The sequence below is a fragment of the Acidovorax sp. GW823-FHT05D11 genome (genome assembly GCF_058795695.1).
This window is the reverse complement of the sequence record NZ_CM179502.1, coordinates 3,197,268-3,421,854: the sequence shown is the minus strand read 5'-3', so window position 1 is coordinate 3,421,854 and position 224,587 is coordinate 3,197,268. Positions and strand designations below refer to the sequence as shown.

The window sequence follows — 224,587 nt, the reverse complement described above, 5'->3', positions numbered from 1 at the left end:
CACCAGGCACGCCACGGCAAAGACCAGCAGCAGCCAGCGGGCGGGCCATGGCAAGGGGCGCAGGGGCGGGGCCGTGTCGGTGGAGGCCTGGTCTGGAGGAGAGTCCATGCCGGTATTGTGAATGGGCGCGCCGCTGCGCGGCGCGCCGACACGCGCTATGCTGCCGCAGGCTGGCGCGCGCCAGCCGCTTTCGCAGAAATTTCACACCGATGATCATCCACACCATCCTGAAGATGGGCGATCCGCGCCTGCTGCGCGTTGCCCAGCCCGTGACTGCATTCGATACAGACGATCTTCATCTTCTGGTGCGGGACATGTTCGACACCATGCGCTCCGTCAATGGGGCGGGGCTTGCCGCGCCGCAGATCGGCGTGGATCTGCAGCTCGTGATCTTTGGCTCCGGCGAACGCAATCCGCGCTACCCCGAGCGTCCGGTGATTCCTCCCACCGTCCTGCTCAATCCCGTCATCACGCCGCTGGGCGATGAAGAAGAGGAGGACTGGGAAGGCTGCCTTTCCGTGCCGGGGCTGCGCGGCAAGGTCCCCCGGTGGGCGCGCATCCGCTACACGGGGTTCGATCCTTACGGCGACCGCATAGACCGCACGGTGGACGGCTTTCATGCCCGTGTGGTGCAGCACGAGTGCGACCACCTCGTTGGCAAGCTGTACCCGATGCGGGTGCGCGATTTCACGCAGTTCGGCTTCACGGAAGTGCTCTTCCCCGACATTAGCGCCGCCGAGGACGACTGACGGGCGGAACCAGCGCCCGCTTTGGGGTCAACGGTGCACGAGCACCGGGATCTTGCTGTGCGTGAGGACCTTGAGGGTCTCGCTTCCCAGCAGGATGCCCTGGAGGCCGCGGCGGCCATGCGAGGCCATCAGGATCAGGTCGCAGCCCTGCGCGTGCGCGGCGTCGATGATGGCTTCGTACGGATGGTCGCTGATGCTGGTCAGGGTGTCGCAGGGCACGCTGTACTGTGCCGCGGTCTCCCGGATGTAGTTCAGGACCTCCTCGGCCCTCGCCCGGGCCTGGTCTTCCTGGCTCTTGCGCGTGTGTTCCAGCATGGCGGTGTGGTACGCAAGTGCATGGAATTCGGGCAGGGCATAAAAGCCGGTGACCTTGGCGTGGGCTTCGCGGGCAAAGCGCATGCCGCGCAGGATGGCCGCTTCCGACAGCGCCGTACCGTCGGAGGGCATCAGGATGTGCTTGTACATGCTGGCTCCTTGGGGGCTGCGTGGGCAGTCCCGGCAGGGCGCCGGGTCGCCTGCCCGGGTGCGGTGGCGCAACGCGGCTGGCAGGCACCGTGGGCGCCATGAACGCGCCACATGCATGTGGCTGTTATAGGCTCAAGATGGGCGCAAGGCAAGCGCCAGCCCTGGCGCGCTTCAGCATTCGACAACAGGGGGAAATGAGCCCTGGCGCTTGATTGGCATGCGATGGATGCTATCAATGGAATAGCATCTTGGCGCGCAGCCTTCTCGTGAGGATCCACCGCCTGCCCGGAGGCCGGAGACGGGATGCGGTAGGCCGCTAGTCAGTCAGCCAGCTCGCGCAGCAGTTCGGTCTCGATCTCGATCTGGCGTGCATTGTTCTGCAGTTCGGGGCCCTGGACCAGGAAGGTGTCTTCGACACGTTCGCCCAGGGTGCTGACCTTGGCCAACTGCACGCTCAGATGGTGCTGCGCCAGGATGCGCGCCACCAGGTACAGCAGGCCCGCACGGTCGCTGGCGGAGATGGCCAGCAGCCAGCGCTGCGCCTTTTCGTCGGGGCGCAGCGTGACGCGCGGGGCCACCGGAAAGCTCTTCACGCGGCGCGACACCCGCCGGCGCGCGGGTTCGGGCAGCGGCCCGCCCGCCTCGATCACGCGCACCAGGTCGCTTTCGACCATATGGGTCAGTTCGCGGTAGTGCCCCGCCTGCGACGAGGCCACCACCTGGAAGGTGTCGAGCGCATAGCCATTGTTCGCGGTGTGCACGCGCGCATCCAGGATGCTGAAGCCCGCGCGGTCGAAATAGCCGCAGATGCGCGCGAACAGGTCCGCCTGGTCGGCGGCATACACCATCACCTGCAGGCCATCGCCCGCCAGCGACTGGCGCGCGCGCACCACGGGCCTGGCCGTGCCCACATGGCGCGACAGGTGGCGCGTGTGCCAGGCGATGTCCGCCGCTTCGTGGCGCATGAAGTAGCTCACATCCAGCGTGGCCCACAGGGCCTTGTGGGCCTCGAAGGGCAGGGCGCTCAGGGCCAGCAGCACCAGCGCCTCGCGCTTGCGCGCCTCGATCTCGGCGGCGGCATCCGGCGCCCGGCCACCCAGGGTGCGCAGCGTGGCGCGGTACAGGTCTTCGAGGAGCTTGCCTTTCCAGGCGTTCCAGACCTTGGGGCTGGTGCCACGGATATCGGCCACCGTGAGCAGGTACAGCGCGGTCAGGTAGCGTTCGTTGCCCACGCGCTGGGCGAATGCCGCGATCACGTCCGGGTCGGAGAGGTCTTCCTTCTGGGCGATCCGGCTCATCGACAGGTGTTCGCTGACCAGGAACTCGATGAGCCTGGCGTCTTCGCGGTCCACGCCATGCTGGCGGCAGAAGCGCCGCACCTCGACGGCGCCGATCTGCGAATGGTCGCCGCCGCGGCCCTTGCCGATGTCGTGGAACAGCGCCGCGACGTACAGGATCCACGGCTTGTCCCACCCGCCCGCGAGCTGCGAGCAGAACGGGTATTCGTGCGCGTGCTCGGCCATGAAGAAACGGCGCACGTTGCGCAGCACCATGAGGATGTGCTGGTCGACCGTGTACACATGGAACAGGTCGTGCTGCATCTGCCCCACGATGCCCCGGAAGACCCACAGGTAGCGCCCGAGCACCGAGGTTTGGTTCATGAGGCGCATGGCATGCGTGATGCCCGAGGGCTGCTGCAGGATGCGCATGAAGTTGGCGCGATTGACCGGGTCGCGGCGGAACGCGCCGTCCATCACCCCGCGTGCGTTGTACAGCGCGCGCAGGGTGCGCGCCGACAGGTCCTTGAGCCCCACGGTGGTCTGGTAGAGCAGGAAGGTTTCCAGGATGGCGTGCGGGTCGCGCTCGTACAGGTCGTCTCTGGCCACCTCGATCAGGCCGGCCTTCTCGAAGAAGCGCTCGTTGATGGGGCGCGGCTCGTGGGTCGAGGGGTTCAGGCGTTCCTCGATGTTCAGCAGCAGGATCTGGCTGAGCTGCGACACGGCCTTGGCCGCCCAGTAGTAGCGCCGCATCAGGCTTTCGCTGGCGCGCATGGGCAGGCGCGAGCCGTCGGGCGCCTGCGAGCGGTAGCCGAAGGACTCGGCCACGGCGGTCTGCAGGTCGAACACCAGGCGGTCCTCATGCCGCCCGGCGGCTGCATGCAGGCGCGCGCGGATGAGGCAGAGCACGGCCTCGTTGCGCTCGATCTGGCGCACCTCGAAGGCGGTGGCCATGCCGCTGGCGGCCAGTTCCTTCCAGTTGCGGCCCAGGCCCGCGGCCTGCGCCACCCACAGGATCATCTGCAGGTCGCGCAGCCCGCCGGGCGACTCCTTGCAGTTGGGCTCCAGCGAGTAGGGCGTGTTCTCGTACTTGTTGTGGCGCTGGCGCATCTCCAGCGTCTTGGCCACCAGGAAGGCCTGCGGGTTCATCTGCAGGCGGTACTGGCGCTGGAATTCGGCGAACAGCGCCGTGTTGCCGCACACCAGGCGCGATTCGAGCAACGAGGTCTGCACGGTGACATCGCCCGCGCTTTCGGCCAGGCATTCGGCCACGGTGCGTACGCTGGAGCCGATCTCCAGGCCCGCATCCCAGCAGCTGCCGATGAAGCCCTCCAGCCGCGTGCGCAGCTCGCTGCCGGCCTCGGGGGCGCTTCCATCGGGCATCAGCAGCAGGACGTCGACATCCGAATAGGGGAAAAGCTGGTCGCGCCCGAAGCCGCCCACGGCCACCAGCGCCATGTCCGCTGGGAGCTGCGCCCGCTGCCACAGCGTGTGCAGCAGGGCGCCGGCCAGCGTGGAGAGCTTGCGCAGCAGCACGCGGATGCCACGCGTGGAGGCGCCCGTGGCCTGCAGGGCGGCGAGCAGGGCGGCTTTGTCGCTGCGGTAGGCGTCCCGCAGGGCATGGAGTTCGGTCATGGTCGTGGTGCGCGCAGATAAGGTGCCATGAAAAAAGCCATGCAAGAGTTGTGCGAGCCAGTGTGAATGCCGGTCGCGCAGGCGTTGCCGGTGCGGCCGTCAGGTGGCCGTGGCCGTCACGAAGGCGGGCAGCGCGGGCGAGCCGGCCGACAGGGTCATCACCTCATAGCCCGTCTCGGTCACCAGCACGGTGTGTTCCCACTGCGCCGACAGGCTGTGGTCCTTGGTCACGATGGTCCAGCCGTCGTTGCCGAACTCCTTCACCTCGCGGCGGCCGGCGTTGATCATGGGCTCGATCGTGAAGACCATGCCGGGCACCAGTTCTTCCAGCGTGCCGGGGCGGCCGTAGTGCAGCACCTGGGGTTCTTCGTGGAACTTCTGGCCGATGCCGTGGCCGCAGAACTCGCGCACGATGGAGAAACCCTGGCCTTCGGCGAATTTCTGGATGGCGTGGCCCACGTCGCCCAGGTGGGCGCCAGGCTTCACCTGCAGGATGCCGTGCCACATGGCGTCGAAGGTGATCGCACACAGGCGCTTGGCGGCAATGGAGCACTCGCCGATCTGGTACATGCGGCTGTTGTCGCCGTACCAGCCGTCCTTGGTGATCACGGTCACGTCCACGTTGACGATGTCGCCCTTCTTGAGCGGCTTGTCGTTGGGGATGCCGTGGCACACCACATGGTTGACCGAGGTGCACAGCGAGGCGGGGTAGGGCGGGTAGCCGGGCGGCTGGTAGCCCACGGTGGCCGAGATGGTGCCCTGCTGGGCCATGCATTCGGCACCCAGGCGGTCGATTTCCTTGGTGGTGATGCCGGGCTTGATGTGGGGGGCGATGTAGTCCAGCACTTCGGAGGCCAGGCGGCACGCGAGGCGCATGCCGGCAATGTCTTCTGCGCTTTTGATGGTGATGCTCATGGCGTAATTATCCCATCGCCCCCCGCCGGCTGCTTGGAGGCGGGCGGCGGCCCTGGTCCGCCCGGTAAAATGCCGGGCTGTCCACCCACATGCCCAGGCCAGAGCCCGGGCCCGGGTCGGCGCCTCGACCGTACCCCTCACACCCAACAGGCCGCTACCGTGACCTTGCACATGACCACGCTGGCGGGCGGCAACGCCCTCAGCACCTTCCGCGCCCAGCAACTCCAACCCGCCCTGGAGGCCATTCACCCCAAGATCAGCGGCATTGCAGCGCGCTTCGTGCACCTTGTCGCCACCGACGCGGCCCCCACGCCCGCCGACCATGAGCGCCTGGCCGCCCTGCTGACCTATGGCGACCCCTATGCGGGCCCCGCCGAGGGCACCGCCATCATCGTCACGCCCCGCCTGGGCACGCTGTCGCCCTGGGCGTCCAAGGCGACCGACATCGCCCGCAACTGCGGCATCGCCATCCGCCGCGTGGAGCGCATCACCGAATACCGCATCAGCCTCAAGGCCGGCCTGCTGGGCAAGGCGCCCGAGCTGACGGCCGAGCAACTGGCCCAGGTGGCCGCCCTGCTGCATGACCGCATGACCGAGTCCGTGGTGGCCGACCGCGCCGCAGCAGCAGCGCTGTTCACCGAGCTGCAGCCTGCGCCCATGGAGCACGTCAACGTGCTCGGCGGCGGCCGCGCCGCGCTGGAGGCCGCCAACACCCGTTTCGGCCTGGCCCTGGCCGACGACGAGATCGACTACCTGGTCAACGCCTTCACGGGCCTGGCGCGCAACCCCACCGACGTGGAGCTGATGATGTTCGCGCAGGCCAACAGCGAGCACTGCCGCCACAAGATCTTCAACGCCCAGTTCACCATCGACGGCGTGGCGCAGGACAAATCGCTGTTCGGCATGATCCGCAACACCCACCAGCTGGCGCCCCAGCACACGGTGATCGCGTATTCGGACAACGCCTCGGTCATGGAAGGCGGCGAGGTCGAGCGGTTTGTGGCCAAAATGGCCTCTACCGCTGATTCAGCGGGCGCTACCAGCTATCAAAAAAGTAGCGCCACCCAGCACGTGCTGATGAAGGTGGAAACGCACAACCACCCCACCGCCATCTCTCCCTTCCCGGGCGCATCCACCGGCGCGGGCGGCGAGATCCGCGACGAAGGCGCCACCGGGCGGGGCTCCAAGCCCAAGGCCGGCCTCACGGGGTTCACCGTGTCCAAGCTCTGGGGCAGCACGGTCGGCAAGCCCGAGCACATCGCCAGCCCGCTGCAGATCATGGTGGAAGGGCCCCTGGGTGGCGCGGCGTTCAACAACGAATTCGGCCGTCCCAACCTGGCGGGCTACTTCCGCGAGTACGAGCAGGAAGTCGCTGGCGTGCAGCGCGGCTACCACAAGCCCATCATGATCGCCGGCGGCGTGGGCGTGATCGACGCGGGCCTGACGACAAAGATCGAGTTCCCCGCTGGCTCGCTGCTCATCCAGCTGGGCGGCCCCGGCATGCGCATCGGCATGGGCGGCAGTGCCGCCAGCTCCATGGCCAGTGGCACCAACGCCGCCGAACTGGACTTCGACTCCGTGCAGCGCGGCAACCCCGAGATCGAGCGCCGCGCCCAGGAGGTCATCAACCACTGCTGGGCGCAGGGCGCCGCCAACCCCATCCTCGCCATCCACGACGTGGGTGCGGGCGGCCTCTCGAACGCCTTCCCCGAGCTCACGAACGACGCCGGCCGTGGCGCTCGCTTCGACCTGCGCGCCGTGCCGCTCGAAGAATCGGGCATGGCGCCCAAGGAAATCTGGAGCAACGAAAGCCAGGAGCGCTACGTGCTGGCCATCGCGCCCGAGTCGCTGCCGCTGTTCAAGGCGTTCTGCGAGCGCGAGCGCTGCCCCTTCGCCGTGATCGGCACGGCCACCGAGGAACGCCAGCTGGTGCTGCAGGACACCGCCGTGGAGGCGGGCGACCAGAAGCTGCCGGTGGACATGCCCATGAACGTGCTGCTGGGCAAGCCGCCCAAGATGCACCGCGACGTGGCCACGGTGCAGCGCCAGTTCGCGCCCATCGACCTGACCGGCGTCCCGCTGCAAAAGGCCGTGATCGACGTGCTGGCCCATCCCACGGTGGCGTCCAAGCGTTTTCTCATCACCATCGGCGACCGCACCGTGGGCGGCCTGTCGCACCGCGACCAGATGGTCGGCCCCTGGCAGGTGCCGGTGGCGGACTGCGCGGTGACGCTGGCCGACTACAAGGGCTTTGCGGGCGAGGCGATGAGCATGGGCGAGCGCACGCCGCTGGCCGCGATCAACGCACCCGCATCGGGCCGCATGGCCGTGGCCGAGGCCATCACCAACCTGCTGGCTGCGCCCATCGAGCTGCCGCGTGTGAAGCTGTCCGCCAACTGGATGGCCGCGTGTGGCGAGCCCGGCGAAGACGCTGCCTTGTACGAGACCGTGAAGGCCGTGGGCATGGAGCTGTGCCCGGCGCTGGGCGTCTCCATCCCCGTGGGCAAGGACAGCCTGTCGATGCGCACGCAGTGGAACGACGGCAGCGACAAGAAAAAGGTCACGTCCCCCGTGAGCCTGATCGTGAGCGCGTTCGCGTCGCTCTCCGACGTGCGCGGCACGCTCACACCCCAGCTCGATGCCACCGAGGATGACACCACCCTGGTGCTGATCGATCTGGGCAAGGGCCAGAACCGCATGGGCGGCAGCATCCTGGGCCAGACGCTGGAACAAAGCGGCGACGTGGTGCCCGACGTGGACGATCCGCAGGACCTGGTGAACCTGGTCAACGCCGTGAACGCGCTGCGCGCCAAGGGCCATGTCCTGGCCTACCACGACCGCAGCGACGGCGGCCTGCTGGCGGCGGCGGCCGAGATGGCCTTTGCGGGCCATGTGGGCGTGGCGCTCAATGTGGACATGCTCGTGACTGAAGGCGACGGCATCAGCGACAGCCGCATGGAGACCGGGGATGCCAAGAACTGGGCGCAGCAGGTCAGCGCGCGCCGCGAGGAGCTCACGCTCAAGGCCCTGTTCAACGAAGAACTGGGCGTGCTGCTGCAGGTGCGCACCGCAGAGCGCAACGATGTGATGCAGGTGCTGCGCGAGCACGGCCTGTCCAGATTCAGCCACTTTGTCGGCAAGACGCGTCCGCAATCGTCGGGCATCGACGCCGGCAAGGGCGAGCTGCAGGTCTGGCGCGATGCCAAGGCCGTGTTCAGCGCCAAGCTCACCGACCTGCACCAGGTGTGGGATGCCGTGAGCTGGAAAATCTGCCAGCAGCGCGACAACCCCGCGACCGCGGACTCCGAGCACGCCACCGCGGGCGCGGCCGCCGACCCCGGGATGCACGTGCACCTCACGTTCGACGCGGCCGACAACGTGGCGGCGCCGTTCCTGAACCTGGCCAAACCCCGGGTCGCGATCCTGCGCGAGCAAGGCGTCAATTCGCACATCGAGATGGCCTACACCTTCACCGAGGCCGGCTTCGAGGCCTACGACGTGCACATGACCGACCTGCAGACCGGCCGCGTCAAGCTCGAAGACTTCAAGGGCGTGGTCGCCTGCGGCGGCTTCAGCTACGGCGACACGCTGGGGGCCGGCATCGGCTGGGCGCGCAGCATCACCTTCAACCCCGTGCTGGCCGAGCAGTTCCAGGGCTTCTTCGGCCGCACCGACACCTTTGGCCTCGGGGTGTGCAACGGATGCCAGATGTTTGCCGAGCTGGCGGACATCATCCCGGGCGCGCAGGACTGGCCACGCTTCACCACCAACCAGAGCGAGCGCTTCGAGGCCCGCCTGTCGATGGTGGAGGTGCTGGAGTCTCCCAGCCTGTTCTTCGCGGGCATGGCGGGCAGCCGCCTGCCGATCGCCGTGGCGCACGGCGAGGGCTATGCCAACTTCAAGTACCGCGGCAACGCCGGCGCGGCCATCGCCGCGATGCGTTTCGTGGACAACCACGGCGCGCCCACCGAGCAATACCCGTTCAACCCGAACGGCAGCACGGGTGGCATGACCGGCGTGACCACGGCGGACGGCCGTTTCACGGCCATCATGCCGCACCCCGAGCGCGTGTTCCGCAACGTGCAGATGAGCTGGACCTCGGGCGACTGCAGCGAACTCAGTCCCTGGATGCGCATCTGGCGCAATGCCCGCAAGTGGGTGGGGTGACGTAGCACATCCTGCGGAGTCGCTTCGCGCCTTCCCCCTTCTCTCAATGGCTTGCCCTGCGGGAAGGGGCGCAGCCGGTGCACGCCCGCAAAGCGCCGCATACGCAGCTTGGCGGCCCTTGCACGGCTGCACGGGCGTTTGGGCTGCGCGGGCCCGGCGGGCTGCTGGCGGCGCTGTCGCGCCGGGCTGCCCGGCAAGTCCTGCTCAGGCCACTGCAGGGGCGCGCTGATACACCAGCAGCCGCCCTTTGTACGCCGGAACATCGGCCAGCGCGGGGTGGCCCAGGCGCTCTTCCACCACGTCAAAACGCAGCGCGGCCATCTGCTTGCTGAAGGCGGAGCGGTTGCCGCGGTTGGGGTCCACGATCCAGATCTGCGCGCTTTCGGCCGCATGGCGGTCGAGGAAGTTGGCCAGGCTGCCTCGTGCGTCGCGCTCGTACAGGACGTCGCTGCCCATGATGAGGTCGAACCGGCCTTGCACATCGGCGCAGGTGTCGGTCAAGTCGGCTCCCCATTGCCCGGTGCGGTACTTGAGCGGCGACATGCCGTTGAGCCGCACGTTCTCCAGCAGGAAGGCCGATGCCAGGGGGTGGCAGTCGCTGGCGGTCACGTCCACGCCGCGCCGGTGGCACACCAGGCTGGCCAGGGCCAGGCCGCAGCCGATCTCCAGCACGCGCTCGCCGCTTCGCAGGGGGCGGCTGGCCATGCGGTGCGCCAGCTGGGCCCCCGATGGCCACAGCAGGCCGAACAGCGGCCAGGCGGCGGAAGAGATGCCCAGCGCTTCGGCGGCACCCTCCGGGTCGGAAAACTGCTGCTTGTCCAGGAGCGAGCGGATGATCAGGTCTGCCGCGCCGGTGATGGCGATGTCTTCTTGCTTGGTCAGGTAGCCGGGCATGGCATGGGCGTGAAGCCCGTGCAGGGGGACAAGCCCCGGGGACCCCAAAGTGGTGGGTGAGGGCGCGAGTATGCGCCTTGCGCGCCGCAGCCCCCATGGCGGGCCGCGAGGAGGGCCACGGCGACGGCCTGCGCAAAAGGCTCCCGGGGCCGGGGGGCGGGCGCAAACGAAGACCGTGCGTTGCTATAGTCCAGCCCACGCGCGGCGGCACGCATGCCGCCTTTTCCATTGCTATCTCAAGGACTTCCCATGGCCTCTGGCAGCCTGCTTGCCCTGTTGGACGACATCGCCACCATCCTCGACGACGTGGCCCTGATGACCAAGGTGGCCGCCAAGAAGAGCGCGGCCATGGCGGACGACGTCTCGGTCATGACGAAGGTGGCCGCGCAGAAGACGGCCGGCGTGCTGGGCGACGACCTGGCCCTCAATGCCCAGCAGGTCACGGGGGTGCGCGCCGAGCGCGAGATTCCGGTGGTGTGGGCCGTGGCCAAGGGGTCGTTCATCAACAAGGTGATCCTGGTGCCCGCGGCCTTGCTGATCAGCGCGTTCGCGCCCTGGGCCGTGACGCCGCTGCTCATGATTGGCGGTGCCTTCCTGTGCTTTGAAGGCTTTGAAAAAGTCGCCCACAAGCTGCTGCACGCCCCCCACGAAGACGCCGCCGAGCATGAAAGCCATGTGCTGGCCAATGCCAACCCCGCGGTGGACCTGGTGGCGTTCGAGAAGGACAAGATCAAGGGCGCGGTGCGCACCGACTTCATCCTGTCGGCAGAGATCATCGCCATCACGCTGGGGACCGTGGCGTCGGCGCCGTTTGTGCAGCAGGTCACCGTGCTGTCGGGCATCGCGGTCATCATGACCATCGGCGTATATGGCCTGGTGGCCGGCATCGTCAAGCTCGACGACCTGGGCCTGTGGCTGAACGGCAAGGCCAGCGCCGTGGCCAGGGCGGTGGGCTCGGGCATCCTGCGGGCCGCGCCGTGGCTCATGAAGGGCCTGTCCGTGGCGGGCACCGCCGCCATGTTCCTCGTGGGCGGCGGCATCCTGGTGCATGGCGTGCCCGCGCTGCACCATGCGGTGGATGCCGCTGGCGAGGCCGCCGCGCAATGGCCCGTGGGCGCCCTCTGGCATGTGCTGGTGCCCAACCTGCTCAACGCGGTGGTCGGCATCGTGGCGGGAGGTCTGGTGCTGGCGGCCGTCACGCTGGGGCAGCGCCTGCGCGGGAAATCCACCGCGCATTGACAAGGGCAGGCCGTTTTTCTTGATGTATGTCTAAGGGTTAATACGAGGGGCTTGAGATAGGGCAAGGCCGGTGGAGGGGCATGGCGGTTCAATGGATGCACGGGGGTCGTCCCCGTCCAACCGATGTGAAATCACTATGAAAAAGAACCTGCTGGCAGTAGCCGCCCTCTGCGCCCTGGCTTCCGGCGCCGCCCTGGCGCAACAGGCTGAAGGACCCTGGATGGTCCGCGCGCGCGCCGTGCACCTGGGCAGTGCCAACAAGGACAGCACGCCCCTGGGCCTGACCATCAACGACAAGACCATCCCCGAAGTCGATGTCACGTACTTCTTCAACAAGAACATCGCGGCCGAACTGATCCTGACCGTGCCGCAAAAGCACACGCTGAGCGCCTCCGGCACGGCCATCGGCTCGCTCAAGCACCTGCCGCCCACGCTGCTGCTGCAATACCACTTCGATGCACCCGGCTTCAAGCCCTATGTGGGCGCGGGCCTGAACTACACGCGCTTTTCCGGCGTGAAGCTGCCCGCCGGCGTGGACATTGACCGCAACAGCTTCGGCCCCGCGCTGCAGGTGGGCGTGGACATTCCGCTGCAGAAGAATCTGTACCTCAACTTCGACCTGAAGAAGGTCTTCATCAAGACCGACGTGACGGCAGGCGGCGCCAAGCTGGGCACCTTCAAGGCAGACCCCGTGCTGGTGGGCGTGGGCCTGGGCTGGAGGTTCTAGCCAGGCTCCCCCTGAGGCGCTTCGCGCCTTCCCCCTGCGGGGGACGCCTGCGGTGGACCGGCAAAGCCGGATCCACGGTGGCGCTTGCGTTGACGGTGCGCCAGTTTTCATCGGCTATGACGGATCTACGTCCGTCGGTAGAAGGCCAGCGATCCGGCCAGGGCCAGCAGCGCGCCGCCGCAGCAGCGGTCCAGCCATAGCACCGCGCGGCGGTGCAGCAGCTTGACGGCGCGCGCCCCGATGGCGGCGTAGGCCAGCATCACGGCGAAGTCCAGGCCCGCGAACACGGCTGCAATGGCGGCGTACTGCGGCCATTGTGGTGCGCTGGCATCGATGAATTGCGGCATCAGCGCCGAGCAGAACAGGTATCCCTTGGGGTTGGTCGCCGCGACCAGGAATGAGCGCGTGAAGATGCCGCGCGGCGTGGCCGCAGGCCCGGCGGCCGCGCCGTCCGCTGCGGCCAGGTCCAGCGCCCCCTGCGAGCGCAGCAGCCGCAAACCCAGCCAGGCCAGGTAGGCCGCGCCCAGCCACTTCACCACCGAAAACCAGAACTCGGACGCCGCCAGCAGCGTGCCCAGGCCCAGCGCCACGGCACCGACCAGCACAAGATCCGACGCCACGGCGCCCAGCATGCCGGGCAGCGACCGGCGCACGCCATAGCGCGATCCGTTGGCCAGCGCCAGCAGCACCGTGGGGCCGGGCGTGGCGATGGCCACCAGGGCCACCAGCGAGAAGACCAGCAGGGTCGCGAGCGTCATGCCATCACCCCGCAGCCCTGGGGCTTGAGCACCCGCTCGGTGGATGCGGGGTATTTCGCCAGCCTGGAGGCGGGCCGGCGCGGGCGCTGCACGAGGTCGCCCCCGCAGTTGGGGCACACGTGGCCCAGCCGGGCGCCGGCGCAGTCGCTGCAGAACGTGCACTCGAAAGTGCAGATGCGCGCGTTGGTGGCATCGGGCGGCAGGTCCTTGTCGCAGCATTCGCAGTTGGGGCGCATCTGAAGCATGGCAGGGTCCTTGTGAGAAGTCCGTGGGAAGGGCGAGCGTATGCCGGGCGCGCGCCGTTCACAAGGTACAGATGGACCCGTGCCGGGCAGTACACCCCGTCCGCGGCGGCCCCTGGCGGCTGCGCCGCCGGCTTCCGCACCCGAAGGCCCGCGCGCGCCATGGGGATTTGGCCTACACACGGCGCCATCGGCTCGGCTCACAATGGCGGATGCGGTGGGGCTTCGCGCCCTTGCCTGGGTACGTGGCAGCCTGGCGGGCATTGGGCTCCCGGGACGGCCCCGTCGGACAGAACCAGCGGCATTGCCGCGCAAGACGTTTCAAGACCCATGCCTTTGCCCAGCCCCAACGACGACATCACGCGTGGCCTGAACCAGCGGCCCGCGAGCATTTCCCCCAAGTATTTCTACGACCAGCACGGCTCGCAGCTGTTCGAGGAAATCACCCGCCTGCCCGAGTACTACCCCACGCGCACCGAAACCGCCCTCATGCAGCAGCATGCGGCCGACATCGCGCAGGCCGTGGGCACGGGGCGCACGCTGGTGGAGCTGGGGGCTGGCAACTGCCAGAAGGCGCGCACGCTGTGCCGGCTGGTGCAGCCCGCGTGCTTCGTCGGCGTGGATATCTCGGCGGAATTCCTGCAGGCGGCGGTGCGGGGCCTGCGCGACGATTTTCCGGGGCTGGACGCGCGGGCCGTGGGCGGCGACATGACCCAGGGCGTGGCCCTGCCCGAGGACATTCCGCGCACGGGACGGCTGGTGTTCTACCCGGGCTCGTCCATCGGCAACTTCGACCCGCCGCACGCGCTGGATTTGCTGGCCCACATGCGCGAGCTGATCGACGATGACGGCGGCCTGCTCATCGGCATCGACCTGCCCAAGGACGTGGAGGTGCTGGAGGCGGCCTACGACGACGCCGCCGGCGTGACCGCCGCCTTCAACCGCAATGTGCTGCGGCATGTGAATCGATTGATCGGCAGCGATTTCGATGTGGACCAGTGGCGGCACCGGGCGTTCTTCAACCCGGGCGAGTCGCGCATCGAGATGCACCTGGAAGCGATGGCTGACTCCGAGGTGCGCTGGCCCGGTGGCGGGCGCAGGTTCGACCAGGGCGAACGCATCCACACCGAAAACAGCTACAAGTACCCGCTGCACGTGTTCACCGACATGCTGGCGCGCGCAGGCTTCTCGCAGGCCCAGGCGTGGACGGACGACCGTGGCTGGTTTGCCGTGGTGCACGCCAGACCCTGAGGGCCCGTATGACCAATATGGATTTTTGCTCCCCGCTCGCCGTGCTGCTGTCGCGCTACGGCGCTGTGCGGGATCACACCGTGGCCTTGGTGGCACCGCTGTCGGCCGAGGACTGCGGCGCGCAGTCCATGCCCGATGCCAGCCCGGCCAAATGGCACCTGGCGCACACCACCTGGTTCTTCGAGACCTTTGTGCTCGAGCCGAACGAGCCGGGCTTCGCGCCCTTCGAGCCCGCGTTCCGCGTGCTGTTCAATTCCTACTACAACGGCGTGGGCGCCAAGCACCCGCGCCCGCAGCGGGGGCTGCTGACGCGCCCGCCGCTGGACGAGGTGCTGGCCTACCGCGCCGATGTGGACCGGCGGATGGCGCGCCTGGTGCCCGCCGTGCTGCAGAACGCCACGCTGTGTGCGCTGATCGAGCTGGGCCTGCAGCACGAGCAGCAGCACCAGGAACTGCTGGTGACGGACATCAAGCACCTGCTGTCGTGCAACCCTGTGCATCCCGCCTATGGCGCCGCCGTGGTGCCCGTCGGCGACCAGGCGCTCGTACCGGCGGCCAGGCCCCTGGGCTGGCGGCATCTGGAAGGCGGGCTGGTGGAGGTGGGCCATGGCGGAGACGGCTTCGCCTTCGACAACGAAAGCCCTCGCCACCGCGCCTACCTGGCGCCGTACGCACTGGCCTCGCGGCTGGTGACCAACGCGGAATGGATGGCCTTCGTGGAAGGTGGGGGCTACGACAACCCCGCCCACTGGCTGGCCGAAGGCTGGGACTGGCGCGTGGCCCAGGGGCTTCGGCACCCCTTGTACTGGCACCGGCGGGACGACGGCGCCTGGCACGAGTTCACCCTGGCGGGCCTGCGGCCCGTGCAGAGCGCGATGCCGGTTGTGCACCTGTCGTACTACGAAGTGGACGCCTATGCGCGCTGGGTGGGCGCACGCCTGCCCACGGAAGCCGAATGGGAGCATGCCGCGCAGACCGCAGGGACAACTGGCGCGCATGGCCTGGAGCAGCTGTTCGGCGCGGCCTGGCAATGGACGCAGTCGAGCTACGCCGCCTACCCAGGCTTTCGCACGGCCGACGGCGCCGTGGGCGAGTACAACGGCAAGTTCATGGTCAACCAGTACGTGCTGCGCGGCAGCTCCTGCGCCACGCCGCCCGGGCATGCGCGCAGCACCTACCGCAACTTCTTCCCGGCCACGGCCCGCTGGCAGTACACGGGTGTGCGGCTGGCTCGTGACGCATGAGCGGCTTTGCGGCGGTATCTGGCGCGCTCAGGGTTCCATGCGGAAGGTGTGCTGCAGCACCAGGCGGGCGGGCTCCCCATTGCGCAGCAGCGGCGCAAATTTCCAGCGGCGCACCGCATCGATCGCCGGCTTGTGCAGCGCATCCTCCCCCGTTCCTGACAGCACGCGCGCGGTGCCGACCAGCCCGCTGGGCATGATCTCGAACGACACCGTCACATCGCCGCGCGCTTTGAGCGAGGTGTCATTCAGGAGGAAGGACGGGTAGCGCGGCAGCGGTGCCTCCAGCAGCGTCAAAGGCGCATCCAGCGGAGGCGAAACCTGCTTTTGCAGCAGTTGCTCGTCCTCCTTCTGGCGGAAGCTGGTGACGTGGGATTCGGTCACATCCACTCCGCGCGGCGGGATGGATGATGTGGAGCTGCAGCCGGCCAGAATCAGCAGGCCGAGAGTGACCGGGGCAAGAGGGGATAGGCGGGACATGGCGATCTTGAATCAGGGAGCGCCCCGCGATTCGCGGGGCAGGTCCTCCAGTATCCCGCAACTGGCGCCGGCTGTTGCCGTACGCTCAGACAGCCTCGAGTGCCTGCACCAGGTCGGCCTGCAGATCATCGACGTGCTCGATGCCCACCGACAGCCGCACCATGCTCTCGCTCACCCCCGCCTTGGCCAGCTCTTCGGGGTTGAGCTGGCGGTGCGTGGTCGATGCGGGGTGCGTGGCCAGCGATTTCGCGTCGCCGATGTTCACCAGGCGGGTGAAGAGCTGCAGCGCGTCGAGGAAGCGTGCACCCGCAGCGCGCGGGTCGGCGTCGGTGCTCTTGAGGCCAAAGCTCAGGATGCCGGATGCCTTGCCGCCCGACTGCCGCTGCACCAGCGCGTGGTCCGGGTGGTCGGGCAGGCCGGCGTAGCGCACCCATTCCACCTTGGGGTGGCCCTGCAGGTACTTCGCCAGCGCCAGCGTGTTGTCGCAGATGCGGTCCATGCGCAGGGCCAGGGTCTCGATGCCCTGCAGGATCAGGAAGGCGCTTTGCGGCGACAGGGCCGCGCCGGTGTTGCGCAGCGGCACCACGCGCGCGCGGCCGATGAAGGCGGCGGGGCCCAGGGCTTCGGTGTAGACCACGCCGTGGTAGCTCACATCGGGCTCGTTCAGGCGTGGGAAGCGGGCCTTGTGCTCGGCCCACGGGAACTTGCCGCTGTCCACGATGGCGCCGCCCACGCTGTTGCCGTGGCCGCCCAGGTACTTGGTGAGCGAATGCACCACGATGTCGGCGCCATGCTCGATGGGGCGCAGCAGGTAGGGGCTGGGCACGGTGTTGTCCACGATCAGCGGAATGCCGTGCGCATGGGCCACATCGGCCAGCGCGCGGATGTCGGTCACGTTGCCCAGCGGGTTGCCGATGGATTCGATGAAGATCGCCTTGGTGCGCGCGTCGATGTGCTGCGCGAAGCTGGCCGGGTCGCGCGGGTCGGCAAAGCGGGTGGTGATGCCCTGCTGCGGCAGGGTGTGGGCAAACAGGTTGTAGGTGCCGCCATACAGCGTGCTGGCCGACACGATGTTGTCGCCTGCCTCGGCAATGGTCTGGATGGCATAGGTGATGGCCGCCATGCCCGAGGCCACGGCCAGCGCGGCGATGCCGCCTTCGAGCGCCGCGACGCGCTTTTCGAGCACGTCGGTGGTGGGGTTCATGATGCGGGTGTAGATGTTGCCCGGCACCTTCAAATCGAACAGGTCGGCGCCATGCTGGGCGCTGTCAAACGCGTAGGCCACCGTCTGGTAGATGGGCACGGCCACGGCCTTGGTGGTGGGGTCGGGGCTGTAGCCAGCGTGTACGGCCAGGGTCTCGATTCTCATGAAGGCTGTCTCTTTCGTTGAAGGGAAGGGAGTGGCACCACCGGGCTCCACGCATGGCTGGGCGTTGCCGATGTGCCGATGGCGCGGGCCATTCTGGCACTGCTGGCCCGTGGCGTCATCGAATCGTTGGCTATGTGCTTATGACGTTCTTGTGCGCCGTGGGCTCTTTCAGTCAGAAGGCTCGTCCATGGCGCTGTCCATGGGCTCTGGGGTGGTGCGCCGCGCCTGCTGGCTGCGGCGCCAGGCCTTCTCGATTTCCACCACTACCAGCACCACCAGCGCGGCGCCAATGCACAGCGCCAGCTCGCCCAGGCTCAGCGGCTCGGTGCGGAAGATGGGGTTGAGCCAGGGCACGTAGATGGTGGCCATCTGCAGCGCAAAGGTGAGCAGCACGGCGTAGAGCAGCGGGCGGTTGCTCAGCAGGCCCAGGCGCCAGATGGGTTCGGATTCGGAGCGGATGGCGATGACATGCGCCATCTGCGCGAGCGTGAGCACCGTGAACACCATGGTCTGCCAGTGCGCGTGGCCGGTGTGCAGGGCCCAGGCCTGCACCGCCAGGCACAGCCCGCCGATGAGCAGGCCCACGCCCAATATGTGCTGCCACATGCCATGCGCAAACAGGCTCTCGCGCGGCGCACGGGGCGGGCGCTGCATGATGCCGCGCTCGGCCGGTTCGGCCGCCAGCGCCAGGCCGGGCAGGCCGTCTGTGACCAGGTTGACCCACAGGATGTGGATGGGCAGCAACGGAATGGGCAGCAGCAACAGCGGCGCGAGGAAGATGGTCCAGATCTCGCCCGAGTTGCCCGTCATCGCGTAGCGCACGAACTTGCGGATGTTGTCGTAGATGCGGCGGCCTTCGCGCACGGCCGCGACGATGGTGGCGAAGTTGTCGTCCAGCAGCACCAGGCTCGATGCCTCGCGCGCCACGTCGGTGCCGCCCTGGCCCATGGCCACGCCGATGTCGGCGCGCTTGAGCGCCGGGGCATCGTTCACGCCATCGCCCGTCATGGCGACGAAGTGGCCCTGGGCCTGCAGCGCCTCGACGATGCGGATCTTCTGCGCCGGGTCCACGCGGGCGTACACCTGCACCTGCTCCACCTTCGCCCGCAGCGCGGCGTCGTCGAGTGTTGCAAGGTCGGCGCCGGTGAGCACCGGGGCATCGGCACTGCGCACGATACCCAGCCGGTGCGCAATGGCGCGCGCGGTGGCGGGGTGGTCGCCCGTGATCATCACCGGCGTGATGCCCGCGCTGACGCAGTCGCGCACGGCGGCCTGCGCCTCCGCGCGGGGCGGGTCGATGAGGGCGATCAGGCCCAGCAGCTCCAGTTGGTTTTCCACGGCGTCGATGTCATTGGTGTCGGGCAGGCGCGCGTGGCCGCGCCGGGCCAGCGCCAGCACGCGCAGGCCCTGGCCAGCGAGTTGCTGCGCGGCGGCCAGCATGGCGGCGGCATCCAGGGCGGCAGTGCCTTCGAGCACCCAGTGGGCGGTGCAGCGGGGCAGCACCGATTCGGGCGCGCCCTTGGTATAGGCCACGTAGCCGTCCGCCACGCGGTGGAAGGTGGTCATGCGCTTGCGGTCGGAGTCGAACGGCTGCTCCTGCACGCGAGGGAACTCGATGTCGAGCAGGGCCTTGTCCATCCCGCCGGAGCGGGCTGCCAGCACCAGTGCGGTTTCGGTGGGGTCCCCCAGCCACTGCGTGCCTGGGGCGTCGCCATCGCTTCGCGCCTGTAGCGTGGCGTCGTTGCACAGCGCGGCGGCGCGCAAGGCCTCGGCATGGGCGGGGCCGGGCAGGGGGTCGCCGGGCACCCAGCGCACACCGTGGGCCAGCAGCAGCTCGGCATGCATGCGGTTTTGCGTCAGGGTGCCGGTCTTGTCCGAGCAGATGGTGGTGACCGAGCCGAGCGTCTCCACCGAGGGCAATCGCCGCACCAGCGCATGCACGGCCACCATGCGGCGCGCGCCCAGTGCCAGCAGCACGGTGACCACCGCAGGCAGGGCCTCGGGGATGGCGGCCACGGCTAGGCTGATGGCAGTGAGGGCCATCAGCAACGGTGCCTCACCGCGCAAAACACCCACCACAAAGATCACCGCGCAGATGCCCAGCACCGCAATCGCCAGGCGCTTGCCAAAGGCCGCCAGGCGCAACTGCAGCGGGGTGCTGCGGTCGCCCGCGTCGAGCAGCGTGGCCACCTTGCCCAGCTCGGTGTGCATGCCGGTAGCCACCACCAGGCCGCGTGCCCGGCCATGCGTGGCGGTGGTGCCCTTGAAGGCCATGTTGGTGCGGTCGCCCAAGGCGCCCACGTCCTCGGCCGCCAGGGCTTCGGTCTGCTTGGCCACGGTGACGGACTCGCCCGTGAGGGCGGATTCATCCACCTGCAGCTGCGCGATCTCGATCAGCCGCAGATCGGCCGGGATCTGGTTGCCCGCCTCCAGCAGCACGATGTCACCCGGCACCAGCGCCCTGGCGGGCACCACCTGCACGGCTCCGCTGCGCAGCACCGTGGCGTGCGCCGCCGCCAGCTGGCGCAGCGCGGCCATGGCCTGGTCGGCGCGCCAGGCCTGCACAAAGCCGATGACGGCGTTGAGCACCACGATGACGAGGATGACCAGCGTGTCGGTGACCTCGCCCACCAGGCCCGAGATGATGGCCGCACCCAGCAGCACCAGCACCATGAAGTCCTTGAACTGGTCGGCCAGCAGGCGCCACCAGGGGCGGTCTTGCCCTGCCGCCAGTTCGTTGGCTCCGTGGATGGCGCTGCGGCGCAGGGCTTCGTCGGCGTGCAGGCCTGCGTCAGGGTTGACGCCATGGGCCTGGGCCACGGCCTCGGTGGGGTGCAGGTGCGGGGCGGTGGATGGGGACATGCGGCGATCGGTGAGACGGGCCGCACGCCCGCGCAAGGACTTCTTCGGCCTTGCCTTAGTGCGCGACTTGCGGCCGGGCTTTGTAGAACTGGAGCGGGGCTTCCGGCACCTGGTTCAGCACCTGGCGCTTGATCTTGCCCACCACGTGCATTTCACAGGGCTTGCAGTCAAAGCGCAAGGTCAGCTTTTCCTTGCCGTTGATCAACATCAAGGGTTCGGCCTTGATGGTGCCCTGCACACCCGTCACGCCCTTGGCCTGCTTGGGGCAGAGGCTCATGCTGAAGCGCACGCAGTGCTTGGTGATCATGAGGCTGACTTCGCCTTCTTCCTCGTGCGCCTCGTAGGCCGCATCGATCACCTTGACGCCGTGGCGCACGTAAAAATCGTGCGCCTTGTGGTTGAACACGTTGCCCAGAAAGCTCAGCGTGTCCTCGGGGTAGGGCGCTGGCGGCTCGATGGGCGTGGCGCGCTGCAGGCGCTCGAAGTTGCGCGCGCGGTTTGCTTCCAGGTCGGCCAGCGCATCGCGGCGCAGCGCGTTGAGCACCGAGGCGGGCACGAACCAGGGCTGTGACAGTTGCAGCGCAATGTCGTGAACCGCGAAGATGGTGGCGCCGAAGCGGCCCAGTTGCTCGCGCAGGCTGGCTTCGGCCTTGGCGGCATCGGTGGCAGGCTGGTGCGGCTGCTGCACATCAGTACAGCCCACGTTGCCATCCTCGTCGGTCAGCATCAGGCTGAAGCCGCAAGGCGTTTCGCTCAGGTGCGCCCACAGGCCGATGCGGCGGTCGCTGGACTTTTTCTCCAGCGTGCGCACCCAGTCCATGTCGCGGTTTCGGTTGACCTCGGTGCCCTTGCGCAGGTCCTTGAAGCCTTCCATCGGGTCCTTGGGGTACACGCGCCACTGGCCCACGCTGCGCGCTGACACGGGCTCGGCCACGTTGATGGCCATGCCCACCAGCTCCTTGTGCAGGTCGTAGTAGCACAGGCCGTCGCCGTTGTGCAGCACGGTGGCGGGGTCGCTCACCTCCAGTTCCACGAAGTCGGGCCCTACCTTGGTCACCCAGCCGATGGGCTGGCCCGGGTTCTTGGGGGTGTCGAACGCGCCGATGTCTTCCTTGCGGCCGGTCACGAAGTAGTCGGTGAACTCGCGGTTGAAGTTCTGCAGCGGGTCGGGCGTGAAGGTGAAGGTGGTACGCCCGCTCGAGGACCGGCCCAGCGGCCGACCTTGCGCCTCGCGCTCTTCCAGGATCTCGTCGATCAGCGTGCGGTAGTGGGCGGTGATGTTCTTCACATAGCCCATGTCCTTGTAGCGCCCTTCGATCTTGAAGCTGCGCACGCCGGCGTCGATGAGCGCGCGCAGGTTGTCGCTCTGGTTGTTGTCCTTCATGGAGAGCACGTGCTTGTCGTGCGCGATGAAGCGGCCCTGCGCGTCGGTCACCTGGTAGGGCAGGCGGCAGGCCTGGCTGCAGTCGCCCCGGTTGGCGCTGCGGCCGGTCTGCGCATGGCTGATGTTGCACTGGCCGCTGTAGGCCACGCACAGCGCGCCGTGGATGAAGAACTCGATGTTGGCGCGGCCTGGGGCATCCACCGGCCCCAGCGCCTTGTGCACGGCGGCGATCTGCTGCACCGTGAGCTCGCGCGCCAGCACGATCTGCGAGAGGCCCGCGTCCTGCAGAAAGCGCGCCTTTTCGGGCGTGCGGATGTCGGTCTGGGTGCTGGCGTGCAGCTGGATGGGCGGCAGGTCGATTTCGAGCAGGCCCATGTCCTGGATGATGAGTGCATCGGCCCCGGCCTCGTACACCTGCCAGGCCATTTTGCGCGCGGCCTCCAGTTCGTCGTCGCGCAGGATGGTGTTGAGCGTGATGAAGATGCGGCTGTTGAAGCGGTGCGCGTGCTTCACCAGGCGCTCGATGTCGCGGATGTCGTTGCCCGCGCTGGCGCGTGCGCCAAAGGCCGGGCCGCCGATGTAGACGGCGTCGGCGCCGTGGTTGATGGCTTCGATGCCGATGTCGGCGTCGCGCGCGGGCGAGAGCAGTTCGAGCTGGTGGGGCAGGAGGGACATGGGGCGTGATTATTTCAGTTTCGCCATGCCGTGGAGCATCCCTCGGGTATCGAGCACGGGGGCACGGACCTGCGTGACCGGGCGTTGTAGCGCTTCGGTCTGGTACAAAGGGCGCGGCGGGCTGCACTTGCGCCGCGCCTGTGTCCGCTGACCCACTTCCCTCCAATCCCGCCGGCGCAGCCGGTCAACGAGTGAAAAGGACTGTGATGAGTACCTCCCGCAAGAAGAAGCCCACCCAGCTGAAACTGTCTATCAACGACCTCGACTTCTACTACCTGCCAACGCGGATCAGCCTGCCTGGCGTGCGACACAGCGACCTGCACTGCACCATCGATTGCTCGTGGTTCTTCTCGAATGGCGGCGCCCACATGGGATTTGTACTGGACTGCGAAGGCGGGCAGGGCAGCTACAACCCCCATTGCGGCCCGATTTACCGCCATGGCGAGAACCTTTGGTCGGAAGGCAGAGGATTCATCTTTTTCTCGGACGGCACCATCATGGCCGAGCGATGGAATGGCACAGCCATGCCGGGACTGGTGACGGTGGCGAACACATCGGGCGCTACGTACAACCCGGTCACGCATCCAGTGATCACGGTCCACATTCAGGCGGGATACAGGGTCGGTGCATTTGCAGACAGGATGCGCATGGTGATCCACCAGGGCATCACGGTCGACGGCCCAGTCCTTTTTGAGGGAGAAGTGTCAGGAGCCGGATGGGGCTGGGACTGGACGGGGACACACAAGGCAGCCATCGCTGGCATCGGCCCCCACTTCGTTACCCCCAACGACACGGGCTGCGTGGAGGAGCGTGTCCCGCGCGATGCGCCCAATGCCGCTCTTCCATTCACGAACTTCAAGTTGCGACTGGCGCCCGGCTGAGCGCCCGCCCCTGGCTGGAGGCGGAGCGGGTCCAGTCTGCCAGGAGGTGGCGCTGGTCGCGGCATTAGCCGATTTAATGCCCCACCAAATTGCTATGTCTGCATAGCAATTGCCTGAAAAAGGGAGTGAGGGTGGCTAGGATGCGGTCCAGGCCGCCCCAAAATGGTGCGTCCGATCTCGCCCCTGCCACTCCTGGAGACTTTTACCGTGCTTCGTGCTTCCCGTCTGCGTCGTCCCCTCTCTTTCCCCCTGTCCCTGGTGCAGTTTGCCGCTGTGTCCGCGTGTGTCGCCGCTGCTGGCGCCGCCGCAGCGCAGGAGGTGCAAACCGTCAAGATCGCCCACGCGGGTCCGGTGTCGGGCGGCATCGCCCACATCGGCAAGGACACCGAGAACGGCGTGCGCCTGGCGGTGGACGACCTGAACGCCCAGAACCTGGTCATCGGCGGCAAGAAGATCAAGTTCGAGCTGGCGGCCGAAGACGATGCCGGCGACCCGCGCCAGGCCACGGCCGTGGCGCAAAAGCTGTGCGACCAGAAGGTGGCGGGCGTGGTCGGCCACCTGCAGTCGGGCACGTCCATTCCTGCGGCGGCCGTCTATGACAAGTGCGGCGTGCCCCACATCACCGCCGCCGCCACCAACCCGGACCTGACCAAGCCCGGCTACAAGACCACCTACCGCCTGATCGCCAACGACAACGCGTTGGGCGCGGCGCTGGCACTGTTCTCGGCCGACCACTTGAAGCTCAAGAGCGTGGCCATCATCGACGACCGCACCGCGTATGGCCAGGGCGTGGCCTCGGTGTTCAAGGCCACCGCCCTGCAAAAGGGCCTGAAGGTGGTGGGCGAGGAATTCACCAACGACAAGGCCACCGACTTCATGGCCATCCTCACGGCCATCAAGAACAAGAAGCCCGACGCGATCTTCTACGGCGGCCTGGACGCGCAGGCCGGCCCCATGCTGCGCCAGATGGAGCAGCTGGGCCTGGGCAACGTGAAGTTCTTCGGCGGCGATGCGCTGTGCACCGAGAAGCTGCCCGAGCTGTCGGGCAAGAGCCCTGCGCTCAAGAACGTGACCTGCGCCACGGGCGGCGCCTCGGTCGACAAGATGCAGGGCGGGGCGGACTGGAAGAAGCGCTACGACGCCAAGTTCCCCGGCCAGTTCCAGATCTACAGCCCGTACGCCTACGACGCGGCCATGGTGCTGGCCGATGCGATGAAGCGCGCCAACTCGGTGGACCCCAAGGTGTACATCCCCTTCATCGGCAAGACCGAGTACAAGGGCGTGACCGCCAACATCGCCTTCACGGCCAAGGGCGAGCTGACCACGCCCGCCGTGACGCTGTACACCTACAAGGACGGCAACCGCGTGGCGCTCAACTGAGCACCGCGGGCACGGCCCGCCACCGCTACGGCCGCCCCGCGCGGCCGTTTTTCATGGGGGTGCCCACGGCGGTTTGCCATTACAGTCGGGCCGGTAGCAAGCCGGGCAGGGCGGTCCCGCCGGCTGTGGTCCGGGCACCCCGCCCGCCAAGGAGTCTTTTCATGCGTGCTGTAGTGGGTCTGGCCGGGCTGGTTGTGGCGCTGGCCGTGGTGGGTGTCCTTGCCAGAAAGCAGCTGTCCGCCGTCCGCACGCCCGTGCCGTCGCTGCAGACAGCAGCGCCGGCCGGCGGTGCCCCGGCTTCGGCGGCGCAGCCGGCCACGGTGCGCGACCAGAGCCAGCAGATCCAGCAGCAGGTCAAGCAGCAGAGGGAAGGCCTGATGCAGCAGGCGCGGCCCATCCCGGACGATGAAAAATAGGATGAAATGGGCTGCTGGCGCTTATCCTTCAAGCGCTGGTAGCTATTGTTTGTATAGCAATGACTCCTGACCAAGACGCGCACTGGATGCGCCTGGCCCTGGCCGAGGCGCAAGTCGCCGTGCGCGCCGGCGAGGTGCCCGTGGGGGCCATCGTGGTCAAGGATGGCCAGGTGATCGCCACCGGCCGCAACGCGCCGGTCGAGGGGCACGACCCCACGGCCCACGCCGAGATCGTGGCCCTGCGCGCGGCGGCGCGGCGGCTGGGCAACTACCGGTTGGACGGCTGCAGCCTGTATGTCACGCTGGAGCCGTGTGCCATGTGCAGTGGGGCCATGCTGCATGCGCGCCTGGCGCGCGTGGTGTACGGCGCCGCAGATCCCAAGACGGGTGCGGCGGGCTCGGTGCTGAACCTGTTTGGCCATGCCGAGCTGAACCACCAGACCCAGGTGCGGGGCGGGGTGCTGGCCGACGAGTGCGGCGGCCTGCTCAGCGGCTTCTTCCGGCAGCGCCGCCATCAACAACGCACCGAGGCACTGGCCCGCCATCCGCTGCGCGACGACGCCCTGCGCACGCCCGATGCCGTCTTCGCGGATCTGCCCGGCTACCCCTGGGCACCGCGCTACCTGAGCGACCTGCCCAGCCTGGCCGGCCTGCGTTTGCACTACCTGGACGAAGGCCCGCAGGACGCGCCGCGCACCTGGCTGTGCCTGCACGGCAACCCGGCCTGGAGCTACCTGTACCGGCGCATGCTGCCCGTGTTCCTCTCGGCCGGGGACCGCGTGGTCGCGCCCGACCTGATTGGCTTTGGCAAGAGCGACAAGCCCAAGAAAGAGTCGGCGCACCAGTTCGAATGGCACCGCCAGGTGCTGCTGGAACTCATCGGGCGGCTGGACCTGCGCAACGTGGTGCTGGTGGTGCAGGACTGGGGCGGCATCCTGGGCCTGACGCTGCCCATGGCCTGCCCCGAGCGGTTTGTGGGCCTGCTGGTGATGAACACGGTGCTGGCCACGGGTGATGCGCCGCTGCCCGCCGGATTCCTCGATTGGCGTGCGATGTGCCGCGACAAGCCGCTGTATGGCGTGGGGCGCCTGCTGGCGCGCGGCAACCCGCACTTGGCCGGGGCGGAGTGTGCCGCCTACGACGCGCCGTTCCCCGACAAGGGCTACCGCGCCGCGCTGCGCGCCTTTCCTGAACGCGTGCCGGCATCGGAGGAGGCGCCGGGGGCCGCGCTGTCGCGCCAGGCGCGTGATTTCTGGCAGCAGCGGTGGCAGGGCCGGAGCCTGATGTTCATTGGCGACAAGGACCCGGTGCTCGGGCCCGCCACCATGCACGATCTGCACCGCCACATTCGCGGTTGCCCCGCGCCCACCGTGCTGGCCGACGCCGGGCACTTCGTGCAGGAGCATGGCGAGCCGATCGCGCGGCAGGCTGTGGAATACTTCTCGTTTCCCGGCGCCGGCCGTGCCACCGGCTGACATGGCGCCAGACGGACTCTCTTTTTGACGGAGCAGGCCCCTTCACGGCCTGAGCGCTTTGCAAGACCATTCACACGATCATCCCGATCACGACCATTCCCAGTGCAGCCACGACCACGGCCCCAAGCACATCTACATCTATTCGCCGTCGAGCGCCGTGCAGGACAAGGCCGCCTTCAAGCGCGGCCTCGCCCGGCTGAAGGCCCTGGGCCATGAGGTCGAGGTGGATGCGGACGCCCTGGCCGTGCACACCCGCTTCGCGGGCGACGACGCCACCCGCCTGGCCGCCATCCACCGTGCCGCGGCCAGCGGCGCCGATGTGGCGCTGATCTCGCGCGGCGGCTACGGGCTGTCGCGCATCCTGCCGGGCATCCGCTACAAGGCGGTGGCCAAGGCGATCGCGGGCGGCACGCGCTTCGTGGGCGTGAGCGACTTCACCGCCTTCCAGACCGCGCTGCTGGCCAAGACGGGCGCCACGTCATGGGCCGGCCCTTCGCTGGGCGCCGACTTTGGCGTGGCCGGCGAGCCCGACGACATCATGGAGGCCTGCTTCGACGATTTGCTGACCGGCCATGGCGAAGGCACGGGCTGGCGCATGAACAATGAAAAGCCCGACGCCGCCACGGGCAAGCCGGCCGTCCCCAATGTCTACGTGAAAAGCGCCACGCTGTGGGGCGGCAACCTGGCGGTGCTGGCTTCGCTGGTGGGCACGCCGTACCTGCCGGCCATCAAGGGTGGCGTGCTGTTCCTGGAAGACGTGCACGAGCACCCCTACCGCATCGAGCGCATGCTCACCCAGCTGCTGCACGCCGGCGTGCTGGCCCAGCAGAAGGCCGTGGTGCTGGGGCAGTTCACCAACTTCAAGCTCGCGCCGCACGACAAGGGCTACAAGCTGCAGTCGGTGGTGGACTGGCTGCGCACGCAGATCAAGGCGCCCGTGCTCACGAACCTGCCCTTCGGCCATGTGGCGACCAAGGTGCTGCTGCCCGTGGGGAGCACGGTATCGCTGTCGGTGGAAGGGCGGGATGCGCTGATCTACTGGGGACACCAGCACTGATTCGGTGCTGCCTTCAATCGCCTGCCTCTGGATTCCTGCCCGCTGGGCCCAGGGGATGCCGGGCGGTATGGCACCTGCCAGCGGCGGGTGACCGCCTGGGCTGGGGCTCGGGTCAGGCGTTGCCGGGAGGGGGCTGGGCCGGGCGCAGTGCACGTGGCAACTGGCCCTGGAACAGGGGGGTGACCTGGTCGATCACGCCCCGCGCTCCGGTTTCGCCGCGCAAGGGCACAAGCGTGCTGAAGAGATCGGTGCGCAGGTACCACAACGCTTCGATGTCGCCGGCGTAGCGCAGGCGCATGTTCATGCGCGCCACCTCGCAACCGCTCATGCCCGCCAGGCTTTGCAGCATGGCCCGGCGTACCTCCTCCAGCCCGTGGTCGCGCACCCAGGCCGTCGATGACGGCTTATCACGGCCCAGAAGGTCGTGAAGATTGTTGCGGAGATTGGGCTTGTTCCAGCGCATGGAGGGAAGCGGACGCATTTTTTGTAACAGGGTCGGCCAAATTAAGCGGGAGCGAGGCGCCACGCAAGGGGCGCGCTACTGTTTTTGCGTAAAGACAACAGACGCACCTTGTTTGTTGCGAACTTTTACGTGTTTGTTGATTTTTTTGGGATGGGCGGCAAATCGCGGGTGGCAACCGCCGCCATGTACCGCCGGGCCCACGAAATTCACTTTGCCTGGGGCACCCCCGCGGCGCCGTCAGGTCCCGGGTGGCACCATCGGACGCCTGGCGGCGCCGGGCAACGATTCTTGACGCTTTCATGGGTGCGCCGCCAGGGCGCTTGCACTAAACTGATTCACATGATGTTACCAATAGGCCGGTGTCCATGAGCGTGCTGTCGACGATGGTCTTTGCGGACATCTCGGGCAGCACCGCCTTGTATGAAGCGCTGGGTAATGAGCGCGCCACCGAGGCGGTGACCCAGGTGACGCAATGGATCAGCGACACCATCCAGACGCACGGGGGGCGGGTGGTCAAGAAGCTGGGCGACGGGGTGCTGGGCGTTTTTGGCGATGCCGCCAGCGCCGTATCCGCCATGGCGGCCATGCTGCGCGAGCACAAGGCCCGCCAGGAGCGCTGGCCCCAGCCCTTGCGCATGGAAGTGCGCGTTGGCGTGGCCAGCGGCGAAGTGGTGGATGTGGATGGCGACTGCTATGGCGATGCCGTCAACGTCGCCTCCCGGCTGTGCGAGCGGGCCGGCCCGGCCGAGATCTGGGCCACCGAGACCACCGTGCTGCTGGCGGGGGCCGCGCCGGATGTCTGGTACCGCAAGCTGGGCATGATGGACATTCGCGGCAAGGCCGAGCTGCTGATGCTCTACCACGTGGAGTGGCGCGAGGACGAGGCGCCCGACTCCCTCACCATGCAGGCTTCCCTTGTCAGCAACTTTGCGCCGGCAGACTCGATCCTGGGGCACATCCAGTTCTCGTGGCATGGCGTGGACCGCACCTTCACCTCGTCCGACGCCCCCGTCCTGGTGGGGCGGGCGCTGCACGCCCAGCTGTGCGTCGACGATCCGCGCGTCTCGCGCCTGCATGCGCGCATCGACTGGCGCAACAGCGGCTTCGTCCTGACGGACATGAGCAGCTTTGGAACCTGGGTGCGGTTCGAGGGCAGCGATTCGCCCGTGCGGCTGCGGCGCGATGCCTGCATCCTGCATGGCACCGGGCACATCGCGCTGGGCGTTTCCTTCACGGAGCCCAGTGCGCCGACCATGAGCTTCCACGTCGCCGGAGGCAGCGTGCGCCTGCGCTGACGGGCTGCGCGAGGGACTTCCGCCATGGGGCTGCCCGGGCGCCGGGCACCTCCTTCGGGCCGGTCGCGGCCCGGGCGATACGGACACACGACACACCCAACAACAGGAGACAACAAAGATGGCATGGATGAAGCGGACGGCCCTGGGGCTGGTGGCGGCGGCGCTGCTGGCAGGCGCGGGCGCGGCGGTGTATGTGCAGCGGAGCTTTGCGAAACTCGACGGCGAACTGGGCGTGGCGGGGCTGGGCAGCGCGGTGCAGGTGCGGCGCGATGGGGCCGACGTGGCCCACATCCAGGCGCGCACGCCGCAGGACGCCTGGTTCGCGATGGGGTATGTGCACGCGCAGGAGCGCACCTGGCAGCTGGAGTTCAACCGCCGGGTCATGCATGGCCAGCTGTCGGAGGTCTTCGGCCCCGCGACGCTCGAAACCGACAAGCTGATGCGCGCTCTGGACATCATGGGCGCGGCCCGGCGCCAGTACGCAGGCCTGCCGCCCTATGCCAAGGAGGCCTTGCAGGCCTACAGCAAGGGCATCCACGCGTTCCACCTGAAACGGCCCCAGGCCCTGCCCCCCGAATTCCATGTGCTCGGCGTCCAGCCCGGCGGCGCGGCGGGCGCGGTGTGGGAGCCCGAGGACAGCGTGGGCTGGGCGCTGATGATGGCGCTGGACCTGGGCGGCAACTGGGGAACGGAATTCGCGCGCCTGTCGGTCGCGCGGACGCTGGACACCGACCGCCTGTGGCAATTGATGCCACCCTATCCGGGCGAGAAGCCGGCCGCATCGGCCGACCTCGCCGCGCTGTACCGGCAGCTTGGGGTGTACCGCGCGGCTGGCGCGGGCTCCACGGCGGCCGGGCCGGGCGGTGCCGACGGGCTGGCGGCGGCCAGCGGGGCAGCCAGCCGCAAGGACGAAGGCCTGCTGTCGCGGCAGATCAGCGCCGGCATGCTGGCCTGGGCCGATGAGTTGACGCGCAACGCGGGCACCAATGAAGGCAAGGGCAGCAACAACTGGGTGCTGGCGGGAACCCGCACCGTCAGCGGCAAGCCGCTGCTGGCCAACGACCCGCACCTGGGGCTGTCGGCCCCGGCCATCTGGTACTTCGCCGGCATGCAGGCGCCCGCCGGCACCGCGTCGGACGGCACGCCCATCGCCGCCATCGATGCCGTGGGGGCCACCTTGCCCGGCCTGCCATTCGTGGTGCTGGGGCGCACCGACCGCGTGGCCTGGGGCTTCACCAACACGGGGCCGGACGTGCAGGACCTGTACCTGGAGCAGATCAACCCGGCCGATGCGGCGCAGTACCGCACGCCAGAAGGCTGGGCGCCCTTCACGGTGCGCAGCGAAACCATCCGCGTCAAGGGCGGGGCCGACGTGCAGCTGGCGCTGCGCAGCACCCGCCATGGGCCGGTGCTGAGCGACGTGCAGAAGTCGCACGCCGAGGTGCTGGACCTGGGCAAGTACGTGCTCTCGCTGCGCTGGAGCGCGCTGGACGCTGACAACCAGACCGTGCTGGCGGGCTTGAAGACCAACCAGGCCAAGAGCGTGGACGAACTCTTCGAGGGGCTGGCGCACTACCACTCGCCCATGCAGAGCGTGGTGGCCGCCGACGACCAGGGCCACATCCGCTTCAAGGCGGCGGGGCGCGTGCCGCTGCGCGATGCCGCCAACGACATCCGCGGCGTGGCCCCGTCCCCCGGCTGGGATGCGCGCTACGACTGGAAGGGCTGGCTGCCCTACGAACAAACCCCGCAGGACGATGGCAAAGGCAGCGCAGATGGCGCCCAAGGCGCCAGGGGCTGGATCGCCACGGCCAACCAGCGCGTGACGGCGCCGGACTACCCGCACTTCCTCACGCAGGACTGGGCCTTGCCCTACCGCTACGAGCGCATCGCGCAGCTCATCGAGGCCACCGAAAAACACGACGCGGCCAGCATGCAGGCCATCCACCGCGATGTGACCTCGCTGGCCACGCGCCGCCTGCTGCCCCACCTGCAACAGGCGCAGTCCGCACACGCGCTGGCGGCCGCCGCCCAGAAAGAGCTGCAAGGCTTTGACGGCGTGATGGACGCGGGCAAGGCCGCGCCGCTGATCTTCGTGGCCTGGACGGACGAACTCGCGCGCGGCCTCATCATTCCGCGCATCGGTGAAGACCGCTTCACCGCAACCTATGGCAAGCGCGACTACCGCGCGGCGCTCGAAGGCATCCTGGAGCGCAACGACACTTGGTGGTGCCAGCCCGCATCGTGTGCCGGGCAATCTGCCGCTGCCCTGGGCCGCGCGCTCGACCGCCTGCAGGCAGCCTATGGGGCGGACCCGGCCCGGTGGCGCTGGGGCACGGCGCACCCCGCGCTCAGCGTGCACCGGCCCTTTGGCAACGTGCCCGCGCTGGCGCGTTTCTTCGATGTGAGCGTGCCTTCGCATGGCGATGCGTACACCGTGAACGTGGGGCAGTACAACGCGGGCGAGGCCACGGGCCCGTATGTGAACCGCCATGCGGCCTCGCTGCGCGCGGTGTATGACCTGGCCGACCTGGAGCAGTCGCGCTTCATCTACCAGACGGGCCAGAGCGGCCTCGTGTTCTCGCCGCGCTACCGCGACATGAGCACCACGTGGGCCGAGACCGGCTACCGCGCGCTGCAGCGCCAGCCCGCGCGCTGGGTGCACGCGCTGACGCTGACCCCCGCAACCCCCGCGCAGTGACGCGCGCCGCGAGGAGCCACGCCATGGGTTTTGTTCCGTTGATCGAAGTCACCCGGGGCGGCCTGCCCGAGTGCCAGCACTGGGGCGCCGTGGCCGTGGCCCACCGCGAAGGCCGGGTGCTGGCGCGGGTGGGCGACCCGTACACGGTCACCTTCACGCGCTCCACCATCAAGGCGTTCCAGGCGCTGCCCTTCATGCAGGCGGGCGGCGCACGGGCGCTTGGCTGGGGGCCGGGCGAGCTGGCGCTGCTGTGCGCCAGCCACAACGGCGAACCCATGCATGTGGAGCAGGTGGACCGCATGCTGGGCAGCGTGGACCAGGACCACCGCGCGCTGCGCTGCGGCTGCCACCGGCCTCTGTTTGCCGAGCTGGGGCTCGGCCCGTTGCCCGAAGGTTTTGTGCCCGACGAGCGCCACAACAACTGCAGCGGCAAACACGCCGGTTTTGTCGCGCACTGCGTGCGACAGGGGTTGCCGCTGGACGGCCACCTGGACCCGGCCCATCCGCTGCAGGTGGCGATCCGGGAGCATGTCGCGAAGGCAGTGGGGCTCGCACCCCATCAGCTGGCCATGGGCATCGACGGCTGCTCCGCCCCCAACTACGCCATGCCCCTGGCACACCTGGCGCGGGGCTATGCGCGGCTGGCGGGCGGCGCGCCGGATACCGACCTGCACGAGAGCCTGACCGCGCTGGCCGATGCCATGGTCGCGCGGCCCGAGCTGGGCTCGGGCACCGGACGGCACGACCTGGACTTCATGCGCGCAGGGCAGGGCGACTGGGTGTCCAAGACCGGGGCCGACGGCGTGCAGGTGGTGGGCAGCCGCAGCCGGGGCGAAGCCTTCGCGCTCAAGGTCATGGACGGCAACATGGTGGCGCAGGTGGCGGCGGCGGTGGAGGTGATGGACCAGCTCGGCTGGCTCGACACCCGCCAGCGCGAAGCGCTGGCCCCGCGCCGGTCCGCGCGCATCGCCAACGCCAAGGGGCTGCAGGTGGGCGAGCGGAAGGCGGTGTTCAGGCTGGAGCCGGCCGGCGGCTGAAGACCGGGCACGGGGCAAAGCCGGGCCTCCGCGCGGCGCCTGTTCAACGGGTTGTGATAAAAAGTGCCTCCAGCACACTACTGGTAAACGCTGGCAGCTACAAAAATAGTAGCAAATGGCTCCGTATCCGGCAGCACATAGATCACGCCGCGCGACTGGCCGAAAAGCGGCGCGATGAACTGGTTGTAGAACGCCTCGGGCGCATTCACGCAGCCGTAGCTGATGCGCTTGTCCTGCGCGCCCTGGCTGGCCAGGCGCTGGTGGCGGCGCTCGGCGGCGCTCACGCTGCGCACCCGGTGCAGCGACACGGCGGCGTCGTAGTCGATCCAGACGATGTCGTCGCCCTTGAGGTTGCGCCCGGGCTCGGTGACGAAGCGGCCCGCGGGCGTGGTGCGCTCTTCGGGGCGGATCTGCGACAGCGGCCGCTGGCCGATGTCGGGGGCGGACCGGTCGCCCAGCGCCGCACCCAGCAGCACTGGCGCGCTGCCCAGCCATTGCCCCCGGGCCGAGAACACATGGATGCGGGCGGCGGGCTTGTCGATCACGGCAAAAGGCAGGCCCTGGTGGTCGGCGGTGTCGGTGGCCCAGCGCACCAACCGGCGCGCCGTGGGCGAGGCATCCTTGGGCAATTCCGCAGCGCCGACGGGCAGGGTGGCCAGCACACAAGAAGCAGCCAGGGCGGTCAGCGCGAACCGGCGGTTCGCAGTCACAAAAAACATGTCTTCATCCAAAAAAGCGTGCTCATACGCACCGCCGCCGACACTGGCGCGCTGGAGGCCCGTGCACCCGTGGATCTGGCTTCGCCAGTCCACCGGGTGCGTCCCCGTCGGGGGAAGGCGCCATCGGGCGGCTCAGGGTGCTTCCGCCAGGGGGCTTCCTTCCCCCGCCAATGCCCTCAATAATGCCTGCACCCGCGACTCTTGCGAAGCTCCTGCTTCGTCCCTGCAATGTTCGACCGCCTCCGCAAAGCATTCAGCGCATCCGGCAGTTCCGCGTCCACCCCGGGCCGGCCGGTGACCAACCGCGACGTATCCCGCTGGGCGGCCGGCCAGCGGCTGGCGATCGTGGCGCATGCGACCGACGGGCATTTCGACCTGGGCGGCGATATCCACGGCCACCCCTGGCGGCTGGAATGCGGCGCGCCCACGCGCGAATATCTGCAGGGCCTGGAGCTGCGCGGCCGCGCCGACGTGGGCGCCGACCCGGATGCCGCGGTGATGGTGATCAACCGGCCCTTGCAGGAGGTGCTGGAGGGCACCGCCTACGACGCCATCACGGACACATTGCAGACCGCCGTGAGCAGCAGCCTGCCCGAGGAAATGCGCTGGCTTTCGATGTACGAGGAAATGTCCTGGCCCGGCCTGCCCGCGTCGTTCCGCGAGCATTTCACCGTGGTGTCCGAGCGCATCGAGCTGGCCCAGCGCTGGATCCATGCGCCCGTGGTCTCGCAGCTGCTCAACGCGGTGGAAGGCGAGGGCGGCGCCGAGCGGGCGAAATCGCCGCTGGTGCTGATGCTGGCGCGGGGCCGCGTCTATCTGCGCATGGAACACACGCAGCGCAGCCTGGCCGAGATCGCGCATGCCAAGCAGCTGCTGCTGGTGGCGGGGCAGGCCGCGCTGCAGAACCTGCCGCCCATGTCGGTGGCAGGGCCGGACGACGAGCCGGGCATTGCCGGGTAGTGTTGCAAGCGCCCGCCAAACGAAAACGGGGCCAGTGGCCCCGTTGTTCATGGTGCGGCATGCACCCCCCCCCCGCAAAACTGGCGCGCTCCAGGCGAGTGCACCGTGGAGCTGGTGTCGCCAGGCCACCGGGTGTGTCCCCCTCCCGCGTGCTACGCGAGCGAGGGGCTGAGTGCCACGGCTCCCCGCATGCCTGCGCACGCTGGGACGGCAGCAAAGAGCGGTCGCCTCTGGCGGAGCTTCATCCTCCGCGCGTGATGGGTACGCCCGCGTCGCGGCCGTAGGTGCCGTACTTGCCCAGCTCCCACTTGGCGATCGCGTTGCGGTGCACCTCGTCGGGGCCGTCGGCAAAGCGCAGCGTGCGCGCATTGGCATAGGCATAGGCCAGCGGGAAGTCATCGCACATGCCGCCACCGCCGTGCACCTGCATGGCCCAGTCGATCACCTGGCAGGCCATGCTGGGCGCCACCACCTTGATCATCGCGATCTCGGTCTTGGCGACCTTGTTGCCGGCCACGTCCATGAGCCAGGCGGCCTTGAGCGTGAGCAGGCGCGCCATGTCGATCTTGCAGCGGGCCTCGGCGATGCGCTCCTGCGTCACGGTCTGCTGGGCCACGGTCTTGCCGAAGGCCGTGCGCGACGAGGCGCGCTTGCACATCAGCTCCAGCGCGCGCTCGGCCAGCCCGATGAGGCGCATGCAGTGGTGGATGCGCCCGGGGCCCAGGCGGCCCTGGGCGATCTCGAAGCCACGGCCCTCGCCCAGCAGGATGTTGGAGACGGGCACACGCACGTTCTCGAAGGTCATCTCGACGTGGCCATGGGGCGCGTCGTCGTAGCCAAACACATTGAGCGGGCGAATGACGGTGATGCCCTTGGCGTCCGCCGGCACGAGCACCATGCTCTGCTGCGAATGGCGGGGGGCATCGGGGTCGGTCTTGCCCATGGTGACGAACACCGCGCAGCGTGGATCGGCCGCGCCGGAGATCCACCACTTGCGGCCGTTGATGACGTATTCGTCGCCCTGGCGCTCGATGCGCGTTTCGATGTTGGTGGCGTCGCTGGATGCCACGGCCGGCTCGGTCATGGCAAAGGCCGAGCGGATCTTGCCCTCGAGCAGCGGCTTGAGCCAGCGGGCCTTGTTGGCATCATCGCCGTAGCGCGCAATGGTCTCCATGTTGCCGGTGTCGGGCGCCGAGCAGTTGAACACCTCGCTGGCCCATGGCACGCGGCCCATGATCTCGGCCAGCGGGGCGTATTCCTGGTTGGTCAGGCCCGCGCCGTCGTATCCGGAGGCCGCCGCGCTGTCCACCGGCAGGAACAGGTTCCACAGGCCTGCCGCCTGGGCCTTAGGCTTGAGGTCCTCGATGGTCTTGAGCGCGCTCCAGCGCTTGCCCGCCGCCGTGTTGGCCGCCAGCTCGGCGGAGTAGGTGGCTTCGTTCGGATAGACGTGGTCATCCATGAACTGGAGCAGCCTGGCCTGCAGTTCCTTGGTTTTGGGCGAGTAGTCAAAGTCCATGGGTTTCTTCTCCGTTGGTAATCGTGGGGCGCCTCATCCCCGCTGCGCGAACGACCAGGCCAGCTCGGCCATCGGCCGTGCCGTGTCGCCCGAGGCCTTGGCCTGCGCGCTGGAGGCGGTGCCCGCCTCCACCCGCTTGGCGATGCCCTGCAGGATGGCGGCGATGCGGAACATGTTGTAGGCGAGGTAGAAGTTCCAGTCGGCGCGCAGCGCCTCGGGCGTGGCGATGCCGGTGCGCTCGCAGTAGCGGCGGATGTAGCTGTCTTCGCCGGGAATGCCCAGGGCCGCGAGGTCCTGTCCCGCGATGCCCCGGCCCATGGCGGCGGGGATGTGCCAGCTCATGCAGTGGTAGCTGAAGTCGGCCAGCGGGTGGCCCAGGGTGGACAGCTCCCAGTCGAGCACGGCGATCACGCGGGGCTCGGTGGGGTGGAACATGAGGTTGTCCAGCCGGTAGTCGCCGTGCACGATGGACACGTGGCCTTCATCGCGCGCGCTCGCCGGCATGTGGGCGGGCAGCCATTCCATGAGCCGGTCCATCTCGGGGATGGGCTGGGTGATGGAGGCCACGTACTGCTTGCTCCAGCGGCCGATCTGGCGGTCGAAATAGTTGCCCGGCTTGCCATAGCCGGCCAGTCCCCGGTCGGCGAACTTCACGGTGTGCAGCGCAGAGATCACGCGGTTCATCTCGTCGTAGATGGCGCCGCGCTCGGCGGGCGACATGCCGGGCAGCGACTGGTCCCACAGCACGCGGCCCTGCATGCACTCCATCACGTAGAAGGCGCGGCCGATGACCGACTCGTCCTCGCACAGCACGTGCATGCGGGGCACGGGCACGTCGGTGCCATCCAGGCCGCTCATCACCGCGAATTCGCGCTCGATGGCGTGGGCCGATGGCAGCAGCCTGGCCACGGGGCCGGGCTTGGAGCGCATCACGTAGTGGGCGCCGGGGGTGATGAGCTTGTAGGTGGGGTTGGACTGCCCGCCCTTGAACATCTCCACCGTCAGGGGGCCGGCAAAGCCTTCCATGTTCTGCGTGAGCCAGGCGGTCAGCGCGCCGATGTCGAACGCGTGCTGGTCGGAGACGGGACGGGTGCCAACGAAATGGTCAAAGTTGCTCATGGACGGGGCGAGGGTTCGGTCAGTCAGTTGTCGGTTTCAGCAATGCGCATGAGGGCGTCGCGATCGCGCACCACCAGGCCGCCCGGCTCGATGCGGATGGCGTCCTCGCGCTCCATGGCCTTGAGCTCCTGGTTCACCCGCTGGCGCGATGCGCCCAGCAGCTGCGCCAGTTCTTCCTGCGCCAGCTGCAGGCCGATGCGCATCTCGCTGCCGTCCGACAGGCTGGGAATGCCGTAGCTGCGCACCAGGTGCACGAGCTGCTTGGCCAGCCGCGCGCGCAGCGGCAGGGTGTTGAGGTCTTCCACCAGGCCGTAGAGCTGGCGGATGCGCCGCGCATGCAGGCGCAGCATGGCTTCGTAGAACTCGGTATGCGCCGCGAGGATCTTCCTGAAGTCGGCCTTGGCCACGCACAGGATCGTGGTGTCGCCGTGCGCATAGGCATCGTGCGTGCGCCGGTCCCCGTCGAAGATCGCCACGTCGCCGAACCAGATGCCCGGCTCCACATAGGTCAGCGTGATCTGCTTGCCCGAGATGGAGGTGGAGCTCACCCGCACCGCGCCGCGCGCGCACGCAATCCACTCCTCGGGCGGGTCGCCGCGCGCGGCGATGAGGCCGCCGTCCTTGAAGCGTTTGACGTATGCACATCGCAGGATGTCGTGGCGTAGTGAAGGTGAGAGGGAAGAAAACCAGCGACCTGAGTTGATCGCTTCACGTTCTTCGATAGTAAGAATCGGGTCGTCCATGGTCTGTCTTTTGTGTGACTGGAAACAGGCCCATTGTCGCGTCAGGGACCTTCGCGCAGCGTCAGGGTTGTCACCTGCGTGTCTGCAGCAGGCCCGCCATGCAAAAGCCCCTGGGTGCTTGGCGGCATCCCAGGGGCTTCATCGTGGATGGTGGTGGCCGTCGGCGTGCGGTCACCGCCGGCAGCTGCGGGGCTATTCGTAGCGGGGCACACGCTTTTCAAGGAACGCGGTGATGCCCACGCCGCCGTTGGCATGGTGCAGGTTGGTCACGAAATGATTGCGCTCCTGGCCCAGGTGGTGGGTGAGGCTTGCATGGGGTGCTTCATTGATCAGCTCCTTGATGCTGGCCAGCGCATTCGGCGCACGCGCATTGAGCTGCTCGGCCAGGGCGAGCGCGGCATCGAGTGCGCCCCCAGTTTCGGCAAGGCGGTTGACCACGCCCAGCGCGTGCAGGCGCTCGGCGCCAATCCGGTCGCCACACATCAGGATCTCCGTGGCCACCTGGCGGGGCAGGGCATGCACCAGGCTCCAGCTCGCGCCGCCGTCCGGAGACAGGGCCACGTTGCTGTAGGCCATCACGAACACGGCATTGCGCGCGGACACGATGAAGTCGCAGGCCAGCGCCAGCGAGAAGCCGGCACCGGCGGCGGCCCCCTCCACCGCGGCGATCACGGGCTTGGGATAGGTGCGGATGGTCTCGATCCAGTTGTGCAGCCCCTCGATGCTCTGGGCCTGCACCTCCGGGTCCTGCTGGCGGTTGGCCAGCAGGCGCTGCAGGTTGCCTCCCGAACAGAACATGCCGTCCGCGCCCGTGATGACCACGCTGCGGATGTCGGGGCTGCTTTCGGCCACGCCCAGCGCCTCCACGCCCGCCGCGTACATCGCAGGGTCGATGGCATTGCGCCGTTCGGGATTGCGAAGGGTCAGGATCAGGGTCTGGCCCTGGCTGGTGCTCTGGAGTTCTGCGGGCATGTGCGTGGGTTACCTTGTGAAGGGCTGCGGACGGTTCACGTGGGGGTGTGCAGTCGGTCTGGAAGCAGGGCCCGTGCGGTGCGCGCGGCCGGCGCCAGCGGCCGCCGCGCCCCGCAAGGAGTCTTCATTCATTCATTCCTCCACATGCGTGAGGCTCAGGCCGATCGCGCCGCGCCGGCGCAGCCAGGGGCTGGGGCGGTAGCGGGTGTCGCCATAGACGGTCTGCATGTTGAACAGCACTTCCAGGATGTTGGTGGGACCCCAGCGGTCGCCCATGGCCAAAGGCCCCAGCGGATAGCCCAGGCCCAGCGTGACGGCGGTTTCCAGGTCCTTGGGGGAGCAGATGCCTTGCTGGCAGATGTCGCTGGCGATGTTCACGATGGTGGCCACCACGCGCTGCGTGACGAAGCCGCCGCTGTCGCGGATCACGCTCACCGCCTTGCCGTCGCGGGCGAACAGCGCATGCGCCGCGTTGCGGATGTCCACGCGCGTGGCCGGGTTGGTCGCCAGCACGCGGCGTCTGGTGGCGGCATCGTCGATCAGCATGTCGATGCCGATGGTGCGGGCCGGGTCCAGGCGCTCGACCACGGCGACGGTGGTCACGTCAAAGCCCAGCGGCGCGACGAGCGTGATGGCCTGGGGCGAGGGCGATGGGCCGGTTTCGATGGTGGCGCCCAGGTCCTTCAGCAGCTGGTACAGCTCGGCGCGCCGTGCCGCGCGGGGCGACACCCATACCGGGGGAAGGTCGGTCACCACCGGGGGCGGTGCCTCTGCGGGGATTTGCGCCACGCCCTCCACGTAGCGGTAAAAACCTTCTCCCACCTTCTTGCCCACCACGCCGCCGGCCAGGCGCTGCGCGGTGATCACGCTGGGGCGAAAACGCGGCTCGTCGTAGTACTGGCGGTAGATGGATTCCATCACCGGGTGCGACACGTCCAGCGCGGTGAGGTCCATGAGCTCGAACGGGCCGAGCTTGAAACCCACCTGGTCGCGCAGGATGCGGTCGACGGTGGCGAAGTCGGCCACGCCTTCGCCCACGATGCGCAGGGCCTCCGTGCCGAAGCCGCGCCCCGCGTGGTTCACGATGAAACCCGGGGTGTCCTGCGCCTGAACGGGGGTGTGGCCCATCTCTTTGGCATAGGCCGCCAGGGCGGTGCAAATCGCGGGGTCGGTCTTGAGGCCCGCGATGACCTCGACAACCTTCATCAACGGCACCGGATTGAAGAAGTGAAAACCCGCCAGCCGCTGCGGGCGCTGGAGCGCCGCCCCAATCGCGGTCACGGACAGGGACGAGGTGTTGGTGGCCAGCACGGCATCGCTGCGCACCACGGACTCCAGTTCGGCAAACAGCTTCTGCTTCACATCCAGCCGCTCGACGATGGCTTCGATCACCAGGTCACACGCGGCCAGATCGGCCACTGCCTGCACCGGGTGCAGCCGCGCAGCGAGGGCCGTGGCTTGATCGGCATCAATGCGCCCTTTGGCGACCAGCTTGCTCCATTGGTCTTGGAGCGCAGCCTGGGCGGCCTGGGCGGCGCCTGGGGTTGCGTCGAGCAGAAAAACCTGGCTGCCGGCCTGCGCGGCGATCTGTGCAATGCCCCGACCCATGGCGCCGGTGCCCACGATTGCGATGTTGGGAAACTGAATTTTCATAGCGCCATTATGGCTGTGGCGTTGCGTGGGACTTATGTGCAAGAATGGGCTGCGCCAAAAACAGAATTTATTGTGAAAATCCGTAACACCATTTTTGGGACCGGTCTGTGGGTGGTTGCTGCGGGCGCCTCGGCACTTTCGCTGGGAGGCAGCAGAGGCACGGTGGTGTTGGGTGCACCGGTGGATCTGTCGTTCGATGTGCAGCCCGATCCAGGCACGGACGTGGCCTCTTCCTGTGTGACGGCGCAGCTGAAGGCGGGGGATACGCCGGTTGGCGATGCCAGGGTGCGTGTCGTGCCCCTGCCCGACATGCGCGGGCGTTCACCGGCCGTGCGGGTGCAGGCGGCCATCGCGGTGGATGAGCCTGTGTTGCTGGTCACCTTGTCGGCGGGATGCACGGGCAAGGTCACGCGCACCTACACTTTTCTTGCGGAACCTCCCGTCACGATGGCCCGGTCGGCGGCGCCGATCGATGTCGCGCGGCTGCCTTCTTTCCCCGAAGGTGGCACGGAGGCCCCCGGTGCGTCCCCGGGCGCGGCGGGCCAGCGAGCGGCCAGGCCGGCAGCACCCGCGGCGGCACCTTCTGCACCATTGCCTTCCGTGATCCGGTCCGCCACGGCACCGCCTCCTGCCGGCGCGGCGGAGCCCGTTTCCCGCAGTGCGCCCGCACGGCAGCCAGCGCGCGGCACGGCACGGCCCCCGGCCAGCGCCGCGTTGCCCCCGGCCAAGGGTACGGCGCAGGTGGCAAGGCCTGCGGACCAGGCCCGGCTCGTGGTCGAGCCGCTCGATATCTGGGTGGACCGGCCGGTGGCATTGCGTTCATCGCCCGGGTTGTTGGCCCTTCCTTCGGAGCAAGCCTCCGCGCAGCGCACCGAGGCCGCCGCCGTGTGGAAGGCGCTGAATGCCCAGCCGGATGATGCCCGCCAGGACAGCGGCCGGCTCAAGGCGCTGGAGAACGATGTGGCCACGCTGCGTGCGCAGGCGGCCCGCGACCGGGCCAGCGCGGCGCAGTTGCAGCAGCAACTGGAACTGGCCGAGAACGACAGATTCCCGGCCACGGTGGTGTATGTGCTGGGCGGCTTGCTGTTGCTGGCATTGCTGCTCGCGGCGTGGACATGGACGCGCTTGCGCAGCGCCTCCGACAAGGCGGTGCGCGCGTGGCGCGATTCCGTGGCGGCGCTGGGCGGGCGCGATGCAATGGCCGCGCACGAAGCCGCCCTGGGACTTGCGCCCCATCCGGGCGATGCCTGGCTGTCGTCCGGCGAGTCCCCGGCTTCCGAAGCGGCGGCAGTGGCTTCCACCGCATCCGCGGCGCCCGGGCCCGCCTTCGTGGCCACCGCCCCCGTGCCGAGTGCGCCCGCGCCGCTGCCGGCCAGCCCGCCCCCCGCTGCAGCACCGCCCCAGCCCGTACTGCACATCGTCAGCCCCGAAGAGCTCTTCGACATTCAGCAGCAGGCCGAGTTCTTCATTTCGGTGGGGGAGCACCAGCAGGCCATCGAGGTGCTCAAGAAGCACATCGCCGAGCGGGGCGATACCTCGCCCCTGGCGTATCTGGAGCTTCTGCGGCTTTATCACACGCTGAGCCGGGTGGAGGAGTTCTCGCAACTGCGCGCTCAGTTCATGCGCTCGTTCAATGCGCAGGTGCCCGAATTTACCGGCTTCCACCGCACCGGCCGCATGCTCTATCACTACACCGATGCGCTGGCGGAGATCGAGGCCGAATGGACCTCTCCGTCCGTGCTCGGGCTGCTGGAGAAATTGCTGTTCCGGCAGGACGGCGCCGTGTCGGTGGAGCCGTTTGATCTGGCGGCCTACGACGACCTGCTGCTGCTGCTGGCCATCGCGCAGACCACCCCGGCAAGCGCCCGGGGCGCGCCTGCGCCCCGCAAGCGCACCACGCCACTGGCCGAGCCGCGTGTCGACGCGCAGGTGCTGGCAGCGCCGCCCGTGGCGCCGGCAAGCACAGCGGGGGGCGGCCTGCCGCTGGATTCGCTGTCCGCGAGCCTGGAGTTCGATCTGGGCGAAATGCCTTCGGCCACAGGATGGCCGCCGCAGGAACTGGCGGCCATCGCGCCTTCCATGCCCGACGCTGACACCCGGGGTGCGCCGCTGGACCTCGATCTCTCGGAGCCGCCCCACCTGACGCTCAGCGATTTGCCGCCCGTGCCCGCGACCGCGCCACCGTCCTCGGGCCAGGCGGTGGGCTTCGGCATGGACAACGACCTGGTGGAGCTGCGGCTGGAGCTGGAGCAGAAGAAGGCCGACCGCAGCTAGGCCGCGGCGGCGCGCCCTCCGGCCCCCGCGGGCCTGGCCTTACTCCACCATCCCGCGCATGAGCTGCGCGGCCGCGGCTTCGGGGTCGGAGGCATTGACGATGGCCCGCACGACGGCGATGGACCCCACGCCCGTGGCGCGCACCTGGGCAAACTGCTCCGCCCCGATGCCGCCAATGGCCACCTGGGGGTAGTGGCGCAGCAGGCGCGCATAGGCACCCAGCCGGCCCACGCCCTGTGGCGCGGTGGCCATCTTCTTGAGGGTGGTGGGAAACACGGCACCCATGGCAATGTAGCTGGGCCCCACGGCATCTGCGCGCACCATTTCCGCGTAGCCATGGGTGCTGACCCCCAGGCGCAGGCCCGAAGCGCGCAGCGCCTGAAGCTCGTCGGGGGCCAGTGCATCCAGGTCTTCCTGGCCCAGGTGGATGCCGTAGGCGCCCGCCTGGATGGCCACGCGCCAATGGTCATTGATGAACAGCAGGGCGCCCGTGCCCTCGACCGCCTGCACGGCGGCGTGGACCTCCTGCGCAATCGCGTGCTCGTCGGCGGATTTGAAGCGCAGCTGCACCGTGGGCACGCCCGCGCGGGCCATGCGGCCCACCCAGCCGGCATCCGGCAGCACGGCGTACAGGCCCAGCCTTTCCGGGCAGGGGGCGAACGCATCGGCGCGCGGCCGGGGCACCAGGCCAAAGTCCTGTGGCTCGTCGGGCCACTGGGCTGGCTGGAAGGCGCCCGTGCGCAGGCTCTGCGCCAGCCAGGCCTGGGCCAGGCATTCCGCGTCGTGGGCAATGAAGCCCAGCGTGCTGCAGGCCTGCAGGGCTGCCAGGTAGGCGGGTTCCTGCCGCGTGGGCTCCGGGACAGGCTCGGCGCCAAAGCCCGCGAAGGTGGGGGCGTGGTGCGCAAGAAGGGCCTGCACCATGGCGCTGGTGTCGTCACGCATGTTGTTCATGGTGCCAGAAGGGGGTGCCGAGCACGGGCGTGCTGGGCTGGGCGGCCTCCTGCGCCGCCATGGCACCGGCCTTGCGCGCGGCACGCCCGGCATTCACGGCGTCGGCGAACGCGCCCGCCATGGCCACCGGGTCCTGCGCCAGGGCCACGGCGGTGTTCAGCAGCACGCCGTCATAGCCCCATTCCATCACCTGGCAGGCATGCGACGGCAGGCCCAGGCCCGCATCCACGAGCATGGGCACGTCCAGGCGCTCGCGCAGCGTCTGCAGTGCATAGGGGTTCACGGGGCCACGCCCGGTGCCGATGGGCGCTGCCCAGGGCATGACGGCCTGGCAGCCCACATCGACGAGCCGCTGGCACAGCACCAGGTCTTCCGTGCAGTACGGCAGCACCTGAAAACCTTCCTTGATGAGGTGTTCCGCCACGCCTACCAGGTTCAGCGTGTCGGGCTGCAGCGTGTAGTCGTCGCCGATCAGCTCCAGCTTGATCCACGGTGTGTTGAACACCTCGCGCGCCATCTGCGCGGTGGTGATGGCCTCTTGCGCGCTGTGGCAGCCGGCGGTGTTGGGCAGCACGGGCACGTTGAGCTTGCGCAGCAGCTCCCAGAAGCTGCTGCCGCTTTCGGCCGGGTTGCTGCCCTGGCGGCGCAACGACGCAGTGACCATGGCGGGCTGCGCGCGCAGCACGGCGGCTTCGAGCACCGCAGGGGATGGGTAGCGCGAGGTGCCCAGCAGCAGGCGGCTGGCGAACTGCTGGCCGTACAGCACCAGGGGGTCTTGGGGCGTCGAGGTGGTCATGAATTTACTATATTTTTAATAGCTGCTAGCGCTTTGTGGATAAGCGCCAAGGGCCAATTTGTCTCAAGAAAGAAGGCCGGGGGTCAGCCCCCCGTCACGGGCGAGATGATTTCCACGCGGTCGCCGGGCTGCAGGGCCTGCGCGGCGTAGCGGGTGTTGGGCACAAAGTGGGTGTTCACGGCCACCGCAAACGGAGGGCGTGCCGCGATGGCGGCCACGGCATCGGCCACGGTGGCCCCTTCGGGCAGTTCATGCGGGATCTGGTTGATGGAGATGTTCATGCGAAGGCAGCGGCCGCGCTGGACTGGGAGGCGGGTTTCAGGTCCAGCGCGAGGTCAAAACGTTGCGAAAGCTGCGATTGTCCCGCGTTCAGCACTTCCAGCGTCACATCCAGCATCGCCGGCGCGATCATGAAGCCGTGGCGGTACAGGCCATTGATCTCCAGCACGCCCCGGCGCGGCTGGCGGATGGCGGGCAGGTTGTCGGGCAGCGTGGGGCGGCACTGCGTGGCCAGCTCCAGGATGCGGCCTTCCGCGAAGCCGGGGTGCACGGCGTAGGCGGCGGAGAGCAGCTCCAGCGTCGATCGCACGCTGGCGGGCGAGAGGTCGTCCGATTCGATCTCGGTCGCGCCGATCACGAACAGATGGTCTTGTTTGGGCGCGATGTAGATCGGGTAGCGCGGGTGCACCAGCCGCGTGGGGCGCTGCAGCGTGACATCCGGTGCGTGGATGCGCACCACCTCGCCCCGCACACCCCGCAACGCGGGCCATTGGGCCCTGGCACCGAGGCCGCGGCAGTCCAGCACCCAGTCGGGCTGGCCGGGGGCGCCGGGCGCAAAGGCCTCGGGCGACCGGGGCGCGTGCCAGTGCGCGCGCACGGACAGCCGCTGCATTTCCACCACCAGGGCTGCCAGCAGCTGCCGGTTGTCGAGCTGGCCTTCACCGGGCAGGTACAGCCCCTGCGCAAAGCGCTGCGCCAGCGTGGGCTCCGCCTGGGCCAGCGCGGCGCCGTCGAGCTTTTGCAGCGCGGGCAGCTCGGGCACCGTGTGCTGGTTGGCCTCCAGCAGGCGCGTGAGCCGCTGGGCTTCGGCCGCGTCCTGCCGGTGCCACACGATGAGCGTGCCGGCCTGCTGGAAGAACACGGGCTCGGCCAGCGCCGCCAGCAGCTGCGGCCAGCGGGTGAGGGCATGGTGGCCCATGCGCACCACGCCGGGCTCGGTGATGGCCGATTCGGCCAGCGGCGCCAGCATGGCGGCGGCCACGGTCGCGGCCGAATGCTCGGCGGCCGGGCTGCCCGCGTCATAGATGTCCACACGGTGCCCCTGGCGGGCCAGCTCCACCGCCAGCAATCGGCCCATGAGGCCCGCGCCCAGAATGGCAAAAGAAGAGGGTTGAAGTGGCATAAGTCCGTCTGTCTGTCTGTGTGTTGGCTGGCAACCATGGACAAAACGGGGGCAGAGCCGCTCTTGGAAACTCCCCACGCCAGCATGACCTGGATCGGGTAGCGGGGCCAGTACGCGCCGCGCGGTGCGCAGTGTTCTGTGGTGCCCCAGGGTATTTCTCAGTCGCGCACCCAAGAACCTGTTCAGTTCTCGACCGCGGGACACCCCTGTTTCGTCCGGAAAAATCAATTACAGCACAACCCGTGGCAGCTCTTTTTGCGCTAACGCATAGGCCATAATTTTTGCCATGACTTCATTGATTCCCCCGACCTCCGCAGCACGCCGCTATGTGCGCGTGCTTTCCATCGCCGGTTCCGACAGCGGCGGCGGGGCGGGCATCCAGGCCGACCTCAAGACCTTCAGCGCCCTGGGCTGCTACGGCATGACGGCCATCACCGCCATCACGGCCCAGAACACCTGCGGCGTCACGGGCATCCACGGCATTCCGCCCGAGATGCTCAAGGCCCAGATCGATGCCGTGGTGCAGGACATCGGCGTGGACGCGGTCAAGATCGGCATGCTGCATTCGCCCGAAGTGGTGCGCGTGGTGGCCGATGCCATCCGCACCTACCAGCTGCCGCACGTGGTGCTCGACCCGGTGATGGTGGCCACCAGCGGCGACCGGCTCATCGCCGCGGAAACCGTGAACGTGCTGGTGCAGGAGCTGTTTCCGCTGGCCGAGGTGATCACCCCCAACCTGGACGAGGCCGGCTGGCTGCTGGGGCGCACGATCGAGGGCGTGGATGCGCTGGCAGCTGCGGTGGACGGGCTGCTGGCCCTGGGCGCCCCGGCGGCGCTGCTCAAGGGCGGCCACCTGCCCGGAGACTGGGTGGTGGATGTCCTGGCCACACGCGGCGGCGTGCGGCAGCGGCTGGAGTCCGCACGCATTGCCACGCACAACGGGCATGGCACGGGCTGCACCCTGTCATCGGCCATCGCGGCACACCTGGCGCGGGGCCTGCCCTTGCAGCAGGCGGTGGAGCGCGCGCGTGCCTACATTCTGGGCGCCATCGCGGCAGGGGCCGATGTGACCACCGGCCGTGGCCATGGCCCGCTCAACCACGGCCATGCGCCCGTGGCGCAGCTGGTGCTTTAAAGGTTTGATTGTTTTTGGCCTCTGGCGCTTATCCAGTAAGCGCTATATGCTCACAATTCAATAGCGATTCAACGCACCCGTGGCCGTGTGGCCCAGGCCAGCACAAAGCTGAACGCCAGCGCCGGCAGCGCCGAGCCCGCGCCCGGTACCACCTGCGGAGCCAGGTGGTAGACGGCAATCCCCACCAGCCAGATCGCCACCGGGGCCGCATTCACCCGGCGTGCCGCAGCGAGCAGCGCGGGTGCGTTGGCGCCAAAGGCCAGCCGCCCCAGGATCACGCCAAACAGCGGCACGAACACCGAGCTGAGCAGCAGCAAAAATGGCTCCAGGCTGTGCATGGGCAGCACCAGCGCGAGGCCGGTACACACCGCAGCCATGGCCAGGCCCCACTTGCGTACGCCCCAGCGCGGCAGCAGGCTGTGTGCCGACACCGCGCCCGAATACGTGTCGCCATAGGCGTTGTCCACCTCGTCGATCAGGATCAGCGACAGCGCGATCAGCCCGCCCTGGGCCAGCAACAGGGCCTGCACCAGATCCTTGCTGGGCAGCGTCAGCGCCACCAGCACACCGAGCGTGTAGCACCACATGTTGGCCAGCGCATAGCCGAGCCACGTGCCGCGCAATGCGGAGCCGCCGTTCTTGCCGTGGCGCGCATAGTCGGCCACCAGCGGCAGCCACGAGATGGGCATGGCGATCACCAGGTCCAGCGCGGGCAGCACGCCCATGCCGCCTTCGCCCTTGCGTGTCCACAGCGCTTCAAAACCCTGGGCCTGCGCCAGCGACAGGAACTGCCACGACAGCCACAGCAGCGACAGCACCACCAGCGGCAGCGCCACGCGCGCGATCACCTTGCGCACCAGCTGCACCATCGATCCGCTGATGAGCAGCATCACCACGCCGCCCCACAGCAGCGTGGCCAGCACGGGCCAATGCGCGCCGGCCATGGTGCCGGACTGCTGGCCGATGGCCACCGTGGCGTCGCGCATCACCACCAGCTCGAACGTGCCCCAGCCGACCAGCTGCACGATGTTCAAAATGATCGGCAGGCTGGCGAACGTGCGGCCATAGACGGCATGCATCAGCCCGGCGCTGGCCAGGCCGCTGTCGCAGCCCAGCTTGGCCACCCAGCCCAGCAGGCCCGCGCCCACGATGGAGCCGCAGACGATGGCGATCAGCGCCTCTTGCGTGCCCAGCGCGGGCATCAGGTAGGCGCCCACCTGCATGACCAGCAGGCCCACGCCCAGGCTGAACCAGAGCGAGGCGTGGTCGTGCCATTGGAAGACGCGGCGGTCGGGGGAGACGGGGGCCAGCGCTTCGTTGGTGGCGGGCGCGGCGGGGGATGAGGACATGGCAGGCTCCGTGGCAGTACAGAGCAGGGGCGGCCCGCCAGCGTGCCCCAAAGTCATTTCATTCTGGGCTGTGCCGAGGCGGACGTGCTTCCCTGCGCGAGGATGATCTCAATCAGGTTCAAAGGGACTCTCTCAGTCGGTTCCGGTGGCCCGGTCCCGACACCCCTAGCGTGGGCGTTCCAGAAGGAACGCGAGGCCATTGTAGTGGGGCGCTCAGGGCGCGGGGCGGGCGATGGGGATCGCGTAGTGCATCACCGAGTCGCCGGACGTCGGGTGGTACTGGGCACCGTAGATTTCCAGATCCGGCCCCAGGGTGTGCGATGGGCCCGCCGACAGCAGCCAGCTCGAGTAGATGTAGTTCACCGTCGCATCGACATTCTGCGCAGGGCCCCGGTGGGTGAAGCGCGCATAGGTCGATGCGGGGATTTCCATGGCCACCATGCCCGGTGGCAAGGCGCCGGGGCCCTTCACCTCGATGCAGGCCAGGTAGCGCAGCGCTTCCGTGTGGGGCCCCGCCGGTGCCACGACGCCATAGCAGACCCCGGGCACGGTGTTCGCAATCTCGCCCAGCCGGGGCAGGAATTTCGCCCACAGGGGCGGCAGCTTCTGGCCCAGGTTGTTCTTTTCGGAATCGATGCCGTAGTAGTCCGTGGGCAGCCCGACCAGCTGCATGGCGGGCTGCTCCTCTATGTCGGGTGCCAGGGAGATGTTGTGGTGAATGTGCGCGAGGTAGCTTTCGTCAAACCGGATCTTGCGCACGAACAGCGAGCGGTTGCCCATCTTGCGGTACTGCGACGGCGTGAGCCGAAAGCAATCCCGGAACGCGCGCGTGAAGCTTTCCTGCGTCTCGTACCCGGACGCCAGCGCAATGTCGAGCACGCTCAGCCGCGTGCTGGTCAACTGCTCCAGCGCCCGCGAGAACCGGCGCGAGCGGATGTAGGTCTTCAGGGTTTCGTTGGTCAGCGCCTTGAAGATCCGCTGGAAGTGCCACTGGCTCATCCCGGCGGCCCGCGCCACCTCGGAAAGCTGGATATCGGATTCGAGATGGGCCTCGATGAAATCGATGCCCTCCTGGATTTGCCGCAGATAAAGCACGTTGGCGTCCGTTCACGGGGTTTCAAAGAAACCGGTCATGGCCACGAGCCGGTTCTGGTCGTTGTACCGGCCGTAGCTCACGCCTTCCCCGATCACCTGTCCGCTGCCATCCACCATGTTCCATTTGGCAATGCTCTGCTGGTTGTGGCTGGCGAAATAGTGGGTCACGAAATGCCCGCCGGGGACCTGACTGTGAAAGTTGTCCATGTAGGCCGTCAATTGGTCCCAGCCCTGGGCGGTGGCCAGTGGGTCGTTGTAGGTGCAGGCGGGGTCGAGGGACTGGGCAAAAAGGGCTGTGCGGTCCGCGGCCGAGTCGGTCTTCCACGACGCGGTGTAGGTGTCCCAGATGGATTGAAGGGGTTGTTGGCTCATGGTGTGCTCCTGATGGGTGAATGGAGACGCCATCGTGCCGGGCGCTTGCGCGCCTTTTGGACATTTTGTGCTTATTTGTGGGCGCGCCGTTCGGGCACGGCATGGCGGTGCCCTGATCCGCCTGGACTACGTGCTGGCGGAAGGCGCAGAGGCCGGCGCCACACCCAGCAGCTGGTGCAGCCGTGGGCTCGTGGTGGTGTATTGCAGCGCCACCTTGTCGCCCTTGAGCGCCTCGGCGGCGCCAAAGGCCGCCAGCGTGGCCTCGTGGAAGCCGCACAGGATGAGCTTGCGTTTGCCGGGGTAGGTGTTGATGTCGCCCACGGCGTGGATGCCGGGCACACTGGTGCGGAAGGCTTCGGTGTCCACCACCAGCTGTTTGCGGTCCATGGCCAAACCCCAGTCCGCAATGGGCCCGAGGCGGGGCGAGATGCCCAGCACAGCCACCAGCAGGTCCAGCGCCAGGGCGCGGCTGCTGCCATCGGCGTCCACCACCTGCAAGGCGGTCAGCGGGTCGCCAGCGGTCTCAATGCCGGTGATCTGCGCGGCCTCGACGTGGATGCGGCCCGCATCGCGCAGTTGCTGCAGGCGCTGCAGCAGGGCATCCGGGGCCTGGAACACATCGCGGCGGTGCAGCAGGCTCACGCGGGCGGCCTGGCCTTGTTCGGCCAGTTCCACGGCGCGGGCCACGGCGGGCTCGTCGCCGCCGTGCACGACCACATGGCGCCCGGCCACGTGGGCCGTGGAGGGCAGGTTCTGGTAGTGAACCTGGGTGCCCACAAAGCGCTCGATGCCGTCCACCTTGAGCGTGCGCGGCACAAAGGCGCCCACGCCTGCGGCAATGAACACGCTGCGGGCCACCAGCTGCGCACCTTGCGAGGTTTCGACCAGCAGGCGCCCATCGGCCTGCACGGTGAGTGCGGAGACCAGCGTGCCCAGGTGCCACTGGGTCTTGAACGGCGCAATCTGCTGAAGCAGCAAACCGGCCAGCTCGCGCCCGGTGCACACCGGGATGCCCGGGATGTCGTAGATGGGTTTGTCGCCGTACAGCTCGACGCACTGGCCACCCGCATGGGGCAGGGCGTCGATCAGGTGGGCGGTGATGCCTTGCAGGCCCAGCTGGAAGACCTGGAACAGGCCCACGGGACCCGCGCCGATGACGACGGCGTCGGTTTCTTGAATCATGCTCAAGCCACGCGCGCAGCGCCCGAAACTGGCGCTGCCAAAGACCTGTGCCACCGTGGAACTGGCTTTGCCAGGCCACTGGTGGCGTCCCCCTTGGGGGATGGCGCGAAGCGACTCAGGGAGGTCACTTGACCAGTTCGTTGACCTTGCCCGGCTTGCCGTTCCACTCGTCGGCGTCGGGCAGCGCGGGCTTGCGCTTGGTGATGCTCTTCCAGCCGTCGGCGAAGGCCAGGTCGGCATTGAGCTTGATGAAGGCGATCTGGTCGGCCGGCAGGTCTTCTTCGGCAAAGATGGCGTTGGCCGGGCACTCAGGGATGCAGACGGCGCAGTCGATGCACTCGTCGGGATCGATGACGAGCATGTTCGGGCCTTCGCGGAAGCAGTCCACGGGGCACACGTCCACACAATCGGTGTACTTGCACTTGATGCAGTTTTCGGAGACGACGTGGGTCATGACAAAGGTTGTGTGGGTCGGTGAAAACCCTCAATTTTAGAAGCTTTCACCGACCTTTGGTTACAGGGCCCCTTCCCCGGATGGGGTGACTTGGGGGGGTGGCGCTGATCTGGATCAGTTGACCAGCACGGCGCCAGCGGTTTTGTGGCTCGCGGTGTCCACCAGGATCAGCGATCCGAGCACCCGGGCCTTGCCGAAGGCTGTGGCGGGGATCGGCTCCTGCAGCAGCAGGTCCACATGGCCGATGGCGTTGGGGTCGAGCTGCGTGGCGGCTTCCTCGGCCAGCGTGTGGATGTTGAGCTTGTGCACCACGGCCTTCACTTTGGCCTTGACCCAGCGGTGGCCGTGCAGCGCCCAGTACACGCGGCCGGCGACCAGGGGTTCGTCGTCCATCCAGGCCACGGTGGTGCGCAGCTCGCGGCTGGCGGGCCATGCGGGCACGCTGGCCGGCGTGTCGAAGTCGTCCTCGGCGGGGGCGGTGGTGGCCGCGGGCGCGGCCAGAATCCAGTCGCCGCGCGAGACGTCCACCTCGCGGTCGAGGATGAAACCGGCGCTGGTGCCAGCGGGCACGTCGGTGGGGCGGCGGGCATGGTCCAGCACCTGGGCCACGGTGGCCAGCTGGCCGCTGGGGAAGATCTGCACCGGCGTGCCGGGGGTGACATTGCCCGAGGCCACACGGCCCCAGAACACGCGGCGGCCTTGGGATGTGTCGGACGAGGACGAGAACTTCTCGACCCACTGCACCGGGAAGGCCAGGGGCAGCGCCGTGTCGGGGGGCGTGTTGGGCAGGGCTTCGAGCACCTGCAGCAGCGTGGGGCCCTCGTAGCCGCACCAGCCCGCGTGGGCGTCCACCACGTTCCAGCCCTTGAGCGCCGACACGGGCACCGTCGCACGCACGGCGATGCCGGCGGCCTGGGCAAACGCCGCCAGCGCGCCCTGGATGTGCTTCCAGGCGAGCGCTGGGTCTTCCACCGCGTCGAGCTTGTTCACGGCGAACACCAGCGAATGCACGCGCAGCAGGTGGGCCAGCAGGCTGTGGCGGCGGGTTTGCGGCAGCAGGGCGAGGTCGGCGTTCTTCCAGTCGAGCTTGGTGGCATCGACCAGCACCACGGCCGCGTCGGCGCTGCTGGCGGCCGTGACCATGTTGCGGGTGTACTGCTCGTGGCCGGGCGCGTCGCCGATGATGAACTTGCGCTCTTCGGTGGCGAAGTAGCGGTAGGCCACGTCGATGGTGATGCCTTGCTCGCGCTCTGCGCTGAGGCCGTCGGTGAGCAGGGCCAGGTCGGTTTCGCCCTGGCGCTGTACGCCGGCAAGGTGGTCCTGCAGCACGGCCTTGCTGTCCACCAGCAGGCGGCCGATCAATGTGCTCTTGCCATCGTCCACCGAGCCGCAGGTGATGAACTTCAGGGCGGAAATGTGGTCATTTTGGCCGCCAGCGCTTGATGCATAAGCGCTAGTAGCTATCGAATTCATAGTGGTCATCAGAAGTACCCGTCTTTCTTGCGCTTTTCCATCGAGGCATCGCTGGTCTTGTCATCCATGCGCGTCGCGCCGCGCTCGCTCACGTCGGCGGCCAGGGTCTCGATCACGATGTCGGCGGCCGTGGCCGCCGTGCTCTCCACCGGTGCGGTGCAGGTGATGTCGCCCACCGTGCGAAAACGCACGTCGCGCGTCTGCACCGTCTCGCCCTCGCGCGGCGGGGTCAGCTCGGTCACCGGCATCAAGAGGCCCTTGCGGTCCACCACCTGTCGCTTGTGCGTGTAGTAGATGCTGGGCAGCGCGATGCTCTCGCGGTCGATGTACTGCCACACGTCGAGTTCGGTCCAGTTGCTGATGGGGAACACGCGGAAGTGTTCGCCGGGCTGCAGGCGGGTGTTGAACAGGGTCCACAGCTCGGGGCGCTGGGCCTTGGGCTGCCACTGGCCGAAGCTGTCGCGGTGCGAGAAGATGCGCTCCTTGGCGCGGGCCTTTTCCTCGTCGCGGCGGGCGCCGCCGATGAGCGCGTCGAAGCGGAATTCCTCGATCGCTTCGAGCAGCGTGACCGACTGGTGCACGTTGCGCGATTCGCCGGGGTGGGCCAGGCGCACGGTGCCGCGCGCCATCGAGTCCTCGACGCTGCGCACGATGAGTTCGGCGCCCAGCTCCTTGGCGCGGAAGTCGCGGAAGTCCGTGACCTCGGGGAAGTTGTGGCCCGTGTCGATCATGAGCAGCGGGTAGGGAATGCCGCCGCCGCTGGCCTTGGTGCCAAACGCTTTTTCGGCGCACTTGAGCATGACCAGCGAATCCTTGCCGCCCGAGAACAGCAGGGTGGGGCGCTCGAAGGCGGCGGCGACCTCGCGCAGGATGAAGATGGTTTCCTCTTCCAGGGCGTCGAGGTGCGAATTGTTCAGGTGGTGGCTCATGTTGTTGGTCTTTTTCTCAAGCAGCGCTGAGTCGGTGCGTGCGTTCATGGTCGGGTGCTCTCGGTCATCAGTTCAAAGGCTGCGGCGCATGCCACTGGCGCACTCGAGACCAGTGCACCCGTGGAACCGGCTTTGCCGGGCCACCGGGCGTGTCCCCCTCCCGCGCAGCGAGAGAGGGGGAAGACGCGAAGCGGCTCAGGGGGAGTCATTTTCAAGGTCAATGCGCGATGTGCAGGCCGCACTCGCGGTTCTCTTCGCCCTTGGTCGGGTCCACATAATCGAAGTTGTTGGGCAGGCCGTGCTGGACGCAGTATTCGTGCAGATCCTTGGACGACCAGTGCAGCAGCGGCGCCACCTTGATCAGGCCGTCGGGGTTGATGCTCACCGGGTCCATCTGTGCGCGCACGGCGGTGTCGGTGGCGCGCAGCGCGGTGAACCACACCTTGGGCGCGGTCTCGCGCAAGGCGCGGGCGAAGGGCTCGAGCTTCACTTCTTCGGTGAACGCTGCGTGGCGCGGGTCGTCCAGGGCAGGCGTTGCGCCCTCCACGGCCTCGCGGTGCGCGCGCGAGCGGCGCGGCAGGTAGATCTTGAGGTTCAGGCCCAGCTGCTTGGTCACCTCGTCGGCAAAGCGGTAGGTGGCTTCGGTGTTGTAGCCGTTGTCCATCCAGACCACCGGCACATCGGGGTTCACCGCGGACACCATGTGCAGGATCACCGCCTCGAAGGGACGGAAGTTGGTGGTGACGATGGGGCTCTGGCCCAGGCCCAGGGCCCAGGCGACGAGGCCTTCGGCGTTGCGGCCCAGGTCGGCATTGACGCGTGCGAGATCGAATTGGCTCATGGTGGGGTGCTTGTGGGTGTGCGTAGCAGCGCTGCGGGCCTGGCTCAGGCGGCAGCCTTGTCGGCAAAGAGAGGCTGCGGGTGCACCGCGTCGCCCTGGTAGAAGCCGGGGAACATCTCGAACTGGCGCTGCGCGTCGGCCGGGTCCACGCCATCGCGCAGCACTGCCGACGAAAAGCCCGTGCGCTGCATCTGCACCAGCTGGTCGATCAGCACGTCGCCCGTGGCGCGGATGTCGCCCGCAAAGCCGCGGCGGCGGCGCAGCAAGAAGGCCTGGCTGAACGCGCGGCCATCGGTGAAGCTGGGGAAGTGCAGGTCCACGCGCTCGACGCCGTCGAGCGGCAGGGCCAGTGCATCGGCATCGTTGGCCAGCGCCACGGCGCGGGCATCGCCCTCTGCGGGCGGCTGGTGGTCTTGGGAGGCAAGAATTTTCATGGGTCTTATCAGGGCGTGGCGGCTGGCGATCAGGCCGTGGCCAGCTCTTCCTTGGCGGGGTGGCGGGCAGTCTTGGCGGCTTCCTTGAAGGGGTCCAGGCCGGTGCGGCGCACGGTGTTCTGAAAGCTCTCGCCGCTTTCGCGCAGGCTGCGGTAGGTGGTGAGCACGGCTTCGATCACATCGGGCACTTCGGCGGCCGAGAACGAAGGGCCGATCACCTTGCCGGCCACGGCGGCGCCCGACAGGTCGGAGCCGTCGGAGCCACCGAGCGTGACCTGGTACCACTCCTTGCCGTCCTTGTCGACGCCCAGGATGCCGATGTGGCCGCTGTGGTGGTGGCCGCAGCTGTTGATGCAGCCGCTGATGTGCAGGTCGATCTCGCCGATGTCGTCGAGCTCGTCCAGATCCTGGTAGCGCTGGGTGATGGCCTCGGCGATCGGCAGCGAGCGGGCGTTGGCCAGCGCGCAGAAGTCGCCGCCGGGGCAGGCGATCATGTCGGTGAGCAGCTGCACGTTGGCGCTGGCCAGGCCCAGGGCCTTGGCCTCTTGCCACAGCTCGAACAGGCGGCTGGCGTGCACCCAGGGCAGCACCACGTTCTGGTCGTGCGTCACGCGGGCTTCGCCGGCGGAGTATTTGTCCACCAGGTCGGCCACGGCGATCAGCTGGTCACTGGTCGCGTCGCCGGGCGACTGGCCGGGGCGCTTGAACGACAGCGTCACGGCGCGCAGCTGCGGGTTCTGGTGCGCGTGCACGTTGCGCTTGAGCCAGCGGCCAAACATCACATGCTCTGCCGCCTGTGCGTCCAGCGACGCCTGCAAGGCTGCGGGGGCCACGTCGGCAATGTCGGCCAGCTTGGGGGGCACAAAGCACGCCGCCACGCGGTCGAACTCGGCCTGCGGGATGGTGTGCGGACCGCCGTCGATCTCCATGATCTGGCGGTACTCTTCTTCCACGTCGTCGATGTACTGCTGGCCCTCGGCCTTGACCAGGATCTTGATGCGGGCCTTGTATTTGTTGTCGCGGCGGCCGTGCTCGTTGTACACGCGCACGATGGCCTCGATGTAATTCATGACCTGGTTCCAGGGCAGGAACTCGCGGATCACCGTGCCGATCACCGGCGTGCGGCCCATGCCGCCGCCCACGAAGACCTTGAAGCCGATCTCCCCCGCCTCGTTCTTGACCAGGTGCAGGCCCACGTCGTGCCAGCCGGTGGCGGCGCGGTCGTCCTTGGCGCCGCTGATGGCGATCTTGAACTTGCGCGGCAGGAACGCGAACTCCGGGTGCAGCGTGGTCCACTGGCGGATGATTTCCGCGTAGGGGCGCGGGTCCACGATCTCATCCACGGCCACGCCAGCCAGTGCGTCGGTGGTGGTGTTGCGGATGCAGTTGCCGCTGGTCTGGATGCCGTGCATGTCCACGGTGGCCAGCAGGTCCATCACGTCAGCGCTCTTGGACAGCGGAATCCAGTTGAACTGCACATTGGTGCGCGTGGTGAAGTGGGCGCAGTTCTTGGGCAGGAAGGTGGTGCCCAGCAGGCCCTGGCCTTCCATGGCGGCCTTGAACACGGCCGCTTCGGGCTCGTCGTACTCGCGGGCGATGGTGGCCAGCACGCGCAGCTGGCGGCTGGCGATCTCGCCGTAGGGCACGGCCACGCGCAGCATGGGGGCGTAGCGCTGCACGTACCAGCCGTTTTGCAGGCGCAGGGGGCGGAAGTCGTCCTCGGCCAGTTTGCCGGCCTGCCAGCGGTTGAGCTGGTCGCGGAACTGGCGGGCGCGCTGCTTGACGAACGTCTTGTCGAAGGGTGTGTATTGATACATCGTGGACCAATCAGATCATTATTAATTTGGCGCCTGCCCAGGCCAGCAGGAGGGACAGCGCGGAGCGGATCAGGCGCTCGGGGGTGCGGGTGACCAGGCGCGAGCCCAGCCAGATGCCCGGCAACGAGCCAGCCAGCAATTGTGCAAGCAAAGGCCAGTCCACCGAACCCAGCGTGGCATGGCCCAGACCCGCCACCAGGGTCAATGGCACGGCATAGGCGATGTCGGCACCGATCACGCGGGGCAGGGGTAGCAGGGGGTAGACCAGCAGCAGCACCGTGACGCCGATGGCGCCCGCGCCCACCGAGGTGAAGGTGACCAGCGTGCCGATCACGGCGCCCAGCAGCACGGGCAGGCTCCAGTGGCGGGGGCGGGTGGATTGCTCGGTGCTGGCCTGGCGCTTGGCATGGTCGGCCGCCTGGCGCTGGCGCGAGAAGGCCACCACCTTGTACAGCGTGGCCGCGGCTGTCAACAGCAGCGCGAAACCGAGCGTGGTCGTCATGATCCGCTGCGCCTGGGCACTGGCGGGGCCCAGGACCTTGAGCGCCCACAGCGCCAGCAGCGCGGCCGGAATGCTGCCCGCGCACAGCTGGGCCACCACGCGCCAGGGCACCAGGCGCTGGCGCGCCATGCTCACGGTGCCGCCCATCTTGGTGAATGCGGCAAACAGCAGGTCGGTGCCGATGGCCAGGTGGGGCTTCACGCCGAAGAAAAAGATCAGCACGGGGGTCATCAGCGAGCCGCCGCCGACCCCGGTCAGGCCCACGATGAACCCGACCGCAAAGCCTGCGAAGACAAACACCAATTCATGCATAGGGTGCGAATGTAGGATGCTCGCTTATGGATGCAAACTATTGTTTCGTCCTTCCAATATGCCTATTTGCTTATAAGCAAGGATTGGCGCGGGTTTCCACGGGGTAAGCCGCCGTGATTCCCGGTCACGAAGCTGTTACAGGCCCGCTACAACCGTTCGCTGCCCAGCGCTTTGGCGAGTTTCGTGTCGATGGGCAGGGGTTCTCCCTGCAGGCGGGCGGCCAGCAGTTCGCCGCACAGAAGCGCCAGGGTCAGCCCGCGCGCGCCCATCGCTGTGCAGGCCCAGAGCCCGTGCAGCGCCTCGGTGTCGACGGGACCCACGATCGGCAGCCGGTCGGGCGCGGTGCAGCGCACGGCGGCCCAGGCGTGCAGGGGGCCGGGCGCAGCCTCCGCCGCCTGCGGTGCGGCGGCAAAGGCCGCGCGCAGCACCGGGGCCGTTTGGGGCAGCAGCGCCTGGAGCTTGGTCCAGTTAGCCGCGTGGGCTGCCTGGACGTCGGCCCCGGACGGAGGCAGGGCATCCACATCGCGCTCGAAGGTGGAGCCCATCACCCACGCAGCCGGGCCGCACGGGCCGTCACCCAGCGGAAAGCGGGGCACCAGGTTGCCGTTGCCATTCACGGGAAAAGGCACCCCGGGCCCGGGGCCTGCCTGGTGCTCGCCCCAGGACACCTGCCCGCGCACGGGCTGCAGGGGCCATCGGTGTTCCAGCAGCATCGCACTGCCCGCGCCCGCGGCAATGACGACGGTGGGCGCCTGGGCGAGCACCTGGCCCCGGGCGTCCAGCGCCTGCCAGACGGGCGCCGCGCCGGCGGCCTCCACACGCCGCAGGCGGGCCACCTCGCAGTGGCCCTGCCAGTGGATGCCGGGTTGCGCGAGCAGGGCGGCCGCCATGCGCGCGGGGCGTATCCAGCCCCCCTGGCTGTGCCAGCACGCGGTGGCTTCGCGGCCCAGGCCCGCGGCGGCCAGCGTTGCCGGCGGGGCCGGCTCGCTCCAGTCCACGCCGGGCCCCTGGCCCCAGCTGGCGGCCAGCCCGGGGGTGCCGTCGGTGCGGTGCTCCAGCACGCCGCAGGCCAACCAGTCGGTGCCTTCGCGCAGCAGCCATCGGGCTTGCTGCAGGGTGGTGCGCACGCCGCTGCGCGACAGGCGCGACAGCACGCTGTCGTCCGGCGACACATGGGGCGCGAACACCCCCGCCGGCAAGCCCGAGGCCCCGGCGGCGGGTTCCGCGGCGCTGTCCAGCACCCGCACCTGCCAGCCCCGGCGCGCCAGGCTGGCCGCGCTGGCCGCGCCGGCGATGCCCCCGCCGATCACGATGCAATCGCCGGGCAGCGCGGGTTCGGGCTGTGCGCGGGGGGCGGTGCGCGGCTCCCAGTGGGGGGCGTACTGGGCGTGCAGGTTGTCGCGCTTGGGCGGCACGCCCGGAACACGGGCCACCGCGAAGCCGCACTGGGTGAGCGCGTCGCGCACCGCGCGCGCGATGGTCCAGGTGGACAGGCGGGTGCCGCGCCGGCAGCAGCGTGCCACGGCCTTCAGGGTGTGCAGGTCCCAGATCCCGGGGTTGCGCTGCGGGCTGAAACCGTCGAGGTAGATGGAATCCACCGTCAGCTGCTGCTGGCGCAGCACGGTCTGTGTATCGCCCACACACAGCGTGAGCAGCACCCGGCCTCCGTCGAACCGCAGCCGGTGCACCCCGGGCAGCAGGCCCCACCATTGGCGATGAAGCTCCTGCGCCAAGGGGGCCAGCTCGGGGTGGGCCGTGGTGGCGCGCAGCAGGTCGGCCGCGCTCACGGGCCAGGCCTCGGTCGACACGAAGTGCAGCAGGGTGGGGCGTGCGGGGTCAGCCCGCCAGGCGGCCCAGGTCACCAGGAAGTTCAGCCCGAAGCCGAACCCCGTTTCCAGAATGCGCCATTGCGGCTGCCCCGCCCAGGCCTCAGGCAGGCCGCAGCCCTGCAGGAAAACGCGGCGGGCCTGGTCCAGGCCGCCATTTTCACTGTGGTAGCGGTCACCAAAACGGGGGCTGTAGGGGGTGCCGTCCGGCAGCCAGTCAACAGGCTCGGAGATGACGCACCCCCTGAGTCGCTTCGCGCCGTCCTCCTCTCTCACGCTTCGCGTGGGAGGGGGCCGCAGCCAGCGGCCTGGCAAATCCAGTTCCGCGGCTACCTCGCCCGGGCAGCGCCAGTTTCATGGGCTGCGGGTGGTCGGCAATGCTACGGAAAACTGACATGGAGGCTCATGCGCTCGGTGGGACGTAGCCCGCTGCGGCATCCGCACCACCGCCGAAAAAGTGGTTTTGGCGAAACCACTTTTTGCAGCGCTGCATTTCGCTGCGCTTCATTGCGCGCTGGGCGGGACATATCCCGCCGCGGCGTCTGCGCCACCGCCAAAGAAATGGTTTTCCATCTGGCGGGCCAGGTACTGGCGGGCACGCGCGTCGGCCAGATTGAGGCGGTTTTCATTGACCAGCATGGTCTGGTGCTTGAGCCAGCCTGCCCAGGCTTCCTTGCTCACGTTTTCCCAGATGCGTTTGCCCAGCTCGCCGGGGTAGGGCGGAAAGTCGAGGCCCTCTGCTTCCTTGCCGAGCTTGATGCATTGAACGGTGCGTGCCATGGGGTTCCTTGTTGATGGGTGGAGTCTGCCGCAGCGCAAAGGGCTGCTCAGATGATTTGGATATAAAGAACTGAAATCTCAGTAGTTCCAGTTTTGAAGAGGGTCTTCCAGAATGCGTTTCATCGGTGAGTTGCACCGTTTTGCATTCGAAAAAAAGAGGCTCCCTATGAACTTTCGCCGCGACTTTATCAAGTTTCCCTTCGCCGCCGCCCTGGCGGGGAGTTTGGCCCTGACGGCATTGCCGTCGTTTGCACAGTCTGTGACGCTGCTCAATGTGTCGTACGACCCGACGCGCGAGCTGTACGTGGACTTCAACCAGGCGTTCGCCAGGCACTGGAAAGCCAAGACCGGCCAGGACGTGACCGTCAAGCAAAGCCACGGCGGCTCGGGCAAGCAGGCGCGCTCCATCATCGACGGGCTGGATGCCGACGTGGCCACCCTGGCGCTGGCCGGCGACACCGACGCGTTGCACACCAACGGCGGCTGGATCCCCAAGGACTGGCAAAAGCGCCTGCCCCACAACAGCTCGCCCTACACCTCCACCATCGTGCTGGTGGTCCGTCAGGGCAACCCCAAGGGCATCAAGGACTGGGATGACCTCGTCAAGCCCGGCATCAGCGTGATCACGCCCAACCCCAAGACCTCGGGCGGCGCCCGCTGGAACTATCTGGCCGCCTGGGAGTTCGCCAAGCGCAAGAGCGGGGGCAGCGACGCCAAGGCCAAGGACTTCGTGGCCAAGCTGTACGGCAACGTGCCCGTGCTGGACACCGGCGCACGCGGCTCCACCATCACGTTTGCCCAGCGCAATCAGGGCGACGTGCTGATCGCCTGGGAGAACGAGGCCTACCTGCTGGAGAAGGAATTCGGCACCAAGTTCGACGTGATCGCGCCCTCGATCTCCATCCTGGCCGAGCCCGCCGTGACGGTGGTGGACAAGAACGTGGACAAGAAGGGCACGCGTGCCGTGGCCGAGGCTTACCTGCAGTACCTGTACACCGAAGAAGGCCAGGACATCGCCGGCAAGCATTTCTACCGTCCGGCCGTGTCGGACAAGGCCAAGGCCAAGTACGCCAAGCAGTTTCCCAAACTGAACCTGTTCACCATCAACGACGCGTTCGGTGGCTGGGACAAGGCGGCCAAGGAGCACTTTGCCGACAACGCCAGCTTCGACCAGATCTACACCAAAAAATAGGTTCACCCCGAAGCGGCCTTTGGCCGCCTCCCCTCAAGGGGCGCCACCCGTGGCCCGGTGAAGCCGGATCCGCGGTGGCGCTGGCCAAGTCACGCCCTCTGGAAACACATTTCATGTCCGCTCTTCTCATCGCCGGCAGCCCCTCCGAGCGTTCCCGCTCCGCCGCTCTGCTGGACGCCGTGGCCCAGCGCCTGTCGGTGCGCGGCGCGCTGGTGGACCGCATTCACATCCGCGACCTGTCGCCCCAGGCGCTGCTGTTGGCCGACTTCGGCCACCCCACCGTGGTGGGCGCTGTCGACCAGGTCGCCCAGGCCAGTGTGCTGGTGGTGGCCACGCCCGTCTACAAGGCCGCCTACAGCGGCGTGCTCAAGGTCTTTCTGGACCTGCTGCCGCAGACGGCGCTCAAGGGCAAGATCGTGCTGCCGCTGGCCACGGGAGGCAGCCCGCACCACATGCTGGCGCTGGACTATGCGCTGCGCCCCGTGCTGCAGTCGCTGGGTGCCAAGAGCATCCTGCCCGGCATCTACGCCACCGACGCCCAGGTCACGCTGACGCCCGAAGGCGCCTACCACGTGAACGAAGACATCGCGTCGCGGCTGGACGACGCCGTGAATGTGCTTGTCACGGAAACCCTGCGCCCATCGCCCGCCCAGGCCACGCGGTTTGCGCCGGTGCATTTCTCGCAGGTGCGATGTAGCGTCTGACGGGCACCGCCCGCCGGTTCGCTGCGCTGCGCTGCCTGCATGGCGCGGCGACAGTGCAGGGCAGGGCGGGCCCCCTCATCCCTTTTCCTCATTTTTCTCGATGGGCCTTCCGCGCGCAGCGGCAGGCAGGGCGGAGCACTGCCCGGTTCAGACGCCACTTTTTTGATTTTCAAAGGACATTCACCATGAGCACACTGATACGCGATGGCGCACAGGAGGGCCGCACCGCCCCCACAGCGAGCTGGCTCTCCGCCCTGCGCAACATGTTCATCGGCTTCGTGGTCTTCACGGCTTTTGTGCTGATCGCAGCCTTCCTGCTGGCGCAACCGGTGCATGCCCAGAGCAAAGGCAAAGGCGAGCTGCGCATCGGCTACCAGAAGTCGGCCAGCCTCTTCGTGCTGCAGAAGGCCACCGGCTCGCTGGAGAAAACACTCGCGCCCCTGGGTTTCAGTGTGAAGTGGGTGGAGTTCCCTGCAGGTCCCCAACTGCTCGAAGGCCTGAACGTGGGCGCCGTTGACGTGGGCTATGTGGGCGAGGCGCCTCCCATCTTCGGCCAGGCGGCGGGGGCCAAGTTCGTGTACTTCGGTTATGACCCTGCGGCACCGCGCGCCGAAGCCATCCTGGTCACCAAGGACTCGCCCATCAAGTCGGTGGCCGACCTCAAGGGCAAGAAGGTCGCGCTCAACAAGGGCAGCAACGTGCACTACCTGCTGGTCAAGCAGCTTGAAAAGAACGGTCTCAAATTCACTGACATCACGCCGGTGTACCTGGCCCCCGCGGATGGCCGCGCCGCGTTCGAGAGCAAGAACGTGGACGCCTGGGTGATCTGGGACCCGTTCCAGGCCGCCGCCGAGAAGGCGACTGGGGCCCGCGTGCTCGCCGACGGTGTGGGCGGCGTGGTCAACAACTACCAGTACTACCTGGGCGCGCGCGACTTCGTCAAGAAGAACCCCAAGGTCATCGGGGCACTGTTCGAGGACTCCGTGGCGCAGGGCATCTGGCTCAAGAAGAACCTGCGCCAGGCCGCAGAGCTGATCGCGCCGCTGCAAGGCCTGCCGGTGGACGTGGTCGAGCTGGCGCTGCAGCGCTACGAATTCAACGTCAAGCCCATCACGCCCGATGTCGCGGCCGACCAGCAAAAGATCGCCGACACGTTCTTCGAACTGAAGCTGATCCCCAAGGCCATCAAGGTGAGCGACGCAGTGGTGCTCGGCGCCCAGCCCTGATGCCCCGGCCCATTGCATACGCATCCACCTTCAGAAGAACACCATGACGACTTCGATCTCCCTGTCCCGCCGCCGCCTCGTCCAGGGTGCGGCCAGCGCAGTCGCGCTGCCGGCCTTCGGTGCGTTGGCGCAAACCCCCGCCCGTGAGTTCCGCATCGGCCACCAGAAGGGCTTCCTGAGCCTGCTCAAGGGCCGCGGCACGCTGGAAAAGCGCCTGACCCCGCTGGGTGTCTCCATCAAATGGACCGAGTTCACGGCCGGCCCCGTGCAGCTGGAGGCACTGAACGTCGGCTCCATCGACTTCGGCGACGTGGGCGAAGCCCCCCCGATCTTCGCGCAGGCCGCGGGCGCCCCGCTGGCCTATGTGGCCGCCACCGTTCCCCGCCCCAAGGCCGAGAGCGTGCTGCTGCCCAAGGGCTCGCCCATCAAGACCGTGGCCGATCTCAAGGGCAAGAAAGTTGCACTCAACAAGGGCAGCAACGTGCATTACTTCCTGGTCAAGCTGCTGGAAAAGCACGGCCTGAAGTACACCGATGTGAACGTGGCCTTTCTGCCGCCCGCCGATGCGCGTGCCGCTTTTGAAAAAGGCTCTGTGGACGCCTGGGTGATCTGGGACCCGTTTGCCGCTGCCGCCGAAAAGACGCTGGACGCCCGCCTGCTGGCCGACGCCACCGGCGTGGTGGGCAACCGCGCCTACTACTTCTCGTCGCTGCAGTACGCCGACAAGAACACCGACGTGCTGCGCATCGCCATCGAAGAGATCAACAAGATCGACATCTGGGCCAAGGTCAACCGCGACCTGCTGGCGGCCGAACTGGCCCCGCTGTTCGGCATCCCCAAGCCCGTGCTCGATCTGTCCACGTCGCGTGCCGAGTACGGCACGGGCCCGGTCACGCCCGAGATCCTGGTCGAACAGCAAAGGATCGCCGACACCTTCTTCGACTTGAAGCTGATTCCCCGGCGGATCCAGGTGCGCGACGTGGCGCGCTCGCCGTGGTAGGGGCCGGGGCGCACCCCCTGAGCCGCTTCGCGTCTTCCCCCTCTCCTACGGGAGGGGGACGCACCCGGTGGCCTGGCAGAGCCAGTTCCACGGGTGCACTGGCCTGGGCCGCGCCAGTTTTGAACGCCATGCGTCACACAGTCCGCCGCAATTGAAACCAAGGAGCCCTGACATGCCCAACGCTTTCGCAAACCCTGTCCACGACGCAGCACGCCGCGTGCTGCGCACCACGGCCAACGCCTGGCGCCTGAAGGCGCCGGCGCGCAGGCCGGTCCGCACGCGCAACCGTGTGCATGCCGGTGTGCGTGCCGATGTGGCGGCGGGGGGCATGCGGGCGTGTCCATTGCGTTTCGGCTTTTCGCTGGCGGGCTACGGCCTGGCCTTCTCCTATTGATGACCCCCACACGGCAAAGCGACACCATGAAAATCTACTGGTTCATCCCCACCCACGGCGACAGCCGCTACCTTGGCACAGCCAAGGGCGCGCGCCAGCTCAGCCTCGAGTACCTGCAGCAGGTGGCAGTGGCCGCCGACAGCCTGGGCTACGAAGGCGTGCTCATTCCCACCGGCCGCTCGTGCGAAGACCCGTGGGTGATCGCATCGAGCCTGCTGGCGGTCACGAAGAAGCTCAAGTTCCTGGTCGCGGTGCGCCCCGGCCTGCACCAGCCTGCGCTGGCCGCGCGCATGGCCGCCACCTTCGACCGCCTGTCGGGCGGGCGTCTGCTCATCAACCTGGTGACGGGTGGCGACCGCGCGGAGCTGGAGGGCGATGGCGTGTTCCTGGACCACGCCACGCGCTACGAGCAGTCGGCCGAGTTCATCCGCATCTGGCGCGAGATCCTCACGCGCAGCCACCGGGGCGAGACCTTCGACTACGAGGGCAAGCACCTGTCCGTCAAGGGCGCCAAGCTGCTGTTCCCGCCGCTGCAGGAGCCGCACCCTCCGGTGTACTTCGGCGGCTCGTCCGACGCAGCGCACGACCTGGCGGCCGAGCAGGTCGAGACCTACCTCACCTGGGGCGAGCCCCCGGCCGAGGTCGCCAGGAAGGTGGCCGACGTGCGCGCCCGTGCCGCCAAACACGGCCGCACCGTGAAGTTCGGCATCCGCCTGCACGTCATCGTGCGCGAGACCGAGGCGCAGGCCTGGGCCGCGGCTGAAGAACTCATCAGCCATGTGGACGACGAAACCGTGGCGCGTGCGCAGTCGGTCTTTGCGCGCATGGACTCCGAAGGCCAGCGCCGCATGGCCGCGCTGCATGCTGGCGGTGTGAAGCGCAGCCGCGCAGACCTGGAGATCAGCCCCAACCTGTGGGCCGGCGTGGGCCTGGTGCGCGGCGGCGCGGGCACCGCCCTGGTGGGCGACCCCGAGACGGTGGCCACGCGCATCACCGAATACGCGAACCTGGGGCTCGACCACTTCGTGCTGTCGGGCTATCCGCACCTGGAAGAAGCCTACCGCTTCGCTGAACTGGTGTTCCCGCTGCTGCCGCTGGGCGTGCGCGAGAAGCTCGCTGGCGGCAACCCGCTCGGCCCCTTTGGCGAAACCGTGGCCAACGACTTCGTGCCACGCGCTTCGCAAAGCTGACCGCACCGACGAGGAGCCACGCCATGAGCATCCAGTCCATCAACCACGTGCAGCTGGCCTTTCCGGCCGGTGCCGAGGCGCCCATCCGGCGCTTCTATGCCAGCCTGCTGGGGCTGCCCGAAGTGCGCCTGCAGGCGGGCAACACGCTGCGCTTTGCCGCGGGCACGCAGCGCATCGACCTGGTGCCCACCGAGCACTGGCAGCCCGCGCCCGCGGTATCGCACCTGGCCTTCGAGGTGCAGGACCTGCCCGCATTGCGCCACCGCCTGCTGCAGGCCGAACTGGCGCTGGTGGAAAACCGCGCACTGCCCGGCTACCTGCGCTTTTACGTCAAGGACCCGGCGGGCAACCAGCTGGAGTTCTTGGAGCCTGACCACGAACCGGAAATCAACCCATGACACAGACACAGACTGTCCGAGAGCTGCAGGTATCGCCCGTGGCCGACTCCGTCGATCTGCCGATCGAGAGTCCCTTGCTGCCCGCGCCGCTGGCCCGCTTCCTTGCCAGCGTTGCGCAGCGCCTGCTGCCCTGGGCCGTGCCCGTGGGGCTCATCGTGCTGTGGCAGATCGCCTCGTCGCAGGGCTGGCTGTCCACCCGCGTGCTGCCGGCGCCGCTCGAAGTCATCAAGGCCGCGTGGACGCTCACCGTGTCGGGCGAGCTGTGGACCCACGTCAAGGTGAGCGCCGGCCGCGCGCTGGCGGGCCTGGCCATCGGCGGCGGCCTGGGGCTGCTGCTGGGCCTGCTGACCGGCTCGGTGCGCGTGTTCGAGACCTTGCTCGACTCCACCATCCAGATGGTGCGCAACATCCCCGCGCTGGCGCTGATTCCGCTGGTGATCCTGTGGTTCGGCATCGACGAATCGGCCAAGCTGTTCCTCATCAGCGTGTCGGTGTTCTTCCCGATCTACCTCAACACCTTCCACGGCATCCGCAACGTGGACCCAGGCCTGATCGAGATGGGGCGCACCTACGGCCTCGGCCGCTGGCAGCTGTACAAGCAGATCATCCTGCCCGGCGCGCTGTCCAGCATCCTGGTGGGCCTGCGTTTCTCGCTGGGCCTGATGTGGGTGATCCTGATCGTGGCCGAGACCATCTCCGCGCAGGCGGGTATCGGCTACCTCACGATGAATGCGCGGGAGTTTCTGCAGACCGACATCGTGCTGGTCGGCATCCTGCTGTACGCGCTGCTGGGCAAGCTGGCCGACCTGTTCGCCAAGGGCCTGGAGCGCTACTGGCTGCGTTGGCATCCTGGCTACCAGACGCCGTAAGGCGCACTGCAGCCCGACCCTTCATTCCAAGAATTGCGGACCACCATGACCACCTCTTTCAACCTTCACCGGCGCACCGTGCTGGGTGCCATCGCCGCGTTGTCGAGCGGTTTGGCCGCCGCGCAGGGCAAGCCTGAAACCTTGCGCATAGGCTTGCAAAAGTCATCGACGCTCACCACCATCCTGCGCACGCGCGGCACGCTGGAGCAGTTGCTCGCGCCGCTCAACGTCAAGGTGACGTGGCACGAGTTCACCAGCGGCCTGCCGCTGCTCGAAGCGCTGAACCTGGGCAACATCGATGTGAGTGCCGACGTGGCCGACACCGTGCCGGTGTTCGCCCAGGCAGCGGGCGCCAACCTGACCTTCGTGGCGCAGGAGTCTCCATCGCCGTCGGCCCAGGCCATCGTGGTGCGCGCCGACTCGCCCATCAAGACCGTGGCCGAGCTCAAGGGCAAGAAGATCGGTTTTGCCAAGGCCGCCGGCGTGCATTTCTTGCTGATTGCCGCGCTGGAAAAGTCCGGCCTGTCGTTCAAGGACATCGAGCCCGCCTACCTGACCCCCGCCGATGGCCGGGCCGCCTTCGAGCGCGGCGCCATCGACGCCTGGGTGGTGTGGGACCCGTTCCTGGCCGCCGTGCAAAAGCAGTCCGCCGTGCGCGTGCTGGCCGACGGGCGCGACCTGGCCTCCTACCAGCGCTACTACCTGGCCGGTACCCCGTTTGCCCAGGCGCGGCCCGATGTGCTGCGCGTGTTCTTCAACGAGCTGCAAAAAGCCGGCGTGTGGGTCAAGCAAAGCCCCAAGGACGCGGCCGCGCTGCTGTCGCCCGTGTGGGGGCTGGACGCGGGCGTGATCGAGCTGGCCAACAGCCGCCGCAGCTACGAGGTGCGCGCCGTGGTGCCCGCGGCGCTGACCGAACAACAACGCATCGCCGATGCCTTCTTTGCCGAAAAGCTGCTGCCCAAGCGCGTGAACGCGCTGGACGTGCCGCTGTTCAAGACCGGAGCCTGACACCATGACCCAGACGACCAACACCTCCGCCGCGCAAGGCGTGCGCCTGGAAGTGCGCGGCGTGGACAAGCGCTATGGCGCGCGCGACGTGCTCAAGAAGACCGAACTCGTGATCGAGCCTGGCCAGTTCGTGGCCATCGTGGGCCGCAGCGGCTGCGGCAAGAGCACGCTGCTGCGCCTGGTGGCAGGCCTCGAATCCGTCTCGGGCGGCGCGATCCGCCTGGATGGCAAGGACGTGGCCGGGCTGAGCGACGACACCCGCATCATGTTCCAGGACTCGCGCCTCTTGCCCTGGAAGCGCGTGGCCGACAACGTGGCCCTGGGCCTGCCGCCCACGCGGCGCGGCGCCGCCGCCGATGTGCTGGCCCGCGTGGGCCTGGGGGACCGCTTGACCGAGTGGCCCGCGCGCCTGTCCGGAGGCCAGCGCCAGCGCGTGGCCCTGGCCCGTGCGCTGGTGCACAACCCGCGCCTGCTGTTGCTCGACGAACCTTTGGGCGCGCTGGATGCGCTGACCCGCATCGAGATGCACCGCCTCATCGAAGGCCTGTGGCGCAGCAGCGGCTTCACCGCACTGCTGGTGACCCACGATGTGCAGGAGGCCGTGGCCCTGGCCGACCGCGTGATCCTGATCGAGGACGGCCAGATCGCGCTGGACCAGCGCATCGACCTGCCGCGTCCCCGGTCGCACGGTGACGCCGCCTTTGCGGCGATCGAAAAACGCATCCTGGACCGCGTGCTGCAAAAGCCCGAGGGCGAGCCCGCGCACGAAGCGCCGTGGCCCGGCGTGCCTGCGCATGGTCTGCGCTGGGCGGTGTAGCCGTTTCTGGCGCCTGCTGCCTGTCGCTCTTTCTTTTCTGTCTTCTGTCATTCCTTTCTTCGCCCTACGGTGCCATCAAGGAGAACCCCATGTCCATCCAAGCCATCAACGTCCGTAACCAGTTCAAGGGCAAAGTCCGCGAGATCGTGCGCGGCGATGTCGTCTCCGAAGTCGATGTCGAAACGCCCTGGGGCATCGTCACGTCGGTCATCACCACGCGCTCGGTGGACGAGCTGGCGTTGGTCGTGGGCTCCGACGTGGTGGCGCTGGTCAAGTCGACCGAGGTGTCCATCGCCAAGCTGTGAGTGGATGTGAGAGAAATAGGCCCCTACCGCTTGCTGGTAGGGCGCAAGGCGCTATGAAAATTGTAGTGTTTGCAGACAGGCCCTTTCGCAGGGCCTGAGTCTCTGGTGTCGAGGGCGCAGGGGGCTCGGGTGGATGGGGCCTCGCAGAAGCTGCGGCTCAGACGGCCGGGATTGCGGCACAGAGTGATATGTCGTATGATGCGCATCATGCTAAAGTCCACACCCCATTCCAGAGCCGCCGCCAAGGAGGCCACGCACGAGCGCATCGTGTCGGTGGCCTCGCGCGCGATCCGGCGCCAGGGGTACCACGGCACGGGCGTGGCGGACATCATGAAAGAGGCGGGCCTGACGCACGGCGCCTTCTACGCGCACTTCGACTCCCGCGAGGCCATGCTGGCCGAGGCCGCTGCCAAGGCATGCACCGAATCCGCAGCGCTGGCGGCCGGTGCCGCGGCCGGCGAGCCGTCGCCCCGCGCGCTGGCCGCCATGCTCTCGGCCTATCTGTCGCGCCAGCATGTCGAGAGCGTCGAGATGGGCTGCCCCCTGGTCGCCCTGGGCTCGGAGACATCGCGCCAGGCGCCCGAGGTGCGCCGCGTGGCCACCCGGCACATCAAGGAAATGGTCGATCTCATCGCGCGCCAGTCGCCGCAGTGGGGGCAGCCCGCAGCTCATGAACAGGCGCTGGTCACCATGGCCACCATGGTGGGCGCCCTGGTGCTGGCCCGCGCGGTGGACGAGCCCGCGCTGTCGGACAGCCTGCGCGAGGCCGCGCTCAAGCACCTGACGCAGCTGACGAATTCGACGCACGCTGCAGACTCTGCGCTTGCCACGCCGCCCGGCGCGCCCGGCTGACTCCCTCAGCAGCGCGCTTTTTTTTTCCTTTACATATGATGATCATCATGCGAATTTGCTTGCGAGCTGCACGGTTCTGCGCTTTGCCCCTCACCCAGGATGCCCCATGAAAGCCTTTGTCCTCGACCGCTATGCCAAAAAGGCCGCGCTGCGGCTTGCCGATATGCCCGCCCCGGATCTGCGCGACGACGAGGTGCTGGTCTCCGTGCATGCGGCGGGAATCAACCAGCTGGACTCGAAGATCCGCGACGGTGAGTTCAAGCTCATCCTGCCCTACAAGATGCCCCTCGTCCTCGGGCATGACGTGGCGGGCGTGGTGGTCAGCGTGGGGCCGCGTGTGCGGCAGTTCAAGCCCGGCGACGAGGTCTACGCCCGGGCCGACGATTTCCGCATCGGCACCTTTGCAGAACTCATCGCCGTCAAGGAGTCCTCGCTGGCGCTCAAGCCCCGGGGCCTGACGATGGAAGAGGCCGCATCGATCCCGCTGGTGGGCCTCACGGCCTGGCAGGCGCTGGTGGAAAAGGCGCAGTTGCGAAAAGGCCAGAAGGTATTCATCCAGGCGGGGTCCGGCGGAGTGGGCACCTTTGCCATCCAGCTGGCCAAGCACCTGGGCGCCACCGTCGCCACCACGGCCAGCGCGGGCAATGCGGCGCTGGTCCAAAGCCTGGGCGCCGACGTCGTCATCGACTACAAGACGCAGGACTTCGAAGAGGTGCTGCGCGACTACGACGTCGTGCTGCACAGCCAGGACGGCAAGGCGCTGGCCAAGTCGCTGCGCGTGCTCAAGCCCGGCGGCCAGGTCGTCTCGATCTCCGGCCCGTCCGACCCGGCATTCGGCCAGACCCTGCGCGCGCCCGGCTTGGTGCGGCTGGTGATGCGCCTGCTGAGCGCCGGCACCCGGCGCCGCGCCAAGGCGCTGGGCGTGGGCTACTCGTTCCTCTTCATGCGGGCTCACGGCGCGCAGCTGCGGGAGATCACGCGCCTTGTCGAATCGGGCGCCATCCGCCCGGTGGTCGACAAGGTCTTTCCGTTCAGCGCCACCAACGATGCCCTGGCCTACGTGGAAGCGGGCCGTGCCAAGGGCAAGGTCGTCATCAAGGTGGTGTAAGCCAGCAGGCCGCTGCACATCCCTTTTTCACACGTCGCCGGTCCCCACCCAACCTCCCATCCGTTCCACCTGTCCCTCTGGAGATTTTCATGAAGATCGAAAACGCTGTCGTCCTCATCACCGGTGCCAACCGCGGCATCGGCCTGGCATTTGCGCGCGAGCTGCTCGCCCGCGGCGCACGCAAGGTCTACGCCGGTGCGCGCGACCCCGCCACCATCACGCCCCAGCCCGGCGTGCAGGCCCTGCGCCTGGATGTCAACAACCCGGCCGATGTAGCGGCCGCTGTGGCAGCGGCGCCCGACGTGACACTGGTGATCAACAACGCCGGCATCGCCCAGCCCGGGGGCTTTCTGGCCGCCGACAGCGAAGAGGTCGCGCGCCGCCTCTTCGACACCAACTTCTTCTCCGTGCTGCGCGTCAGCAAGGCGTTCGCACCCATCCTCGCGGCCAACGGCGGCGGCGCGCTGCTCAACGTGCTGTCGGTGGCATCGTGGGTCAACGGCGGCGAGCTGGCGGCATATTCGGCCAGCAAGTCCGCCGCCTGGTCGCTGACCAACGCGCTGCGCCACGAACTGGCGGCGCAAAAGACGCAGGTGCTGGGGCTGCACATGGCCTATGTCGATACCGACCTGACGCGCGGCTTCGACGTTCCCAAGTCGAGCCCCGAGCAGATCGTGCAGCGCGCGCTGGACGGTCTGGCGGCGGGTGCGGACGAGGTGCTGGCCGATGAACTCACGCAGCACGTCAAGCTGTCGATGACGGCCACGCGGCCGAGCTACCTGCCGCAGCCCGCCTGAGACACCAGCGACTTCCCCGGCTGAACCGGCCGCTTGCATTCGCCCCGCCAGATCGAGAGGTCTGGCGGGGCGGCTGCGTTTTGCGGCGGCCGTCGTGTGGGGCGGCCCGAACAACGGTGCACTCCCACGGCCCACGCATATGCCGTGGCGGCAGCAACTCATGCCCCACACATCTAAGCCAAAGCTTATGACTAATGACCATTTATTCGTATAAGAGACTTGATTTACATTGCTTCTGGTTGTTTAGTTTTGTGGGTGCGTAGCGGGTGACCCCGCGCGACAGGATCGTTGTCGAAGCCCGCCACCGCCAAGTGCCTGCCCATTCTTTTTCCATCTTCCAGGAGCCTTTCCATGTCCATCCAAGCCATCAACGTCCGCAACCAGTTCAAGGGCAAAGTGCGCGAGATCATTCGCGGCGACGTCGTCTCCGAAGTCGATGTCGAAACCCCCTGGGGCATCGTCACGTCGGTCATCACCACCCGCTCGGTGGACGACCTGGCCCTGGTCGTGGGCTCCGACGTGGTGGCGCTGGTCAAGTCCACCGAAGTGTCCATCGCCAAGCTGTGATCCGGATTTGATGAAAATGGGCCGCCGGCGCTTTCTGGTAAAGCGCTGGCAGCTATTGAAAATATAGCGAACGCCTGTCTGCGCAGGGAGGCCGGCGAGGCGCGTGCACCGGTTCGGTTCAGGCCGGGCGACGAGGTCTGCGCGCGGCGGGCCGATTTCCGCGCGGGTGGCCATGCCGAGCGGGCCGCCCCGCCCATCCATCTCTACAGGGACCCATGAATTTTCAGCAACTGCGCTCCGTGCGCGAAGCCGTGCGCCGGGGCTTCAACCTCACCGAGGTGGCCAACATGCTGCATACCTCGCAACCCGGCGTGAGCCGGCAGATCCGCGAACTGGAAGAAGAACTGGGCGTGGAGATTTTCGTGCGCGCGGGCAAGCGCCTCACGGGCCTGACCCCGCCGGGCGCAGTCCTGCTGCCCACTGTGGAGCGTCTGCTGCTCGAAGCCGACAACCTCAAGCGCGCGGGGCAGGATTTCAGCGACAGCGCGCAGGGCCGCCTGTCGGTGGCGGCCACGCACTCGCAGGCGCGCTACGCGCTGCCGCAGGTGGTGCGCGACTTCCGTGCGCTGTTTCCGCAGGTGTCGCTGCACCTGCACCAGGGCTCGCCGCGCCAGGTGGCCGAGATGCTGCTCAGTGGCGAGGCCGATATCGGCGTCGCCACCGAAGCGCTCGCGGGCTATGACGCGCTGGTCACGCTGCCGTGCTACCGCTGGACGCACAGCATCGTCGTGCCGCCCGGCCACCCGCTGCTGGAGCTGCAGGCGCCGGTCACGCTGGAGCAGCTTGCGCAGCACCCCATCATCACCTACGAGCTGGGCTACACGGGCCGCGCGCACATCGACGAAGCGTTTGCCCGCGAAGGCATCGCGCCCGACATCGTGCTGACGGCCATGGACGCCGACGTGATCAAGACCTATGTGGAGCTGGGCATGGGCGTGGGCATCGTGGCATCGATCGCGGTGGACGCCGAGCGCGACCGCCACCTGCGGCTCATCGACGCGGGCCATCTGTTCGAGGTCAACCTCACGCGGCTGGGCCTGCGCAGGGGCGCCTGGCTGCGCGGCTACGCCTATCACTTCATCGAGAGCTTCGTGCCCACGCTCACGCGCGAGGCGGTGGAGAAGGCCGTGCAGCAAGGCGCGCAAGGGGCGGGCGAGCTTTCGGAGCCGGTGGACCGCTGACGCGGGGCCCGCGGCACCAGCCCACGGGGCGCGGCCGTCAGCGCGGCAGGCAGCCCGCCATGCCCTGGCCGGGCGCGGACACATCGGCCAGCGTGAGGGCCACCGTGGCGTCGTCCTGCCCCGGTGTCTTGGTCAGGCGCGAGCCATTGTTCCACCGCCACTGCCGGCCGTCGAAGCTGTAGATGAGCGTGTGCGTGCGGTTGGACACCAGGTGGGCGGGCGTGAGGGTGATGGCCTGGGCGTCGGCCTCCGACGCGGCGGCGGCCCGGGCCTCGTTGTCCTTGACCACGATCTTGCCCACATAGGGGGTGATGGCGGATTCGGTGCGTGTGAGCTCATGCTGCACCTGGGCGGGGCTGTGGCCGAGCTTGATCCATGGGCCGGCGCCCAGGCGCTGCACGGCGGGCGTGCGTCCGGCCAGGAACCCGGTGCACGATGCGACGATGGCGTCAAACCCCGCCTGGGCCGCGCTGGCCGGGGCTGCCGGGGTGGCGCCCGAGCCCGAAGGCCTGTCGCAGCCCGCCAGGGCGATGGTGAGGAGCAGAACCAGGGGGACGCGCAAGGGGAGGGACATGGGATGTGTGGCGGGCGGGATGCACTGGGGCCATTGTGAGCCGCGCGGAGGCCGCCGGGGCTTGACCGGGATCAAGTCTTTGCATTGCCCGCGTGGGCGGCGTTCAACCCGGCGGGGCGGGGCGCCCCGCACACCCACCAGCCTGGCAGCAGCGCTTGCACGGCGTCCCGGCCATAGCGGTCGTCCATCAGGTGCACCACGCCCTCGTCGGTGGGGGTGCGGATCACGCGCCCGGCCGCCTGCACCACCTTCTGCAGGCCGGGGTAAAGATAGGTGTAGTCGTAACCCGCCCCGAACAGGGTTTGCATGCGCTGGCGGATCTGCTCGTTGACGGGGTTGACCTGGGGCAGGCCCAGCGTGGCCAGGAAGGCGCCGATGAGGCGCCGGCCCGGCAGGTCGATGCCCTCGGCGAAGGCGCCGCCCAGCACCGCGAAGGCGATGCCCTGGCTGGTGTCGGTGAAGCGATCGAGGAACTGCCGCTGCTCCGCTTCCAGCATGCGGCGCGACTGGCACCAGTGGGGTACCTCGGGGTGGCATTGCGCAAACAGCGCCGTCGCCTGCTGCAGGTAGTCGTAGCTGCTGAAGAACGCGAGGTAGTTGCCCGGCCGCGCGTGGAACTGCCGCGCCATCAGCGCCACGATGGGAGGCAGCGACGCGCCCCGGTCCGCGTAGCGGGTGGAGATGTGCCGTGCCACCCGCACCTGCAGTTGCGCGGCCTGGAAAGGGGACTCGACATCGATCCAGCAATGCCCGGCGGGCAGCCCCAGCAAATCGGCGTAGTAGCGCGCGGGCTGCAGCGTGGCCGAGAAGAGCGTGCTGGTGTGTGCTGCTTCCAGCCGGGGCTGCAGGAAGGGCGCGGGCACCACGTTGCGGATGCAGACCAGCGATTCGCCCGGCGTGGGCGCCTTGCCGCCCGGGGCCGCAGCGGGCCGCGTGATGTCCACCAGCGAATGCGCATCCAGCAGCTCGGCCATGCGCACCACGTGCAGGGCATCGAAGTAGAAGGCCTGCAGCGCCGGATCGGGCTGCGCCGGCTGGTCGGCGAAGTGTTCGGTGAGCGTGCTGCCGCACTGCTGCAGCGCGGCCAGCAGCTTGTCGGGGAAAGCCTCCAGCACGGCATAGCCGCCGGTTTGCGCCTTGTCCAGCGCCACCCAGCGGCGGCGCACCTTGTCCAGTGCCTTCTTCACGGGGGCATGGCGCGCGGCGGTGGCGCTGCGGCGGGCCTCGGCCAGCGCGGCGGGGCGCAGCTCGGCGGTGTACATCTTGCGGCCTCGCTCGACGAGGTTGTGCGCCTCGTCCACCAGCAGCGCCGCGCGCCAGCCATTGGCCTGGGCCAGGCCGTGCAGCAGCCCGCCCATGTCGAAGTAGTAGTTGTAGTCGCCCACCACCACGTCGGCCCAGCGCGCCAGCTCCTGGCTCAGGTAGTAGGGGCAGACCTGGTGCTGCAGGGCGGCCTCGCGCACGCGCGCCTGGTGCAGTGCCACCCGCTGATCCGCGCCGCCGTCCGATGGCTGCAGCGCGGCGGCACGTGCGGCGGGCAGGCGGTCGTAGAAGCCCTGGGCCAGCGGGCAGGATTCGCCGTGGCAGGCCTTGTCGGGGTGCTCGCAGGCCTTGTCGCGCGCCACCAGTTCCAGCACGCGCAGCGGCAGGGCGGGGGCGCTGCCACACAGGCGCGAGAGGGTGTCCAGGGCCGTCTGCCGCCCCGAGGTCTTGGCGGCGAGGAAGAACACCTTGTCCAGCCGCTGCGCGGGCACCGCCTTGAGCAGCGGGAACAGGGTGCCCATGGTCTTGCCGATGCCCGTGGGCGCCTGGGCCAGCAGGCAGCGGCCAGCGGAGGCGGCCTTGTAGACGGCTTCCGCCAGGGGGCGCTGGCCGGTGCGAAAGCCGCCGAACGGGAAGGCCAGTGCCGTGAGCGCCGCGTCCCGCGCGGCGCGGTGCGCCACCTGCGCCTCGGCCCAGGCGATGAAGCGCTCGCACTGCGCCTCGAAATGCCGCTGCAGCTCGGAGGCGGCATGGCGTTCGGTGAACACCGTCTCCTGCTGGCTGCCGATGTCGAAGTAGACCAGCGCCAGGTCGATGTGGGCCAGCCCCTCCTGCGCGCACAGCAGCCAGCCGTAGATGCGCGCCTGGGCCCAGTGCAGCGCGCGGTGCGAGGCGGGCTGGCGGTCGAGCCGGCCCTTGAAGGTCTTGACCTCGTCGAGCCGGCCATGCTCGGGGTCGAAGCCATCGGCCCGGCCGCGCACGCGCAGGCCCTTGTAGCTGCCGGCCAGCGCCACCTCGGCGCGGTAGCCCGCGCCCCGCCGCGCGGCGGCCACCGCATGGCCGGCCATGCCTTCCAGCGCCGTGGGGGCGGGCGTGAAGCGCAGGTCCAGGTCGCCCTGCTTGGCGGTGAACTCGCACAGCTCGCGCACCGCCACGGTGTAGGTCATGGCATGTCCGCGGGAGGCAGTTCGCCAGCACCGGGCTCGCCCAGGTGGGCCTGCGCCGTCTCGTCCTCGCCGCGCAGCGGCGTGGCCTTGCACAGGGCCATCCACACCGCGAAGGGCAGGGTGCAGCTCGCATGGCGCGCGGGGCGCAACAGTTCGAAGCGGCCATCGTCCAGCCCGCCATGCAGCACCCAGATACCGAAGTGTTCGGGAATCTCGCCGGCCTCGGCGATGCCGGCCGGGAACACGTAGTAGCACTCCTCGCACAGCCACTGGTAGGCCTGGCGCTTGGCATCGTGGCGCAGGTCCGAGAGCAGGTCGGCGCGGCTGTACTTGATCTCGTGGACCATGGGCTGCAGGTACGCCGGCACGCTGGTATTGCGCACCGAGAACAGGTCCGGCCGCGCCATGCGCCAGACGTTGGCTGCGGTGCGGCTGGCGGGCGTGTCTTCGCTCCACAGCGGGCTGCTGGTGGCCGGGATGGGGGCAGGGGCTTCGGGCACAGCCCCGTCGATCACGGCGCGCAGCGACAGCTCACGCCAGACGATGCGGCCCGAGGCCAGCAGGTGCCCGGCAAACTTCTGGCCCAGGCGGTCGTGCGCGCTCAACGCCCGCGCGCCACGCTGGCGCGCCTGTGCCAGGGTGCGGATACCTTCCTCGGTCAGGCGCAGCGTCTCGCAGCCTTCGGGCGAGGTGTGCAGCACCACCAGCTGCGCGGCCAGCAGGTCGATTTCCAGCGCATCCTTGCACGGCCAGCCCGCCGAACGCCAGATCTGCATCAGGCGCGCGCGGTGAAAGCGGGTGAGGGTGAGCGGTGTCATGGCACAAGGATAAAACACTGATTGTAATTACAGTGTTCTGCCCGGACGCCACCTGCTTTCCGGACGCTCGGTACACCCCGGCCGGCATGCGGCCCGTCACCATTCGGCGAAGCTGCCGTCGCGGTGGCGCCACACGGGGTTGCGCCAGCGGTGGCCTTCGGAAGCGCGTTCGCGCACATACGCCTCGTTGACCTCGATGCCCAGGCCCGGGCCCTGGGGAATGGCCACCATGCCGTCCTCGTACGCGAACACCTCGCCGTTGGACACGTAGTCGAGCAGGTCGTTGCTGGCGTTGTAGTGGATGCCCAGGCTCTGCTCCTGGATGAAGGCGTTGTAGCAGACGCCGTCGAGCTGCAGGTTGGCCGCCAGCGCGATCGGCCCCAGGGGGCAGTGCAGGGCCAGGGCCACGTCGTAGGCCTCGGCCATGGTGGCGATCTTGCGCGTCTCGGTGATGCCACCCGAGTGCGAGGGGTCGGGCTGGATGATGTCCACATAGCCCTCGGACAGCACGCGCTTGAAGTCCCAGCGCGAGTACAGCCGCTCGCCCAGCGCGATGGGGGTGGACGAGAGGTGCGCCAGCTCCTTCAGGGCCTCGTAGTGCTCGCTGAGCACGGGCTCCTCGATGAACATCAGCCTGTAGGGTTCGAGCTCCTTGAACAGCACCTTGGCCATGGGCTTGTGCACGCGGCCATGGAAGTCCACGCCGATGCCCACGTTGGGCCCCACCGCCTCGCGCACGGCGGCCACGTTCTGCAGGCATTTCTCGACCTTGTCGAAGCTGTCCACGTATTGCATTTCCTCGGTGCCGTTCATCTTCACCGCGGTGAAGCCGCGCTCCACGGCGGCCTTGGCCGCCGCGGCGGTCTCGCTGGGCCGGTCGCCGCCGATCCAGCTGTAGACCTTGATGCGGTCGCGCACGCAGCCGCCCAGCAGCTCGGACACGGGCACGCCCAGGGCCTTGCCCTTGATGTCCCACAGCGCCTGGTCGATGCCCGCCAGCGCACTCATGTGGATGCCGCCGCCGCGGTAGAAGCCGCCGCGGTAGAGCACCGTCCAGTGGTCCTCGATGTGGCGCGGGTCCTTGCCGATCAGGTAGTCGCCCAGTTCCTCGACGGCGGCGGCCACGGTGTGGGCCCTGCCTTCGAGCACGGGCTCGCCCCAGCCGACGATGCCTTCGTCGGTCTCGATTTTCAGGAAGCACCAGCGTGGTGGCACCAGGAATGTGGTCAGTCGGGTGATCTTCATGGGGCAGGATGCAAAGCGGAAATGGAAGAGGCGGCGGAGGACGCGCCGCCGTAGGCGCCGCGCCAGGCCTGCATGAAGGCCGCGGCCTGGCGAGCCACGTCGGGCGCAGTGTCCCCCGGACGGTAGAGGGCCGAGCCCAGGCCGAAGCCGCTGGCCCCGGCGGCCGCGTAGGTGGCAATGGCCTCGGGCACGATGCCGCCCACGGGCACCAGCGCCATGGGCGGGGTGATCACGGCGCGCCAGGCCTTGAGCACATGCGGGGGCAGGGCTTCGGCCGGAAAGAGCTTGAGCATGTTGGCGCCCGCCGCCAGCGCGGCATAGGCCTCGGTCAGCGTGGCCACGCCGGGCGCGCACGCCATGCCGGCCGCGCGTGCGGTGCGGATCACTTGGGGGTCGCTGTGGGGCATGACGATGATCTGCCCGCCTGCCGCCGCCACATCGGCACAGGCCTCGGGCGTGAGCACCGTGCCTGCGCCCACCAGGCAGTCGGCGGGCAGCGCGTCGCGCAGCGCGCGGATGCTGGCCAGGGGCTCGGGGGAGTTGAGCGGCACCTCGATGATGCGAAACCCCGCGTCGTACAGCGCATGGCCAATGGCCACCACCTCCTGGGGCTGCACGCCGCGCAGGATGGCGATCAGGCCGCAGTGCTGCATGGTGTTGAAGAGGTTCTTGTCGATGGGGTTCATGCGGCTTGGCTCCTGGGGGATGGTGTTTGCTGTGCGCCAGGGGTAACCAGCCCGGCTGCCAGCGCGATCTGCCACAAGCCAGTGACCGTGGCTTGGGCGGCAATAGTGGGCGGCGCGAAGCCGCAGGCCTGCAGGGCGATGGCGTAGCGGCGGCACAGGTCGGCCTCGCCGCACAGCACCAGCGGGAGGGGGGCGGGGCCGGTGGGCGGGTGCAGGCGCGCCAGGCTGGCGATCTCGTGGCCGATGAGGATGCCCGAGAGGTAGTCCGCCTGTGCCGTGGCGGGCAGTGCGCCGGTCAGGCCCAGCGTGCGCGTGCTGAAGATGTGCGACAGCAGGCCCGGGGCGGCATCGCTGCCGCGCGCCACCTGCAGGCCTTGCGCGAATGCGGCGTCGTCGGGATCGGCCGGGGCCTGCATCGTCCGGCCCAGGATGGTGTGGCCGCGCAGTGCGGCAAACACTTCGCCCGTCATGAAGGTGTGGAACCGATCGATGCTGCGCCGGGTGCCGTCTCCTTGCGCCACCACCCACTTGCTGTGCGTGCCCGGCAGGCCCACGAGCAGCGGGCCTTGGCCCGCCAGGGCGGCATCGGCCAGCACGCCCAGCACCTGCGTCTCTTCGCCGCGCATCACATTGGGCAGGCCGGAGCGCTGCAGCAGCCCGGGCACGATGCGCAAGGGTGCGGCGTTGCCACGCTGCACCACGGCCAGCCCGCGCGCCAGGTCGTCCAGCGAGGTGGGGGTGTCGATGTAGCGGGCTTCGCGCCAGCCCTGTGCGCTGCCCACCATGCCGCAGGCCAGCACGGTTACCGACGGCAGGGCGGCCAGCCAGCCGCCGCAGGCGTCCTGCAATGCGCGCTCGAAGGCCATGCCGGGCTCCGCGTCGGCCTGCCCAGCGGGTGCCGGGGGCAGGTTCATGATGCCCCAGGGGCGGCTGCGTTGCTCCAGCACCTGCCCGTGGGCGCCCAGGCGAAAAGCGCGCAGCGAGCTGGTGCCCCAGTCCAGGGCCACCAGGCGGGTGTCCGAGAGGTTGGCGGTGTCGGCCATGGCGCGCTTACCGGTCCCAGCGCAGCACCAGCGGGTCCAGCCGGCGTGCGATGTCGATGAGGCCCCGGCGCACTTCAGGGTGCATGGCCGGGAAGGGGTGGCGGCCCGCCTCGCAGGCGATCACGCCGCCTTCCTTCATCAGCGCCTTGGCGGTCAGGATGCCGCCCTGGCGGTTTTCGTGGTTGATGAGGGGCAGCCAGCGCTGGTAGAGCGCGAAGGCCTGGTCCATGTCGCCCTGGCGGTGGGCCTCGATGATGGGGCGGATGCCGTCGGGGAAGGCGCCGCCCGTCATTGCGCCGGTGGCACCGGCATCCAGGTCGGCCAGCAGGGTGATGGCCTCTTCGCCGTCCCAGGGGCCTTCGATGGCCGCGCCGCCCAGGCGGATCAGCTCGCGCAGCTTGCTGGCGGCGCCGGGCACTTCGATCTTGAAGTAGGCCAGATGCTCGATCTCCTGCGCCATGCGCGCGAGGAACGGGGCCGACAGCACGGTGCCGCTCGCGGGCGCGTCCTGCACCATGATCGGGATGCGGATCGCATCGGACACGCGGGCATAGAACTCGTGGATCTGCGCCTCGGGCACGCGGAAGGTGGCGCCGTGGTAGGGCGGCATGATCATCACCATGGCGGCGCCCATGTCCTGCGCGGCGCGGCTGCGCTCGGCGCACACGCGGGTGCCGTAGTGGGTGGTGGTGACGATGACCGGCACGCGGCCTGCCACATGCTCCAGCGAGACGCGGGTCAGAGTCTCGCGCTCGGCGTCGGACAGCGAGAACTGCTCGGAGAAGTTGGCCAGGATGCAGACGCCGTCCACGCCGGCGTCGATCATGAAGTCGAGGCAGCGTTTTTGGCTCTCGATGTCCAGGGTGCCGTCTTCATGGAACGTGGTGGGCACCACAGGGAAGATCCCGCGGTAGCGTGGGCTCTGGAGGGAAGGCGTGGCTGGCATGGCGGAGGATAGGTGAAAATTTGAATGAAATGCGGCTCTAGCGCTTGTCTGGAAAGCGCTAAAAGCTATGAAATATGTAGCACGTCCTGTAGCGGATGGGCCACCGGTATCAGTGAGAGTGGCGAGGGACGGCGGCGCCACGGCAGCCGACGAGGAAGTCGAAGTCGCAGCCATCGTCCGCCTGCAGTACATGGTCCACATACAGGCGCTGGTAGCCACCGCGCCCGCCCATGTCGGTGCTGGCCAATGCGGCCAGGCGCGCAGCCAGTTCCTCGTCGCTGATATCGAGGTGCAGGCGGCCCTGCTCGCAGTCGAGCTCGATGTAGTCGCCGTCGCGCACGGCGGCCAGCGGGCCGCCCGCGGCGGCCTCGGGCGCCACATGCAGCACCACGGTGCCGTACGCCGTGCCGCTCATGCGCGCGTCGGAGATGCGCACCATGTCCTTCACGCCCTGGCGCAGCAGCTTGGGCGGCAGGCCCATGTTGCCCACCTCGGCCATGCCGGGGTAGCCCTTGGGGCCGCAGTTCTTCATCACCATCACGCAGCTGGCGTCGATGTCCAGGTCCTCATCGACGATGCGCTCCTTGTAATGCTCCAGGTTCTCGAACACCACGGCGCGGCCCCGGTGCTTGAGCAGCTCGGGCGATGCGGCCGAGGGCTTCAGCACTGCTCCACGCGGAGACAGGTTGCCGCGCAGGATGCAGATGCCGCCGTCGGCGATCAGCGGGTTGTCGATGGTGCGGATCACCTCGTCGTTGTACTGGGGCGCCTCGCGCACGTTGTCCCACAGCGTCTTGCCGTTGACGGTCAGTGCATCGGGGTGGGGCAGCAGGTTGTTTTCGCCCAGGCGGCGCAGCACGGCGGGCAGGCCGCCGGCGTAGTAGAACTCTTCCATCAGGAAGCGGCCCGAGGGCTGCAGGTCCACCAGCGTGGGCGTGCCGCGGCCGATGCGCGTCCAGTCCTCCAGGTCCAGCTGCACGCCGATGCGGCCCGCGATGGCCTTGAGGTGGATCACCGCGTTGGTCGAGCCGCCGATGGCGGCATTGGTGCGGATGGCGTTCTCGAAGGCCTCGCGCGTGAGGATCTTGGAGAGCGTGAGCCCTTCGTGCGCCATCTCCACGATGCGCCGGCCCGACATGTGGGCCAGCACATAGCGGCGCGAGTCCACGGCCGGGATGGCCGCGTTGTGCGGCAGCGAGGTGCCCAGCGACTCGGCCATGCAGGCCATGGTGCTGGCCGTGCCCATGGTGTTGCAGGTGCCGGCCGAGCGCGACATGCCGGCTTCGGCCGCGAAGAACTGGTGCTCGTTGATCTCGCCCGCCTTCAGCGACTCATGCAGCCGCCACACGGCCGTTCCCGAGCCGATGTCCTTGCCGTCGAGCTTGCCGTTGAGCATGGGCCCGCCCGTGACCACGATGGCCGGCACGTCGCAACTGGCCGCGCCCATCAGCAGCGCGGGCGTGGTCTTGTCGCAGCCCACCAGCAGCACCACCGCGTCGATGGGGTTGCCGCGAATGGCTTCTTCCACGTCCATGCTGGCCAGGTTGCGCGTGAGCATGGCCGTGGGGCGCAGGTTGGATTCGCCGTTGGAGAACACCGGGAACTCGACCGGAAAGCCGCCCGCCTCGTAGATGCCGCGCTTGACGTGCTCGGCGATCTTGCGAAAGTGCGCGTTGCAGGGCGTGAGCTCGGACCAGGTGTTGCAGATGCCGATGATCGGGCGGCCGTCGAACTCATGGTCCGGAATGCCCTGGTTCTTCATCCAGCTGCGGTACATGAAGCCGTTCTTGTCGGCGGTGCCGAACCATTCGGCGGAGCGAAGCTTGCGCGGGGAGGAGGTCATGCTGTTGTGGTTCTGGGAGAGGTGATTCGTGGAATTCAGGAAGGCTTGCGGCTGCGGTGCGTGAGCAGGCGCTGCAGCAGGCAGAAGACGAAGAGCAGCACGCCGACGACGATGCGCGTCCACCACGAGCTGAGCGTGCCGTCGAAGGAAATCAGTGTCTGGATGATTCCGAGCATCAGCACGCCGAACAGCGTGCCGGCCACATAGCCCACGCCGCCCGTGAGCAGGGTGCCGCCGATGACCACGGCGGCGATGGCGTCGAGTTCCATGCCCGTGGCATGCAGGCCGTAGCCCGAGAGCATGTAGAAGGTGAACACCACGCCGGCCAGTGCCGAGCAGAAGCCCGAGAGCGTGTACACGCCGATCACCGTGGCGCGCACCGGCAGGCCCATGAGCACGGCCGAATGCTCGTTGCCGCCCACGGCATACACGTTGCGGCCGAACGGCGTGCAGTGCGCGACGAAGATGGCGGCCAGCAGCACCGCCATGGCGATCAGTGCGCCCAGCGAGAGCGACGCGCCGTCCCACAGTTCCAGGCGCCACTGCGCCATCTCGGAATACGCCTCGTCGGCCATGCTGATCGAGTCGATGCTGATCAGGTAGCACAGGCCGCGCGCAAGGAACATGCCGGCCAGCGTCACGATGAAGGGCTGCAACCGAAAGCGCTCGATCAGAAAGCCCATGAAGGCCCCGAACACCGTGCCCATGAGCAGCACCAGCGGGATGGCGGTGAGCGGGCTCCAGTGGTGGTGCTCCACCAGGCTGGCCAGCACCATGGTGGTCAGCGCCACCACCGAACCCACCGACAGGTCGATGCCGCCCGAGAGGATCACGAAGGTCATGCCCACCGCGACGATGATCAGAAAGGCGTTGTCGATCAGCAGGTTGAGGAACACCTGGGCCGAGAAGAAGCCGGTGTAGAGCACCGAGCCCGCCGTGGCCATGGCCAGGAACAGCGCGATGGTGGCCGCCAGCGGCAGGTACTTGGGGTTCAGGCGCATGCGGGCAGGGATGGTTGGGCGTGCTGGCGCGGTGGCGGGCGTGGCGCTGGGTGCCACATCCAGGGCGGGGTTGTGTCCGCCGCTCATGACAACGCTCCCCCGGCCGCGGGCCGGCGCACCAGGGCGCCGACCTGGGCGCGGAAGTCGGGCGACTGCAGCAGCATCACGATGAACACCACCACGGCCTTGACCACCAGGTTGATTTCGGGCGGCACGCCCAGCGAATAGATGGCATAGGTCAGCGTCTGGATGATGAGCGCGCCGATCACGCTGCCCACCAGGCTGAAGCGCCCGCCGGTCAGTGCCGTGCCGCCCAGCGTGACGGCCAGGATGGCGTCGAGCTCCAGCATCTGGCCGGCATTGTTGGCGTCCGCGCTCTTCACGTTGGAGCTGATCAGCAGGCCTGCGATGCCCGCGCACACGCCGCAGAAGGCGTAGGCCGCGACGACCAGGCGGCGCGACTGCACGCCGGCCACGCGCGCCGCCGTCGGGTTGATGCCCACGGCCTGGATGAACAGGCCCAGCGCCGTGCGCGTGACCGCCAGGTACAGGCCGGCAAACACGGCGGCCAGCACGAACAGCGAAAACGGCAGGCCCAGCAGGTAGCCCCCGCCCAGGAAGAAGAAGGGCGCGTAGTAGATGGTGATGATCTGCCCGTCGGTGATCAGCTGGGCGATGCCCCGGCCCGCCACCATGAGGATCAGCGTGGCGATGATGGGCTGCATGCCCACCTTGGCCACCAGCAGGCCGTTCCACAGCCCGCACAGCAGTGCCGCGCCGATGGCGCCGGCCATTGCCAGCGGCAGGGGAAAGCGGCTTTCGGTGCCCGAGACCGAGCCGCCGATCATCCAGGCACCCACGGCGGCGGCAATGGCCACCACCGCACCCACCGAGATGTCGATGCCGCGCGTGGCGATCACCATGGTCATGCCCAGCGACACCAGCGCCAGCGGTGCCGCGCGGTTGAGGATGTCGACCAGGCTGCCGTAGAAGTGGCCGTCGCGCCACTCGATGTGCAGGAAGCTGGCGTTGAACGCCGTGTTCACGGCCAGCAGCAGGGCCAGCGTGACCAGCGGCCAGGTGAGCCGGTGGCGCAGCGCGGCGGCAAACAGGGAAGGGGTGGGTGCGTCAGGCATTTTCGGCGGCAATCAGTTCGTACACGGCTTCTTCGCTGCTGCCGGCAGGCAGCTCGCCGACCTTGCGGCGGTCGCGCAGCACCACGATGCGGTGCGCCACGCGCACCACCTCGCTCATTTCGGAGGAGATGAAGACCACGGCCATTCCGGCCTCGGCCAGGCGCAGGATCTGTTCCATGATTTCCTGCTTGGCGGCCACGTCGATGCCGCGCGTGGGCTCGTCCAGGATCAACAGGCGCGGCTCGATGGCCATCCAGCGCGCCAGGATCGCCTTTTGCTGGTTGCCACCCGAAAGCAGCGCGATGGGCGTGTCCACGCTGCTGGTCTTGATGCCCAGCAGCTTGACGTAACGCTCGGCGATCGCCGTCTGTTCGGCGCGCGACAGAAAGCGGCCCATGCCCATGCGCGCCTGCAGTGCCAGGGCGATGTTCTCGCGCACCGAGAGCTCGGCCACGATGCCATCGGTCTTGCGCTCCTCGGGGCACAGGGCCAGGCCCTCGCGGATCGCGTCCATGGGGTTGGCGAAGGCCACTGCCTTGCCGTCGATGCGCAGCACGCCGCGGTCGGGCACCTGCAGGCCGAACAGCAGGCGCGCCAGTTCGGTGCGGCCCGAGCCGAGCAGGCCCGCCAGTCCCACCACCTCGCCGGCCCGTACCTTGAGGTCCAGCGGCTGCAACTGGCCGCTCTGGCCCAGGCCCTCGGCCTGCAGCAGGACAGTGCTTGCGCCATCGAACTGCGGCGAAACAGGCGGTTCGGTGGACTGCGCGGCCAGCTCGCGCCCCAGCATGGCGTTGATCAGCGCCTGCGCCGGCAGGTCGGCCGCCGCCCATTCGCCCACCCAGGCGCCGTTGCGCAGCACCGTGACGCGGTCCGATACGGCGTACACCTGGTTCAGGAAGTGCGTCACGAAGACGATGGCCAGGCCCTCGCCGCGCAGGCGGCGCAGCACCTCGAAGAGCTTTTGTACCTCGTCGTCGTCCAGGCTGGAGGTGGGCTCGTCCAGGATCAGCACCTTGGCCTCGATGCTCAGTGCCCGGGCGATGGCCACCAGCTGCTGCACGGCCACCGGGTAGTCCGAGAGCAGGCGCGTGACGTCGATGGACAGGCCGATGCGCGCCACCAGTTCGCGCGCACGCTGGTGCAGCGTGGCCCAGTCGATGCGAAAGCCCTGGGCGATGCCGCAGCGCGGGTAGCGCCCGGCGAAGATGTTCTCGGCCACCGACAGGTTGGGGCAGAGGTTGACCTCCTGGTACACGGTGCTGATGCCCAGGCGTTGGGCGGCCAGCGGCGAATCGGGCCACACGGCCTGACCGGCCAGGCGCATCTGGCCGCCGCTGGCTTCGAGCACGCCGGTGAGCACCTTGATCAGCGTGGACTTGCCCGCGCCGTTCTGGCCCATGAGGGCATGAATCTCGCCCGGGTACAGGTTCAGCTGCACGTCGCGCAGCACGGGAATGCCCGCGAATTGCTTGTGGATGCCCGCGAGCTGCAGCAAGGGAGTTTGGGATGGGCTGCTCATGGTGCTCCAAACAGCCGTTGCTGTCCGCACAGTCCGCAAAGCAGGCGCGGCGCAGGCCAGAGCCCCCGCGCAAGGGCCGCACCGCCGCGCTGGGGGCGTCCCCCTCCCAGATTGCGAAGCAAACTGAGAGAGGGGCTGAGGGCCGCGGCTCCAAGCCTGCCTGCGCAGGCTTGGACGTGCCCGAAGAGCGGCCGACTCTGGCGGACGCACGGAGGCGCGAAGCGACTCAGGGGGTGCTTCATTTCAGGCCTTGTTTTTGTTGTACACGTCGACCAAAACCGCCGCCAGCAGCACCACGCCCTTGATGACCTGCTGGTAGTCGATGCCGATCCCGAGGATGGACATGCCGTTGTTCATCACACCCATCACGAAGGCGCCGATGACCGCGCCCATGACCTTGCCCACGCCGCCCGAGGCCGATGCGCCACCGATGAAACACGCCGCAATCACGTCCAGCTCAAAACCCAGGCCCGCCTTGGGCGTGGCGGTGTTGAGCCGCGCTGCAAACACCAGTCCGGCCAGGGCCGCGAGCACGCCCATGTTGATGAAGGCATACAGCGTGAGCCGCTCGGTCTTGATGCCCGAAAGCCTGGCGGCCTTTTCGTTGCCCCCCATGGCGTAGATGCGGCGGCCAATGGTGGTGCGGCTGGTGACGAAGTCGAACAGCACGATCAGCAGCGCCATCACGATGAGCACGTTGGGCAGCCCCTTGTATGACGCCATGAGGTAGCTGAAGTACACCAGCAGGGCGCCAAACACCACCGTGCGCGCGATGAACAGGCCGGCGGGTTCGGCGCGCACACCGTGCCGCAGGCGGTTGGCGCGTTCGCGCAGGCCGCCCACGGCCAGGGCGGCGGCCACGGCGGCGCCCAGCAGCAGCGAGGTCAGGCGCAGCCCCTCCACGTTGAACAGGTCGGGAATGAAGCCCGAGCTGAGCATCTGGAACGCCGAGGGGAATGGCCCCACCGACTGGCCCGCCAGCAGCGCCAGCGCCAGGCCCTTGAACACCAGCATCCCCGCCAGCGTGACGATGAAGGACGGAATGCGCGAGAAAGCCACGAACCCGCCCTGCACCGCACCGATGAGCCCGCCGCAGAGCAGGCACACCAGCGTGGCGGGTACGAAATGCCAGTTGTATTCGACCATCAGCACCGCTGCCAGCGCGCCGATGAAGCCACACACCGAGCCCACCGACAGGTCGATGTGCCCGGCCACGATGACCAGCAGCATGCCCAGCGCCATGATGACGATGTAGCTGTTCTGCAGCACCAGGTTGGTGAGGTTGAGCGGCTGCATCAGCGTGCCGTCCGTCATGTACTGGAAGAAGCCCATGATGGCCACCAGCGTGATCAGCATGCCGTACTCACGGAAGTTGTGCTTGATGTGCTCCAGCAGCGGCTTGTCGTGGTGGGCCGGTGCCTCGGCGGGTGCGCTGGCGAGCGTGGCGGTGGGGGAGGGGGTCATCTGGCTCATTTCAGTTATCCGTTGCGTTGTCCGCTGCCCTTGAGACCGGCGCTGCCCATGCCAGAGCCGCCGCGCAAGGGCCGCCCCGCCGCGCTGGCGGCGTCCCCCTTGAGGGGGAAGGCGCGAAGCGACTCAGGGGGAGCATTGACTATTGCACGCATGATCTTTTCCTGGGAGGCTTCGGCGGTGGGCATCTCGGCCACAAAGCGGCCCTCGTTCATCACGTAGATGCGGTCCGTGATGCCCAGCAGCTCGGGCATTTCGGAAGAGATCACGATCACGCACTTGCCCTCGGCCGCCAGCTGGGCGATGAGGGTGTAGATCTCGTACTTGGCGCCCACGTCGATGCCGCGCGTGGGCTCGTCCAGGATAAGCACCTCGGGGTTGGTGAAGAGCCATTTGCCCAGCACCACCTTCTGCTGGTTGCCGCCCGAAAGGTTCAGCGTCTTCTGGTCCACCCCCGAGCAGCGGATGCGCAGCTTCTCGCGGTAGTCCTGCGCCACCCGGTGCTCGCGGCCGCTGTCGATCACGGTGGCGAACGAAACACCTTCCAGATGCGCCAGGGAGGTGTTGAACTGGATGTCTTCGTTCAGCACCAGGCCATTGCCCTTGCGGTCTTCGGTCACATAGGCCAGGCCGTGGCGCACGGCCTTTTCCACGGTGCCCACGTCGATGGCCTTGCCGTGCAGCCGCACCTCGCCGCTGATGCGCTGGCCCCAGGACCGGCCAAAGATGCTCATGGCCAGCTCGGTCCGGCCCGCGCCCATCAGTCCCGCAATACCGACGATCTCACCGCGCCGCACGTTCAGGTCGATCCCCTTGAGGTGCTCGCGGTCGCCGTGCTGAGGGTGGTGGGCACGCCAGTCGCGCACTTCAAAAACGATGCCGCCGATCTGCGGCTGGCGCTGGGGGTAGCGATCGCTCATCTCGCGGCCCACCATGGCCTGGATCACGCGGTCCTCGCTCACCGGGCCTTCGCGGCAGTCCAGCATCTGCACGGTGCTGCCGTCGCGCAGCACGGTGATGGCATCGGCCACCCGCGAGATCTCGTTGAGCTTGTGCGAGATCAGGATGCAGGTGATGCCCTGGGCTTTCAGCTCCAGCAGCAGGTCCAGCAGGGCCTGGCTGTCGTTCTCGTTGAGGCTGGCAGTGGGCTCGTCCAGGATCAGCAGGCGCACCTTGCGCGACAGCGCCTTGGCAATCTCCACCAGCTGCTGCTTGCCAACGCCCAGCTGGCCCACCGGTGTGTCGGGCGACTCGCGCAGGCCAACCTTGTGCAGCAGCGCCTGGGCGCGGCTGTGCGCGGCCATCCAGTCGATGACGCCGTGGCGCGCGGTCTCGTTGCCCAGGAAGATGTTTTCGGCGATCGAGAGCAGCGGTACCAGCGCCAGCTCCTGGTGAATGATGATGATGCCCAGGTGCTCGCTGTCGCGGATGCCGGAGAACTGACGCTCCTGCCCGTCGAACAGGATCTGACCGCTGTAGCTGCCGTGTGGGTAGACACCCGACAGCACCTTCATCAGCGTGGATTTGCCCGCCCCGTTTTCGCCGACGATGGCATGGATCTCCCCGGCCTGCACCTGCAGGTTGACCTGGTTCAGCGCCACCACCCCGGGGAAGGTTTTGCGGATGTCCCGCATTTCAAGAAGCATGGTCTCTCAGTCTTTTGGCGGGCTGCGGGCCCGTCCCGGTTGCATTCCGTCCGCTAGGCACCAGAGGTGCCAGGCGGACGGCGGCTCTACGTGCCGAAGCCTGGCATGCCTACTTGATTTGTGATTCCTTGTAGTACCCGCTGCCCACCAGCACCGCGTTCCAGTTGGAGGCATCCACCGACACGGGCTTGAGCAGGTACGAGGGCACCACCTTCACGCCGTTGTTGTAGGTCTTGGTGTCGTTGATCTCCGGCTGCTTGCCCGACAGCGTGGCGTCCACCATGTTGGCGGCCACCTTGGCCAGTTCGCGCGTGTCCTTGAACACGGTGGAGGACTGCTCGCCCTTCAGGATGGATTTGACCGAGGGCACCTCGGCGTCCTGCCCGCTGACCACGGGGCAGGGCTGCTGGGCGGTGCAGTAGCCCACGCCCTTCAAGGACGACAGGATGCCGATGGACAGGCCGTCGTAGGGCGAGAGCACGGCATGCACCTTGTCCTTGCCGTAGTAGGCCGACAGCAGGTTGTCCATGCGCGCCTGGGCGACCGAGCCGTCCCAGCGCAGGGTGCCCACCTTGTTCATGCCCGTCTGCTTGCTGCGCACCACCAGCTTGCCGCTGTCGATGTACGGTTGCAGCACGCTCATCGCGCCGTCGTAGAAGAAGAAGGCGTTGTTGTCGTCGGGCGAGCCGCCGAAGAGTTCGATATTGAACGGGCCCTTGCCCTGCTTCAGGCCCAGCTTGTCGACGATGGAAGTGGCCTGCAGCACGCCGACCTGGAAGTTGTCGAAGGTGGCGTAGTAGTCCACGTTCTTCGAGCCCTTGATCAGGCGGTCGTAGGCGATGACCTTGACGCCCTTGTCGGCCGCGTTCTGCAGCACGCGCGAGAGGGTGGTGCCGTCGATGGAGGCGATCACCAGCACCTTGGCGCCCTTGGTGATCATGTTCTCGATCTGCGCGAGCTGGTTGGGGATGTCATCGTCCGCGTACTGCAGATCGGTCTTGTAGCCGCGCTCCTTGAGCACCTTGACCATGTTGTCGCCATCGGCGATCCAGCGCGACGAGGACTTGGTGGGCATGGAGATGCCGATGCTGCCCTTGTCCTGGGCCAGCGCCAGCGGCGCGGTGCCCATGGCGGCAAGTGCCACGGTGGCCAGTGCGGCCTTGAAGATGGTGCGTTTCATGGATTTGTCTCCTGGTTTTATGGTTTTGTTCCCGGCCCCAGCAAAGCCTGCGATGGCCCGGGCCGGCCTCCCGCCATGCTGCCGGCTTGGCGCCGACAGCAGCGGCATCATCAGTACTTGCGTTTCGGGAACTCGGCGGCAGCCACTTCCATCGGGAAGATGCCTTCCTCGGTCACGATGCGCTTTTGCACCGCCTTGCCGGCCTTGATGTCCTTCACGGCCGTCATCAGCTGCGGGCCCAGCAGGGGGCTGCATTCCACGCTCACGTTGAGCTTGCCGGCGATCATGGCCTCGAAGGCGCCCTTGACCGCGTCGATGGAGATGATGGTGATGTCCTTGGCGGGCTTGAGGCCGGCTTCCTCGATGGCCTGGATCGCGCCGATGGCCATGTCGTCGTTGTGCGCGTAGAGCACGTTGATCTTCTTGCCCTCGGCCTTGAGGAAGGCTTCCATCACCTCCTTGCCCTTGGCGCGCGTGAAGTCACCGGTCTGCGAGCGCAGGATCTTGAACTTGGGGTCGGCCTTGACGATTTCCTCGAAGCCCTTCTTGCGGTCGATGGCCGGGGCCGAGCCCACGGTGCCCTGCAGTTCGACGATGTTGACGTCGCCCTTGTGGTCCTTCATCTTGTCCACCAGCCAGCGGCCGGCCTTGCGGCCTTCTTCCACGAAGTCCGAGCCCATGAAGGTCACGTACAGCGACTGGTCCTTGACGTTGACCGAGCGGTCGGTCAGCACCACGGGGATCTTGGCGGCCTTGGCTTCGCGCAGCACGTTCTCCCAACCCGACTCGACCACGGGCGAGAAGGCGATCACATCCACCTTCTGCGCGATGAAGGAGCGGATGGCCTTGATCTGGTTCTCCTGCTTTTGCTGGGCGTCGGAGAACTTGAGCTCGATGCCCGCCTCCTTGGCTGCGGACTTGATCGACTCGGTGTTGGCGGTGCGCCATTCGCTCTCGGCACCCACCTGGCTGAAGCCCAGCACGATGGGTTTCTGGGCCCAGGCGGCGCCCGGGAGCAGCCCGGCCACGGGGGCGCAGGCAAGGGCGGATACGAGGGTCCGGCGGTTCAGTTTCATCATTTGTCTCCTGTCTGTCTGTTGTTGACGCTGTTGTGGAAGAAAGAAATGCACTGCGGGGAAAGGGAAGCGGGCGTTTCAGGCCAGCATGTAGCCGGTCTTGACCGTGGTGTAGAACTCGGCGGCGTAGCGGCCCTGCTCGCGCGGGCCGTGGCTCGAATCCTTGCGCCCGCCGAAGGGCACATGGAAGTCCACCCCCGCCGTGGGCAGGTTGACCATGGTCATGCCGACCACGGCATTGCGCTTGAAATGCATGGCGTGCTTGAGCGAAGTGGTGCAGATGCCTGCGCACAGGCCATAGGGCGTGTCGTTGGCCAGGGCCAGCGCATGCTCGTAGTCGTCGGCGCGCAGCACGCAGGCCACGGGGCCGAAGATCTCCTCGCGGGCAATACGGTGCTCGGGCCGGGCCAGGAACAGCGCCGGGGCCATGTAGTGGCCGGGCGTGGCGCGTTCCAGGCGCTCGCCGCCCCAGACATGCTGGGCACCCTCGCTCCGGGCGATCTCCAAATAAGACAGGTTTTGTTCCAGCTGGCCGGCATCGGCCACCGGGCCCATCTCGGTGCCGCGCTCGAGCGCATGGCCCACCTTCAGGGCCACGAGCCGCTGGCGCAGCCGGTCCACGAAAGCGTCGTGCACGCCCGATTCCAAGATCAACCGGCTCGAAGCCGTGCAGCGCTGGCCGGTGGAGAAGTACGAGCCCTGCAGCGCGCAGTCGATGGCCTGGTCCATGTCGGCGTCGGCCAGCACCACCAGCGGGTTCTTGCCGCCCATCTCCAGCTGCACCTTGGCGCGGCGCGCGGTGGCCGACTTGAGGATGCGCTCTCCGGTATCGACCGATCCCGTAAAGCTGATCGCATTCACCAGCGGGTGGTCCACCAGGGTCTGCCCGACCTCGCGGCCACTGCCCATGAGCAGGTTGAACACGCCGGCCGGCAGGCCGCAGCGGCTGATGATCTCGGCCAGGGCCCAGCCGCAGGCGGCCACCAGCTCGGCCGGCTTGAACACCACCGTGTTGCCATAGGCCAGGGCGGGGGCGATCTTCCAGGCCGGGATGGCGAACGGGAAGTTCCAGGGGGCGACGATGCCGACCACGCCCACGGGCTCGCGGGTCACGTCCACCTGCACGCCCTGGCGCACCGAGGCCATGAGCTCGCCCGGGATGCGCAGCGCCTCGCCGGCAAAGAACTTGAAGATCTGGCCGGCGCGGGCCACCTCGGCCACGGCCTCGGGCAGGGTCTTGCCTTCCTCTCGGGCCAGCAGCGTGCCCAGCGCGTCCTTGCGCGCCAGCAGTTCGCTGCCGATCAGGTCGAGCACGTCGGCGCGGCGCTGGGGGCTGCTCTGGCTCCAGTGGGGCAGGGCGTCGGCGGCGGCGCGGATGGCGCGTTCGGTCTGGTTGCGGTCGGCCCGGGCGTATTCGGCCACCACCTCACGGGTGTCCGACGGGTTGGTGCTCACCCCGGTGGTGGTGCCGATCTCCCAGCGCCCATTGATGAGGTGCCGGGGGGTGAGCTGCTGTGTGTCGCCGAGTTTCATGGGAACCTGGGAAAGAACCTTGGTGCGGATGTGCGGCAAAGTCTAAGATCGATTTAGATATCAATCTAATAGTTTTTTTGACAAAATACATATACGTCCACGCATTCTGGAAAACCCCATGAGCACCTACAACCACTGGTTCATCCGCGCACGCCTGAAGACGCGCCAGCTGCTCTTGCTGGTGGCCCTGGCCGAGGAGGGCAACATCCACCGCGCGGCCCAGGTGCTCAGCATGACCCAGCCGGCGGCCTCCAAGCTGCTCAAGGACCTGGAGGATGTGCTGGAGGTGTCGCTGTTCGAGCGCCTGCCGCGCGGCATGCGCCCCACCTGGTATGGCGAGACCATGATCCGCCACGCACGCATGGCGCTGGCCAGCCTGAACCAGGCCCATGTGGAGCTGGCGGCGCTCAAGACCGGGCACTTCGGCCAGGTGGGCATCGGGGCCATCACCTCGCCGGGCCTGAGCCTGCTGCCCGCCGCCGTGGCCCTGGTCAAGCAGGAGCACCCGAGCCTGCGCATCTCGCTCGATATCGAGACCAGCCCGGTGCTGATGGACCGGCTCGAGCAGGGCAAGCTCGACATCCTGGTGGGCCGGCTGTTCGAGGAGCACGACAAGGCCAACCTGCGCTACGAGCCGCTGAGCGAGGAACTGGTCTGCGCCATGACCCGCCCGGGCCACCCCCTGCTGGGTGTGCCGGGCCTGGCCCTGCGCGACGTGCTGGCCGCGGGCTGGATCGTGCCGCCCGCGGGCAGCGTGCTGCGGCACCGCTTCGACCTGATGTTCCAGCAGGAGGGGCTGGCGCCGCCGGTCAACGTGGTGGAGACCGCGGCCCTGCTGTTCATGACGCGCATGCTGCAGCAAAGCGACATGATCGCCGTGGTGGGGGCCGACGTGGCGCACTACTACGCATCGCACGGCATGGTGTCGATCCTGCCGCTGGCCATGCCCTGCCACATGGACGCCTTTGGCATCATCACCCGCAGCGACCGCCTGCTGTCGCCCGCCGCCAAGGTGATGATGAAGGCTCTCAAGCAGACCAGCCTGGTGCAGTACGGGCGCCGGCTGGAAGCGGGAGACTGAGCGTGCTTCCCTGTCGGAGCTTGTGCTTGTCGGTGCCGCTCGATACTGGCGCGGCATAGGCCAGGACCGCCGCGCAAGGGCCGCCCCGCCGCGCTGGCGGCGTCCCCCTTCCCGAATGGCGCAGCCATTCGAGAGAAGGGGGAAGGCGCGAAGCGACTCAGGGGGATGGTCCGAATCACACCCAGCCGGCGTCGACCTTGAATTCCTGCGCGGTGCACATCGCGGCATCGTCGGACGCCAGGAACAGCACCATGCGCGCGATGTCGTGCGGGCGCAGCTTGTCGGGCAGGCACTGGTTGCGCGCCAGTTCCTTCTCGCCCTCGGCGTCGAGCCAGAGCTTGATCTGGCGCTCGGTCATCACCCAGCCGGGCGACACGGTGTTGATGCGGATGCGGTCCTGGCCCAGCGTGCGCGCCAGGCCCCGCGTGAGCCCGTTCACCGACGACTTGGCAATGGCATAGCAGGGGTAGCCCGCGCCCTTGCCCTGCCAGCCCGTGGAGCCCAGGTTGACCACCGAGCCCGCGCCCAGGCGGCGCATGCCGGGCACCACGGCCTGGATGGCGAAGAAGGCCGGGCGCTCGTTGATGGCCATGCGCTCGTCGTAGTAGTCGGGCGTCACGGATTCCAGCGTGTGGCGGTCGTCGCTGGCCACGTTGTTGACCAGCACCGAGAAGTCGCCCTGGGCGGCGGCCTCGGCGATGGCCGCCTGCAGCGCGGCGATGTCGCGCACGTCGCACACCTGCCACCAGGGTCGGGCATGGCCCGCGTCGGCGATCTGCTGGGCCAGCGCCTCGCTGGCTTCGCGCGCCACGTCCACGAAGGCCACGCGCGCACCCTGTTCGGCGAACGCCGCGACGATGGCCGCGCCGATGCCGCTGCCCCCGCCCGTGACGAAGACCGATCGGCCTTGCAGGCTGGGAAAGTGGGCGAGCGTGGCGGGCTGGGAGGGGATATGGATAGCAGTTGTCATTGCAATTTGTATATCAAAAAATTCCAAAAATAATCATTCCATGCATCAATTGACGTTGATAAGATGCCCGGCGTCAAGAGGCAGGCAGCTAAACAACAAACAGGAGACAAGCTTTGAGCAACCAGAGTCCCATGGCAGCGGCCGTTGCGCCGTCGCGATTTCCCGTCCCCACCCTCACGGCGCCCCTGCGCTGCGTGGTCCAAGCCGATGCGCAGCTGGGCGAGGGGCTTGTATGGTCCGTGCGTGAGCAGGTGGTGTATTGGCTGGACATCCTGGGCTGCCGCCTGTACCGGCTGGACCCGGCCACGGGCGTGCAGACGCAGTGGAGCTTCGACGAAGAGATCTCGGCCCTGGCCGAGCGCCGGGACGCGCCCGGCCTGATCATCACCCTGCGGCGCGGCTTTGCGCTGTTCGACCCGGCCACCGACAGCGCCCCGCGCTACCTGCACCAGCCCGTGGCCGAGCTGCCGGGCAACCGCTTCAATGACGGCAAGTGCGACGCGCAGGGCCGCTTCTGGGGCGGCAGCATGGACTTCGACTGCCAGCTGCCCACCGGCGCGCTCTACCGCTACGACCCCGACGGCCGCTGCACGCGCCACGACGAGGGCTTCGTCGTGACCAACGGGCCCACCTGGGCCCTGGTGGAGGGCCGACAGTGCCTGTACTTCAACGATACGCTCAGCTCCATCACCTGGCGCTACGATTTTGATGCCGCCGCCGGCACCGTGTCGCACAAGCAGGTGTGGAAACGATTCAGTGCCGAGGATGGCCTGCCCGACGGCATGACCACCGACGCCCTGGGTCGCCTCTGGATCGCCCACTGGGGCGGCCACTGCGTGACCTGCCACGACCCCGAGACGGCCGAGGAACTGGGCCGCGTGGTGCTGCCCGCGGGCCAGGTCACCACCTGCGCCTTTGGCGGCGCGGACCTGCGCACGCTGTTCATCACCACCGCGCGGGTCGGCCTCACGCCCGAGCAGCTCGCTGCACAGCCGCTGGCCGGCAGCGTGTTTGCCATCGAGATCGACAGCCCCGGCGTGCCGGCCCATCTGTTCGGCGGCTGACCTCCTTCACGAAAGCATACGCATGAGCGACGCCACCACCCACCCCATCACCTGGTTGAGCCACGCGGGCCAGCACCTGGGGCTGGTCCCCTCGCTGGGCGGCAGCGTGGCCGCCTGGCAGATCGACGACCCCCGGCAGCCCGGCGGCCGGATCGACCTCTGGCGCCCCTGGGACGGGGCCACGCCCGATCTGTACAAGATGGCCTCCTTCGCCATGGTGCCCTGGTCCAACCGCATCAGCGGCGGCGGCTTCACGCACGCCGGGCAGTTCCATCCCGTGCGGCCCAACCGCGCTGGCGAGCCGTACCCCATCCACGGCGATGGCTGGCTGCAGCCCTGGGAGATGGCCCAGCCCGCGCCCGACACGCTGCAGATGACGCTGCGCTCGCAAGGCTTTGACGGCAACCCGTACGACTATGAGTGCGTGCAGACCTTTCGCCTCGTGGAGGGCGGCCTGGACCAGGGCGTGCTGGTGCAGCACCGTGGTGCCCAGCCGCTGCCCTATGGCCTGGGGCTGCATCCCTGGTTTCCGCGCACGCCGGGCACGCGCATCACGGCGCCGGTGCAGGGCGTGTGGCTGTGTGGCGACGACCCTTTGCCCACGGAGCACACGCAGCAGTTTCCGCCTGGCTGGGACTTGAACAGCGGCGCTCCCGCCAACGGCGGCCTGATCGACAACGCCTACACCGGCTGGGGTGGCACCGCGCAGATCGACTGGCCCGAGCGCGGGCTGCGCCTTACCGCCCACATGCCAGACTTTGACAAGGACGGCGGCGCGGCCCACCACTACTGCCTGGTGTACCGCCCGCCGCAGGGCCCGGCGTTCTGCTTTGAGCCCATCACCCAGCCCATCGATGCTTTCCACCAACCGGGCCAGCCCGGCCTGCGCAGCTTGGCGCAGGGCGAGGTGCTGGCGATGAACGTGTCGTGGCGGTACGGGGCGTTGTGAGCGCCCCGGGGGGCGCCCCAGAAGTGGGTTTGTAGCTAAATCAGCCGGTAGCGCTAGTGAATCATGCGCTGGCAGCTATTAAATCGATAGTGAATCAGATCACCCGGAACCCGTGGGTGCCGTCGCGCCCCAGTTGTTCCACCAGCCCGAACTCCCAGTCCAGGTAGGCCTGCATCGCCTCGCGCGGGCTGTCGGTGCCTTCGTACGGGCGGCGGTAGCGGTCGATGCGCGGCGAGGCCAGGCGCGTCTCGCCATGCTCCAGCGGCAGGCCCTGGGCGATCCAGGCCAGCGTGCCACCCTCCAGCACCACCACCTCGGCACCACCCGTCAGGCGGGCCAGGTCCTGCGCGGCATAGCGGGCCAGCAGGCTGCTGCCGCAGGTGAGCACATAGCGCTGCGCGCGCGGGATGGACTGCACGGCCTGCGCGAGCTGTGAGCGGATCACGAACCACGCGCCGGGGATGTGGCGCAGCGTGTAGTTGGCGCTGGTGGTCAGGTCCAGCACGGCTGTGTGGTCGGCGCCGCCGTCTTGCAGCCAGGCCGCCAGCTGGGCGGGGGTGGCCCAGGCGATGGGGCCTTCGGGTTCGGGCACGGTGTTGGCCACGGCGCCGGTCTCGCTGAAATCCGCCGGCTGCGCGCCGTCGAGCACCCACACTTCCCAGCCCATCTGGGCCAGCCACGATGCGCTCATGTTGGCGCGCACGCCGTCGTCGTCCACCAGCACCAGGCGCGCGCCGCGCACGGCGGCCGTGTGGTCGGTCTCCTGCACCAGCTGGCCGCCGGGGGTGTTGCGAAAGCCCGGCAGGTGGCCGGCCGCGAACTCCTCGGGCGTGCGCACGTCCAGCAGGTAGGTGGTGCGGCCGGCCTCGGCCACGAAGCGCGCCAGGTCGCCGGCCTGGGCGCGCTGCACGCGGGCCCGGTCGGCCACGTTGCGCGCCTGTTGCGGTGCCTGATTGCGGTCGATGTGCACGGCGGGGTCGAAGCGTCGGCGGGCGCCGCGTTCCAGCGTCTGCCCGGCCAGCAGCCAGCCGATGGTGCCGTTGCGCAGCGCGGCCACGGGGTTGGGGATGCCCGCGTTCACCAGCGACTGCGTGCCGATGATGCTGCGCGTGCGGCCCGCGCAGTTCACGATGATCTGCGTGGCCGGGTTGGGCGCGAGCGCCTGCGCGCGCAGCACCAGCTCGGCGCCGGGCACGCTCACGCCGGTGGGGATGTTCATGGTGTGGTACTCGTCGTAGCGGCGCGCGTCCAGTACCACCACGTCGGCCCGGGCGTCGATGAGCGCCTGCACTTCTTCAGCCGCCAGCGAGGGCGTGTGGCGCTCGGCCTCCACCAGCTCGCCGAAGGACTTGCTGGGCACGTTCACGTCGATGAACAGCTCGCCCCCGGCATCGCGCCAGCCCTGCAGGCCGCGCGCCAGCAGGGTCACACGGGTGTAGCCCAGCTGCTGGAGCGTGCGTGCCGCGGGTTCGGCCAGGCCCTCGCCATCGTCGTAGACCACGATGAGGGTGTCGCGGCGGGGAATGCGCGCGAAGGCCTCCAGCTCGATCTTGCTGGCCGGCAGGTTGGCGGCGAACAGCGGGTGGCCCTGGGCATAGGGGTCTTCCTCGCGCACGTCGAGCAGGGCGATTTCCTCGCGGGCGAGCAGGGCCTCGCGGACCTGGAGGACGGAAGTCTCTGGAATGGTGGAAGCAGTCATGGGGAAATCGTACGGGTCTTCGAAAACAGGTTCAGGCCGAGGGCGCCGGGTTGCGGGACAGGTCCCAGATGTTCGGAAGCGTCGCATTGCTGTAGCCCGAGATGAACGGCTTGGCCGTGCCGTCTTCCAGGTACACGCTGCGCTGCACGGCGCCGATGTTGGCGCCATACACGTGGATGCTGATGGAGGTCTGGCCCTCCCACGCATTGTTCACCCGGTGCACGTCGCCGATGGTGGGCGACACGGCATCGACATCGCCGGGCCGCAGCCGGTGCGGTGCGCCCTCTGGCGCCCAGCGCCCATCGGCGGTGCGGGCGAATGCCTGCGAATCTTCGGCGCCGCGCAGCATGCCGATCAGGCCCCACACCGTATGGTCGTGGATGGGCGTGGCCTGGCCCGGGCCCCACACAAAGCTCACCACCGAGAAGCGGCCCAGCGCATCGGCATGCAGCAGGTACTGCTGGTAGCGGTCGGGGTTCGGCTGCGCAAACGCGGCCGGCAGCCAGTCGTCGTGGGCCACCAGGGCGCCCAGCAGGGCGCCGCCGCGCGCCAGCAATTCTGGCTCCGGCGGCGTACTTTCCACCAGCGCGGCCAGTTGCCGCACGAAGTGGCGCAGGCGGGCGGTGTCGGGCGCTGTGGACGTTGGTGTCGCGCACGAGGCGGGCTGCGGCAGGGCCGTGGAGGCGAGGGCATTCATGCGCTGTATTGCACCAGTGTCCGGCGCGGGGGTGTGTGGAATCTTTTGCATATGCATCTCCGTTTTTCTTCGTTCTCTTTTGGTGCCCGTGCGCATGCAATGCGGTCAGCGGGCTGCGGATGCGCGGCCATTTTGTCTTTTTCACACAAAAGGTGCAGGGCATGAACAACAAGGGTCAGATTCTGGGTGGGGGAGAAGCGCGCTGGTCGCGCCGGCAGTTGCTGCGGGCCACGGGCGCGGCCACGGTGGTGGGCGCCTCGGGCGTGGTGGGCAGCCACGTGCTGGCCGCCGGCAAGCTGCGCGAGGTGAAGCTGGCGTGGAACGCCAATGCCATCTGCCTGTCGGCCGCCCCGGTGGCGATCGAGCGTGGCATCTTCGAAAAGCACGGCCTCAAGGTCGAGCTGGTCAACTTCGCCGGTTCCACCGACCAGCTGCTGGAGACCATCGCCACCTCCAAGGCCGACGCCGGCCTGGGCATGGTGCACCGCTGGATCAAGCCGCTGGAGTCGGGCTTCGACGTGAAGCTGGTGGGCAGCTCGCACGGTGGCTGCTCGCGCCTGGTGGGCTACGAAGCGGCGGGCGTGACCAGCCTGCAAAAGCTCAAGGGCAAGACCATTGCCGTGTCGGACCTCAACAGCCCGGGCAAGAACTTCTTCTCGGTGCTGCTCACCAAGGCCGGCCTGAACCCCGAAAAGGACGTGACATGGCGCCAGTTCCCCGGCGACATGCTGGGCCTGGCCGTGGAAAAGGGCGAGGCCCAGGCCATTGCCGACGGCGACCCCAACCTGCTGCTGATCCAGCGCCGCACCAAGGGCCTGGTGGACCTGGCCTCCAACCTCTCGGGCGAGTACGCGGCCAAGACCTGCTGCGTGCTCGGCGTGAGCGGCGCCATGGTGCGCAACGACAAGGGCACGGCCGCGGCCCTCACGCGCGCCATCATCGAGGCCTCGGACTTCGTGGCCGACAACCCGAACGAGACGGCGCGCATCTTCAGCCCTTACTCCAAGGTGCCGCAGGACGACCTGCGCGCCGTGCTGGGCACGCTCACGCACCGCAGCCACCCCGTGGGCACGGCGCTGCGCCAGGAGATCGAGTTCTATGCGCGCGACTTCAAGCTGGTGGGGGTGCTCAAGCCCTCCACCGATCCCGCACGTTTCGCCGCCCACGTGCATGCCGACGTGCTGGCCTGAAGTGACGCATTCCCTGAGTCGCTTCGCGCCTTCACCCCTCTCTCGCATTGCCGCGCAATGCGGGAGGAGGACGCCCCCAGCTCGGCGCGGTGCGGTGGCCCTTGCGCGGGCGCACTGGCTGTGGGCGCGCCAGTTTCACGGGTTGTGGGCGATGCGCATCGCCACACGAGCTGACATTCACCGGAGTTTGCCATGAGCACCGTTGCCGACCATATCCTGCCAGCGCCCAATTCCGTGGCCGAGGCGCCCCGGGCGCGACGCCCCGCGGCGCCTCCCGCGAAGGTGGCCGCGCCCGCCGCATTCGGCGCGGCCCGGCCCATTCCCGCCTTCTGGCGGACGGGCCTGTTGGCCGCCGCCGCCTGGGCGGCGCTGGGCCTGCTGACCTACCTGTGGCCCAACAAGCCGGCAGGCTTCAGCGAGTGGGCATTCACCGAAGAATTCGCCATCGGTGCCGGTGCCGTGGCAGTGCTTCTGGCGGTGCTGGCGTTCGTTGCGGGCGCGCTGGGGCCCGTGGGCCACAAGGTGCGGCGGACCGGCCCCTGGCTGGTGGCCATCGCCGCCGGCCTCACGGTGTGGGAGGTGTTCACCGCCAAGCTGGGCACCTTGCCGCCCCCGTTCTTCGCACCGCCGCAAAGCCTGGTGGAGGTCTACGCCACCGACTGGGCGCGCCTGCTGGAAAGCGCGGGCGCATCGGTCCGCCTGCTGGGGCTGGGCATCGCCATCGGCGCGGCGGCAGGTTTCACCACGGGCGTGCTCATCGGCTGGTCGCGCCAGGCCAGCTACTGGATCCACCCGGTGCTGCGCATCCTGGGCCCCGTGCCCACCACGGCGCTGCTGCCGGTGAGCTTCTACTTCTTTCCGTCCAGCTGGTCGACGGCGATCTTCCTGATCGCGCTGGGCACGGCCTTCCCGGTCGCCATCCTCACCTGGTCGGGCGTGGCGGGCGTGCACAAGAACTACTACGACGTGGCGCGCACCATGGGCGCGTCGCCCTGGTTCCTGGTGCTGCGCGTGGCCATCCCGGCGGCGCTGCCGCAGGTGTTCGTGGGCCTGTTCATGGGCCTGGGCGCGGCGTTCTCCACCCTGGTGGTGGCCGAGATGCTGGGCGTGAAGGCCGGCCTGGGCTGGTACCTGACCTGGGCCCAGGGCTGGGCGGCGTACCCCAACATGTACGCCGCGCTGATCGTCATGGCGCTGCTGTTCTCGGGCGTGATCACCTTGCTGTTCGTGCTGCGCGACCGGGTGCTGTCGTGGCAGAAGGGGGTGGTGAAATGGTGAGCACCGCGACCGCCCCTGAAGCGGGTGTGGGAGCCAAAGTGACGGGCGCACGCATCGACGTGCGCAATGTGAGTCACTGGTTCGACCTGCCCGCCGGCCCGCTGCACGTGATCGACGAGCTGGACCTGTCCATCGCCCCCGGCGAGTTCGTGGCCCTGCTCGGGCCCAGCGGCTGCGGCAAGAGCACGCTGTTGCGCCTGGTGGCGGGGCTGGAGCCCGCGACCACGGGCGAGCTGCTGCAGGACGGCGCGCCCATCACCGACCCCGATCCCTCGCGCATCGTGGTCTTCCAGGACCCCACGCTGTTTCCCTGGCGCACCGTGTGGGACAACGTGGCCCTGGGCCTGCAGGCGCGCGGCATCCTGCGCCAGCAGCGCCACCGGGTGGACGAAGCGCTGCGCCTGGTCGGCCTGCAGGACTTTGCCAAGGCCTTCCCGCACCAGCTGTCGGGCGGCATGGCGCAGCGCGTGGCATTGGCCCGTGCGTTGGTCAACGACCCGAGCCTCCTGGTGCTCGACGAGCCGCTGGGCAAGCTCGATTCGCTCACGCGCCTGACCATGCAGACCGAGCTCGTGGACCTGTGGCAGCGCACGGGCTTCTCGGCCCTGCTGGTCACGCACGATGTGGAAGAGGCGCTCTTCATGGCCCAGCGCGTGGTGGTGTTCTCCGACCGGCCCGCGCGCATCCAGCAGGTGCTGGTGAACGATTTGCCCTACCCGCGCCACCGCGGCGACCCGCGCCTTGCGGCCCTGCGCCACGAGGCCCTGGCGTTGCTGGGCCTGGGTGCGAGCTGGTAGGCCAGCGGGTTGTCGCCGGATCTGCTGAACGGCCTGCTCGAAGGCCTGCTCGCCGCGCAGCAGGGCCTGCGCGCGGTGCTGCATGCGCTGGGCCTGGCGCCGGAAGTCCATGGCCAGCCCGCATGGCCGTGGGGGCACCGCATCGCGGCCGAGATGCTGGCGGTGGACGCGGGCCACGCGCGGCAGGTGCTGCTGTCCCTGTTGTGCGCGGGGGCCGCGCTGCTGGCCCTGGCGGTGTCGCTGCCCTTCCAGCGCGCGCGCCCGTGGCTGATCGCCTTGGCGGCCGCATTGCTGGTGTTTGCCCCCTGGCCCCAGGCGCACCTGCTGCTCGCGCCCGCCGTGCCCACCAGCCTGCACCAGTCGCCCACCGGTTTCGCTGCCGGGGGCATCGTGCGCGGCCAGGCTGTCTACCAGCAGCACTGCGTGCGCTGCCACGGCGCCGATGGCCGGGGCGAAGGCCCCGATGCCCCGCAGCTGGCCCAGTGGCCGCCCAACCTGAACGGCGCGCTGCTGTGGAAGCGGCTCGACGGCGAGCTGTTCTGGCGTGTGCGCGAGGGCATGCACAACCGCGCTGGCGTGCAGACCATGCCGGGCGTGGGCAGCGCGCTGCGCGACGAAGAGATCTGGGACGTGCTGGACTATCTGCAGGCCCATGCCGCAGGGCAGATGCTGCGCGAGGCCGGCACCTGGGATCGGCCCGTGCGCCTGCCCGGCATGGCCGTGCAGTGCCGCCATGGCCGGGCCCGCCAGAGCCGGGACCTGGTGGGCCAGCGCGTGCGTGTGGCCGTGGCGGGCCCGGGCGTGCCGCTGGTGGCCGATGACCCGCGCCTGGTAACCCTGGTGGCGGGCGCCTTGCCGGCGGGCGCCGATGCCGAGTGCCAGCCGCAGGGCGATCCGCAGCACAAAAGCGCCGTGGAGCAGGCGCTGGCCCTGGTGTTGGGCGTGTCTGCCGCCGAACTGCCGGGCTACCAGCTGATCGTGGACCGCGCGGGCTGGCTGCGTGCGCGGGGCCAGCCCGGCAAGGCCGCGTGGTCCGAGGACGACCTGGTCTGCCGGGCCACCGCCGCGCCCGCGCCGCCGGTCGGGGCCGCCACGGCGCCGGTGGATGGCCTGCAGGCGCTCATACGCCGCATGGACGCCGAGCCGGTGCGCCTTGTGCGAGGAGGCTTTCCCCACTGAGCACCGGGCCTTGGGCCGCCGTGGGGCCAGGGCCCGGAAAATGAATGAAAACGGCTTACAGCGCCGTTGGACAAGCGCTGATAGCTATCAATGAGATAGCATTTCGCCCCAACCTCGGTGGCTCACGCTCCCGGCTGGACCAGGTTGATGAGATTGCCGCACGTGTCCTCGAACAGCACCGCCTTGATGGGCCCCATGGCCAGGGGCGTGCCACGGAACGCCACGCCCCGCTCCGAAAGCCTGCGGAACTCCGCATCGATGTCATGGGTCATGAACGCGGTGGCCGGAATGCCCGCCTCGAACAAGGCCTTCTGGTAAACCCGCGCGGGCGCGAAGGCCATGGGCTCCAGCACCAGCTCGACGCCCGTGGCGCCTTCCGGCGATGTCACGGTGAGCCAGCGGAAGGTGCCCATGGGAATGTCATGCTTCTTCTCGAAGCCAAGGACCGTGGTGTAGAAGTGCAGGGCGTGGTCCTGGTCTTCGACGAACAGGCTGGAGAGCGTGATTTGCATGGGTTCTTCCTCGCGGTTTTCGTGGGGGGAGGGGCTGCCGGGCCGGAACCTCCCTGGATTCCGGCGGCCTGTGGGCCGGATTCTCCACGGTACGGCTTGGCGCCGCCACCGCGCCACCCCGAAGCACAAAAGCCCGCGGGTGCGGGCTTTGTACACGGAATGGCGCTCCACGGGCGGCGAGAAAGCTAGGGCTTCTCTATGTATCCCGGCTCGGCGGCTTCGTCCGGGGGCTCCTTGGGCGCTTCGGGTTCGACCACCTGGCCCACGGCCGCGCCGCCGAGGGCGCCGGCAATGGCGCCTGCCGTGCCGCCCACGAACACGCCCACGGGCCCGGCCACCGCCACGCCCACGGCCGCGCCGGCGGCGGCTCCGGCCATCATGCCGCCCCCCATCAGGGCGGATTTGGACTCGCGCTCGGATTCACTCGGGCTCAGGGTATGTTGCGCGGCGGGGTCGGGGTCCTGCGAGGGGACGCCGTGGCCGGGCACGGCCTGTGCGGCCAGGTCGGGGTCGATGGGTTTTTCCTCGGCCACGGGATTCGAGAGGGTGTTCATGGGGCTCTCCTTGTCGTGTTGCGGGCAGGCGAGCAATGTCACTCGCTGCATTCATTCTTGGACGGGGCGGGCGCGCTGCCCGCCATCCAAGGAATCGGCCGCCTGTCGGACAAATGCCCGTGGCGCGGGCCTGCTTGACGGGGGTCAAGGAGCGGGCGGCCCCGGGGCCGGCCCGTGGCGCAAGGGTGCGAACGCACGGCGGCCGCGCCGCAGCCAGGGTTTGGGTATGAAAAGTGCCGCTGCCGACCATCCATCCAGCGGTAGTTGCTATAAAAGGAGAAGCGTTGGCGAGAAACGGCCGGCCGCCGCTACATCGGCTCCAGCCGCGCCCTCTTCATCATGGTTTCCGTGAATGCGATTTCCTTGCCGAAAGCGCGTGTGAAGGCCTCGCTGTCCTGCACGAAGACCTGGCCGCCCTGTTCTTCCAGCGCGCTCACGACGGCGGGCTGCCTGAGCGCGGCATCGAGGGCGGCGCGCACGCGCGCGACGATGGCGTCGGGCGTGCCGGTGGGCACCGAGACACCGCCCCACGACGTCAGCTCCACGCCGGGCACCTGCAGCTCCGCCAGCGTGGGCACGCCCGGCAGCTTGGGGTTGCGCCGGGGGCCGGTCACGGCCAGGGCCCGCAATTTTCCAGCCTGGATGTTGGCGTACGCCACCGAGGTGATGGGGGCGCCGAAAGTCACCTGCTGGCCCATCACGGCATTCACGATCTCCGAGGCGCCCTTGTAGGGCACGTGGGTGGCTTCGGCCTGGGCCACGCTCAGCAGCATCTCCACCCCCAGATGCGACGGGGTGCCGATGCCGCCCGACGCGTAGTCGATCTTGCCCGGCTGAGCGCGCATGCGGGTGAGCAGTTGCTCCAGCGTGCGGATGTCGGAGCTCGCGTGCACGATCACCGTGGTGTCGGAACTGGTGAGCCCGATCACGTGGCGGAAGTCCTTGAGCACGTCATACCCGGGCGCCTTGTACATGCGCATGCTGGCCGCCATCGGTGAGCCCGAGTAGATCCAGGTGTAGCCGTCCGGCGCGGCCTTGGCCACCTGCCGCGCGCCCAGGTTGCCGCCCACGCCGCCACGGTTCTCGATGACCACGGGCTGGCCCAGTTCCTTGGACACGGCCTCGGCCACGATGCGGGCCGTGGTGTCGGGCCCCGTGCCGGCCAGATAGGGCACCACCCACTTGATGGCGCGGCGGGGCCAGGGGTCGGAGGCCAGGGCGGGCGTGCCCGCCAGCAGCGGCAGCAGGCTGGCGGCCAGCAGGGCGCGGCGGCGCGGGGAGGATGGGGAATGGGTTGTCATGTCTTGTCTCCTTGTGATTGTCGGGTGGGTGCGCTCGCGCACTGGGGCACCGTTGTGGCGGTATGGCGGACCCGAGCAACTGGCCTGGCCCGGGCCGGGGCCTGCGCGCCGCAGCGGCGGCGCAGCCGCTCAGGGGGCTGCCAGCAATTCCTTGGCGATGGTGTTGCGCTGGATCTCGCTCGTGCCCGTGAGCACCCGGTACATGCGCAGCATGCGGAACAGGAATTCCACGCGCCGGCCCTGCACGATGCCTTCGCCGCCGTGGATCTGCACCGCGCGGTCGGCAATGCGGAACGCCGCTTCCGAGCAGAACAGCTTGGCCATCGCTGCCTGCGCGCGCGGATCGCCGCCCGCGTCGATCTGCCGGGCGGTGGCCAGCATCAGCCCGCGCGCGGCGGCCCAGTCGGTCGCCATGTCGGCCAGCATGTGCTGAATGGCCTGGAACTGCCCGATGGCGCGGCCGAACTGCTGGCGCTGCTGCGCGTAGTCGCGCGCATCGCGCAGCGCCACCTGGGCCAGGCCCAGCATGGCGGGGCAGTGCAGCAGCCGGTTCACGGTGATGCGGCCCAGCGCCAGCGCCAGGCCCCGGCCCGGCTCGCCGATGAGGTGGGTGGCCGGCACGCGCGCGCCGTCCAGGGCGATGTTGCCCGTGCTCGTCTGGCCCGCCATGGTCTTGTAGCCCGCCTGCACGCGCACGCCGGGCGCATGCAGGTCCACGAAGAACGCGGACACCTCGCGCTGCGCCGGATCGGTGGCGGTGGAGGCCATCAGCACCGCATAGTCGGCAAAGGGCGAGCCCGAGATGAAGCGCTTCTCGCCGGTGAGCACGTAGTGGTCGCCATCCTTCACGGCGCGGGTCTGCACGTTGCCCGCATCCGAGCCCGCCTCGGCCTCGGTCAGCGCAAAGCAGATCGCCATGTCGGCCTGCGCCACGGGCAGGATGAAGTTCTGCAGCTGGAACGGCGTGGCGACGCGCGCCAGCGCGCCCACGCGCGGCGGGCCGCTCAGCTCGCCGAACACATGCGGCGCGAAGGGCGAGCCGCTGGCATAGATCGCTTCCTTCACGAGCACATGGTCCAGCACCGACAGGCCCAGGCCGCCCATCTGCGGAGGCAGCGTCATGCCGTAGAAGCCCAGCGCGTGCGAACGTTTCCACACCTGGCGCAGCAGCGCCTTGCCGGGGCTGTTCTCGTGGTCGATGCCATGCTCGCGCGCCAGCGCGGCCAGCTCGCCGTGCAGGTACTCGTTGATGCGGGTGATCAGCTCGGCCGCCTGCGGCGAGCCTTCGAACGGCACGCCCGGAAACAGTGGCGCGGGGATGGGGGAGGTGATGTCGTGGTTGTTCATGTCGAGATTCCTTGTCGGTTGTGGTGCCGACTGGATGTGGAAACTGGCGCGGCCCGGTGCCGCGGACGCGGGGCGAGGGCCGCCTCTGGCGGACGCGCCAGGGCGCGCGGCGCCTCGGGGGGATGCCGCTCTCTAGTTCACCATGCGGCCCCGGCCTTCCCAGTAGGGGGCCTGCACCGCGCGGCGCATGACCTTGCCGTTGGGGTTCTTGGGCAGCGTGGGCACGAACTCGATGCGCCGGGGCCGCTTGAAGCCGCCCAGGTGCTGGGCGCAGAAGGCGTCGATGGCGGCGCTGACCTCGTCGCCCGCCGTGCGGCCGGGCTTGAGCACCACGTGCGCGGCCACGGCCTCGCCCCACTTGTCGTCGGGCACGGCGAACACGCAGGCGTCGGCGATCGCGTCATGCTGGTACAGCACCGCTTCCACCTCCGACGGGTACACGTTGAAGCCGCCGCTGATCACCATGTCCTTCTTGCGGTCCACGATGTAGACAAAGCCTTCGTCGTCCATGCGGGCCAGGTCGCCCGTGTGGTACGCACCGTCCTTGAGCACCTCGGCCGTGAGCTCGGGCGCGCGCCAGTAGCCCGCGAAGACGTCGTCGCCGCGCACCACGATCTCGCCGATCTCGCCCGTGGCCACGGGCCGGCCGTCGTCGTCCAGGATCTGCACGTCGCATTCGAGGAACGGCCGCCCGCACGATGCCAGGCGCTCGGGCCGCGCGGCGCGGGCAAACAGATGGTCTTCCACCGACAGGCCACAGACACCCGAGGTCGTCTCGCCCGCGCCATAGCCTTGCTGCAGGATGGGGCCGAACACGTCCATGGCCTTCAGGATGCGCGCGGGCGCCATGGGGGCGGCGCCATAGCCCAGGCGCAGCAGGTCCGGCAGGGGGCGGTACTGACCCTCCAGCTCGGCCAGCAGCATGTTGATCATGGTGGGCACCATGAAGGTGTGCGTCACGCGGTCGGCGCGCATGTCGGCGATGAAGCGCGCGGGCTCGAAGCCGTTGAACAGGCGGATGGTCACGCCCTGGCACAGCGCGGGCACGATCTGCATGCCCGATGCGTGCGTGATCGGCCCCACCAGCCCCAGGATGTGCCCGGGCTGCTGTCCGTCCGAGCGCGTGAGGAACTTGCGCAGCTGCGCCAGCCGGTTGCCAAAGGTCTGCATGGCCGCCTTGAGCACGCCCGACGAGCCCGAGGTGTAGTGCAGCACCGCCACCTCGTGCTCGTGCACCTGCACGGGGCTGAAGGCATCGCTGGCCTGCGCCAGTGCGGCCTCGTAGCTTGCGGCACCTGCGCCATCGAGCAGCAGCAGGCGCGGCATGCCGCCCTGCAGTGCCTGCTCCACGTGCGGGCGGATGGCCTCGGCCCGCTCGGCCGTGGTGACGATGAGGGCGGCATCGCTGTTGGCCGCCACGGCGCCCACTTCGGCGGGCGACAGACGGGCGTTGAAGGGTGCCTTGACGAGCCCGGCCTTGTAGCAGGCGATCTCGATCTCGACGATCTCCACGCAGTTGGGCAGGTAGATGCCCACGCGGTCGCCGCGCGCCAGGCCCAGGCCGAGCAGGGCGTTGGCCAGGCGGTTGGAGCGCTGCTCCAGCTCGGCATAGGTGACGCTGCGCGCGGGGCTCTTCACGGCCACGCGCCGGGCGTGCGTCCGGGCGCTCCTGGCGACAAGCGCGCCCACGTTGGCGACCGCGCGGGGAGGGAGGGGGGAGGGGGTGGTAATGGCTGTCTCCTGAAACACCGGCCCCGTCGAGCGCGGGGCATGGGGCCACTGTTCCAGAAGACGGGGGTATCAGGGAAATACCGATTGCTGATGGGGAGGTATCAGATGGATTGATGGCCTTGCTGCCAGCCACCACCCCGGGAACACTATTTCGCCTTGGCGCGGGCGGAGGGCTTTCTGCCGGCGGGCCTGGCGGCATTGAGCTCCACCGCAGCGCGGATGAGCGCCTTGAAGGCATCGGCATCCACCTCATCGCCTTCATGGATGTCGATGGCCCGCCGCGCGTTGCCGTCCAGGCTGGCGTTGAAGAGCCGGGCCGGGTCGGGCAGCGAGGCCCCCTTGAGGAAGGTGAGCTTCACCGCCGCCTTGTAGCTCTCGCCGGTGCACAGGATGCCGCCCAGCGACCACACGGGCGTGCCCATCCACTTCCATTCCTCCACCACGCCGGGCGCGGCCTCGTGGATGAGCTGGCGCATGCGGGCCAGCGCGCGGCCGCGCCAGTCGGCGAGGTCGGCGATGCGCTGGTCGATGAGGGTGGAGGCGGGCTGGTTGTTTGTGGTGCTGGTGGATGGCATGCGTGTCTCCTGCGGCTGGTTTTTCGGGAAGGCGTGCGATCAATCTGCAGCGCAGGATGTTCCTGCGGCCTGCAGCACCGCCTTGATGAACCGCGCTTTCTCGTCGCGGTATCGGTCCATCCCATCGGATGCGAACCGCTGTTTGAGCTGGTTGTACTGGGTTACCAGCGCAGGGTCGGCGCGCAAGGCATCGCGAAAATGCAGAAAGAACTCGAACTCCGAGCCACGCGCTACCACCTGCAGTGCAACGTCCATGGTGGTGTCGGCTGACAAAAGCATGCACAGCGCGGGCGTGCGCAGCGTGCCGGCCTTGGCCACGTAGCCCGCAGCTTCCAGGGCTTCGACACTGCGTGCGTGGTCCTGCGCCGGTACCAGCAAGCAGATGTCCAGGTCGCCCTTGGAGATGGCGCCTGGGATGGACGAGGCACCGATGTGTTCGATGATGGCGTGGGGCACAAGCCTGGCGACTTCAGCGGCCACCGCCGCGAAGGTGGCTGCTGCCTGGTCCTGGTACTGCGCGGATTCGAGCAATGTCACCCTGGGCATCCTCACACCACCGCCTCCCACTTCCCCGACACCACCAGTTCCAGCACCACCGCGATCAGCGCCTCCATCACCACCTGCATCACGCCGTCCACCTCGCGGTCGGCGGTGGTGGCCAGGGTATAGCTGCGCGTCAGCTCGGGGTTGACCACGCGGGCCACCATCCAGTCGGGGCCGGCGGCAGGCGCGTCGCCCAGCGCGCAGGCGGGCGTGAAGGTGAAGCCGCCCCCGCACGCGTACAGCGACCGGATCACGCGGGCGGAGTCGTGTTCGTGGGCGATGTTCAGGGCCACGCCGCGCGCGGCGGCGGCTTCTTCCACCCGCTGGCGGATGGAGTAGCGGCGCGACTGCAGCACCAGGGGCTGCGCGGCGGCGTCGGCGAAGTCGATGGTGGGGCGCGCGGTGGCGGCCGCCGCGCCCGCAACGGTGCCGGTAGTGGCGGCGATGGCGTCGGCACCCGGTGGCTTGCGCAGCAGCGCCCGCACGGCGCCGCCGGGGTCGTGCCCGCAAAAATACATGGCCTCGCGCACCAGCGGGCGGCAGTGCAGGCCCTCCACCTGCGCCGCGTCCACCAGGATGCCGATGTCCGCGCGGCGGTCGAGCATCGCCTTTTTCACCATCAGGCTCAGGTCGTCCAGGACAAAGACGCGGATGCGCGGGTGCGACTCCTTCAGGTGCGCCAGCAGCGGGCCCATGATCAGCGACGAGAGCAGGAACGGCACCGCGATCGTCGCCGAGCCCTCGGGCCCCTGCGGCAGGCGCTGGATGCGCTCGCGCATCGCGGCGGCGTCGCTCAGCAGGCGGCGGGCGTCTTCGTACAGCTGCTGCCCGGCGGGCGTGGGCGTGACGCCGGCGTGCGAGCGCTCGAACAGCCGCGCGCCCAGCTCGCCCTCGAGCTTCTTGATCTGCGCGGTGAGCGCGGGCTGGGCGATGTACAGCGTGCCCGCCGCGCGCGAGAGGCTGCCGGCTTCCAGCACGGCGATGAAGTAGCGGAGCGCGCGCAGGTCCATGGGGCAGGGCGGAATCTGGGGGAGGAAGGAGGGTGGTCGGCGGATGAATCGCACGCAACTCTAACCTGCCCGCCACCCCGGGCCGGGGGTATGCGGAGGGCGAGTTTGCAAACGCGTTTTTCTTCGTTGGGGCGCGGGCTCCGCGCGCGGATCATGCCCTTCAACCCCATCCCCCAACCGCTTATCCCGCAGGAGCCCGCTATGCCCGTCCAGTTCATCGGCATGATCCAGCCGAACGAAGTGTCAGAAACCATTCCCCGCCGTGGCCCGGCGGTGGACCCCGCCTATGTGCGCGTGTTCGCCCAGGCGCACGAGCACGCGGGATTCGACCGCATCCTGGTGCCCGCCAGCTCATCGAGCCCCGACACGCTGCTCACCGCCACCTACGCGGCCTCCGTCACGCAGAAGATCGGCCTGCTGCTGGCCCACCGCCCCGGTTTCGTGGCGCCCACGCTGGCCGCGCGCCAGCTGGCCACGCTGGACCACTACACCGGCGGCCGCCTGGCGGTGCACTACATCAGCGGCGGCTCGGACGAAGACCAGCAGCGCGACGGCGACTTCCTCGGTCACGACGAGCGCTATGCGCGCACCGACGAATACCTCACCATCCTGCGCCGCGTGTGGGCCGAGGACAAGCCCTTCGACCACGAAGGCACCTACTACCGCGCCAAGGGTGCCGTGTCCGAGGTGAAGCCGCTGCAGGGCCAGCGCGTGCCCATCTACTTTGGCGGCGCATCGGCCCCCGCCTTGCAGGTGGCCGGCAAGCATGCCGACGTGTACGCGCTGTGGGGCGAATCGCTGGCCCAGGCCGGCGACCTGGTGCGCCGCGTGCGCGCCGAGGCCACCTTGCACGGCCGCCATGTGGATTTCAGCATCTCGTTCCGTCCCATCCTGGGCAAGACCGAGGACGAGGCCTGGGCCAAGGCCGAGCGCATCCTGGACGACACCCGCCGCCTGCGCGTGCAGCAGGGCTATGCACGCGGCGTGGGGCCGCAGCAAAGCGAAGGCGCGCAGCGCCTGCTGGCCGATGCGGCCAAGGGCGACCGCGTGGACGAACGCCTGTGGACGGCCATCGCGCGCGAGATCGGCGGGCGGTCCAACTCGACCTCCCTGGTCGGCACGCCCGAGCAGGTGGCCGACGCGCTGCTCAAGTACTACGACCTGGGCATCACCACCTTCCTCATCCGGGGCTTCGACCCGCTGGTGGATGCCATCGACTACGGCCGCGAGCTGCTGCCCCTGGTGCGCGCCAAAGTGGCTGAACGCGACGGCGAGCATGCCGCGCAAACCCTGCGCAAGGCAGCCTGATGAGCGGCCGCATCGACCACGCCGAGGGCAACCGCCCCGGCATCGGCAGCGACGACAGGGGCAGCGCCGGCCACCGCAGCCGCCCCGGCGCATCGCGCCGCCAGTGGCTGCAGCAGGCGGCGGCCCTGTCGGTGGGCGCCACCGGCATCCTGGGCCCGGGCTCCTCCGCCCACGCACAGGCGCAGGCACCTGCGGCATCGCTGGTGCTGGGCGACCAGGCCGGTGGATTGCGTGCCCTGTTCGAAGCCGCCCGCACGCTGGAGGGCGCACCGTTTGCCTGGCGCTGGGCCAACTTCCAGGGCGCGGCGCCGCTGTTTGAAGCGCACCGCAGCGGCGCGGTGGACACCGCCATGGCCGGCGACCTGCCCGTGCTGGCGGCCGCGGTGGGCAAGACGCCGCTCAAGATCGTGGCCACCCGCGTCGGCCAGCCCGACTCGCTGGGCATCGTGGTGCAGGGCGACTCGCCGCTGGGCAAGGTGGCCGACCTGCGGGGCAAAACCGTCATCGTCTCGTCCGCGCGCGGCAGCATCTCGCAATACCAGCTGTACGGCGCGCTGGAAGAGGCGGGCGTCAAGCGCGAGGAGGTCACGGTCAAGTTCGTGCTGCCCACCGACGCAGCCGCCGCCTTCGCCTCCCGGCAGATCGACGCCTGGGCGATCTTCGACCCCTACTACACCATCGCCCTGCAGCAGGGCGGCCGCATCCTGCGCGACGGGCGCGGCATCAACACCGCCCTGGGCTTCATCACCGCCACCGAGGCCGCCCTGGCCGACCCGGCCAAGCGCGCCGCCATCGTGCAGTACCTGGACCGCCTGGCCCGCGCCGGCGACTGGGCCCTGGCCCACCGCGAGGCGTATGCGCAGGTCTACACCCAGCTCACGCGCCTGCCCATCGACGCCTCGCGCATCATCACCGGGCGCGCGGCCATCGCGGCCCGGCCCGTGACGCAGGCGGATGTCACGGCGCTGCAGACGGTGGCGGACCGTTCCGCGCGCGATGGGATCCTGCCGGTGCGGGTGGATGTGGCGGCGATCACGGATATGCAGGTTTGGCGAGGGGCCGTGTGAGCAGTGGATTCTCTGTTTTGAATGAAAAATGGCCCTGGCGCTTTCTGGTCAAGCGCTGGGTGCTATTGAAACGAGAGCGGACGATGTGCCGCTCTTTTTCTTTCGGCCGTGAGGAGATCCGGGCCGAACTAGCGCACGAGGCCTGACAATTCATTCCAGCCAACGCCGCTTCGTGGCGCGGCTTCACGGCCAGCCGCCAGCCGGCAGTCGGCACGGGGGGCGCCTCGCGAAGGGGCTCGTGCACGGGAGCCAGGCGGCGAGCGGCTCGTTGCGTATCTCGCACGGAGGACACCATGGGACTCTTGACCTTCAGCATCAACGTCACCCTGGACGGCTGCGTCGACCACCAGGAAGGAATCGCCGACGAGGAGACACACGCCTTCTTCACCCGCCTCATGGACGAGAACGGGGCGATGCTGTGGGGCCGCGTGACCTACGAGATGATGGAGAGCTACTGGCCAGCGGTGGCGCGTGGCGACGCGGAGGCGCCGGCGGCGGTGCGCGAGTGGGCGGTCAAGCTGGAGGCCAAGCCGAAGTACGTGGTGTCCTCGACGCGAAAGGACTTCCCGTGGACCCGCAGCCGCCACATCGCCGGCGACCTGCGCACGGGCGTGCAGCAGCTCAAGGACGCGACCCCAGACGGCGTACTTCTCGGTAGCGGCAAGCTCGCGACCGAGCTGGACCGGCTGGATCTGATCGACGAGTACCAATTGCTCGTCCATCCCAGGATCTCCGGCCACGGCCCAACCCTGTACGAGAGCGGGCTGCCCGGTACGCGGCGGCTCGCGTTGATCTCGGCGAGGCCGCTGCGCTGCGGCGCGGTCGCCATGCACTACCGGCGCGCGCGCTGAGGCCGGGAGGGGCCCTGCCGCCTCACGGCGTGCAGCCCTTGGACGGGTCCGCGCTGCGCGGCCCGCCGGTGAGGCGGGCGTTGCGGCGGCGCCGCCAAAAAAAGCCACCGGCAGCCCCTGGCCGGGACGCGTCTTGCATCTGGCGCTCAGCCCGCCACCGCCCGCATTCCCACCAGCCCGGGCATCGCGCCCCGCATCGCCTCCAGGAACAACCGCAACCGCGCCGGATAGAACCGCGCGTAGGGGTACACCAGGTACACCGGCAGCGGCGCGGCGTGCCATGTGGGCACCAGGTGCAGCAAATGCCCCTGCCGCACATCGTTGTCCACGATCCACGCCGATGAAATGCATGCCCCCAGTCCGGCCAGCGCGGCGCTGCGCAGGGCATACAGGCTGTCGGTGGCCAGGCGCGGTGTGATGCCGAAGGTGTGGGCCTCCCCGCTGGGCTCGTGCACCAACGTCACGTCGCGCCGGTAGAAGGTGCTGAGCGCCAGCCAGGGCAGCCGCTGCAGGTCCTGCGCATGCTCGGGCGTGGGGCGCCCGGCCATGAGGGCCGGGGAGGCGAGCACGATGCGGGGCACTTCGGCCAGGCGCACGGCGACCACGCTGGGGTCGTCCACCGCGCCGACCTGGATGGCGCAGTCGATGCCTTCGGCGATGAAGTTGGGGCGCCGGTCGTGCAGCATCCATTCCACGTCCACCTCGGGGTAGCGGCGCAGGTAGGCCATCAGCGGGGCGATGAACTGGTCTTGCCCGAAGGCGTGCGGCGCCAGCACGCGCAGGGTGCCGCGCGGGGTGTCGGCCGTGCCGCGCAGGTCGTCTTCCATGGCGCGCCAGTCTTCCAGCAGGGCCTTGGCGTGGGCAAAGCAGCGTTCGCCGTCTTCCGTCAGCTTCATCACATGCGTGGAGCGCTGCAGCAGCTTGATGCCCAGGCTGCGCTCCAGCGCCTGCAGGCGGCGGCTCACGGTGGGCTGGCTGGTGCCCAGCTGCTGGGCGGCGGCAGACAGGCTGCCGGTCTCCACGATGCGGATGAAGGTCTGCATCAGCTCGATGCGGTCGGCGCCGGGCGGCAGGGTGATGGTCATGCGTCAAGCGTATAACAAATCTGCAGCTTGGCCCACTACCCAAGGGGAGGATGCGCTAGAACAATCGCACCATTCCTTTTGTTGAGCGGGTTTGAGATGTCTTCCATTCAAAATTTGCATGCAACAAGCCCTGCCGCCGGCACGGCCCCGGCGCGGCCGCCTGCCGAGGGCGCGGTGAGCGCGCCGCTCTTGCTGCTGCTGGCCACCACGGCGGGGCTGAGCGTGGCGTCGCTGTACTACAGCCAGCCCATGCTGGGCGTGCTGGGGCCCGACATGCAGGCCGACAGCCGCGTGGTGGGCCTGGTGCCCACGCTCACCCAGCTGGGGTATGCGCTGGGCATTCTGCTGCTGGCCCCGCTGGGCGACCGGTATGACCGGCGCCGCATCATCGTCATCAAGTCCATCGCGCTGATGCTGGCCCTGCTGCTGAGCGGCCTGGCGCCCGGCATGGGCGCGCTGCTGGCGGCCAGCCTGGCCGTGGGCCTGGCAGCCACGGTGGCGCAGGACGTGGTGCCCGCCGCCGCCACGCTGGCCCCGGCCGCGCAGCGCGGGCGCATGGTGGGCATCGTGATGACCGGGCTGCTGCTGGGCATCTTGCTGTCGCGCGTGGTCAGCGGCTTCGTGGCGCAGCAGTGGGGCTGGCGCACGGTGTATGTGGCGGCGGCGGTGGCCATTGCGCTGCTGACGGTGGCCGTGTGGCGCGGGCTGCCGCGTTTCGCGCCCACCACGCAGCTGGGCTATGGGGCGTTGATCGGCTCGATGGTGGCACTGTGGCGTCAGCACGCGGCGCTGCGCCGCGCGGCCTGGGCGCAGGGCCTGCTGGCCGTGGGCTTCAGCGCCTTCTGGTCCACGCTGGCGGTGATGCTGCACAGCCAGTTCCACCTGGGCACGGCGGCGGCGGGTGCGTTTGGCCTGGCCGGGGCGGCGGGCGCATTGGCCGCGCCCCTGGCGGGGCGCCTGGCCGACAAGCGCGGGCCCGAGGTCGTGACCCGCTATGGCGCCGGGCTGGCGGCCGCATCGTTTGCCGTGATGGCGCTGGCGCCGCTGCTACCGGCACAGGCGCAGCTCGCGTTGATCGTGGCCAGTGCCATCGGTTTTGACTTTGGCGTGCAGGCCACGCTGGTGGCGCACCAGACCATCGTGTACGGCATCGACCCCGCCGCGCGCAGCCGGCTCAATGCGCTGCTGTTCACGGGCATGTTCATCGGCATGTCGGCCGGCGCGGCGCTGGGCAGCCTGGTGCTGGCGCAGTGGGGCTGGCTGGGGGTGGTGGCGCTGGCCACCGCGGGGTCGCTGGCGGCCCTGGGGGCTCGGATGGTGGGGAGGGCACCCTGATTGGAGTGAAAATGGCCCCTTGCGCTTGTTGGACAAGCGCTGGCAGCTATGAAAAAAAGAGCGGCCATCGGGCTGCTCTTTTTCTTTTTCTTGGGGCTGCGTCAGCCTGGCAGGCTGACTCAGGCCTTTTTCACCTCGATGTGGTAGAGCCCCCAGGGGCACAAGCCAAAGCGCTCTTTCACCGGCTTGTCCTTGAACGCGGCCAGCACATCGGCGTCGTACACGGCCCACTGGGGGCCCAGGCCGCCCAGGGCCATGGGCCGGCCGTCGATGTGGGTGGCGACGATCATGCGGTAGGCCTGCGCGTCGGCCATGCTGATGGTGACGTTGTAGCCGTCCACCGCGCGCAGCACCATCTGCACCGGGCTGCCCGCCGCCACGCCCGCTGCCGCGAGCACGGTGGTGAGCAGGGGGCCTTTGAGCGTGTGGGGCTTGGCGTCGTACTCCAGCGTGGGTTTGATGGTGACGGCCGCCATGCGCTGCAGGGCGGCGGCGTCGAACGCGTGCGCCTGGGTGAACTGGATGCCATGCTTGCCCATCATCTGGTCGATGGTGGGGTCCAGCGCGCCACGGTTGGGCTTGGTGATGGCGCCGCTGATGGTCAGCAGCGCGGGGTTGCCGGAGGCGGCGGGCGGGGCCGCGTGGCTGCTGCCGGTGGTGGTCCACAGCCCTGCCAGGCCCATGCTGGCCGCGACGAAATGGCGCTTTTGCTTGTTCATCATGCTCCTCGTTGTGGTTGAGGGGCGCATGGTAAGCGCAAGGCGGGCTGGTGCCACGCAAAAAATGGCCGGCCGGCTGGATGCCGGCCGGTGCATTGCCTCAGCCCGCCGTGGCCAACCCGGGCGGCTGCAGCACGCTCTTGAAGCTGCGGTCCCACAGCGGCGCGACCTGCGCGGGGCCGTCCAGCACGCCCAGCTGCAGGAAGGCATCGGCCACGGCCTGGTGGCCCTTGACCACGCCGTCGTCCACGGGGCGCAGGTCGTAGTCGGTGCTGCGGTTGTTCCACAGCTCGATCAGGTCGCCCACGGGCACGCGGGTTTCGGCGGACTGGGCCCGGGCGTACTCAAGGTAGTTGCCATTGGCCCACAGGTAGGCGCGGCGCAGGCGCTGCAGGTAGTCGCTGATGGCGGCGTGCCGGGCCGGGTCTTCCACCGCGCGCGGGTTGGCGTAGATGGGGAAGTTGCCAGACAGGTAGCCCTGGCCGGTCTTGAGCACGCGCGCGCCGTAGCGCAGCCGCGCCAGCTGGCCGTTGTAGCCATAGATGGCCCAGGCATCCAGGTCGCCCCGGTCAAAGGCCGAGAGCCCATCGGCCGGCGTGAGGTTGATGGCGCTGATGTCGGCGAACGACAGGCCCGCCTCGGCGAGCTGCCGGCTCAGGTAGTAGTGCGAGGTGGTGGCGCGCACGTAACCCACGCGCTTGCCCTTGAGGTCGGCGATGCGCTGGATGGGCGCGTCCTTGCGGGCCAGCGTGACCTGGTTGTGGAGGTCTTCGCGCACCACCGCGATGAAGCGCACCTGTGCCTTCTGGCGCGCGGCGAACAGGGCCGGGATCTCGCTGCCCGAGCCCAGGTCCAGCGCGTCGCCGTTCAGGGCCTCGATGTGCAGCACGCCGTTGTTCAGCTCGCGCCATTCGATGCGGTAGGGCGTGCGGCCCTGGCCGGACGCGGCGATGAGGGCGCGCCACAGGCCCTTATAGGTGCCGATGCGCAGCGTCACCTTGGAGAGGTCAGGTGCGGGTGGCGTGGGTGGCGCGGCCAGCGCGGGCACGCCCGCCGTGGCGGCCCAGGCGGCGGCGCCCAGGCCGGCCTGGATGAGTTGGCGGCGGTTCAGGGGTTGGGGTGTGTGGGGCATGGCGGGCAGGTTCGTGGAGCAATGGGACAGGCCGCGAGGTTCCGACAAGCGCTACGGCTGCGCAAAGACCATTGCGTAGCATCGATATGCGCTAAATGCGGCACCCGCAAGGGTCCCCGGCAAACAGGCTTCCGCGAAACTGCGGATGCCCCAATGAACCGGAGCCTCCGTCCCCGCAGAGGAGTGCGCACTGGGCTCCTATAACCAGAAGCATCCTGGTGCGATGTCAATGAAATTGACGGGCTGCGTCCAAGGGGGTCTGGGCGTACGATGGATGGCCGCTGGCGTTGTAGCAATATCCTGCAGCTCTCCGTCCCGGGGAGCCGGGGCTTCGTGTTTTTTCACTCCCACTTTAATGTGCGTGAGAAATACAGGGCATGAACGAAAGACGAGAATTTCTCCGATAGAGATTAATCCGATCAAGAGCGTGGCTGGCAACGGCCTCGTTGTTATTTTTCGCAGCTTCATCCTTTTGTAATGTACTTGTCCAACAGAATAAAAATAATTTGCGTAGTTGGCACCAGGCCAGAGGCCATTAAAATGGCGCCGCTGATTATCGCATTGCGTAGCACCAGCTGGGCATCAGTGCGAATTGTTTCGACAGGACAGCATCCTGTTCTGGTCGAGAAGATGCTTTCTCATTTTTCGCTGGCTCCAGATATCATTTGTGAGGTGATGGCGCCAAACCAAAGCCTGTCGAAACTGACGATTCGGTTGCTTGGTGAACTGGATCGTTGTTTTCAGGCTGAAAAACCGGATATTGTGATTGGGCAAGGGGACACAACATCCGTAATGGCTGCAGCGCTTGCTGCATTCTATCTTCGCATTCCATTTGCGCACGTGGAGGCGGGCTTGCGAACCAGGGACTATGACAATCCATTTCCAGAAGAAATGAACCGTGTTGTGGTTGGAAATATGGCTCGGTGGCATTTTGCACCAACGGATATTGCTCGAAATAATCTCATTGAGGAAGGAAAAGCCGCCAATACCATTCATGTAACTGGTAATACGGTTGTTGATGCATTGCTCTATACGGCAGATCTTTGTCCATCACCGGTATCATCGGAATTTGAAAAATACAGAATGATACTGTTTACCGCACATAGAAGGGAGAATATCGGGGAACCTTTTTTTGAAATATGCCGAGCGGCAAGACATCTGGCTGATGTGCGGAATGACATCTTTATTCTCTTTCCGGTTCACCCGAATCCTGCCATAAAAAATGCAGCATATGCATATCTTTCGGATCATCCTAGGATTCGCCTTGTCCCGCCGCTTGATTATGTGGATTTCGTTGCGGCCATGAAATCTGCATTTTTCATACTGACTGACTCTGGTGGAGTCCAGGAAGAGGCGCCATCATTGGGAAAGCCTGTGCTTGTTTTGCGCAATGAAACTGAAAGACCCGAAGGCATAGACGCTGGAGTGACGAAGCTGGTAGGGTGTGATTTTGACTCCATTGTCAACTCATCGTTGCAGCTGCTTGATGATGATGCTCTCTATCAATCATTTTCATCGCGAAACTCCCCTTACGGCGATGGCCGTGCATCCGCAAGAATTGTGGATATATTGCAAGAGGCATTGACCAAAAGTAGCTATGCGCATTCTTCTGATCGCCTATGAGTTTCCTCCCATCGTCTCAGCACAGTCACTACGATGGTTCTATCTGGCGAATGAACTGGCAAGGCTCGGCGTAGAAGTGCATGTACTTTGTCCCGATATGCCCGCATTGCCACCCTTTCACCAGGATTTTGCGCCTGGAGTGATCATCCACCGGGTTTGGCCTGGGCCGTATGTTGGCTTTTCGCAGAGTGCCTATTTATATATATCCAGGCGATCACAAGGTGCTGGTGTTGTGGGCCCCATTGGCGGTGACTCCATTTGGCTAAAAATGCATCGCTGGGGGCGTCGTGCACTCGATCAGATCATATTTCCTGATCTGCGTACCGAATGGGTACCCACCGCATCTTTGCGTTTGATTCACTTGCTCAGAACGACGAAATTCAGTGCAATCGTGGCTTCCCATGAGCCCGGGGCCGACCTTCTTCTCGGCCTCCTGGCCAAACGGATCTTTCGAATTCCACTCATCATCGATCTTGCTGACCCGGTCGTTGCTCCTTATACGCCGCGCTGGCGTCAGCGAATTGATCTGGCCTTTGAGGCAAAAATTATCACCCATGCTGATGCGATGGTGGTGACGACAACGGCTGTTGTTGATCTTTTGAGAAAGCGCCATGACCTGCATGATGTTGACGGAAAATTCACATGCATCGCGCAGGGGTTTCCAAGTAAAAATAGTGGATTTATTGAAAACCGCGATCGATCGAAGTCTCTACGCCTTGTATATACCGGGAATTTTTACGCAGATTTCCGTTCGCCCGTCGAGCTGGCAATAGCGTTGCGATCGCTTCGTGATTTGGATATCTCAGTCGACTTTTACGGAAATCACGTCGCGTATCAATCACTGTTCGACGGTATTTCAGGCATCAAATTTCATGGGGTTGCCGATCATGGGAAATGCATTTTGGCACAGCAGAATTGCAATGTGCTGCTTAGCATTGGCAATAGCCAGCCATTCCAGATTCCAGGAAAGATTTATGAATATCTTGGTGCAGGCACTCCTATATTGCATATTTCCAGTGCGGCCACGGATGAGGCCGGAGCGCTGATCATGCGAGTCTGCGCGGGATGGGTTATCCAGAACAATGCAGCTTCAATTGAGCATACTCTTCGCGAAATTCATGCGTGCTGGTTGGGCGGGGCCCTGGAATCGATGTTTTTGCGGAATGAGAGTGCCATTGCCGAGTTTGCGTGGAGCAAGAGAGCAATTCATTACAAGGAGGTGATCCATAGAATTTTAGAAACCTCAAAAAATACCGGATCGGCAGATGATTCGGAACAAAAAAAGAAAAAGGAAATGTAGCTATGCGCATAGCCGTGGACATCAGCATGCTTGAAATACCCGGTTCAGGTATTGCGAGGTACATAAAATGCCTGCTGCCGTTGATGATTGAGCAGAGTCAAGGCCGGCATCACTGGTTGCTCTATGGAAGGGTTTGTCCAGCGGCTCATTATGTCCAGCTGCCGAATGTGACTTGTCGATCCGATTACTTTCCCCGTGATGTCGGAAGGATCGCCAGTCTGTTCTTCTCGCAAGTCATCTGGGGGAGCATTGATCAGCCCGATGTCTACTGGAGTCCCGCGCATAGATTGCCGTGGTCGTTACCACGAAAAACAGCCACAACAGTGACCGTTCATGATCTTTGCTGGCTGAAGCAGCCAGAAACAATGCGCCGCGTCACATACTGCCTGGACCGCTTCTTCATGCCTCGAAGCCTTGCGGCCGCTCAACAGATCATCGCGATCTCGGAATCAACGGCGGAGGATATCAAACGGTATTTTGGGGAATCGGTCCGGAAAAAAGTGTCAGTTGCAACCGAAGGCGGGGCGCATATGCCCCCCCCATTGCCGCTCGTTCATTTAAGGAGCTTGGGTATTGAAAGGCCATATGTACTGTTTGTGGGCAGCTTCGAGCCCCGAAAGAATTTGGCAAGATTGCTGCAGGCTTTTCGACGCATGATCGACCGTACGGAGGCCAAAATTCTTTTGGTGCTGGTGGGGGCTGCGAGCTGGGGCCGAAATTCCGTGAAGAATGATATTGAAGCCCTGGGGATCAGGGACAAGGTGGTCATCCTGGAAAATGTTGATGATCAGGTTCTGTCAACACTGTATCGGCATGCGCAATGCTTGGCTGCGCCGTCTCTTCTGGAGGGCTTTTGTTTGCCGGTAGCGGAAGCAATGTCATTTGGAACCCCGGTGCTGGCTTCCGTATCGTCAGCATTTCCAGAAGTGGTTGGGCGAGGAGGTGTACTCGTAGATCCCCTCAATGTGGATTCAATTGCTGACGGACTCGCCAGACTCATCACCAACGAAGACTTGAGACAGGAACTCAGCGAGCATGCACTCAGGCACTCTTCGAGTTTTTCGTGGGAGCGAGCGGGATTGGCGACGCTGAAGATCCTAGAAAGCGCGCATGAAAACCAAGTGCAGAGAAGTATGAGTCCGGGTCGTGATGGAGTATCCTAGATCTCTGATCTATCGATGATGAATAATATTGGTCTGGTTGACCGTGATGGTTTACCTCGTCAGCAGTTTTTGCAAACGCGAGAAATGAATACAAGCGATTCCAATGCAATGAAAAATCAACGTTCCTGGCGCATTGGCATCTTTGGCACGTTTGATGTTCAAAATTATGGTGATCTGCTTTTTCCGATCATTGCTGAACTGGAGCTTTCTCAAAGGCTCGGGAACATTGAACTCGTCCCCTTCTCTTATCACGCCAAATCTTCGCAGGATTGGCCATATGGGGTGGAATCACTTGCGGACCTGCCCCGCATGGCCAGTGGTCTTGATGCGATCCTGATCGGCGGCGGTTTTATTGTACGTTTTGATAAATTCATCGCCCCTGGATATGAGCCGCCGGTAGCGTGGATTCAACATCCCACAGGATACTGGCTGACCCCGGCATTGCTTGGTGCACAACATGGTGTTCCGGTGATATGGAATGCACCGGGCATGCACTGCAACGATATACCAAGCTGGAGCCATCCGCTACTTTCTCTGGCTCTGGAGTGCAGTACTCATATTGCAGTACGAGACGAGCCCTCGAAAACCGCGCTCATGCCATTTGTTGACCCGCAGCGTGTGCATGTGATGCCTGATACAGCATTTTCAATTGGACGCTGTTTGAAATCTCATTCTGGAACCGATGAGGCAGATGCAATCCTCAAGTACTTGGGCCTCAAGACGCCCTACATAGTTATTCAAGCGACTCAAAATCTCGAGCGATTTACTGATTATGTCAAGAAATTTCGAGTTGAGCTGCCGAACCTTAGTTTCCTTCTCCTCCGCCTTGGCCCCGTGCTTTGTGACCACGAATCGTTCATCGATGCTGATCTCCCAGGTACTTTCTGTCTCGGTGAATGGCCGTCGCCAATGGCCCTGGCATCATTGATCAGCGGATCCGAGGCTGTTGTGGGGCACAGCTATCATCTTGCGATCACAGCATTGTCGTGTGGTATTCCGGTGTTCAGTTCCAGTGATCTTTCCCAAGGAAAATTCACGGCACTTTCCAAATACAGCTCCGTGCATCCGCTGCCGCCGGCAGGCTGCGATGATCCCGAATGGCTGTCCCAGCGGATTGGCCGAAAAGAACCTTCGCAGTTGGCCATGGAGGCAAATGATGTGCTGGAAAATTACTGGGATCATGTTGCCGATATGGTTCGGAGTGGCAAGACCGATTCCATGGTCGTCATGAATGCTTTTTGGATGTCACTGCCTGGCATTCTTGAACGTGAATCTCGACGGGCTGGAGCCACCAGGTCAGAATCCCCCGGGGAACTGCAAGATTTTGAGGCTCGTTTGAGCGACAGCAAAAATTTGCTTGATGCAGCAAAAACGCAGTTGGTCGACGCATCGGAGAGGTCGCTCGAGCTTGAAAAAAGGCTGCTTGAAATGCAGGAATCCATTTCCTGGAGAATGACTGCTCCCTTGCGCAGTGCGTGGCGCTGGGTGCAAGGTTTGTCTATCTGAAGCAAATTAACACTATTTTCTCATGAAGACATATTCAGAGCCGCAGGAAAATTCCTCCGCGAACTCCGTGCGCACCACCAGCAATGGGGGCTGCGAATGCTTCCCCGGTTGCGCGTGCTGTGACGAAATAGCTGCAATGCGGCAGACTATGCAGCAAATTGAACGGGAGTTGATCCTCGGCAAGGAGACAATTGCGTCTCGAGACATTGCCATTGATTGGCTAAAAAAAGAGGTTGACGCCGCGAGGATGACGTTGGAGTGGCGTCGCAAAAGCCTGAAATATCTGCTTGTCGACCTTATATATCTGCTGGCCGACCGTTCGACGCTGGCCCGTACGCTTGGCAATATGCTTTTGCCAAGGCGCATTAAAAGAAGGCTGCATGCGGAATCGATAAACAATCAGTTGCAGGGAGTTCCATCCCAGCATGTACCAGCCATGCCACTGCTCGGTAAGGTATGCAATGGGAAAATTGATATTGTTTGTTTTGCCAATATTGAGTGGTCTGCCCGGTATCAAAGACCACAGCAGATGATGTCTCAATTTGCTGGCCATGGTCACCGTGTATTTTATATTGTCCGCTCAAAAATGCCTGCGCGCGGCGCTCCCTATGAGTTGAGGCAGGTAGCCGAAAAAATATTCGAAGTGAGCCTTGCATTTAATGAATATGAGGATTTCTATTCGGAGCGAATGTCGCCTTCCAATCGAAGGGCTGGGAACGAGTCATTTTCCCGCTTGGCGCTTGATGCGGAAATAAGGGCAGCCTTGGTTGTTGTTCATCTGTCTTACTGGACGGCGTTGTCCATTGATCTGCAGAAATCACGTTCCTGGCGTGTGCAATATGATTGCATGGATGAATGGGCTGATTTTCCAGATATTGGAGTGCAACTTGTAGAGGAAGAAGAAATACTGGTTAAACATGCAGATTTGGTAACGGTCACGGCATCCATTCTAGAAAAAAAATGGATGCAAAAAAATACAAAATGCCTCCTTGTCCGAAATGCGGTGGACTATGATTTTTTTGCAGACCGATGTGTGGAAAATGGCTTGCTTGCTCACTTGGGAACACCAGTTATTGGATTCTACGGCGCCTTGGCCCCTTGGATAGATTTCTCCCTGCTGCGTTTCTTGGCAGAAAATCGCCCCAATTGGAGTTTTGTGCTAGTCGGCGATTGTTTTGTCAAAGATATGGCTGGGCTTGACAGGATGCCCAACGTGCATCTCACGGGTCGAAAGCCTTATGAAGACATGCCTCGCTATCTCCATGGCTTTGATGTATGCCTTATTCCATTCAAGTTGAACAAGGTTACGCATGCGGTCGATCCGGTGAAATTCTACGAATTCATGAGCGCGGGGAAGCCTGTTGTGAGCGTGCCACTTGAGGAAATGGCCATATATCAAGATTATGTGTACTTCGCCTCTGAGTTTGAGGATTTTCTTGAAAAAATTGAAACAGCTTTGGCCGAGAGTAACCCGGATTTAAAGAGTCGAAGAATTGGTCTGGCCAAAGAGAATGATTGGCGGCATCGCTACCTTGCGACCGATGAGGCCATCAAGGCGCTATATGGAAGGTGCTCAATTGTGATCGTGAGCTATAACAACGTCGAACTCACAAAACAATGTATCGAAAGCATATTTTCCCGGACCACTTATCCCAACTATGAGGTAATTGTTGTTGATAATGCTTCTTCTGATGGTACAGAAGACATGTTGCGACAGATGCAGATCCAGCACGCAACGGTAAAAGTGGTTATTAATAATAGCAACAGAGGTTTCGCAGCGGCGAATAATCAGGGAATTGCGTTGGCAGAGGGGGAGTATATCGTATTGCTTAATAATGATACTGTGGTCGCCAATGATTGGCTGGAAGCAATGCTTCGGCACTTGCAGAACGAGAATATAGGGATGGTCGGGCCCGTCACCAATTCAATCGGAAATGAGGCAAAGATAGATACAAACTACCTCAACCTGGAGCAGATGCATGACTTTGCTTCTCGCTATACCCTTGCGCATGCTGGACGCCATTTCGACATCTCGATGCTTGCAATGTTTTGCGTGGCAATGCGGCGCGATGTTTTCAATGAAATTGGAGCGCTGGATGAGATGTTCGGTCTTGGGATGTTTGAGGATGATGACTACAGCCGAAGAATGCACGTTGCCGGCTATCGCACAGTGTGCGCGGAAGATTCCTTTGTTCATCATTACGGGCAGGCATCGTTTGGGAAATTGATTGAAACAGGGGAGTATCAGGCCCTCTGGGATAGAAACCAGGCTTACTTTGAAGGCAAATGGGGCGCTTGGAAGCCACACACGCACAACCGCAATCGGCAGGAGACGGAATGAAATCCGATGACGAAATTACTGCCGCCCATTGGTCGAAGAATGTGGCGAGTTCAGATGCTTTTTCACCCCAAGTCTATTGGCTCGCTGTACCGGCTGTTCAGCAGCGTTTTCAGCGGCTTGCCTGTAGGGGAACAGATCATCGCTGGTGGGTGGAATACTGTCTGGGCGAATTCCTGCGCCGCTCGACATCCTCGGCCAGAATGCTGAGCATTGGCTGTGGCAGCGGTACCTTGGAGCGCGACCTTTTTCGGCTGAATGCATTTTCCGAGTGCGACGCAATTGATATCGCATCCGGTGCCATTGATATCGCCCGGAAGGAAGCGCATTTGATTGGTGCTTCCAATATCAACTATCACGTACAGAATGTTCAGGAAACCCCGCTGGGCGAGAGTATTTACGATGCGGTCTGGTTTAATGGCTCCTTGCATCATATCAAGCAACTGGAATCGGTTTGTGAGTCGGTTCGGGTCGCCCTGAAACCTGGGGGGTGGGTATTTTTTAATGAGTATGTTGGGGCGAACCACTTCGCTTTCTCAGAACGCCAGCGTGAGGTCATTGAAAATGCATTCCGATTGTTGCCTCCGGAATATCGTCGATCATTTCAGCCGGAACATTTTGGGAAAGTACAGTTGAAGGTTCAGCTTCCTGATCCAGCAGACGTGATCAGGGTGGACCCTTCCGAGGCAATTCGATCACAAGATATCCGTGCGGTTCTGTCTGATTACTTTGTTGAACATGCATTTAATTCTTGTGGGGGCAACATTTTGCAATTCGCCCTGCACGGAATCGCAGGTAATTTTGTAGAAACTGACTCACGCTCAATGGCACTGCTGCAGATGCTGTTTGATATTGAAGACACGCTATTGGAAAATCAATTTTTTGCGACTGATTTTGCGGTTGGGGTCGTGCGGGTTCCGTAGCGGAATGAGGGTGATGCAGAATTTCATTCGTCAGGGGTATTGGATATCGGGGTGCTTGCTTCGATTCCTAAATCGACGATACCAAGAAATGAATTGCTTCCGTGAGCTACTGTGTCAAAACTCAAGATACCTACTTGTTTGTCAATCAGCAGCGAGGTCTCTTCGGTGCGGCCATTCATCAGCTTGATGGTGACGTGATATCGACCGGCCGCCAGGATCGCTGGAAAGTGGAAAGTAATGGTTCCCTCTCGCCAATCGCTTTCCACATTGGAGTAAGGGAGGTCGAAGTTTTTTCCGCCAACCACGAGCAGCCGGGCTTCCTGGATGGTAATGCTGATGTTCGGCAGTAAAACAGATTTGCTGACCCTATACCCGATGGCAATATCAATCGTCTCACCGTAGGCAAATGATGAGTAGTGACTCTCGGTATTGGTGAACCTAGCTGAAATAATTTCACCTTCTTCTGTCCCAAATGCGATGCGGGCTTCGTTCAGTTCTTTTTTTCTAGCGACCGATGTCTTCCCGCCGCTGGCCCACCGGCGTTGTTCATCTCGCATATCCAGCAAATACATTTCGGATATTGTCTCCGGGGTTCCAGATGCCTTTAACATTCCTTCGGTGAGATAAATTGCGGTGTTGCAAAATCTCTTGATCATGCTCATGTCATGAGATACAAACAGCAGAGTCGTCCCTTTTTCTGCCAGCTTTTCTAGCCGTCCCAGGCATTTGAATTGAAAAGACGCGTCACCGACGGCAAGGGCTTCGTCGACGACCAGTATGTCGGGTTCTACGCAGACGGATACCGAAAATGCCAGGCGTACGAGCATTCCACTCGAATATGTCTTGGTTGGCTGATCGATGAAATCCCCGATATTGGCAAAATCGGCTATCTCATCAAAGCGAGCATCTATTTCTGCCCGCTTCAATCCAAGCAGTGCTCCATTAAGATAGACATTTTCACGGCCGGTGAATTCTGGGTTGAACCCTGAACCCAGTTCCAACAAAGCAGCGATTTTCCCGTGAGCCAGAACCTGCCCCGACGTGGCGCGAAGTGTATGGCAGATCAGTTGAAGAAGGGTGGATTTTCCACTTCCGTTTCGGCCAATGATACCGAGGGCTTCCCCTTTGCGGACGCGAAATGAGATATCTTTCAGTGCCCAAAATTCGCGAAACCGCTGCTGCCCAGCGAAAGGTAGCATTTGCAGTAGGCGGTCTTGCGGCTTGTCATAAATTTGATAGCATTTGCTGATTTTTTCGACTTCAATGGCGAATTCAGAGGACATCAGAAAATCCCTCGCGACTTTTCTGAAATAAGCAGAGGCTCGATATTGCAAAGATAGTGGAGAAAATAACCGATTCTCCCCATTCAATAAAATTTGGTATGCCTCCCCAAAAAATTACCATGCGTGCATTTTCAATCACTTGCGCCAAGGGGTTCATTCCCATCGCCTGATGCAACTCCGGAGGCAGGGCGCTTGTCGGGTAAAAGACGGGCGTCAAGAACATGAGTGGCAGCAATAGCGCTGAAATAATATGAGTAATATCCCGAAAATATACACCGAGAGCACTGAGAATCCAGGAGAGCCCGAGTATGCAGAGGAGTAGAGGAAGTAAAATGACCGGAAAAATAATGCATGACGCAGGTGGTGCTCCCATCGTCAATCCATAGAAGGCCAACCATACGGCAGAACTGACAAGCATGTGAAAAATGCCCACACCCAAGCTTATCCAGGGCAGGGCTTCAAGGGGAAATTTTATTTTCTTGACGTAGTTTGTATTGGTGACAATCAATGCTGGTGCGCGGAGCACGCACTCCGAGAATAGATTGAAAACTGTCATGCCAATAAAAATAAGCAATGCAAATTCGATGGGTGATTCCTTCCCCCCAGGCCAGCGAACTGTAAATACCTTTGTGAATACGAGCGTGTAGACGGCAAGGGTAAATGCAGGATTGATTATTGACCAAATCAATCCAATAGTAGAACCTCGATAGCGGGAATGGATTTCTCTTTGAATTAATGAGAAGATAAGTTCCCTGTGTGTCCAGGGAATAAATAGATTGACGAGATAAAAAAATGACTGCCTGGTCATGTATTGCCAATGGTTGCGAACTTGGCGTTAAAACCGCGTCCCGGTGATTGTTTTCAATGCTTCGTTGAAAACTAGCGAAACCAGAGATGACTGTGCATTGAGCGAGAAAGCAGGTCAAGCTGCGTAGTCGTGCAATTCCATCTCCACGCCTGCGGGCCACATTGAACTGACGGATCCAGGCTGATAAAACGTCACAGTCACGCTCCGCCGGGATTGGCTGGCTCGCTCTGAAACCCGTGTCACCTCATGCCAGGAATTGTCTGACCTCACAAAGGTGGCTGAATTCCCGATGACCGGATTCACCAAGGCGGCAATGTCTTTTGCATCGGAAGAATTGAGGATGGCGAGGCAACCTCCGTCCGTGGGGTGCCACTTGTGGTTGAAATAAAAGACATGGGTAACCATTTTTTCAGGAAGATCGCGATGGGGGCCGAGAAGTCCGCCACGGCCATAGTGGTACACATGCGCCTCCATCGGAAGGCTAGTCAAGTCAAGGCCGGTGATTGACGACATCGCCATCCGGTATTCAGTGGAAAGCAGGTCTTTTGCCAGTTGCTGCCATGGAAGACTCAGGAATTCGGCATGCGATATGGTTTGCTCGCCCATTGGAATCAGAGAACGGGCGTCATACCGGTAATCTTTCTCTCCTCCATAAGCCTCAATGGTCCGGAAGTGATCGTGAGGATAGGTTTCGGAAAGCGCAGCGCAATCGGCCTGTGAATAGAGATTCGATATTTCAGCCCATCTAAAAGGCTGAGTGTTCATGCGACATTCCCTAATTTTTGAAAAATCGATCATGGTCTGATAACTGATGATGAAAAGAGAAGGTTGGTGAAGCGTTGACAACGTGGAGAAGAGAGTTTTTTCGCGCGGTCGAAACAGTATGCACTTCGCTTCGCCGCCCGTCCGAGGCCGCAGATTCGCACGGCGCGACGGTTGTGTGAAGGCCTTCTCGCCGGATTTTTCAGTAGGGGGCGTTGTCCGTGCCCCGACCCTATCAAGCGTGCCGCTGTTGCCGCGCTGTGATCATTCAGGAGAGGATGAGAGGCGAACGCGGCCATGGACATGCTTGATTGACGGGCTCAGGTCGAGCCATTTTGACCCGCCAGCTGAATCGCTCCGGATTTCCACGGGTTTTCGTTCGCCGGATGGGTGGGACTGCGCTAAGCGGTTCCGTGCGCACATCCATCCCGGCGCCCTCCAGTCACAGATGTCCGAAGCACGGCCTTGGTACGCGGCGGGAGCCTGACGTCAGAGCGCCCAATCCGTGTAAGTCGGCGCTCATCGAAAGAGTTGGCGCGTGTGGGGCATAACCGCGCCGCCCATCCCCCGTGGCATCGCGCCTGGGCGCCACCATTGGCAATCGCAGTCCATTGCCCAGCAAGGCTGGTCCACCGCAGAACGAAAGGGCTCTGGCGCTACGCTGGCGATAGAGTTGGACAACGTTCCTGTGGGGCATGCAAAAACCGCATGTGGTCACGCGGATTTCTTCGTTGGCGAAGCAGGAGGGGACTTCTAAGGTGGCTGCGTTCTTCCGCCTCTTGCTTTTGCCAACCCTCTCCGCTTCCGAAAGCCATTGCCCATGTCTGCAGTCCTCACACCCACTCCTGCCATTCACACTCTTGTCCCCAACGCCCAGCCCCGGCGCAAGGACTGGTTCGACGCCCCGGCGGCCCGCCCCACGGTCGAGGCCGAGCGCCGCCACCGGCAGGAGACGCTGGCCGTGGCCTTCCGGCTGTTTGCGCAGCAGGGCTTCAACTACGGGCTGGCCGGCCACATCACCGCGCGCGACCCGGAGTGGACGGACCACTTCTGGGTGAACCCCCTGGGCCTGCATTTCTCGCAGATCAAGGTGTCCGACCTGCTGCTCGTGAACGCTGCCGGCGAGATCGTGGTGGGCCAGGGCCCACTGAACCGCGCGGCGTTCGCCATCCACGCCGCGCTGCACGAGACGCGCCCCGACATCGTGGCCGCCGCGCACACGCATTCGACCTACGGCAAGGCCTGGTCGTCGCTGGGCCGCAAGCTCGATGCGCTCACACAGGACTCGTGCATCTTCTATGAAGACCACGCGCTGTTCGACGACTTCACCGGCGTGGTGCTGGAGACCGATGAGGGTTTTCGCATCGGCGAAGCCCTGGGCGCGCAAAAGGCCGTCATTTTGCAGAACCACGGCATCCTGACGGCAGGCCCGTCGGTGGAGGCCGCCGCGTGGTGGTACATCGCGCTGGAGAACGCCTGCCAGGCCCAGCTGCTGGCCGAAGCCGCCGGCACCCCCAAGCCCATCCCGCACGAGATCGCGCAGCGCACGCATTCGCAGATCGGCGGGCCGGGTGGTGCGCAGTTCGCGTTCAAGAGCCTGTTCGACATCATCGTGCGCGACCAGCCCGAGGTGCTGCAGTGAATGCGCCACTGACCCGGGGGCAGGCCGCACGCGCGCTGGCGGTGGAGTTCGGTGCGCGCGCCGCGGTGCACGACCGCGATGCGAGCTTTCCGCACGCCAACTTCGCCGAGCTGCAGCAGGCCGGCCTGCTGGCCCTGGCCGCGCCGCGGTCGCTGGGCGGGCAGGGCGCGTCGGCCGCGCAGCTGGCCGAGGTGATCGGCGCCATCGGCCAGGGCTGCCCGGCCACGGCGCTGGTGCTGACCATGCAGTACATCCAGCAGCGCGGCATGGGCCGTCCCGGCTCGCCCTGGCCGCAGGCACTGGCGCAGCAACTGGTGAATGAATCGGTGCATGAGGTCTCACTGATCAACGCACTGCGCGTAGAGCCCGAGCTGGGCTCGCCCGCGCGCGGCGGCCTGCCGGCCACGGTGGCGCGGCACACGGCCGAGGGCTGGCGCATCAGCGGGCACAAGGTGTATTCGACCGGCGCGCCCATCCTGCGCTGGTATGTGGTGTGGGCCCGCACGGACGAGGCCGCGCCGCGCACCGGCGCCTTCCTGGTGCGAGCGGGCCTGCCCGGCATCCGCATCGAGGAAACCTGGGACCACCTGGGCCTGCGCGCCAGCGGCAGCCACGATGTGCACCTGCACGATGTGCTGATCCCCCACGCACACGCACTGGACCTGCGCCTGCCGCAGGACTGGGCCCGCGGCGAGCCCGCCATGCAGGCCGAGATGACGGTGATGCTGGCCGCGCTGTACACCGGCGTGGCACGCGCCGCGCGCGACTGGCTGGTGCAGTTTCTGCGGGAGCGCGTGCCCGCCAGCCTGGGCGCGCCGCTGGCGACCTTGCCCCGCGCGCAAGAGGCCGTGGGCCGCATCGAAGGCCTGCTGCTCACCAACGACCGCCTGATCGCCAGCCTGGCCCACGACCTGGATGCCGGCACGCTGGTGCCCACCGTGGACAGCGGCCTGGTCAAGGCCCTGGCCACGCGCAACGCCATCGAGGCCGTGCAGGCCGCGCTGGAGCTGACCAGCAACCACGGCCTGGCGCGCAAGAACCCGCTGGAGCGCCACCTGCGCGATGTGCTGTGCGGCCGTGTGCACACGCCGCAGGACGACAGCGCCTATGTTGCCGCGGGCCGCAGGGCGCTGGCCGTGGGGGCCGCATGAGCGCGGTGCTGACTGCGCATGACCCTGGCAGCGGGAACGTCGATGCACGTGACGACACGGACGCCAGGGTTGATGCGGATCGCTGGGTCGTTCTGAACCAGATAGGCCCCGAAGCCGATGCGCTGCTGGGCTCGTCAGGCTTGCCCATCGTGCTGACCGCCGACGACGCCGCAGTGCCCGCCTGGGAGCGCGCTGCCGATGTGGACATCCTTTTCACCGGCCCGCGCAACGGCTGGCGCCAGGCGCCGGCCACCGCACCCGCAGGCTGGCCCGGGCGGCTGAAATGGGTGCACGTGGCATCTGCCGGCATCGACTTCTTCCCGCCCTGGCTGCTGCAGGTGCCGCAGGTGACCTGCTCGCGCGGCGTGGCGGCCGTGCCCATTGCCGAGTACGTGCTGACCGCGCTGCTGACGCACCAGCGCGCATGGGACACGCTGCAGGTGTCGGGCGCCGGGCCGTGGCGCGAGACGTTTGCGCGGGTGGACCAGCACCTGCCCGGCACGCTGCAGGGGCGGGCGCTGGGCATCGCGGGCTACGGTGCCATCGGGCGCGAGGTGGCGCGGCTGGCGCAGGCCTTGGGCATGCAGGTCACGGTGCTGCGCCGCGGCGGAGCGAATGTGCAGGGCGATGATGGTGTGCGCACCGCCTCCTCCATCGAGCAGCTGCTCGCGGCCTCGGACCACCTGGTGCTGGCCCTGCCCATCACCGCGCAGACCTACCACCTCATCAACGCCGCCACCCTGGCGCACGCCAGGCCCGGGCTGCACCTGGTGAACATTGCGCGCGGGGCCCTGGTGGACCAGCAGGCGTTGCTGCATGCGCTGGACAGCGGCCGCCTGGCGGGCGCCACGCTGGACGTGACCGACCCCGAGCCGCTGCCCGACGGCCACCCGCTGTACACCCACCCGCGCGTGCGGCTCACGCCCCATGTGTCGTGGGCGGCGCAGGGCGCGGCGCAGCTCACGGCCCGCAAATTCGTGGCCAACCTGGCGCGCCATGTGGAGGGGGAGCCGCTGCAAGACGTGGTGGACGGGGCGCGCGGGTACTGATGCCAGGTCGCGCGGGCGGGCAGGGTCCGCACGCGGCCAGTGCCTGCATGCGAAAACCGCATATGGATGGTCGCAAGCCTTCGTTGCTGGAGCGCGGGCCCGGTGATGCAATGGCAGCCAGAGTCCCTTCAAAGTGCCAAACCCATTTCACACCCGACCACCATGCTGCGCCGCCAATTCCACCATCTGCTGACCGCCTCCGTTGCCGCCAGTTCGTTCCTCTCACCCGTGCTCACCCACGCCCAGCAGCGCGTGTTGCTGCGCGCTGGCGACCAGAAGGGCGGGTTGCAGGCCCTGCTCGACGCTGCGGGCGAACTGAAGAACCTGCCCTACGACATCAAGTGGAGCGAGTTCCCGGCCGCCGCGCCGCTGGCCGAAGCGCTCAACGCCAACGCCGTGGATTTCGGACCCATCGGCGATGCGCCGCTGCTGTTCACCCTGGCGGCGGGCAGCCGGGTCAAGGCCTTTGCGGCCAGCCGGTCGGATGCGTACGGCACCGCCGTGCTGGTGGCGCCCCACTCGCCGCTCAAGACGGCTGCCGACCTCAAGGGCAAGAGCATCGCCACCAACCGCGGCTCCATCGGCCACTTCGTCACGCTCAAGGTGCTCGAATCCGCCGGGCTCAAGGCCGACGACGTGCAACTGCGCTTCATCCCTCCACCGGACGCCAAGCTCGCGCTCACGCAGGGTTCGGTGGACGCCTGGGCCACGTGGGAGCCCTACACCGCGCTGGCCGAGACCAGCGGCCATGCGCGCGTGCTGGTCAGCGGCCGGGGGTTGTGGACGGGCCTGTCCTTCCTGGCCGCCACCGACGCGGCGCTGGCCGAAAAGCGCGCCGTGCTGCAGGACTTCAAGGAGCGCGTGGCGCGCGCCCAGGTGTGGTCCTACCAGAACGCCAAGCCGTTCGGCCAGTCGCTCGCCCGCATCATCGGCATCCCGGCCGACGCCGCGCAACTGCAGTTCGAGCGCCGCGCCACGCGCTGGCAGGACATCGACGCCCAGGTGCTGGCGGACCAGCAGAAGACGGCCGACTTCTACCTGGCGGCCGGCCTGATCAAGCAGCGGCTGGATGTGCGGGGCACCTTCGACACCAGCTTCAACCTGGCCAAGGGCTGAGGCCCGCGCAGGCGTGTCTGTCGGGCAAGTCCGGCGCCCCCTGGGCGCGGATGCCGCGCGTGCCAGTGCTGGCCGGTGAATTCGTCCGAACCACCGGGCGGCCGGCGGCTCAGGGCCGCGCGGCGGTTTGCGGGCCATTGGCGGGTGTGCCTGCACCGTGGCGCGCGCCGCCCCACAATCGGGTCATATGACCTCTTCTTCGACGATGCTGCGGCTGATCAGCCTGGCAGCTTTCTGCAGCATGGCGTCCATGCGTGTGTGCGACCCCATGCTGGTGTCCCTGTCCCATGAGTTCCATGTCACCACGGGCGATGCCTCCGCCGTGGTGGCGGCCTTCGCGGTGGCCTATGGCGTGCTGCAACTCGTCTACGGACCGCTGGGGGACCGGCTGGGCAAGCTGCAGGTGATCATTGGCGCCACGTCAGCCTGCGCGGTGTTCAGCGCGGCCACCGCGCTGGCGCCCAGCTTCACCGCGCTGGTGGTCGCGCGTGCGGCCATGGGGGCGGCGGCGGCGGGGATCATTCCGCTGTCCATGGCCTGGATCGGTGACGAGGTGGACTATGGGCAGCGGCAGGAGACGCTGGCGCGCCTCATGGTGGCCACCGTCACGGGGATGATGGCCGGCCAGTGGTTTGGCGGCTTTGCCACCGAAACCCTGGGCTGGCGTGGCGCGTTCGCCGTGCTCTCGGTGCTGTTCATGACGGCGGCGGTGCTGCTGCTGCGCCGCCTGCGGGCCGGCGGGGCCGCAGCGGCGCACCCCGCGGGCGCGCAGGAGCCTGGGGCCGGGTTTTCGCTGGCGGCCTACCTGGCCAGCACCCGGAACCTGCTGCGCATGCCGCGCGTGCGCTGGGTGCTCGCGGTGGTGTCCATCGAGGGGGCGCTGGCCTTTGGCACGCTGGCCTTCGTGCCCGCGCGCCTGGTCGACGGTTTCGGCCTGTCGGCCTCGGCGGCTGGCGGCGCGATGGTGCTCTATGGCGTGGGCGGGCTCCTCTACAGCATGTTCGCCCGCCGGTGGCTGGCCGCGCTCGGCGAACAGGGGCTGGCGCTTGCCGGGGCCTCCCTGATCGCCAGCGGCCTGTTGCTGCTGGCCTGGGCGCCGTGGGTGGCGTGGGCGGTGCTCGGGTGTTTCCTGGCGGGCATCGGTTTCTACATGCTGCACAACACGCTGCAGGTGCAGGCCACGCAGATGGCGCCGCAGGCGCGCGGCACGGCGGTCACGCTGTTTGCGTGCCTGCTGTTCCTGGGCCAGTCGCTCGGGGTGCTCGCCGTGGCGTTCAGCGTGGACCGGGGATGGCTGCCGCCCGTGTTCTCGGTGGCGGCGCTGGGGATCTTCGTGCTGGGTTTCCTGGTGTCGCGCCGGGTGCAGCGGCGCGGCGCCGTCGCGGGCGCCTGAGGGTGCCGGGGTTCGCGAAGCGGTGGCGCTTCGCCTGTAGACTGCATGCACTTTGTGCCTGGGCGCCAGCCCCTGCTGCCGCCGCGCCCCATCCACCATGAACGATTCCCCGCCCGCCACCGTGCTGCCATTTCCCCGCGCCGAGGGCGCCATGAGCGAGAAGGTGCGCCGCTACGACTGGGCGGGCAGCGCGCTGGGGCCCATGCAGGCATGGCCCGCCACGCTGCGCTACTGCGTCGAGGCCCTGCTCGCGTCGCGCTTTCCGTCATGCCTGGTCTGGGGGGCGCAGTTCACCACCATCTACAACGATGCGTTCCGCCTGATATTGGGCAACAAGCCCGAGGCGCTCGGGCGCTCGTTCAAGGATGTGTGGAGCGAGGCCTGGCCCACCATCGGTCCCATCGCCGAGCGCGCCTATGCCGGCGAAGCCACGTTCATCGAGGATTTCCCGCTGGAGGTGAACCGCTACGGCCACCCCGAGCAGGCCTATTTCACGTTCTGCTACAGCCCGGTGCGCGACGAGCACGGCGCGGTGGTGGGCATGCTGGACACCGTGATCGAGACCACCAGCAAGTTCAACGCGCTGCGCCAGTGGCGCGATGTGGCGGCGTCGCTGGAGCAGCAGGTGGCGCAGCGCACGGCCGACCGCAACCGGCTGTGGCAGCTCTCGGACGACGTGCTGCTGGTGGCCCGCCTGGACGGCACCATCACCGCCGTGAATCCCGCCTGGACCGCGACGCTGGGCTGGTCGGAGGCCGAGACCGTGGGCCATCCGCTGGCGGCCTTCGCCCATGGGCACGACATGGCGCAGGTGCAGGACGAAATGGCCCTGCTGGCCACCGAGCCCACGCGCCGCCAGATCACCGCGCGCTACCGCCATCGCGACGGCGGCGAGCGGTGGATCGCCTGGACCGCCGTGCCCAGCGAGGGCTTCATCCAGGCCGTGGGCCGCGACACCACCGAGGAGCACCTGCGCAAGGAGGCGCTCAGCAACGCCGAGGAGCTTTTGCGCCAGAGCCAGAAGATGGAGGCCGTGGGCCAGCTCACCGGCGGCATCGCCCACGACTTCAACAACATGCTGCAGGGCATCGTGCTGCCGCTGCAGCTCATCCGGCAGCGCATTGCCCAGGGGCGCCATGACGAGGTGGGGCGCTACATCGAGTCGGGCCTGGCGGCGGCCAAGCGAGCGGCGTCGCTCACGCAGCGCCTGCTGGCGTTCTCGCGCCGCCAGCCGCTGGATTCCCGGCCCGTGGACCTGGTGTCCTCGCTGGGCGGGCTGGAGTCCATGCTCAAGACGACGTGCGGCGAGAACATCGCGCTGCAGCTGCACCTGCCGCAGGACCTGTGGCCCGCGCTGACCGATGCCCACCAGTTTGAGAGCGCGGTGGTCAACCTGGCGATCAATGCGCGCGATGCCATGCCGGGCGGCGGTGCGCTGTACATCGCGGCCGACAACGTGCATGCCGACGCCGCCACCGCGCAGGCCACGCCGGGGCTGGAGCCGGGCGACTACGTGCGCGTGACGGTGCGGGACACGGGCACCGGCATGACGGGCGATGTGATCGCGCGCGCCTTCGATCCGTTCTTCACCACCAAGCCGCTGGGGCAGGGCACGGGGCTGGGGCTGTCGATGATCTACGGCTTCATGCGCCAGTCCGGCGGCCTTGCGGTGCTGGACAGCGCCGTGGGGCTGGGCACCAGCGTGGCGCTGTATTTCATGCGGTCGCAGCACGAGGCGATGGCCGAGCTGCTCGAGCCGGTGGCCAATCTCTCCAGCGCGCGCCGACCCGATTCCACCCTGGTGGTGGAAGACGACGACACGGTGCGCACGCTGGCCGTGGAACTGCTGCGCGACATGGGTTTCCATGTGATGGAGGCCGCCACCGGCAGCGCCGCCATGGCCCTGCTCTCGGGGGCGGTGCACTTTGACCTGCTGGTGTCCGACGTGGGCCTGCCCGGCCCCAACGGCCGCCAGGTGGCCGACTATGCGCGCGAGAAGTTTCCGTCCATCAAGGTCATCCTGATGACGGGCTATGCCGAGCAGGCGGCCATGACGCCGCAGTTCCTCGGCGCGCAGATGGAGCTGCTGGTCAAGCCCTTCGATGCCCAGACCCTGGTGGGCAAGGTCAACGCGGTGATGGGGCACGGCCCGCGAGACGCCTGAGGGCCATCGCCGGGACGGCCTGCCGCGCGCGGGCCGTCAGATACCGGCTTCATACCAGCCCTTGCTGCGGTTGACGGCGTGCACCACCAGCAGCATCACCGGCACTTCGACCAGGACACCCACCACGGTGGCCAGCGCCGCGCCCGAGTGCAGTCCGAACAGGCTGATGGCGGCGGCCACGGCCAGCTCGAAGAAGTTGGATGCGCCGATCAGCGCCGACGGGCAGGCGATGCTGTGTTTTTCGCCCACGGCGCGGTTCAGGCCGTAGGCCAGCGCGGAGTTGAACAGCACCTGGATCAGGATGGGCACGGCCAGCAGGGCGATCACCAGGGGCTGCCGCAGGATGGCCTCGCCCTGGAACGCGAACAGCAGCACGAGGGTGGCCAGCAGCGCGGCGATGGACCACGGGCCGGTGCGCGCCATGGCCGCCTGGAAGGCCGCTTCGCCCCGGCGCAGAAGCCGCCTGCGCAGCCACTGCGCGATCGCCACCGGGATCAGGATGTACAGCACCACCGAGGCAAGCAGCGTGTCCCACGGCACGGCGATGGCCGACAGGCCCAGCAAAAAGCCCACCAGCGGCGCGAACGCCACGACCATGATGCTGTCGTTGAGCGCCACCTGCGACAGCGTGAACAGCGGGTCTCCGCCCGTGAGCCGGCTCCACACGAACACCATGGCCGTGCAGGGCGCGGCCGCCAGCAGGATCAGCCCGGCGATGTAGCTGTCGATCTGCTCGGCGGGCAGCCAGGGGGCAAACCAGTGGCGGATGAACAGCCAGCCCAGCAGGGCCATCGAAAACGGCTTGACCAGCCAGTTGACGAACAGCGTCACGCCAATGCCCCGCAGGTGCTGGCGCACCCCGGCCAGCGCGCCGAAGTCCACCTTCAGCAGCATGGGGATGATCATGACCCAGATGAGCAGGCCCACCGGCAGGTTGACACGCGCCACCTCCAGCGCGCCCACCGCGCGGGCCGCGCCCGGCAGCCATTGGCCGAGCGCAATGCCCGCCACGATGCACAGCAGCACCCACACGGTGAGGTAGCGCTCGAACACCGCCATGCCGGCGGCCGGGGCGGACTGTGAAGGGTTTTTGGGGTGCATGGGGATGTCAGTGCGCGGGCAGTTCGCGGGCAGGGGTCGTCGGCGTGGGTCCCGTTCGGGTCAGCAGCACTTGTTGGGGTTGGTGGCCGTGGGGCCGCAGCAGGCGGCCCGGCCCGGCTCGGGGATTGAGGGCGCGCCCGTGGGGCAGCAGGCGGCCTGGGCGGGCTGGGCCGCGGCTTCGTTGAACACGGGAATGTTGCCCAGCGTGTGGAAGTGTTCCCACGCCACGCCCTGCGGGTCGGTGATCCAGTGCTTGTCGCTGCGGGCATAGCAGCAGGTGGTGGCGCCTTCGTCCAGCAGGGCCATGTCGGCGCCCTGGGCGCGCGCCTTCAGCTCGGCCAGTTCGCCGGCCTCGTCCACCTGGAAACCCAGGTGGTCCACGCCGGGCTTGTCGCCGCGGGTGGAGATGGCGAAGTTCACGCGCGGGTCTTCGAGCATCCATTTGGCGTAGTCGGCCTCCACGCGCGCGGGGCCGGCCGCGAACAGCCGGGAATAGAACGCGATGCTCTTGGCGAGGTCATCGACATGCAGGTGGACGTGGAATCGCTTCATGGTGGCTTCCTTTCGGCCGTGGGCCGTGGCGTGGGTTGTGGGTCAGCAATCGCAGGCGGCGGTGGCGGTGCCGGGCAGGCAGGCGGCGCCCTGGCAGCAGTTCTCGGTCAGGTAGGCCAGCAGCTCGTTCATCGTGGCAAACGATGCGCGGTAGATCAGGTTGCGGCCCTGGCGCTCCTGGCTCACCAGGCCCGCGTGGGTCAGCTCCTTGAGGTGGAACGACAGCGTGTTGGGCGCAATGCCCAGCTGTTCGGACAGCGCCCCGGGCGTGAGCCCGTCCTGGCCGGCCACCACCAGCGCGCGGAACACGCGCAGGCGCACTTCCTGGGCCAGGGCGGCGAGGGATCGGATGACGTCGGGTTCTTGCATGATTCGATATTACAACAAAAGTTGAAATATAGAATCGTTCTTGGGAGATCATTTTCAAGCCTTCATGAAAAAGCAGGAAAATTGGCGAATTGCGCTGAATGGTATTGCGCCAGATGCTATGCAATTAGGAGCGGTGAAGGTAGACCTATCACGGTCTTCATAACCTGTGGATCTAATCACCCGATTTTTCAATCGTTTGTGAACTTACGATTCGCCGATACAGTCCCGCATCCCATTCCTCACCGCGCGCCACGGACCATCGGCATGTCCTGTGACGCGCCACTGCTTTTTCATGATCGACTTACGGGGTATCACCCAAACCTACCAGGGCTCACAAGGCCCGGTCGAGGCTCTCAAGGGCATCGACCTTCACATCACGCCGGGCGAAGTGTTCGGCATCATCGGCAAGAGCGGTGCGGGCAAGAGCTCGCTGGTGCGCGTCATCAACCTGCTCAACCGCCCCACCACGGGCCAGGTCATCGTCAATGGCCGCGACCTGACCCAGCTGGGCGATGCCCAGCTGCGCGATGCCCGCCGCGAGATCGGCATGGTCTTCCAGCATTTCAACCTGCTGTCCTCGCGCACGGTGTTCGACAACGCGGCCCTGCCGCTGGAACTGGCGGGCATGGACAAGGCCGCCATCCGCGAACGCGTGAACCCGCTGCTGGAGCTGGTGGGCCTGTCGGCCCTGGCCCAACGCTACCCGGCGCAGATCAGTGGCGGCCAGAAGCAGCGTGTGGGCATTGCGCGCGCGCTGGCCAGCCGCCCCAAGGTGCTGCTCTCGGATGAAGCCACGTCCGCGCTCGACCCCGAGACCACGCGCTCCATCCTCGACCTGCTGCGCCAGGTGAACCGGGAGCTGGGTCTCACGGTGGTGCTCATCACGCACCAGATGCAGGTCATCAAGCAGGTGGCCGACCGCGTGGCCGTGATCGAGGCCGGCCGCATCGTGGAGCAGGGCCGCGTGCTGGATGTCTTCACGCGCCCGCAGCAGCCCATCACCAAGAGCCTGATCGACGAGATCCTGCCGCAGGAGCTGCCCGCCAGCGTGCTCGGCCACGTGCGCACGCTCGCAGTTCAGCTCGCTGCCACGGCACCGGACCGCACGGGCCAGCTGCTGCGCCTGTCGTACGCAGGTGACAGCGCGTACCAGCCCATCCTGTCGCAGCTCATCCGCCAGTTCGGCGTGGACATGAGCATCCTGCACGGCCAGGTGGACGAGATCCAGGACGAGACCTTCGGCTCGCTGGCCGTCTATGCCAGCGGCGAGGCCGACCGCCTGCGTGGCGCCGTGGCGCACCTGCGCGCCAGTGGCGTCGCCGTCGAAGAAGTGGCCGTACCGGCTTGAGGAAGGGAAAAAACATGTTCGACAACTTCACCCCGGCCATGCTGGACCTCTTCGCATCGTCGCTGTGGGAAACGCTGGTCATGGTCGGCATCTCCGGCCTGGTCGGCGGCCTGCTGGGCGTGCCGCTGGGCGTGTTCCTGCGCCTCACCGACCAGGGCGGCGTGCTCGAAAACGGGCCCGTCAACAAGCTCGTGGGCTGGCTGGTCAACGCCGTGCGCTCCACGCCCTTCATCATCCTGCTCGTGGCCATCATCCCGTTCACGCGCTTCATCACCGGCTCGTCCATCGGCACGGCCGCGGCCGTGGTGCCGCTGACCATCGCCGCCGCCCCGTTCGTGGCGCGCCTGGTGGAGGCCGCGCTGCGCGAGGTGGACCACGGCCTCGTGGAAGCCGCCCAGGCCATGGGCGCGACCACCAGCCAGATCGTGTGGAAGGTGCTGCTGCCCGAGGCGCTGCCCGGCATCGTGGCGGGCCTGACCATCACCTTCGTGAGCCTCACGGGCTACTCGGCCATGGCCGGCGCCATCGGCGGCGGCGGCCTGGGTGACCTGGGCATCCGCTACGGCTACCAGCGCTTCCTGCCCGAGATCATGCTGGCCGTGGTGCTGGTGCTGATCTTCTTTGTACAGGCCGTGCAGAGCCTGGGCGACTGGGCGGTGCGCAGGCTCAGCCACCGCTGACCCCAGGCGCCAGCCGCCTGTTGATTGCTATCTAATTGATAGCTATTGGCGCTTGATGGTAAAGCGCTTGCGGCTGCTTTTGCTGCAAGTTTGGTGCGGGGCTGTGCCCGCCACCGGATGCTTCATTCCGCAGAGATCCGGTGGTCCGCCACCAGCCTGGCAAAACGCGCCGTGTCGCTGGCGATCTGCTGGGCCATCTGCGCCGGGGTGTTGCCGACGGGCTCGGCGCCGATGTCCAGCATGCGCTTCCTGAAGTCGGCCGACTGGATCACCTTGACCATTTCGGCGTTGAGCCGTTCCACGACCTCGGGCGGCGTGCGCACGGGCGCGAGCACGCCGAACCAGGTGCCGATGTCGAAGCCCGCGAAGCCGCTCTCCTGCAGGGTGGGCACGTCGGGCAGCGCGGACGACCGCCTGGCCGTGGTCACGGCCAGCGCGCGCAGCTTGCCGGCCTTGATGTGCGGCAGCACGGGCGTCACGGTGTCGAACGACATCGATACCTGGCCGCCCAGCAGGTCGGTGGTCAATGGCCCGCTGCCCTTGTAGGGCACGTGCAGCAGCGGCTGGCCGATGGCCGTGGCGAACTGCGTGCCGATCAGGTGCTGCGCGGTGCCCGCGCCGTTGGAGCCGTACGAGAACTTGTCGGGCGCGGCCTTCACCAGGGCCACGAGTTCCTTCACGTCCCTGGCGGGCGTGGCGGCGGCCACGGCGAGCACGTTGGGCACCAGTGCGACGGTGGTGATGGGTGCGAAGCTCTTCTGGAAGTCGTAGCCGAGCTTCTTGTACACGCTGGTGGCGATGGTGTGGTGCACCGCGCCCATCAGCAGCGTGTGGCCGTCGGCAGGTGCCTTGGCCACGTAGTCGGCGCCAATGGTGGCGCCCGCGCCGCCCCGGTTTTCCACGATGACCGGCTGGCCCAGTGCCACGCCCAGCTTTTCGCCCAGTGCGCGCGCCAGCACGTCGGTGGTGCCCCCGGCCGCGAACGGCACGACGATGGTGACGGGCTTGGCGGGCCAGGCCGGGGCCTGTGCATGGGCCTTTGTGCCGGGCAGCAGGCAGGCGGCTGCGGCGACCGCCGCCAGGGCCATCAGGTAAGGGCGGCGCAGCGGCTGGGCGATGCAGGTGGGATGGGGGGTAGGGCGGCGCATGGTTTGTCTCCGAAAGGGTGGTTGTGCGGCGGGTGCATGGCCTTTGTGGCCTTGTTGTTCTGCCCGCCGGGGGCAAGTGCGGTCAGGCGGCTTTGCGCGCGGCCGGTGCGCTGCTGATGAGCGCGCACACGGCATCGGTCACCTGCGCCGTGGTGGCCGTGCCGCCCAGATCGCGGGTGTGCAGGGCGGGGTTGGCGGTGACCTGCTCGATGGCCTGCATCACGGCGCGGGCCGCCTCGGCCTCGCCCAGGTGCTCCAGCAGCATCACCACCGACCAGAAGGTGCCGATGGGGTTGGCCAGGCCCTTGCCCATGATGTCGAAGGCCGAGCCGTGGATGGGCTCGAACATGCTGGGGTAGCGGCGCTCGGGGTCGATGTTGCCGGTGGGCGCGATGCCCAGGCTGCCGGCCAGCGCCGCGGCCAGGTCCGAGAGGATGTCGGCGTGCAGGTTGGTCGCGACGATGGTGTCCAGCGTGGCGGGGCGGTTGACCATGCGGGCCGTGGCGGCGTCCACCAGTTCCTTGTCCCATTGCACATCGGGGAACTCGGTAGCCACCTGCGCGGCGATCTCGTCCCACATCACCATGGCATGGCGCTGCGCGTTGCTCTTGGTGATGACGGTGAGTTGCTTGCGGGGGCGCGATCGGGCCAGGCGGAAGGCAAAACGCAGGATGCGCTCCACGCCCACGCGGGTCATGATGGAGACATCGGTGGCGGCCTCGATGGGGTGGCCCTGGTGCACGCGGCCGCCGACGCCGGAGTATTCACCCTCGGAGTTTTCGCGCACGATGACCCAGTCCAGGTCCTGGGGTGTGCAGCGCTTGAGCGGCGCGTCGATGCCCGGCAGGATGCGCGTGGGCCGCACGTTGGCGTACTGGTCGAACCCCTGGCAGATCTTCAGGCGCAGGCCCCACAGCGTGATGTGGTCGGGGATGTCCGGGTCGCCGGCCGAACCGAACAGGATGGCGTCCTTGCCGCGCAGGGCGTCCAGGCCATCGGCCGGCATCATCGCGCCGTGGGCGCGGTACCAGTCGCCGCCCCAGCCGAAATTCTCGAACGCGAACTGCAGGCCGGGGTGCTGGGCGGACAGGGCTTCCAGCACGCGCTGGCCTGCGGGAATCACTTCCTTGCCGATGCCGTCTCCGGGAATGGTGGCGATTTGGTAGGTGGTCATGGGGTGTACAAAGAACGGTGGTGGATGGCTGGACTTTAGGCCACCATGCGCACAGGAAATGCCCTGAAAGTGAATCCATCGTTAACCCTGGGTTAACATGGATGCATGAGCTCCAGCACCATCCAGCCCGCCGAACTGGGCTTTTTCTCCACCCTGGCCGCCAGCCCCAGCCTGAGCGCGGCGGGGCGCGAAATGGGCGTGTCCACCGCCGCCGTGAGCAAGCACCTGGCGCAGATGGAGCGGCGCCTGGGCGTGGTGCTGGTGAACCGCTCCACGCGGCGCATGAGCCTCACGCCCGAGGGCGAACTGCTGCTGGAGCACGCGCGCCGCATCCTGCGCGAGATCGATGCGCTCGATGAACTCATCGTGCAGTCCCGGGCCAGCCCCAAGGGCCTGCTGCGCGTGAACGCCACGCTGGGCTTCGGGCGCATGCACATCGCGCCGGCCATCTCCGACTTCGTGCGGCTGTACCCCGAGGTGGACGTGCAGCTGCAGCTGTCGGTGCACCCGCCGCCGATCACCGACGACGCCTACGACGTGTGCGTGCGTTTTGGCGAGCCGCCCGACGGCCGCGTGATCGCGCGGCGCATCGCGCCCAACCGGCGCGTGTTGTGCGCGGCCCCGGCGTACCTGGACCGCCACGGCAGGCCGCGCGTGCCGCGCGACCTGATGGAGCACCGGTGCATCGGCATCCGCCAGGGTGACGAGGCCTACGGCTTGTGGCGCCTGACCACCGGGCGCGGGAGCAAGGCGCACACCGAGTCGATCAAGATCACGGGCAACCTGACCACCAATGACGGCGAGATCGCCGTGCTGTGGGCGCTGCAGGGCCACGGCATCGTGATGCGGGCGGAGTGGGACGTGAACCGGCACCTGGCGCAGGGCCTGCTGGAGCCCGTGCTGCCGCAGTACCAGACGCCCGCGGCCGACGTCTATGCGGTCTATCCGCAGCGCCACCAGTTTTCCACGCGGGTGCAGACCTTCGTCACCTTCCTGGCGCAGGCGCTGGCGCGGTCGGGCGCGCTGGCGGGCGTGGCACCGGATGCGGGGCCGCAGGCGGGCAGGCGCACCGCGAAGGTTTCTTGATCTGGCGCGGGGCGCGGGGCGGGCCATGCGGTTAGGCTGTGGTCCATCGCGGCCCACGCCCACCGTGGCCGCGCCGCCCCCCATCCAGCACATGACCACACCGTCCCGCCCACACCTTCATCCCGCCGCCTTGCTGGGCGGCGCACTGGCCTTCGCCACGGCCTGTGCCGCCCCCTGGCCCGCGCGGGCGGCCGAGCCCTTGGCCGCCACCGAATGGGCGCTGTCGAAGGATGGCGCGGTGGTCCTGGACCTGCGCGCCCGGCTGGCCTGGCCGCGCTGCGCCGAGGGCATGCAATGGAGCCGCCAGGCCGGTACCTGCACCGGCAAGCCACGGTTGCTGGACCGCGCCGAAGCCGCGGCGCTGGCCAGCGACCGCTGGAAGGCAGAGGGCGTGGCCTGGCGCCTGCCGCGTGCGCCGGAGCTGCAGCGGCTCATCGACCGCACGGCCAGTCCCCCGGGCCTGAACGCCGCGCTGTTTCCGGCGGCCCCCGCGCAGTGGCACTGGTCCGCCACGGCCAATGTGGCCGCGCAACGGGGCAACCCGTACAACTACAACACTGTCATGCAGGGGCGTTCCGGCGACGCGGCGGCCCAGATGGGGGCGATCAATGGCTGGGCGGTGAACCTGTCCACCGGCGAGGCGCGCGGCGATGTGGCCCGCGCCAGCAAGCTGCCGGTGCGGCTGGTGCGCCCGCTCGGCGAGGCCGAAGCGCCGCAGTAGCTGCCCTGGCCGCCCTGGCCGCTCGCACGGCCTTCAGGACGAGAGCCGCACCATCAGCAGCCCCGCGCACACCAGTGCGGCCGAAGCCATGCGCGCCGCGCCCAGGGGCTCCTTGAGCATCCAGGTGGAAATCAGCGCCACCAGCAGCACGCTGGTCTCGCGCAGGGCCGACACGGCGCCCATGGGCGCGCGCGCCAGGGCCCAGACGGCGATCCAGTAGGCGCCCATCTGCATCGTGCCGGCCGCGGCGCAGCGCCAGAGCATGGGCGGGTCGACCCGGAAGGCGCGGGGCCCTTTCCACCACAGAACGATGAGCGCCGTGGCGATGCCGTCGCCCAGCGTGAGCACCACCGCGAAGCCGATGGCCGACCCCGCCTGACGTGCCCCCAGCGCATCCACCACCGTGTAGGCGGCGATCAGCACCCCGGTCAGCAGCGCATACCCCACGGCCCGGCGCTGCGTGCCGCCACCCCGCACGAGCGCCAGCGACAGCACGCCCGCGCACAGGCAGGCAACGCCCCACAGCGCCCCGGCCCCTGGCCATTCCCCCGCGAACATGGCCGCCCCCGCCACCACCAGCAGCGGCGCCGAGCCCCGGGCGATGGGGTAGACCTGCCCCATGTCGCCGTGGTTGTAGGCAATGGGCAAGGCGAAGTGGTAGGCCGTGTGCACCGCAACGGACAGCGCGAGCAGCGGCCAGCTGGCCGCGGCCGGCAGGTTGACCCATGGCAGCGCCAGCAGGGACAGACCGCTGCCCATGAGCGTGGTGATCGCCATGGCGGTGATGCGGTTGCCGCCCAGCTTGATGGCGCTGTTCCAGCCCGCGTTGAGCGCGGCCGACAGCAGCACGATGAGGAAGACGTCGTTGGTGAGCATGGCGATGGGGTTCCGGGGGCTGAGTGAGTGCGCGCAGGGGCCAGTTTTTTGATGGGCGAATGATGTTTTTCAGCCAGACATCTGTAAAGTTGAATTCAATGACTATTGAATTCAGGATTCCTGATGCGAAACCTCAACCTGGACCAGGTCCAGACCCTTGTTGCCATCGCCGACCTGGGCACGCTGGCCGCCGCGGCCCAGGCCCTGCACCTGGCGCCACCGACGGTCAGCCTGCACATCAGTGAACTGGAGTCGCGGCTCGGCGCCGCGCTGGTGGTGCGCGGCCGGCGCCAGGCCAGCCTGACGCCGGCTGGCGAGGCGCTCGTGGCGGGGGGGCGCCGCCTGCTGGCCGGGGCCGACGAGGTGGTGGAGCAGGTGCGCCGGCGCGCGCAGGGGCTGGAAGGCCTGGTGCGCCTTGCCACCACGGCGGGCGTGAGCGCGGGCTTGCTGCCCCGCCTGCTGGAGCGGCTGGCCCGTCAAAGCCCGGGCGTGGATGTGAAGCTGGATGTGCTCAGCTCCGCCGAGGCCATGGCCCGGCTCGGCGCGGGCACGCTGGATCTGGCCATCGTCGCGATGCCGCAGGCCGCCGGCGGCGACGTGCAGGTGCGCCCCTGGCGCACGGACCCCATGGTGGCGCTGATTCCGCCCGCGTGGGATGCGCCGGCGCAGGCCACGCCACAGTGGCTGGCCGGCCAGCGCTGGATGTCCTTCGGACCGGCCACGCAGATGTACCGGCTCATCGCCGGCTGGTTCGCGCAGGCCGGCCTGAACCCCCGCCCCCGCATGGAGCTGAACCACCCGCTGGCACTGCGCAGCCTGGTGGGCGCCGGCCATAGCGTGGCGGTGCTGCCGCTGGAGCAGCCCGGGGTGGCGGGCGGCGATGTGGAGCAGGACAACGCGGGCCTGCAGGTGCGCCCGCTGAGCCCGCCGCTGTGGCGGGAGCTGGGGCTGGCGCGGCGGGCGTCGCAGGTGCACGACACGGCCATCCTGGCGGTGTGGGCGGCACTGGAGTCCCTGGCCGTGCCGTGACGGGCACTGGCTGCGCGCTACCGCGCCTTGCCGCCTCCCTCATTCCCGGCCCCTGGTCCGTCCAGGCAGGGGCCGGGTAGGGCAATGGGCCCCCGAAAGGGGCTTACAGCAGCCGGACCTCGAAGTACGCGCCGTCTCCTTCCCCCAGGTCGCGAAACCCCGCCTGCCGCGCGACGACGCTGGCTTTGCCCCATTGCTTGATCAAGGCGAGGTCACCGGCCGACACGATCTCGGGCGGCGATTCTTCCAGGCTGGACATGGTGTCCAGGGCCGCGGCGACCTGCGCGGGGCCGCCGAGCTGTTTTTCGAGCTCCCTGGCATAGCGTGCCTCGGCGGCCATGCGCTCCCGGGGCGGCAGTTCTTCAGGGTAGTCGCGCAGGGCGACCGCGTAAGTGGATTCAAGAACTTCCATGGCGCTTCTCCGTAAATGATTGACTGTATAAATATACAGTTTTATCGGGTGCGCTGCATGCGGGTTGGTCCGGGGCGGGTGCCGGGGGGCGCTGTCCCTGGAGGGACCGGGGAAAAGTCAGATCCGCTTGCAGAAGAACGTGGTGCCGCAGAACGCGCCGTCCGGCATCAGCGCATAGTCGGGCACCATGCCCACGCGCTGCCAGCCGGCGCGCTCGTACAGGCGCTCGGCGTCGCCGCCGGTCACGGTGTCGAGCACGAGCACGGTCTTGCCCTCGGCGCGCGCTGCGTCGTCCACGGCGGCCATGAGCTGCTGGGCGATGCCCCGGCGGCGGGCCTGGCGGTGCACCAGCATCTTGGCCACGTCGGCGCGGTGGGGCTGGTTGTCGGGCATGGCGGTGACGAGCTGCACGGTCCCCACGATGTGGCCTCCCGGGGCCTCGGCCACCAGCAGCACGCGTTCGTTGCGGGCCACGCCGTCGGCCACGCCGCTCCAGAACGCGAGGGCCTTGTCGCGCGGCAGCGGCCACATGAAGCTCACCGACGCCCCACCTTGCACGCAGTCGATCAGCACGTCGGCCAGCGCCGGCACGCTCGCGGCCGCCTCGCGGGCGCCCAGGCGCCGGATGGTGACGGCGGGCGAAGGGGCCCGTATGTCGGTGGTCATGGTTTTCTCCTCGGGGTGGGGGATGCGAAGCGGGCAGGCGGCAGGCCCAGCGTGGTGAGCGCCACCAGGTAGCGCGCGGGCCGCGTGCCCGGGTTGTGGAACACGATGGGCTGGTTGAGCTGCATGGCCAGGCAGTCCCCCGCGCCCAGCGCCCAGGTGGTGGTGCCCACGGTCAGGTCCATGCGGCCTTCCACCAGCCAGACCTGCTGGTGGATGTCGGCATCGTGCACGGCCGAGTCGAGGGCGACGCGCTGGCCGGGCGGAAACTCCACCTCCACCAGCTGCAGCGGCGAGGGCGCGGACGGCGACAGCCGGCGGCGCACATAGCCCGAGGCCGGGTCCTGCCAGCGGGGCTGGTCGGCGGCCCGGATCAGGGGCGAGGGCAGGGCCTCGCCCTCGCCATCGGTGCCGTCCTCGAAGAAGGAGGCGAGTGCCACGCTCAGCCCGACGGCCAGTTTGTCCAGCACGGCGGCCGTGGGGCTGCTCTGGCCGCGTTCGATCAGCGAGATGTTGGAGCGGCTCACGCCGCTGCGTTCGGCCAGCGTGTCCAGTGAGTAGCCCCGGGTGTCGCGCAGCTCGCGCAACCGGCGGGCGATGCGGTGGTTGATGTCCATGGCGGCAGTTTAATGGAAATTTATTCCATAAAACTGGAAATTGGTGGCGGCAAGCTCACGGACGGGAGCGTGTCGCAGGATGGGGATGCGGCAGATGGGAGACTTTTTGCTTCTGTTTTAATAGCTCAAAGCGTAAATCCAGAAAGCGCTGCAGCCATTTTTATCGAATTGATACACCCACGTGGCCTTGGCGGCCCGCGCCAGCCGCGCTGATACTGTGTGTACTTTGCATTTCGATCTGCCAGAACAACCGCCGGAGACATTCAGACCATGACGCTGCCTTTTCACACGCTCGACCCCGACCTGTTTGCCCGTGCCCAGCCACTGCTGGATGAAGAGTGGCTGGCGCGCGACGCCGACCTCGCGCCCGCGCTGCCCACGGTGCTCGCACGCAACGTGGGGCAGGACTGGCACAAGGCGGGCACCTTCCGCCACCATCTGGTGGGCGTGGCGCGCTCGCTCACCGTGTGGCGGCAGCCGCGCGATGTGCGCCTTCTGGGGCTGCTGCACAGCGTGTATGGCAATGCCTTCGTGGACCTGGTGAAGTTCGACCCCGCCCGGGAGCGTGCGCGCGTGCGCGAGATCGCGGGCGAATCGGCCGAGCACCTGGTCTACCTGTTCTGCACGCAGTCGCGCACGCAGTTCGTGCAGCGCGTGCTGGCCGGGCAGCTGGAGCCCGATGGCAGCCTGGCGCTGGAGAAGGACGGCGTGCGCCACGTGCTCACGCCCTACGAGGTGGCGGCGTTCATCATCGTGAGCATGGCCGACACCATCGAGCAGTGGTTCAGCTGGCAGGACGACATCTTTTCGCGCTTCCCCGCGGTGCAGCACCGTCCCCAGCCGGTGCACTGGGCCGCGTCGCTGTGGCCCGGGCCGATGCGGCCGAGCGGACGCATGGTCTCGCAGATCAACGGCCTGGGCCTGGCGCTGCAGCACCCGGGCCTCCAGGGCCTGCTGCCCACGCCGCCCGTGTTTGCCCATTGCACGCAGCCGCTGGCGGCGGCGGACGAGGCGGCGGCCGCCTCGCTGTACTGGTCGGTGATCCAGCAGGACCAGCCGCTGGTGGACCTGGATGTGGCCACCGGGGTGCTGGAAAGCGCGGTCCGTCACAACCCCTGGGTGGGCGAGCCACAGATGGTGCTGGCGCAGCTGTATCTGTCGGCGGGCCGCAGGCAGGACGCCAGGGCGGCGGCGGACAGCGCGCTGCAGCTGTTCAGCGCCTGGGGGAATTCGTGGGACAAGCGGGTGCAGTGGGACGCCTGGGTGGCCTGGACGCGCATTTTGCTTCAGGGCGCGACGGTGGAAGGCACCTGGCCCGAGCGACTGGACAAGCTCAACAACGTCGCGCTGCGAGGGTGACAAACGTTATTCATATTAATTGTAAGAACATAAAAACTTATTCGTTCCTGTTTTATCGGGGAAACCCTAGGATGCCTGCATCTCTTAACGAAAGGTGTCTTCCGTGAACAAGCGCTCGCTGCTGCAAACCACTCTCGCCCTGGCCCTCGCCGCCGGCTTTTCGACCGGCGCCCTGGCGCAGGACAAGCCCCTGAAGATCGGCGTGACGGGCGGCCCCCATGCGCAGATCTTCGAAGTGGTCAAGAAGGTCGCCGAGAAGGACGGCCTCAAGATCCAGGTCGTCGAGTTCAGCGACTACGTGCAGCCCAATGCCGCGCTGTCGGCCGGCGACCTCGATGCCAACAGCTACCAGCACAAGCCCTACCTGGATGCCCAGGTCAAGGACCGTGGCTACAAGCTGGTGCCCGTGGGCTATACCGTCAATTTCCCGATCGGCCTGTATTCCAAGAAGGTCAAGAAGCTCGAAGACCTGAAGGAAGGCGCCAAGTTCGGCATTCCCAACGACCCCACGAACGGCGGCCGCGTGCTGCTGGTGCTGCAGGACAAGGGCCTGATCAAGCTGCGTGACGGCGCCGACCTGAAGGCCACGCCGCTGGACGTGGTGAGCAATCCCAAGAAGCTCAAGTTCGTGGAACTCGATGCCGCCCAACTGCCCCGCTCGCTGGATGATCTGGACGCCTCGGCCATCAACACGAACTTCGCGCTCTCCGCCGGCCTGAACCCGGGCAAGGATGCGATTGCGCAAGAGAACGCCAAGAGCCCCTACGTCAACCTGATCGCCGTGCGCGAAGCCGACAAGGACAAGCCCTGGGTGGCCAAGCTCGTGAAGGCCTACCACTCGGAAGAAGTGCGCAAGTTCATCCAGACCGAGTTCAAGGGTTCGGTGCTGCCAGGCTTCTGATGCTTCCAGCTGCCGGTGCCTGAACGGGCCCCGGGACGGCTTGTCCGCGGGCGTGCCGCACCCTGCGCGGCGCCATGGTGCCGCCCGGCCACCTGCTGCCGGTGCTGATCATCGGATCGTTGCATGGCACATTTCGACAGTATCGTCGTCGGCCTCGGGGCCGTGGGCTCCGCCACGCTGTACCAGCTGGCGCGGCGCGGGGCCAGGGTGCTCGGGCTGGACCAGTTCCAGCCGCCGCACAGCCTGGGCTCCTCGCACGGCCAGACCCGCATCACCCGGCTGGCGGTGGGCGAGGGCGACGAATACGTGCCCCTGGTGCGCCGCTCGCACGAGATCTGGCGCGAACTGGAGGCCGCGACCGGCCAGCCCATCTACACCCGCACCCACGGCCTGGTGCTCGGGCCGCGCGATGGCGCGCCGCTGCACCAGGGACGCCGCCTGGACTTCGTGCACAACACCATCGAGATCGCGCGCCGCCATGGCATAGACCACGAGGTGCTGGACCATGCCGACCTGCGCCGGCGCTACCCGCAGTTCCAGCTCAACGACCACGAATTCGCCTACTGGGAGCGCGACGCCGGCTTCGTGCGGCCCGAGGCCGCCATCAGCGCCCAGTTGCAACAGGCCCAGGTGCATGGCGCCGCGGTGCAGACAGGGGTGCGCGTGACCGGCCTCGCGCGCGAAGGCGGGCACCTGCGGGTGGACACCACGCAGGGCCGCTACAGCGCCGGGCAGGTGGTGCTGGCCGCGGGCCCCTGGCTCCCGGGCCTGCTGGGCCAGGAGCTGCGCCATGCCTGGGCACCCCGGCTGGCGGTGTACCGCCAGGTGATGTTCTGGTTCGACGTGGGGGCCGCCAGGCCCTCGTTCGAGCCCGGGGTGTTTCCGGTCTTCATCTGGACCTTTCGCGACGGACCGGACGACTCGATCTATGGGTTCCCGATCGCGGATGAGGGCGCGCCGGCCTTCAAGGTGGCCACCGCGCAGTACCTGGAGACCACCACCCCGGACACCGTGGACCGCACCGTGGCCGATGCCGAGAAGCACAGCATGCTGCAGCGCCACGTGCTGCCGCGCTTTGATGCCCCGGCCGCCCGCTGCACTGACGCCCGCGCCTGCCTGTACACCGTGACTCCCGACCACGGCTTCGTCGTCGACCGGCTGCCCGGCTGGCCAGGCGTGCACGTGGCCTCCGCCTGCTCGGGCCATGGCTTCAAGCACTCGGCCGCCGTGGGGGAGGCCCTGGCGCAGCAGGTGCTGGACCTGCCGGAGCGCCTGGATCTGCGGCCCTTTGGCCATGCCCTGCACGGGTTGGCAGCCACAGGGTTTGCCTGAACAAACTCAAGGATGTTTTGGTTTTATAGAAACCAAATTTTATTCTTTTGGGTTTTATGAGAAGGGTTCTAGAGTGAACACATTGTTCACGGCAGCCCCGCCCATGAGGGCTGCGAAACCCTAGCCTCAAGGACCCCTGCCATGCTTTCATCCGCCATCCAGGACACCCAGGACGCTGTGCTCGCACACGAATTGGAATCTGCCCGCTCGGTCGCACTGGCGTCCGGCCTGCCCTATGCGGGCGGCGTTGCGCCCACCGTGGCGTGGAAACTCGTCCTGGCCGGCGATGCCGTGCTGGTGGACGTGCGCTCGGCCGAAGAGCTGAAGTTCGTCGGCCAGGTGCCGGACAGCCTGCACGTGCCCTGGGCCACGGGCACCGCCCTGCAGCGCAACCCGCGCTTCGTGCGCGAGCTGGAGGCCCGCCTGGCCAGCCACGGCGGCAAGGAGGCCACGGTGCTGCTGCTGTGCCGCAGCGGCAAGCGCTCGGCGCTGGCGGCCGAGGCGGCGGCCAAGGCCGGCTTCACCCGCGTCTTCAACGTGCTCGAAGGCTTCGAGGGCGAGATCGATGGCCGCAAGCAGCGCGGCGGCTCCGACGGCTGGCGCTTTCACGGCCTTCCCTGGATCCAGGACTAGCCCCGGGGCACGGCCCGCCTCCACGACTGAACCACAGCTTCCCTTTCCCCATGGCCGTCTTCAACATCGAACCCATCGTGCAGTCCCTGCACGCCGTGCGCCGCGACTGGCGCAGCCTGCAAAAGCGCTCCCAGGAGCCGGGCGGGCGCGAGTTCCCATCGCGCGACGCGCTGGCCGATATCGTCGACAAGCTCAAGGGCGTGCTGTTTCCCATGCGCCTGGGCCCACCCGACCTGCGCCAGGAGAGCGAGGACTTCTACGTCGGCCACACGCTGGACGCCGCCTTGCATGCGCTGCTGGCGCAGATCCGGCTGGAGTTGCGTTATGTGCTGCGCCACCAGCCGGTGGAAGAGCAGAACATCGAAAAGCGCGCCGTGCAGACGGCCCGCAGCTTCGCCACCTCGCTGCCCGAGATCCGCAGCCTGCTCGACAGCGACGTGCTGGCCGCCTACCACGGCGATCCGGCCGCGCGCAGCGTGGACGAGGTGCTGCTGTGCTACCCCGGCATCCTGGCCATGATCCACCACCGCCTGGCGCACACGCTGTACCAGCTGGAGCTGCCGCTGCTGGCGCGCATCGTGGCCGAGCAGGCCCATGCGCAGACCGGCATCGACATCCACCCCGGCGCGCAGATCGGCGCGGGCTTTTTCATCGACCACGGCACGGGCGTCGTGATCGGCGAGACCGCGGTGATCGGCGAGCGCGTGCGTGTCTACCAGGCCGTCACGCTGGGCGCCAAGCGCTTTCCCACGGACGAGGATGGGCATTTGCAGAAGGGACTGCCGCGCCACCCGGTGGTGGAAGACGATGTGGTCATCTACGCCGGGGCCACGGTGCTCGGCCGGGTGACGCTGGGGCGCGGCGCCACCATCGGCGGCAATGTCTGGATCACGCACGACGTGCCCGCGGGCGGCAACGTGACCCAGGCCCTGTCGCGCCACAACGGGCACCACGACGGCGACGAACCCAGGGTGGGCGTGGCATGAGTGAGGTGCTGGTACGCAGTTTCGGGACCGCCGTGCGGCGCCTGCGCGAAGCGCGCGGCTGGTCGCAGGAGCAACTGGCCGGGCATGCCGACCTGAACCGCTCCTACGTGGGCGAGATCGAGCGCGGCCGCGCCATTGCCTCGCTGGTCACCATTGACAAGCTCTCGCAGGCCCTGGGCGTGAGCAGTGCCACGCTGCTCGGACATTGCGACGAATTGAACAGCGCCCATGTGCTGAAAGGCTCGCGATTGGCGGCTATAGCATGTTGAAGCGATAGCGGGGGAATCCGACACTGGCTGGGAATCGAAACCTGTTCGTTTACCAACCTTTCTGATACGGAGCCTCACATGACGGCAACAGTGGGCGGCACGACCGCCCTGGGCGACAACGCAGCACGGCAACTTGCCAACGCGACCAAGACCACCGCACAACTCTCGACCATCTCGCCGCGCTGGCTCACGCACCTGCTGCAGTGGGTGCCGGTCGAAGCGGGCATCTACCGCCTCAATCAGGTCAAGAACCCCGAGCTGATCAAGGTCACCTGCACGGCCCGCGAGGAAGAGAACCAGTTGCCGCGCACCTTCGTGGACTACGAAGAGAACCCGCGCGAGTTCTTCCTGAATGCCGTGAGCACCGTGCTCGACGTGCACACCCGCATCTCCGACCTGTACAGCAGCCCGCACGACCAGATCAAGGAACAGCTGCGCCTGACGATCGAGACGATCAAGGAAAACCAGGAGAGCGAGCTCATCAACAACCCCGACTACGGCCTGCTGGCCCAGGTGACGGAAGAGCAGCGCGTGTTTCCGCTCACCGGCGCGCCCACGCCGGACGACCTGGACGAGCTGCTCACCAAGGTCTGGAAGGAGCCCGCCTTCTTCCTGGCCCACCCGCTGGCGATTGCAGCCTTCGGCCGCGAAGCCACGCGCCGTGGCACGCCGCCGCCCACGGTGAGCCTGTTCGGCTCGCAGTTCATCACCTGGCGCGGCATTCCGCTGATCCCTTCGGACAAGGTGCCCGTGGCCGACGGCAAAAGCAAGATCCTGCTGCTGCGCGTGGGCGACAAGCGCCAGGGCGTGGTCGGCCTGTTCCAGCCCGGCCTGCCGGGCGAGCAGAGCCCCGGCCTGTCGGTGCGCTTCATGGGCATCAACAACCATGCCATCGCGTCCTACCTGATCTCGCTGTACTGCTCGCTGGCCGTGCTCACGCCCGATGCGCTGGCCGTGCTGGACGACGTGGAGATCAACAAGTACCACGACTACCCCGACACCTACAAGTAAAGCGGCCGCGTGGTGACCACTCCATCCTCCCTTCCTGCCAGCGTGCCCGCCACGCTGCAGCCGCCGATCGACCCGGCGCTGCTGGCCGGGCTGGCGACGGCCCTGTTCGCGGCCCGGCCTGGCGAAGAGCCGCGCTTTGCCGGGCCGGCCGCAGGCCGGCCCTCCACGCCACCGGGCTCGCTGCCTGGTGCGGGGCAGGGCACGCCCTGGCCGCCTGGCGTGCAGGCGCCCGTCAACATCGCACCGGCCGGCTCGCCGCTGGTCAGCCCGGCGGGCTTTGGCCCCGGCGTGCCCGGCACCCCCATCCCGCAAGGGCTGGTGCCGGGTGCCAACCTGGTGCCGGCCTCGCCCACGCCGCTGGCCTCGCTGGCGCACCGTGCGCCGGCCCTGCTGCCGCATGCGGTGGCTGGCAACGGCGTACCCGACTCGGTGATCAGCACCTTGCCGGCCTACGAGCCGCGCTTTGGCAGCGGCGTGCTGGGGGTGCCCGAGGCGGCGCAGCCTTCCGCACCACCCGTCCCATCGACAGCATCGCCGTACTACTTTCTCGGTGAGCGCCATGGCCACCCGCTGGCGGCCGACCGCGCACCGCAGGTGGCACCGCCCGACGGGCATGGCGCCGTTCCCGGCGGGCTCGATGCCCTGGCGCGCCTGCCTTTTGCCGCACCCGAAGTGCCGCGCGTGGGCTCGCCCACGGCCGGCACCGGCGTGCCCAGCACGGTGCCATCGACCGAGCCGCGTTTCTACTTCGCCGACGCCGTGGTGCTGCCCGGCGGCTACACCACGCCCGGCCGTGCCCCGGCTGCCGGCAGCGTCCCGCAGGCCGACCGCAGCGCCCACCCCGCGTTCGACGTGCATGCGGTGCGCCGCGACTTCCCGGTGCTGCAGGAGCGCGTGAATGGCCGCCAGCTCGTCTGGTTCGACAATGCGGCCACCACGCACAAGCCGCAGTCGGTCATCGACCGCATCAGCCACTTCTACGCGCACGAGAACTCCAACATCCACCGCGCAGCACACGAGCTGGCAGCACGCGCCACGGACGCCTATGAGGGCGCACGCCAGCGCGTGCAGCGCTTCATCAACGCGCCCGATGTGAACGAGGTGATCTTCGTGCGCGGCACCACCGAGGCCATCAACCTGGTGGCCAAGAGCTGGGGCGCGCAGCATGTGGGCGAGGGCGACGAGATCATCGTCAGCAACCTCGAGCACCATGCCAACATCGTGCCCTGGCAACAACTGGCCGCCGCCAAGGGCGCGCGCCTGCGCGTGATCCCGGTGGACGACTCGGGCCAGGTGCTGCTCGATGAGTACCAGAAGCTCTTGAACGACCGCACCAAGATAGTGGCAGTCACCCAGGTCTCCAACGCCCTGGGCACCGTGGTGCCGGTCAAGGAGATCGTGGCCCTGGCCAAGCGGGCGGGTGCCACGACCCTGGTCGACGGCGCGCAGTCGGTCTCGCACATGCGGGTGGACGTGCAGGACCTCGGGGCCGACTTCTTCGTGTTCTCGGGCCACAAGGTCTTCGGGCCCACCGGCATCGGCGTGGTCTGGGGCAAGCGCGCCGTGCTCGAAGACATGCCGCCCTGGCAGGGCGGCGGCAACATGATTGCCGATGTGACCTTCGAGAAGACCGTGTTCCAGCCCATCCCGAACAAGTTCGAGGCCGGCACCGGCAACATCGCCGACGCCGTGGGCCTGGGCGCCGCCATCGACTACGTGAACCGGGTGGGCATCGAGAACATCGCGCGCTACGAGCACGAACTGCTGGTCTACGGCATGCGCCACCTGGGTGCGATCCGCGGCGTGCGGCTCATCGGCACGGCCGACGACAAGGCCAGCGTGATGTCCTTCGTGCTCGCGGGCTACACCACGGAAGAGGTGGGCAAGGCGCTCAACGAGGAGGGCATCGCCGTGCGCACAGGCCACCACTGTGCCCAGCCCATCCTGCGCCGCTTCGGCGTGGAGACCACGGTGCGGCCTTCGCTGGCGTTCTACAACACCTTCGACGAGATCGACCGCCTGGTGGCCGTGGTGCAGCGCCTGGCCGGGCAGCGGCGCGCGGGCTAGCGGCCGACCGGGCGGGCCTTCATGGCGGCGCAATACGCTATACAAAATGCAGCAATTGCGCCGGGCCCGCCGCCCTGCGTTTTCACGGGGCTGTGGCTATCATGGCAAGCGCTGTGTACAGCATGGCCCGGTACGTTCCGGTCGATGCCATGCGGTGCTTTTTTTCTCCGTTGTCGTCCATTCACAAGGAGTTTTCATGAGCAATGTCCAGATCGCCGTCATCGTCGGCAGCCTCCGCAAGGATTCCTTCAATCGCCAGCTGGCCACCGCCATCGCGCGGCTGGCACCGGCGGATTTCCAGTTCACGCAGTTGCGCATTGACGACCTGCCTTTGTACAACCAGGACGACGATGGCCAGCAGGCCGCGCCAGTGTTGCGCCTCAAGCGCGAGATCCAGGCCGCGCAGGGCGTGCTTTTCGTGACGGCGGAGTACAACCGGTCCATCCCCGGCGTGCTCAAGAACGCCATCGACCATGCGTCGCGGCCCTATGGCCAAAGTGCATGGGCGGGCAAGCCCGCGGGCGTGATCGGCGCGTCGGTGGGGGCCATCGGCACGGCCCTGTCGCAGCAGCACCTGCGCAACGTGCTGGCCTACCTTGACATGCCCACCCTGGGCCAGCCCGAAGCATTCATCCATGCCAAGGACGGTCTTTTCGATGCCGATGGCAACGTGGGCGAAGGCAGCAGGAAGTTTCTGCAAGGCTGGGTGGACAAATACGTGGCCTGGGTGAAGGCGCACGCGGCCTGAACGGCCGCGCCATCTGCACCTTTGGCGTCAGCGCGCGCAGGGGCGCAGATGCCGCTCGAAGAAGCTCAGAGGGTCTGCGATCACGGCTGCCCTGATGCGGGGGGCCGCCGGCGGCAGCAGTTGCGGTGCAGCCGGCTGGCGGCGGTCCAGCCCGGCTGCGGATGCCGCTCAGGCTGCCTGTGCCACCCGGGCCTGGTTGGCCGCGACGGTGGTGTGGGCCTGCAGGTCACGGTCGGCATTGGCCAGGGCCGCTGCCTTGGCGTCCGGGCCCATGCCCACGCCTTCGGCGCGCACGAAGCGCACGTCGGTGATGCCGAAGAAACCGAACACGACCTTCAGGTAGCTTTCCTGGTGCTCCAGGGCCTGGCCGCCTTCGCTGGTGGAATACACGCCGCCGCGGCTGGACGCCACGATCACCGTCTTGCCCCCGGCCAGGCCCACGGGGCCCTTGTCGGTGTACTTGAAGGTGCGGCCCGTCTGCGCGATGCGGTCGATCCAGGCCTTGAGCTGGCTGGGTATCGAGAAGTTGTACAGCGGAGCGCCGACCACGATCACGTCGGCGGCCAGGAACTGGCTCACCAGCGCTTCGGACACGGCGTTTTCCTGGCGCTGGAGTTCCGTCGCCGCGGCCTGGCCGGTGCGAAAGCCCAGGGAGTCGGATGACAGGTGCGAAGGCGCCTGGGCGGCGAGGTCGAGGTACTGCACGCTGGTGCCGGGGTGGCTGGCCTGCCATGCGCCCACGATGCGGGCGGTGAGTTCGCGGGAGACGGATTGTTCGCCGGTGATGGCGGAATCGATGTGAAGCAGTTGCATGAGAGAACTCCTTGGGGGTGTGTCAGCGGTGGGACCACGGCGTGTGGCCATGGGATGAATTGTGGGGACGCATTAAAATGTTGATAAGGTAGTGAACTTGCGATAGATTGTTCTATCCATAGAACGATCAGGGCGTCTGATGCGCCTTGCCTTACCGTGGGACCTCCATGCCGGTGATCGCTGGGCGCGGGCACAGGCCTTGTGGTCCCGGCTTTCGCGGGCACGTCAACGTGCACAACACGCTCTCACCATGCAAGACCTCAACGACATGCTGTATTTCGCCGAAGTGGTGGAGCGGGGCGGCTTCGCCGCCGCCGGGCGGGCGCTGGGGATCCCCAAGTCGCGCCTCTCTCGGCGCGTGTCGGATCTGGAAACGCAGCTGGGCGTGCGGCTGTTGCAGCGCACCACGCGCAAGCTCTCGCTCACCGAGGTGGGAGAGGCCTATCTGCGCCATTGCCAGGCCATGCGGGAATCCGCCCAGGCGGCTGCCGACACCGTGGCCCAGGTGCAGACGGCACCGCGGGGCACCATCCGCGTGAGCTGTCCGGTGACGCTGGCGCAGACCGTGCTGGCCGAGCTGATGCCGCAGTTTCTTTCCACCTACCCCGAGGTGCGGGTGGAGATGCTGGTGAGCAACCGCGCCGTGAACCTGGTGGAGGAAGGCATCGACGTGGCGCTGCGCGTGCGGCCCTCGGTGGAGGACAGCGGCAGCATGGTCGTCAAGCGCCTTGACCATGCAACCCAGATCCTGGTGGCCAGCCCGGACCTGCTGATCCGCCAGGGCACCCCCGAGACGCTGGAGGACCTGGGGCGGCTCGACAGCATCGCCATGTCGGCGCCCGATGGCCGGTCCACCTGGAACCTCATCGGGCCCGGCGGTGTGCACCAGGTGGTGCACCACGCCCCCCGCTACGTGGCCGATGACCTGCTGACCCTCAAGATCGCGGCGATGGCGGGCACCGGCATCTGCTGGATGCCGGACTACATGTGCTCCGAGGAAATACGGGCGCGCCGGCTGGTGCGGGTGCTGCCGGACTGGGCTCCCCTGCCCGCCATCGTGCATGCGGTGTTTCCATCGCGCCGGGGCCTGTCCCCGGCGGTGCGGCGTTTTCTGGACTACCTGGGCGAGGCCATGCCCGGACGCAGCAGCCTGAGCACCCGCCAGGCCCTGATGGGGGTGGACGGGGCGGATATCTGAGCCGTGGCTGCGGCGCGGCGCGCCCGGCGTGCGGCATCGCCGGCCGTGGAAAAGACGGTGCCCCACCCGTGCCGCGCCTGCGCCCCGCCTTTTGGCGCCACAATGCAACGAATTGCAACTGTGCGGGCAACCCCTGTGTGTACCGTACCGGGGCGGCCCGGTGATTCTTCGTGACCGCTCCACACCCCATCGATCAAGATATCCGGCAAGCCCGCGTGCACCCTGCGGTGCGGGCCATCGTGGTCCCGCCGTGCCCCGAGTCGCTGCTGCGCCTGCAGCAGATCGTGGCCGCGCCCGAGCTGGACTCTGCCGCCCTGGAGCAACTGGCCTCCTCGGACGTGGCCCTGGCCGCCGCCGTGATGCGGCTGGCCAACAGCCCGCTGTATGGCCTGGCCCAGCCGGTGCAGACCGTGGGCATGGCGCTCACGGTGCTGGGCCTGCAGCCGGCGGTGGAGTTGCTGTCGGCCTTCATCACGCGCAATGCCCTGCAGGTGCGGTCTCCGCTGCTGGAGCATTTCTGGGAAAGCTCGCAGCGCCGCGCCATCGCGTGCGAGCACATCGGCCACCAGCTCTACAGCTTTGACCCGGGCCTGGGCTACAGCTTCGGGCTGTTCTGCCATGTGGGCATGCCCGTGCTGGTGAAGGCCGTGCGGGGCTATGCCGGCACCGTGACCGAGGCCCTGGCCCGCAAGGACCGCACCTTCACCCAGACCGAAAACGCCAGCCACCGCACCGACCACGCGGTGATGGGCGCCATCGTGGCCCGCACCTGGCACCTGCCGGGGGATGTGGCGCAGGCCATCTGGCTGCACCACGACTTTGCGTGCCTGGGCGATGAGCGCTTCAACCCCACGGTTCGGCACCTCGTGGCGCTGGGCCTGCTGGCCGAGTACCTGGTGAACCACCACGACAGCCTGGCCCCCACGCGCGAATGGCTGCAGCATGGCCAGGCCTGCATGCAGCATCTGCATGTGACGCAGGATGAGCTGGACCACTGGATCGACGCGCTGCACCCGGCTTTCGAGGCCGTGCGGTTCTGAGCCTGGACACTCCCTGCGCTGGAGGTTCCGCGGCTAGCGTTGTTCAGCCTCGATGAGGTCCGCAATGCGCGCATGTCCCCGTTGCCGGGCTTGCTGCGCCGCGTTCAGGCCTTCGCGGTCCACCAGGGTTCGGTTGGCGCCCAGGGCCAGGAGTTTCTGGACGGCGGTGGCCTGGCCGTGGATGGCCGCGAGCATCAGTGCCGTCCTGCCAGCGCTGTCGCGGGCGTCGATGGGCGCGCCCTGGCGAACGAGGCTTTCCACCTGGAGGGGGTCGCCTGTACGGGAGGCTTCCCACAAGTGCCGCGACAACAAGGCGCTGGAACCCGCATCGGCGCTGGGTGCGGTGGCAGCAAGTTTGCCGTTCGCAGCATTGCCCCCTTGTAGGCTGCGGGCCGCAGCGGATGGCATGGCCTGGGGCTGTGGCACCACTTCCCTCGAAGCGGCACCATCTTGCGCAACGGAGCGCTCGCGCATCTCGGCGCGGGGGGCTGGCGCAGCGGAGGGCGCGGGGGGCGGTGCGGGACGGGGCGTGATGGCCTTCTCGGCCGTCATGGGCGGCGATGCGGGAAAGCCTGAAACGGCCCCGGCTGCGTTGTGGCCCGGTGAGGACTCGGCCTCGGGGGCCGCGATTGCGGGGGCCGGTGCCGGTACAGTCTTGGCCAGTGGCCTGGCCTGGCCTGGCGCCGCAGACGCAGGTTTTTGTGCCGTGGACCTGGCCGGTGGGATCGCCGTGTCGCGGGCACGGTCTGGCAAACCCGCAGCGGCCGATGGCGCCGTTGAGTTTGTTTCTGCCGCTGGGGCCGTGGAAGGTGCAGGTGCGGGAGCTGGCAATGCGGCGGGGGCTGGCGCTTCGGCCCGGCGCTGGCCATAGGCGACTTCTTTTTCTTCGGGCGTCCCGCGCTCGAATTGCAGCATCAGCAAGCCAGTCAGCCCCACCACGGCCACGGTGGCCAGGGCCGAGATCTTCCAGCGCGACTGGTTGGCGGCGGCACGGGTGGGTGGGGCTGCCGTGGGCGATGGGGCCGTGGCGGCTGCTGCCGCCAGCATCTGCGCATGCGCGCGCACAGCATCGCGCACCTGCGCGCCGGGGCGGGCATCTTCCTGCGCGCTGGCTTCGCGGTATCGCCGGACCAGTTCGTCGTCTGGCGCGCTCATGCTGCAAACTCCTTGAGGTGCTGGCGAAGGCTGGCCCGCGCATAACGCAGGCGGCTCTTGGCGGTTTCAAAATTCACGCCCGTGGCCTGTGCAATCTCCTGCACGCTGAGGTCACCTTCGGCCTGCAGCAGAAAGGCCTCCCGCTGTTCGAGGGGCAGTTGCTCCACGGCGGCGATCAGCGCCGCCGCCTGCTCGCGGGACTGCAACTGCCGCACCGGCCCGAAGCCGGAGTCGGCCACCAGCGTGTCCGCCAGGCTGCGCGCGTCATCGTCGTCGCTCGCGTCCAGGCTGGCGTGGTTCTTGGCGGTGCGCAGGTGGTCGACCAGCCGGTTGTGCGCCAGGGTGAACAGCCAGGTGCGGAATTTCGCCTTCACCTCGTAGCTGCCGGCATGGCGCGCCACGGCAAACCAGACATCCTGCAGCAGGTCGTCGGCCACGGCCTGGACCTTGACGCTGCGAAACACGAACCGCCACACCGCCAGTTCGTGCCGGCCATACAGCGCGTCGAATGCGCCAATGTCTCCCCCGGCATAACGCAGCATGAGCATCTCGTCGGTTTCGTCCGTGGGGGCGGGGGAGGGGGCGGTCGGCACCCGCGCATTATGCGAGGCCCTCATGCACCGGCGGGCCTGTGCGGGGCGGAAGCCCTCAAGGCCTACCTCGGGTCGGGCACATAGGACAGGTTGTCCGACTGCGGAAATGCGCGGGGCACATGCGGCCGGGCCAGTGGCTCGCGGATCACGCCGCTGGCGACCAGGTTTTCGCGGCTGTCATACCGGATGCTGATCACTTCATTGGGCTGGTCCTGCAGGCGCGTGAAGGTGGTGTGCGAGACGACCGAGGTCTCGCGCTGGCCATGCGCCGTTCCCAGCTTGGGAGACGGCATGGGCGCCGCCTTGGCCACACTGTCCGCAGCCATCGACCGTGCGGAAGACTCGGCTTCCGAGGAGGGGGCGGGTGCCGCAGCCGCGGGTGCTGCCGATGGCGAGGGCAGATGGGGGACAGGCTCCTCGCGCAGGCGTCCCAGGCTGTTGCCGTTGCCGCCGCTGTTGTCGCGGCGCTGGCTCTGGCTGTAGGGCTCGGGGGTGACGGCGGGCGAGGGCACGGGCGCCTGTTCGCGGAACAGCGCGACACCGATCACGCCCACGTGGGCCGGGCGGCCCGTGCGGCTGGCGTAGGAGTTGGCAATGCTGGAGAACTCGAAGGCCGCGACCTGGCTGTCGCTCTTGCGCCAGCCGGTGATCTGGTAGCGCTCGTAGGGCGAAAACACATAGCCGCGCTGGTCCCAGGCGGCGGTTTCACCGCTGAGCACATTGACGCCATCCACCGAGGGCACGGCCAGCACCCGTTCACCCGAGCGGTTGCGCACCGTGATGGCGTAGCGCGCGCCAGGGCGGCCAGCCACCCAGTATTCGCCCTTGGCGTAGTGCACCGGCAGCGTGGTGCCCGTGTCGCGGTCCACGATGGTGACATCGGCCAGGCGGCCAATGGCCTGGGCCGGCAGGCTGGCCACTGCCAGCAAGGCGGCCAGCGCGGTGAGTGCGGGAAGGGTGAATGAACCGGGTTTCATGGCAGCTCCATCAAAGTGTTGTTGGTGCTGGGTGAAACGAACGGGGCGGGGGAATGGGGTTAAGGCTTCCAAAAAATCGCAGCCTCGGCAGGCGCTGGAGGTGGTCCATCAGCCTTTTGTTAGACGTTTTGGCGATTAAGTAAGAGCAATATATTCGTTTGGGTTTTAAAGGACCGATCGGAGAATCCTCCCTCAGACATTGAAGGAGCGTTCCACATGGCCACCTTGCGACTCGGCGACACCGCCCCCGACTTCACCCAGGAATCCACCGCCGGCACCATCCGTTTCCACGAATGGGCCGGTGATTCGTGGGTCGTGCTGTTCTCGCACCCCGCCGATTTCACGCCCGTCTGCACCACCGAACTGGGCAAAACGGCTGCCCTGGGCGGCGAATTTGCAAAGCGCAACGTCAAGCCCATCGCCGTGAGCGTGGACCCTGTCGATTCGCACAACCGCTGGGTGGGCGACATCAACGACACGCAGAACACCACCGTCAACTTCCCCATCCTGGCCGATGCGGACAAGAAGGTGGCAGACCTCTACGACATGATCCACCCCAACGCATCCACCACGGTCACGGTGCGCAGCGTGTTCATCATCGATCCCAAGAAGGTCATCCGCACCACCTTCACCTACCCCGCCAGCACGGGGCGCAATTTCGACGAGATCCTGCGCGTGATCGACTCGCTGCAACTCACCGACAGCCACAAGGTGGCCACTCCCGCCAATTGGAGGGACGGCGACGACGTGATCATCGTGCCCAGCCTGCAGGACCCGGCCGAGATCGCGCTGCGCTTTCCCAAGGGCTTCAAGGCGGTGCGCCCCTACCTGCGCATCACGCCCCAGCCCAACAAGTAAGCAGAAGAAGCAAGACACAACAGGGCAGGGCCGCGGCGCGAGGCTGTGGCGGACCCTCTGATTTCCGTGAGCACCTCCACCTCCATCATCATCGTTCCCGGCTGGCGCGACTCCGGTCCCGGCCACTGGCAAAGCCTGTGGGCCGAGCGCATCCCGCACGCCCGCCGCGTGGTGCAGGACGACTGGATCACGCCCACGCGGTCTGCCTGGGTGGGCCAGCTTGAAAAGACCGTGCTCGCGGCGCCCGGCCCGGTGGTGATCGTGGCGCACAGCCTGGGCTGCATCGCCACGGCCCACATCGGCCCCGAAGCGGCTGCCCGTGTGTGCGGCGCGCTGCTGGTGGCCCCGGCCGACCCCGAGCGCCGGGCCGTGCTGAGCGACTTCGCGCCGGTGCCCTATGCCGCGCTGCCGTACCGCAGCATCGTGGTGGCCAGCAGCAACGATCCGTATTGCCCCATTCGCTTGGCGGGCGCCTATGCCCGTGCCTGGGGCAGCGAGTTCGTGCGCATGCAGAACGCCGGGCACATCAACATCGAGTCCGGCCATGGAGAGTGGCCCCTGGGCTGGGCGCTGCTGCAGTCGCTGGAGGGCGAACACGGCGCCCTGCAGCCATCCGCCGCCCATCCACACGCCACGTCGGCGGCATTCTGATTGCTATATTTTTAATAGCTTCCTGCGCTTGATCATCAAGCGCTGCGGGCTATTTTTTCTTGAAATCCGTCGCCAGGACGCTTGCCAGGCCCGCTGGCAATCACCAGCCGGCCCGCCATTGAAAATCTATATTCCAATAGCTGATTATTTAACAAGAATATATTCTTTTGAGTTTTAAGCACGGCTCCGCACAATGGAGCATCTCCAGTACTTTTCGGGCGAAGGCACCATGACCTCTTTGAAACTCAAGACCCTTCTGGCCACCATGGCCCTGGCTGCCAGCGGCATGGCCGCTGCACAGAATTCGCTGCTCAACGTGTCGTACGACGTGGCCCGAGAGTTCTACAAGGACTACAACGCCGCCTTCGCTGCCCACTACAAGAAGACCACCGGCCAGGACGTGAAGATCGACCAGTCGCACGCCGGCTCCAGCGCCCAGGCGCGCGCCGTGAACGACGGCCTGGCGGCCGACGTGGTGACCATGAATACGACGACCGACGTGCAGTTCCTCGCCGACAGCGGCGTGGTCGCCAAGGACTGGGCCAAGAAATTCCCGCACGACGCATCGCCCACCACCTCGACCATGCTGTTCCTGGTGCGCAACGGCAACCCCAAGGGCATCAAGGACTGGGAAGACCTGATCAAGCCCGGTGTGCAGGTGATCGTGGTGAACCCCAAGACCGGCGGCAACGGCCGCTATGCCTACCTGGCCGCCTGGGGCGCCGTGCGCGAAAAGGGTGGCACCGAGGCGCAGGCCGCCGAATTCGTGGGCAAGCTCTACAAGAACGTGCCCATCCTGGCCAAGGGCGGCCGCGATGCCACGGCCACCTTCCTGCAGCGCAATCAGGGCGATGTGCTGATCACTTTCGAATCCGAGGTGGTCTCCATCGACCGCGAGTTCGGCGCCGGCAAGGTTGATGCCATCTACCCCTCGGTGAGCGTGGTGGCCGAGAACCCCGTGGCCGTGGTGGAACGCACCGTGGCCAAGAAGGGCACCGCCCAGCTGGCCAAGGCGTACCTGGACTACCTGTACTCCGAGGAAGCCCAGGAAATCGCCGCCAAGCACGCGATCCGCCCGCGTTCTGAAACGGTGCTCAAGAAGTACGCCGATACCTTCAAGCCGCTCAAGCAGTTCACGGTGGCCAAGTACTTCGGTTCGCTGACCGAAGCGCAGAAGGTGCACTTCAACGACGGCGGCCAGTTCGACAAGCTCTACACGCCCGGCGCCAAGTAGTAGTGGACAACCCCCTGAGCCGCTGTGCGGCTTCCCCCTTCTCTGGGCTATCGCCGGGAAGGGGGACGACGCCAGCGCCGCGGGGCGGCCCTTGCGCGGCGTCTGCTGGCTTGGGTCGCGCCGGTTCCTACCGACGATGCGCAATGGATAACAACATATGAACGGTAAAAAAAGCGCACCAAGAAGCGCTAGGAGGGTATTGCCCGGCTTTGGGCTGACCCTGGGCTACACGCTTTTCTATCTGAGCATCATCGTGCTGATCCCGCTGTCGGCACTGATCTTCAAGACCTTCACGCTGACCTGGGAGCAGTTCTGGGCGGCCATCAGCGCGCCGCGCGTGATGGCCTCCTACCGGCTGACCTTCGGGGCCTCGTTCCTCGCGGCGCTGGTCAACCTGGTGTTCGGCCTGCTGATCGCCTGGGTGCTGGTGCGCTACAAGTTTCCGGGCAAGAAGATCGTCGATGCACTGGTGGACCTGCCGTTCGCGCTGCCCACGGCGGTAGCCGGCATCTCGCTGACCGCCTTGCTGGCCGGCAACGGCTGGGTCGGCAGCATCCTGGAACCCCTGGGCATCCAGCTGGCGTTCAAGCCCGCGGGCATCGTGATCGCGCTCATCTTCATCGGCCTGCCGTTCGTGGTGCGCACCGTGCAGCCCGTGCTGGAAGACGCCGAAAAAGAGCTGGAAGAGGCCGCCACCTGCCTGGGCGCCACGCGTCTGCAGACCTTCACCAAGGTCATCCTGCCCTCCATCACGCCCGCGCTGCTCACCGGCTTTGCCATGGCATTCGCGCGGGCGGTGGGGGAATACGGCTCGGTGATCTTCATCGCTGGCAACATGCCCATGGTGTCTGAAATCACGCCGCTGATCATCATCGGCAAGCTCGAGCAGTACGACTACGCCGGCGCCACCGCCGTGGCCGTGGTCATGCTGGTCATCTCGTTCATCCTGCTGCTCATCATCAACGCACTACAGGCATGGCAGCGACGCCACGCGGGGGCTCCAGCATGAGCGGCAACAACTCCCGGACTATCCGCCGCGCACAGGCGGGCACGACTGAAGCGCCCTGGGTCCGCTACACGCTGATCACCATCGCGCTGGCCTTCATGCTGCTGTTCCTGGTGCTGCCGCTGGCCGCCGTGTTCGCCGAGGCGTTGCGCAAGGGCTTCGGGGCCTACCTCGAAGGCCTGCGCGAGCCCGATGCCTGGGCGGCCATCAAGCTCACGCTGATCACCGCTGTCATTGCCGTGCCGCTGAACCTCGTGTTCGGCGTCGCGGCCGCCTGGTGCATCGCCAAGTACGAGTTCAGGGGCAAGGCGTTCCTGACCACGCTGGTGGACCTGCCGTTTTCCGTCTCTCCCGTGGTGGCGGGCCTGATCTACGTGCTGATGTTCGGCGCGCAGGGCTGGTTCGGCCCCTGGCTGCAGGCGCATGACATCAAGATCATCTTCGCCGTGCCGGGCATCGTGCTGGCCACGGTGTTCGTGACCTTCCCGTTCATCGCGCGTGAGCTGATCCCGCTGATGCAGGCGCAGGGCAACGACGAAGAGCAGGCCGCCATCGTGCTGGGCGCCACCGGCTGGCAGACCTTCTGGTACGTGACGCTGCCCAACATCAAATGGGGCCTGCTGTACGGCGTGATCCTGTGCAATGCGCGCGCCATGGGCGAGTTCGGCGCGGTGTCCGTCGTGTCCGGCCACATCCGTGGGCAGACCAACACCATTCCGCTGCACGTCGAAATTCTCTACAACGAGTACCAGTCCGTGGCCGCGTTCGCCGCTGCATCGCTGCTGGCCTTGCTGGCCCTGGTCACGCTGGTCATCAAGACCATTGCCGAACACCGCAACGAGCAGGCCTTGAAAGCCGCCGCCGAGTTGCCCCCCGAGCGGCCCGCACCCGCGCCAGCCGTCCGCTGAAGGAAGAAGACCATGAGCATTGAAATCCGTAACGTCAGCAAGCAGTTCGGCGACTTCCAGGCGCTGCGCGACGTGAGCCTGGACATCGCATCGGGCGAACTCATCGCGCTGCTCGGCCCCTCGGGCTGCGGCAAGACCACGCTCTTGCGCATCATCGCCGGCCTGGAGACGGCCGATGTGGGCACCATCCACTTCAGCGGCGAGGACACCACCGACGTGCACGTGCGCGAGCGCAACGTGGGCTTCGTGTTCCAGCACTACGCGCTGTTCCGCCACATGACCGTGTTCGAGAACGTGGCCTTCGGCCTGCGCGTGAAGCCCCGTGGCGAGCGCCCGAGCGAGGCGCAGATCAAGCAGAAGGTGACCGACCTGCTCAAGCTCGTGCAGCTCGACTGGCTGGCCGACCGCTACCCCTCGCAGCTCTCGGGCGGCCAGCGCCAGCGCATCGCGCTGGCCCGCGCCCTGGCGGTGGAGCCCAAGGTGCTGCTGCTGGACGAGCCCTTCGGCGCGCTGGACGCCAAGGTGCGCAAGGAACTGCGCCGCTGGCTGCGCCGCCTGCACGACGAGCTGCACGTGACCAGCATCTTCGTCACGCACGACCAGGAAGAGGCACTGGAGGTGGCCGACCGGGTGGTCGTGATCAACCAGGGCCGCATCGAGCAAAGCGGCTCGCCCCAGCAGGTGTGGGACCAGCCCGCGAGCCCGTTCGTCTACGGCTTCCTGGGCGACGTGAACCTGTTCCACGGCCGGGCGCACGAGGGCCTGGTGCACCTGGAGGGCATGCAGATCGACTCGCCCGAGCACCAGGGCGCGCAGAACGCCAAGGCTTTTGCCTATGTGCGCCCCCACGACCTGGATGTGGAGCGCTACTCCCCGGGCGCCGGGCTCGACGCCCAGGGCCGCCCGCGCGGCATCGTGGCGCAGCTGAGCCGTGCCATCGTGGTGGGCCCGATCGCGCGCCTGGAACTTATTCCATCCCAGGATCACAAACCAGCGGACAATGCGTCCCCGGAACACTTGATCGAAGCGCAGATACCTGCGCAGCAGTTCAAGGAGATGGGGTTCAAGGAGGGCGAAACGCTGGTGGTGACGCCGCGCCGCGCCCGTGTTTTTCTGGACCACGCCGCCGGGATCTGATTCCCCCGAGCCGCTGCGCGTCTTCCCCCTGGGCGGACGTACCCGGTGGACTGGCGGCGCCAGATCCACGGGTGCACTGGTGCGGGGCACGCCCGTTTCGCCGGCGGCACCGTTTGCAACGGCTATTGATGAGGGATAAGAAATGAACTGGTTGACTGCGGCCCCGCGCCGTGTGCTGGCGCTGATCAGCGTGGCGTGTGTGGCGATGCTCGCCTTCGGCATGTACCTGCAGCATGTGGTGGGCCTGGAGCCTTGCCCCATGTGCATCGTGCAGCGTTATGCTCTCATTGGTGTAGCAATCTTCGCAGGTCTGGCAAGCGCTAGGGACGCTAAAGGCTGGTGGATGGGCTGGGGCGTGCTGGCCCTGGTGGCCTCGGGCTTCGGCGCCTTCGTGGCGGCCCGCCAGAGCTGGCTGCAGTGGTACCCGCCCGAGGTCGCCACCTGCGGCCGCGACTTCTACGGAATGATCGAGAACTACCCCATCAGCCGCGCCATTCCCATGATCTTCCGGGGCTCGGGCGACTGCGCGGCGGTGGACTGGACCTTCCTGGGGGGCTCGATCGCCAACTGGTCGTTTGTCTGCTTCGTGGGTTTCGCGGTGGTGCTGCTGGCGCTGCTGGTGCGCGGCATGCGCGGTGGCCGCCGTGGCGGCGGGCTGTCCATGGCCTGAGTTTTCCAGGCTTCGTTTCAAGGCAAAGGCGCCCCTCGGGGCGTCTTTTTTGTGGCTAGACCGCGTGGGCCCGCCCGGGCTCAGGCGAAATCTGCTTCGGCAAACGGAAACGCCACACCCTCCGTGCCATCCATCCACGCCGGCAGTTTGGGCATCACGCTGGCCAGCAGTGGTGATGACTGCCAATCAGCCAGCCAGGCCTGTAAATGCGGCCAGGGCTGGGCCGCCCACCAGCCCACGTCGATGCCCGCGAACTGGCGCACGAACGGGGCGATCGCCATGTCGGCCAGCGCTGCATGTGCGCCGAACAGGTGGGGCTGGGCAGACAGGCGCGCATCCAGCGTGCCCAGCCAGGCGGTGGCCGCCGCGCGTTCGGCCCCGATGTCCGCACCCGGGTGGCGGCTGGGGTACTTGCAGCGGTCCAGGGCCTGCTTGAAGGGGCCGTCGCATTCGGCAATCAGCGCCAGCATCTCTGGCACCGTGCTCCCGGCGGGCGCGAGCCAGCCTTCGGGGTCGTGCTGCTGCAGCGCCCACAGCATGATGTCCAGGCTCTGCTCCAGCACGCGGCCATCGGGCCGGATGAGCACCGGCACGGTGCCCTTGGGCGAGGCCTGCAGCAGGCCCTGGGGCTTGTTCTTGAGCACCACCTCGCGCAGTTCGCAGTCCTGGCCGCTCACGGCCAGGGCCAGCCGGGCGCGCATCGCATAGGGACAGCGGCGGAACGAATACAGAACGGGCAGGGCGGTGGCGGTGCTCACTCGGTGTCGTCCTTTTGGGGGGCGCCTTCCGGGGCTCCGCCGTGCACGCGCACTGGCGTGCCGGGCTGGCGCGCGCCGATGTGTTCCTGCCCGCGCCGGGCGGCCAGCTGCATCTGCCGCTCGCGCTCGGCCAGGGCGCGTTCCTGCTCGGGCGTGCGGGTGCCGTGGCAATAGGGGCAGCTCACGCCCGCCACGTAGTGCGGCGACTGCAGCTCCGCTTCGCCCAGGGGCATGCGGCACGAGCGGCACAGCTGGTGGTGCCCGGGCACCAGGCCGTGACCCACCGACACGCGCTCGTCGAACACAAAACAGTCGCCATGCCAGCGGCTGGTTTCCTCGGGCACGGTCTCCAGGTACTTGAGGATGCCGCCTTCGAGGTGGAAGACCTCCTCGAACCCCTGCGATTTGAGGAATGCGGTGGATTTTTCGCAGCGGATGCCGCCCGTGCAGAACATGGCCACGCGGGGTTTGCCCGCCAGCACGCCGCCGGGTCCCGATTGCGCGGCCACCCAGGCCGGAAACTCCGCAAAGCTCCTGGTGTGCGGGTTGACGGCGCGCTCGAACGTGCCGATGCCCACCTCGTAGTCGTTGCGTGTGTCCACCACCACCACGCCGGGGTCGCCGATGAGCGCGTTCCAGTCCTCGGGCTTCACATAGGTGCCCGCGTTGCGGGCCGGGTTCAGGCCCGGTACGCCCAGGGTGACGATCTCGCGCTTGAGTCGCACGCGCATGCGGTAGAACGGCATGCGCTGCGCGTGCGCCTCCTTGTGCTGCAGTGCTGCAAAGCGCGGATCGCTGCGCAGCCAAGCCAGCACGGCCAGCACATCGGCTGGCTCGCCCGCGATGGTGCCGTTGATGCCCTCGGGCGCCAGCAGCAGCATGCCGCGCACGCCACGCTCGTCGCACAGGGCCTGCAGCGGCGCGCGCAGCGCGGCGCAGTCGGGCAGATCGACAAACTGGTAGAGGGCGACGGTGAGAAAGCGGGGTGTGACCGAGTGCACAAGAAATGGGAAAGCGGGAAACAGAAGGTCGATGATAGCCGTCACTTTTCGTTACGATGAGCGGTCGCCAACGCTGCACCCAAGGTGGTTTTATGGGCAAGGAATCCACAGTCAACCTGTTTCGCCGGCTGGAGCAGCTCAACGGCATCGGCGCCGCGCTCTCGCGCGAGCGGGACATCGACCGGCTGCTGGAGAACATCCTGGAGGCGGCCAAGGCCATCACCGGCGCCGATGGCGGCACGCTCTACAGCGTGACCGAGGACCAGTCGGCGCTCAAGTTCGAGATCCTGCGCACGGATTCGCTGGGCATCCGCCTGGGCGGCACCACGGGCAAGCCCATCGATTTTCCGCACCTGCCGCTGCGCAACGCCGATGGCTCGCCCAATGATTCGCTCGTGGCGGCGCACGCCGCCATCCACGACCGCACCGTGAACATCGCCGATGCCTACAGTGCCCAGGGCTTCGACTTCTCGGGCACGCGCGCCTTCGATGCGCGCACGGGCTATCACTCGCAGTCGTTCCTCACCGTGCCGATGAAGAACCACGACCATGAGCTCATCGGCGTGCTGCAGCTCATCAACCCCCGCGACCCGGAGACGGGCGCGGTCACGACCTTTTCCGAGGCCGACCAGGGCCTGGCCGAGTCGCTGGCCTCGCAGGCCGCAATCGCGCTCACGAACCGGCTGCTCATCTCGCAGCTCGAACGCCTGTTCGAGTCGTTCGTGAACCTCATCAACCTGGCCATCGACGAAAAATCGCCCTACACCGGCGGCCATTGCCAGCGCGTGCCGGCCCTCACGCTGATGCTGGCCGATGCGGTCAACGCCACACGGCAGGGGCCGCTGGCGAGCTTTCGCATGAGCGAGCGCGACCGCTACGAGCTCAAGATGGCCGGCCTGCTGCACGACTGCGGCAAGATCACCACGCCCGTGCACGTGGTGGACAAGGCCACCAAGCTGCAGACGATCTACGACCGCATCGGCCTGGTAGACACGCGCTTCGAGGTGCTCAAGCGCGATGCGGAACTGGCCGCGCTGCGCCGCCAGCTGGCGCTGCGCCCCGTGGTGGATGCGCGGGCCGAGGGCCAGGAGCTGCAGGCCCTGCAGCACGAGATCCAGGCGCTGGAAGAAGACCGCGACTTCCTGCGCCGCTGCAACACCGGCACCGAGGCCATGCGGCCCGAGGACCAGCAGCGCGTGCGCGACATCGCCGCCATGCGCCACTGGCGCAACCCGCAGGGCGTGCAGACGAGCTTCTTGACGGCCGAGGAGGTGGAGAACCTCACCATCCGCGCGGGCACGCTGACCCAGGCCGAGCGCGACACCATCAACTACCACATCGTCGCCACCATCAAGATGCTGGAGACGCTGCCCTGGCCCCGCCACCTCAAGAACGTGCCCGAGTACGCGGGCGGCCACCACGAGCGCATGGACGGCAAGGGCTACCCGCGCGGCCTCACGCGCGAGCAGATGTCGCTGCAGGCCCGCATGATGGGCATCGCCGACATCTTCGAGGCCCTGACGGCGGCGGACCGGCCGTACAAGAGCGGGATGACTTTGTCAGAGGCGCTGGCCATCATGTGCCGGATGCGGGACAACGGGCACATCGACCCGGACCTGTTCGAGGTGTTCGTGCGCGAGGGGGTGTATCTGCGGTATGGACAGGAGTTTCTGGAAGCGGGGCAGGTGGATGGGGTGGATGTGGGGGCATTGGGGTTTGTGTAGCTGGGGTTGCTAGCTGCTGTTGATAGCTTGTGCTGTTGTTGTGCTGTGCTTGTGTTGGGGGCGGGGGCCGGGCGCACACCCCGGCCTCCGCCCTTCGATCAGACGCAGTAATTACTATAAAAACAATAGCGGCTGGCGCTTTCTATATAAGCGCACACGGCCCATTTTGATCAAATCACACCCCATCCCGCACACACCCCTCCAGCCTCTCCCGATCCATCACTTCCACCACCCGGTACCCCACCCGCAGGATTCCCTCGTCCTCCCACAGCTTCAACTGCCGGTTCACGCTCTGCCGCGACACGCCCAGCATGAAGGCCAGGTCCTCCTGCGACACCGCCAGCGTGGTCGCCCCGTCCGAAGCCTCGGGCCGCGCGTCCAGCGTCAGCAGCCGGTGCGCCAGCCGCACGGGCAGCGGCTGCAGGATGGCGTCATCGATCCACGCCAACGCCTGGCGCAGCCGCATGCACACCAGCCTGGTCAACGCCATGTGCACCTGGGGCTGGGTGTTCACCAGGTGGTGGAAGTCGTCGGCATAGACCACCGCGATCTCGGTGGTATCGGCCGCGCAGGTGTCGTACACGCGCTCACGGCCCACGAATAGGGAGACCTCGCCAAACCAGTGGCCGGGCTCCAGCACGGCGATCACCGCCTCGCGCCCGCCCGGGGCCACCACGCTCACGCGCAGCGAGCCGCTGACCACGCCGAACAGCGCATCGGGCGCCGAGCCCTTGAGGAACAGCGAATCGCCGCGCTGCAGCTGCTTGTGGTGTGCCACCTGCAGAAGTTGCAGCTGCACATCGTCCGGCAGGCGCAATCTGTTGGCCGCGTCGGGTGCGGTGAGCGCGTGGGGCGCGTCGGGGGACAAGGTGGGAGAGCGGGGCGGGGGCGTGCGCAGGGGCATGGGGTGGATGGCGGGGCTTGTGCGTGTTGGCGAGCTGAGACGAGCGATCAAGGTGGGTGGCACGGTGTACCGCATGCGGGGGCGGGGCGGAAGGCCTGTGCGGGTTTGTCCGGGGCCGCAATTGCCAACAACAGACAGTCTGCGAAGGGAGGGCTGCGGATAGTCGATGGCTGTACTGCGATGCAACGCGCAGATCACCACCTAGACCAAGGAACCCACGATGACGACTGCCACCACCTCCCCAGCCCCACAGACCGCCCTGCAGGCCCTGCGCGAGAAAACCGTGCTGGACCATTTTGCCGACGAGACCCGCCAGGACTTCGACGCGGTGCTGGGTACCTTTCCGCACCCCCATTACGAGCTGATCCCCACCGGGGAGGTGCACGACGGCCATGACGCCGTGCGCGCCTATTACCTGGCCTCGCGCAAGGCCTTCCCGGACCAGCGGCACGAGATCATCCAGCTGCGCCACACCGACGACGCGGTGATCGTGGAGTTCTGGCTGCTGGGCACCCACCAGGGGCCGCTGGGCAACCTGCCGCCCACGGGCAACAGCTTCCGCTGCCGCATGATCGCGCTCTTCATCTTCGAGGGCGAGCGCCTGGTCTGCGAGCGCGTGTACTTCGACTCGATGACCATGCTGCGCCAGTTGCTGGCCGGCGTGCCGCCCGCGCAGCTGCCGGCCATTGTGGGCTCGCTCCTGGCGGCGGGGCCCACCAGCGCGCCCGCAGCTTCAGGGCGCCAGCCAGAAACCACTGCGGCTGCCGCATGAGCGCCGGGCTGGCGGGGCACCATGCCGTCATCACGGGGGGTGCCCAGGGCATCGGCCTGGCCATTGCCCGGCGCTTCCTGGCGGATGGCGCCCGTGTGTCCCTGTGGGACCGCGACGCCCGTGCGCTCCAGGCCGCCCGTGCCGCGCTGGATGCCGCCGGCCGCATCCACACGGCCCGGGTGGATGTGGCCCAGGAGGCCGATGTCGAGTCGGCCGCGCAGGCCAGCGAGGCGGCGCTCGGGCCCATCACCGTGCTGGTGAACAACGCCGGGGTGCTGGGGCCGCTGGCCCCGTTGTGGGAACACACCCCGGCGCAGTGGCGCCAGGTGATGGAGGTGAATCTCACGGGCGCCTTTCTGTGCTGCCGGGCCGTGGTGCCGCGCATGCTGCGGGGCCTGGCAGGTGAGCAGCCGCCCGGCCTGGGGCGGCGCATCGTCAACATCGCCTCGGTGGCGGGCAAGGAGGGCAACGGCCTGAACGCGGCGTACTCCGCGTCCAAGGCCGGGCTCATCGCACTCACCAAGTCGCTGGGCAAGGAGCTGGCGGGGCCGGGCATCCTGGTCAATGCCATCACGCCCTCGGCGGCCGACACGGCGGTGTTCGATGCCGTACCGGCCGAACACCAGGCCGCGCTGCGCCAGAACCTGCTCGCGCGCGTGCCCATGGGCCGCTTCGTGCTGCCCGATGAAGTGGCCGCGATGGCGGCCTGGCTGGCCTCGGCCGACTGCTCGTTCAGCACCGGCGCGGTGTTCGACATCTCGGGCGGGCGTTCGCTCTACTGACTTGCCCATTTCTCCAGGAGAACTCCATGAAAAGAGACAACGCCCCTTCCGCCCTGGCGGCGGTCACGGACTTCGACGGCGCCCGCAGCGCGCCGTCGCCGCAGGACCGCCTGCGTGCGCTGCGCCGCAGCGGCGCGCAGTTCCGCGAGTGGTTCCTCGACGAGCCGGCCGTGCGCTACGCCCGCAGCTTCGACCTGCTGCGCATTCCCTATCCGGCCTGGTATGCGTTCAGCGGCGTGTATTCGCAGCAGCTGCTCAAGCCGCACATGGTGCATCTGCTGGCGCGCACGGTGCTCATCCAGTTCGAGGACTTCGGGGGGCAGCTGCGCCACCTGCTGTTCACGCCGGCAGACCACGAGACGGGGCGCGATACGCCGTACTTCCGCCGCCTGAGCGAGCAGACGCCAGCCTTCCTGCATGGCACCATCGCGCCCATCCACGGCACCGTGCTGGATGCCCTGGCCAGCGTGGGCGTGGCGCCCGAGCGGATCGACTACATCACCTACGACCACCTGCACACGCAGAACCTGCGGCGCTGGCTGGGCACGGACGGCGGGCCTGGCCTGCTGCCCAACGCGCGCCTGCTGGTGCATCGGCAGGAGCTGGCGAGCGTGGCGGGCCTCTTGCCCACCCAGGCCGACTGGTACTGCCCCGACGGCCTGCGCGGCGTGGCCGGCGACCGCATCGTGCCATTCGACGGCAGCGTGCAGCTGGGCCGGGGCCTGGCGCTGGTGCACACGCCGGGGCACACCGAGGGCAACCATTCGCTGGTCTACCGCGTGCCGGACGGCCTGCGCGTGAGCAGTGAAAACGGCGTCTCGGCCGACAGCTGGGCGCCCGAGGTCTCGCGCCACAACGCCATCCGCCGCTTCGCCAAGGCGACCGGGGCCGAGGTGGTCCTGAACGGCAACACCCAGGAAAACAGCAACGACCAGTACCTCTCGATGGTGCTGGAGAAGACCATCGCGGGCACCTCGGCGTCGCACGGCTTCAGCAACGTGGTGCCGTCGAGCGAATGTTCGCCGCACTGGCTGTTTCCGGGCGCGCCCACGGGCCACCTCTGGGGCACCACCGAATCGGGACAGCTGCAGCGCGTGTGACGCCTGCGCACTGCAGGTGCACCACGCGACAAGAACAAACCCAGGAGACAACCCATGAACACGGCCACCTATGGCGCGGCTGCGGCGGCATCCGCTGCCACCGATGACACCAGCACCCACGCGCTCTACCGCAAGATCAGCTGGCGGCTCATACCGCTGCTGTTCGTCTGCTACATCTTCAACTACCTGGACCGCACCAACATCGGCTACGCGCAGCTGCAGATGAAGGCCGACCTGGGCTTCGGCGATGCGGTCTTCGGCCTCGGGGCCGGGGTGTTCTTCATCGGCTACGCGCTGTTCGAGATCCCCAGCAATGTGATGCTGGCGCGCGTGGGCATGCGGGCCACGCTGCTGCGCATCATGGCGCTGTGGGGTCTGGCATCGGCGGCCACCTTGTTCGTCACCACGCCCACGCAGTTCTATGTGCTGCGGTTCCTGGTGGGGGTTTTCGAGGCAGGCTTTGCGCCCGGCGTGCTGTTCTACCTCACGCTGTGGTTCCCGGCGCAGCAGCGTGCGCGGGCCACGGCGCTGTTCTTCATGGCCTACGGGGCGGCACCCATCGTGGCGGGCCCGCTGGCGGGACTGACCATGACGTACCTGGATGGCGCCCTGTCCCTGCGCGGCTGGCAGTGGCTCTTCGTGGTGGAGGGCTTGCCGTGCGTGTTGCTGGGCGTGCTGGCCTATCGCTGGCTCGACAACCGCCCCGAGGAGGCTGGCTGGCTCACATCGCAAGAAAAAGCCCAGGTGCGGCGCGATCTGGCGCAGGAGCAAGCCATCGGTGGCGGCGCGCCGCAGTCCTTTGGCAGCGCATTGCGCAACCCGCAGGTGTGGCTGCTGGGGTTCATCTCGTTCCTGGTGATCCTGGGTATCTACGCCATGTCGTTCTGGCAGCCCACCCTGCTGCAGTCCATGGGGCTGTCGGTGCTGCAGATCGGGTTCTACTCGGTGGTTCCGGCGGCGCTGGGCATCGCTGCCACGCTGGTGGTGGCGCGGCATTCGGATCGCACGCAGGAGCGGCGCTGGCACTTCGCCGTGGGCGCGGTGCTCGGGGCCGTGGGGCTGTCGCTGACGACCCTGTTCATGCACAGCCCCTGGGCGGCCGTGGCCTGCCTGTCGCTGTCGGCCATGGGGGTGTCCAGCGCCTTCGCGGTGCTGTGGGCGGTGCCCGCCAGCCTGCTGGCCAAGGACGCCGCGGCGATGGGCATTGCGCTCATCACCACGCTGGGCGGCACGGCGGGCGTGGTGGCGCCGGTGATGGTGGGTGCCATCAAGTCGGCCACGGGGAGCTTCAGCCTGAGCCTGTACATCCTGAGCGGCGCGCTGGTGCTGGCGGCGGCGCTGATGGTGGCCGTGGGGCCCCGCAGGCGTGTTGCCTGACGGGATGCATTTGCTATTGTTGTGATAGCTGCTAGCGCTTTATGAACAAGCGCTGGAAGCCAATTTCATTCATGTTTCCTCCGCCGCCATGCGGGCCTGGGCCCGGAGCCAGTCGCTGAACGCGAGCAGGGCGTCCGTGGCCGGGCGCGACTGCAGCCGCGTGAGCCAGTAGGCGCCCCGGTGCAGTTCTTGGACAAAGGGCCGCACCAGGCGGCCCTGCTGCAGTTCGCGCGTGAACATGCGCACCGGCAGCAGCGCCATGCCCGCGCCCTGTGCCGCTGCTTCCGCCAGGGTGAGGGACGAGTCGAACACCGCGCCGCGCACCACGGGGCAGGGGGTGCCCGCGGCCTCGAACCACGCCGCCCATTCATCGGTGCGGTAGCTGCGCAGCAGCGGTTGCCGTGCCAGGTCGGCCGCCGTGCGCATGCCGTGGGCCAGCGCGGGCGAACACATCACGGACATGGGCGCGTCCATGATGCGTTCGGCATGCGTGCCGTGCCAGGCGCCGTCGCCAAAGCGGATCGCGCAGTCCAGCCCTTCGCCCGCCATGTCCACCCGGTTGTTGTGCGTGAGCAGGCGCAGGTCTACAAAGGGGCAGGCCTGCTGGAAGTCGCGCAGCCGGGGCAGCAGCCAGCCCACGGCAAAGGTGCCCACGGCGCCCACGGTCAGCACCTCGCGCGGGCGGGTGTCGCCCAGCTTTTCCAGCGCACGTTCCAGGCTGGCGAACGATTCCACCACCACCGGCAGCAGCGCCTGCCCCTCGTCCGTCAACGCCAGGCCGCGCGGCAGGCGGCGGAACAGCGGTTTGCCCAGGCGGTCTTCGAGCTTGCGGATGTGCTGGCTCACGGCGGTCTGGGTGACGTGCAGTTCCCCGGCCGCCCGCGTGAGGTTCAGGTGGCGCGCCGAGACTTCGAACGCGCGCAGGGCATTGAGCGGAAGATGCATAAGTTTTTCTAGGGGCTGGCGGCAATTATTGTCGATGGTGCTGGGGGCTGTATCACCGTATCGTTCGGTCCTTGCTTCAACTCACCCCTCCATCTCTTATGCAAAGACGACAGTTTTCCTTGGGTTTGATGGCTGCCACCACCATGCCTATCTGGGGCTGCGCCGCTGCCGGCACCGCGGCGGACCGCGGCACCACGGCCCGCCAGTGGAATGACACGCTGGCCGGCATCGAACGCGCCGCCCAGGGCCGCCTGGGCGTGGCCATGCTGGACACCGGCTCGGGCCTGGCGCTGGGCTGGCGCCAGGACGAGCGTTTTGCCATGGCCAGCACCTTCAAGGCAGTGCTGGCGGGCTGGATGCTGGCGCTGGTGGACCAGGGCAAGGAGCGGCTGGACCACCGCCTGCACTACGGCCGCGAGGCCGTCATCGCCCATTCGCCCGCGAGCGGCCCGCGCGCGGGCGACGGCGGGGGCCTCACGGTGGGCGAACTCTGCGCCGCCACCGTGAGCCTGAGCGACAACACCGCCGCCAACGTGCTGCTGGCGCGCCATGGCGGGCCGGCCGGGTTCACCGCCTTCGTGCGCTCGCTGGGCGACACCACCACGCGCCTGGACCGCACCGAGCCCACGCTGAACGAAGCCAAGGTGGGCGACCCGCGCGACACCACCACGCCGCTGGCCATGCTGCAGACCCTGCAGAAACTGGTGCTGGGCGATGTGCTCACACCGGCGTCGCGCGCCTGGCTGCAGCGCTGGCTGGTGGAGACGAGCACCGGCGACCAGCGCCTGCGCGCCGGCGTGCCGGGCTGGAAGGTGGGCGACAAGACGGGCACGGCCGGCGACAGCGGCACGGCCAACGACATCGGCGTGTTGTGGCCCCCGGGCGGCGGCGCGCCGGTACTGGTGACCTGCTACCTCACGCGGTCCGCCGCCGCGCCGCAGCAGCGCGACGCGGCCATTGCGCAGGTGGCGCGCGCCGTGGCGGCGGCGCGCGAAACACTCAGAGCCTCTTGACCAGCACCTGGCTGCGGCGGTCCCAGTTGTACTTGCGCTTGCGCGCGTCGGGCAGCCAGTCAGGGTCCACGGGCTGGAAGCCGCGCTTGATGAACCAGTGCATGGTGCGGGTGGTCAGCACGAAGATGCTGTCCAGCCCCTGCAGGCGCGCGCGCTGCTCGATGCGCTTGAGCAGCTTCTCGCCGTCGCCCGTGCCCTGGCTTTGCGGGGACACGGTCACCGCGGCCATCTCGGCCGTCTTGGCCTCGGGGTAGGGGTAGAGCGCCGCGCAGCCGAAGATCACGCCGTCGTGCTCGATGATGGTGTAGCTGGCGATGTCGCGCTCGATCTCGGTGCGGTCGCGCTTGACGAGGGTACCGTCCTTCTCGAACGGCTCGATCAGCTGCAGGATGCCGCCCACGTCGTCGATGGTGGCTTCGCGCAGCTCTTCGAGCTTCTCGTCGATCACCATGGTGCCGATGCCGTCGTGCACGTACACCTCCAGCAGCAGCGAGCCATCCACCGCGAATGGCAGGATGTGGCTGCGCTCCACCCCGGCCTTGCAGGCCTTCACGCAGTGCTGCAGATAGAAGCCCGTGTCGGTGGGCGTCTGCGCGGTGGGCAGCGTGGCCAGCAGGGCCTGCGCGGCGGCCAGGGGCAGCTCGGTGTCGATGGGGTTGTCCTCGCTCTCGGGTTCGCCGGGCAGCATGCGGATGCCCGGCACCTCGGTCAGGAAGATCAGCTTGTCGGCGCGCAGCTCGATGGCCACGCTGGTGGCCACTTCTTCCATGCTCAGGTTGAAGGCCTCGCCCGTGGGCGAGAAGCCGAACGGCGAGAGCAGCACCAGCGCGCCCATGTCCAGCGTGCGCTGGATGCCGGCCACGTCCACCTTGCGCACCAGGCCCGAGTGCTGGAAGTCCACGCCGTCCACGATGCCCACGGGCCGCGCCGTGAGGAAGTTGCCCGAGATCACCCGCACCGTGGCGCCCGCCATGGGCGTGTTGGGCAGGCCCTGGCTGAACGCGGCCTCGATCTCGTAGCGCAGCTGGCCCGCGGCTTCCTGCGCGCAGTCCAGCGCCACCGAATCCGTGATGCGGATGCCGTGCGAGTATTTCGCCGCATGGCCCTTGGCCGCGAGCTGCTCGTTCACCTGCGGGCGAAACCCGTGCACCAGCACGATGCGCACGCCCATGGCCTGGATCAGCGCCAGATCCTGCGCGATGTTGTGCAGCTTGCCCGCCGCGATGCCTTCGCCCGTGAGCCCGATCACGAAGGTCTGGTTGCGGAACTTGTGGATGTAGGGCGCCACCGAGCGGAACCAGGGGACGAAGGTGAAGTTGAAAACGGCGGACATGGGCGGTGGAGGGCGGTGGGGTGGCCTTGGAGCGAGGGGAAAACCGGCAACGGCGGGCGGCCGCGTGCGGCCGCCAAGTCGCGCATCATAAGCATGCAGGGCTTTTGCTGTCCGGGGCAGGTGCGGGTTGGCTCCCGGTTTGTTGCCGAAACGCGGCCAGCCGGGCCGCGAAGGGCTCCAGGATCAGGGCTTCGTCGGGCCCCGTGTGGGCTGCCACCGCAATGGCCACGCCACTTCGGGCCATCAGCGTCTGCATCTCGGGCTGGGCGATCATGCCGTGGTCCAGCAGGGCCTCCACCAGGCGGGTGAGGGCCTCCCGGTGCTGGCGCAGCAGGGCGCTGGCGCGCTGGTACTGGGACTGCAGCAGTTGCTCGATGGCCGCATTGCTGGGTTCCACGTCGGTGTTGAGGTGGTTGTCCAGCTCCACCGTCACGTCGGTGCGGGACAGGCGCGTGCCAAAGCCGTGGTGGCGGATGAAACGCGCCGCTTCGGCCGTGACCTGCTTGTAGTCCTGCTCGGCGCCGGTCGTGCAGGCCATTTCGCCAAACACCAGCTCCTCGGCCACCCGGCCCGCCAGGCCCACGCACATCATGTCGAGCGCGTTCTGCCGCGTGGTGACCTTCAGGCCCGCGAAGCTGTTGTAGCCGCCCTCGAACGAGGCGATGTTGATCTTCACCTCCTGCGGGGCCTGGCCGAACAGCAGGCAGTACACCAGTCCGTGGCCGGCTTCGTGCACCGCCAGCAGGGCGCGGAAGTCGGCATTGGCGCGCTGCTTGAGGCGGTTGAGCTCCAGCGCCACCGCAAACTGCGCCTGCCGCGCCTCGCCCTGGCCGCCGAGGCCGCGCACCACCAGGTGGCGCTTGTCGGCCGCCAGCGTGATGGCGACGTCCTGTGCCAGGGGCAGCTGCTGCTCCAGCGCCCACAGCGCGGCGTTGACCAGGTTGGCGCTCAGGATCGCGTGCACCGACGAGAACAGCGGCCGCGTGCCCTGCGCCGGAAACACCGCGTTGGCATACAGCTCGTCCAGCACGTCCTGCCCGATGGCAAAGCGCACGCCGCACTGTGCGGCGATGTCGTCGCAGTAGCGCGCGCACAGGTTGCGGATGAGCTGCTCGTAGGTGGCCTTGTTGAACGAGGGGTAGATCACGTGCTCGTTGCCCAGCCGGGCGATCTGCTCGGGCTTGAAGCGTTCGCTCAGGGCCTTCTTCACGTCGATGAGCGAGAGCTTGCGCGTGAGGCGGTGGAAGATGTCGGCGTCGGTGTCGCAGTCTTCCACGCGCTGCGCGGTCTCGTGGTACATCTCGTCGAGGTTGCCGCAGACGAACACCAGCAGCTTGCTGTAGTCGGTCTCCCAGGACGACAGCGACTGCTGGAACCGCGTGAACAGCGCCTGCACCTGCGCGGGCGGCCACTGCATGATCTCGGCCAGGGGCTCCGAGAGCTTGAGCATGCGCTTGAGCTCCTGGGCATCCCAGGCGTCGAGCTGGAAGCGGTAGGGCTTCTTGCCGGCGCGCTCGTCCTCGTTGTCGTCGGCGCGTTCGGCTTCGTAATGCGCGTCGGCCAGCTTGCGCTCGATGTTGGTGAGGGCGCTCAGCGCGGGCGGCAGGCGCCCGTCGGACAGCAGCGTCCACACGTCCTGGTAGCGCTCCACCTTCACGTCGGCGCCTTTGGTGTCCACCGTGCGAAAGCGCTGGAACTCGTCCAGCACCAGCATGCCCGGCGCGCCCTCGTGGATGCCGGAGTCCGCGAGCATGCCCGAGATGGACGAGCTGCGGTAGCTCGCGCCGTGGCTGAAGCCGTCCATCTGCACCTCCACGAAGCGGTCGTAGAAGCCTAGCAGCTGCGCCAGGCGCCTCGTGAGCTGCGTCTTGCCCGTGCCGGTCAGGCCCCACAGGCACACGATCACGGGCCGGGTGATGAGCTGGGGCAGCACGTACCAGGCGCGGATGGCGTCGACCACGCGGTCGATCACGTCGTCGATGCCAAACAGCTCGGCCTTGAGCTGCGCTGCGGCCAGCGCCAGCGCCTGCTGGCGCTGGGCCAGCAGCTCCCGCTGCGCGATGGGCGGAGCGGGCCGCTTGTGTGGCGTGTCTTCGGAAAGGGTGGAAAGGTCCATGGTTTTCAATCGTTGTGTCGCATCAGTCGCTTTCGGTGAAGCGGGATGTCTGGATCGCCTTGCGCAGGGCGACGTTGTCCGCGCGGCGCTGGGCCCCGCGGGCTCGGATGTGCTTGCCTGCCGCGCTCGACAGGCTGCGCCGGGCCAATGCGGTGGCCACGGGATTTCGGGGCGGGCCCGAGGACTCGAGAACTACGACCAGGGGCTGCTTCATGCGGCGCAGCTTCTTGATCTCACCCTGGGCATAGGCCCGGGACAATTTTTTGGCACTCATGTGCACTCCACAAACAAAAAACCCCGGCAATGGAGCCAGGGCTTGCGGAGCGCGTGGGGGCGCCGGGGGCCAAGGCTGGACAGTGCGTGCGCACACAGTCCAGCCGGGGCGGTGGACGGTGGTCAGGCGGGAGCGGACAAGGGAACAAACATAGCGGTGACCTCCAGTGTTTTCAGGGGCTGCCGTGGCGGCGGGCACATGCCTGAAAGAAAGAAGCGCGAATTGTGGCGAGGCCCCCGGGGCTTGGCAAGCGCAAGGGGCCGCGAACGGCTGCATTTGTCGTGTGAAAGGAACAGTGCCGGGCAGCCCGTGCCCTGCGCCTGTGTGCTGCGGTGGCTGCGGGGCGGGCAGGGCCGGCGCTCAACCCCGCCGGCGGTAGGCCCAGCCGGCGGCGTGCATCCATTCCTCCTTGTCGCGGGTTTCCACGACCAGCTCCACCAGATCGCGGCCGTCGTTGAGCGGCACCTGCACCGCCATGCCGGCGCGGTCCGGCGACAGGGGCAGCAGGAACTGGCTGTCGTCCCAGAAGAGGTAGCCGGGAAGCTCGGGCAGCTCGCGCAGGGCGGCCGCCCCCACACCCAGGGCCAGCGGAATGGATTCGGACGCTTCGTTCGCGAGCAGCCAGGTGCTGTCCAGCCGCGATATCCACTGCGCAGGGAGCGCGGCGGTGGCGCGCGGCATCTGCTGGCCCACGGGCATGGTGACCCAGTAGTGTCCCGCCGTGGCGGGCTCGCGCGAAAGCAGGTAGCGGCGGCCGTCGGCCATCTCCCAGCGGTAGTGGGTGCGGGGCTGGGCATCCGACCACCACCACCCGTCGCTGCGCGGGCGAAGCCCCGTGCACAGCGGTGCCCAGTCCTTCGCCGGCGCGGACCAGATCCACAAGTCGATCTGCTGGCTGTCGGGCGAGAGGACTTTCAGGGGTTTCGAGGAACGGCCATAGATGCCGAGCACCGCATCGACCGCGCTGGACGACGAGGTGGCCAGCGCGGGGGCGGCGGTGGACACCTTGGGCGGCAGCGCAGGGAGCTGGCCGGTTTCCTGCAGCGCGCGCAGCAGAATGCCCTCGGCGATGGGCCCGGGCTTGAAGCTGGAGGCGCTGCCCGTGAGCAGCAGGGCCAGGCCCGCCTGCGGCAGCACGTGGAAGTCGCTGGCGTAGAACATCGTGCTGCCGCTCTTTTGCCATGCGAGGACGCCCGCGGCGCCCAGGCCCTGATGCCGCGTGCTGTCCCATCCCAGGCCGGTGTGCCAGTCGGGCGTGAGGTGAAGGTGCGTGCCCTGGCCCTGGTCGCGGCCCATTTCCAGCACGGCGGCTTTCGAGACGATGCGCCGGCCGTCGTATTCACCGCCCTGCAGGAGCATCGCGGCGAGCTTCATCATGTCGCCCGGCGTGGTGCACAGCCCGCCGGTGGCGTAGCCCATCACGAACTCCTGGCCCTGGCGCACCCTGTGGATGTACCCATGGGCGAAGCTGCCTTCGGGCAGGGGCAGCAGCGTGTAGCCCGAGCGGGCCATGGCCAGCGGGTTGAAGAGGACCGATTGCACGAATGCCGGGTAGCCTTGCCCGGTGACCGCGAGCACGATGCGCTCGACCAGCGTGAAGCCGTCGTTGCAGTAGGTCGCCAGCGCCCCGGGCGCATGTTTGAGGTGCACGCCGGCCAGCGCCGCCTCCAGCCCCGCCGCATAGCCTGACAGCGGCGCAAAGGAAAACATGTTGTGCGCGTGGGTGCCCGGCAGCCCGGAGGCATGGCTCAGCAGGTGGCGGACGGTGATGTCGCGGTAGTCTTCCGACAGCATCGTGAACCGGGGCAGATAGCGCACCACGGGGGCGTCGAGCTGCACGAGCTGGCGGTCCACCAGCACCATGACGGCCAGCGCCGCGAGTACCTTGCTGACGGAGCCGACATTGAAGCGCGTGTCGGGCGTTGCCGGGGTGGCGGACGTGTCGTCCAGCACCCCGAACGCCTCTTGCCAGACGAGGCGGTCGCCGTGCAGCAGCGCGACGGAGGCGGCCCGCGCATCGCTGCGCAGCATGGCCTGGCGTATTTCGTTGCGGCCCCAGGCCATGGTGGCCGACATCGCGGGGCCGGGGTTGCCGGTGCCCCCGCAGGCCGGCAGCAGGGGGGCCAGGGCTGCGGTGCCGGCCCATGCGAGCCAGTCGCGGCGCGAGGGTGGCGGTGGGGTGGCGCTGTCGCGGGCGGAAAAATTCGGGGCAGATGTCTGCGGGAGCATGCGGTCATTCCGGAGGGCACCCGCCACGCAGACATCTTCGGGGCGGAACCGGGGTATTACATACTGAAATCCCCGGCACCAAAAAGTGGCGTTTGACAAAAGACCGCGCAAGTGAGGGAGCGCGGGTGCTCCGTTTGGCCGCGCGCATGGCCTGTGTTGCACGGGGCCAACGCCCGCCTCGGATAATGCGTGGCTTCATGACCGAATCCGCGCCTCCCACTCCCCCCCGATCCGCCCCGCGAACCGCGCCGCTGCGCATCACCTTTCCCGAATCGTTGCCCGTATCTGGCAAGCGCGACGAGATCATGGAGGCCATCGAGAAGCACCAGGTCGTCATCGTCTGCGGCGAAACCGGCTCGGGCAAGACCACGCAGCTGCCCAAGATCGCGCTGGCCCTGGGCCGGGGCAAGTGCAATGCGCCCGCAGGCCAGAAGGGCCAGTTGATCGGCCATACCCAGCCGCGCCGCATCGCGGCCAGCAGCGTGGCCAAGCGCATCGCCGAAGAGCTGCAAACGCCGCTGGGCGACGTGGTGGGCTTCAAGGTGCGCTTCCAGGACCGGCTCTCGCGCGACGCCTCGGTCAAGCTCATGACGGACGGCATCCTGCTGGCCGAAACGCAGACCGATCCGCTGCTCAAGGCCTACGACACCATCATCATCGACGAGGCGCACGAGCGCAGCCTGAACATCGACTTCCTGCTGGGCTACATCCGCCAGATCCTGCCGCGCCGGCCGGACCTCAAGGTGGTGGTGACCTCGGCGACCATCGATGCCGACCGGTTTGCCAAGCACTTCGAGTCGGCAAAGGGGCCGGCGCCGATCATTTATGTCTCCGGCCGCACCTTTCCGGTGGAGCAGCGCTGGCGGCCGTTCGAGGACACGCGCGACTACGGCCTCAACGAAGCCATCGCCGATGGCGTGGACGAACTCTGGCAGGGCAATGCGGCCGGTGACATCCTGATCTTCCTGCCCGGCGAGCGCGAGATCCGCGAGGCCGCCGACCACCTGCGCAAACACCTGGCCCACCAGCCGGTGATGCGCAATGCCGAGGTGCTGCCGCTGTTCGCCCGCCTGTCGCAGGCCGAGCAGGACCGCATCTTCGACGGCCACACGGGCCGCCGCCTGGTGCTGGCGACCAACGTGGCCGAGACCTCGCTCACCGTGCCGGGCATCCGCTACGTGATCGACGCAGGCACGGCGCGCGTGAAGCGCTATTCTTTCCGTAGCAAGGTGGAGCAGCTGCTGGTCGAGCCCATCAGCCAGGCGGCCGCCAACCAGCGCGCGGGCCGCTGCGGCCGGGTGGCCAACGGCATCTGCATCCGCCTGTACGACGAGGCGGACTTCAACGCCCGCCCGCGCTTCACCGACCCCGAAATCTTGCGGTCATCGCTGGCCGGCGTCATCCTGCGCATGAAGTCGCTGCACCTGGGCGACGTGGTGCAGTTCCCGTTCATCGAAGCACCCTCGGGCCGCGCCATTGCAGACGGCTACCAGCTGCTGGGCGAACTCGGCGCGGTGGACGAGGCCAACGAACTCACGCCCATGGGCGTGGAGCTGTCACGCCTGCCGCTCGACCCGCGCGTGGGCCGCATGATCCTGGAGGCGCGCGACCGCAAGGCGCTCGATGAGGTGCTGGTGATCGCCAGCGCGCTGAGCGTGCAGGACGTGCGCGACCGGCCCATGGAAGCCCAGCAGCAGGCCGACCAGGCGCACGCCAAGTTCGACGACGAGAAAAGCGAGTTCAGCGGCTACCTCAAGCTGTGGAAGTGGATCAACGAGGCACGGGGCGGGGCGCCCACGCTGCCTTCTGCCCGCGCGCAGAAGGCCATGGCCCACCAGCGCGCACCGTCGCAGGCCCACCTGCCCGTGGCCCAGCGGCTGGTGGCCGCGGCGGCACCCGCGCCCGCGGTGGCCAGTGCCACCGCACCGGCGCCCACCCACAAGCTGAGCAACCGCCAGTACGAGCAGTTGCTGCGCCAGAACTTCATCAGCATCCGCCGCCTGCGCGAGTGGCGCGACATCCATACGCAGCTGCTCACGGTGGTCGCCGAGCACAAGTGGGCCATCAACAGCCAGCCCGCCAGCTACGAGCAGCTGCACCTGTCCATGCTCGCCGGGCTGCTGGGCAACATCGGTGCGCGCAGCGAAGAGGAAGACTGGTACCTGGGCGCGCGCGGCATCAAGTTCTACAAGCACCCCGGCGCCCACTTGAACAAGAAGCCCGGCCGCTGGATCGTGGCGGCCGAGCTGGTGGAGACCACGCGCCTGTTCGGGCGGGGCATCGCCGCCATCGAGCCGCAGTGGATCGAGCAGGTAGGTGGTCACCTGCTGCGCAAGCAGCTGCTCGACCCGCACTGGGAGAAGAAGTCGGCCGAGGTCACGGCGCTCGAACGGGCCACGCTCTACGGCCTGGTGGTCTACAACGGCCGGCGCATCAACTTCGGCAAGATCGACCCGCACGCCGCGCGCGAGATCTTCATCCGCGAGGCCCTGGTGGGGGGCAACTGGGAGAGCAAGCTGCCCTTCCTGGCCGCCAACCAGAAGCTCATCGCCAAGGTGGAGGAGCTCGAACACAAGTCGCGCCGCCAGGATGTGCTGGTGGACGACGAGCTGATCTATGCCTTCTACGACCAGCAGCTGCCACCCGACGTGTGCAGCGGCCATGGCTTCGAGGCCTGGTACCGCGAGGCCTCCCGCCAGCAGCCCGATCTGCTCAAGCTCACGCGCGAAGAGCTCATGCGCCACGAGGCGGCCGGCATCACCAGCAACGCGTTTCCCAAGACCGTGCGCCTGGGCGGCGTGGACTGCGCCGCCAGCTACCTGCACGAGCCCGGCGATGCGCGCGACGGCATCACCGTGACCATCCCGCTCTTCGTGCTCAACCAGGTGAGCGACGAGCGCTGCGAATGGCTGGTGCCCGGCATGCTCAAGGACAAGATCCAGGCGCTGCTCAAAAGCCTGCCGCAGCGCCCACGCAGCCGCTTCGTGCCACTGCCCGAGTCCGCTACCCGCCTGGCCGAGCTGCTGGGCACGCCCGAACGTTTTGGCACCGGCAGCCTGACCGATGTGCTGCTCAAGCAGGTGCGCGACGAGACCTCGCTCGATGTGAAGCGCGCCGACTTCAAGCTCGACATGCTCAGTCCGCACCTCTTCATGAACTTCCGCGTGGTGGACGAGCACGGGCGCCAGCTGGGCCACGGCCGCAACCTGGGTGCGCTGAAAGCGGAGTGGGGCGCCAAGGCGCGCGGGGCATTCCAGGCGCTGGCGGGACTCAAGCTCGGCGGCGCGGCGGCAGAGGATGCGAAATCTGATTCAAATATGCCTCCAGCGCTTGATGGTAAAGCGCAAGCAGCTATTAAATCAGGAGTAAGAGGTGTCACGCAGCCTGCCCAGCCTGCGAAACCCGCCAGCGCCACGCCGTCGGCCCCCGCAGGCCAGCGCTACGCCACCTGGACGTTCGGCGAGCTGCCCGAGCTGATGGAGATCAAGAAGGCGGGCCAGACGCTGATCGGCTTCCCAGCGCTCATCGATGGCGGTGACGCCGTGACCATCGAAGTGTTTGACGAGCCCGAGGTGGCAGCGGCCAAACACCGCGCGGGCCTGCGCCGTCTGTTCGCTCTGCAGATCAAGGACGCGCTCAAGTACCTGGAAAAGAACATTCCCGACCTGCAGAAGATGGCGGTGGCCTACATGCCGCTGGGTACGCAGGAAGAGCTGCGCACCCAGATCATCGACGTGGCGCTGGACCGGGCCTTTCTGCTCGACCCGCTACCCACCGACGAGTTCGCCTTCAAGCGCCGCGTGGAGGAGGGCCGGGGCCGCCTCACGCTGATCGCCAACGAAGTGGCGCGCCTGGCCGCCACCATCCTCACCGAATACGCGGCCGCCGCCCGCAAGATCAAGGACACCAAGAACGCCCCCGAGGCCACGCAGGACGCGCAGCAGCAGCTGCAGCGCCTGGTGCCCAAGAACTTCATTGCGGCCGCCCCGTGGACACAGCTGGCGCACTATGCCCGCTACCTCAAGGCCATCACGCTGCGCCTGGATAAATACCGCGCCGACCCCGCCCGTGACGCTGCCAAGCTGGCCGAGCTGCGCCCGCAAGAGCAGCGCTACTGGCGCCTGGTGGCCGAGCGCAAGGGGCAGGTTGATGCGCGCATGCAAGAGCTGCGCTGGCTGCTGGAGGAGCTGCGCGTGAGCTTCTTTGCGCAGGAGCTGCGCACGCCCCAGCCGGTGAGCGTGAAGCGGCTGGACAAGCTGTGGGCGCAGGTCAATAGCTGACGGCCGGGGCCGGTGGAGCCGGTTCCGGCGGGCACCTGCCGCCATTTCAGGTGCGAGAGCAGGGCCTCATGCCCTGAACCAGATCTTGAGGGCCACGTACATCGTGTAGCCCAGGGCCAGCACCATCCACACCACAAAAAACAGGTTGGCCCAGTACTGGCCGGAATGCTCTGCCAAGGTGTAGATCTGGCCTGCGCAGCCTTTCCCGACGCACGGAATCTTGCCCAGCACCAGGGCGCGCAGGGCCTCGAACAACAGATAACACGCCACACCGCCGATGAGCAAAAAACCGACGGCCCCGACAGGCGGCTTGGTGAACTCATCGTTCTCGTCGCGCAGGCCCTTGTCGAGCAGTTTCTGTCCATACCTGTACCAGGCGTATCCGACCAGGAGCATCAGGGCGTAGTAAGTGGCGGTGAGCATGCGTCAACTCGTCGTTGCTGGAAGGGAAACAATGCGGCTTCGCAAGGATGGTATCCGAGACATCCTCATTCCCCGGCGGCCCCCGCTGCGTGTCCGCTGCCCGCGCGGCGCCTCGGCGTCACATGCGCGACCCGGCATCAGTGGCATCCCCAATGCCACGCGGGTGCAGGGCCTCTAGGCTGCGGGTTCAAAGGAACCGAATCACCCATGCGCCCTCACTACAAGTTCTGGCCCCAGCGTCTGCCCCGCTCCATCACCCTGCCGTCCACCTCGCTGTGGGACAACCTGGCCATCAGTGCCCGCCGGTATCCGGACAAGACGGCCCTGGTGTTCTTTGGTGCTTCGCTGAGCTACCGCGCCCTGCTCGAAGGCGCCGAGCGCCTGGCGGCGAAACTGGTGGCCCTGGGGGTGCAGCGTGGCGACCGCGTGGTGCTGTGCATGCAGAACTGCCCGCAACTGGTGATGGCGCACTTCGCCATCCTGCGTGCCAATGCGGTGGTGGTGCCGGTCAACCCGATGAACCGGGCGGAAGAACTCAAGCACTACATCACCGATCCCGACACCCGGGTGGCCTTCACCACGGGCGACCTGGCTCCGGAGATGGCCAAGGCAAGCAACGCGCTGCCAGCGGGCGAACGCCTGGCACACCTGGTGGTGACGCAATTCACGGATGCGTTCGATGCGCAGGTGACGGGCACGGATGCGCCGCCCGAGGCCTGGCGGGAGTGGCTGGGCACGCGCCACCCGCTGCCTGCCCTGGAGGGCGGCCAGGCCCATGCCTGGACGGACGCCCTGGCCTGCGCGGAGGCCCCCCCGGAGCTGGTGGTCGGGCCAGACGACCTGGCGCTGCTGCCCTACACCAGCGGCACCACGGGCCTGCCCAAGGGCTGCATGCACCTGCACCGCAGCATCATGCACAACGCGGCGGCTGGCGCCCTGTGGGGCACGGGTTCGGTGGACAACGTGACGCTGGCCGTGGTGCCCATGTTCCACATCACCGGCATGGTGAGCGTGATGCACACCGCCATCTACTGCGCCGCCACCCTGGTCATCATGCCCCGCTGGGAGCGCGACCTGGCCGGGCGCCTCATCTCGCGCTACCAGGTCACCAACTGGACCAACATCCCCACCATGGTCATCGACCTGCTGGGCAGCCCGAACTTCGCAAGCTACGACCTCTCCAGCCTGGTCTACATTGGCGGCGGCGGCGCGGCGATGCCGCAGGCCGTGGCGCAGCGTTTGCTCGAACAGTACGGACTGCGCTACTCGGAGGGCTACGGCCTCACCGAAACGGCCGCGCCCTCGCACTCGAACCCGCCCGACCGCCCCAAGCAGCAGTGTCTGGGCATCCCGTTCATGAGCACCGATGCGCGGGTGGTCGATCCCGACACGCTGCAGGAAGTGCCCGTCGGCGAACAGGGTGAGATCATCATCCATGGCCCCGAGGTGTTCGAGGGCTACTGGAAGCGCCCGGATGCCACCGCCTCGGCCTTCATCGAGTTCGAGGGCAAGCGCTTCTTCCGCTCGGGCGACCTGGGCCGCATGGACGAGGACGGCTACTTCTTCCTGACCGACCGCTTGAAGCGCATGATCAACGCGAGCGGCTTCAAGGTCTGGCCGGCGGAGGTCGAGGCGCTGATGTTCCGCCACCCCGCCATCCAGGAGGCCTGCATCATCTCCGCGAAGGACAGCTACCGGGGCGAGACCGTGAAGGCCGTGGTGGTGCTGCGCGCATCGCACAAGGACACCACCGAACAGCAGATCATCGACTGGTGCCGCGAGAACATGGCGGTGTACAAGGTGCCGCGCATCGTGCAGTTCGTGAACGCACTGCCCAAGAGCGGCAGCGGCAAGGTGATGTGGAGGCAGCTGCAGGAGCTGGAAGCGGGCTGAAAAAAAAAGTAGCCCGCACGGGGGCGGGCTAAATCATTGCATCACTCGCACAGGGAGGGGCGAAACCGCCAGGGATTTGACGGTAGGTGCATCCTAGGTCCGATTCTGGCCGCCCGCCCGCCCGTGTGCGGCGCAACCGTGAAATAAGTCCGGTTTGGATGGGGCAGCGACCCTTGCCAGGGTCAGAGCCTCAAAAAGGCTCGGGGTCAGCGGTGCTGGAGCCGCCAGCAGGCGCGGGTGGGGCTCAGATGCCCACGATCGCGGCGGCCAGCGCCACGGCGATCAGCTGGATCCCGAAGAAAATCACGACGATTGGCATGGCCATCCCCTTTGATGAAGCCAGGATGCTAGGTGTGCGTACTCCAGGCCGGGGTGCGACAACAGCGAAGGACCGCGTAGGCGGTTTCCTACGGTAAGACCGGTATGGATGGTGCGGGATTTGTTACAAAAATCCGAATGGCAACAATATCGGCAGGGGTTTACGCGGCTGCCAGCGGGGCGCCCAGCCGCGCTGGTGCTTCATTTGGGGCCCCTGGCTGCCGGGCCCGCAAGGTTGTAGCTTCGTGTATCAATCCTTGAACCCGGGGGGCTCGCGCCGCACAATGTTCCTTCACTCACGCCGGAGGCCGCCATGCCAATGGAGTATCTAAGGGAGCTGGAGCGCGATGCGCTTCCCCTGATTGAATCGGACGTGGTCAACATCGACAAGCTGCGCGTGTTGCGTGCGGCCGGTATGGTGGAAGTGCAGCTCCCGCCCGTCGATTCGCCACAGCAGAAGGCGCAGGTGCTGTACATCACCGGCCTGGGTTGCGCGACGCTCAGAGCCTATCGATCCCGCGTGAGGGCGCCCCGCCCGGAGGCGCACACCGATCTGGAGGCTTCATACGACTGATGGGCCGTGCCACGTATCCGGCCTCATGCCCGTAAACCCCGCTCGGAGTCACTGTCCTACAAATTGATGCGCCGCACCAGAAGTGCCGCGGCCGCGCTGCGTAAATACGATGGGCCATCCGTATTTACTGGCACGGCCAGGTGAAAGGCGCATATGAGCAGTTGGTACAAATTGGCACTCGGCAATGATGATCAGGCCTTTGAGCCCACGCTGCGCATCCAGCAGATGTTCATGTCGAAGTTCCTGATGTGCCCCCCGGGGTCCGGCAGGGCGCTCTTTTCCTGCTATGACAAGGAAAAGGACAATCTCTGGCTCTATTTCTCTCCCGCCGCCCAAGACATAGCCTTGCGCGTCTATGCCGAGCCCTGCGATCCGCCGACGGCCCTGGACTGCATCGGCCTTCTGGCGGGCGAGGGCGATGCCCTGGGGATCGGGGAATCCCCGCTGCTGGCAAAGGCCGCCTGACGGCGCCCAGGGCTTTGCGATCCTGCCGGCGGGGCGGCGCCCGCATCCACGTCAGTGTTGTCCTACACCTGTCTTCACGGGGTTCCGACATGCGTGTGTTCGGGCCCATGCCTCAATCACCACGGGGCCAGTGCGGCGCCCGTGCGAGGAGTTCAGCATGTTTTCTTTCGATCCCCCATCCCATCATCTGGAAGCGTGGCCAGAAGCGCCTGCCTTGCAAATGGGGCAGCCGATGGAGCGGGTTTTCCAGCGCCAGCAAACCGACGATCTCGCGCCTTGGCGGGGAGACAGCCATGGCATGGAGCGGGAATTACAGTTTGCAGACCTGGAATACCGCGAACCCCAGGCGATGGGTTGACGACAGGCCTGAGTGCGCCCCGGGTGCGTGCAGCGAGAAACCATGCGCGTGTTGACACTGCACATTCGGCCCGAGGGCGCCGCGCAATACCTGGCCCGGGTGTTTGACGGAAAGGTCCTGGTCGGCACCCCCACCCTGCATGCCGAAATTGACGAGGCCATCGAGGCCTACGGCCACGCCGACGGGTTCCCCGGCGTGACGGCCTTCAACATCTGGTATGGCGGGGGCAGCGTGGGCACGGTTCCGCTCATCCAGATGCGCACTGACGCCGTGGAGCTGTCAAACCGGCTGGTGGTGCTGTCCGCCGTCCTGCGCTGAGATTCCGCCTGTCTCGATCTGGCTGCTGCACCCCACCTGCGGGCGCGGCTTGAAGCGCTCCAAAAGGACCTGGGCCTTTGCCAACACCTTATCCCGCGAAACAAAATGAAATAAACCGAAACTGCGTCGAGACCACTCCCGAAGCACCTGCCGGCACCATCAGGGCCATGTTCAACACCGTCCCGAAAGGACTGATCATGAAACCCTGGATCAAGAGAACGCTGGTAGGAATCTTTGGCGCATCCATCATGGTAGGTGGTCTGACGGCCTGTTCCAGTGGAGCCCACCGCCACGGGCCCATGAGCCCGGAGAAAATGGCGGAGGTGCGCGCCAAGGTGGTCGACCGGGTCAGCGGCAAGCTGGACCTGAACGATGCACAGAAGCAAAAGCTCAATGTGCTGGCGGACAGGATGGAGGCACAGCGCACGGCCTTCCTGGGCAAGACAGCCGATCCGCGCGCGGAAGTGCAGGCCATCGTCGCGGGCGACAAGTTCGACCGTGCACGCGCGCAGAGCCTGCTGGAGGAGAAGACCCGCGCGGTACAGGCGAACAGTCCTGAAGTGATCAATGCGCTGGCGGACTTCTACGACAGCCTGAATCCGGACCAGCAGCAGAAGGTGCGCGAGCTGATGCAGCGGCGCAGGGGCTGGATGGCGCGCGGCTGAGGCAGGAGCATTTTCCATGTCACCGATGCTGGATCCCATCCACCACTTGACGCAGGAAGTGCGCATGCACGGCCCTGTGCTGCTGGCAGGCATGCCCGAGCCCCATGACGAGTTGATGTCGCTGGTATGGGGGCCGCGCTTTGACAGGGAGCATGCGCTCGGGCTCGTGGCGCGCCAGCCCGCTGCCGCCGCGCCCGCCCTGCCTGCGCTGCTCGCGGCCGCGGACGCCTTCGATGCGCTGCACCTGCCTGCGCAGCACCGCCTGCGGGAGCTCATCCGGCGGCACCGCGCATTGCTTGCTCCGCCGGTGGCCGGCAGCGGCCTGCCAATGTAAGAATCGCGCATGCACCGCATCCTGCTCATTGACGACGACGCCCAGCTGGGTCCGCCGCTTGCCATCTATTTCCAGCGTTTCGAGCTGGAGCTGGTCCATGCGCTCAAGCCCAGCGAAGGCCTGGCCCGGCTCGGGGCGGGCGGCTTTGATGCCGCCATCCTTGATGTCATGCTGCCCGAGATGGACGGCTTTGAACTGTGCCGCACCATCCGCAAGCAGGGGGACCTGCCCATCGTGATGCTCACGGCCAGGGGTGAGGTGATGGACCGCGTGGTGGGCCTGGAGCTGGGTGCCGACGACTACCTGCCCAAGCCTTTCGAGCCGCGCGAGCTGGTGGCCCGGCTGCAGACCGTGCTGCGCCGCAGCCGCGCGCCGGGGCAGGGCGGCGATTCGGGGACGCTGGAGTTTGAAGGCCTCAGCATTGATGCCGCGCGCCGCAGCGTGCTGCGACAAGGGGGCATCGTCGAGCTGACCGGCACCGAATTCGACCTGCTGCATCTGCTGGCACGCGAACCGGGCAAGGTGTTCAGCCGCGATGACATCCTGAACCAGTTGCGCGGGCACGAGGCCGAGCTGTACACCCGCGCCGTCGATATCGTGGTGAGCCGCCTGCGCAAGAAGCTGGAACCGCTCGACTGCATCAAGACCTTGCGCAACGCGGGCTACTCGCTGGCCCTGCGGCGGGCGGCGCCATGAGGTTCTGGCGGCGTTCGCGCCCTGGCGAGGGGGCCGAAGACGGGCACGATTGCCCCTGGCACCGCCGCGCGCGGCGCGCGGTCGGGTATTCGCTGCGCATCCGGCTGGTGCTGGTGTTCATGGCGCTCGCGGTGACGGTGGCCGTCACCTTCATGGGCGGAGTGCAAAAGGCGGTGTCCGTGGGCTGGCGCGAGGCGGCCAGGCCCCTGCTGATGGACTACGTGGACCGCCTCGCGGACGAGATCGGCAGCCCGCCCAGCATCGAGCGGGCGAAGGCCATCGCCAGCCGGTTGCCGGTCACGCTGCGCATTGACGGGCCGGTGGTCCACTGGGAATCCCACCCCGATCAGCCGCGCAGCGACTGGATGAGCGACAAGTTCCAGCGCGAGGAGCACTGGAACGGCCATGGCAGCGACGACCAGGGCCGCCGGCTCCTGCAGCGCACCACGGCGGACGGACACAGCATCGAGTTCGGGCTCAATGCGCTGTCCTGGGAAAAGCGCCCGCGCATTGCGTGGGGCACGCTCACGGTGCTGTTGCTGCTCACCGCGCTGGCCTATGTGTACGTGCGGCATCTGCTGCGCCCGCTCGACGACATCCGCCGGGGCGCGCAGCGGTTTGGCGAAGGCAATTTCGCCCAGGCGATCCCCGTGCGGCATGCCCACCGGCCCGACGAGCTGGGGCAACTGGCGGCCACCATCAATACCATGGGGGATGACATCCACCAGATGCTGGAGGCCAAGCGGGCCCTGCTGCTGGCCATGAGCCATGAATTGCGCAGCCCCCTGACCCGCGCCCGCCTGAACACCGAGCTGCTGCCCGAGACCGCCGACGTGCAGGCCCAGCGGCAGGCCCTGATGCGCGACTTGAGTGAAATGGCCGGACTCATCACCGACCTGCTCGAAAGCGAGCGCCTGGCTGGACGCCACGCCGCCCTGCACCGCGAGCCCGTGGACCTGGCTGCGCTGGCGCGGGAGGTGGTGGCCGAACTCGGCGGCCGCCATGCCGGCGCGGCGGGGATCACCCTCCATGCACAGCAGGGCATGCCGCCGCTGTCACTTGACCGCTCCCGCATGCGCCTGCTGCTGCGCAACCTGCTGGACAACAGCCTGCGCCACAGCAGCGATCCGGCCGCGCCGCCGCCCGAGTTGCATCTGCGCCTCGCGGCGCAGACGCTCGAACTGGAGGTGCGCGACCACGGACCGGGTGTTCCCCCAGAGCACCTGCCGCACCTGGCGCAGGCGTTCTACCGACCCGACACGGCGCGGCAGCGCACCACCGGCGGCGTGGGCCTGGGCCTGTACCTGTGCCGGCTGGTGGCACAGGCGCACGGCGGCACGCTGCAGATGCGCAACGCCGGGCCCGGCCTTTCGGTCACGGTGCGCCTGCCGATCGTCGCCTGAGCTGGGTGCCCCGCGGTCCCCCGGCCTGCCGAGGGCGCCGCACTGCACCGCGATGGTGCGTTGGCGTGGCGCGGTGTTTTTCTTCGTACGATTTCGCGAAGCGCGAAATGGATGCCAGACCGGCGTTGGCATACACCTGCCATGGATGGTTTGCTATCAATTTCTGATTTTCCCCTGCGGTCGCCGGCGTGGGGTACTTACGTTGGCCTCATTCTTGCTCAGACTGGCTACCGGCCCCTTTTGGGGACTCTTTAGCGTTTACCCTGTATATACAGGTATGCTGCGGCTGTCATCATGGCGGCTGGAATGCGGGTGCGACCCGGCCGGGATGGGCTAAGGTACTTTCTTCAAACAGGAGCAGATGATGACTCGATCGGTTGTGAAATGGACGTCGCTGGCAGCGGCAACGGCATGCGTGATGGCCCTGGCCGCCCCGGCCCAGGCGCAGGAAACCAAGATTGTGCTGGGCATGTCCGGCTGGACGGGTTTCGCGCCGCTCACCCTGGCCGACAAGGCGGGCATCTTCAAGAAGAACGGCCTGGATGTGGAGATCAAGATGATCCCGCAGAAGGACCGCCACCTGGCCCTGGCCTCCAAGTCCATCCAGTGCGCTGCCACCACCGTCGAGACGCATGTGGCCTGGAACGCCAACGGCGTGCCCATCGTGCAGATCTTCCAGATGGACAAGTCCTACGGCGCCGACGGCATTGCGGTGCGGGGCGACATCAAGGGCTTTGCCGACTTGAAGGGCAAGACCATCGGCGTGGATGCTCCCGGCACCGCCCCGTACTTCGGCCTGGCCTGGATGCTCAGCAAGAACGGCATGAGCCTCAAGGACGTGAAGACCACCACGCTGTCGCCCCAGGCGGCCGCGCAGGCCTTCGTGGCCGGCCAGAACGATGCCGCCATGACGTACGAGCCCTATCTTTCCACCGTGCGCGACAACCCTGCCGCCGGCAAGATCCTGGCCACCACGCTCGACTACCCCATGGTGATGGACACCGTCGGCTGCGACCCCACCTGGCTCAAGGCCAATGGCAAGGCCGCGCAGGCCCTGGCCAATTCGTACTTCCAGGCGCTCGACATGATCAAGGCCGACCCCACCAAGTCCAACGAGATCATGGGCGCGGCCGTCAAGCAGACGGGCGAGCAGTTCGCCAAGTCGTCGTCCTTCCTGCGCTGGCAGGACAAGGCCGCCAACCAGAAGTTCTTCGCGGGCGAGCTGACCACGTTCATGAAGGATGCCACCGGCATCCTGCTGGAGGCCGGCATCATCCGCAAGGCGCCTGAAGATCTGGCCGCCACCTTCGACGCGAGCTTCATCAAGTAACAACTGAGTTTTCCCGAGCCAAAGAAGAGCGCGCCATGTCTGCAGTGCAACCCCTGTCCGTTACCGAGTCCCGCGCTCCCGTGCGCCGGCGCTCGCTGGCTCCCCTGGAGCCCGTGAGCAGCCGTGCCCGCTGGATGCTGGGGCTGGCCTTCTTCGTCGTGTTCGTGGCGGTGTGGGCGTTCTTCACGCTGGGCGGCTTCGTGTCGCCCACCTTCCTGGCCAGCCCCATCACCATGGCCAAGGAAGGCTGGCTGCTGTTCACCGAATACGGCTTCATCAAGGACATCGGCATGACCATCTGGCGCGTGGTCGGTGGCTTTGTGCTGGCCGCGGTGATCGCCGTGCCCCTGGGCATTGCCATGGGCGCCTACAAGGGCATCGAGGCGTTCTTCGAGCCCTTCGTCTCGTTCTGCCGCTACCTGCCCGCGTCGGCCTTCATTCCGCTGCTCATCCTGTGGGCCGGCATTGGCGAGACGCAGAAAATCCTGGTCATCTTCATCGGCTCGGTCTTCCAGATCACGCTGATGGTGGCCGTGACCGTGGGGGGCGCCCGGCGCGACCTCGTGGAGGCCGCCTACACGCTGGGCGCCGGCCACAAGGGCATCGTGACGCGCGTGCTCATCCCGGGCGCTGCGCCCGAGATCGCCGAGACCCTGCGCCTGGTGCTGGGCTGGGCCTGGACCTACGTGATCGTGGCCGAGCTGATCGGTTCTTCGAGCGGTATCGGCCACATGATCACCGACAGCCAGTCGCTGCTCAATACCGGCCAGATCATCTTCGGCATCATCATCATCGGCCTCATCGGGCTGGTGTCCGACTTCGCCTTCAAGGCGCTCAACCACCGTCTGTTTGCCTGGAGTTTTGTGCGATGAGCCGCGTATCCATCCAAGCCGTTTCGCGCGTCTTCGAGACCGCCAAGGGCCAGCGCACGCAGGCGCTGCAGCCGGTCGACTTCGAAGTGCGGGACAACGACTTCGTCACCATCCTGGGCCCCTCGGGTTGCGGCAAGTCCACGCTGCTGCGCATCGTCGCGGGGCTGGACCACGCCACCAGCGGCCGCGTGCTGCTCGACGGCGCGCCCGTGGAAGGCCCGGGCGCCGAGCGCGGCATGGTGTTCCAGAGCTACACGCTGTTCCCCTGGCTCACCATCGAGCAGAACATCCGCTTCGGCCTGCGCGAGCGCGGCATGCCCGAAGCCCAGCAGAAGGAACGCGCCGCGTACTTCATCGCCAAGGTGGGCCTGCGCGGCTTCGAGCAGCACTTTCCCAAGCAGCTGTCGGGCGGCATGCAGCAGCGCACCGCGATTGCGCGTGCGCTGGCCAACGACCCCAAGATCCTGCTGATGGACGAGCCCTTCGGCGCGCTCGACAACCAGACCCGCGTGCTCATGCAGGAGCTGCTGCTGAGCATCTGGGAGGCCGAGCGCAAGACCGTGCTTTTCGTCACCCACGACATCGACGAGGCCATCTTCATGGCCAACCGCGTGGCCGTGTTCAGCGCGCGGCCCGGCCGCATCAAGACCGAGTTGGCGGTGGACCTGCCGCACCCGCGCCATTACACGATCAAGACCAGCCCCGAGTTCATGGACCTCAAGGCGCGCCTGACGGAAGAGATCCGCGCCGAATCCATGGCGGCCGACCTGCACTGAACGCCTTGGTCCCATGAGCGCCCGTCCTTCCCGCCGTCCCGCAGCAGCTGCCCCGCGCAGCGCGCCGCTTGCCGCTCCAGCCAGGGCGGTGGCGGCCGTGGCGGCGCCCGCGCAGGCGATGGCGCTGTACGAGCAGATCAAGGACCATATCTCGCGCAAGATCCAGGAAGGCATCTGGCGCGCGGGCGACCGCCTGCCGTCCGAGAACGAGCTGGTCACCCAGTTCGGCATCTCGCGCATGACGGTGAACCGCGCGCTGCGCGAACTGGTGGAGCAGGGCCGCATTGTGCGCGTGGCCGGCGTGGGCAGCTTCGTGGCGGAAGACAAGCCACAGTCCACGTTGCTGCAGATCGCCAACCTCGCGAGCGAAATCCGCCAGCGGGGGCACGACTACCGCTGCGACGTGCTGGCCGTGGAGCGCATCTCGGCCACGCTCGAAGTGGCGGCAGCGCTGGACCTGCGCACGGGGGAGTCGGTGTTCCACTCGCTGTGCGTCCACCGCGAGGACGGCCTGCCCGTGCAGCTGGAAGACCGCCACGTGAATCCGCGCCAGGTGCCCCAGTTCGCCGCGCAGGACTTCACGCTGCTGCAGCCCTCCGAATACCTGGTGCGCAACGTGCCGTTCGACCAGATCGAGCACGTGGTCGATGCCGTCATGCCCACCGCCGAGCAGGCCACGCTGCTGGAGATGTCGCCGCAGGAGCCCTGCCTGCTGCTCACCCGCCGCACCTGGTCGCGCGGGATTCCCATCACCGTGGTGCGTTGTTTGCACCCCGCGACCCGCTACCGCCTGGGCAGCCGCTTTAGAGCCGACGGCAACCCGGTCGCTGGTTGAACGCTTGCCTGAAGGGCCCGATTTTTTTACGCTTGTACCTACTTGTATATACAGGATCAATGCCATGACAAAAACCACCACTTCCTCCCTGATCTTGCATCCCGGCCGGGTCACGCTGGCTGAATTGCGCAGCATCCACGCCGCGCCCGTGCAGCTGTCGCTGGACCCGTCCGCGCGTGCCCTCATGCAGGCGTCGCTGGCCACGGTGCAGCGCATCGTGGATGAAGACCAGGTGGTCTATGGCATCAACACCGGCTTCGGCAAGCTCGCCAGCACCAAGATCGCCCACGAGCGCCTCGCCGAGCTGCAGCGCAACCTGGTGCTGTCCCACAGCGTGGGCACGGGCGATGCGCTGCCCGATCCCGTGGTGCGCCTCATCCTGGCCACCAAGGCCATCAGCCTGGCGCGTGGGCATTCGGGCATCCGTCCCGAGATCGTGGATGCGCTGCTGGCCATGGCCAACGCCAACGTGCTGCCCGTGATTCCGGCCAAGGGTTCGGTGGGCGCGTCGGGCGACCTGGCGCCGCTGGCCCACCTGGCCTGCGTGCTGATCGGCGAAGGGCAGGCCAAGGTCGATGGCGCGGTGGTGTCTGGGGCCGAGGCCATGCGCTCCATCGGCCTTGCGCCGTTCGTGCTGGGCCCCAAGGAAGGGCTGGCGCTGCTCAACGGCACGCAGGTATCCACCTCGCTCGCGCTGGCGGGGCTGTTCGGCGCGGAGAGCGTTTTCGCCGCCGCGCTGGTCGCAGGCTGCCTGTCGCTCGAGGCCATCAAGGGCTCGGTCAAGCCGTTTGACGCACGCATCCACGAGGCGCGCGGCCAGGCGGGGCAGATCGCCGTGGCGGCCGCCGTGCGCGCATTGCTGGATGGCAGCGCCATCGACCCTTCGCATCCCCACTGCGGCCGCGTGCAGGACCCGTACTCCATCCGCTGCGTGCCGCAGGTGATGGGCGCGTGCCTCGATAACCTGCACCACGCCGCGCGCGTGCTGGCCATCGAGGCGAACGCCGCGTCCGACAACCCCCTGGTATTCGACAACGGCGACGTGATCTCGGGCGGCAACTTCCACGCCGAGCCCGTGGCCTTCGTGGCGGACATCATCGCGCTGGCCGTGGCCGAGATCGGCGCCATCTCCGAGCGCCGACTGTCGCTGCTGCTCGACCCCGGCCTGTCGGGCCTGCCGGCCTTCCTGATCCGCGACAGCGGCGTGAACTCGGGCTTCATGATCGCCCAGGTCACCGCCGCCGCGCTGGCGGCCGAGAACCAGTGCCTGGCCAACCCCAGCAGCGTGACCAGCCTGCCCACGTCTGCCAACCAGGAAGACCACGTTTCCATGGCCACCTACGGCGCACGCCGCCTGGGCGACATGGTGCGCAATGTGGCGGTGATGGTGGGCATCGAGGCCATGGCCGCCGCGCAGGGCATGGAGTTCGACCGCAGCCTGAAATCTTCTGTGCTCATCGAAGACCAGTTCGCTGCCATCCGCCAGCGCGTGGCCTACCTGGAGCAAGACCGCTTCCTGGCCACCGACATCGAATCCATGCGCGAATGGGCCTCGGAGACGCCATGGCCCGCGCCGCTGCTGCAGTGCCTGCCCAGCCATTCCTGATTTTTTCCTTTCTTTCTCTCTTTGCCACGCCACCCATTCACAGGAGCCCACCATGAACGCCAACGACGCCATCATTGCAGCCGCTTCCAACACCGATCCCCGCCACGACGCCAGCCGCGTGATCCGCGCGCCGCGCGGCAGCCAGCTCACCTGCAAGAGCTGGCTCACCGAAGCCGCCTACCGCATGATCCAGAACAACCTGGACGCCGAAGTCGCCGAGCGCCCGCAGGACCTGGTGGTGTACGGCGGCATCGGCCGCGCCGCGCGCAACTGGGAGTGCTATGACCAGATCCTCGCCTCGCTCAAGGACCTGAACGACGACGAAACCCTGCTCATCCAGTCCGGCAAGCCCGTGGGCGTGTTCAAGACCCACGCCAACGCGCCCCGCGTGCTGCTGGCCAATTCCAACCTGGTCCCCAAGTGGGCCAACTGGGAGCACTTCAGCGAGCTGGACCAGAAGGGCCTGTTCATGTACGGCCAGATGACCGCCGGCAGCTGGATCTACATCGGCACCCAAGGCATCGTGCAAGGCACCTACGAGACCTTTGCCGAGGCCGGCCGCAAACACTATGGCGGTTCGCTGGAAGGCAAGTGGATTTTGACCGCGGGCCTGGGCGGCATGGGTGGCGCGCAGCCGCTGGCGGCCACGTTTGCGGGCGCGGTGTCGCTCAACATCGAATGCCAGCAAAGCAGCATCGACTTTCGCCTGCGCACGCGCTATGTGGACAAGCAGGCGCGCGACATCGACCACGCCATCGAGCTCATTCAGCAGCACACGGCGGCCGGGGAGGCCATCTCCATCGCTCTGCTGGGCAATGCGGCCGACGTGCTGCCTGAACTGGTGAAGCGCGCCCAGGCGGGTGGGTTGAAGCCCGACCTCGTCACCGACCAGACCTCCGCCCACGACCTCGTCAACGGCTACTTGCCCGCAGGTTGGACGGTGGCCCAGTGGCGCGCCGCGCAGCAGGATGTGACGCAGCACGAGGTGCTGAAGAAGGCCGCTGCCAAGTCCTGCGCCGTGCATGTGCAGGCCATGCTCGACTTCCAGCACATGGGCATCCCGGTGGTGGACTACGGCAACAACATTCGCCAGGTGGCGTTCGACGAGGGCGTGAAAAACGCGTTCGACTTCCCCGGCTTTGTGCCCGCGTACATCCGCCCCCTGTTCTGCGAAGGCAAGGGCCCGTTCCGCTGGGTGGCGCTGTCGGGTGACCCGGAAGACATCCGCAAGACCGACGCCAAGATCAAGGAGCTGTTCCCGGAGAACAAGCACGTGCACCGCTGGCTCGACATGGCGGGCGAGCGCATCGCCTTCCAGGGCCTGCCCGCGCGCATCTGCTGGCTGGGCCTGGGCGAACGCCACATCGCGGGCCTGGCCTTCAACGAGATGGTGAAGAGCGGCGAGCTGAAGGCGCCCATCGTGATCGGCCGCGACCACCTCGATACCGGCAGCGTGGCCAGTCCCAATCGCGAGACCGAAGGCATGAAGGATGGCACCGACGCCGTGAGCGACTGGCCGCTGCTTAACGCCTTGCTCAATACCTCGGGCGGCGCCACCTGGGTCAGCCTGCACCACGGCGGCGGCGTGGGCATGGGCTACTCGCAGCACTCGGGCATGGTCATCGTGGCCGATGGCACCGATGCGGCGGCCGAGCGCCTGGCGCGCGTGCTGGTCAATGACTGCGGCAGCGGCGTGATGCGCCATGCCGACGCAGGCTACGAACTGGCCGTGGAAACGGCGAAGAAGCAGGGCCTGAAGCTGCCCATGGTGAAGTGAAACAGCGTCGGCAAGGAGGTGTGACAGGGATGTGAAAAAAGGGAACGGCATTCCCATTCGGTGGGAATGTTGGGTTTGAATGCCGCTGCAATCCTTTGATACTGAGTCCATGCCCACCCGTGGACCGACCTCCGTTGCCGCCGCCGATCGTGTTCTGCACGTGCTGGCGGTGCTGGCGCAGCATGGCCAGCCCATGTCGGCCGCCGAGCTGATGGAGGCCACGGGCCTGGCGCGCAGCACGCTGTACCGGCAACTCGCGCGGCTCAAGCTGTGGGGCTTCGTGCTGGAGAGCAGCGGGCACTACGCGCCCGGGCCGCTGAGCCTGCAACTGGCCCTGGGCTTTGACATGGCGTCGCACCTGGTGCACCACGCGCGGCCGGACATGCAGGCCCTGGCCCGGCAGTCCCACGAAAGCGTGGGGCTGGTGGTGGCCGTCAACGACAGCGTGGTATGCCTGGACATGGTGGACAGCACGCAGGCCCTGCGCTGCTCGTTCGAAAAGGGGCGCAGCGTGCCGCTGCGCGCCGGCGCCTCCGCCAAGTGCCTGCTGGCCCATGTGGCCCCGGCCACGCGCAATGCCATTCTGGACCTGCACTACGGCGCGGGCACCCCCGAGCGCCAGGCGGCGCTGGCCGAGCTGGAAGGCATTGCCAAGGCGGGCTACGCCGTCAGCTCCGGCGAGGTGGATGCCGGTGTCTGGGGTGTCAGCGTGCCCGTGTTCGGCTCTCCCCGGCAGGCCGCGGGGGCCATCACCCTGATGGCCCCGATCTTGCGAGCCCAGGGGCAGGAGGCCGCGCTCACCGGCATGGCCGTCATCGCCGCCGCGCGCATCTCCCGCCAGCTCACTTCTCCCTGATTTCCCTCACCCCTCCCCAGGAGCTTTCCCCATGAACCTTCGTCGCAACCTTCTTCTGGCCAGCCTGGCCGCCGCCGCCTTTTGCACCACGGGTGCGCAGGCCCAGGACAACGTCCTGCGTGTGGGCACCGATGCCACGTTCCCGCCCATGGAGTTCGTCGAGAATGGCAAACGTACGGGCTTTGACGTCGAGCTGGTGGAAGCGATCGCCAAGGCCATGGGCAAGCAGGTCGAATGGGTGGACATCGACTTCAAGGGCCTGATTCCCGGCCTGATCTCCAAGCGCTTCGACATGGCGGTATCGGCCATCTACATCACCGACGAGCGCAAGAAGGTGGTGGACTTCACCGACTCCTACTACGCCGGCGGCCTGGTGGTGATGGTGAAGGCCGACAACAAGACCATCCACAAGCTGGCCGACCTGGACGGCAAGAAAGTCAGCGTGCAGGTGGGCACCAAGTCGGTGGCATACCTGACCGAAAGATTCCCCAAGGTGCAGCGCGTCGAGGTCGAGAAGAACCAGGAGATGTTCAACCTGGTGGACATCGGCCGGGCCGATGCCGCCGTGACCGGCAAGCCCGCCGCGTTCCAGTACGTGCGCACCCGCCCGGGCCTGCGTGTGCTCGATGAGCAGCTCACCACCGAGGAATACGGCATGGCCCTGCGCAAGGACACGCCCGAGCTGACGAAGGCCGTCAACGGCGCCATCACCAGGCTCAAGGCCGACGGTACCTATGCGGCCATCGTCAAGAAGTGGTTCAGCAACAGCGCTGCCAAGTAAGCCACGGACCGTTGCCGGACTGAACCATGGAACTCGATTTTTCTCCTGTCTGGGCCGGGCTGCCCCAGTTGCTGGCGGGCGCGCTGGTCACCGTGGAAATCACGGCCGCCTCGCTGCTGCTGGGCTGCGTCATGGGCCTGCTGGTGGGCATTGGCCGCCTGAACCCCAGGCGCCGCGTGGTCTACGCCCTGTGCACCGCCTACGTGGCCGCGATCCGCGGCACGCCGCTGCTGGTGCAGCTGTTCATCCTGTTCTTTGGCCTGCCGCAGTTCGGCATCCTGCTGCCTGCTTTCGTGTGTGGCGTGATCGGCCTGGGCATCTACTCGGGCGCCTATGTGTCCGAGGTGGTGCGCGGCGCCATCCAGTCCATCGACAAGGGGCAGATGGAGGCGGCGCGCTCCATCGGCATGTCCTCGGGCCTGGCCATGCGCACCGTGGTGCTGCCGCAGGCGGTGGTGCGCATGATTCCTCCGCTGGGCAATGAGTTCATCGCACTCATCAAGAACTCGGCGCTGGTGTCGCTGCTCACCATCCACGACCTGATGCACGAGGGGCAGAAGATCATCAGCGTGTCGTACCGTTCGCTGGAGGTGTACCTGGCGATCGCGGTGGTGTATTTCATTCTGACCGGGGCCACCACGCTGGTGCTGCGCCGCATGGAACTGCGCCTGCGCGCCGGAGGGATGGTGCAATGAAGACAACGTCTGCAGTGACCGGCGCGAACCCGGCTTCCGAGCCCATCGTGCGCATTCGCAGCCTGCGCAAGTCGTTTGGCAGCCATGTGGTGCTCAGTGGCATCGACTTCGACGTGTTCCCATCGCAAGTGGTGGTGGTCATCGGGCCCAGCGGCTCGGGCAAGAGCACCTTCCTGCGCTGCTGCAACGGCCTGGAGCAGCCCGAGGGCGGCACGGTCGAGATCTGCGGCCGCACGCTGGTGCAGGACGGCCGCATGCTGCCCGACCATGACCTCAACGCGCTGCGCGAGGAGGTCGGCATGGTGTTCCAGTCGTTCAACCTGTTCCCGCACCTGTCGGTGCTCGACAACGTGACGCTGGGCCCGCGCAAGCTGCGCGGCCTCTCGCGCAAGGAGGCCGACGAGCGTGCCCAGGCCCTGCTGGCCAAGGTGGGGCTGGCGCACAAGGCGTCGGCCATGCCCGCCAGCCTGTCCGGCGGGCAAAAGCAGCGTGTGGCCATTGCCCGTGCACTGGCCATGGAGCCGCGCGTGATGCTGTTCGACGAACCCACCTCGGCGCTCGATCCGGAGCTGGTGGGCGAGGTGCTGCAGGTCATGAAGCTGCTGGCCAGCGAAGGCATGACCATGATGGTCGTCACCCACGAGATGGACTTCGCGCGCGAGGTGGGCGACGTGGTCGTCGTCATGGACGGCGGTGGCATCATCGAGGCCGGCGCCCCCGCCACCATCTTCACCAACCCCACGCAGGAGCGCACGCGCTCCTTCCTGCAGGCCGTGCTCACCCGCGCCTGAGGCGCTGCGCGGCGCTGTGCACGGTTGCCGTCAACCCCAGAGGAGGAAACCCCCGATGTCCCCGCTTTCACCCGTGATGCAGCAGCGCCTGCAAGAGCGCCTGACCCAGGACGACATTGCCCGCTTCGACCGCGACGGCGCGCTGTGCATCAAGCAGTTGCTCACGCCCGGGGAGGTGGCGTTGCTGCGCGAAGGCATCGACGCCAACCTGGCCGCGCCCAGCCCGCGCGCCAAGGTGGCCAGCCGCCCCGACGACCCGGGCCGTTTCTTCGAGGACTTCTGCAACTGGCAGGACATCCCGCAGTTCGGCCGCTTCGTGCGCGAGACGCCGCTGGCCCTGGCCGCGCAGCGCCTCATGCGGTCGCGCACCGTGCGGCTGTACCACGACCATGTGCTGGTGAAGGAGCCCGGCACGCGCCAGCGCACTCCGTGGCATCAGGACCAGCCGTACTACAACATCGAAGGCCTGCAGAACATCAGCATGTGGATTCCGGTCGATCCGGTGTCGCGCGCGGCCACGCTTGAATTCGTGGCCGGTTCGCACAAGGGGCCCTGGCTCATGCCGCGCACCTTCATGGACAACCAGGCCAAGTGGTTCCCTGAAGGCAGCCTGCAGGACCTGCCCGATGTCGAGGCCCGCCGCGAGGCTTTCCCCATCGTCGGCTGGGAGATCGAGCCCGGCGATGTGGTGTGCTTTCACATGCTCACCCTGCACGCCGCAGGCGGGGTGGAGGGCGTGAACCGCCGGCGCGTGTTTTCGGTGCGCTTTCTGGGCGACGACATCCGCCACGCCCCCCGGCCCTGGAAGACCTCGCCCGAGTTTGCGGGCCTGACCGACGTGCTGCCCGCCGGAGCCGAGATGGACCACCCGCTGTTTCCGCTGCTGGTGGCCGAAGCGGTGCAGGCCGGGGAGGGTGCGCGATGAGCGGGGCACCGATGGGGATGCCAGTCTTCTTTGACCTTGCCGCCACCCCCGCCACGCCCTGGAAGAATGGCGGCGGCAGCACGCAGGAACTCGCCTGCTGGCCGCCGGGAGCGGACATGAACGCCTTCGAGTGGCGGGTCAGCCTGGCCACGGTCGACCGGCCCGGCCCGTTCTCGGTCTTTCCGGGCATCGACCGCCAGATCATGCTGCTGGGAGGCGACGGCCTGCACCTGCGCGGCCCGGGCTGGGAGCACGGGCTGGACCAGCGCTGGCAGCCGTTCGCCTTCCCGGGGGACGACGCCGTGGATGGCGCCATGCTGGGCGGCACCTCGAAGGACTTCAATCTCATGCTGCGCCGGGGCGCCTGGCACGGTGCCCTGCAGGTGGCAGGCGAGGCGCGGGCGCCCGCGGGCGTGCACGCCGGCCTGTGCATGGTGCTGCAGGGTGGCTGGCGATGGGTGCCGGGAGAGCAGGGCGGCGAGCCCCGCGTGCTGCACGCAGGGCAGGGCTTCTGGTGGGTGCAGGAGGGTGTTGCCTTGCAGGGGCGCCTGGAGCCCGCCCATGGCGGCAGTGCGGCGGATGCGCCGGCGCTGGCCTGGATCGCGCTGGAGCGTGGTTCCAGCACAGAATTTTGATAAAAATGGCCTCTGGCGCTTGCTGAATAAGCGCTGGCAGCTATTGTTTGCATAGCAATTGATACCATGAACCTTCCGGCAGACAAGCAGATGCAGCAGGCGCGGCCCGGTGGCCCGGCCGGCGAGAGCGCCGAGGGCGTGTGGGTGAATCTGAAGCCCGTGGCCGGACTCGTGGCGGCCGATGTGCCCGTGCCCGAGGGCGAACCCACCTGCGTGGTGGTGCAGGACGGCCGCATGGCCTGGATCGGGCCCGAGGCGCACCTGCCGCCGGCCTTCCATCCCCTGCGCCGCTGGGATGGGCAGGGCGCGCTGGCCACGCCCGGCTTCGTGGACTGCCACACCCACCTGGTCTACGGCGGCCAGCGCGCCAACGAGTTCGCGATGCGGCTGGCGGGTGCCACGTACGAAGAAGTGGCCAGGGCGGGTGGCGGCATCGTGTCGTCGGTGAAGGCCACGCGCGGGGCGTCGGAAGACGAGCTCTTTGCCCTGGCCGCTCCGCGCCTCTCGGCCCTGCTGGACGAGGGCGTGTGCGCCATCGAGATCAAGTCCGGCTATGGGCTGGCCCTCGCGCACGAGCGCAAGCAGCTGCGCGTGGCCCGCCGCCTGGGCGAGGCATTCGGCGTGACGGTGCGCACCACCTTTCTGGGCGCACACGCGCTGCCGCCCGAATACGCAGGGCGCAGCCAGGACTACACCGACCTCGTCTGCAACGAGATGCTGCCCGCGCTGGCGGCAGAAGGCCTGGTGGATGCGGTGGATGTGTTCTGCGAACGCATCGCCTTCACGCTGGCCGAGACCGAGCAGGTGTTCCAGGCCGCGCAAAAGCTGGGCATCCCGGTCAAGCTGCATGCCGAGCAGCTCTCGGACATGGGCGGCGCGGCCCTGGCCGCGCGCTACGGCGCGCTGTCGTGCGACCACATCGAACACCTGTCGCAGGAGGGCATCGCCGCCATGAAGGCCGCGGGCACCGTGGCCGTGCTGCTGCCGGGTGCCTACTACACGCTGCGCGACACGCACCTGCCGCCCATCGCGCAGCTGCGCGAGGCCGGCGTGCCCATGGCGGTGTCCACCGACCACAACCCCGGCACCTCGCCCGCGCTCAGCCTGCTGCTCATGGCCAACATGGCGTGCACGCTGTTCCGCCTGACGGTGCCCGAGGCCCTGGCCGGCATCACCACACACGCCGCGCGCGCGCTGGGCTTGCAAGATTCCCACGGCCTGATCGCATCAGGCAGGCCCGCCAATTTTGTGCTGTGGCCGCTGGGCGAGGCGGCCGAGCTGGCCTATTGGTACGGCCACAAGCCCGCTTGCACCGTCGTGCGGCAGGGGCAGGTGGTGGCCGATGGCATGGGCATCCAAACACAGCAGGGGGCCCGCCATGGCGCTTGACGCTTCACACAGCCTTTTTGCGGCCGATGCGCTGCTGCCCACCGGCTGGGCGCGCAATGTGCTGGTGCAGTGGGATGGGGCAGGGTGCATCACCGGCGTGGCCGCCGATGCTGCGGTGCCAGCAGGCACGCCGGTGGCTGCTGGCCCGGTGATCCCCGGCATGCCCAACCTGCATTCGCACGCCTTCCAGCGCGCGTTTGCCGGGCTCACCGAGTACCGGGCAGAAAGCCAGGACAGCTTCTGGAGCTGGCGCAACCTCATGTACCGCTTTGCCGCCCGCATCACGCCCGAATCGCTGGAGGCCATCGCCACCTGGCTGTATGTGGAGATGCTGGAGGCGGGCTACACCTCGGTGTGCGAGTTCCACTACGTGCACCACGACCAGGGTGGCACACCCTATGCCGACGACGCCACGCTGTCGCTGGCCCTGCTGCGCGCCGCCCGCAACGCGGGCATGGGCATCACGCTGCTGCCGGTGCTCTACCAGACCAGCGGCTTTGGCGCCAAGCCACCACGGGCCGACCAGGCCCGGTTCATCCGCAGCACCGGCAATATGCTCTCTTTATTGGAGCGCCTGGCGCCCGCTGCACGGGCGCAGGGGGCCGTTCTGGGCCTGGCCCCGCACTCGCTGCGTGCCGTGCCGCCCGAGAGCCTGACCGCCGCCGTGCAGGGCCTCGCCGCCCTCGATCCCCACGCACCCATCCACATCCACATCGCCGAGCAGACGCAGGAGGTGGACGACTGCATCGCCTGGAGCGGCCAGCGCCCCGTGCGGTGGCTGCTCGACCACGCCCCGGTGGACGAACGCTGGTGCCTGGTGCACGCCACCCACATGACGCCCGATGAATACGCCGGCGCCGCGCGCAGCGGCGCCGTCGCTGGCATCTGCCCCACCACCGAAGCGAACCTGGGCGACGGCATCTTCGACATGCCGCTGTGGCTGCAGCAGGGTGGGCGCTGGGGCGTGGGCTCGGACAGCCATGCCTGTGTGAATGCGGCCGAAGAGCTGTTGATGCTGGAGTACAGCCAGCGCCTGTCACGCCGGCAGCGCAATGTGCTGGCCTCCGCCGCGCAGCCCGAGGTCGCAACCGCCATGACCTTGCAGGCCGTGGCTGGCGGGGCGCAGGCCGCGGGGCGGGCCGTTGGCGGCATCGCGGTGGGCCAGCAGGCCGACATGGTGGCGCTGGACGCGCAGCATGTGGCGCTGCGCGATCTGCCTGCGCACAGCATGCTCTCGGCCCATGTGTTTGGCAGCCACCGGACCTCGGCCATCGGCAGCCTCTGGGTGGCGGGCGTGCGCCGCGTGTCCGGAGGCCGGCATGTACTCCACGAATCGGCGGCCCGGGCCTTTGTGGCAGCCCGGTCGGCCACCATCGCGCCGGATTGAGGCTGTCTTTGTTTTATTTCTGAACCCACCATGACCGACACCGCACCATCTCCGTTTGTCTTTCACCAAGGCACCCAGCCGCTGCTGATCTCCATGCCCCACGCGGGAACCTACGTGCCGCCCGCGCTGGCCGCGCGGTTTACCGAAGAGGCCCGCCAGGTGCCCGATACCGACTGGCACATGGACCGGCTGTACGGTTTTGCGCGCGACATGGGCGCTTCCATCCTGGTGGCCACGCACTCGCGCTACGTGGTGGACCTGAACCGTCCGCCCGACGGCGCGAGCCTCTACCCCGGCCAGAGCGTCACCGGCCTGTGCCCGGTCGATACCTTTGACGACACGCCCATCTACGCCCAGGGCGACGTGCCGGGCGAAGCCGAAGTCGCCGCGCGCCGCGATGCCGTCTGGGCGCCGTACCACGCGCAACTGCGCGCCGAGCTCGATCGCATCCACGCCCTGCATGGCGTGGCCGTGCTGTGGGACGCGCATTCGATCCGCTCGGTGCTCCCGCGCTTCTTCGAAGGCAAGCTGCCGGACCTGAACCTGGGCACGGCCAACGGCGAAAGCTGCGATCCCGCACTGGCCCGGGAGCTGCTGGCCATCGCGGAGGCCGCGGGCGGCTACACGGCGGTGCTCAACGGCCGCTTCAAGGGGGGGCACATCACGCGCCACTATGGCCAGCCGGGGCAGGGCGTGCATGCCGTGCAGCTGGAGATGACGCAGTGCAGCTACATGCAGGAGGCCTTGCCGTTCGACTACCTGCCCGACGTGGCGCAGCGCGTGCAGCCGCATCTCGAACGCATGCTGCGGGCCGCGCTGGCATTCGCGCACGCGCGCCAGGCTCCGCGCTGATCCACGGGTCCGCAGGGCCCCCAACGGTGCGGCGGTGTGCCCCTCTGCTCGAATTCTTGTAGCGGCATGGGCCAGGGTGGCGGGGGTTCGGTGCTAGTATGGCTGCAGCGATGGTTCGAATCGCCCGGCGGGCGCCCCCTGTTTTCACCACCCTGTGCCCGGTCAGCCAATGCGGAAGGAGCCGCACCCCCTCATGGATCCAGCGGCCTACTACTACATGCCCCTTTTCAAGCCCGGAGCCTCCGTGCAATGGGGACAGCAGCGCGAGACGGTCAGCCACGTGGTGGTGCGCCGCAACGCGATGATGATCTACCTGGTGGGGCACGATGCGCCGGTGCACCCCGATGCCCTTCGGGTGGAGCCCACGGCCTTCCACCTCACGCGCGTTCCCGACCGGTTCTGACGCGGCGCCCGGCGCGCCGCCACCGCGGGCTGACGAACCTCAGCGTGCGCCGAACTGCGCCATCGCCTCGCCCAGCTGGATGGGCCGGGCGGGCGCCCACTGCGGGTTGAACTGCAGCGGGCCCTGGGGAAACAGCATCACCACGGTCGAACCCAGCAGGAAGCGCCCCATTTCCTCGCCCTGCCGCAGGCTCACCTGTCCCTGGGCATAGTCCCATTGGCGCGGCGTGCCCGGACGCGGTGGATTCACCTGCCCATGCCATACCGTGGCCATGCTGCCGACGATGGTGGCCCCCACCAGCACCAGCACGAACGGCCCCTGGGCCGATTCAAAGAAGCACACCACACGCTCGTTGCGGGCAAACAGCCCGGGCACGCCGCGCGCCGTGGTGGGGTTCACCGAAAACAGGTCGCCAGGCACATGCACCATGCGCGTGAGCTCGCCCGCGCAGGGCATGTGGATGCGGTGGTAGTCGCGCGGGCTCAGGTACAGCGTGGCGAAGTGGCCGTTGTCAAACCGCGCCGCGGCGGCGGCATCGCCGCCCACCAGCGCGGTGGTGGAGTAGGTGTGGCCCTTGGCCTGGAAGATCTGGTCCTTGGCGATGGGGCCGAACTGGCTGATGGCGCCGTCCACGGGGCAGACCAGATCGGCCTGCGCCAGCGGGCGGGCACCAGGCTTCAACGCACGCGTGAAGAAGTCGTTGAACGATGCGTAGCTGGCGATGTCAGGGTTGGCCGCCTCGGCCATGTTGACGTTGTAGCGGGCCACGAAGCGGCGGATCACCGAGGTCGTGAGGCCACCCAGCCGGGCCGACGCAAATTTGCCGGCCAGGGTGGTCAGGGCCTGCTTGGGCATGAGGTATTGCGGCAGGACTGCCAGGCGATCAGACACGGGTGGGGCCCCTTCAGGAGGAAAGCGGATGATTCTATCGGCGCGGGCTGCCGCCACCGGGGCTTCATACCCCCAGGTACTGCTCCAGCAGCTGCGGCTGCGCATGCAGGGCGTCGGAGCTGCCCTCGAACACCACCTGGCCCTTGACCAGGATGACGTTGCGGTCGGTGATCTGCGTGACGTGTTTCCAGTTCTTGTCCACGATCACGCTGCTGATGCCGCTGTCCTTGATGAGGCTGCAGATGCGCCAGATCTCGCGCGCGATGAGCGGCGCCAGGCCTTCCGTGGCCTCGTCGAGAATGAGCACGTCGGGGTTGGTCATGAGCGCCCGGCCGATGGTCAGCATCTGCTGCTCGCCGCCGCTGAGCTGCTGGCCGCCGTGGCCCAGGCGCTCCTTCAGGCGGGGGAAGGTCTCCAGCACGCGTTCGTAAGTCCAGTCCCGCTGGCCCCGGGTTCCCGCGCGCGCGGCCATCTGCAGGTTCTCGACCACGCTGAGGTTGCCGAAGATGCCGCGCCCCTCGGGCACGTAGGCCACGCCCAGGCGCGACACTTCGAAGGGCGGGCGGCCGGTCATGTCGCGGCCCGCGACGGTCACCGAGCCGGAGCGGGGCTTGACCAGGCCCATCAGCGACTTGAGCAGCGTGCTCTTGCCCATGCCGTTGCGGCCCATGAGGCCGATGGTCTCGCCCTGGCCGACGGTGAAGTCCACGCCTTGCAGGATGTGGCTGGGACCATAGAAGGTGTGGATGCCGCGCGCATCAATCCAGGGAGTCGCCATGTCAGTGATCCTCCCCCAGGTATGCGGCTTGCACCGTGGCATCGGCGCGCACCTCGGGGGGCGTTCCGTGGGCGATGACTTCGCCGTTGACCATCACGGTAAGGTGGTCGGCCAGCGCGAACACGGCATCCATGTCGTGCTCCACCAGCATGATGGCGTGGGCGGGCTTGAGGCGCTGCAGCAGCTCGACCATGCGTTCGGCCTCGGCCACGCCCATGCCGGCCAGGGGCTCGTCGAGCAGCAGCACCCGCGGCTCGGTGGCCAGGGTCATCGCGATTTCGAGCTGGCGCTGCTCGCCGTGGCTCATGGCGCCTGCAATCGCCATGCGCCTGTCCTTCAAGCCAGAAAGCTCGATGGCGCTTTCCAGGCGGGCGTGGGTAGCTCTGTTTTTGATAGTGTTGGCGCGCGTGTCCTGCCACCAGCGCAGCGGATTCCAGGGCTGCTGCGCATCGCGCGACTGGGCGGCCAGGCGCACATTTTCGTGCACCGTGAGCGGCAAGAAGATGTTGGTCTTCTGGTAGCTGCGGCCCAGGCCCTGGCGCGAGATGCGCTCGGGGGCCCACCCGGTCACCTCGGTGCCGCCAAGCTGCACCATCCCGGAGGTGGGCGCCAGATCGCCCGAGAGCAGGTTGGTCAGCGTGGACTTGCCCGCGCCGTTGGGGCCGATCACGGCATGGATGCGGCCACGCCACAGGTCCAGCGACACTCCGTTGACGGCGGCCAGGCCGCCGAACCGCTTGGTGAGCTGGCGGGCCGAGAGCAGGGTTTCATCGGCCATGGTGCGGACCCTCCTCCTGCGCCCTGGCGGCCCGGCGCTGCCCCAGCATGCCCAGCAGCCCGCGCGGCGCGGCCACCACCACCAGCACGATGAAGCTGCCCATCAGCAGCTGCCAGTGCTTGGTGATGTCCTTGAACACGTGCAGCAGGTACTCGAACGCGAAGGCGCCCACGATGGCGCCCGCGAAGTTGCCCATGCCGCCCAGGATGATCATCATGATGGCGTGGGCACTCATGTGAAAGCCCATCAGCTCCGGGTTCACATAGCCCGTCTGCGCGCCCCACAGGTAGCCCGCCAGCCCCGCGAGCGCACCCGCCACGGTGAAGGCGGTGAGCTTGTAGCCGCGCGTGCCAAAGCCCATGGCGCGCATGCGGTGCTCGTTGATGCGGATGCCCGAAAGCGCGCGGCCCAGAGGACTCCAGAGCAGGCGGCGCAGCAGCACATAGACGATGACCACCAGGGCGAGGGTGAAGTAGTAGAAGGTCTTGCGGCCTTCCAGGTCGAACGGCAGCCAGCCGAAGATGGAGGCGTCGGGCCGGAAGTTGATGTACAGGCCATCCGAGCCGCCCAGGACCTTGTTGTCGAAGAACAGATAGAACACCATCTGCGCGAACGCCATGGTGACCATGATGAAGTAGATGCCGTGCGTGCGCACCACGAAAAAGCCGATGAACAGCGCCACCAGCCCCGCGCCGGCCACGGCCAGCGGCAGCGACCACCACAGGCTCACCGGCATGTCGGCGGGCGTGAGGAACGCGAGCGCGTAGCCCGCCACGCCAAAGTAGGCGGCATGGCCCAGCGAGACCAGGCCGGTCACGCCCTGCAGCAGGTCCAGGCTCATGGCGAAGATTGCCATGATCATCATGCGCGTGACCATCTGCACGTAGAAGTCGCTGCCGACGACCGGGAACAGCAGCAGCGCAGCCAGCCCCAGTGCCAGGGCGAATTGCACGCTGCGCGGCAGCACCTCGATGTTGGCGCGGGGCGTGCTCATGCGCTGCCGCCGGGGCGCCCCGGGGCGGGCAGCGAAATACACGAAGTGATGAACGTGGGGGGCATCATTGCTTGAAAAGACCTTCAGGTTTCCACAGCAGCACAGCCGCCATCAGCATATAGACCAGCATCCCGGCCATGGAGGGCAAGAGCACCTTGCCGAATGTATCGACAAAGCCCACCAGCAGCGCCGCGATGAGTGCGCCGCGCACGGAACCGATGCCGCCGATCACCACCACCACGAAGCACATGATGAGCACCGAGGAGCCCATGTTGGGATAGACGCTGGACACCGGCGCGGCCACCATGCCCGCGACAGCGGCCAGCCCCACGCCGAGGGCGAACACGATGGCATGGATGAGCTTGATGTTCACGCCCAGCGATTCGGCCATGTCGCGGTTGAACGCGCCGGCGCGGATCTTCATGCCCAGCCGGGTCCTGGAGATCAGCAGGTACAGGGCCAGCGCCAGCGCGATGCAGACCCCGGAAATGAAGAGCCGGTACACGGGGTAGGAAAGGGTGTCGGTGAGCGGGATGGACCATTCCAGCACCGGCGGAATCGCCACGCCATGCACGTCGTCGCCCCAGAGGATGGAGCGCAGTTCCTCGAAGATGTAGATGAGGCCGAAGGTGAGCAGCACCTGGTCCAGGTGGTCGCGGTGGTAGAAGTGGCGAAACAGCAGCCACTCCAGGGCCAGGCCAAAGACCACGGCCAGCACCGTGCCGCCAAGGATGGCGAGCGTGAGGCTGCCGAAGTAGCCCGACAGCGAATAGCCCAGGTAGGCCCCCAGCATGTAGAAGCTTCCGTGCGCGAGGTTCACCACGCCCATGATCCCGAAGATCAAGGTGAGGCCCGCCGCCAGCATGAACAGCAGCAGCCCGTACTGCACGCTGTTGAGCAGCTGGATCAGGAAAGTGGCGAAGTCCATGGCGTGCTGGCGCAAGGGTCAGGCGGCGCGGCGCGTGGCCAGCAGGAGCGTGCCCATCAACGTGAACAGGCCGCCCGAGACGCGGTTGAACCAGCGCATGCGGGTGCCTGAACGCAGCACCGGTGCCAGGCGCGCCACGCCCAGGGCGCACAGCGTGAGCACCGTGAATTCAAAGGCCACAAAGGTGCTTGCCAGCACGGCGAACTGTGGCGCCCACGCCGCTGCCGGATCCAGAAACTGGGGAAAGAACGCGGTGAAGAACAGCAACGCCTTGGGGTTGCTGCCGCCCACGATCAACCCCTGGACGTAGAGCTTGCGCGCGAAGGCCGTGGCCTTGGACTGGTCGCCCTTCGCGGGCATGTGGTCGAACACCGTGGTCTGGCTGCGGAACGTCTTGATGCCAAGCCAGATCAGGTAGGCCGCGCCCGCGGCCTTGAGCACCCAGAATGCGGTTTCGGAGGCCGCCAGCAGCGCCCCCAGCCCCAGGGCGGACAGCAGCATCGTGCCCAGAACCGCTGTCACGCTGCCTGCCGCCGCGGCCAGGGCCTTGCGGGGGCCGTGCTGCAGGGAACTGGTCATGCACATGAGCATCGTCGGTCCGGGGGACAGGACCAGCAGGGCCACTGCGGCGAGGTAAAGCAGGTAGGTACTGAGCGACATGGAAAGAGGTTCGAGGAAGGTGGCCGCAAAGTCCGGGCGCACGGCAGACGGGCCTGCCTCCGGGCAGCCCCTTGGTGCATTGTGTCAAAGTCGCGGGTTGCCGCCACGGAAGGCGGGGCGCGCCTTGGGCGGGCCGTCCGCGGCGCGCGGGGGCTTCAGCCCATTCGGCATCCTGCGCCGCTGTCGGCCAGGGCCTTGGCGGCCACGCCGATCACCTTGTTTTCCTTGTTCTCCACGCGGCGCAGGTAGATGTCCTGCACCGGGTTGTGCGACTTGCTCATCGTCCACTTGCCGCGCGGGCTGTCGATGGTGGCGTTTTCCATGGCCTTGATGACGGCGGGCTTGGCAGACAGATCACCCTTCACGGCATTGGCGCCCTGCACCAGCAGCAGGCCCGTGTCGTAGCCCTGCACCGCGTAGACGTCGGGCTGGCTGCGGAACGCCTTGGCGTATTCCAGGCGGAACTGCTTGTTGCGCGGCGTGTCCAGCGAATCGCTGTAGTGCATGGTGGTGATGATGCCGTCGGCCGCAGGGCCCGCGGCGTCCAGCACGCCTTCGGTCAGGAAGCCCGACCCGTACAGCGGAATCTTGTCCTTGAGGCCTGCCGCCGCGTAGTCCCGGATGAACTTGGCGGCGCCCCCGCCGGCGAAGAAACAGGCCACGGCATCGGGCTTGAGCGCGGCGATCTCGGTCAGCAGCGCCTGGAATTCCACGTTGGGGAAGGGCAGGCCCAGCTCCTTGACGATGGTGCCGCCCGCGGCGGTGTAGCTTTGCTTGAAGCCTTCGAAGGCCTCGTCGCCAGCCGCGTACTTCCAGGTGATCCAGACGGCCTTCTTGTGGCCCTTCTCGACCATGGCCTTGCCCAGGGCCAGCGTGGGCTGGGAATTGCTGAAGGAGGTTCGGAACACGTTGGGGGCGCACAGGGCGCGCGTGGCGGCATGCACGCCCGCGTTGGGGATGAGGTTGAGCACGCCGGTGTCGCGCGCCACCTTCTGGATGCCCATCTGCACGCCCGAGTGCACGGTGCCGATCAGCACGTCCACCTTGTCGCGCTGCACCAGCTTGCTGGCGTTTTCGACGCCCTTGCTGGGCTCGGACTCATCATCCACCTTGAACCACTCAATCTCGCGCCCGCCGAGCTTGCCGCCTTGCTGGTCGATGGCCAGGCGCACGCCGTTCTCGATGGCCAGCCCCAATTGGGCGAAGGTGCCCGTGTAGGGCAGCATGAAACCCACCCGTACCTTGCCGCTTTGCGCACGCACGATGGAGGGCAGCAACAGGCCCGTGGATGCGGCGCCAACGAGGGCGGCGCTGCGGCTGATGACAAGGCGGCGGGTGGTCATGGAATGGAGCTCCTTTGTTTAGGCTTAAAGCAATTTACCCCAACGTCCCCTGCAGGAAACCTATGGCTTACCCGTACCGGGGGCACAGCGATCGGGGCTTGGTGGGGCGCCCCGGGATCGCCTGGCATGAAGGCGGCAAAATAGGGGTTGTCCAGAACCTCCTTTCGAACGCCCGCGCCTCATGCCCCTCGTGACGGCGAGGGACTTCGCCCTGAAGCGGTTGCGTTGCCGCGAACCGCTGCTGCTGCTCCATGCCCCCATCCGACTCCGATCATTCCGTGTCTTCTTCTGCCGCCATGGAGGGGGCAGACGCATCTGCGTATGTCCGGACCCTGCGTT

At 67.4% G+C, this 224,587-nt stretch carries 210 protein-coding genes and 1 riboswitch (2 of these 211 only partly in view); of the genes, 113 read left to right on the top strand and 97 right to left on the bottom strand.

Annotated elements, in window-relative coordinates; genetic code table 11:
- On the bottom strand, positions 1-108 hold the 5' end (the start) of the coding sequence (locus AC3RCE_RS15885) for a YbaN family protein (RefSeq protein WP_492253448.1). Its footprint begins 315 nt before the window's first position; 108 of the gene's 423 nt are visible here — the first part of the coding sequence; its start codon is at positions 106-108; its stop codon lies beyond the left edge, outside the window.
- Between the two features lie 101 nt (positions 109-209).
- Between AC3RCE_RS15885 and def the strand changes: the two genes are divergently transcribed.
- On the top strand, positions 210-749 hold the full coding sequence (gene def / locus AC3RCE_RS15880) for a peptide deformylase (protein WP_492253447.1): 540 nt from the start codon (positions 210-212) through the stop codon (positions 747-749).
- Between the two features lie 27 nt (positions 750-776).
- Here def and AC3RCE_RS15875 read toward each other — a convergent pair whose 3' ends face one another.
- The 3 genes from AC3RCE_RS15875 to map form a co-directional block, all read right to left on the bottom strand.
- A complete protein-coding gene (locus AC3RCE_RS15875) occupies positions 777-1,214 on the bottom strand; it encodes a universal stress protein (RefSeq protein ID WP_218294565.1) in 438 nt (145 codons plus the stop codon).
- 320 nt (positions 1,215-1,534) lie between these two features.
- Positions 1,535-4,126 (bottom strand): [protein-PII] uridylyltransferase, encoded by a 2,592-nt coding sequence (locus AC3RCE_RS15870; RefSeq protein ID WP_492253446.1) that lies wholly within the window; start codon positions 4,124-4,126, stop codon positions 1,535-1,537.
- Positions 4,127-4,225: 99 nt separating this feature from the next.
- On the bottom strand, positions 4,226-5,041 hold the full coding sequence (map, locus tag AC3RCE_RS15865; RefSeq protein WP_218294567.1) for a type I methionyl aminopeptidase: 816 nt from the start codon (positions 5,039-5,041) through the stop codon (positions 4,226-4,228).
- A 159-nt stretch (positions 5,042-5,200) separates the two neighbouring features.
- On the opposite strand from map, the gene purL reads away from it, so the two are divergent.
- Positions 5,201-9,208 (top strand): phosphoribosylformylglycinamidine synthase, encoded by a 4,008-nt coding sequence (gene purL / locus AC3RCE_RS15860; RefSeq protein ID WP_492253445.1) that lies wholly within the window; start codon positions 5,201-5,203, stop codon positions 9,206-9,208.
- Positions 9,209-9,412: 204 nt separating this feature from the next.
- Here the strand turns inward: purL and AC3RCE_RS15855 are convergent, their stop codons facing one another.
- Positions 9,413-10,102 carry a class I SAM-dependent methyltransferase gene (locus AC3RCE_RS15855; RefSeq protein WP_492253444.1) on the bottom strand — a complete coding sequence of 230 codons (690 nt, stop codon included), beginning with the start codon at positions 10,100-10,102 and terminating at the stop codon, positions 9,413-9,415.
- Between the two features lie 249 nt (positions 10,103-10,351).
- Between AC3RCE_RS15855 and AC3RCE_RS15850 the strand changes: the two genes are divergently transcribed.
- Positions 10,352-11,341, top strand: coding sequence for a DUF808 domain-containing protein (locus AC3RCE_RS15850; protein ID WP_492253443.1), 990 nt, complete (start codon positions 10,352-10,354; stop codon positions 11,339-11,341).
- Positions 11,342-11,477: 136 nt separating this feature from the next.
- Positions 11,478-12,068, top strand: coding sequence for an OmpW/AlkL family protein (locus AC3RCE_RS15845; RefSeq protein ID WP_492253442.1), 591 nt, complete (start codon positions 11,478-11,480; stop codon positions 12,066-12,068).
- 125 nt (positions 12,069-12,193) lie between these two features.
- Here AC3RCE_RS15845 and AC3RCE_RS15840 read toward each other — a convergent pair whose 3' ends face one another.
- Together AC3RCE_RS15840 and AC3RCE_RS15835 are read right to left on the bottom strand one after the other, a co-directional pair.
- Positions 12,194-12,826: a LysE family translocator gene (locus tag AC3RCE_RS15840; RefSeq protein ID WP_492253441.1), complete on the bottom strand. Its 633-nt coding sequence runs from the start codon at positions 12,824-12,826 to the stop codon at positions 12,194-12,196.
- Positions 12,823-13,071: a DUF1272 domain-containing protein gene (locus tag AC3RCE_RS15835; protein WP_218340971.1), complete on the bottom strand. Its 249-nt coding sequence runs from the start codon at positions 13,069-13,071 to the stop codon at positions 12,823-12,825. The genes AC3RCE_RS15840 and AC3RCE_RS15835 overlap by 4 nt, the downstream gene beginning before the upstream one ends.
- A 327-nt stretch (positions 13,072-13,398) precedes the next feature.
- Here AC3RCE_RS15835 and egtD point away from each other — a divergent pair, with 327 nt between their 5' ends.
- Complete coding sequence (gene egtD / locus AC3RCE_RS15830; RefSeq protein ID WP_218294574.1) at positions 13,399-14,319, top strand: L-histidine N(alpha)-methyltransferase; 921 nt, start codon at positions 13,399-13,401, stop codon at positions 14,317-14,319.
- Between the two features lie 8 nt (positions 14,320-14,327).
- Positions 14,328-15,563, top strand: a complete 1,236-nt coding sequence (egtB, locus tag AC3RCE_RS15825) for an ergothioneine biosynthesis protein EgtB (RefSeq protein WP_492253440.1) — start codon at positions 14,328-14,330, stop codon at positions 15,561-15,563.
- 27 nt (positions 15,564-15,590) lie between these two features.
- Here the strand turns inward: egtB and AC3RCE_RS15820 are convergent, their stop codons facing one another.
- The 4 genes from AC3RCE_RS15820 to AC3RCE_RS15805 form a co-directional block, all read right to left on the bottom strand.
- Positions 15,591-16,040, bottom strand: a complete 450-nt coding sequence (locus tag AC3RCE_RS15820; protein WP_218294576.1) for an energy transducer TonB — start codon at positions 16,038-16,040, stop codon at positions 15,591-15,593.
- 85 nt (positions 16,041-16,125) lie between these two features.
- Complete coding sequence (locus AC3RCE_RS15815) at positions 16,126-17,409, bottom strand: O-acetylhomoserine aminocarboxypropyltransferase/cysteine synthase family protein (RefSeq protein ID WP_492253439.1); 1,284 nt, start codon at positions 17,407-17,409, stop codon at positions 16,126-16,128.
- A gap of 168 nt (positions 17,410-17,577) precedes the next feature.
- A complete protein-coding gene (locus tag AC3RCE_RS15810; RefSeq protein WP_492253438.1) occupies positions 17,578-20,271 on the bottom strand; it encodes a cation-translocating P-type ATPase in 2,694 nt (897 codons plus the stop codon).
- Positions 20,272-20,326: 55 nt separating this feature from the next.
- The gene (locus AC3RCE_RS15805; protein WP_218294579.1) at positions 20,327-22,330 is read right to left on the bottom strand and encodes a peptidase U32 family protein; all 2,004 of its coding nucleotides are present in this window, start codon (positions 22,328-22,330) and stop codon (positions 20,327-20,329) included.
- 206 nt (positions 22,331-22,536) lie between these two features.
- On the opposite strand from AC3RCE_RS15805, the gene AC3RCE_RS15800 reads away from it, so the two are divergent.
- The 5 genes from AC3RCE_RS15800 (at position 22,537) to AC3RCE_RS15780 (ending at position 27,539) form a co-directional block, all read left to right on the top strand.
- Positions 22,537-23,211, top strand: coding sequence for a hypothetical protein (locus AC3RCE_RS15800; RefSeq protein WP_218294580.1), 675 nt, complete (start codon positions 22,537-22,539; stop codon positions 23,209-23,211).
- Positions 23,212-23,418: 207 nt separating this feature from the next.
- On the top strand, positions 23,419-24,591 hold the full coding sequence (locus tag AC3RCE_RS15795; protein ID WP_370627839.1) for a branched-chain amino acid ABC transporter substrate-binding protein: 1,173 nt from the start codon (positions 23,419-23,421) through the stop codon (positions 24,589-24,591).
- A gap of 161 nt (positions 24,592-24,752) precedes the next feature.
- On the top strand, positions 24,753-25,007 hold the full coding sequence (locus AC3RCE_RS15790) for a hypothetical protein (RefSeq protein WP_492253437.1): 255 nt from the start codon (positions 24,753-24,755) through the stop codon (positions 25,005-25,007).
- Positions 25,008-25,066: 59 nt separating this feature from the next.
- Positions 25,067-26,482, top strand: coding sequence for a tRNA adenosine(34) deaminase TadA (tadA, locus tag AC3RCE_RS15785; RefSeq protein WP_492253436.1), 1,416 nt, complete (start codon positions 25,067-25,069; stop codon positions 26,480-26,482).
- A 58-nt stretch (positions 26,483-26,540) separates the two neighbouring features.
- Positions 26,541-27,539: an LD-carboxypeptidase gene (locus tag AC3RCE_RS15780; protein ID WP_218294583.1), complete on the top strand. Its 999-nt coding sequence runs from the start codon at positions 26,541-26,543 to the stop codon at positions 27,537-27,539.
- Positions 27,540-27,651: 112 nt separating this feature from the next.
- On the opposite strand, the gene AC3RCE_RS15775 is transcribed toward AC3RCE_RS15780, so the two are convergent.
- Positions 27,652-28,020: a hypothetical protein gene (locus tag AC3RCE_RS15775; protein WP_255594638.1), complete on the bottom strand. Its 369-nt coding sequence runs from the start codon at positions 28,018-28,020 to the stop codon at positions 27,652-27,654.
- A 347-nt stretch (positions 28,021-28,367) separates the two neighbouring features.
- Between AC3RCE_RS15775 and AC3RCE_RS15770 the strand changes: the two genes are divergently transcribed.
- The 3 genes from AC3RCE_RS15770 to AC3RCE_RS15760 all read left to right on the top strand — a co-directional run bounded on the left by AC3RCE_RS15770 (position 28,368) and on the right by AC3RCE_RS15760 (position 33,035).
- Positions 28,368-29,297, top strand: a complete 930-nt coding sequence (locus tag AC3RCE_RS15770) for an adenylate/guanylate cyclase domain-containing protein (RefSeq protein ID WP_218294584.1) — start codon at positions 28,368-28,370, stop codon at positions 29,295-29,297.
- Positions 29,298-29,415: 118 nt separating this feature from the next.
- Positions 29,416-31,998 (top strand): penicillin acylase family protein, encoded by a 2,583-nt coding sequence (locus AC3RCE_RS15765; RefSeq protein WP_218294585.1) that lies wholly within the window; start codon positions 29,416-29,418, stop codon positions 31,996-31,998.
- Positions 31,999-32,021: 23 nt separating this feature from the next.
- Complete coding sequence (locus AC3RCE_RS15760; protein WP_218294586.1) at positions 32,022-33,035, top strand: asparaginase; 1,014 nt, start codon at positions 32,022-32,024, stop codon at positions 33,033-33,035.
- Between the two features lie 77 nt (positions 33,036-33,112).
- On the opposite strand, the gene AC3RCE_RS15755 is transcribed toward AC3RCE_RS15760, so the two are convergent.
- Positions 33,113-33,754 carry a hypothetical protein gene (locus tag AC3RCE_RS15755; RefSeq protein ID WP_218294587.1) on the bottom strand — a complete coding sequence of 214 codons (642 nt, stop codon included), beginning with the start codon at positions 33,752-33,754 and terminating at the stop codon, positions 33,113-33,115.
- Between the two features lie 228 nt (positions 33,755-33,982).
- Between AC3RCE_RS15755 and AC3RCE_RS15750 the strand changes: the two genes are divergently transcribed.
- Positions 33,983-34,714, top strand: coding sequence for a hypothetical protein (locus tag AC3RCE_RS15750; RefSeq protein WP_218294588.1), 732 nt, complete (start codon positions 33,983-33,985; stop codon positions 34,712-34,714).
- 241 nt (positions 34,715-34,955) lie between these two features.
- Here the strand turns inward: AC3RCE_RS15750 and AC3RCE_RS15745 are convergent, their stop codons facing one another.
- From AC3RCE_RS15745 to AC3RCE_RS15725, 5 genes are all read right to left on the bottom strand, one after another.
- Complete coding sequence (locus AC3RCE_RS15745; protein ID WP_218294589.1) at positions 34,956-36,230, bottom strand: acyl-CoA dehydrogenase family protein; 1,275 nt, start codon at positions 36,228-36,230, stop codon at positions 34,956-34,958.
- A gap of 33 nt (positions 36,231-36,263) precedes the next feature.
- Positions 36,264-37,349 carry a phosphotransferase gene (locus AC3RCE_RS15740; RefSeq protein ID WP_492253435.1) on the bottom strand — a complete coding sequence of 362 codons (1,086 nt, stop codon included), beginning with the start codon at positions 37,347-37,349 and terminating at the stop codon, positions 36,264-36,266.
- A gap of 23 nt (positions 37,350-37,372) precedes the next feature.
- Positions 37,373-38,092, bottom strand: coding sequence for a Crp/Fnr family transcriptional regulator (locus AC3RCE_RS15735; RefSeq protein WP_218294591.1), 720 nt, complete (start codon positions 38,090-38,092; stop codon positions 37,373-37,375).
- Positions 38,093-38,284: 192 nt separating this feature from the next.
- A complete protein-coding gene (locus AC3RCE_RS15730; RefSeq protein ID WP_218340984.1) occupies positions 38,285-39,064 on the bottom strand; it encodes an oxepin-CoA hydrolase, alternative type in 780 nt (259 codons plus the stop codon).
- A 132-nt stretch (positions 39,065-39,196) separates the two neighbouring features.
- Positions 39,197-40,717: a 3-hydroxyacyl-CoA dehydrogenase gene (locus AC3RCE_RS15725; RefSeq protein ID WP_492253434.1), complete on the bottom strand. Its 1,521-nt coding sequence runs from the start codon at positions 40,715-40,717 to the stop codon at positions 39,197-39,199.
- A 72-nt stretch (positions 40,718-40,789) separates the two neighbouring features.
- Here AC3RCE_RS15725 and AC3RCE_RS15720 point away from each other — a divergent pair, with 72 nt between their 5' ends.
- Positions 40,790-42,991, top strand: a complete 2,202-nt coding sequence (locus tag AC3RCE_RS15720; protein ID WP_492253433.1) for a type IV pilus assembly protein FimV — start codon at positions 40,790-40,792, stop codon at positions 42,989-42,991.
- A 39-nt stretch (positions 42,992-43,030) separates the two neighbouring features.
- On the opposite strand, the gene thiE is transcribed toward AC3RCE_RS15720, so the two are convergent.
- From thiE to AC3RCE_RS15700, 4 genes are all read right to left on the bottom strand, one after another.
- Positions 43,031-43,933: a thiamine phosphate synthase gene (thiE, locus tag AC3RCE_RS15715; RefSeq protein WP_492245519.1), complete on the bottom strand. Its 903-nt coding sequence runs from the start codon at positions 43,931-43,933 to the stop codon at positions 43,031-43,033.
- Positions 43,926-44,738 carry a thiazole synthase gene (locus tag AC3RCE_RS15710; protein WP_218294595.1) on the bottom strand — a complete coding sequence of 271 codons (813 nt, stop codon included), beginning with the start codon at positions 44,736-44,738 and terminating at the stop codon, positions 43,926-43,928. Before AC3RCE_RS15710 ends, thiE begins: the two co-directional genes overlap by 8 nt.
- An 83-nt stretch (positions 44,739-44,821) precedes the next feature.
- The gene (thiS, locus tag AC3RCE_RS15705; RefSeq protein ID WP_057272784.1) at positions 44,822-45,019 is read right to left on the bottom strand and encodes a sulfur carrier protein ThiS; all 198 of its coding nucleotides are present in this window, start codon (positions 45,017-45,019) and stop codon (positions 44,822-44,824) included.
- Positions 45,016-46,140, bottom strand: coding sequence for an FAD-dependent oxidoreductase (locus tag AC3RCE_RS15700; RefSeq protein WP_492253432.1), 1,125 nt, complete (start codon positions 46,138-46,140; stop codon positions 45,016-45,018). The genes thiS and AC3RCE_RS15700 overlap by 4 nt, the downstream gene beginning before the upstream one ends.
- Positions 46,141-46,426: 286 nt before the next feature.
- Between AC3RCE_RS15700 and thiD the strand changes: the two genes are divergently transcribed.
- Positions 46,427-47,275 carry a bifunctional hydroxymethylpyrimidine kinase/phosphomethylpyrimidine kinase gene (thiD, locus tag AC3RCE_RS15695; RefSeq protein ID WP_218340986.1) on the top strand — a complete coding sequence of 283 codons (849 nt, stop codon included), beginning with the start codon at positions 46,427-46,429 and terminating at the stop codon, positions 47,273-47,275.
- A gap of 68 nt (positions 47,276-47,343) precedes the next feature.
- On the opposite strand, the gene AC3RCE_RS15690 is transcribed toward thiD, so the two are convergent.
- From AC3RCE_RS15690 to AC3RCE_RS15630, 13 genes are all read right to left on the bottom strand, one after another.
- Positions 47,344-48,624, bottom strand: coding sequence for a purine-cytosine permease family protein (locus AC3RCE_RS15690; protein WP_492245499.1), 1,281 nt, complete (start codon positions 48,622-48,624; stop codon positions 47,344-47,346).
- Positions 48,625-48,696: 72 nt separating this feature from the next.
- Positions 48,697-48,801, bottom strand: a riboswitch (TPP riboswitch).
- Between the two features lie 36 nt (positions 48,802-48,837).
- Positions 48,838-49,719: a GyrI-like domain-containing protein gene (locus AC3RCE_RS15685; RefSeq protein ID WP_492253431.1), complete on the bottom strand. Its 882-nt coding sequence runs from the start codon at positions 49,717-49,719 to the stop codon at positions 48,838-48,840.
- A 12-nt stretch (positions 49,720-49,731) separates the two neighbouring features.
- Positions 49,732-50,091, bottom strand: a complete 360-nt coding sequence (locus tag AC3RCE_RS15680) for a nuclear transport factor 2 family protein (RefSeq protein WP_218340989.1) — start codon at positions 50,089-50,091, stop codon at positions 49,732-49,734.
- 126 nt (positions 50,092-50,217) lie between these two features.
- Complete coding sequence (locus tag AC3RCE_RS15675) at positions 50,218-51,273, bottom strand: NAD(P)/FAD-dependent oxidoreductase (protein ID WP_492253430.1); 1,056 nt, start codon at positions 51,271-51,273, stop codon at positions 50,218-50,220.
- Positions 51,274-51,397: 124 nt separating this feature from the next.
- Positions 51,398-51,727 carry a ferredoxin FdxA gene (fdxA, locus tag AC3RCE_RS15670; RefSeq protein WP_055393870.1) on the bottom strand — a complete coding sequence of 110 codons (330 nt, stop codon included), beginning with the start codon at positions 51,725-51,727 and terminating at the stop codon, positions 51,398-51,400.
- Positions 51,728-51,841: 114 nt separating this feature from the next.
- Positions 51,842-53,209, bottom strand: a complete 1,368-nt coding sequence (locus tag AC3RCE_RS15665; protein ID WP_218294602.1) for a sulfate adenylyltransferase subunit 1 — start codon at positions 53,207-53,209, stop codon at positions 51,842-51,844.
- Positions 53,209-54,177: a sulfate adenylyltransferase subunit CysD gene (gene cysD / locus AC3RCE_RS15660; protein ID WP_218294603.1), complete on the bottom strand. Its 969-nt coding sequence runs from the start codon at positions 54,175-54,177 to the stop codon at positions 53,209-53,211. Before cysD ends, AC3RCE_RS15665 begins: the two co-directional genes overlap by 1 nt.
- 169 nt (positions 54,178-54,346) lie before the next feature.
- Positions 54,347-54,970 (bottom strand): phosphoadenosine phosphosulfate reductase domain-containing protein, encoded by a 624-nt coding sequence (locus tag AC3RCE_RS15655; RefSeq protein WP_218294604.1) that lies wholly within the window; start codon positions 54,968-54,970, stop codon positions 54,347-54,349.
- Positions 54,971-55,014: 44 nt separating this feature from the next.
- Entirely contained in the window at positions 55,015-55,404 is a 390-nt protein-coding gene (locus AC3RCE_RS15650) for a DUF934 domain-containing protein (RefSeq protein ID WP_218294605.1), read from the bottom strand.
- A gap of 29 nt (positions 55,405-55,433) precedes the next feature.
- Positions 55,434-57,221 carry a nitrite/sulfite reductase gene (locus AC3RCE_RS15645; RefSeq protein ID WP_492253429.1) on the bottom strand — a complete coding sequence of 596 codons (1,788 nt, stop codon included), beginning with the start codon at positions 57,219-57,221 and terminating at the stop codon, positions 55,434-55,436.
- 10 nt (positions 57,222-57,231) lie between these two features.
- Positions 57,232-58,035, bottom strand: coding sequence for a sulfite exporter TauE/SafE family protein (locus AC3RCE_RS15640; protein WP_218340995.1), 804 nt, complete (start codon positions 58,033-58,035; stop codon positions 57,232-57,234).
- Between the two features lie 146 nt (positions 58,036-58,181).
- Positions 58,182-60,095, bottom strand: coding sequence for a bifunctional tRNA (5-methylaminomethyl-2-thiouridine)(34)-methyltransferase MnmC2/FAD-dependent 5-carboxymethylaminomethyl-2-thiouridine(34) oxidoreductase MnmC1 (gene mnmC, locus AC3RCE_RS15635; RefSeq protein WP_492255392.1), 1,914 nt, complete (start codon positions 60,093-60,095; stop codon positions 58,182-58,184).
- Positions 60,096-60,365: 270 nt separating this feature from the next.
- Entirely contained in the window at positions 60,366-60,641 is a 276-nt protein-coding gene (locus AC3RCE_RS15630; RefSeq protein ID WP_218294608.1) for an oxidative damage protection protein, read from the bottom strand.
- A gap of 166 nt (positions 60,642-60,807) precedes the next feature.
- Here AC3RCE_RS15630 and AC3RCE_RS15625 point away from each other — a divergent pair, with 166 nt between their 5' ends.
- The 16 genes from AC3RCE_RS15625 to AC3RCE_RS15550 all read left to right on the top strand — a co-directional run bounded on the left by AC3RCE_RS15625 (position 60,808) and on the right by AC3RCE_RS15550 (position 74,249).
- Positions 60,808-61,833, top strand: coding sequence for a sulfate ABC transporter substrate-binding protein (locus tag AC3RCE_RS15625; RefSeq protein WP_492253428.1), 1,026 nt, complete (start codon positions 60,808-60,810; stop codon positions 61,831-61,833).
- Positions 61,834-61,946: 113 nt separating this feature from the next.
- On the top strand, positions 61,947-62,537 hold the full coding sequence (gene ssuE, locus AC3RCE_RS15620) for an NADPH-dependent FMN reductase (protein WP_218381708.1): 591 nt from the start codon (positions 61,947-61,949) through the stop codon (positions 62,535-62,537).
- 263 nt (positions 62,538-62,800) lie between these two features.
- Positions 62,801-63,763, top strand: coding sequence for a sulfonate ABC transporter substrate-binding protein (locus tag AC3RCE_RS15615; protein ID WP_492255391.1), 963 nt, complete (start codon positions 62,801-62,803; stop codon positions 63,761-63,763).
- A 43-nt stretch (positions 63,764-63,806) separates the two neighbouring features.
- Positions 63,807-64,763, top strand: coding sequence for a sulfonate ABC transporter substrate-binding protein (locus AC3RCE_RS15610; RefSeq protein WP_492253427.1), 957 nt, complete (start codon positions 63,807-63,809; stop codon positions 64,761-64,763).
- Positions 64,764-64,935: 172 nt separating this feature from the next.
- The gene (locus tag AC3RCE_RS15605; protein ID WP_492253426.1) at positions 64,936-65,157 is read left to right on the top strand and encodes a hypothetical protein; all 222 of its coding nucleotides are present in this window, start codon (positions 64,936-64,938) and stop codon (positions 65,155-65,157) included.
- Positions 65,158-65,183: 26 nt separating this feature from the next.
- The gene (gene ssuD, locus AC3RCE_RS15600; protein ID WP_492253425.1) at positions 65,184-66,347 is read left to right on the top strand and encodes an FMNH2-dependent alkanesulfonate monooxygenase; all 1,164 of its coding nucleotides are present in this window, start codon (positions 65,184-65,186) and stop codon (positions 66,345-66,347) included.
- 23 nt (positions 66,348-66,370) lie between these two features.
- On the top strand, positions 66,371-66,745 hold the full coding sequence (locus AC3RCE_RS15595) for a VOC family protein (RefSeq protein WP_218294613.1): 375 nt from the start codon (positions 66,371-66,373) through the stop codon (positions 66,743-66,745).
- Complete coding sequence (gene ssuC / locus AC3RCE_RS15590; protein WP_492253424.1) at positions 66,742-67,614, top strand: aliphatic sulfonate ABC transporter permease SsuC; 873 nt, start codon at positions 66,742-66,744, stop codon at positions 67,612-67,614. The genes AC3RCE_RS15595 and ssuC overlap by 4 nt, the downstream gene beginning before the upstream one ends.
- Positions 67,615-67,659: 45 nt before the next feature.
- The gene (locus AC3RCE_RS15585) at positions 67,660-68,622 is read left to right on the top strand and encodes an aliphatic sulfonate ABC transporter substrate-binding protein (RefSeq protein ID WP_492253423.1); all 963 of its coding nucleotides are present in this window, start codon (positions 67,660-67,662) and stop codon (positions 68,620-68,622) included.
- Positions 68,623-68,626: 4 nt separating this feature from the next.
- A complete protein-coding gene (locus AC3RCE_RS15580) occupies positions 68,627-69,439 on the top strand; it encodes an ATP-binding cassette domain-containing protein (protein WP_492253422.1) in 813 nt (270 codons plus the stop codon).
- 89 nt (positions 69,440-69,528) lie between these two features.
- Complete coding sequence (locus AC3RCE_RS15575) at positions 69,529-69,744, top strand: TOBE domain-containing protein (RefSeq protein WP_007857120.1); 216 nt, start codon at positions 69,529-69,531, stop codon at positions 69,742-69,744.
- 195 nt (positions 69,745-69,939) lie between these two features.
- On the top strand, positions 69,940-70,596 hold the full coding sequence (locus AC3RCE_RS15570; protein WP_492253421.1) for a TetR/AcrR family transcriptional regulator: 657 nt from the start codon (positions 69,940-69,942) through the stop codon (positions 70,594-70,596).
- 106 nt (positions 70,597-70,702) lie between these two features.
- Entirely contained in the window at positions 70,703-71,704 is a 1,002-nt protein-coding gene (locus AC3RCE_RS15565; RefSeq protein WP_492253420.1) for an NADP-dependent oxidoreductase, read from the top strand.
- Positions 71,705-71,793: 89 nt separating this feature from the next.
- Positions 71,794-72,501 carry an SDR family oxidoreductase gene (locus AC3RCE_RS15560; RefSeq protein ID WP_218294619.1) on the top strand — a complete coding sequence of 236 codons (708 nt, stop codon included), beginning with the start codon at positions 71,794-71,796 and terminating at the stop codon, positions 72,499-72,501.
- Between the two features lie 351 nt (positions 72,502-72,852).
- Positions 72,853-73,068 carry a TOBE domain-containing protein gene (locus AC3RCE_RS15555; protein ID WP_056168199.1) on the top strand — a complete coding sequence of 72 codons (216 nt, stop codon included), beginning with the start codon at positions 72,853-72,855 and terminating at the stop codon, positions 73,066-73,068.
- Between the two features lie 215 nt (positions 73,069-73,283).
- Complete coding sequence (locus AC3RCE_RS15550; RefSeq protein ID WP_218294620.1) at positions 73,284-74,249, top strand: CysB family HTH-type transcriptional regulator; 966 nt, start codon at positions 73,284-73,286, stop codon at positions 74,247-74,249.
- Between the two features lie 37 nt (positions 74,250-74,286).
- Here AC3RCE_RS15550 and AC3RCE_RS15545 read toward each other — a convergent pair whose 3' ends face one another.
- The 16 genes from AC3RCE_RS15545 to AC3RCE_RS15470 form a co-directional block, all read right to left on the bottom strand.
- The gene (locus AC3RCE_RS15545; RefSeq protein ID WP_218294621.1) at positions 74,287-74,823 is read right to left on the bottom strand and encodes a hypothetical protein; all 537 of its coding nucleotides are present in this window, start codon (positions 74,821-74,823) and stop codon (positions 74,287-74,289) included.
- Positions 74,824-74,894: 71 nt separating this feature from the next.
- Entirely contained in the window at positions 74,895-77,252 is a 2,358-nt protein-coding gene (locus AC3RCE_RS15540) for an ATP-dependent DNA helicase (RefSeq protein WP_492253419.1), read from the bottom strand.
- The gene (locus tag AC3RCE_RS15535; protein ID WP_492253418.1) at positions 77,249-78,070 is read right to left on the bottom strand and encodes a hypothetical protein; all 822 of its coding nucleotides are present in this window, start codon (positions 78,068-78,070) and stop codon (positions 77,249-77,251) included. Before AC3RCE_RS15535 ends, AC3RCE_RS15540 begins: the two co-directional genes overlap by 4 nt.
- A gap of 96 nt (positions 78,071-78,166) precedes the next feature.
- Entirely contained in the window at positions 78,167-79,315 is a 1,149-nt protein-coding gene (dgoD, locus tag AC3RCE_RS15530) for a galactonate dehydratase (RefSeq protein ID WP_369642711.1), read from the bottom strand.
- The gene (locus AC3RCE_RS15525; RefSeq protein ID WP_492253417.1) at positions 79,312-80,001 is read right to left on the bottom strand and encodes a 2-dehydro-3-deoxy-6-phosphogalactonate aldolase; all 690 of its coding nucleotides are present in this window, start codon (positions 79,999-80,001) and stop codon (positions 79,312-79,314) included. Before AC3RCE_RS15525 ends, dgoD begins: the two co-directional genes overlap by 4 nt.
- The gene (locus tag AC3RCE_RS15520; RefSeq protein WP_492253416.1) at positions 79,998-81,044 is read right to left on the bottom strand and encodes a 2-dehydro-3-deoxygalactonokinase; all 1,047 of its coding nucleotides are present in this window, start codon (positions 81,042-81,044) and stop codon (positions 79,998-80,000) included. The genes AC3RCE_RS15525 and AC3RCE_RS15520 overlap by 4 nt, the downstream gene beginning before the upstream one ends.
- Before the next feature lie 7 nt (positions 81,045-81,051).
- On the bottom strand, positions 81,052-81,990 hold the full coding sequence (locus AC3RCE_RS15515) for a dihydrodipicolinate synthase family protein (RefSeq protein WP_492253415.1): 939 nt from the start codon (positions 81,988-81,990) through the stop codon (positions 81,052-81,054).
- A 109-nt stretch (positions 81,991-82,099) separates the two neighbouring features.
- Positions 82,100-83,833, bottom strand: coding sequence for an IlvD/Edd family dehydratase (locus tag AC3RCE_RS15510; RefSeq protein ID WP_492253414.1), 1,734 nt, complete (start codon positions 83,831-83,833; stop codon positions 82,100-82,102).
- Between the two features lie 35 nt (positions 83,834-83,868).
- Positions 83,869-84,921 carry a galactofuranose ABC transporter, permease protein YjfF gene (gene yjfF, locus AC3RCE_RS15505; protein ID WP_492253413.1) on the bottom strand — a complete coding sequence of 351 codons (1,053 nt, stop codon included), beginning with the start codon at positions 84,919-84,921 and terminating at the stop codon, positions 83,869-83,871.
- A complete protein-coding gene (locus tag AC3RCE_RS15500; RefSeq protein WP_492253412.1) occupies positions 84,918-85,970 on the bottom strand; it encodes an ABC transporter permease in 1,053 nt (350 codons plus the stop codon). The genes yjfF and AC3RCE_RS15500 overlap by 4 nt, the downstream gene beginning before the upstream one ends.
- Positions 85,963-87,489 carry a sugar ABC transporter ATP-binding protein gene (locus AC3RCE_RS15495; RefSeq protein WP_492253411.1) on the bottom strand — a complete coding sequence of 509 codons (1,527 nt, stop codon included), beginning with the start codon at positions 87,487-87,489 and terminating at the stop codon, positions 85,963-85,965. The genes AC3RCE_RS15500 and AC3RCE_RS15495 overlap by 8 nt, the downstream gene beginning before the upstream one ends.
- 243 nt (positions 87,490-87,732) lie before the next feature.
- Positions 87,733-88,962, bottom strand: coding sequence for a multiple monosaccharide ABC transporter permease (gene mmsB / locus AC3RCE_RS15490; protein ID WP_492244901.1), 1,230 nt, complete (start codon positions 88,960-88,962; stop codon positions 87,733-87,735).
- A 5-nt stretch (positions 88,963-88,967) separates the two neighbouring features.
- Positions 88,968-90,605, bottom strand: coding sequence for a multiple monosaccharide ABC transporter ATP-binding protein (gene mmsA / locus AC3RCE_RS15485; RefSeq protein ID WP_492253410.1), 1,638 nt, complete (start codon positions 90,603-90,605; stop codon positions 88,968-88,970).
- A 109-nt stretch (positions 90,606-90,714) separates the two neighbouring features.
- Positions 90,715-91,785 carry a multiple monosaccharide ABC transporter substrate-binding protein gene (chvE, locus tag AC3RCE_RS15480; protein ID WP_492253409.1) on the bottom strand — a complete coding sequence of 357 codons (1,071 nt, stop codon included), beginning with the start codon at positions 91,783-91,785 and terminating at the stop codon, positions 90,715-90,717.
- A 110-nt stretch (positions 91,786-91,895) separates the two neighbouring features.
- The gene (locus tag AC3RCE_RS15475) at positions 91,896-92,861 is read right to left on the bottom strand and encodes an ABC transporter substrate-binding protein (protein ID WP_492253408.1); all 966 of its coding nucleotides are present in this window, start codon (positions 92,859-92,861) and stop codon (positions 91,896-91,898) included.
- Positions 92,862-92,939: 78 nt separating this feature from the next.
- The gene (locus AC3RCE_RS15470) at positions 92,940-94,394 is read right to left on the bottom strand and encodes an aldehyde dehydrogenase family protein (RefSeq protein ID WP_492253407.1); all 1,455 of its coding nucleotides are present in this window, start codon (positions 94,392-94,394) and stop codon (positions 92,940-92,942) included.
- Positions 94,395-94,512: 118 nt separating this feature from the next.
- Here AC3RCE_RS15470 and AC3RCE_RS15465 point away from each other — a divergent pair, with 118 nt between their 5' ends.
- Positions 94,513-95,475, top strand: coding sequence for a LysR substrate-binding domain-containing protein (locus AC3RCE_RS15465; RefSeq protein WP_218294635.1), 963 nt, complete (start codon positions 94,513-94,515; stop codon positions 95,473-95,475).
- Positions 95,476-95,650: 175 nt separating this feature from the next.
- Here the strand turns inward: AC3RCE_RS15465 and AC3RCE_RS15460 are convergent, their stop codons facing one another.
- On the bottom strand, positions 95,651-96,445 hold the full coding sequence (locus tag AC3RCE_RS15460) for an SDR family NAD(P)-dependent oxidoreductase (protein WP_492253406.1): 795 nt from the start codon (positions 96,443-96,445) through the stop codon (positions 95,651-95,653).
- A 131-nt stretch (positions 96,446-96,576) separates the two neighbouring features.
- Between AC3RCE_RS15460 and AC3RCE_RS15455 the strand changes: the two genes are divergently transcribed.
- Positions 96,577-97,509: an SMP-30/gluconolactonase/LRE family protein gene (locus AC3RCE_RS15455; RefSeq protein ID WP_492255390.1), complete on the top strand. Its 933-nt coding sequence runs from the start codon at positions 96,577-96,579 to the stop codon at positions 97,507-97,509.
- 22 nt (positions 97,510-97,531) lie between these two features.
- Entirely contained in the window at positions 97,532-98,458 is a 927-nt protein-coding gene (locus AC3RCE_RS15450) for an aldose 1-epimerase (RefSeq protein ID WP_492253405.1), read from the top strand.
- Positions 98,459-98,552: 94 nt separating this feature from the next.
- Here the strand turns inward: AC3RCE_RS15450 and AC3RCE_RS15445 are convergent, their stop codons facing one another.
- Positions 98,553-100,157 carry a rhodanese homology domain-containing protein gene (locus AC3RCE_RS15445; RefSeq protein ID WP_492253404.1) on the bottom strand — a complete coding sequence of 535 codons (1,605 nt, stop codon included), beginning with the start codon at positions 100,155-100,157 and terminating at the stop codon, positions 98,553-98,555.
- Positions 100,158-100,188: 31 nt separating this feature from the next.
- The gene (locus AC3RCE_RS15440) at positions 100,189-100,854 is read right to left on the bottom strand and encodes a cysteine dioxygenase family protein (protein ID WP_492253403.1); all 666 of its coding nucleotides are present in this window, start codon (positions 100,852-100,854) and stop codon (positions 100,189-100,191) included.
- Between the two features lie 161 nt (positions 100,855-101,015).
- Here AC3RCE_RS15440 and AC3RCE_RS15435 point away from each other — a divergent pair, with 161 nt between their 5' ends.
- From AC3RCE_RS15435 to AC3RCE_RS15420, 4 genes are all read left to right on the top strand, one after another.
- Positions 101,016-102,044, top strand: a complete 1,029-nt coding sequence (locus AC3RCE_RS15435; protein WP_492244894.1) for an ABC transporter substrate-binding protein — start codon at positions 101,016-101,018, stop codon at positions 102,042-102,044.
- Positions 102,045-102,236: 192 nt separating this feature from the next.
- Positions 102,237-103,322, top strand: a complete 1,086-nt coding sequence (locus tag AC3RCE_RS15430; RefSeq protein ID WP_492253402.1) for an ABC transporter permease — start codon at positions 102,237-102,239, stop codon at positions 103,320-103,322.
- The gene (locus AC3RCE_RS15425; RefSeq protein WP_218294642.1) at positions 103,316-104,119 is read left to right on the top strand and encodes an ABC transporter ATP-binding protein; all 804 of its coding nucleotides are present in this window, start codon (positions 103,316-103,318) and stop codon (positions 104,117-104,119) included. The genes AC3RCE_RS15430 and AC3RCE_RS15425 overlap by 7 nt, the downstream gene beginning before the upstream one ends.
- A 9-nt stretch (positions 104,120-104,128) precedes the next feature.
- Positions 104,129-105,298: a c-type cytochrome gene (locus AC3RCE_RS15420; RefSeq protein WP_492253401.1), complete on the top strand. Its 1,170-nt coding sequence runs from the start codon at positions 104,129-104,131 to the stop codon at positions 105,296-105,298.
- Between the two features lie 122 nt (positions 105,299-105,420).
- Here the strand turns inward: AC3RCE_RS15420 and AC3RCE_RS15415 are convergent, their stop codons facing one another.
- From AC3RCE_RS15415 to AC3RCE_RS15380, 8 genes are all read right to left on the bottom strand, one after another.
- Complete coding sequence (locus tag AC3RCE_RS15415; RefSeq protein ID WP_218294644.1) at positions 105,421-105,810, bottom strand: VOC family protein; 390 nt, start codon at positions 105,808-105,810, stop codon at positions 105,421-105,423.
- Between the two features lie 185 nt (positions 105,811-105,995).
- A complete protein-coding gene (locus AC3RCE_RS15410) occupies positions 105,996-106,364 on the bottom strand; it encodes a hypothetical protein (RefSeq protein WP_492253400.1) in 369 nt (122 codons plus the stop codon).
- Between the two features lie 308 nt (positions 106,365-106,672).
- Positions 106,673-107,665 carry a Bug family tripartite tricarboxylate transporter substrate binding protein gene (locus tag AC3RCE_RS15405; protein WP_218341029.1) on the bottom strand — a complete coding sequence of 331 codons (993 nt, stop codon included), beginning with the start codon at positions 107,663-107,665 and terminating at the stop codon, positions 106,673-106,675.
- A 129-nt stretch (positions 107,666-107,794) separates the two neighbouring features.
- A complete protein-coding gene (locus tag AC3RCE_RS15400; RefSeq protein ID WP_218294647.1) occupies positions 107,795-109,012 on the bottom strand; it encodes an acyl-CoA dehydrogenase family protein in 1,218 nt (405 codons plus the stop codon).
- 132 nt (positions 109,013-109,144) lie between these two features.
- Positions 109,145-110,761, bottom strand: coding sequence for an AMP-binding protein (locus AC3RCE_RS15395; protein ID WP_492253399.1), 1,617 nt, complete (start codon positions 110,759-110,761; stop codon positions 109,145-109,147).
- Between the two features lie 128 nt (positions 110,762-110,889).
- Positions 110,890-111,318: a DUF1801 domain-containing protein gene (locus tag AC3RCE_RS15390; RefSeq protein WP_492244889.1), complete on the bottom strand. Its 429-nt coding sequence runs from the start codon at positions 111,316-111,318 to the stop codon at positions 110,890-110,892.
- Between the two features lie 39 nt (positions 111,319-111,357).
- Positions 111,358-111,855 carry a GrpB family protein gene (locus AC3RCE_RS15385; protein WP_218294649.1) on the bottom strand — a complete coding sequence of 166 codons (498 nt, stop codon included), beginning with the start codon at positions 111,853-111,855 and terminating at the stop codon, positions 111,358-111,360.
- A gap of 11 nt (positions 111,856-111,866) precedes the next feature.
- On the bottom strand, positions 111,867-112,871 hold the full coding sequence (locus AC3RCE_RS15380) for a LysR family transcriptional regulator (protein WP_218294650.1): 1,005 nt from the start codon (positions 112,869-112,871) through the stop codon (positions 111,867-111,869).
- Positions 112,872-113,072: 201 nt separating this feature from the next.
- Here AC3RCE_RS15380 and AC3RCE_RS15375 point away from each other — a divergent pair, with 201 nt between their 5' ends.
- From AC3RCE_RS15375 to AC3RCE_RS15365, 3 genes are all read left to right on the top strand, one after another.
- Positions 113,073-114,179: an LLM class flavin-dependent oxidoreductase gene (locus AC3RCE_RS15375; RefSeq protein ID WP_492253398.1), complete on the top strand. Its 1,107-nt coding sequence runs from the start codon at positions 113,073-113,075 to the stop codon at positions 114,177-114,179.
- Complete coding sequence (locus AC3RCE_RS15370) at positions 114,179-115,246, top strand: ABC transporter substrate-binding protein (protein WP_492253397.1); 1,068 nt, start codon at positions 114,179-114,181, stop codon at positions 115,244-115,246. Before AC3RCE_RS15375 ends, AC3RCE_RS15370 begins: the two co-directional genes overlap by 1 nt.
- A gap of 293 nt (positions 115,247-115,539) precedes the next feature.
- A complete protein-coding gene (locus AC3RCE_RS15365; RefSeq protein WP_492253396.1) occupies positions 115,540-116,097 on the top strand; it encodes a dihydrofolate reductase family protein in 558 nt (185 codons plus the stop codon).
- 146 nt (positions 116,098-116,243) lie between these two features.
- Here AC3RCE_RS15365 and AC3RCE_RS15360 read toward each other — a convergent pair whose 3' ends face one another.
- A complete protein-coding gene (locus AC3RCE_RS15360) occupies positions 116,244-117,182 on the bottom strand; it encodes a LysR family transcriptional regulator (protein ID WP_492253395.1) in 939 nt (312 codons plus the stop codon).
- A 96-nt stretch (positions 117,183-117,278) separates the two neighbouring features.
- On the opposite strand from AC3RCE_RS15360, the gene AC3RCE_RS15355 reads away from it, so the two are divergent.
- Positions 117,279-118,517, top strand: coding sequence for an MFS transporter (locus tag AC3RCE_RS15355; RefSeq protein ID WP_492253394.1), 1,239 nt, complete (start codon positions 117,279-117,281; stop codon positions 118,515-118,517).
- Positions 118,518-118,636: 119 nt separating this feature from the next.
- Here AC3RCE_RS15355 and AC3RCE_RS15350 read toward each other — a convergent pair whose 3' ends face one another.
- Together AC3RCE_RS15350 and AC3RCE_RS15345 are read right to left on the bottom strand one after the other, a co-directional pair.
- On the bottom strand, positions 118,637-119,236 hold the full coding sequence (locus AC3RCE_RS15350) for a putative pterin-binding protein (protein ID WP_492253393.1): 600 nt from the start codon (positions 119,234-119,236) through the stop codon (positions 118,637-118,639).
- A gap of 100 nt (positions 119,237-119,336) precedes the next feature.
- Entirely contained in the window at positions 119,337-120,368 is a 1,032-nt protein-coding gene (locus tag AC3RCE_RS15345; protein WP_492253392.1) for an ABC transporter substrate-binding protein, read from the bottom strand.
- 540 nt (positions 120,369-120,908) lie between these two features.
- On the opposite strand from AC3RCE_RS15345, the gene wecB reads away from it, so the two are divergent.
- The 6 genes from wecB to AC3RCE_RS15315 all read left to right on the top strand — a co-directional run bounded on the left by wecB (position 120,909) and on the right by AC3RCE_RS15315 (position 129,221).
- A complete protein-coding gene (gene wecB / locus AC3RCE_RS15340) occupies positions 120,909-121,991 on the top strand; it encodes a non-hydrolyzing UDP-N-acetylglucosamine 2-epimerase (RefSeq protein ID WP_492253391.1) in 1,083 nt (360 codons plus the stop codon).
- Positions 121,966-123,291: a glycosyltransferase gene (locus AC3RCE_RS15335; protein WP_492253390.1), complete on the top strand. Its 1,326-nt coding sequence runs from the start codon at positions 121,966-121,968 to the stop codon at positions 123,289-123,291. The genes wecB and AC3RCE_RS15335 overlap by 26 nt, the downstream gene beginning before the upstream one ends.
- Before the next feature lie 2 nt (positions 123,292-123,293).
- Positions 123,294-124,454 carry a glycosyltransferase family 4 protein gene (locus tag AC3RCE_RS15330; RefSeq protein ID WP_492253389.1) on the top strand — a complete coding sequence of 387 codons (1,161 nt, stop codon included), beginning with the start codon at positions 123,294-123,296 and terminating at the stop codon, positions 124,452-124,454.
- 15 nt (positions 124,455-124,469) lie between these two features.
- Positions 124,470-125,960: a polysaccharide pyruvyl transferase family protein gene (locus AC3RCE_RS15325; RefSeq protein ID WP_492253388.1), complete on the top strand. Its 1,491-nt coding sequence runs from the start codon at positions 124,470-124,472 to the stop codon at positions 125,958-125,960.
- A 148-nt stretch (positions 125,961-126,108) separates the two neighbouring features.
- Positions 126,109-128,301, top strand: coding sequence for a glycosyltransferase (locus tag AC3RCE_RS15320; RefSeq protein WP_492253387.1), 2,193 nt, complete (start codon positions 126,109-126,111; stop codon positions 128,299-128,301).
- A complete protein-coding gene (locus AC3RCE_RS15315; RefSeq protein WP_218294664.1) occupies positions 128,298-129,221 on the top strand; it encodes a class I SAM-dependent methyltransferase in 924 nt (307 codons plus the stop codon). Before AC3RCE_RS15320 ends, AC3RCE_RS15315 begins: the two co-directional genes overlap by 4 nt.
- A 23-nt stretch (positions 129,222-129,244) precedes the next feature.
- Here the strand turns inward: AC3RCE_RS15315 and AC3RCE_RS15310 are convergent, their stop codons facing one another.
- From AC3RCE_RS15310 to AC3RCE_RS15300, 3 genes are all read right to left on the bottom strand, one after another.
- Entirely contained in the window at positions 129,245-130,504 is a 1,260-nt protein-coding gene (locus AC3RCE_RS15310) for an ABC transporter ATP-binding protein (protein WP_492253386.1), read from the bottom strand.
- Positions 130,494-131,312, bottom strand: coding sequence for an ABC transporter permease (locus AC3RCE_RS15305; protein WP_492253385.1), 819 nt, complete (start codon positions 131,310-131,312; stop codon positions 130,494-130,496). Before AC3RCE_RS15305 ends, AC3RCE_RS15310 begins: the two co-directional genes overlap by 11 nt.
- 114 nt (positions 131,313-131,426) lie before the next feature.
- The gene (locus AC3RCE_RS15300) at positions 131,427-132,110 is read right to left on the bottom strand and encodes a 2OG-Fe(II) oxygenase (protein ID WP_218294667.1); all 684 of its coding nucleotides are present in this window, start codon (positions 132,108-132,110) and stop codon (positions 131,427-131,429) included.
- Positions 132,111-132,894: 784 nt separating this feature from the next.
- On the opposite strand from AC3RCE_RS15300, the gene AC3RCE_RS15295 reads away from it, so the two are divergent.
- The 6 genes from AC3RCE_RS15295 to AC3RCE_RS15270 all read left to right on the top strand — a co-directional run bounded on the left by AC3RCE_RS15295 (position 132,895) and on the right by AC3RCE_RS15270 (position 140,589).
- Positions 132,895-133,716, top strand: a complete 822-nt coding sequence (locus tag AC3RCE_RS15295) for a class II aldolase/adducin family protein (protein ID WP_492253384.1) — start codon at positions 132,895-132,897, stop codon at positions 133,714-133,716.
- Complete coding sequence (locus AC3RCE_RS15290) at positions 133,713-134,867, top strand: acyl-CoA dehydrogenase family protein (protein ID WP_492253383.1); 1,155 nt, start codon at positions 133,713-133,715, stop codon at positions 134,865-134,867. The genes AC3RCE_RS15295 and AC3RCE_RS15290 overlap by 4 nt, the downstream gene beginning before the upstream one ends.
- The gene (locus tag AC3RCE_RS15285) at positions 134,864-135,916 is read left to right on the top strand and encodes an NAD(P)-dependent oxidoreductase (protein WP_492253382.1); all 1,053 of its coding nucleotides are present in this window, start codon (positions 134,864-134,866) and stop codon (positions 135,914-135,916) included. Before AC3RCE_RS15290 ends, AC3RCE_RS15285 begins: the two co-directional genes overlap by 4 nt.
- A 162-nt stretch (positions 135,917-136,078) precedes the next feature.
- Positions 136,079-137,032 carry an ABC transporter substrate-binding protein gene (locus AC3RCE_RS15280; protein WP_218294671.1) on the top strand — a complete coding sequence of 318 codons (954 nt, stop codon included), beginning with the start codon at positions 136,079-136,081 and terminating at the stop codon, positions 137,030-137,032.
- 187 nt (positions 137,033-137,219) lie between these two features.
- On the top strand, positions 137,220-138,425 hold the full coding sequence (locus AC3RCE_RS15275; RefSeq protein WP_492253381.1) for an MFS transporter: 1,206 nt from the start codon (positions 137,220-137,222) through the stop codon (positions 138,423-138,425).
- 97 nt (positions 138,426-138,522) lie between these two features.
- Positions 138,523-140,589, top strand: coding sequence for a hybrid sensor histidine kinase/response regulator (locus AC3RCE_RS15270; RefSeq protein ID WP_492253380.1), 2,067 nt, complete (start codon positions 138,523-138,525; stop codon positions 140,587-140,589).
- Between the two features lie 36 nt (positions 140,590-140,625).
- On the opposite strand, the gene arsB is transcribed toward AC3RCE_RS15270, so the two are convergent.
- From arsB to AC3RCE_RS15255, 3 genes are read right to left on the bottom strand one after another with little or no spacing between them, the layout of a single operon-like run.
- Positions 140,626-141,690 (bottom strand): ACR3 family arsenite efflux transporter, encoded by a 1,065-nt coding sequence (gene arsB, locus AC3RCE_RS15265; RefSeq protein ID WP_218294673.1) that lies wholly within the window; start codon positions 141,688-141,690, stop codon positions 140,626-140,628.
- A 60-nt stretch (positions 141,691-141,750) separates the two neighbouring features.
- A complete protein-coding gene (locus tag AC3RCE_RS15260; protein WP_218294674.1) occupies positions 141,751-142,242 on the bottom strand; it encodes an ArsI/CadI family heavy metal resistance metalloenzyme in 492 nt (163 codons plus the stop codon).
- Positions 142,243-142,284: 42 nt separating this feature from the next.
- Complete coding sequence (locus AC3RCE_RS15255) at positions 142,285-142,611, bottom strand: ArsR/SmtB family transcription factor (RefSeq protein ID WP_218294675.1); 327 nt, start codon at positions 142,609-142,611, stop codon at positions 142,285-142,287.
- A 292-nt stretch (positions 142,612-142,903) separates the two neighbouring features.
- Here AC3RCE_RS15255 and AC3RCE_RS15250 point away from each other — a divergent pair, with 292 nt between their 5' ends.
- Together AC3RCE_RS15250 and AC3RCE_RS15245 are read left to right on the top strand one after the other, a co-directional pair.
- Positions 142,904-143,959 carry a methionine ABC transporter ATP-binding protein gene (locus tag AC3RCE_RS15250; RefSeq protein ID WP_218294676.1) on the top strand — a complete coding sequence of 352 codons (1,056 nt, stop codon included), beginning with the start codon at positions 142,904-142,906 and terminating at the stop codon, positions 143,957-143,959.
- A gap of 14 nt (positions 143,960-143,973) precedes the next feature.
- Entirely contained in the window at positions 143,974-144,639 is a 666-nt protein-coding gene (locus AC3RCE_RS15245) for a methionine ABC transporter permease (protein WP_218294677.1), read from the top strand.
- A 122-nt stretch (positions 144,640-144,761) separates the two neighbouring features.
- Here AC3RCE_RS15245 and AC3RCE_RS15240 read toward each other — a convergent pair whose 3' ends face one another.
- Complete coding sequence (locus tag AC3RCE_RS15240; RefSeq protein ID WP_369643915.1) at positions 144,762-145,727, bottom strand: tripartite tricarboxylate transporter substrate binding protein; 966 nt, start codon at positions 145,725-145,727, stop codon at positions 144,762-144,764.
- 142 nt (positions 145,728-145,869) lie between these two features.
- Entirely contained in the window at positions 145,870-146,961 is a 1,092-nt protein-coding gene (locus AC3RCE_RS15235) for a tartrate dehydrogenase (RefSeq protein WP_218294678.1), read from the bottom strand.
- Positions 146,962-147,066: 105 nt separating this feature from the next.
- Here AC3RCE_RS15235 and AC3RCE_RS15230 point away from each other — a divergent pair, with 105 nt between their 5' ends.
- Positions 147,067-148,047: a LysR family transcriptional regulator gene (locus AC3RCE_RS15230; protein ID WP_218294679.1), complete on the top strand. Its 981-nt coding sequence runs from the start codon at positions 147,067-147,069 to the stop codon at positions 148,045-148,047.
- Positions 148,048-148,138: 91 nt separating this feature from the next.
- On the top strand, positions 148,139-148,768 hold the full coding sequence (locus AC3RCE_RS15225) for an Lcl C-terminal domain-containing protein (protein ID WP_492253379.1): 630 nt from the start codon (positions 148,139-148,141) through the stop codon (positions 148,766-148,768).
- Positions 148,769-148,801: 33 nt separating this feature from the next.
- Here the strand turns inward: AC3RCE_RS15225 and AC3RCE_RS15220 are convergent, their stop codons facing one another.
- Positions 148,802-149,644 carry an EamA family transporter gene (locus tag AC3RCE_RS15220; RefSeq protein WP_492253378.1) on the bottom strand — a complete coding sequence of 281 codons (843 nt, stop codon included), beginning with the start codon at positions 149,642-149,644 and terminating at the stop codon, positions 148,802-148,804.
- Positions 149,645-149,767: 123 nt separating this feature from the next.
- On the opposite strand from AC3RCE_RS15220, the gene AC3RCE_RS15215 reads away from it, so the two are divergent.
- The gene (locus AC3RCE_RS15215; protein ID WP_492253377.1) at positions 149,768-150,673 is read left to right on the top strand and encodes a LysR family transcriptional regulator; all 906 of its coding nucleotides are present in this window, start codon (positions 149,768-149,770) and stop codon (positions 150,671-150,673) included.
- Positions 150,674-150,776: 103 nt separating this feature from the next.
- Here the strand turns inward: AC3RCE_RS15215 and AC3RCE_RS15210 are convergent, their stop codons facing one another.
- The 3 genes from AC3RCE_RS15210 to AC3RCE_RS15200 all read right to left on the bottom strand — a co-directional run bounded on the left by AC3RCE_RS15210 (position 150,777) and on the right by AC3RCE_RS15200 (position 152,365).
- A complete protein-coding gene (locus AC3RCE_RS15210; protein WP_492253376.1) occupies positions 150,777-151,085 on the bottom strand; it encodes a hypothetical protein in 309 nt (102 codons plus the stop codon).
- A 117-nt stretch (positions 151,086-151,202) separates the two neighbouring features.
- Positions 151,203-151,751, bottom strand: coding sequence for a GNAT family N-acetyltransferase (locus tag AC3RCE_RS15205; protein ID WP_492253375.1), 549 nt, complete (start codon positions 151,749-151,751; stop codon positions 151,203-151,205).
- On the bottom strand, positions 151,748-152,365 hold the full coding sequence (locus AC3RCE_RS15200) for a helix-turn-helix domain-containing protein (RefSeq protein ID WP_492253374.1): 618 nt from the start codon (positions 152,363-152,365) through the stop codon (positions 151,748-151,750). The genes AC3RCE_RS15205 and AC3RCE_RS15200 overlap by 4 nt, the downstream gene beginning before the upstream one ends.
- A gap of 12 nt (positions 152,366-152,377) precedes the next feature.
- On the opposite strand from AC3RCE_RS15200, the gene AC3RCE_RS15195 reads away from it, so the two are divergent.
- From AC3RCE_RS15195 to AC3RCE_RS15150, 10 genes are all read left to right on the top strand, one after another.
- Entirely contained in the window at positions 152,378-152,578 is a 201-nt protein-coding gene (locus AC3RCE_RS15195; protein WP_492253373.1) for a hypothetical protein, read from the top strand.
- A 57-nt stretch (positions 152,579-152,635) separates the two neighbouring features.
- A complete protein-coding gene (locus AC3RCE_RS15190) occupies positions 152,636-153,724 on the top strand; it encodes a DUF6817 domain-containing protein (RefSeq protein ID WP_218294686.1) in 1,089 nt (362 codons plus the stop codon).
- A 103-nt stretch (positions 153,725-153,827) separates the two neighbouring features.
- Positions 153,828-154,625: a MetQ/NlpA family ABC transporter substrate-binding protein gene (locus AC3RCE_RS15185; RefSeq protein ID WP_218294687.1), complete on the top strand. Its 798-nt coding sequence runs from the start codon at positions 153,828-153,830 to the stop codon at positions 154,623-154,625.
- Between the two features lie 123 nt (positions 154,626-154,748).
- Entirely contained in the window at positions 154,749-155,957 is a 1,209-nt protein-coding gene (gene solA, locus AC3RCE_RS15180) for an N-methyl-L-tryptophan oxidase (RefSeq protein ID WP_492253372.1), read from the top strand.
- 141 nt (positions 155,958-156,098) lie between these two features.
- Positions 156,099-156,590, top strand: a complete 492-nt coding sequence (locus AC3RCE_RS15175; RefSeq protein WP_492253371.1) for a rhodanese-like domain-containing protein — start codon at positions 156,099-156,101, stop codon at positions 156,588-156,590.
- 50 nt (positions 156,591-156,640) lie between these two features.
- Complete coding sequence (gene epsC, locus AC3RCE_RS15170) at positions 156,641-157,576, top strand: serine O-acetyltransferase EpsC (RefSeq protein WP_492253370.1); 936 nt, start codon at positions 156,641-156,643, stop codon at positions 157,574-157,576.
- A complete protein-coding gene (locus tag AC3RCE_RS15165; RefSeq protein WP_218341053.1) occupies positions 157,573-157,845 on the top strand; it encodes a helix-turn-helix domain-containing protein in 273 nt (90 codons plus the stop codon). Before epsC ends, AC3RCE_RS15165 begins: the two co-directional genes overlap by 4 nt.
- 78 nt (positions 157,846-157,923) lie before the next feature.
- Positions 157,924-158,856, top strand: coding sequence for a family 2A encapsulin nanocompartment shell protein (locus AC3RCE_RS15160; protein WP_218341054.1), 933 nt, complete (start codon positions 157,924-157,926; stop codon positions 158,854-158,856).
- A gap of 9 nt (positions 158,857-158,865) precedes the next feature.
- The gene (locus tag AC3RCE_RS15155; protein ID WP_492253369.1) at positions 158,866-160,923 is read left to right on the top strand and encodes a family 2A encapsulin nanocompartment cargo protein cysteine desulfurase; all 2,058 of its coding nucleotides are present in this window, start codon (positions 158,866-158,868) and stop codon (positions 160,921-160,923) included.
- Positions 160,924-161,119: 196 nt separating this feature from the next.
- On the top strand, positions 161,120-161,671 hold the full coding sequence (locus tag AC3RCE_RS15150) for an NADPH-dependent FMN reductase (RefSeq protein ID WP_218294693.1): 552 nt from the start codon (positions 161,120-161,122) through the stop codon (positions 161,669-161,671).
- 168 nt (positions 161,672-161,839) lie between these two features.
- Here the strand turns inward: AC3RCE_RS15150 and AC3RCE_RS15145 are convergent, their stop codons facing one another.
- Positions 161,840-162,484, bottom strand: coding sequence for an FMN-dependent NADH-azoreductase (locus AC3RCE_RS15145; protein ID WP_218294694.1), 645 nt, complete (start codon positions 162,482-162,484; stop codon positions 161,840-161,842).
- A 250-nt stretch (positions 162,485-162,734) separates the two neighbouring features.
- Here AC3RCE_RS15145 and AC3RCE_RS15140 point away from each other — a divergent pair, with 250 nt between their 5' ends.
- Both AC3RCE_RS15140 and AC3RCE_RS15135 read left to right on the top strand, forming a co-directional pair.
- Complete coding sequence (locus AC3RCE_RS15140) at positions 162,735-163,682, top strand: LysR family transcriptional regulator (RefSeq protein ID WP_218294695.1); 948 nt, start codon at positions 162,735-162,737, stop codon at positions 163,680-163,682.
- Between the two features lie 170 nt (positions 163,683-163,852).
- Positions 163,853-164,722, top strand: a complete 870-nt coding sequence (locus AC3RCE_RS15135; protein ID WP_218294696.1) for an HDOD domain-containing protein — start codon at positions 163,853-163,855, stop codon at positions 164,720-164,722.
- A 33-nt stretch (positions 164,723-164,755) separates the two neighbouring features.
- Here the strand turns inward: AC3RCE_RS15135 and AC3RCE_RS15130 are convergent, their stop codons facing one another.
- The 3 genes from AC3RCE_RS15130 to AC3RCE_RS15120 all read right to left on the bottom strand — a co-directional run bounded on the left by AC3RCE_RS15130 (position 164,756) and on the right by AC3RCE_RS15120 (position 167,447).
- Positions 164,756-165,877 (bottom strand): ankyrin repeat domain-containing protein, encoded by a 1,122-nt coding sequence (locus AC3RCE_RS15130; RefSeq protein ID WP_492253368.1) that lies wholly within the window; start codon positions 165,875-165,877, stop codon positions 164,756-164,758.
- On the bottom strand, positions 165,874-166,419 hold the full coding sequence (locus AC3RCE_RS15125) for a sigma-70 family RNA polymerase sigma factor (protein WP_492255389.1): 546 nt from the start codon (positions 166,417-166,419) through the stop codon (positions 165,874-165,876). The genes AC3RCE_RS15130 and AC3RCE_RS15125 overlap by 4 nt, the downstream gene beginning before the upstream one ends.
- A 113-nt stretch (positions 166,420-166,532) precedes the next feature.
- Positions 166,533-167,447, bottom strand: a complete 915-nt coding sequence (locus AC3RCE_RS15120) for a hypothetical protein (protein ID WP_492253367.1) — start codon at positions 167,445-167,447, stop codon at positions 166,533-166,535.
- A 216-nt stretch (positions 167,448-167,663) separates the two neighbouring features.
- Here AC3RCE_RS15120 and AC3RCE_RS15115 point away from each other — a divergent pair, with 216 nt between their 5' ends.
- The 7 genes from AC3RCE_RS15115 to AC3RCE_RS15085 all read left to right on the top strand — a co-directional run bounded on the left by AC3RCE_RS15115 (position 167,664) and on the right by AC3RCE_RS15085 (position 173,911).
- The gene (locus AC3RCE_RS15115; protein WP_218294700.1) at positions 167,664-168,305 is read left to right on the top strand and encodes a peroxiredoxin; all 642 of its coding nucleotides are present in this window, start codon (positions 167,664-167,666) and stop codon (positions 168,303-168,305) included.
- 66 nt (positions 168,306-168,371) lie between these two features.
- Positions 168,372-168,956, top strand: coding sequence for an RBBP9/YdeN family alpha/beta hydrolase (locus AC3RCE_RS15110; protein WP_369642665.1), 585 nt, complete (start codon positions 168,372-168,374; stop codon positions 168,954-168,956).
- A 229-nt stretch (positions 168,957-169,185) separates the two neighbouring features.
- The gene (locus tag AC3RCE_RS15105; RefSeq protein WP_218341062.1) at positions 169,186-170,190 is read left to right on the top strand and encodes a sulfate ABC transporter substrate-binding protein; all 1,005 of its coding nucleotides are present in this window, start codon (positions 169,186-169,188) and stop codon (positions 170,188-170,190) included.
- A gap of 157 nt (positions 170,191-170,347) precedes the next feature.
- Positions 170,348-171,199: a sulfate ABC transporter permease subunit CysT gene (gene cysT / locus AC3RCE_RS15100; protein WP_218294703.1), complete on the top strand. Its 852-nt coding sequence runs from the start codon at positions 170,348-170,350 to the stop codon at positions 171,197-171,199.
- Complete coding sequence (gene cysW, locus AC3RCE_RS15095; protein WP_218341177.1) at positions 171,196-172,104, top strand: sulfate ABC transporter permease subunit CysW; 909 nt, start codon at positions 171,196-171,198, stop codon at positions 172,102-172,104. Before cysT ends, cysW begins: the two co-directional genes overlap by 4 nt.
- A gap of 12 nt (positions 172,105-172,116) precedes the next feature.
- Positions 172,117-173,241, top strand: a complete 1,125-nt coding sequence (locus tag AC3RCE_RS15090) for a sulfate/molybdate ABC transporter ATP-binding protein (RefSeq protein WP_218341063.1) — start codon at positions 172,117-172,119, stop codon at positions 173,239-173,241.
- A gap of 142 nt (positions 173,242-173,383) precedes the next feature.
- Complete coding sequence (locus AC3RCE_RS15085) at positions 173,384-173,911, top strand: disulfide bond formation protein B (RefSeq protein WP_218294705.1); 528 nt, start codon at positions 173,384-173,386, stop codon at positions 173,909-173,911.
- Between the two features lie 80 nt (positions 173,912-173,991).
- Here AC3RCE_RS15085 and AC3RCE_RS15080 read toward each other — a convergent pair whose 3' ends face one another.
- Both AC3RCE_RS15080 and trhO read right to left on the bottom strand, forming a co-directional pair.
- Entirely contained in the window at positions 173,992-174,612 is a 621-nt protein-coding gene (locus AC3RCE_RS15080; protein ID WP_492255388.1) for a glutathione S-transferase, read from the bottom strand.
- A gap of 53 nt (positions 174,613-174,665) precedes the next feature.
- The gene (trhO, locus tag AC3RCE_RS15075; RefSeq protein WP_492253366.1) at positions 174,666-175,670 is read right to left on the bottom strand and encodes an oxygen-dependent tRNA uridine(34) hydroxylase TrhO; all 1,005 of its coding nucleotides are present in this window, start codon (positions 175,668-175,670) and stop codon (positions 174,666-174,668) included.
- Between the two features lie 92 nt (positions 175,671-175,762).
- Between trhO and AC3RCE_RS15070 the strand changes: the two genes are divergently transcribed.
- Positions 175,763-177,394, top strand: coding sequence for a GAF and HD-GYP domain-containing protein (locus AC3RCE_RS15070; protein ID WP_369642663.1), 1,632 nt, complete (start codon positions 175,763-175,765; stop codon positions 177,392-177,394).
- Between the two features lie 175 nt (positions 177,395-177,569).
- On the opposite strand, the gene AC3RCE_RS15065 is transcribed toward AC3RCE_RS15070, so the two are convergent.
- Positions 177,570-178,298 carry a Crp/Fnr family transcriptional regulator gene (locus tag AC3RCE_RS15065; protein ID WP_492253365.1) on the bottom strand — a complete coding sequence of 243 codons (729 nt, stop codon included), beginning with the start codon at positions 178,296-178,298 and terminating at the stop codon, positions 177,570-177,572.
- Positions 178,299-178,518: 220 nt separating this feature from the next.
- On the opposite strand from AC3RCE_RS15065, the gene AC3RCE_RS15060 reads away from it, so the two are divergent.
- Genes AC3RCE_RS15060 through AC3RCE_RS15045 form a run of 4 tightly spaced genes read left to right on the top strand, consistent with a single transcriptional unit; the run spans position 178,519 to position 182,329 of the window.
- Positions 178,519-179,070, top strand: a complete 552-nt coding sequence (locus AC3RCE_RS15060) for an ester cyclase (RefSeq protein ID WP_492253364.1) — start codon at positions 178,519-178,521, stop codon at positions 179,068-179,070.
- Positions 179,067-179,852 carry an SDR family NAD(P)-dependent oxidoreductase gene (locus tag AC3RCE_RS15055; RefSeq protein ID WP_492244861.1) on the top strand — a complete coding sequence of 262 codons (786 nt, stop codon included), beginning with the start codon at positions 179,067-179,069 and terminating at the stop codon, positions 179,850-179,852. Before AC3RCE_RS15060 ends, AC3RCE_RS15055 begins: the two co-directional genes overlap by 4 nt.
- A gap of 26 nt (positions 179,853-179,878) precedes the next feature.
- The gene (locus AC3RCE_RS15050) at positions 179,879-180,952 is read left to right on the top strand and encodes an MBL fold metallo-hydrolase (protein ID WP_492244860.1); all 1,074 of its coding nucleotides are present in this window, start codon (positions 179,879-179,881) and stop codon (positions 180,950-180,952) included.
- A gap of 54 nt (positions 180,953-181,006) precedes the next feature.
- Complete coding sequence (locus tag AC3RCE_RS15045; RefSeq protein WP_492244859.1) at positions 181,007-182,329, top strand: MFS transporter; 1,323 nt, start codon at positions 181,007-181,009, stop codon at positions 182,327-182,329.
- 69 nt (positions 182,330-182,398) lie between these two features.
- Here the strand turns inward: AC3RCE_RS15045 and AC3RCE_RS15040 are convergent, their stop codons facing one another.
- Positions 182,399-183,274, bottom strand: coding sequence for a LysR family transcriptional regulator (locus tag AC3RCE_RS15040; RefSeq protein ID WP_492253363.1), 876 nt, complete (start codon positions 183,272-183,274; stop codon positions 182,399-182,401).
- A 98-nt stretch (positions 183,275-183,372) separates the two neighbouring features.
- On the opposite strand from AC3RCE_RS15040, the gene blaACA reads away from it, so the two are divergent.
- Entirely contained in the window at positions 183,373-184,287 is a 915-nt protein-coding gene (gene blaACA, locus AC3RCE_RS15035) for an ACA family class A beta-lactamase (protein WP_492253362.1), read from the top strand.
- On the opposite strand, the gene argA is transcribed toward blaACA, so the two are convergent.
- The 4 genes from argA to AC3RCE_RS15015 form a co-directional block, all read right to left on the bottom strand.
- The gene (gene argA, locus AC3RCE_RS15030; protein ID WP_218294715.1) at positions 184,274-185,620 is read right to left on the bottom strand and encodes an amino-acid N-acetyltransferase; all 1,347 of its coding nucleotides are present in this window, start codon (positions 185,618-185,620) and stop codon (positions 184,274-184,276) included. The two genes, blaACA and argA, sit on opposite strands and share 14 nt — an antisense overlap.
- 85 nt (positions 185,621-185,705) lie before the next feature.
- Positions 185,706-187,736: an AAA family ATPase gene (locus AC3RCE_RS15025; RefSeq protein WP_492253361.1), complete on the bottom strand. Its 2,031-nt coding sequence runs from the start codon at positions 187,734-187,736 to the stop codon at positions 185,706-185,708.
- A 22-nt stretch (positions 187,737-187,758) separates the two neighbouring features.
- On the bottom strand, positions 187,759-188,010 hold the full coding sequence (locus AC3RCE_RS15020; RefSeq protein ID WP_218294716.1) for a hypothetical protein: 252 nt from the start codon (positions 188,008-188,010) through the stop codon (positions 187,759-187,761).
- A gap of 360 nt (positions 188,011-188,370) precedes the next feature.
- Positions 188,371-190,239 (bottom strand): serine hydrolase domain-containing protein, encoded by a 1,869-nt coding sequence (locus AC3RCE_RS15015; RefSeq protein WP_492253360.1) that lies wholly within the window; start codon positions 190,237-190,239, stop codon positions 188,371-188,373.
- A gap of 197 nt (positions 190,240-190,436) precedes the next feature.
- Between AC3RCE_RS15015 and hrpA the strand changes: the two genes are divergently transcribed.
- The gene (gene hrpA, locus AC3RCE_RS15010) at positions 190,437-194,519 is read left to right on the top strand and encodes an ATP-dependent RNA helicase HrpA (protein WP_492253359.1); all 4,083 of its coding nucleotides are present in this window, start codon (positions 190,437-190,439) and stop codon (positions 194,517-194,519) included.
- A 66-nt stretch (positions 194,520-194,585) separates the two neighbouring features.
- On the opposite strand, the gene AC3RCE_RS15005 is transcribed toward hrpA, so the two are convergent.
- Positions 194,586-194,942: a hypothetical protein gene (locus AC3RCE_RS15005; protein ID WP_492253358.1), complete on the bottom strand. Its 357-nt coding sequence runs from the start codon at positions 194,940-194,942 to the stop codon at positions 194,586-194,588.
- Between the two features lie 207 nt (positions 194,943-195,149).
- Between AC3RCE_RS15005 and AC3RCE_RS15000 the strand changes: the two genes are divergently transcribed.
- The 25 genes from AC3RCE_RS15000 (at position 195,150) to AC3RCE_RS14880 (ending at position 217,876) form a co-directional block, all read left to right on the top strand.
- The gene (locus AC3RCE_RS15000; RefSeq protein ID WP_492253357.1) at positions 195,150-196,835 is read left to right on the top strand and encodes a long-chain fatty acid--CoA ligase; all 1,686 of its coding nucleotides are present in this window, start codon (positions 195,150-195,152) and stop codon (positions 196,833-196,835) included.
- A 631-nt stretch (positions 196,836-197,466) separates the two neighbouring features.
- Positions 197,467-197,727 (top strand): hypothetical protein, encoded by a 261-nt coding sequence (locus AC3RCE_RS14995; protein WP_218294721.1) that lies wholly within the window; start codon positions 197,467-197,469, stop codon positions 197,725-197,727.
- A 153-nt stretch (positions 197,728-197,880) separates the two neighbouring features.
- The gene (locus AC3RCE_RS14990; RefSeq protein WP_218294722.1) at positions 197,881-198,192 is read left to right on the top strand and encodes a hypothetical protein; all 312 of its coding nucleotides are present in this window, start codon (positions 197,881-197,883) and stop codon (positions 198,190-198,192) included.
- A gap of 157 nt (positions 198,193-198,349) precedes the next feature.
- The gene (locus AC3RCE_RS14985) at positions 198,350-198,550 is read left to right on the top strand and encodes a hypothetical protein (protein ID WP_218294723.1); all 201 of its coding nucleotides are present in this window, start codon (positions 198,350-198,352) and stop codon (positions 198,548-198,550) included.
- Positions 198,551-198,592: 42 nt separating this feature from the next.
- Positions 198,593-198,868, top strand: coding sequence for a hypothetical protein (locus tag AC3RCE_RS14980; RefSeq protein WP_369642651.1), 276 nt, complete (start codon positions 198,593-198,595; stop codon positions 198,866-198,868).
- Between the two features lie 197 nt (positions 198,869-199,065).
- Positions 199,066-199,533, top strand: coding sequence for a Spy/CpxP family protein refolding chaperone (locus AC3RCE_RS14975; protein ID WP_218294725.1), 468 nt, complete (start codon positions 199,066-199,068; stop codon positions 199,531-199,533).
- A gap of 16 nt (positions 199,534-199,549) precedes the next feature.
- Positions 199,550-199,867, top strand: coding sequence for a hypothetical protein (locus AC3RCE_RS14970; protein ID WP_218294726.1), 318 nt, complete (start codon positions 199,550-199,552; stop codon positions 199,865-199,867).
- A gap of 9 nt (positions 199,868-199,876) precedes the next feature.
- On the top strand, positions 199,877-200,563 hold the full coding sequence (locus tag AC3RCE_RS14965; RefSeq protein WP_218341080.1) for a response regulator transcription factor: 687 nt from the start codon (positions 199,877-199,879) through the stop codon (positions 200,561-200,563).
- A complete protein-coding gene (locus AC3RCE_RS14960; RefSeq protein ID WP_218294728.1) occupies positions 200,560-201,966 on the top strand; it encodes a sensor histidine kinase in 1,407 nt (468 codons plus the stop codon). Before AC3RCE_RS14965 ends, AC3RCE_RS14960 begins: the two co-directional genes overlap by 4 nt.
- A gap of 364 nt (positions 201,967-202,330) precedes the next feature.
- The gene (locus AC3RCE_RS14955) at positions 202,331-203,296 is read left to right on the top strand and encodes an ABC transporter substrate-binding protein (RefSeq protein ID WP_218294729.1); all 966 of its coding nucleotides are present in this window, start codon (positions 202,331-202,333) and stop codon (positions 203,294-203,296) included.
- 35 nt (positions 203,297-203,331) lie between these two features.
- Entirely contained in the window at positions 203,332-204,168 is an 837-nt protein-coding gene (locus AC3RCE_RS14950; protein WP_492253356.1) for an ABC transporter permease, read from the top strand.
- Positions 204,165-204,944: an ABC transporter ATP-binding protein gene (locus AC3RCE_RS14945; RefSeq protein WP_492245386.1), complete on the top strand. Its 780-nt coding sequence runs from the start codon at positions 204,165-204,167 to the stop codon at positions 204,942-204,944. Before AC3RCE_RS14950 ends, AC3RCE_RS14945 begins: the two co-directional genes overlap by 4 nt.
- Positions 204,945-204,957: 13 nt before the next feature.
- Positions 204,958-205,779 carry a histidine utilization transcriptional repressor HutC gene (hutC, locus tag AC3RCE_RS14940; protein ID WP_218294732.1) on the top strand — a complete coding sequence of 274 codons (822 nt, stop codon included), beginning with the start codon at positions 204,958-204,960 and terminating at the stop codon, positions 205,777-205,779.
- Between the two features lie 64 nt (positions 205,780-205,843).
- A complete protein-coding gene (hutH, locus tag AC3RCE_RS14935) occupies positions 205,844-207,385 on the top strand; it encodes a histidine ammonia-lyase (RefSeq protein WP_492253355.1) in 1,542 nt (513 codons plus the stop codon).
- Positions 207,386-207,437: 52 nt separating this feature from the next.
- Positions 207,438-209,162, top strand: coding sequence for a urocanate hydratase (hutU, locus tag AC3RCE_RS14930; protein ID WP_492253354.1), 1,725 nt, complete (start codon positions 207,438-207,440; stop codon positions 209,160-209,162).
- A gap of 109 nt (positions 209,163-209,271) precedes the next feature.
- Positions 209,272-210,018 carry an IclR family transcriptional regulator gene (locus tag AC3RCE_RS14925; RefSeq protein ID WP_369642648.1) on the top strand — a complete coding sequence of 249 codons (747 nt, stop codon included), beginning with the start codon at positions 209,272-209,274 and terminating at the stop codon, positions 210,016-210,018.
- 31 nt (positions 210,019-210,049) lie between these two features.
- The gene (locus AC3RCE_RS14920; protein ID WP_492253353.1) at positions 210,050-210,799 is read left to right on the top strand and encodes a transporter substrate-binding domain-containing protein; all 750 of its coding nucleotides are present in this window, start codon (positions 210,050-210,052) and stop codon (positions 210,797-210,799) included.
- A 26-nt stretch (positions 210,800-210,825) separates the two neighbouring features.
- The gene (locus AC3RCE_RS14915; RefSeq protein ID WP_218341088.1) at positions 210,826-211,494 is read left to right on the top strand and encodes an amino acid ABC transporter permease; all 669 of its coding nucleotides are present in this window, start codon (positions 210,826-210,828) and stop codon (positions 211,492-211,494) included.
- Positions 211,491-212,285, top strand: coding sequence for an amino acid ABC transporter ATP-binding protein (locus tag AC3RCE_RS14910; RefSeq protein WP_255591477.1), 795 nt, complete (start codon positions 211,491-211,493; stop codon positions 212,283-212,285). Before AC3RCE_RS14915 ends, AC3RCE_RS14910 begins: the two co-directional genes overlap by 4 nt.
- Positions 212,286-212,340: 55 nt before the next feature.
- Positions 212,341-213,210: a phytanoyl-CoA dioxygenase family protein gene (locus AC3RCE_RS14905; protein WP_492245383.1), complete on the top strand. Its 870-nt coding sequence runs from the start codon at positions 212,341-212,343 to the stop codon at positions 213,208-213,210.
- Between the two features lie 17 nt (positions 213,211-213,227).
- Positions 213,228-213,845, top strand: a complete 618-nt coding sequence (locus AC3RCE_RS14900) for a HutD/Ves family protein (protein WP_218294739.1) — start codon at positions 213,228-213,230, stop codon at positions 213,843-213,845.
- A gap of 90 nt (positions 213,846-213,935) precedes the next feature.
- Positions 213,936-215,234: an imidazolonepropionase gene (gene hutI / locus AC3RCE_RS14895; protein ID WP_492255387.1), complete on the top strand. Its 1,299-nt coding sequence runs from the start codon at positions 213,936-213,938 to the stop codon at positions 215,232-215,234.
- Positions 215,224-216,621, top strand: coding sequence for a formimidoylglutamate deiminase (locus AC3RCE_RS14890; protein ID WP_218341091.1), 1,398 nt, complete (start codon positions 215,224-215,226; stop codon positions 216,619-216,621). Before hutI ends, AC3RCE_RS14890 begins: the two co-directional genes overlap by 11 nt.
- 30 nt (positions 216,622-216,651) lie before the next feature.
- Positions 216,652-217,473 (top strand): N-formylglutamate deformylase, encoded by an 822-nt coding sequence (hutG, locus tag AC3RCE_RS14885; RefSeq protein WP_218341092.1) that lies wholly within the window; start codon positions 216,652-216,654, stop codon positions 217,471-217,473.
- A gap of 193 nt (positions 217,474-217,666) precedes the next feature.
- Complete coding sequence (locus tag AC3RCE_RS14880) at positions 217,667-217,876, top strand: hypothetical protein (protein ID WP_218294742.1); 210 nt, start codon at positions 217,667-217,669, stop codon at positions 217,874-217,876.
- 39 nt (positions 217,877-217,915) lie between these two features.
- Here AC3RCE_RS14880 and asd read toward each other — a convergent pair whose 3' ends face one another.
- From asd to AC3RCE_RS14845, 7 genes are all read right to left on the bottom strand, one after another.
- A complete protein-coding gene (gene asd / locus AC3RCE_RS14875) occupies positions 217,916-218,767 on the bottom strand; it encodes an archaetidylserine decarboxylase (protein WP_218294743.1) in 852 nt (283 codons plus the stop codon).
- 64 nt (positions 218,768-218,831) lie between these two features.
- Positions 218,832-219,545, bottom strand: coding sequence for an ABC transporter ATP-binding protein (locus AC3RCE_RS14870; RefSeq protein ID WP_218341093.1), 714 nt, complete (start codon positions 219,543-219,545; stop codon positions 218,832-218,834).
- A 1-nt stretch (position 219,546) separates the two neighbouring features.
- Entirely contained in the window at positions 219,547-220,323 is a 777-nt protein-coding gene (locus tag AC3RCE_RS14865; RefSeq protein ID WP_218341094.1) for an ABC transporter ATP-binding protein, read from the bottom strand.
- On the bottom strand, positions 220,313-221,317 hold the full coding sequence (locus AC3RCE_RS14860; protein WP_218294746.1) for a branched-chain amino acid ABC transporter permease: 1,005 nt from the start codon (positions 221,315-221,317) through the stop codon (positions 220,313-220,315). The genes AC3RCE_RS14865 and AC3RCE_RS14860 overlap by 11 nt, the downstream gene beginning before the upstream one ends.
- A gap of 64 nt (positions 221,318-221,381) precedes the next feature.
- Positions 221,382-222,245 carry a branched-chain amino acid ABC transporter permease gene (locus AC3RCE_RS14855; RefSeq protein WP_218294747.1) on the bottom strand — a complete coding sequence of 288 codons (864 nt, stop codon included), beginning with the start codon at positions 222,243-222,245 and terminating at the stop codon, positions 221,382-221,384.
- A gap of 18 nt (positions 222,246-222,263) precedes the next feature.
- On the bottom strand, positions 222,264-222,905 hold the full coding sequence (locus AC3RCE_RS14850) for a LysE family translocator (RefSeq protein ID WP_218294748.1): 642 nt from the start codon (positions 222,903-222,905) through the stop codon (positions 222,264-222,266).
- 155 nt (positions 222,906-223,060) lie between these two features.
- On the bottom strand, positions 223,061-224,248 hold the full coding sequence (locus tag AC3RCE_RS14845) for an ABC transporter substrate-binding protein (RefSeq protein WP_492253352.1): 1,188 nt from the start codon (positions 224,246-224,248) through the stop codon (positions 223,061-223,063).
- A 251-nt stretch (positions 224,249-224,499) separates the two neighbouring features.
- Here AC3RCE_RS14845 and AC3RCE_RS14840 point away from each other — a divergent pair, with 251 nt between their 5' ends.
- Positions 224,500-224,587, top strand: partial view of an HPP family protein gene (locus tag AC3RCE_RS14840; RefSeq protein ID WP_492253351.1) — the 5' portion only. The gene runs 1,169 nt beyond the window's last position; 88 of the gene's 1,257 nt are visible here — the first part of the coding sequence; it begins with the start codon at positions 224,500-224,502; its stop codon lies off the right edge, out of view.

Bases quoted from the DNA above. Each gene is read 5' to 3' on its own strand.
- def (WP_492253447.1), top strand. From the start codon at position 210: ATGATCATCCACACCATCCTGAAGATGGGCGATCCGCGCCTGCTGCGC.
- AC3RCE_RS15875 (WP_218294565.1), bottom strand. From the start codon at position 1,214: ATGTACAAGCACATCCTGATGCCCTCCGACGGTACGGCGCTGTCGGAA.
- AC3RCE_RS15870 (WP_492253446.1), bottom strand. From the start codon at position 4,126: ATGACCGAACTCCATGCCCTGCGGGACGCCTACCGCAGCGACAAAGCC.
- map (WP_218294567.1), bottom strand. From the start codon at position 5,041: ATGAGCATCACCATCAAAAGCGCAGAAGACATTGCCGGCATGCGCCTC.
- AC3RCE_RS15855 (WP_492253444.1), bottom strand. From the start codon at position 10,102: ATGCCCGGCTACCTGACCAAGCAAGAAGACATCGCCATCACCGGCGCG.
- AC3RCE_RS15850 (WP_492253443.1), top strand. From the start codon at position 10,352: ATGGCCTCTGGCAGCCTGCTTGCCCTGTTGGACGACATCGCCACCATC.
- AC3RCE_RS15845 (WP_492253442.1), top strand. From the start codon at position 11,478: ATGAAAAAGAACCTGCTGGCAGTAGCCGCCCTCTGCGCCCTGGCTTCC.
- AC3RCE_RS15840 (WP_492253441.1), bottom strand. From the start codon at position 12,826: ATGACGCTCGCGACCCTGCTGGTCTTCTCGCTGGTGGCCCTGGTGGCC.
- AC3RCE_RS15835 (WP_218340971.1), bottom strand. From the start codon at position 13,071: ATGCTTCAGATGCGCCCCAACTGCGAATGCTGCGACAAGGACCTGCCG.
- egtD (WP_218294574.1), top strand. From the start codon at position 13,399: ATGCCTTTGCCCAGCCCCAACGACGACATCACGCGTGGCCTGAACCAG.
- egtB (WP_492253440.1), top strand. From the start codon at position 14,328: ATGACCAATATGGATTTTTGCTCCCCGCTCGCCGTGCTGCTGTCGCGC.
- AC3RCE_RS15820 (WP_218294576.1), bottom strand. From the start codon at position 16,040: ATGTCCCGCCTATCCCCTCTTGCCCCGGTCACTCTCGGCCTGCTGATT.
- AC3RCE_RS15815 (WP_492253439.1), bottom strand. From the start codon at position 17,409: ATGAGAATCGAGACCCTGGCCGTACACGCTGGCTACAGCCCCGACCCC.
- AC3RCE_RS15810 (WP_492253438.1), bottom strand. From the start codon at position 20,271: ATGTCCCCATCCACCGCCCCGCACCTGCACCCCACCGAGGCCGTGGCC.
- AC3RCE_RS15805 (WP_218294579.1), bottom strand. From the start codon at position 22,330: ATGTCCCTCCTGCCCCACCAGCTCGAACTGCTCTCGCCCGCGCGCGAC.
- AC3RCE_RS15800 (WP_218294580.1), top strand. From the start codon at position 22,537: ATGAGTACCTCCCGCAAGAAGAAGCCCACCCAGCTGAAACTGTCTATC.
- AC3RCE_RS15790 (WP_492253437.1), top strand. From the start codon at position 24,753: ATGCGTGCTGTAGTGGGTCTGGCCGGGCTGGTTGTGGCGCTGGCCGTG.
- tadA (WP_492253436.1), top strand. From the start codon at position 25,067: ATGACTCCTGACCAAGACGCGCACTGGATGCGCCTGGCCCTGGCCGAG.
- AC3RCE_RS15775 (WP_255594638.1), bottom strand. From the start codon at position 28,020: ATGCGTCCGCTTCCCTCCATGCGCTGGAACAAGCCCAATCTCCGCAAC.
- AC3RCE_RS15770 (WP_218294584.1), top strand. From the start codon at position 28,368: ATGAGCGTGCTGTCGACGATGGTCTTTGCGGACATCTCGGGCAGCACC.
- AC3RCE_RS15765 (WP_218294585.1), top strand. From the start codon at position 29,416: ATGGCATGGATGAAGCGGACGGCCCTGGGGCTGGTGGCGGCGGCGCTG.
- AC3RCE_RS15760 (WP_218294586.1), top strand. From the start codon at position 32,022: ATGGGTTTTGTTCCGTTGATCGAAGTCACCCGGGGCGGCCTGCCCGAG.
- AC3RCE_RS15755 (WP_218294587.1), bottom strand. From the start codon at position 33,754: ATGTTTTTTGTGACTGCGAACCGCCGGTTCGCGCTGACCGCCCTGGCT.
- AC3RCE_RS15750 (WP_218294588.1), top strand. From the start codon at position 33,983: ATGTTCGACCGCCTCCGCAAAGCATTCAGCGCATCCGGCAGTTCCGCG.
- AC3RCE_RS15745 (WP_218294589.1), bottom strand. From the start codon at position 36,230: ATGGACTTTGACTACTCGCCCAAAACCAAGGAACTGCAGGCCAGGCTG.
- AC3RCE_RS15740 (WP_492253435.1), bottom strand. From the start codon at position 37,349: ATGAGCAACTTTGACCATTTCGTTGGCACCCGTCCCGTCTCCGACCAG.
- AC3RCE_RS15735 (WP_218294591.1), bottom strand. From the start codon at position 38,092: ATGGACGACCCGATTCTTACTATCGAAGAACGTGAAGCGATCAACTCA.
- AC3RCE_RS15730 (WP_218340984.1), bottom strand. From the start codon at position 39,064: ATGCCCGCAGAACTCCAGAGCACCAGCCAGGGCCAGACCCTGATCCTG.
- AC3RCE_RS15725 (WP_492253434.1), bottom strand. From the start codon at position 40,717: ATGAAAATTCAGTTTCCCAACATCGCAATCGTGGGCACCGGCGCCATG.
- thiE (WP_492245519.1), bottom strand. From the start codon at position 43,933: ATGCGTGACGACACCAGCGCCATGGTGCAGGCCCTTCTTGCGCACCAC.
- AC3RCE_RS15710 (WP_218294595.1), bottom strand. From the start codon at position 44,738: ATGACCACCTCGACGCCCCAAGACCCCCTGGTGCTGTACGGCCAGCAG.
- thiS (WP_057272784.1), bottom strand. From the start codon at position 45,019: ATGAACATCTCCATCAACCAGATCCCGCATGAACTGCCCGAAGGGGCC.
- AC3RCE_RS15700 (WP_492253432.1), bottom strand. From the start codon at position 46,140: ATGCCACTTCAACCCTCTTCTTTTGCCATTCTGGGCGCGGGCCTCATG.
- thiD (WP_218340986.1), top strand. From the start codon at position 46,427: ATGACTTCATTGATTCCCCCGACCTCCGCAGCACGCCGCTATGTGCGC.
- AC3RCE_RS15690 (WP_492245499.1), bottom strand. From the start codon at position 48,624: ATGTCCTCATCCCCCGCCGCGCCCGCCACCAACGAAGCGCTGGCCCCC.
- AC3RCE_RS15680 (WP_218340989.1), bottom strand. From the start codon at position 50,091: ATGAGCCAACAACCCCTTCAATCCATCTGGGACACCTACACCGCGTCG.
- AC3RCE_RS15675 (WP_492253430.1), bottom strand. From the start codon at position 51,273: ATGATTCAAGAAACCGACGCCGTCGTCATCGGCGCGGGTCCCGTGGGC.
- fdxA (WP_055393870.1), bottom strand. From the start codon at position 51,727: ATGACCCACGTCGTCTCCGAAAACTGCATCAAGTGCAAGTACACCGAT.
- AC3RCE_RS15665 (WP_218294602.1), bottom strand. From the start codon at position 53,209: ATGACCACTATGAATTCGATAGCTACTAGCGCTTATGCATCAAGCGCT.
- cysD (WP_218294603.1), bottom strand. From the start codon at position 54,177: ATGAACGCACGCACCGACTCAGCGCTGCTTGAGAAAAAGACCAACAAC.
- AC3RCE_RS15655 (WP_218294604.1), bottom strand. From the start codon at position 54,970: ATGAGCCAATTCGATCTCGCACGCGTCAATGCCGACCTGGGCCGCAAC.
- AC3RCE_RS15650 (WP_218294605.1), bottom strand. From the start codon at position 55,404: ATGAAAATTCTTGCCTCCCAAGACCACCAGCCGCCCGCAGAGGGCGAT.
- AC3RCE_RS15645 (WP_492253429.1), bottom strand. From the start codon at position 57,221: ATGTATCAATACACACCCTTCGACAAGACGTTCGTCAAGCAGCGCGCC.
- AC3RCE_RS15640 (WP_218340995.1), bottom strand. From the start codon at position 58,035: ATGCATGAATTGGTGTTTGTCTTCGCAGGCTTTGCGGTCGGGTTCATC.
- AC3RCE_RS15630 (WP_218294608.1), bottom strand. From the start codon at position 60,641: ATGGCACGCACCGTTCAATGCATCAAGCTCGGCAAGGAAGCAGAGGGC.
- AC3RCE_RS15625 (WP_492253428.1), top strand. From the start codon at position 60,808: ATGAACTTTCGCCGCGACTTTATCAAGTTTCCCTTCGCCGCCGCCCTG.
- ssuE (WP_218381708.1), top strand. From the start codon at position 61,947: ATGTCCGCTCTTCTCATCGCCGGCAGCCCCTCCGAGCGTTCCCGCTCC.
- AC3RCE_RS15615 (WP_492255391.1), top strand. From the start codon at position 62,801: ATGTTCATCGGCTTCGTGGTCTTCACGGCTTTTGTGCTGATCGCAGCC.
- AC3RCE_RS15610 (WP_492253427.1), top strand. From the start codon at position 63,807: ATGACGACTTCGATCTCCCTGTCCCGCCGCCGCCTCGTCCAGGGTGCG.
- AC3RCE_RS15605 (WP_492253426.1), top strand. From the start codon at position 64,936: ATGCCCAACGCTTTCGCAAACCCTGTCCACGACGCAGCACGCCGCGTG.
- ssuD (WP_492253425.1), top strand. From the start codon at position 65,184: ATGAAAATCTACTGGTTCATCCCCACCCACGGCGACAGCCGCTACCTT.
- AC3RCE_RS15595 (WP_218294613.1), top strand. From the start codon at position 66,371: ATGAGCATCCAGTCCATCAACCACGTGCAGCTGGCCTTTCCGGCCGGT.
- ssuC (WP_492253424.1), top strand. From the start codon at position 66,742: ATGACACAGACACAGACTGTCCGAGAGCTGCAGGTATCGCCCGTGGCC.
- AC3RCE_RS15585 (WP_492253423.1), top strand. From the start codon at position 67,660: ATGACCACCTCTTTCAACCTTCACCGGCGCACCGTGCTGGGTGCCATC.
- AC3RCE_RS15580 (WP_492253422.1), top strand. From the start codon at position 68,627: ATGACCCAGACGACCAACACCTCCGCCGCGCAAGGCGTGCGCCTGGAA.
- AC3RCE_RS15575 (WP_007857120.1), top strand. From the start codon at position 69,529: ATGTCCATCCAAGCCATCAACGTCCGTAACCAGTTCAAGGGCAAAGTC.
- AC3RCE_RS15570 (WP_492253421.1), top strand. From the start codon at position 69,940: ATGATGCGCATCATGCTAAAGTCCACACCCCATTCCAGAGCCGCCGCC.
- AC3RCE_RS15565 (WP_492253420.1), top strand. From the start codon at position 70,703: ATGAAAGCCTTTGTCCTCGACCGCTATGCCAAAAAGGCCGCGCTGCGG.
- AC3RCE_RS15560 (WP_218294619.1), top strand. From the start codon at position 71,794: ATGAAGATCGAAAACGCTGTCGTCCTCATCACCGGTGCCAACCGCGGC.
- AC3RCE_RS15555 (WP_056168199.1), top strand. From the start codon at position 72,853: ATGTCCATCCAAGCCATCAACGTCCGCAACCAGTTCAAGGGCAAAGTG.
- AC3RCE_RS15550 (WP_218294620.1), top strand. From the start codon at position 73,284: ATGAATTTTCAGCAACTGCGCTCCGTGCGCGAAGCCGTGCGCCGGGGC.
- AC3RCE_RS15545 (WP_218294621.1), bottom strand. From the start codon at position 74,823: ATGTCCCTCCCCTTGCGCGTCCCCCTGGTTCTGCTCCTCACCATCGCC.
- AC3RCE_RS15540 (WP_492253419.1), bottom strand. From the start codon at position 77,252: ATGACCTACACCGTGGCGGTGCGCGAGCTGTGCGAGTTCACCGCCAAG.
- AC3RCE_RS15535 (WP_492253418.1), bottom strand. From the start codon at position 78,070: ATGACACCGCTCACCCTCACCCGCTTTCACCGCGCGCGCCTGATGCAG.
- dgoD (WP_369642711.1), bottom strand. From the start codon at position 79,315: ATGAAGATCACCCGACTGACCACATTCCTGGTGCCACCACGCTGGTGC.
- AC3RCE_RS15525 (WP_492253417.1), bottom strand. From the start codon at position 80,001: ATGAACCCCATCGACAAGAACCTCTTCAACACCATGCAGCACTGCGGC.
- AC3RCE_RS15520 (WP_492253416.1), bottom strand. From the start codon at position 81,044: ATGGCCGACACCGCCAACCTCTCGGACACCCGCCTGGTGGCCCTGGAC.
- AC3RCE_RS15515 (WP_492253415.1), bottom strand. From the start codon at position 81,990: ATGCCAGCCACGCCTTCCCTCCAGAGCCCACGCTACCGCGGGATCTTC.
- AC3RCE_RS15510 (WP_492253414.1), bottom strand. From the start codon at position 83,833: ATGACCTCCTCCCCGCGCAAGCTTCGCTCCGCCGAATGGTTCGGCACC.
- yjfF (WP_492253413.1), bottom strand. From the start codon at position 84,921: ATGAGCGGCGGACACAACCCCGCCCTGGATGTGGCACCCAGCGCCACG.
- AC3RCE_RS15500 (WP_492253412.1), bottom strand. From the start codon at position 85,970: ATGCCTGACGCACCCACCCCTTCCCTGTTTGCCGCCGCGCTGCGCCAC.
- AC3RCE_RS15495 (WP_492253411.1), bottom strand. From the start codon at position 87,489: ATGAGCAGCCCATCCCAAACTCCCTTGCTGCAGCTCGCGGGCATCCAC.
- mmsB (WP_492244901.1), bottom strand. From the start codon at position 88,962: ATGAGCCAGATGACCCCCTCCCCCACCGCCACGCTCGCCAGCGCACCC.
- mmsA (WP_492253410.1), bottom strand. From the start codon at position 90,605: ATGCTTCTTGAAATGCGGGACATCCGCAAAACCTTCCCCGGGGTGGTG.
- chvE (WP_492253409.1), bottom strand. From the start codon at position 91,785: ATGAAACGCACCATCTTCAAGGCCGCACTGGCCACCGTGGCACTTGCC.
- AC3RCE_RS15475 (WP_492253408.1), bottom strand. From the start codon at position 92,861: ATGAAACTGAACCGCCGGACCCTCGTATCCGCCCTTGCCTGCGCCCCC.
- AC3RCE_RS15470 (WP_492253407.1), bottom strand. From the start codon at position 94,394: ATGAAACTCGGCGACACACAGCAGCTCACCCCCCGGCACCTCATCAAT.
- AC3RCE_RS15465 (WP_218294635.1), top strand. From the start codon at position 94,513: ATGAGCACCTACAACCACTGGTTCATCCGCGCACGCCTGAAGACGCGC.
- AC3RCE_RS15460 (WP_492253406.1), bottom strand. From the start codon at position 96,445: ATGACAACTGCTATCCATATCCCCTCCCAGCCCGCCACGCTCGCCCAC.
- AC3RCE_RS15455 (WP_492255390.1), top strand. From the start codon at position 96,577: ATGGCAGCGGCCGTTGCGCCGTCGCGATTTCCCGTCCCCACCCTCACG.
- AC3RCE_RS15450 (WP_492253405.1), top strand. From the start codon at position 97,532: ATGAGCGACGCCACCACCCACCCCATCACCTGGTTGAGCCACGCGGGC.
- AC3RCE_RS15445 (WP_492253404.1), bottom strand. From the start codon at position 100,157: ATGACTGCTTCCACCATTCCAGAGACTTCCGTCCTCCAGGTCCGCGAG.
- AC3RCE_RS15440 (WP_492253403.1), bottom strand. From the start codon at position 100,854: ATGAATGCCCTCGCCTCCACGGCCCTGCCGCAGCCCGCCTCGTGCGCG.
- AC3RCE_RS15435 (WP_492244894.1), top strand. From the start codon at position 101,016: ATGAACAACAAGGGTCAGATTCTGGGTGGGGGAGAAGCGCGCTGGTCG.
- AC3RCE_RS15430 (WP_492253402.1), top strand. From the start codon at position 102,237: ATGAGCACCGTTGCCGACCATATCCTGCCAGCGCCCAATTCCGTGGCC.
- AC3RCE_RS15425 (WP_218294642.1), top strand. From the start codon at position 103,316: ATGGTGAGCACCGCGACCGCCCCTGAAGCGGGTGTGGGAGCCAAAGTG.
- AC3RCE_RS15415 (WP_218294644.1), bottom strand. From the start codon at position 105,810: ATGCAAATCACGCTCTCCAGCCTGTTCGTCGAAGACCAGGACCACGCC.
- AC3RCE_RS15410 (WP_492253400.1), bottom strand. From the start codon at position 106,364: ATGAACACCCTCTCGAATCCCGTGGCCGAGGAAAAACCCATCGACCCC.
- AC3RCE_RS15405 (WP_218341029.1), bottom strand. From the start codon at position 107,665: ATGACAACCCATTCCCCATCCTCCCCGCGCCGCCGCGCCCTGCTGGCC.
- AC3RCE_RS15400 (WP_218294647.1), bottom strand. From the start codon at position 109,012: ATGAACAACCACGACATCACCTCCCCCATCCCCGCGCCACTGTTTCCG.
- AC3RCE_RS15390 (WP_492244889.1), bottom strand. From the start codon at position 111,318: ATGCCATCCACCAGCACCACAAACAACCAGCCCGCCTCCACCCTCATC.
- AC3RCE_RS15380 (WP_218294650.1), bottom strand. From the start codon at position 112,871: ATGGACCTGCGCGCGCTCCGCTACTTCATCGCCGTGCTGGAAGCCGGC.
- AC3RCE_RS15375 (WP_492253398.1), top strand. From the start codon at position 113,073: ATGCCCGTCCAGTTCATCGGCATGATCCAGCCGAACGAAGTGTCAGAA.
- AC3RCE_RS15370 (WP_492253397.1), top strand. From the start codon at position 114,179: ATGAGCGGCCGCATCGACCACGCCGAGGGCAACCGCCCCGGCATCGGC.
- AC3RCE_RS15365 (WP_492253396.1), top strand. From the start codon at position 115,540: ATGGGACTCTTGACCTTCAGCATCAACGTCACCCTGGACGGCTGCGTC.
- AC3RCE_RS15360 (WP_492253395.1), bottom strand. From the start codon at position 117,182: ATGACCATCACCCTGCCGCCCGGCGCCGACCGCATCGAGCTGATGCAG.
- AC3RCE_RS15355 (WP_492253394.1), top strand. From the start codon at position 117,279: ATGTCTTCCATTCAAAATTTGCATGCAACAAGCCCTGCCGCCGGCACG.
- AC3RCE_RS15350 (WP_492253393.1), bottom strand. From the start codon at position 119,236: ATGAACAAGCAAAAGCGCCATTTCGTCGCGGCCAGCATGGGCCTGGCA.
- AC3RCE_RS15345 (WP_492253392.1), bottom strand. From the start codon at position 120,368: ATGCCCCACACACCCCAACCCCTGAACCGCCGCCAACTCATCCAGGCC.
- wecB (WP_492253391.1), top strand. From the start codon at position 120,909: ATGGCGCCGCTGATTATCGCATTGCGTAGCACCAGCTGGGCATCAGTG.
- AC3RCE_RS15335 (WP_492253390.1), top strand. From the start codon at position 121,966: ATGCGCATTCTTCTGATCGCCTATGAGTTTCCTCCCATCGTCTCAGCA.
- AC3RCE_RS15330 (WP_492253389.1), top strand. From the start codon at position 123,294: ATGCGCATAGCCGTGGACATCAGCATGCTTGAAATACCCGGTTCAGGT.
- AC3RCE_RS15325 (WP_492253388.1), top strand. From the start codon at position 124,470: ATGATGAATAATATTGGTCTGGTTGACCGTGATGGTTTACCTCGTCAG.
- AC3RCE_RS15320 (WP_492253387.1), top strand. From the start codon at position 126,109: ATGCAGCAAATTGAACGGGAGTTGATCCTCGGCAAGGAGACAATTGCG.
- AC3RCE_RS15315 (WP_218294664.1), top strand. From the start codon at position 128,298: ATGAAATCCGATGACGAAATTACTGCCGCCCATTGGTCGAAGAATGTG.
- AC3RCE_RS15310 (WP_492253386.1), bottom strand. From the start codon at position 130,504: ATGTCCTCTGAATTCGCCATTGAAGTCGAAAAAATCAGCAAATGCTAT.
- AC3RCE_RS15305 (WP_492253385.1), bottom strand. From the start codon at position 131,312: ATGACCAGGCAGTCATTTTTTTATCTCGTCAATCTATTTATTCCCTGG.
- AC3RCE_RS15300 (WP_218294667.1), bottom strand. From the start codon at position 132,110: ATGATCGATTTTTCAAAAATTAGGGAATGTCGCATGAACACTCAGCCT.
- AC3RCE_RS15295 (WP_492253384.1), top strand. From the start codon at position 132,895: ATGTCTGCAGTCCTCACACCCACTCCTGCCATTCACACTCTTGTCCCC.
- AC3RCE_RS15285 (WP_492253382.1), top strand. From the start codon at position 134,864: ATGAGCGCGGTGCTGACTGCGCATGACCCTGGCAGCGGGAACGTCGAT.
- AC3RCE_RS15280 (WP_218294671.1), top strand. From the start codon at position 136,079: ATGCTGCGCCGCCAATTCCACCATCTGCTGACCGCCTCCGTTGCCGCC.
- AC3RCE_RS15275 (WP_492253381.1), top strand. From the start codon at position 137,220: ATGACCTCTTCTTCGACGATGCTGCGGCTGATCAGCCTGGCAGCTTTC.
- AC3RCE_RS15270 (WP_492253380.1), top strand. From the start codon at position 138,523: ATGAACGATTCCCCGCCCGCCACCGTGCTGCCATTTCCCCGCGCCGAG.
- arsB (WP_218294673.1), bottom strand. From the start codon at position 141,690: ATGCACCCCAAAAACCCTTCACAGTCCGCCCCGGCCGCCGGCATGGCG.
- AC3RCE_RS15260 (WP_218294674.1), bottom strand. From the start codon at position 142,242: ATGAAGCGATTCCACGTCCACCTGCATGTCGATGACCTCGCCAAGAGC.
- AC3RCE_RS15255 (WP_218294675.1), bottom strand. From the start codon at position 142,611: ATGCAAGAACCCGACGTCATCCGATCCCTCGCCGCCCTGGCCCAGGAA.
- AC3RCE_RS15250 (WP_218294676.1), top strand. From the start codon at position 142,904: ATGATCGACTTACGGGGTATCACCCAAACCTACCAGGGCTCACAAGGC.
- AC3RCE_RS15245 (WP_218294677.1), top strand. From the start codon at position 143,974: ATGTTCGACAACTTCACCCCGGCCATGCTGGACCTCTTCGCATCGTCG.
- AC3RCE_RS15240 (WP_369643915.1), bottom strand. From the start codon at position 145,727: ATGGCCCTGGCGGCGGTCGCCGCAGCCGCCTGCCTGCTGCCCGGCACA.
- AC3RCE_RS15235 (WP_218294678.1), bottom strand. From the start codon at position 146,961: ATGACCACCTACCAAATCGCCACCATTCCCGGAGACGGCATCGGCAAG.
- AC3RCE_RS15230 (WP_218294679.1), top strand. From the start codon at position 147,067: ATGAGCTCCAGCACCATCCAGCCCGCCGAACTGGGCTTTTTCTCCACC.
- AC3RCE_RS15225 (WP_492253379.1), top strand. From the start codon at position 148,139: ATGACCACACCGTCCCGCCCACACCTTCATCCCGCCGCCTTGCTGGGC.
- AC3RCE_RS15220 (WP_492253378.1), bottom strand. From the start codon at position 149,644: ATGCTCACCAACGACGTCTTCCTCATCGTGCTGCTGTCGGCCGCGCTC.
- AC3RCE_RS15215 (WP_492253377.1), top strand. From the start codon at position 149,768: ATGCGAAACCTCAACCTGGACCAGGTCCAGACCCTTGTTGCCATCGCC.
- AC3RCE_RS15210 (WP_492253376.1), bottom strand. From the start codon at position 151,085: ATGGAAGTTCTTGAATCCACTTACGCGGTCGCCCTGCGCGACTACCCT.
- AC3RCE_RS15205 (WP_492253375.1), bottom strand. From the start codon at position 151,751: ATGACCACCGACATACGGGCCCCTTCGCCCGCCGTCACCATCCGGCGC.
- AC3RCE_RS15200 (WP_492253374.1), bottom strand. From the start codon at position 152,365: ATGGACATCAACCACCGCATCGCCCGCCGGTTGCGCGAGCTGCGCGAC.
- AC3RCE_RS15195 (WP_492253373.1), top strand. From the start codon at position 152,378: ATGGAAATTTATTCCATAAAACTGGAAATTGGTGGCGGCAAGCTCACG.
- AC3RCE_RS15190 (WP_218294686.1), top strand. From the start codon at position 152,636: ATGACGCTGCCTTTTCACACGCTCGACCCCGACCTGTTTGCCCGTGCC.
- solA (WP_492253372.1), top strand. From the start codon at position 154,749: ATGGCACATTTCGACAGTATCGTCGTCGGCCTCGGGGCCGTGGGCTCC.
- AC3RCE_RS15175 (WP_492253371.1), top strand. From the start codon at position 156,099: ATGCTTTCATCCGCCATCCAGGACACCCAGGACGCTGTGCTCGCACAC.
- epsC (WP_492253370.1), top strand. From the start codon at position 156,641: ATGGCCGTCTTCAACATCGAACCCATCGTGCAGTCCCTGCACGCCGTG.
- AC3RCE_RS15165 (WP_218341053.1), top strand. From the start codon at position 157,573: ATGAGTGAGGTGCTGGTACGCAGTTTCGGGACCGCCGTGCGGCGCCTG.
- AC3RCE_RS15160 (WP_218341054.1), top strand. From the start codon at position 157,924: ATGACGGCAACAGTGGGCGGCACGACCGCCCTGGGCGACAACGCAGCA.
- AC3RCE_RS15150 (WP_218294693.1), top strand. From the start codon at position 161,120: ATGAGCAATGTCCAGATCGCCGTCATCGTCGGCAGCCTCCGCAAGGAT.
- AC3RCE_RS15145 (WP_218294694.1), bottom strand. From the start codon at position 162,484: ATGCAACTGCTTCACATCGATTCCGCCATCACCGGCGAACAATCCGTC.
- AC3RCE_RS15140 (WP_218294695.1), top strand. From the start codon at position 162,735: ATGCAAGACCTCAACGACATGCTGTATTTCGCCGAAGTGGTGGAGCGG.
- AC3RCE_RS15130 (WP_492253368.1), bottom strand. From the start codon at position 165,877: ATGAGCGCGCCAGACGACGAACTGGTCCGGCGATACCGCGAAGCCAGC.
- AC3RCE_RS15125 (WP_492255389.1), bottom strand. From the start codon at position 166,419: ATGCTGCGTTATGCCGGGGGAGACATTGGCGCATTCGACGCGCTGTAT.
- AC3RCE_RS15120 (WP_492253367.1), bottom strand. From the start codon at position 167,447: ATGAAACCCGGTTCATTCACCCTTCCCGCACTCACCGCGCTGGCCGCC.
- AC3RCE_RS15115 (WP_218294700.1), top strand. From the start codon at position 167,664: ATGGCCACCTTGCGACTCGGCGACACCGCCCCCGACTTCACCCAGGAA.
- AC3RCE_RS15105 (WP_218341062.1), top strand. From the start codon at position 169,186: ATGACCTCTTTGAAACTCAAGACCCTTCTGGCCACCATGGCCCTGGCT.
- cysT (WP_218294703.1), top strand. From the start codon at position 170,348: ATGAACGGTAAAAAAAGCGCACCAAGAAGCGCTAGGAGGGTATTGCCC.
- cysW (WP_218341177.1), top strand. From the start codon at position 171,196: ATGAGCGGCAACAACTCCCGGACTATCCGCCGCGCACAGGCGGGCACG.
- AC3RCE_RS15090 (WP_218341063.1), top strand. From the start codon at position 172,117: ATGAGCATTGAAATCCGTAACGTCAGCAAGCAGTTCGGCGACTTCCAG.
- AC3RCE_RS15085 (WP_218294705.1), top strand. From the start codon at position 173,384: ATGAACTGGTTGACTGCGGCCCCGCGCCGTGTGCTGGCGCTGATCAGC.
- AC3RCE_RS15080 (WP_492255388.1), bottom strand. From the start codon at position 174,612: ATGCGCGCCCGGCTGGCCCTGGCCGTGAGCGGCCAGGACTGCGAACTG.
- AC3RCE_RS15070 (WP_369642663.1), top strand. From the start codon at position 175,763: ATGGGCAAGGAATCCACAGTCAACCTGTTTCGCCGGCTGGAGCAGCTC.
- AC3RCE_RS15065 (WP_492253365.1), bottom strand. From the start codon at position 178,298: ATGCCCCTGCGCACGCCCCCGCCCCGCTCTCCCACCTTGTCCCCCGAC.
- AC3RCE_RS15060 (WP_492253364.1), top strand. From the start codon at position 178,519: ATGACGACTGCCACCACCTCCCCAGCCCCACAGACCGCCCTGCAGGCC.
- AC3RCE_RS15055 (WP_492244861.1), top strand. From the start codon at position 179,067: ATGAGCGCCGGGCTGGCGGGGCACCATGCCGTCATCACGGGGGGTGCC.
- AC3RCE_RS15050 (WP_492244860.1), top strand. From the start codon at position 179,879: ATGAAAAGAGACAACGCCCCTTCCGCCCTGGCGGCGGTCACGGACTTC.
- AC3RCE_RS15045 (WP_492244859.1), top strand. From the start codon at position 181,007: ATGAACACGGCCACCTATGGCGCGGCTGCGGCGGCATCCGCTGCCACC.
- AC3RCE_RS15040 (WP_492253363.1), bottom strand. From the start codon at position 183,274: ATGCATCTTCCGCTCAATGCCCTGCGCGCGTTCGAAGTCTCGGCGCGC.
- blaACA (WP_492253362.1), top strand. From the start codon at position 183,373: ATGCAAAGACGACAGTTTTCCTTGGGTTTGATGGCTGCCACCACCATG.
- argA (WP_218294715.1), bottom strand. From the start codon at position 185,620: ATGTCCGCCGTTTTCAACTTCACCTTCGTCCCCTGGTTCCGCTCGGTG.
- AC3RCE_RS15025 (WP_492253361.1), bottom strand. From the start codon at position 187,736: ATGGACCTTTCCACCCTTTCCGAAGACACGCCACACAAGCGGCCCGCT.
- AC3RCE_RS15020 (WP_218294716.1), bottom strand. From the start codon at position 188,010: ATGAGTGCCAAAAAATTGTCCCGGGCCTATGCCCAGGGTGAGATCAAG.
- AC3RCE_RS15015 (WP_492253360.1), bottom strand. From the start codon at position 190,239: ATGCTCCCGCAGACATCTGCCCCGAATTTTTCCGCCCGCGACAGCGCC.
- hrpA (WP_492253359.1), top strand. From the start codon at position 190,437: ATGACCGAATCCGCGCCTCCCACTCCCCCCCGATCCGCCCCGCGAACC.
- AC3RCE_RS15005 (WP_492253358.1), bottom strand. From the start codon at position 194,942: ATGCTCACCGCCACTTACTACGCCCTGATGCTCCTGGTCGGATACGCC.
- AC3RCE_RS15000 (WP_492253357.1), top strand. From the start codon at position 195,150: ATGCGCCCTCACTACAAGTTCTGGCCCCAGCGTCTGCCCCGCTCCATC.
- AC3RCE_RS14995 (WP_218294721.1), top strand. From the start codon at position 197,467: ATGCCAATGGAGTATCTAAGGGAGCTGGAGCGCGATGCGCTTCCCCTG.
- AC3RCE_RS14990 (WP_218294722.1), top strand. From the start codon at position 197,881: ATGAGCAGTTGGTACAAATTGGCACTCGGCAATGATGATCAGGCCTTT.
- AC3RCE_RS14985 (WP_218294723.1), top strand. From the start codon at position 198,350: ATGTTTTCTTTCGATCCCCCATCCCATCATCTGGAAGCGTGGCCAGAA.
- AC3RCE_RS14980 (WP_369642651.1), top strand. From the start codon at position 198,593: ATGCGCGTGTTGACACTGCACATTCGGCCCGAGGGCGCCGCGCAATAC.
- AC3RCE_RS14975 (WP_218294725.1), top strand. From the start codon at position 199,066: ATGAAACCCTGGATCAAGAGAACGCTGGTAGGAATCTTTGGCGCATCC.
- AC3RCE_RS14970 (WP_218294726.1), top strand. From the start codon at position 199,550: ATGTCACCGATGCTGGATCCCATCCACCACTTGACGCAGGAAGTGCGC.
- AC3RCE_RS14965 (WP_218341080.1), top strand. From the start codon at position 199,877: ATGCACCGCATCCTGCTCATTGACGACGACGCCCAGCTGGGTCCGCCG.
- AC3RCE_RS14960 (WP_218294728.1), top strand. From the start codon at position 200,560: ATGAGGTTCTGGCGGCGTTCGCGCCCTGGCGAGGGGGCCGAAGACGGG.
- AC3RCE_RS14955 (WP_218294729.1), top strand. From the start codon at position 202,331: ATGACTCGATCGGTTGTGAAATGGACGTCGCTGGCAGCGGCAACGGCA.
- AC3RCE_RS14950 (WP_492253356.1), top strand. From the start codon at position 203,332: ATGTCTGCAGTGCAACCCCTGTCCGTTACCGAGTCCCGCGCTCCCGTG.
- AC3RCE_RS14945 (WP_492245386.1), top strand. From the start codon at position 204,165: ATGAGCCGCGTATCCATCCAAGCCGTTTCGCGCGTCTTCGAGACCGCC.
- hutC (WP_218294732.1), top strand. From the start codon at position 204,958: ATGAGCGCCCGTCCTTCCCGCCGTCCCGCAGCAGCTGCCCCGCGCAGC.
- hutH (WP_492253355.1), top strand. From the start codon at position 205,844: ATGACAAAAACCACCACTTCCTCCCTGATCTTGCATCCCGGCCGGGTC.
- hutU (WP_492253354.1), top strand. From the start codon at position 207,438: ATGAACGCCAACGACGCCATCATTGCAGCCGCTTCCAACACCGATCCC.
- AC3RCE_RS14925 (WP_369642648.1), top strand. From the start codon at position 209,272: ATGCCCACCCGTGGACCGACCTCCGTTGCCGCCGCCGATCGTGTTCTG.
- AC3RCE_RS14920 (WP_492253353.1), top strand. From the start codon at position 210,050: ATGAACCTTCGTCGCAACCTTCTTCTGGCCAGCCTGGCCGCCGCCGCC.
- AC3RCE_RS14915 (WP_218341088.1), top strand. From the start codon at position 210,826: ATGGAACTCGATTTTTCTCCTGTCTGGGCCGGGCTGCCCCAGTTGCTG.
- AC3RCE_RS14910 (WP_255591477.1), top strand. From the start codon at position 211,491: ATGAAGACAACGTCTGCAGTGACCGGCGCGAACCCGGCTTCCGAGCCC.
- AC3RCE_RS14905 (WP_492245383.1), top strand. From the start codon at position 212,341: ATGTCCCCGCTTTCACCCGTGATGCAGCAGCGCCTGCAAGAGCGCCTG.
- AC3RCE_RS14900 (WP_218294739.1), top strand. From the start codon at position 213,228: ATGCCAGTCTTCTTTGACCTTGCCGCCACCCCCGCCACGCCCTGGAAG.
- hutI (WP_492255387.1), top strand. From the start codon at position 213,936: ATGCAGCAGGCGCGGCCCGGTGGCCCGGCCGGCGAGAGCGCCGAGGGC.
- AC3RCE_RS14890 (WP_218341091.1), top strand. From the start codon at position 215,224: ATGGCGCTTGACGCTTCACACAGCCTTTTTGCGGCCGATGCGCTGCTG.
- hutG (WP_218341092.1), top strand. From the start codon at position 216,652: ATGACCGACACCGCACCATCTCCGTTTGTCTTTCACCAAGGCACCCAG.
- AC3RCE_RS14880 (WP_218294742.1), top strand. From the start codon at position 217,667: ATGGATCCAGCGGCCTACTACTACATGCCCCTTTTCAAGCCCGGAGCC.
- AC3RCE_RS14870 (WP_218341093.1), bottom strand. From the start codon at position 219,545: ATGGCGACTCCCTGGATTGATGCGCGCGGCATCCACACCTTCTATGGT.
- AC3RCE_RS14865 (WP_218341094.1), bottom strand. From the start codon at position 220,323: ATGGCCGATGAAACCCTGCTCTCGGCCCGCCAGCTCACCAAGCGGTTC.
- AC3RCE_RS14860 (WP_218294746.1), bottom strand. From the start codon at position 221,317: ATGAGCACGCCCCGCGCCAACATCGAGGTGCTGCCGCGCAGCGTGCAA.
- AC3RCE_RS14855 (WP_218294747.1), bottom strand. From the start codon at position 222,245: ATGGACTTCGCCACTTTCCTGATCCAGCTGCTCAACAGCGTGCAGTAC.
- AC3RCE_RS14850 (WP_218294748.1), bottom strand. From the start codon at position 222,905: ATGTCGCTCAGTACCTACCTGCTTTACCTCGCCGCAGTGGCCCTGCTG.
- AC3RCE_RS14845 (WP_492253352.1), bottom strand. From the start codon at position 224,248: ATGACCACCCGCCGCCTTGTCATCAGCCGCAGCGCCGCCCTCGTTGGC.